Annotated in this window: 252 protein-coding genes, 1 other RNA gene, 2 pseudogenes and 1 riboswitch (2 of these 256 cut by a window edge); of the genes and pseudogenes, 166 read left to right on the top strand and 89 right to left on the bottom strand. The window is 69.4% G+C overall.

Annotation, left to right across the window (positions count from 1 at the left end):
• From ychF to J2S59_RS01815, 3 genes and pseudogenes are all read left to right on the top strand, one after another.
• Window positions 1-121: the 3' portion of a redox-regulated ATPase YchF gene (gene ychF, locus J2S59_RS01820; RefSeq protein ID WP_068119430.1), read on the top strand. It extends 956 nt beyond the left edge of the window; 121 of the gene's 1,077 nt are visible here — the last part of the coding sequence; its start codon lies beyond the left edge, outside the window; the stop codon is at window positions 119-121.
• A pseudogene (locus J2S59_RS20280) lies at window positions 114-200 on the top strand (alkylphosphonate utilization protein); the annotation flags it as partial. The gene ychF and the pseudogene J2S59_RS20280, both read left to right, overlap by 8 nt.
• A gap of 43 nt (window positions 201-243) precedes the next feature.
• The gene (locus tag J2S59_RS01815) at window positions 244-360 is read left to right on the top strand and encodes a PhnA domain-containing protein (protein ID WP_281366703.1); all 117 of its coding nucleotides are present in this window, start codon (window positions 244-246) and stop codon (window positions 358-360) included.
• Between the two features lie 122 nt (window positions 361-482).
• On the opposite strand, the gene J2S59_RS01810 is transcribed toward J2S59_RS01815, so the two are convergent.
• Entirely contained in the window at window positions 483-791 is a 309-nt protein-coding gene (locus tag J2S59_RS01810; protein ID WP_068119427.1) for a 4a-hydroxytetrahydrobiopterin dehydratase, read from the bottom strand.
• Window positions 792-894: 103 nt separating this feature from the next.
• Here J2S59_RS01810 and J2S59_RS01805 point away from each other — a divergent pair, with 103 nt between their 5' ends.
• The 3 genes from J2S59_RS01805 to J2S59_RS01795 are packed head-to-tail and all read left to right on the top strand — an operon-like array spanning window position 895 to window position 4,058.
• Window positions 895-2,367, top strand: a complete 1,473-nt coding sequence (locus tag J2S59_RS01805; protein ID WP_306824755.1) for a serine/threonine-protein kinase — start codon at window positions 895-897, stop codon at window positions 2,365-2,367.
• A 36-nt stretch (window positions 2,368-2,403) separates the two neighbouring features.
• Window positions 2,404-3,585: a serine/threonine-protein kinase gene (locus tag J2S59_RS01800; protein ID WP_068124532.1), complete on the top strand. Its 1,182-nt coding sequence runs from the start codon at window positions 2,404-2,406 to the stop codon at window positions 3,583-3,585.
• Window positions 3,582-4,058 (top strand): hypothetical protein, encoded by a 477-nt coding sequence (locus J2S59_RS01795; protein WP_306824754.1) that lies wholly within the window; start codon window positions 3,582-3,584, stop codon window positions 4,056-4,058. Before J2S59_RS01800 ends, J2S59_RS01795 begins: the two co-directional genes overlap by 4 nt.
• A gap of 16 nt (window positions 4,059-4,074) precedes the next feature.
• Here J2S59_RS01795 and J2S59_RS01790 read toward each other — a convergent pair whose 3' ends face one another.
• Window positions 4,075-4,938, bottom strand: coding sequence for an SDR family NAD(P)-dependent oxidoreductase (locus tag J2S59_RS01790; protein ID WP_306824753.1), 864 nt, complete (start codon window positions 4,936-4,938; stop codon window positions 4,075-4,077).
• A gap of 50 nt (window positions 4,939-4,988) precedes the next feature.
• Here J2S59_RS01790 and J2S59_RS01785 point away from each other — a divergent pair, with 50 nt between their 5' ends.
• Window positions 4,989-6,662, top strand: coding sequence for an FAD-binding dehydrogenase (locus J2S59_RS01785; protein WP_306824752.1), 1,674 nt, complete (start codon window positions 4,989-4,991; stop codon window positions 6,660-6,662).
• 13 nt (window positions 6,663-6,675) lie between these two features.
• On the opposite strand, the gene J2S59_RS01780 is transcribed toward J2S59_RS01785, so the two are convergent.
• Window positions 6,676-7,188: an SRPBCC family protein gene (locus J2S59_RS01780; RefSeq protein WP_068122410.1), complete on the bottom strand. Its 513-nt coding sequence runs from the start codon at window positions 7,186-7,188 to the stop codon at window positions 6,676-6,678.
• 29 nt (window positions 7,189-7,217) lie between these two features.
• Window positions 7,218-8,378: a MalY/PatB family protein gene (locus tag J2S59_RS01775; protein ID WP_306824751.1), complete on the bottom strand. Its 1,161-nt coding sequence runs from the start codon at window positions 8,376-8,378 to the stop codon at window positions 7,218-7,220.
• Between the two features lie 73 nt (window positions 8,379-8,451).
• Between J2S59_RS01775 and J2S59_RS01770 the strand changes: the two genes are divergently transcribed.
• The gene (locus J2S59_RS01770; RefSeq protein ID WP_068119080.1) at window positions 8,452-9,174 is read left to right on the top strand and encodes a YoaK family protein; all 723 of its coding nucleotides are present in this window, start codon (window positions 8,452-8,454) and stop codon (window positions 9,172-9,174) included.
• A 43-nt stretch (window positions 9,175-9,217) separates the two neighbouring features.
• Here the strand turns inward: J2S59_RS01770 and J2S59_RS01765 are convergent, their stop codons facing one another.
• Window positions 9,218-10,168: a putative endonuclease domain-containing protein gene (locus J2S59_RS01765; protein WP_306824750.1), complete on the bottom strand. Its 951-nt coding sequence runs from the start codon at window positions 10,166-10,168 to the stop codon at window positions 9,218-9,220.
• 86 nt (window positions 10,169-10,254) lie between these two features.
• On the opposite strand from J2S59_RS01765, the gene J2S59_RS01760 reads away from it, so the two are divergent.
• A complete protein-coding gene (locus tag J2S59_RS01760) occupies window positions 10,255-12,747 on the top strand; it encodes a DEAD/DEAH box helicase (RefSeq protein WP_068120273.1) in 2,493 nt (830 codons plus the stop codon).
• A 46-nt stretch (window positions 12,748-12,793) separates the two neighbouring features.
• The gene (locus J2S59_RS01755; RefSeq protein ID WP_068120275.1) at window positions 12,794-13,645 is read left to right on the top strand and encodes a thioesterase family protein; all 852 of its coding nucleotides are present in this window, start codon (window positions 12,794-12,796) and stop codon (window positions 13,643-13,645) included.
• Here the strand turns inward: J2S59_RS01755 and J2S59_RS01750 are convergent.
• A complete protein-coding gene (locus tag J2S59_RS01750) occupies window positions 13,642-14,346 on the bottom strand; it encodes an NHL repeat-containing protein (protein ID WP_306824749.1) in 705 nt (234 codons plus the stop codon). The two genes, J2S59_RS01755 and J2S59_RS01750, sit on opposite strands and share 4 nt — an antisense overlap.
• A 10-nt stretch (window positions 14,347-14,356) precedes the next feature.
• On the opposite strand from J2S59_RS01750, the gene J2S59_RS01745 reads away from it, so the two are divergent.
• Window positions 14,357-15,112: an NUDIX domain-containing protein gene (locus J2S59_RS01745; RefSeq protein WP_281366698.1), complete on the top strand. Its 756-nt coding sequence runs from the start codon at window positions 14,357-14,359 to the stop codon at window positions 15,110-15,112.
• 52 nt (window positions 15,113-15,164) lie between these two features.
• On the opposite strand, the gene J2S59_RS01740 is transcribed toward J2S59_RS01745, so the two are convergent.
• Entirely contained in the window at window positions 15,165-16,739 is a 1,575-nt protein-coding gene (locus J2S59_RS01740) for a S8 family peptidase (protein WP_068118993.1), read from the bottom strand.
• A gap of 266 nt (window positions 16,740-17,005) precedes the next feature.
• Between J2S59_RS01740 and mshB the strand changes: the two genes are divergently transcribed.
• The 3 genes from mshB to J2S59_RS01725 are packed head-to-tail and all read left to right on the top strand — an operon-like array spanning window position 17,006 to window position 20,033.
• Window positions 17,006-17,920, top strand: a complete 915-nt coding sequence (gene mshB, locus J2S59_RS01735; protein ID WP_068118996.1) for an N-acetyl-1-D-myo-inositol-2-amino-2-deoxy-alpha-D-glucopyranoside deacetylase — start codon at window positions 17,006-17,008, stop codon at window positions 17,918-17,920.
• Window positions 17,917-18,240: a DUF6113 family protein gene (locus tag J2S59_RS01730; RefSeq protein WP_068119000.1), complete on the top strand. Its 324-nt coding sequence runs from the start codon at window positions 17,917-17,919 to the stop codon at window positions 18,238-18,240. The genes mshB and J2S59_RS01730 overlap by 4 nt, the downstream gene beginning before the upstream one ends.
• Window positions 18,237-20,033: a VanW family protein gene (locus J2S59_RS01725; protein WP_068119003.1), complete on the top strand. Its 1,797-nt coding sequence runs from the start codon at window positions 18,237-18,239 to the stop codon at window positions 20,031-20,033. Before J2S59_RS01730 ends, J2S59_RS01725 begins: the two co-directional genes overlap by 4 nt.
• Window positions 20,034-20,065: 32 nt before the next feature.
• Here the strand turns inward: J2S59_RS01725 and J2S59_RS01720 are convergent, their stop codons facing one another.
• On the bottom strand, window positions 20,066-20,995 hold the full coding sequence (locus J2S59_RS01720; protein ID WP_306824748.1) for a GNAT family N-acetyltransferase: 930 nt from the start codon (window positions 20,993-20,995) through the stop codon (window positions 20,066-20,068).
• 77 nt (window positions 20,996-21,072) lie between these two features.
• Here J2S59_RS01720 and fdxA point away from each other — a divergent pair, with 77 nt between their 5' ends.
• Genes fdxA through J2S59_RS01700 form a run of 4 tightly spaced genes read left to right on the top strand, consistent with a single transcriptional unit; the run spans window position 21,073 to window position 25,945 of the window.
• Window positions 21,073-21,399 carry a ferredoxin gene (gene fdxA, locus J2S59_RS01715; protein WP_068119011.1) on the top strand — a complete coding sequence of 109 codons (327 nt, stop codon included), beginning with the start codon at window positions 21,073-21,075 and terminating at the stop codon, window positions 21,397-21,399.
• Entirely contained in the window at window positions 21,396-22,505 is a 1,110-nt protein-coding gene (gene dapC, locus J2S59_RS01710) for a succinyldiaminopimelate transaminase (RefSeq protein WP_181641695.1), read from the top strand. Before fdxA ends, dapC begins: the two co-directional genes overlap by 4 nt.
• Window positions 22,506-22,515: 10 nt before the next feature.
• On the top strand, window positions 22,516-23,904 hold the full coding sequence (locus J2S59_RS01705) for a MoxR family ATPase (protein ID WP_068119020.1): 1,389 nt from the start codon (window positions 22,516-22,518) through the stop codon (window positions 23,902-23,904).
• Between the two features lies 1 nt (window position 23,905).
• Window positions 23,906-25,945, top strand: coding sequence for a vWA domain-containing protein (locus J2S59_RS01700; protein ID WP_068119023.1), 2,040 nt, complete (start codon window positions 23,906-23,908; stop codon window positions 25,943-25,945).
• Here the strand turns inward: J2S59_RS01700 and J2S59_RS01695 are convergent.
• Window positions 25,942-26,385: a MarR family winged helix-turn-helix transcriptional regulator gene (locus J2S59_RS01695; RefSeq protein ID WP_306824747.1), complete on the bottom strand. Its 444-nt coding sequence runs from the start codon at window positions 26,383-26,385 to the stop codon at window positions 25,942-25,944. The genes J2S59_RS01700 and J2S59_RS01695 overlap by 4 nt on opposite strands.
• Before the next feature lie 87 nt (window positions 26,386-26,472).
• Here J2S59_RS01695 and J2S59_RS01690 point away from each other — a divergent pair, with 87 nt between their 5' ends.
• Both J2S59_RS01690 and J2S59_RS01685 read left to right on the top strand, forming a co-directional pair.
• Complete coding sequence (locus tag J2S59_RS01690; RefSeq protein ID WP_068120985.1) at window positions 26,473-29,505, top strand: efflux RND transporter permease subunit; 3,033 nt, start codon at window positions 26,473-26,475, stop codon at window positions 29,503-29,505.
• Window positions 29,506-29,599: 94 nt separating this feature from the next.
• On the top strand, window positions 29,600-30,148 hold the full coding sequence (locus J2S59_RS01685) for a Uma2 family endonuclease (RefSeq protein WP_246360333.1): 549 nt from the start codon (window positions 29,600-29,602) through the stop codon (window positions 30,146-30,148).
• A 1-nt stretch (window position 30,149) separates the two neighbouring features.
• On the opposite strand, the gene J2S59_RS01680 is transcribed toward J2S59_RS01685, so the two are convergent.
• Both J2S59_RS01680 and dapD read right to left on the bottom strand, forming a co-directional pair.
• A complete protein-coding gene (locus J2S59_RS01680; RefSeq protein ID WP_246360334.1) occupies window positions 30,150-31,172 on the bottom strand; it encodes a VldE C-terminal domain-containing protein in 1,023 nt (340 codons plus the stop codon).
• Window positions 31,159-32,112, bottom strand: coding sequence for a 2,3,4,5-tetrahydropyridine-2,6-dicarboxylate N-succinyltransferase (gene dapD, locus J2S59_RS01675; RefSeq protein ID WP_306824746.1), 954 nt, complete (start codon window positions 32,110-32,112; stop codon window positions 31,159-31,161). The genes J2S59_RS01680 and dapD overlap by 14 nt, the downstream gene beginning before the upstream one ends.
• A 129-nt stretch (window positions 32,113-32,241) precedes the next feature.
• Between dapD and J2S59_RS01670 the strand changes: the two genes are divergently transcribed.
• Genes J2S59_RS01670 through J2S59_RS01645 form a run of 6 tightly spaced genes read left to right on the top strand, consistent with a single transcriptional unit; the run spans window position 32,242 to window position 37,465 of the window.
• The gene (locus tag J2S59_RS01670; protein WP_181641495.1) at window positions 32,242-33,453 is read left to right on the top strand and encodes a hypothetical protein; all 1,212 of its coding nucleotides are present in this window, start codon (window positions 32,242-32,244) and stop codon (window positions 33,451-33,453) included.
• Entirely contained in the window at window positions 33,450-34,655 is a 1,206-nt protein-coding gene (locus tag J2S59_RS01665) for a hypothetical protein (RefSeq protein WP_068116930.1), read from the top strand. Before J2S59_RS01670 ends, J2S59_RS01665 begins: the two co-directional genes overlap by 4 nt.
• Window positions 34,652-35,863, top strand: coding sequence for a hypothetical protein (locus J2S59_RS01660; protein WP_068116928.1), 1,212 nt, complete (start codon window positions 34,652-34,654; stop codon window positions 35,861-35,863). Before J2S59_RS01665 ends, J2S59_RS01660 begins: the two co-directional genes overlap by 4 nt.
• A 23-nt stretch (window positions 35,864-35,886) precedes the next feature.
• Complete coding sequence (locus tag J2S59_RS01655) at window positions 35,887-36,783, top strand: hypothetical protein (RefSeq protein WP_306824745.1); 897 nt, start codon at window positions 35,887-35,889, stop codon at window positions 36,781-36,783.
• A gap of 50 nt (window positions 36,784-36,833) precedes the next feature.
• A complete protein-coding gene (locus tag J2S59_RS01650; protein WP_068125258.1) occupies window positions 36,834-37,079 on the top strand; it encodes a type II toxin-antitoxin system VapB family antitoxin in 246 nt (81 codons plus the stop codon).
• On the top strand, window positions 37,076-37,465 hold the full coding sequence (locus J2S59_RS01645) for a type II toxin-antitoxin system VapC family toxin (protein WP_306824744.1): 390 nt from the start codon (window positions 37,076-37,078) through the stop codon (window positions 37,463-37,465). Before J2S59_RS01650 ends, J2S59_RS01645 begins: the two co-directional genes overlap by 4 nt.
• 3 nt (window positions 37,466-37,468) lie before the next feature.
• On the opposite strand, the gene J2S59_RS01640 is transcribed toward J2S59_RS01645, so the two are convergent.
• Complete coding sequence (locus J2S59_RS01640; protein ID WP_068119897.1) at window positions 37,469-38,320, bottom strand: LLM class F420-dependent oxidoreductase; 852 nt, start codon at window positions 38,318-38,320, stop codon at window positions 37,469-37,471.
• Between the two features lie 174 nt (window positions 38,321-38,494).
• Between J2S59_RS01640 and dapE the strand changes: the two genes are divergently transcribed.
• The 6 genes from dapE to J2S59_RS01610 are packed head-to-tail and all read left to right on the top strand — an operon-like array spanning window position 38,495 to window position 44,202.
• Window positions 38,495-39,565, top strand: coding sequence for a succinyl-diaminopimelate desuccinylase (gene dapE / locus J2S59_RS01635; protein WP_068119901.1), 1,071 nt, complete (start codon window positions 38,495-38,497; stop codon window positions 39,563-39,565).
• Window positions 39,562-40,320, top strand: a complete 759-nt coding sequence (locus J2S59_RS01630; protein ID WP_220138395.1) for an LOG family protein — start codon at window positions 39,562-39,564, stop codon at window positions 40,318-40,320. The genes dapE and J2S59_RS01630 overlap by 4 nt, the downstream gene beginning before the upstream one ends.
• Window positions 40,317-40,574, top strand: coding sequence for a DivIVA domain-containing protein (locus tag J2S59_RS01625; protein ID WP_068119899.1), 258 nt, complete (start codon window positions 40,317-40,319; stop codon window positions 40,572-40,574). The genes J2S59_RS01630 and J2S59_RS01625 overlap by 4 nt, the downstream gene beginning before the upstream one ends.
• Before the next feature lie 4 nt (window positions 40,575-40,578).
• The gene (locus J2S59_RS01620; protein ID WP_306824743.1) at window positions 40,579-41,886 is read left to right on the top strand and encodes an ArgE/DapE family deacylase; all 1,308 of its coding nucleotides are present in this window, start codon (window positions 40,579-40,581) and stop codon (window positions 41,884-41,886) included.
• Between the two features lie 34 nt (window positions 41,887-41,920).
• Window positions 41,921-43,312 (top strand): amidase, encoded by a 1,392-nt coding sequence (locus J2S59_RS01615; protein WP_306824742.1) that lies wholly within the window; start codon window positions 41,921-41,923, stop codon window positions 43,310-43,312.
• A 23-nt stretch (window positions 43,313-43,335) separates the two neighbouring features.
• Complete coding sequence (locus J2S59_RS01610; protein WP_306824741.1) at window positions 43,336-44,202, top strand: SDR family NAD(P)-dependent oxidoreductase; 867 nt, start codon at window positions 43,336-43,338, stop codon at window positions 44,200-44,202.
• Here the strand turns inward: J2S59_RS01610 and J2S59_RS01605 are convergent.
• From J2S59_RS01605 to J2S59_RS01595, 3 genes are all read right to left on the bottom strand, one after another.
• Complete coding sequence (locus J2S59_RS01605) at window positions 44,199-45,155, bottom strand: putative endonuclease domain-containing protein (RefSeq protein ID WP_068124344.1); 957 nt, start codon at window positions 45,153-45,155, stop codon at window positions 44,199-44,201. The genes J2S59_RS01610 and J2S59_RS01605 overlap by 4 nt on opposite strands.
• Before the next feature lie 115 nt (window positions 45,156-45,270).
• Window positions 45,271-46,203 (bottom strand): SDR family oxidoreductase, encoded by a 933-nt coding sequence (locus J2S59_RS01600; protein WP_068124343.1) that lies wholly within the window; start codon window positions 46,201-46,203, stop codon window positions 45,271-45,273.
• Entirely contained in the window at window positions 46,200-47,138 is a 939-nt protein-coding gene (locus J2S59_RS01595; protein ID WP_068124342.1) for a bile acid:sodium symporter family protein, read from the bottom strand. Before J2S59_RS01595 ends, J2S59_RS01600 begins: the two co-directional genes overlap by 4 nt.
• 189 nt (window positions 47,139-47,327) lie before the next feature.
• Between J2S59_RS01595 and J2S59_RS01590 the strand changes: the two genes are divergently transcribed.
• Window positions 47,328-47,756, top strand: a complete 429-nt coding sequence (locus J2S59_RS01590) for a hypothetical protein (RefSeq protein ID WP_181642539.1) — start codon at window positions 47,328-47,330, stop codon at window positions 47,754-47,756.
• A gap of 91 nt (window positions 47,757-47,847) precedes the next feature.
• On the opposite strand, the gene J2S59_RS01585 is transcribed toward J2S59_RS01590, so the two are convergent.
• The 20 genes from J2S59_RS01585 to J2S59_RS01490 form a co-directional block, all read right to left on the bottom strand.
• Window positions 47,848-48,048: a hypothetical protein gene (locus J2S59_RS01585; protein WP_068124340.1), complete on the bottom strand. Its 201-nt coding sequence runs from the start codon at window positions 48,046-48,048 to the stop codon at window positions 47,848-47,850.
• Window positions 48,045-48,230 carry a hypothetical protein gene (locus tag J2S59_RS01580; RefSeq protein ID WP_068124339.1) on the bottom strand — a complete coding sequence of 62 codons (186 nt, stop codon included), beginning with the start codon at window positions 48,228-48,230 and terminating at the stop codon, window positions 48,045-48,047. The genes J2S59_RS01585 and J2S59_RS01580 overlap by 4 nt, the downstream gene beginning before the upstream one ends.
• Before the next feature lie 2 nt (window positions 48,231-48,232).
• Window positions 48,233-48,964: a sigma-70 RNA polymerase sigma factor region 4 domain-containing protein gene (locus J2S59_RS01575; RefSeq protein ID WP_068124333.1), complete on the bottom strand. Its 732-nt coding sequence runs from the start codon at window positions 48,962-48,964 to the stop codon at window positions 48,233-48,235.
• Window positions 48,945-49,181 (bottom strand): hypothetical protein, encoded by a 237-nt coding sequence (locus tag J2S59_RS01570; RefSeq protein WP_068124345.1) that lies wholly within the window; start codon window positions 49,179-49,181, stop codon window positions 48,945-48,947. Before J2S59_RS01570 ends, J2S59_RS01575 begins: the two co-directional genes overlap by 20 nt.
• Window positions 49,174-49,362 carry a hypothetical protein gene (locus tag J2S59_RS01565; protein WP_068124331.1) on the bottom strand — a complete coding sequence of 63 codons (189 nt, stop codon included), beginning with the start codon at window positions 49,360-49,362 and terminating at the stop codon, window positions 49,174-49,176. The genes J2S59_RS01570 and J2S59_RS01565 overlap by 8 nt, the downstream gene beginning before the upstream one ends.
• Window positions 49,359-50,102, bottom strand: a complete 744-nt coding sequence (locus tag J2S59_RS01560) for a ribonuclease H-like domain-containing protein (protein ID WP_306824740.1) — start codon at window positions 50,100-50,102, stop codon at window positions 49,359-49,361. Before J2S59_RS01560 ends, J2S59_RS01565 begins: the two co-directional genes overlap by 4 nt.
• 90 nt (window positions 50,103-50,192) lie before the next feature.
• Window positions 50,193-50,471, bottom strand: coding sequence for a hypothetical protein (locus J2S59_RS01555; RefSeq protein WP_068119317.1), 279 nt, complete (start codon window positions 50,469-50,471; stop codon window positions 50,193-50,195).
• Window positions 50,468-50,929: a DUF3310 domain-containing protein gene (locus tag J2S59_RS01550; protein WP_220138365.1), complete on the bottom strand. Its 462-nt coding sequence runs from the start codon at window positions 50,927-50,929 to the stop codon at window positions 50,468-50,470. Before J2S59_RS01550 ends, J2S59_RS01555 begins: the two co-directional genes overlap by 4 nt.
• Window positions 50,926-51,570 carry a toprim domain-containing protein gene (locus tag J2S59_RS01545; protein WP_181641723.1) on the bottom strand — a complete coding sequence of 215 codons (645 nt, stop codon included), beginning with the start codon at window positions 51,568-51,570 and terminating at the stop codon, window positions 50,926-50,928. Before J2S59_RS01545 ends, J2S59_RS01550 begins: the two co-directional genes overlap by 4 nt.
• Window positions 51,570-52,052 (bottom strand): CHC2 zinc finger domain-containing protein, encoded by a 483-nt coding sequence (locus tag J2S59_RS01540; protein WP_068119312.1) that lies wholly within the window; start codon window positions 52,050-52,052, stop codon window positions 51,570-51,572. The genes J2S59_RS01545 and J2S59_RS01540 overlap by 1 nt, the downstream gene beginning before the upstream one ends.
• Window positions 52,049-52,456, bottom strand: coding sequence for a hypothetical protein (locus J2S59_RS01535; RefSeq protein ID WP_181641722.1), 408 nt, complete (start codon window positions 52,454-52,456; stop codon window positions 52,049-52,051). The genes J2S59_RS01540 and J2S59_RS01535 overlap by 4 nt, the downstream gene beginning before the upstream one ends.
• A 991-nt stretch (window positions 52,457-53,447) precedes the next feature.
• Window positions 53,448-53,813 (bottom strand): hypothetical protein, encoded by a 366-nt coding sequence (locus J2S59_RS01530; RefSeq protein WP_068119307.1) that lies wholly within the window; start codon window positions 53,811-53,813, stop codon window positions 53,448-53,450.
• Between the two features lie 274 nt (window positions 53,814-54,087).
• The gene (locus J2S59_RS01525; RefSeq protein ID WP_181641721.1) at window positions 54,088-54,858 is read right to left on the bottom strand and encodes an AAA family ATPase; all 771 of its coding nucleotides are present in this window, start codon (window positions 54,856-54,858) and stop codon (window positions 54,088-54,090) included.
• Window positions 54,859-54,884: 26 nt separating this feature from the next.
• Entirely contained in the window at window positions 54,885-55,208 is a 324-nt protein-coding gene (locus tag J2S59_RS01520; protein ID WP_068119297.1) for a hypothetical protein, read from the bottom strand.
• 11 nt (window positions 55,209-55,219) lie between these two features.
• The gene (locus J2S59_RS01515) at window positions 55,220-55,762 is read right to left on the bottom strand and encodes a hypothetical protein (protein ID WP_306824739.1); all 543 of its coding nucleotides are present in this window, start codon (window positions 55,760-55,762) and stop codon (window positions 55,220-55,222) included.
• Between the two features lie 33 nt (window positions 55,763-55,795).
• The gene (locus tag J2S59_RS01510) at window positions 55,796-56,473 is read right to left on the bottom strand and encodes a RecB family exonuclease (RefSeq protein WP_306824738.1); all 678 of its coding nucleotides are present in this window, start codon (window positions 56,471-56,473) and stop codon (window positions 55,796-55,798) included.
• Complete coding sequence (locus J2S59_RS01505) at window positions 56,463-56,669, bottom strand: hypothetical protein (RefSeq protein ID WP_068124558.1); 207 nt, start codon at window positions 56,667-56,669, stop codon at window positions 56,463-56,465. Before J2S59_RS01505 ends, J2S59_RS01510 begins: the two co-directional genes overlap by 11 nt.
• Window positions 56,666-57,082 (bottom strand): hypothetical protein, encoded by a 417-nt coding sequence (locus tag J2S59_RS01500; protein WP_068124557.1) that lies wholly within the window; start codon window positions 57,080-57,082, stop codon window positions 56,666-56,668. Before J2S59_RS01500 ends, J2S59_RS01505 begins: the two co-directional genes overlap by 4 nt.
• 544 nt (window positions 57,083-57,626) lie before the next feature.
• Entirely contained in the window at window positions 57,627-57,920 is a 294-nt protein-coding gene (locus J2S59_RS01495; protein ID WP_068119734.1) for a hypothetical protein, read from the bottom strand.
• Window positions 57,917-58,165 carry a hypothetical protein gene (locus tag J2S59_RS01490; RefSeq protein WP_068119736.1) on the bottom strand — a complete coding sequence of 83 codons (249 nt, stop codon included), beginning with the start codon at window positions 58,163-58,165 and terminating at the stop codon, window positions 57,917-57,919. Before J2S59_RS01490 ends, J2S59_RS01495 begins: the two co-directional genes overlap by 4 nt.
• A gap of 544 nt (window positions 58,166-58,709) precedes the next feature.
• Here J2S59_RS01490 and J2S59_RS20430 point away from each other — a divergent pair.
• A complete protein-coding gene (locus J2S59_RS20430; RefSeq protein WP_438361591.1) occupies window positions 58,710-58,967 on the top strand; it encodes an FDXHR family putative zinc-binding protein in 258 nt (85 codons plus the stop codon).
• A gap of 244 nt (window positions 58,968-59,211) precedes the next feature.
• Here the strand turns inward: J2S59_RS20430 and J2S59_RS01485 are convergent, their stop codons facing one another.
• From J2S59_RS01485 to J2S59_RS01395, 21 genes are all read right to left on the bottom strand, one after another.
• Window positions 59,212-59,391, bottom strand: coding sequence for a hypothetical protein (locus tag J2S59_RS01485; protein WP_068119738.1), 180 nt, complete (start codon window positions 59,389-59,391; stop codon window positions 59,212-59,214).
• Window positions 59,391-61,658 carry a hypothetical protein gene (locus J2S59_RS01480; protein ID WP_068119740.1) on the bottom strand — a complete coding sequence of 756 codons (2,268 nt, stop codon included), beginning with the start codon at window positions 61,656-61,658 and terminating at the stop codon, window positions 59,391-59,393. Before J2S59_RS01480 ends, J2S59_RS01485 begins: the two co-directional genes overlap by 1 nt.
• Window positions 61,655-62,521 (bottom strand): hypothetical protein, encoded by an 867-nt coding sequence (locus J2S59_RS01475; RefSeq protein WP_181641770.1) that lies wholly within the window; start codon window positions 62,519-62,521, stop codon window positions 61,655-61,657. Before J2S59_RS01475 ends, J2S59_RS01480 begins: the two co-directional genes overlap by 4 nt.
• 17 nt (window positions 62,522-62,538) lie before the next feature.
• Window positions 62,539-62,754, bottom strand: a complete 216-nt coding sequence (locus J2S59_RS01470; protein ID WP_068119744.1) for a hypothetical protein — start codon at window positions 62,752-62,754, stop codon at window positions 62,539-62,541.
• Window positions 62,755-62,899: 145 nt separating this feature from the next.
• Entirely contained in the window at window positions 62,900-64,942 is a 2,043-nt protein-coding gene (locus tag J2S59_RS01465) for a WD40/YVTN/BNR-like repeat-containing protein (protein WP_306824737.1), read from the bottom strand.
• Entirely contained in the window at window positions 64,939-65,235 is a 297-nt protein-coding gene (locus J2S59_RS01460) for a hypothetical protein (RefSeq protein WP_068117775.1), read from the bottom strand. Before J2S59_RS01460 ends, J2S59_RS01465 begins: the two co-directional genes overlap by 4 nt.
• Before the next feature lies 1 nt (window position 65,236).
• On the bottom strand, window positions 65,237-65,794 hold the full coding sequence (locus tag J2S59_RS01455; protein WP_181641587.1) for a hypothetical protein: 558 nt from the start codon (window positions 65,792-65,794) through the stop codon (window positions 65,237-65,239).
• A gap of 10 nt (window positions 65,795-65,804) precedes the next feature.
• Window positions 65,805-65,996 (bottom strand): hypothetical protein, encoded by a 192-nt coding sequence (locus J2S59_RS01450; RefSeq protein WP_068117780.1) that lies wholly within the window; start codon window positions 65,994-65,996, stop codon window positions 65,805-65,807.
• 71 nt (window positions 65,997-66,067) lie between these two features.
• Entirely contained in the window at window positions 66,068-67,021 is a 954-nt protein-coding gene (locus tag J2S59_RS01445) for a N4-gp56 family major capsid protein (RefSeq protein ID WP_068117783.1), read from the bottom strand.
• Between the two features lie 41 nt (window positions 67,022-67,062).
• Window positions 67,063-67,548: a hypothetical protein gene (locus J2S59_RS01440; protein WP_068117786.1), complete on the bottom strand. Its 486-nt coding sequence runs from the start codon at window positions 67,546-67,548 to the stop codon at window positions 67,063-67,065.
• Window positions 67,549-67,633: 85 nt separating this feature from the next.
• Complete coding sequence (locus J2S59_RS20445; RefSeq protein ID WP_220138312.1) at window positions 67,634-67,750, bottom strand: zinc-ribbon domain-containing protein; 117 nt, start codon at window positions 67,748-67,750, stop codon at window positions 67,634-67,636.
• Between the two features lie 2 nt (window positions 67,751-67,752).
• The gene (locus tag J2S59_RS01435) at window positions 67,753-68,691 is read right to left on the bottom strand and encodes a hypothetical protein (RefSeq protein WP_068117790.1); all 939 of its coding nucleotides are present in this window, start codon (window positions 68,689-68,691) and stop codon (window positions 67,753-67,755) included.
• 209 nt (window positions 68,692-68,900) lie between these two features.
• Window positions 68,901-69,800, bottom strand: coding sequence for a hypothetical protein (locus J2S59_RS01430; protein ID WP_068117791.1), 900 nt, complete (start codon window positions 69,798-69,800; stop codon window positions 68,901-68,903).
• Window positions 69,801-69,808: 8 nt separating this feature from the next.
• A complete protein-coding gene (locus tag J2S59_RS01425) occupies window positions 69,809-70,864 on the bottom strand; it encodes a C40 family peptidase (protein ID WP_306824736.1) in 1,056 nt (351 codons plus the stop codon).
• On the bottom strand, window positions 70,864-71,859 hold the full coding sequence (locus tag J2S59_RS01420; RefSeq protein WP_306824735.1) for a hypothetical protein: 996 nt from the start codon (window positions 71,857-71,859) through the stop codon (window positions 70,864-70,866). Before J2S59_RS01420 ends, J2S59_RS01425 begins: the two co-directional genes overlap by 1 nt.
• On the bottom strand, window positions 71,859-77,021 hold the full coding sequence (locus J2S59_RS01415) for a hypothetical protein (RefSeq protein WP_068116852.1): 5,163 nt from the start codon (window positions 77,019-77,021) through the stop codon (window positions 71,859-71,861). Before J2S59_RS01415 ends, J2S59_RS01420 begins: the two co-directional genes overlap by 1 nt.
• Entirely contained in the window at window positions 77,014-77,340 is a 327-nt protein-coding gene (locus tag J2S59_RS01410) for a hypothetical protein (protein ID WP_181641481.1), read from the bottom strand. The genes J2S59_RS01415 and J2S59_RS01410 overlap by 8 nt, the downstream gene beginning before the upstream one ends.
• A gap of 97 nt (window positions 77,341-77,437) precedes the next feature.
• Window positions 77,438-77,998, bottom strand: coding sequence for an endonuclease domain-containing protein (locus J2S59_RS20275; protein ID WP_181641482.1), 561 nt, complete (start codon window positions 77,996-77,998; stop codon window positions 77,438-77,440).
• A gap of 331 nt (window positions 77,999-78,329) precedes the next feature.
• Window positions 78,330-80,084, bottom strand: coding sequence for a hypothetical protein (locus J2S59_RS01405; protein WP_181641483.1), 1,755 nt, complete (start codon window positions 80,082-80,084; stop codon window positions 78,330-78,332).
• A 12-nt stretch (window positions 80,085-80,096) separates the two neighbouring features.
• Window positions 80,097-83,027, bottom strand: coding sequence for a hypothetical protein (locus tag J2S59_RS01400; RefSeq protein WP_306824734.1), 2,931 nt, complete (start codon window positions 83,025-83,027; stop codon window positions 80,097-80,099).
• Window positions 83,027-83,305: a hypothetical protein gene (locus J2S59_RS01395; RefSeq protein ID WP_181641485.1), complete on the bottom strand. Its 279-nt coding sequence runs from the start codon at window positions 83,303-83,305 to the stop codon at window positions 83,027-83,029. Before J2S59_RS01395 ends, J2S59_RS01400 begins: the two co-directional genes overlap by 1 nt.
• A 1,836-nt stretch (window positions 83,306-85,141) precedes the next feature.
• On the opposite strand from J2S59_RS01395, the gene J2S59_RS01390 reads away from it, so the two are divergent.
• The 11 genes from J2S59_RS01390 (at window position 85,142) to J2S59_RS01340 (ending at window position 89,798) form a co-directional block, all read left to right on the top strand.
• Window positions 85,142-85,780 carry an antirestriction protein ArdA gene (locus tag J2S59_RS01390; protein WP_246360083.1) on the top strand — a complete coding sequence of 213 codons (639 nt, stop codon included), beginning with the start codon at window positions 85,142-85,144 and terminating at the stop codon, window positions 85,778-85,780.
• Window positions 85,781-85,885: 105 nt separating this feature from the next.
• Window positions 85,886-86,290 (top strand): hypothetical protein, encoded by a 405-nt coding sequence (locus J2S59_RS01385; protein WP_068116865.1) that lies wholly within the window; start codon window positions 85,886-85,888, stop codon window positions 86,288-86,290.
• A 165-nt stretch (window positions 86,291-86,455) separates the two neighbouring features.
• Window positions 86,456-86,686, top strand: a complete 231-nt coding sequence (locus J2S59_RS01380; RefSeq protein WP_068116867.1) for a hypothetical protein — start codon at window positions 86,456-86,458, stop codon at window positions 86,684-86,686.
• A gap of 112 nt (window positions 86,687-86,798) precedes the next feature.
• On the top strand, window positions 86,799-86,975 hold the full coding sequence (locus J2S59_RS01375; protein WP_181641486.1) for a hypothetical protein: 177 nt from the start codon (window positions 86,799-86,801) through the stop codon (window positions 86,973-86,975).
• Between the two features lie 187 nt (window positions 86,976-87,162).
• Window positions 87,163-87,390, top strand: a complete 228-nt coding sequence (locus tag J2S59_RS01370) for a hypothetical protein (protein WP_068116871.1) — start codon at window positions 87,163-87,165, stop codon at window positions 87,388-87,390.
• A 148-nt stretch (window positions 87,391-87,538) separates the two neighbouring features.
• The gene (locus J2S59_RS01365) at window positions 87,539-87,685 is read left to right on the top strand and encodes a hypothetical protein (protein ID WP_181641487.1); all 147 of its coding nucleotides are present in this window, start codon (window positions 87,539-87,541) and stop codon (window positions 87,683-87,685) included.
• Window positions 87,686-87,688: 3 nt separating this feature from the next.
• Complete coding sequence (locus J2S59_RS01360) at window positions 87,689-88,132, top strand: hypothetical protein (protein ID WP_068116877.1); 444 nt, start codon at window positions 87,689-87,691, stop codon at window positions 88,130-88,132.
• A 134-nt stretch (window positions 88,133-88,266) separates the two neighbouring features.
• Window positions 88,267-88,692 carry a WhiB family transcriptional regulator gene (locus J2S59_RS01355; RefSeq protein WP_181641488.1) on the top strand — a complete coding sequence of 142 codons (426 nt, stop codon included), beginning with the start codon at window positions 88,267-88,269 and terminating at the stop codon, window positions 88,690-88,692.
• The gene (locus J2S59_RS01350) at window positions 88,689-89,072 is read left to right on the top strand and encodes a hypothetical protein (RefSeq protein WP_068116881.1); all 384 of its coding nucleotides are present in this window, start codon (window positions 88,689-88,691) and stop codon (window positions 89,070-89,072) included. Before J2S59_RS01355 ends, J2S59_RS01350 begins: the two co-directional genes overlap by 4 nt.
• Complete coding sequence (locus J2S59_RS01345; RefSeq protein WP_068116882.1) at window positions 89,072-89,347, top strand: hypothetical protein; 276 nt, start codon at window positions 89,072-89,074, stop codon at window positions 89,345-89,347. Before J2S59_RS01350 ends, J2S59_RS01345 begins: the two co-directional genes overlap by 1 nt.
• A 67-nt stretch (window positions 89,348-89,414) precedes the next feature.
• Window positions 89,415-89,798, top strand: a complete 384-nt coding sequence (locus tag J2S59_RS01340; RefSeq protein WP_306824733.1) for a hypothetical protein — start codon at window positions 89,415-89,417, stop codon at window positions 89,796-89,798.
• 21 nt (window positions 89,799-89,819) lie between these two features.
• Here J2S59_RS01340 and J2S59_RS01335 read toward each other — a convergent pair whose 3' ends face one another.
• The 4 genes from J2S59_RS01335 to ku form a co-directional block, all read right to left on the bottom strand.
• On the bottom strand, window positions 89,820-90,089 hold the full coding sequence (locus tag J2S59_RS01335) for a hypothetical protein (RefSeq protein ID WP_220138437.1): 270 nt from the start codon (window positions 90,087-90,089) through the stop codon (window positions 89,820-89,822).
• On the bottom strand, window positions 90,086-91,108 hold the full coding sequence (locus J2S59_RS01330; RefSeq protein ID WP_068120675.1) for a tyrosine-type recombinase/integrase: 1,023 nt from the start codon (window positions 91,106-91,108) through the stop codon (window positions 90,086-90,088). The genes J2S59_RS01335 and J2S59_RS01330 overlap by 4 nt, the downstream gene beginning before the upstream one ends.
• A gap of 72 nt (window positions 91,109-91,180) precedes the next feature.
• Window positions 91,181-92,431, bottom strand: a complete 1,251-nt coding sequence (locus J2S59_RS01325) for a flavin-containing monooxygenase (protein WP_220138436.1) — start codon at window positions 92,429-92,431, stop codon at window positions 91,181-91,183.
• Between the two features lie 36 nt (window positions 92,432-92,467).
• Window positions 92,468-93,430, bottom strand: coding sequence for a non-homologous end joining protein Ku (gene ku / locus J2S59_RS01320; protein WP_068120672.1), 963 nt, complete (start codon window positions 93,428-93,430; stop codon window positions 92,468-92,470).
• Window positions 93,431-93,523: 93 nt separating this feature from the next.
• Here ku and ligD (J2S59_RS01315) point away from each other — a divergent pair, with 93 nt between their 5' ends.
• Entirely contained in the window at window positions 93,524-94,489 is a 966-nt protein-coding gene (ligD, locus tag J2S59_RS01315; RefSeq protein ID WP_068120670.1) for a non-homologous end-joining DNA ligase, read from the top strand.
• Window positions 94,470-95,396, top strand: a complete 927-nt coding sequence (ligD, locus tag J2S59_RS01310; protein WP_068120667.1) for a non-homologous end-joining DNA ligase — start codon at window positions 94,470-94,472, stop codon at window positions 95,394-95,396. Before ligD (J2S59_RS01315) ends, ligD (J2S59_RS01310) begins: the two co-directional genes overlap by 20 nt.
• 7 nt (window positions 95,397-95,403) lie before the next feature.
• On the opposite strand, the gene J2S59_RS01305 is transcribed toward ligD (J2S59_RS01310), so the two are convergent.
• Window positions 95,404-96,600 (bottom strand): carboxypeptidase-like regulatory domain-containing protein, encoded by a 1,197-nt coding sequence (locus J2S59_RS01305; protein WP_181641938.1) that lies wholly within the window; start codon window positions 96,598-96,600, stop codon window positions 95,404-95,406.
• A 164-nt stretch (window positions 96,601-96,764) separates the two neighbouring features.
• Between J2S59_RS01305 and J2S59_RS01300 the strand changes: the two genes are divergently transcribed.
• Window positions 96,765-97,223 (top strand): hypothetical protein, encoded by a 459-nt coding sequence (locus J2S59_RS01300; protein WP_068120663.1) that lies wholly within the window; start codon window positions 96,765-96,767, stop codon window positions 97,221-97,223.
• A gap of 78 nt (window positions 97,224-97,301) precedes the next feature.
• On the opposite strand, the gene J2S59_RS01295 is transcribed toward J2S59_RS01300, so the two are convergent.
• The gene (locus J2S59_RS01295; RefSeq protein ID WP_181641937.1) at window positions 97,302-99,779 is read right to left on the bottom strand and encodes an alpha/beta fold hydrolase; all 2,478 of its coding nucleotides are present in this window, start codon (window positions 99,777-99,779) and stop codon (window positions 97,302-97,304) included.
• A gap of 450 nt (window positions 99,780-100,229) precedes the next feature.
• Between J2S59_RS01295 and J2S59_RS01290 the strand changes: the two genes are divergently transcribed.
• Genes J2S59_RS01290 through J2S59_RS01265 form a run of 6 tightly spaced genes read left to right on the top strand, consistent with a single transcriptional unit; the run spans window position 100,230 to window position 107,053 of the window.
• Window positions 100,230-101,309 (top strand): ABC transporter substrate-binding protein, encoded by a 1,080-nt coding sequence (locus J2S59_RS01290; protein WP_068120660.1) that lies wholly within the window; start codon window positions 100,230-100,232, stop codon window positions 101,307-101,309.
• A 7-nt stretch (window positions 101,310-101,316) separates the two neighbouring features.
• Window positions 101,317-102,045, top strand: a complete 729-nt coding sequence (locus tag J2S59_RS01285) for an ABC transporter ATP-binding protein (RefSeq protein WP_068120658.1) — start codon at window positions 101,317-101,319, stop codon at window positions 102,043-102,045.
• Window positions 102,042-104,780 (top strand): branched-chain amino acid ABC transporter permease/ATP-binding protein, encoded by a 2,739-nt coding sequence (locus tag J2S59_RS01280; RefSeq protein WP_306824732.1) that lies wholly within the window; start codon window positions 102,042-102,044, stop codon window positions 104,778-104,780. The genes J2S59_RS01285 and J2S59_RS01280 overlap by 4 nt, the downstream gene beginning before the upstream one ends.
• Window positions 104,777-105,856, top strand: a complete 1,080-nt coding sequence (locus J2S59_RS01275; RefSeq protein ID WP_068121121.1) for an NAD(P)H-dependent amine dehydrogenase family protein — start codon at window positions 104,777-104,779, stop codon at window positions 105,854-105,856. Before J2S59_RS01280 ends, J2S59_RS01275 begins: the two co-directional genes overlap by 4 nt.
• Window positions 105,857-105,867: 11 nt before the next feature.
• Entirely contained in the window at window positions 105,868-106,518 is a 651-nt protein-coding gene (locus J2S59_RS01270; RefSeq protein WP_181642002.1) for a TetR family transcriptional regulator, read from the top strand.
• Window positions 106,454-107,053 (top strand): nuclear transport factor 2 family protein, encoded by a 600-nt coding sequence (locus J2S59_RS01265; protein ID WP_306825449.1) that lies wholly within the window; start codon window positions 106,454-106,456, stop codon window positions 107,051-107,053. The genes J2S59_RS01270 and J2S59_RS01265 overlap by 65 nt, the downstream gene beginning before the upstream one ends.
• Here J2S59_RS01265 and J2S59_RS01260 read toward each other — a convergent pair whose 3' ends face one another.
• Both J2S59_RS01260 and J2S59_RS01255 read right to left on the bottom strand, forming a co-directional pair.
• Window positions 107,054-107,716, bottom strand: a complete 663-nt coding sequence (locus J2S59_RS01260; RefSeq protein ID WP_306824731.1) for a TetR/AcrR family transcriptional regulator — start codon at window positions 107,714-107,716, stop codon at window positions 107,054-107,056.
• Between the two features lie 9 nt (window positions 107,717-107,725).
• Window positions 107,726-108,496: an IclR family transcriptional regulator gene (locus tag J2S59_RS01255; protein ID WP_181641409.1), complete on the bottom strand. Its 771-nt coding sequence runs from the start codon at window positions 108,494-108,496 to the stop codon at window positions 107,726-107,728.
• Between the two features lie 72 nt (window positions 108,497-108,568).
• Between J2S59_RS01255 and J2S59_RS01250 the strand changes: the two genes are divergently transcribed.
• From J2S59_RS01250 to J2S59_RS01225, 6 genes are all read left to right on the top strand, one after another.
• On the top strand, window positions 108,569-109,378 hold the full coding sequence (locus tag J2S59_RS01250) for a 2-keto-4-pentenoate hydratase (protein ID WP_068116437.1): 810 nt from the start codon (window positions 108,569-108,571) through the stop codon (window positions 109,376-109,378).
• Between the two features lie 4 nt (window positions 109,379-109,382).
• Window positions 109,383-110,369 carry an acetaldehyde dehydrogenase (acetylating) gene (locus tag J2S59_RS01245; RefSeq protein WP_068116438.1) on the top strand — a complete coding sequence of 329 codons (987 nt, stop codon included), beginning with the start codon at window positions 109,383-109,385 and terminating at the stop codon, window positions 110,367-110,369.
• The gene (gene dmpG / locus J2S59_RS01240) at window positions 110,366-111,394 is read left to right on the top strand and encodes a 4-hydroxy-2-oxovalerate aldolase (RefSeq protein WP_068116440.1); all 1,029 of its coding nucleotides are present in this window, start codon (window positions 110,366-110,368) and stop codon (window positions 111,392-111,394) included. The genes J2S59_RS01245 and dmpG overlap by 4 nt, the downstream gene beginning before the upstream one ends.
• Before the next feature lie 195 nt (window positions 111,395-111,589).
• Entirely contained in the window at window positions 111,590-112,864 is a 1,275-nt protein-coding gene (locus tag J2S59_RS01235) for a TadA family conjugal transfer-associated ATPase (protein ID WP_246360043.1), read from the top strand.
• Entirely contained in the window at window positions 112,864-113,718 is an 855-nt protein-coding gene (locus tag J2S59_RS01230) for a type II secretion system F family protein (RefSeq protein ID WP_068116442.1), read from the top strand. Before J2S59_RS01235 ends, J2S59_RS01230 begins: the two co-directional genes overlap by 1 nt.
• Window positions 113,715-114,650, top strand: a complete 936-nt coding sequence (locus tag J2S59_RS01225) for a type II secretion system F family protein (RefSeq protein WP_068116444.1) — start codon at window positions 113,715-113,717, stop codon at window positions 114,648-114,650. The genes J2S59_RS01230 and J2S59_RS01225 overlap by 4 nt, the downstream gene beginning before the upstream one ends.
• Before the next feature lie 191 nt (window positions 114,651-114,841).
• Here J2S59_RS01225 and J2S59_RS01220 read toward each other — a convergent pair whose 3' ends face one another.
• From J2S59_RS01220 to J2S59_RS01205, 4 genes are all read right to left on the bottom strand, one after another.
• Window positions 114,842-116,293, bottom strand: coding sequence for a recombinase family protein (locus J2S59_RS01220; protein ID WP_068116445.1), 1,452 nt, complete (start codon window positions 116,291-116,293; stop codon window positions 114,842-114,844).
• 6 nt (window positions 116,294-116,299) lie between these two features.
• Complete coding sequence (locus tag J2S59_RS01215) at window positions 116,300-116,617, bottom strand: hypothetical protein (protein WP_068116447.1); 318 nt, start codon at window positions 116,615-116,617, stop codon at window positions 116,300-116,302.
• Window positions 116,614-116,949, bottom strand: coding sequence for an ImmA/IrrE family metallo-endopeptidase (locus tag J2S59_RS20270; protein ID WP_503124979.1), 336 nt, complete (start codon window positions 116,947-116,949; stop codon window positions 116,614-116,616). Before J2S59_RS20270 ends, J2S59_RS01215 begins: the two co-directional genes overlap by 4 nt.
• A 117-nt stretch (window positions 116,950-117,066) precedes the next feature.
• Window positions 117,067-117,450, bottom strand: a complete 384-nt coding sequence (locus J2S59_RS01205) for a hypothetical protein (RefSeq protein WP_068116450.1) — start codon at window positions 117,448-117,450, stop codon at window positions 117,067-117,069.
• A gap of 206 nt (window positions 117,451-117,656) precedes the next feature.
• Between J2S59_RS01205 and J2S59_RS01200 the strand changes: the two genes are divergently transcribed.
• The 35 genes from J2S59_RS01200 (at window position 117,657) to J2S59_RS01030 (ending at window position 140,142) form a co-directional block, all read left to right on the top strand.
• On the top strand, window positions 117,657-117,929 hold the full coding sequence (locus tag J2S59_RS01200) for a helix-turn-helix domain-containing protein (protein ID WP_181641410.1): 273 nt from the start codon (window positions 117,657-117,659) through the stop codon (window positions 117,927-117,929).
• Window positions 117,926-118,120, top strand: coding sequence for a hypothetical protein (locus tag J2S59_RS01195; protein WP_068116454.1), 195 nt, complete (start codon window positions 117,926-117,928; stop codon window positions 118,118-118,120). Before J2S59_RS01200 ends, J2S59_RS01195 begins: the two co-directional genes overlap by 4 nt.
• A 154-nt stretch (window positions 118,121-118,274) precedes the next feature.
• Complete coding sequence (locus J2S59_RS01190; protein WP_068116456.1) at window positions 118,275-118,562, top strand: hypothetical protein; 288 nt, start codon at window positions 118,275-118,277, stop codon at window positions 118,560-118,562.
• Window positions 118,559-118,822 carry a hypothetical protein gene (locus J2S59_RS01185; protein WP_068116458.1) on the top strand — a complete coding sequence of 88 codons (264 nt, stop codon included), beginning with the start codon at window positions 118,559-118,561 and terminating at the stop codon, window positions 118,820-118,822. The genes J2S59_RS01190 and J2S59_RS01185 overlap by 4 nt, the downstream gene beginning before the upstream one ends.
• Window positions 118,819-119,070, top strand: a complete 252-nt coding sequence (locus tag J2S59_RS01180; protein ID WP_068116459.1) for a hypothetical protein — start codon at window positions 118,819-118,821, stop codon at window positions 119,068-119,070. The genes J2S59_RS01185 and J2S59_RS01180 overlap by 4 nt, the downstream gene beginning before the upstream one ends.
• Window positions 119,067-119,354, top strand: a complete 288-nt coding sequence (locus J2S59_RS01175) for a hypothetical protein (protein ID WP_068116461.1) — start codon at window positions 119,067-119,069, stop codon at window positions 119,352-119,354. Before J2S59_RS01180 ends, J2S59_RS01175 begins: the two co-directional genes overlap by 4 nt.
• Window positions 119,351-120,373: a hypothetical protein gene (locus J2S59_RS01170; RefSeq protein WP_068116463.1), complete on the top strand. Its 1,023-nt coding sequence runs from the start codon at window positions 119,351-119,353 to the stop codon at window positions 120,371-120,373. Before J2S59_RS01175 ends, J2S59_RS01170 begins: the two co-directional genes overlap by 4 nt.
• 1 nt (window position 120,374) lies before the next feature.
• Window positions 120,375-120,599, top strand: coding sequence for a hypothetical protein (locus tag J2S59_RS01165; RefSeq protein WP_068116465.1), 225 nt, complete (start codon window positions 120,375-120,377; stop codon window positions 120,597-120,599).
• 1 nt (window position 120,600) lies between these two features.
• Window positions 120,601-120,777 (top strand): hypothetical protein, encoded by a 177-nt coding sequence (locus J2S59_RS01160; protein WP_181641411.1) that lies wholly within the window; start codon window positions 120,601-120,603, stop codon window positions 120,775-120,777.
• Between the two features lies 1 nt (window position 120,778).
• Entirely contained in the window at window positions 120,779-121,957 is a 1,179-nt protein-coding gene (locus J2S59_RS01155) for a recombination directionality factor (protein ID WP_306824730.1), read from the top strand.
• The gene (locus J2S59_RS01150) at window positions 121,954-122,745 is read left to right on the top strand and encodes a 3'-5' exonuclease family protein (RefSeq protein ID WP_068120804.1); all 792 of its coding nucleotides are present in this window, start codon (window positions 121,954-121,956) and stop codon (window positions 122,743-122,745) included. Before J2S59_RS01155 ends, J2S59_RS01150 begins: the two co-directional genes overlap by 4 nt.
• 17 nt (window positions 122,746-122,762) lie before the next feature.
• A complete protein-coding gene (locus J2S59_RS01145) occupies window positions 122,763-123,077 on the top strand; it encodes a hypothetical protein (protein WP_306824729.1) in 315 nt (104 codons plus the stop codon).
• Complete coding sequence (locus J2S59_RS01140) at window positions 123,074-123,298, top strand: hypothetical protein (RefSeq protein WP_181641961.1); 225 nt, start codon at window positions 123,074-123,076, stop codon at window positions 123,296-123,298. Before J2S59_RS01145 ends, J2S59_RS01140 begins: the two co-directional genes overlap by 4 nt.
• Window positions 123,295-123,972 carry a hypothetical protein gene (locus J2S59_RS01135; RefSeq protein ID WP_068120810.1) on the top strand — a complete coding sequence of 226 codons (678 nt, stop codon included), beginning with the start codon at window positions 123,295-123,297 and terminating at the stop codon, window positions 123,970-123,972. The genes J2S59_RS01140 and J2S59_RS01135 overlap by 4 nt, the downstream gene beginning before the upstream one ends.
• Window positions 123,969-124,340 (top strand): hypothetical protein, encoded by a 372-nt coding sequence (locus tag J2S59_RS01130; RefSeq protein WP_306824728.1) that lies wholly within the window; start codon window positions 123,969-123,971, stop codon window positions 124,338-124,340. Before J2S59_RS01135 ends, J2S59_RS01130 begins: the two co-directional genes overlap by 4 nt.
• Complete coding sequence (locus tag J2S59_RS01125; protein ID WP_068122363.1) at window positions 124,337-124,810, top strand: hypothetical protein; 474 nt, start codon at window positions 124,337-124,339, stop codon at window positions 124,808-124,810. The genes J2S59_RS01130 and J2S59_RS01125 overlap by 4 nt, the downstream gene beginning before the upstream one ends.
• Window positions 124,807-125,268: a hypothetical protein gene (locus J2S59_RS01120; protein ID WP_181642214.1), complete on the top strand. Its 462-nt coding sequence runs from the start codon at window positions 124,807-124,809 to the stop codon at window positions 125,266-125,268. Before J2S59_RS01125 ends, J2S59_RS01120 begins: the two co-directional genes overlap by 4 nt.
• A complete protein-coding gene (locus tag J2S59_RS01115) occupies window positions 125,268-125,741 on the top strand; it encodes a hypothetical protein (protein ID WP_068122357.1) in 474 nt (157 codons plus the stop codon). Before J2S59_RS01120 ends, J2S59_RS01115 begins: the two co-directional genes overlap by 1 nt.
• The gene (locus J2S59_RS01110) at window positions 125,738-126,736 is read left to right on the top strand and encodes a hypothetical protein (RefSeq protein WP_306824727.1); all 999 of its coding nucleotides are present in this window, start codon (window positions 125,738-125,740) and stop codon (window positions 126,734-126,736) included. The genes J2S59_RS01115 and J2S59_RS01110 overlap by 4 nt, the downstream gene beginning before the upstream one ends.
• Complete coding sequence (locus J2S59_RS01105; RefSeq protein WP_306824726.1) at window positions 126,733-127,074, top strand: hypothetical protein; 342 nt, start codon at window positions 126,733-126,735, stop codon at window positions 127,072-127,074. The genes J2S59_RS01110 and J2S59_RS01105 overlap by 4 nt, the downstream gene beginning before the upstream one ends.
• Complete coding sequence (locus tag J2S59_RS01100) at window positions 127,071-127,598, top strand: hypothetical protein (RefSeq protein WP_068118918.1); 528 nt, start codon at window positions 127,071-127,073, stop codon at window positions 127,596-127,598. Before J2S59_RS01105 ends, J2S59_RS01100 begins: the two co-directional genes overlap by 4 nt.
• Window positions 127,599-127,636: 38 nt before the next feature.
• Complete coding sequence (locus tag J2S59_RS01095; RefSeq protein ID WP_068118915.1) at window positions 127,637-128,152, top strand: hypothetical protein; 516 nt, start codon at window positions 127,637-127,639, stop codon at window positions 128,150-128,152.
• A 185-nt stretch (window positions 128,153-128,337) separates the two neighbouring features.
• Window positions 128,338-130,965, top strand: a complete 2,628-nt coding sequence (locus tag J2S59_RS01090; RefSeq protein WP_306824725.1) for a DnaB-like helicase N-terminal domain-containing protein — start codon at window positions 128,338-128,340, stop codon at window positions 130,963-130,965.
• Window positions 130,966-131,130: 165 nt separating this feature from the next.
• Complete coding sequence (locus J2S59_RS01085) at window positions 131,131-131,340, top strand: hypothetical protein (RefSeq protein WP_068121040.1); 210 nt, start codon at window positions 131,131-131,133, stop codon at window positions 131,338-131,340.
• Window positions 131,337-132,041, top strand: a complete 705-nt coding sequence (locus tag J2S59_RS01080; RefSeq protein WP_068121038.1) for an HGGxSTG domain-containing protein — start codon at window positions 131,337-131,339, stop codon at window positions 132,039-132,041. The genes J2S59_RS01085 and J2S59_RS01080 overlap by 4 nt, the downstream gene beginning before the upstream one ends.
• The gene (locus J2S59_RS01075) at window positions 132,041-132,613 is read left to right on the top strand and encodes a DNA N-6-adenine-methyltransferase (protein ID WP_306824724.1); all 573 of its coding nucleotides are present in this window, start codon (window positions 132,041-132,043) and stop codon (window positions 132,611-132,613) included. The genes J2S59_RS01080 and J2S59_RS01075 overlap by 1 nt, the downstream gene beginning before the upstream one ends.
• On the top strand, window positions 132,610-133,032 hold the full coding sequence (locus J2S59_RS01070) for a hypothetical protein (protein ID WP_068122026.1): 423 nt from the start codon (window positions 132,610-132,612) through the stop codon (window positions 133,030-133,032). Before J2S59_RS01075 ends, J2S59_RS01070 begins: the two co-directional genes overlap by 4 nt.
• Window positions 133,032-133,229, top strand: coding sequence for a hypothetical protein (locus J2S59_RS01065; RefSeq protein ID WP_068122030.1), 198 nt, complete (start codon window positions 133,032-133,034; stop codon window positions 133,227-133,229). The genes J2S59_RS01070 and J2S59_RS01065 overlap by 1 nt, the downstream gene beginning before the upstream one ends.
• Window positions 133,226-133,747 (top strand): hypothetical protein, encoded by a 522-nt coding sequence (locus J2S59_RS01060; RefSeq protein WP_068122033.1) that lies wholly within the window; start codon window positions 133,226-133,228, stop codon window positions 133,745-133,747. Before J2S59_RS01065 ends, J2S59_RS01060 begins: the two co-directional genes overlap by 4 nt.
• Window positions 133,744-133,917 (top strand): hypothetical protein, encoded by a 174-nt coding sequence (locus J2S59_RS01055; RefSeq protein WP_181642134.1) that lies wholly within the window; start codon window positions 133,744-133,746, stop codon window positions 133,915-133,917. Before J2S59_RS01060 ends, J2S59_RS01055 begins: the two co-directional genes overlap by 4 nt.
• Window positions 133,914-134,366 (top strand): hypothetical protein, encoded by a 453-nt coding sequence (locus J2S59_RS01050; RefSeq protein WP_181642135.1) that lies wholly within the window; start codon window positions 133,914-133,916, stop codon window positions 134,364-134,366. Before J2S59_RS01055 ends, J2S59_RS01050 begins: the two co-directional genes overlap by 4 nt.
• Window positions 134,363-135,760 carry a hypothetical protein gene (locus tag J2S59_RS01045; protein WP_068122038.1) on the top strand — a complete coding sequence of 466 codons (1,398 nt, stop codon included), beginning with the start codon at window positions 134,363-134,365 and terminating at the stop codon, window positions 135,758-135,760. The genes J2S59_RS01050 and J2S59_RS01045 overlap by 4 nt, the downstream gene beginning before the upstream one ends.
• Before the next feature lie 130 nt (window positions 135,761-135,890).
• Entirely contained in the window at window positions 135,891-137,420 is a 1,530-nt protein-coding gene (terL, locus tag J2S59_RS01040; protein ID WP_306824723.1) for a phage terminase large subunit, read from the top strand.
• A gap of 47 nt (window positions 137,421-137,467) precedes the next feature.
• The gene (locus tag J2S59_RS01035) at window positions 137,468-139,069 is read left to right on the top strand and encodes a hypothetical protein (protein WP_306824722.1); all 1,602 of its coding nucleotides are present in this window, start codon (window positions 137,468-137,470) and stop codon (window positions 139,067-139,069) included.
• 2 nt (window positions 139,070-139,071) lie between these two features.
• Complete coding sequence (locus J2S59_RS01030; protein ID WP_068117745.1) at window positions 139,072-140,142, top strand: phage minor head protein; 1,071 nt, start codon at window positions 139,072-139,074, stop codon at window positions 140,140-140,142.
• 120 nt (window positions 140,143-140,262) lie between these two features.
• Here the strand turns inward: J2S59_RS01030 and J2S59_RS01025 are convergent, their stop codons facing one another.
• Window positions 140,263-140,460, bottom strand: a complete 198-nt coding sequence (locus J2S59_RS01025; protein ID WP_181641582.1) for a hypothetical protein — start codon at window positions 140,458-140,460, stop codon at window positions 140,263-140,265.
• 35 nt (window positions 140,461-140,495) lie between these two features.
• Here J2S59_RS01025 and J2S59_RS01020 point away from each other — a divergent pair, with 35 nt between their 5' ends.
• From J2S59_RS01020 to J2S59_RS00990, 7 genes are read left to right on the top strand one after another with little or no spacing between them, the layout of a single operon-like run.
• On the top strand, window positions 140,496-141,761 hold the full coding sequence (locus J2S59_RS01020) for a hypothetical protein (protein WP_306824721.1): 1,266 nt from the start codon (window positions 140,496-140,498) through the stop codon (window positions 141,759-141,761).
• Window positions 141,762-141,764: 3 nt separating this feature from the next.
• On the top strand, window positions 141,765-142,175 hold the full coding sequence (locus J2S59_RS01015; protein WP_068125095.1) for a capsid cement protein: 411 nt from the start codon (window positions 141,765-141,767) through the stop codon (window positions 142,173-142,175).
• Window positions 142,176-142,186: 11 nt separating this feature from the next.
• Window positions 142,187-143,317, top strand: a complete 1,131-nt coding sequence (locus tag J2S59_RS01010; RefSeq protein ID WP_068125093.1) for a phage major capsid protein — start codon at window positions 142,187-142,189, stop codon at window positions 143,315-143,317.
• 13 nt (window positions 143,318-143,330) lie between these two features.
• Entirely contained in the window at window positions 143,331-143,693 is a 363-nt protein-coding gene (locus tag J2S59_RS01005; protein WP_068125091.1) for a hypothetical protein, read from the top strand.
• Window positions 143,694-143,723: 30 nt separating this feature from the next.
• The gene (locus J2S59_RS01000) at window positions 143,724-144,104 is read left to right on the top strand and encodes a hypothetical protein (RefSeq protein ID WP_068125088.1); all 381 of its coding nucleotides are present in this window, start codon (window positions 143,724-143,726) and stop codon (window positions 144,102-144,104) included.
• Window position 144,105: 1 nt separating this feature from the next.
• Window positions 144,106-144,579, top strand: coding sequence for a DUF6093 family protein (locus J2S59_RS00995; protein WP_068125084.1), 474 nt, complete (start codon window positions 144,106-144,108; stop codon window positions 144,577-144,579).
• An 18-nt stretch (window positions 144,580-144,597) separates the two neighbouring features.
• A complete protein-coding gene (locus J2S59_RS00990) occupies window positions 144,598-144,963 on the top strand; it encodes an HK97-gp10 family putative phage morphogenesis protein (RefSeq protein ID WP_068125082.1) in 366 nt (121 codons plus the stop codon).
• Here the strand turns inward: J2S59_RS00990 and J2S59_RS00985 are convergent.
• Window positions 144,943-145,770: a hypothetical protein gene (locus J2S59_RS00985; RefSeq protein WP_068125081.1), complete on the bottom strand. Its 828-nt coding sequence runs from the start codon at window positions 145,768-145,770 to the stop codon at window positions 144,943-144,945. The two genes, J2S59_RS00990 and J2S59_RS00985, sit on opposite strands and share 21 nt — an antisense overlap.
• A gap of 42 nt (window positions 145,771-145,812) precedes the next feature.
• On the opposite strand from J2S59_RS00985, the gene J2S59_RS00980 reads away from it, so the two are divergent.
• From J2S59_RS00980 to J2S59_RS00885, 20 genes are all read left to right on the top strand, one after another.
• Complete coding sequence (locus J2S59_RS00980) at window positions 145,813-146,292, top strand: hypothetical protein (protein ID WP_068125079.1); 480 nt, start codon at window positions 145,813-145,815, stop codon at window positions 146,290-146,292.
• A gap of 23 nt (window positions 146,293-146,315) precedes the next feature.
• Entirely contained in the window at window positions 146,316-146,639 is a 324-nt protein-coding gene (locus J2S59_RS00975; protein WP_068125077.1) for a hypothetical protein, read from the top strand.
• 3 nt (window positions 146,640-146,642) lie between these two features.
• Window positions 146,643-147,161 (top strand): phage tail tube protein, encoded by a 519-nt coding sequence (locus J2S59_RS00970; protein WP_068125075.1) that lies wholly within the window; start codon window positions 146,643-146,645, stop codon window positions 147,159-147,161.
• A gap of 130 nt (window positions 147,162-147,291) precedes the next feature.
• The gene (locus J2S59_RS00965; RefSeq protein ID WP_068125073.1) at window positions 147,292-147,939 is read left to right on the top strand and encodes a hypothetical protein; all 648 of its coding nucleotides are present in this window, start codon (window positions 147,292-147,294) and stop codon (window positions 147,937-147,939) included.
• Window positions 147,940-148,049: 110 nt separating this feature from the next.
• A complete protein-coding gene (locus J2S59_RS00960; RefSeq protein ID WP_068125071.1) occupies window positions 148,050-148,364 on the top strand; it encodes a hypothetical protein in 315 nt (104 codons plus the stop codon).
• Window positions 148,365-148,381: 17 nt separating this feature from the next.
• The gene (locus tag J2S59_RS00955; protein ID WP_306824720.1) at window positions 148,382-152,047 is read left to right on the top strand and encodes a tape measure protein; all 3,666 of its coding nucleotides are present in this window, start codon (window positions 148,382-148,384) and stop codon (window positions 152,045-152,047) included.
• Window positions 152,047-153,363: a hypothetical protein gene (locus J2S59_RS00950; RefSeq protein ID WP_068117382.1), complete on the top strand. Its 1,317-nt coding sequence runs from the start codon at window positions 152,047-152,049 to the stop codon at window positions 153,361-153,363. Before J2S59_RS00955 ends, J2S59_RS00950 begins: the two co-directional genes overlap by 1 nt.
• 1 nt (window position 153,364) lies before the next feature.
• Complete coding sequence (locus J2S59_RS00945) at window positions 153,365-156,313, top strand: hypothetical protein (RefSeq protein WP_068117377.1); 2,949 nt, start codon at window positions 153,365-153,367, stop codon at window positions 156,311-156,313.
• Complete coding sequence (locus J2S59_RS00940) at window positions 156,310-156,516, top strand: hypothetical protein (RefSeq protein WP_068117374.1); 207 nt, start codon at window positions 156,310-156,312, stop codon at window positions 156,514-156,516. Before J2S59_RS00945 ends, J2S59_RS00940 begins: the two co-directional genes overlap by 4 nt.
• Window positions 156,516-156,773 carry a hypothetical protein gene (locus J2S59_RS00935; protein WP_068117371.1) on the top strand — a complete coding sequence of 86 codons (258 nt, stop codon included), beginning with the start codon at window positions 156,516-156,518 and terminating at the stop codon, window positions 156,771-156,773. The genes J2S59_RS00940 and J2S59_RS00935 overlap by 1 nt, the downstream gene beginning before the upstream one ends.
• Complete coding sequence (locus tag J2S59_RS00930; RefSeq protein ID WP_068117368.1) at window positions 156,770-156,958, top strand: DUF7620 family protein; 189 nt, start codon at window positions 156,770-156,772, stop codon at window positions 156,956-156,958. Before J2S59_RS00935 ends, J2S59_RS00930 begins: the two co-directional genes overlap by 4 nt.
• Window positions 156,955-157,257: a putative phage holin gene (locus J2S59_RS00925; protein ID WP_068117365.1), complete on the top strand. Its 303-nt coding sequence runs from the start codon at window positions 156,955-156,957 to the stop codon at window positions 157,255-157,257. Before J2S59_RS00930 ends, J2S59_RS00925 begins: the two co-directional genes overlap by 4 nt.
• 80 nt (window positions 157,258-157,337) lie before the next feature.
• Window positions 157,338-157,580, top strand: coding sequence for a hypothetical protein (locus tag J2S59_RS00920; protein ID WP_068117361.1), 243 nt, complete (start codon window positions 157,338-157,340; stop codon window positions 157,578-157,580).
• A 154-nt stretch (window positions 157,581-157,734) separates the two neighbouring features.
• On the top strand, window positions 157,735-158,388 hold the full coding sequence (locus J2S59_RS00915) for a hypothetical protein (protein WP_068117358.1): 654 nt from the start codon (window positions 157,735-157,737) through the stop codon (window positions 158,386-158,388).
• A complete protein-coding gene (locus J2S59_RS00910; protein ID WP_068117355.1) occupies window positions 158,388-158,600 on the top strand; it encodes a hypothetical protein in 213 nt (70 codons plus the stop codon). Before J2S59_RS00915 ends, J2S59_RS00910 begins: the two co-directional genes overlap by 1 nt.
• Window positions 158,597-158,995 carry a hypothetical protein gene (locus J2S59_RS00905; protein ID WP_220138296.1) on the top strand — a complete coding sequence of 133 codons (399 nt, stop codon included), beginning with the start codon at window positions 158,597-158,599 and terminating at the stop codon, window positions 158,993-158,995. Before J2S59_RS00910 ends, J2S59_RS00905 begins: the two co-directional genes overlap by 4 nt.
• A 108-nt stretch (window positions 158,996-159,103) precedes the next feature.
• Window positions 159,104-159,505, top strand: coding sequence for a hypothetical protein (locus J2S59_RS00900; protein WP_068117353.1), 402 nt, complete (start codon window positions 159,104-159,106; stop codon window positions 159,503-159,505).
• Window positions 159,498-161,387: a WD40/YVTN/BNR-like repeat-containing protein gene (locus J2S59_RS00895; RefSeq protein WP_306824719.1), complete on the top strand. Its 1,890-nt coding sequence runs from the start codon at window positions 159,498-159,500 to the stop codon at window positions 161,385-161,387. Before J2S59_RS00900 ends, J2S59_RS00895 begins: the two co-directional genes overlap by 8 nt.
• Window positions 161,388-161,571: 184 nt before the next feature.
• Complete coding sequence (locus tag J2S59_RS00890; protein ID WP_068118920.1) at window positions 161,572-162,222, top strand: hypothetical protein; 651 nt, start codon at window positions 161,572-161,574, stop codon at window positions 162,220-162,222.
• 531 nt (window positions 162,223-162,753) lie between these two features.
• Complete coding sequence (locus J2S59_RS00885; protein ID WP_306824718.1) at window positions 162,754-163,668, top strand: tyrosine-type recombinase/integrase; 915 nt, start codon at window positions 162,754-162,756, stop codon at window positions 163,666-163,668.
• Window positions 163,669-163,676: 8 nt separating this feature from the next.
• On the opposite strand, the gene J2S59_RS00880 is transcribed toward J2S59_RS00885, so the two are convergent.
• On the bottom strand, window positions 163,677-163,910 hold the full coding sequence (locus tag J2S59_RS00880) for a hypothetical protein (protein WP_181641689.1): 234 nt from the start codon (window positions 163,908-163,910) through the stop codon (window positions 163,677-163,679).
• 219 nt (window positions 163,911-164,129) lie between these two features.
• On the bottom strand, window positions 164,130-164,381 hold the full coding sequence (locus J2S59_RS00875) for a DUF3263 domain-containing protein (RefSeq protein ID WP_068118935.1): 252 nt from the start codon (window positions 164,379-164,381) through the stop codon (window positions 164,130-164,132).
• Between the two features lie 136 nt (window positions 164,382-164,517).
• Here J2S59_RS00875 and J2S59_RS00870 point away from each other — a divergent pair, with 136 nt between their 5' ends.
• Genes J2S59_RS00870 through J2S59_RS00860 form a run of 3 tightly spaced genes read left to right on the top strand, consistent with a single transcriptional unit; the run spans window position 164,518 to window position 165,802 of the window.
• Window positions 164,518-164,922, top strand: coding sequence for a TadE/TadG family type IV pilus assembly protein (locus J2S59_RS00870; RefSeq protein WP_306824717.1), 405 nt, complete (start codon window positions 164,518-164,520; stop codon window positions 164,920-164,922).
• The gene (locus J2S59_RS00865) at window positions 164,919-165,365 is read left to right on the top strand and encodes a hypothetical protein (protein ID WP_068123449.1); all 447 of its coding nucleotides are present in this window, start codon (window positions 164,919-164,921) and stop codon (window positions 165,363-165,365) included. The genes J2S59_RS00870 and J2S59_RS00865 overlap by 4 nt, the downstream gene beginning before the upstream one ends.
• Complete coding sequence (locus J2S59_RS00860; RefSeq protein ID WP_068123453.1) at window positions 165,362-165,802, top strand: pilus assembly protein TadG-related protein; 441 nt, start codon at window positions 165,362-165,364, stop codon at window positions 165,800-165,802. The genes J2S59_RS00865 and J2S59_RS00860 overlap by 4 nt, the downstream gene beginning before the upstream one ends.
• A gap of 83 nt (window positions 165,803-165,885) precedes the next feature.
• Here J2S59_RS00860 and J2S59_RS00855 read toward each other — a convergent pair whose 3' ends face one another.
• The 3 genes from J2S59_RS00855 to J2S59_RS00845 form a co-directional block, all read right to left on the bottom strand.
• Window positions 165,886-168,120 carry a protein-arginine deiminase family protein gene (locus J2S59_RS00855; protein WP_068123457.1) on the bottom strand — a complete coding sequence of 745 codons (2,235 nt, stop codon included), beginning with the start codon at window positions 168,118-168,120 and terminating at the stop codon, window positions 165,886-165,888.
• Between the two features lie 116 nt (window positions 168,121-168,236).
• Window positions 168,237-169,007, bottom strand: coding sequence for a class I SAM-dependent methyltransferase (locus J2S59_RS00850; protein WP_068121401.1), 771 nt, complete (start codon window positions 169,005-169,007; stop codon window positions 168,237-168,239).
• A gap of 63 nt (window positions 169,008-169,070) precedes the next feature.
• Complete coding sequence (locus tag J2S59_RS00845) at window positions 169,071-169,709, bottom strand: TetR/AcrR family transcriptional regulator (protein WP_220138476.1); 639 nt, start codon at window positions 169,707-169,709, stop codon at window positions 169,071-169,073.
• Between the two features lie 55 nt (window positions 169,710-169,764).
• Here J2S59_RS00845 and J2S59_RS00840 point away from each other — a divergent pair, with 55 nt between their 5' ends.
• The 3 genes from J2S59_RS00840 (at window position 169,765) to J2S59_RS00830 (ending at window position 173,585) form a co-directional block, all read left to right on the top strand.
• Window positions 169,765-171,186 carry a cytochrome P450 gene (locus J2S59_RS00840; RefSeq protein ID WP_068121405.1) on the top strand — a complete coding sequence of 474 codons (1,422 nt, stop codon included), beginning with the start codon at window positions 169,765-169,767 and terminating at the stop codon, window positions 171,184-171,186.
• Window positions 171,183-172,694, top strand: a complete 1,512-nt coding sequence (locus J2S59_RS00835) for a flavin-containing monooxygenase (protein WP_068121408.1) — start codon at window positions 171,183-171,185, stop codon at window positions 172,692-172,694. The genes J2S59_RS00840 and J2S59_RS00835 overlap by 4 nt, the downstream gene beginning before the upstream one ends.
• 111 nt (window positions 172,695-172,805) lie before the next feature.
• Entirely contained in the window at window positions 172,806-173,585 is a 780-nt protein-coding gene (locus tag J2S59_RS00830) for a SigB/SigF/SigG family RNA polymerase sigma factor (protein ID WP_306824716.1), read from the top strand.
• Here the strand turns inward: J2S59_RS00830 and J2S59_RS00825 are convergent.
• Window positions 173,532-174,239: a GAF and ANTAR domain-containing protein gene (locus J2S59_RS00825; protein WP_068120552.1), complete on the bottom strand. Its 708-nt coding sequence runs from the start codon at window positions 174,237-174,239 to the stop codon at window positions 173,532-173,534. The genes J2S59_RS00830 and J2S59_RS00825 overlap by 54 nt on opposite strands.
• 86 nt (window positions 174,240-174,325) lie before the next feature.
• Here J2S59_RS00825 and prfB point away from each other — a divergent pair, with 86 nt between their 5' ends.
• The 7 genes from prfB to J2S59_RS00790 all read left to right on the top strand — a co-directional run bounded on the left by prfB (window position 174,326) and on the right by J2S59_RS00790 (window position 180,761).
• Window positions 174,326-175,441 (top strand): peptide chain release factor 2, encoded by a 1,116-nt coding sequence (gene prfB, locus J2S59_RS00820; protein ID WP_068120549.1) that lies wholly within the window; start codon window positions 174,326-174,328, stop codon window positions 175,439-175,441.
• 2 nt (window positions 175,442-175,443) lie between these two features.
• Entirely contained in the window at window positions 175,444-176,133 is a 690-nt protein-coding gene (locus tag J2S59_RS00815; RefSeq protein WP_068120547.1) for an aspartate/glutamate racemase family protein, read from the top strand.
• Window positions 176,134-176,213: 80 nt separating this feature from the next.
• Window positions 176,214-176,903, top strand: coding sequence for a cell division ATP-binding protein FtsE (gene ftsE, locus J2S59_RS00810; protein ID WP_068120544.1), 690 nt, complete (start codon window positions 176,214-176,216; stop codon window positions 176,901-176,903).
• Between the two features lie 14 nt (window positions 176,904-176,917).
• Window positions 176,918-177,838: a permease-like cell division protein FtsX gene (ftsX, locus tag J2S59_RS00805; RefSeq protein ID WP_068120542.1), complete on the top strand. Its 921-nt coding sequence runs from the start codon at window positions 176,918-176,920 to the stop codon at window positions 177,836-177,838.
• 99 nt (window positions 177,839-177,937) lie between these two features.
• Window positions 177,938-179,293, top strand: coding sequence for a M23 family metallopeptidase (locus J2S59_RS00800; RefSeq protein WP_306824715.1), 1,356 nt, complete (start codon window positions 177,938-177,940; stop codon window positions 179,291-179,293).
• 29 nt (window positions 179,294-179,322) lie between these two features.
• On the top strand, window positions 179,323-179,802 hold the full coding sequence (smpB, locus tag J2S59_RS00795; RefSeq protein WP_068119948.1) for an SsrA-binding protein SmpB: 480 nt from the start codon (window positions 179,323-179,325) through the stop codon (window positions 179,800-179,802).
• On the top strand, window positions 179,799-180,761 hold the full coding sequence (locus J2S59_RS00790; RefSeq protein WP_181641816.1) for an amidohydrolase family protein: 963 nt from the start codon (window positions 179,799-179,801) through the stop codon (window positions 180,759-180,761). The genes smpB and J2S59_RS00790 overlap by 4 nt, the downstream gene beginning before the upstream one ends.
• On the opposite strand, the gene J2S59_RS00785 is transcribed toward J2S59_RS00790, so the two are convergent.
• Both J2S59_RS00785 and J2S59_RS00780 read right to left on the bottom strand, forming a co-directional pair.
• A complete protein-coding gene (locus tag J2S59_RS00785; protein ID WP_220138399.1) occupies window positions 180,715-180,846 on the bottom strand; it encodes a putative transporter small subunit in 132 nt (43 codons plus the stop codon). The genes J2S59_RS00790 and J2S59_RS00785 overlap by 47 nt on opposite strands.
• Window positions 180,843-182,537 carry a sodium:solute symporter family protein gene (locus tag J2S59_RS00780; protein WP_068119947.1) on the bottom strand — a complete coding sequence of 565 codons (1,695 nt, stop codon included), beginning with the start codon at window positions 182,535-182,537 and terminating at the stop codon, window positions 180,843-180,845. Before J2S59_RS00780 ends, J2S59_RS00785 begins: the two co-directional genes overlap by 4 nt.
• Window positions 182,538-182,947: 410 nt before the next feature.
• Here J2S59_RS00780 and J2S59_RS00775 point away from each other — a divergent pair, with 410 nt between their 5' ends.
• Entirely contained in the window at window positions 182,948-183,334 is a 387-nt protein-coding gene (locus J2S59_RS00775) for a hypothetical protein (protein WP_068119945.1), read from the top strand.
• On the opposite strand, the gene J2S59_RS00770 is transcribed toward J2S59_RS00775, so the two are convergent.
• Window positions 183,318-184,106 (bottom strand): endonuclease/exonuclease/phosphatase family protein, encoded by a 789-nt coding sequence (locus J2S59_RS00770; RefSeq protein WP_068119943.1) that lies wholly within the window; start codon window positions 184,104-184,106, stop codon window positions 183,318-183,320. The genes J2S59_RS00775 and J2S59_RS00770 overlap by 17 nt on opposite strands.
• A gap of 81 nt (window positions 184,107-184,187) precedes the next feature.
• Between J2S59_RS00770 and ssrA the strand changes: the two genes are divergently transcribed.
• Both ssrA and J2S59_RS00760 read left to right on the top strand, forming a co-directional pair.
• Window positions 184,188-184,555, top strand: a transfer-messenger RNA (tmRNA) gene (gene ssrA, locus J2S59_RS00765).
• A gap of 269 nt (window positions 184,556-184,824) precedes the next feature.
• On the top strand, window positions 184,825-186,396 hold the full coding sequence (locus J2S59_RS00760; protein ID WP_068119941.1) for an IS1634 family transposase: 1,572 nt from the start codon (window positions 184,825-184,827) through the stop codon (window positions 186,394-186,396).
• Window positions 186,397-186,415: 19 nt separating this feature from the next.
• On the opposite strand, the gene J2S59_RS00755 is transcribed toward J2S59_RS00760, so the two are convergent.
• Window positions 186,416-186,547 carry a hypothetical protein gene (locus tag J2S59_RS00755; protein ID WP_281366715.1) on the bottom strand — a complete coding sequence of 44 codons (132 nt, stop codon included), beginning with the start codon at window positions 186,545-186,547 and terminating at the stop codon, window positions 186,416-186,418.
• 708 nt (window positions 186,548-187,255) lie between these two features.
• Between J2S59_RS00755 and J2S59_RS00750 the strand changes: the two genes are divergently transcribed.
• The 6 genes from J2S59_RS00750 (at window position 187,256) to J2S59_RS00725 (ending at window position 196,655) form a co-directional block, all read left to right on the top strand.
• Window positions 187,256-189,001: a type I restriction-modification system subunit M gene (locus J2S59_RS00750; protein WP_306824714.1), complete on the top strand. Its 1,746-nt coding sequence runs from the start codon at window positions 187,256-187,258 to the stop codon at window positions 188,999-189,001.
• Window positions 188,998-190,206 (top strand): restriction endonuclease subunit S, encoded by a 1,209-nt coding sequence (locus J2S59_RS00745; protein ID WP_181641457.1) that lies wholly within the window; start codon window positions 188,998-189,000, stop codon window positions 190,204-190,206. The genes J2S59_RS00750 and J2S59_RS00745 overlap by 4 nt, the downstream gene beginning before the upstream one ends.
• Window position 190,207: 1 nt before the next feature.
• Window positions 190,208-191,167, top strand: coding sequence for a DUF4268 domain-containing protein (locus tag J2S59_RS00740; protein ID WP_068116708.1), 960 nt, complete (start codon window positions 190,208-190,210; stop codon window positions 191,165-191,167).
• On the top strand, window positions 191,167-194,292 hold the full coding sequence (locus J2S59_RS00735) for a type I restriction endonuclease subunit R (protein WP_068116710.1): 3,126 nt from the start codon (window positions 191,167-191,169) through the stop codon (window positions 194,290-194,292). Before J2S59_RS00740 ends, J2S59_RS00735 begins: the two co-directional genes overlap by 1 nt.
• A gap of 25 nt (window positions 194,293-194,317) precedes the next feature.
• The gene (locus tag J2S59_RS00730) at window positions 194,318-195,448 is read left to right on the top strand and encodes a DUF3644 domain-containing protein (protein ID WP_068116712.1); all 1,131 of its coding nucleotides are present in this window, start codon (window positions 194,318-194,320) and stop codon (window positions 195,446-195,448) included.
• Window positions 195,449-195,749: 301 nt separating this feature from the next.
• Window positions 195,750-196,655: a sigma-70 family RNA polymerase sigma factor gene (locus J2S59_RS00725; protein WP_246360067.1), complete on the top strand. Its 906-nt coding sequence runs from the start codon at window positions 195,750-195,752 to the stop codon at window positions 196,653-196,655.
• 16 nt (window positions 196,656-196,671) lie between these two features.
• On the opposite strand, the gene J2S59_RS00720 is transcribed toward J2S59_RS00725, so the two are convergent.
• Entirely contained in the window at window positions 196,672-197,970 is a 1,299-nt protein-coding gene (locus J2S59_RS00720; RefSeq protein WP_306824713.1) for a PP2C family protein-serine/threonine phosphatase, read from the bottom strand.
• 51 nt (window positions 197,971-198,021) lie between these two features.
• On the opposite strand from J2S59_RS00720, the gene J2S59_RS00715 reads away from it, so the two are divergent.
• Together J2S59_RS00715 and J2S59_RS00710 are read left to right on the top strand one after the other, a co-directional pair.
• Entirely contained in the window at window positions 198,022-198,402 is a 381-nt protein-coding gene (locus J2S59_RS00715; RefSeq protein WP_068124143.1) for an ArsR/SmtB family transcription factor, read from the top strand.
• Window positions 198,402-199,037, top strand: coding sequence for a cation efflux transmembrane domain-containing protein (locus tag J2S59_RS00710; RefSeq protein WP_068124145.1), 636 nt, complete (start codon window positions 198,402-198,404; stop codon window positions 199,035-199,037). Before J2S59_RS00715 ends, J2S59_RS00710 begins: the two co-directional genes overlap by 1 nt.
• Before the next feature lies 1 nt (window position 199,038).
• Here J2S59_RS00710 and J2S59_RS00705 read toward each other — a convergent pair whose 3' ends face one another.
• Genes J2S59_RS00705 through arsM form a run of 3 tightly spaced genes read right to left on the bottom strand, consistent with a single transcriptional unit; the run spans window position 199,039 to window position 201,346 of the window.
• Window positions 199,039-199,476 carry an arsenate-mycothiol transferase ArsC gene (locus tag J2S59_RS00705; protein WP_068124134.1) on the bottom strand — a complete coding sequence of 146 codons (438 nt, stop codon included), beginning with the start codon at window positions 199,474-199,476 and terminating at the stop codon, window positions 199,039-199,041.
• On the bottom strand, window positions 199,473-200,561 hold the full coding sequence (arsB, locus tag J2S59_RS00700; protein WP_068124136.1) for an ACR3 family arsenite efflux transporter: 1,089 nt from the start codon (window positions 200,559-200,561) through the stop codon (window positions 199,473-199,475). Before arsB ends, J2S59_RS00705 begins: the two co-directional genes overlap by 4 nt.
• Complete coding sequence (arsM, locus tag J2S59_RS00695; RefSeq protein WP_068124139.1) at window positions 200,558-201,346, bottom strand: arsenite methyltransferase; 789 nt, start codon at window positions 201,344-201,346, stop codon at window positions 200,558-200,560. The genes arsB and arsM overlap by 4 nt, the downstream gene beginning before the upstream one ends.
• A 57-nt stretch (window positions 201,347-201,403) precedes the next feature.
• Between arsM and J2S59_RS00690 the strand changes: the two genes are divergently transcribed.
• On the top strand, window positions 201,404-201,748 hold the full coding sequence (locus J2S59_RS00690) for an ArsR/SmtB family transcription factor (RefSeq protein ID WP_068124141.1): 345 nt from the start codon (window positions 201,404-201,406) through the stop codon (window positions 201,746-201,748).
• A gap of 27 nt (window positions 201,749-201,775) precedes the next feature.
• Here J2S59_RS00690 and J2S59_RS00685 read toward each other — a convergent pair whose 3' ends face one another.
• The gene (locus tag J2S59_RS00685; RefSeq protein WP_306824712.1) at window positions 201,776-203,164 is read right to left on the bottom strand and encodes an HNH endonuclease signature motif containing protein; all 1,389 of its coding nucleotides are present in this window, start codon (window positions 203,162-203,164) and stop codon (window positions 201,776-201,778) included.
• Window positions 203,165-203,249: 85 nt separating this feature from the next.
• Here J2S59_RS00685 and J2S59_RS00680 point away from each other — a divergent pair, with 85 nt between their 5' ends.
• From J2S59_RS00680 to J2S59_RS00625, 12 genes and pseudogenes are all read left to right on the top strand, one after another.
• Window positions 203,250-203,801, top strand: coding sequence for a DUF1697 domain-containing protein (locus tag J2S59_RS00680; RefSeq protein ID WP_068123633.1), 552 nt, complete (start codon window positions 203,250-203,252; stop codon window positions 203,799-203,801).
• Between the two features lie 164 nt (window positions 203,802-203,965).
• A pseudogene (locus tag J2S59_RS00675) lies at window positions 203,966-204,700 on the top strand (DNA glycosylase AlkZ-like family protein); the annotation flags it as partial.
• Between the two features lie 26 nt (window positions 204,701-204,726).
• A complete protein-coding gene (locus J2S59_RS00670; protein WP_068123636.1) occupies window positions 204,727-205,155 on the top strand; it encodes an HIT family protein in 429 nt (142 codons plus the stop codon).
• Between the two features lie 69 nt (window positions 205,156-205,224).
• The gene (locus J2S59_RS00665) at window positions 205,225-205,755 is read left to right on the top strand and encodes a Dps family protein (protein ID WP_068123673.1); all 531 of its coding nucleotides are present in this window, start codon (window positions 205,225-205,227) and stop codon (window positions 205,753-205,755) included.
• A gap of 93 nt (window positions 205,756-205,848) precedes the next feature.
• The gene (locus J2S59_RS00660) at window positions 205,849-206,604 is read left to right on the top strand and encodes an SDR family NAD(P)-dependent oxidoreductase (RefSeq protein ID WP_068123639.1); all 756 of its coding nucleotides are present in this window, start codon (window positions 205,849-205,851) and stop codon (window positions 206,602-206,604) included.
• 226 nt (window positions 206,605-206,830) lie between these two features.
• Window positions 206,831-206,992: riboswitch (cyclic di-AMP (ydaO/yuaA leader) on the top strand.
• Between the two features lie 3 nt (window positions 206,993-206,995).
• Window positions 206,996-207,598, top strand: coding sequence for a C40 family peptidase (locus J2S59_RS00655; protein ID WP_068123640.1), 603 nt, complete (start codon window positions 206,996-206,998; stop codon window positions 207,596-207,598).
• A gap of 158 nt (window positions 207,599-207,756) precedes the next feature.
• The gene (locus J2S59_RS00650) at window positions 207,757-208,770 is read left to right on the top strand and encodes a DUF3048 domain-containing protein (protein ID WP_068123643.1); all 1,014 of its coding nucleotides are present in this window, start codon (window positions 207,757-207,759) and stop codon (window positions 208,768-208,770) included.
• Between the two features lie 67 nt (window positions 208,771-208,837).
• Window positions 208,838-210,238, top strand: a complete 1,401-nt coding sequence (locus J2S59_RS00645; RefSeq protein WP_068123646.1) for an NAD-dependent malic enzyme — start codon at window positions 208,838-208,840, stop codon at window positions 210,236-210,238.
• 6 nt (window positions 210,239-210,244) lie between these two features.
• Window positions 210,245-210,823, top strand: coding sequence for a YqgE/AlgH family protein (locus J2S59_RS00640; protein WP_068123649.1), 579 nt, complete (start codon window positions 210,245-210,247; stop codon window positions 210,821-210,823).
• A 50-nt stretch (window positions 210,824-210,873) separates the two neighbouring features.
• The gene (locus J2S59_RS00635; RefSeq protein ID WP_068123676.1) at window positions 210,874-211,143 is read left to right on the top strand and encodes a DUF3039 domain-containing protein; all 270 of its coding nucleotides are present in this window, start codon (window positions 210,874-210,876) and stop codon (window positions 211,141-211,143) included.
• Window positions 211,140-212,024 carry a zinc metalloprotease gene (locus J2S59_RS00630; protein WP_068123652.1) on the top strand — a complete coding sequence of 295 codons (885 nt, stop codon included), beginning with the start codon at window positions 211,140-211,142 and terminating at the stop codon, window positions 212,022-212,024. Before J2S59_RS00635 ends, J2S59_RS00630 begins: the two co-directional genes overlap by 4 nt.
• Window positions 212,021-213,814, top strand: a complete 1,794-nt coding sequence (locus tag J2S59_RS00625; protein ID WP_068123654.1) for a DEAD/DEAH box helicase — start codon at window positions 212,021-212,023, stop codon at window positions 213,812-213,814. Before J2S59_RS00630 ends, J2S59_RS00625 begins: the two co-directional genes overlap by 4 nt.
• A 16-nt stretch (window positions 213,815-213,830) precedes the next feature.
• Here J2S59_RS00625 and J2S59_RS00620 read toward each other — a convergent pair whose 3' ends face one another.
• Both J2S59_RS00620 and J2S59_RS00615 read right to left on the bottom strand, forming a co-directional pair.
• Window positions 213,831-214,913: an ABC transporter ATP-binding protein gene (locus J2S59_RS00620; protein ID WP_068123679.1), complete on the bottom strand. Its 1,083-nt coding sequence runs from the start codon at window positions 214,911-214,913 to the stop codon at window positions 213,831-213,833.
• Between the two features lie 60 nt (window positions 214,914-214,973).
• Window positions 214,974-215,441 carry an Lrp/AsnC family transcriptional regulator gene (locus tag J2S59_RS00615; protein ID WP_068123656.1) on the bottom strand — a complete coding sequence of 156 codons (468 nt, stop codon included), beginning with the start codon at window positions 215,439-215,441 and terminating at the stop codon, window positions 214,974-214,976.
• 81 nt (window positions 215,442-215,522) lie between these two features.
• On the opposite strand from J2S59_RS00615, the gene hppD reads away from it, so the two are divergent.
• Both hppD and J2S59_RS00605 read left to right on the top strand, forming a co-directional pair.
• Window positions 215,523-216,752, top strand: coding sequence for a 4-hydroxyphenylpyruvate dioxygenase (gene hppD, locus J2S59_RS00610; protein ID WP_068123658.1), 1,230 nt, complete (start codon window positions 215,523-215,525; stop codon window positions 216,750-216,752).
• A 57-nt stretch (window positions 216,753-216,809) separates the two neighbouring features.
• Window positions 216,810-217,229, top strand: coding sequence for a DUF8738 domain-containing protein (locus tag J2S59_RS00605; protein WP_068123661.1), 420 nt, complete (start codon window positions 216,810-216,812; stop codon window positions 217,227-217,229).
• A gap of 18 nt (window positions 217,230-217,247) precedes the next feature.
• Here the strand turns inward: J2S59_RS00605 and J2S59_RS00600 are convergent, their stop codons facing one another.
• Window positions 217,248-217,571 carry a hypothetical protein gene (locus J2S59_RS00600; RefSeq protein ID WP_068123662.1) on the bottom strand — a complete coding sequence of 108 codons (324 nt, stop codon included), beginning with the start codon at window positions 217,569-217,571 and terminating at the stop codon, window positions 217,248-217,250.
• A gap of 141 nt (window positions 217,572-217,712) precedes the next feature.
• Between J2S59_RS00600 and J2S59_RS00595 the strand changes: the two genes are divergently transcribed.
• A complete protein-coding gene (locus J2S59_RS00595) occupies window positions 217,713-218,486 on the top strand; it encodes an enoyl-CoA hydratase-related protein (RefSeq protein ID WP_068123665.1) in 774 nt (257 codons plus the stop codon).
• A gap of 12 nt (window positions 218,487-218,498) precedes the next feature.
• Here J2S59_RS00595 and J2S59_RS00590 read toward each other — a convergent pair whose 3' ends face one another.
• On the bottom strand, window positions 218,499-219,809 hold the full coding sequence (locus J2S59_RS00590) for a nicotinate phosphoribosyltransferase (protein WP_068123667.1): 1,311 nt from the start codon (window positions 219,807-219,809) through the stop codon (window positions 218,499-218,501).
• A 41-nt stretch (window positions 219,810-219,850) separates the two neighbouring features.
• Between J2S59_RS00590 and clpS the strand changes: the two genes are divergently transcribed.
• From clpS to J2S59_RS00570, 4 genes are all read left to right on the top strand, one after another.
• Window positions 219,851-220,147 carry an ATP-dependent Clp protease adapter ClpS gene (gene clpS, locus J2S59_RS00585; RefSeq protein WP_370871446.1) on the top strand — a complete coding sequence of 99 codons (297 nt, stop codon included), beginning with the start codon at window positions 219,851-219,853 and terminating at the stop codon, window positions 220,145-220,147.
• On the top strand, window positions 220,117-220,725 hold the full coding sequence (locus tag J2S59_RS00580) for a DUF2017 domain-containing protein (protein WP_306824710.1): 609 nt from the start codon (window positions 220,117-220,119) through the stop codon (window positions 220,723-220,725). Before clpS ends, J2S59_RS00580 begins: the two co-directional genes overlap by 31 nt.
• 66 nt (window positions 220,726-220,791) lie before the next feature.
• Window positions 220,792-221,235: a M67 family metallopeptidase gene (locus J2S59_RS00575; RefSeq protein WP_068120065.1), complete on the top strand. Its 444-nt coding sequence runs from the start codon at window positions 220,792-220,794 to the stop codon at window positions 221,233-221,235.
• Window positions 221,235-221,260: the beginning of a MoaD/ThiS family protein gene (locus J2S59_RS00570; protein WP_068120067.1), read on the top strand. It continues 274 nt past the right edge of the window; only the first 26 of its 300 coding nucleotides appear in the window; the start codon lies at window positions 221,235-221,237; the stop codon falls past the right edge of the window. Before J2S59_RS00575 ends, J2S59_RS00570 begins: the two co-directional genes overlap by 1 nt.

The following is a 221,260-nucleotide window of genomic DNA, read 5'->3' as shown; positions in this document are numbered from 1 at the left end:
CGACGACCTCGTTGATGCCGGCTCCATGGCCGCGGCCAAGGCGGCCGGCAAGGTGCGGATCGAGGGCAAGGACTACGTCATGGCCGACGGGGACGTGGTGGAGTTCCGCTTCAATGTCTGAGGCGCTCCCTCCCTGCCCCGCGTGCGCCGAGGAGTACTCCTACGAGCAGGGCGCCCTCCTGGTGTGCCCGATGTGCGGGCACGAGTGGACCGCCGGTGAGGGCCTCGCGGCCGAGACGGACGATGCTCCGCGGCATCCGCCTCATCACCGACGGCGTGGGAGATCACGACATCGACGCCACCGTCCCCGGCCACGGCCGCATGCAGCTCAAGTCGAGCGTGGTCAAGAAGGTTCTCTGATCTTGCGCCGTGCTCCTCAACCGGGCAAACGTGCCGCGATCGGGCCGATCTCGCCGTTCGGGCACGCGTTTGCCCGGCTGACGATCCGCTTGACCGCCGGGTGAGCCTGCGGCGATCCGTGGTCAGGCCGGGACGACCGAGATGCCCAGGTCGCGGGCGGCCCGGGAGATCTGCCGCGCCAGCGCCACGTCGCGCTCGGTGAGCGCCTCCACCTGGTGGGTGGTGAGCCGCACGGTGAGCGTCGTGTAGCGCAGGTCGACGTCGGGGTGATGGTTGGCGTCCTCGGCCAGCTTCGCGATGCGGTTGACGAGCGCGACCCCGGTGGCGAACGACGCCGTGCCGAAGGTCGCGACGGCCGCGGTGGCGTCGACCTGCCAGTCCTCGACGCCAGCGGCAGCGCGGAACTGCCCGGCGGTGATCGGCTCGACCATGGGATCGAGGGTACGCCCGTCTCGACGAAGCGAACCGCGACGGGGGATCGCCGTACGCCGCCCCGAGGTGTCAGACCACCCGGCACCGGGCATCACAGCCGTGATGCCCCCGTCACCCGATCCCGTCCCCCGCACCACCCAGGAGCAGGTCGTCCTGGGTGGCCGCTATGCGCTGGGCCCGTTGCTGGGCCGTGGCGGAGCGGCCGACGTCCACCGCGCCACCGACGTCCTGCTGGACCGGGACGTCGCGGTCAAGGTGCTGCGCGACACCGCCGCCGCTGACGACGATCGGGCCCGGTTCATCACCGAGGCCCGGACCCTTGCGCGGCTGGCCCACCCCGGGTTGGTGACGCTGCTCGACGCCGGCCTGGAGGGCGAGAAGCCCTACCTGGTCATGGAGCTCATCGAGGGCCGCACGCTGCGCGACTTCTGCAATGGCCCGCCGGGCGCGCCCGGGTGGGTCGCCGGCATCGGCGCCCAGGTGGCGCAGGCGCTGGCCGCCGTGCACCACCGCGGGATCGTCCACCGGGACGTGAAGCCCGCGAACGTGCTCGTCGACCACGAGTCCCGGCGTGCCTGGCTCACCGACTTCGGCATCGCCCGGCTCCTGCAGGACCCGGCCGGCCACACCCACACCGGCATGGCGGTCGGGACGGCGGCGTACCTCGCCCCCGAACAGGTCACCGGCAGTGAGGTCACGCCCGCCGCGGACGTCTATGCGCTGGGGCTGGTGCTGTTGGAACTCCTGACCGGTCGGCGGATGTATGTCGGTACGCCGATCGAGGCCGCCGTCGCGCGGATCTCCCAGCCGCCCGAGGTCCCCGCCCACCTCTCGGCGGGCTGGCAGAGCCTGCTGCACGCGATGACGGCGATGGAGCCGACCGATCGTCCCGGGGCCGAGGAGGTCGCGCGCCGGTTGCAGGCCGTCGCCGACGCGTACGCCGATTCGGCCACCACCACGAGGACGTTCATGCCGGTGCCCCTCCCGGTGCCGGCTGCGCCGACCGCGGCCCGAGACGACCGCCCGGAGCCGCGCACGGGCGTGGCCGTGCTCGCCCGCGCTCGTCGGGTGGTGGCGAAACGACCGGCAGCGGCGGTGCTGGTGAGCGCGGCGGCGGTGCTCGCACTGGTGCTCGGGCTCAACCTGCCCGCCGGCCTCCAGGGCGAGGTTGAGGCCACGGCCGCGGCGACGGCCGGAGCCGCAGCCGGCGGGGCGGGGTCGACGTTCCCTTCCTCGAGCCTCGCGGTCGTCGTCGGGTGGGGCAAGCAGCTGGAGGCGCTCGCCGACAAACGACAGCAACAACGCCAGCGGCGGGCCCGGGCGCAGGCGCGCGCGGAGAAGGCGGCCGCGGCGGAGGCAGCCGCGCAGAAGGCAGCGGCGCAGAAGGCGGCTGCAGAGCGAGCGGCGACGCAGAAGGCATCCACGCGCGCCCCGGCACCCGCACCGAAGAAGAACGAGAAGCCCGCGCGCACCGGAGGGCCCGCGAAGAGCGGCCCGCCGCCGTGGGCGGGCACGCCCGGCGGGCGTGGTGGCGACCCCGGCGGCGGTCCGGGCACGGGCAAAGGCAACGGCTGAGCGGTGAGCCCACGGGCGTGGGGAGAGGGGGCCGCGATGGTCCAGCAGATCGATCCACCGCACGAGGCGGACGACGTCACGCTCGGCGGGCGTTATCGCGTCGAGTCCGTGCTCGGTCGCGGTGGGATGGCCGACGTCTATCGGGCCACCGATGTCGTGCTGGACCGGGAGGTCGCGGTCAAGGTCCTGCGCGAGCCGACGCTGGACGCGGGGGAGCGCGCCAGGTTCGTGCAGGAGGCGCGGACGCTCGCGCGGCTCGACCACCCAGGCCTGGTCACCGTGCTCGACGCCGCGCTCGACGAGCAGCGTCCCTTCCTCGTGATGGAGCTCGTGCCCGGCACCACCTTGCGCGAGCACTGCGCCGAGCCGTGCTCGGACACGCGCTGGGTGGCGCGCATCGGTGCCCAGGTCGCCGATGCCCTGGCAGCGGTCCACGGCGCCGGCGTGGTCCACCGCGACGTGAAGCCGGGCAACATCCTGGTCGACGGCGACCGTGCATGGCTGACCGACTTCGGGATCGCGCGGTTGCTCTCCGACGTCACCGGCCACACCCGCACCGGCATGACGATCGGGACAGCCGCCTACCTCGCTCCCGAGCAGCTGACCGGCGACCCCGTCACCGGAGCCGCTGACGTCTACGCGTTGGGCCTCGTGCTGCTGGAGGTGCTGACCGGCACGCGGGCCTACTCGGGCGTGCCGGCCGAGGCAGCGCTGGCCCGGCTCCACCAGCCCGTGACCGTGCCGACCGACCTCCCCGCGCCGTGGCGAGCACTGGTGGCGGCGATGACTGCCCGCGAAGCACCCGCCCGCCCTGCGGCTCCCGAGGTCGCTGATGAGCTGCGCGCGCTCGCCGACACCGGAAGTGCCGAGACCGACGACCTGCCGACAGCGACAGCCGTGCTCGAGCAGCAGACCGCGGTGCTGGACCCGCGGACCGTCGTACTCACGCAGACCCCGTCCGGTCCCGCCTGGCCCGCCGCCGCAACCGTGCACCGGGTGCGGGAGTGGGTCCGACGCCAGCCGGCGCTGGCCCTGCTCGCCGGTGCGGGTGTGCTGGTGGCGCTCGGTGGCGTCGCCGTGGCGGCGACGGCCGGGTCCGGTGAGTCGGAGCGGACCCCGTCCGCGACGGTCGAACGCGATGCCGACGGCCTCCCGACCAACCTGCCGGCCGAGTTCCGAGAGCCGCTCGGCCGCCTCCACGACGCGGTACGGCGATGAGTGCCCTGGCCCGGATTGCGGTGGTCGTGGCGGGAGTCGTGCTGGTCGCCGCCTGCGGAGGCGCGACGACCCCGGCGAGTCAGGTGCCCGCACTCGCGACCGCACTCGACGAGGTGGATGCGGCGCTTGTCGCAGGTGACGAGGACACCGCGCGGACCGCGCTCGACCGGCTCACCTCCCTCGCCACCGACGCGCGCGACGAGGGCAGGCTCGAGGACGGGGACGCCGAGCACGTGCTCGCCGCGGCCGAACAGCTGCGGGCCCGGCTCGATGACGCCGCCGAGGACGACGACGTGGTCGAGGAGACCGACGAGCCCGACCCCGAGCCACCGCCCGCCACGGTCCACACCCGCAAGACCAAGAAGACCGGCGGCACCGCCAAGACCCGCGGGTCGCGGCACGGGACCGGTCACGGGACCGGCCACGGGAGCGGCCACGGGAGCGGACACGGCACCCGCGGCACCCGCGGCTGACGCCCACGCGCAGGTCTCAGGCCAGGTGCTCGGCGATCTGCTCGAGCGTCAGGGGCGGGGTGGTGTGGTGGTCGGCCCAGGTGATCATCTCGGCCTCCGGTCGCGCGAACCGTCCGAGGAAGCACCCGGAGCCGACGTAGGTCTGACCGGTGATGTCGGCGGCGAGGTCGGAGAGCAAGAACGCATACAGCCGCGCGACGTACTCGGGTCCCGCCGGGTCGAGTGATCCCATCCGCGTGAGGTCGTCGAGGATGCCGCGGCGGTGCAGGTCCTCGATCTGGGCCTCGTAGTCGTCACCGGTCGAGAGCCGGGTGCGGGCGCCGGGGCAGACGGTGTTGACGCGTACGCCGTGGTCGCGCAGCTCGGCGGCCATGGCGAGTCCCAGGCTGACGGTCGCACCCTTCGCGGCGGGGTAGCCGGAGCCGCCGTACGACCCGGTGAACGCGTGGGAGCCGGTCAGCACGATCGATCCGCCGCCGCGCTCGACAAGGAGGGGTCCGGCGAGTCGCGCGACCTGGAACGCCGACGTCAGGTGTGCATCGATCAGGTCCTGCCACTGCTCGGGGGTGACGGTGAGGATCGAGGATCCGGTCGGTTCGGCGGTGCCGGCGCACGCGACGAGGTCGGTGAGCCCGCCGAGCTCGGCGGCGGCGTCCATGAGCGCCTGCGCGACGGCCGGCTCGGCCGCCGACCCGGCGACCCCGACCGCTGCGCCGGGCGCATCGGCGACCAGCTCCTCGACCGCGGCGTCGACCACGGCCGCGTCGCGCCCGTTGACCACGACGCGCGCGCCCTGGGCGACGAGCTCGGCCGCGACGGCGTACCCGATGCCGCGGCTGGACCCGGTGACGACGACGACGCGTCCCTCGAGATGCCTCATGGTCGCGGACACTAGCCACATCGCGGGGCCGGCATGGAAGCATTCGGCACATGGCTGAGCGGACGGTGGGACAGCAGGCAGACGTCGTGGTCGTCGGCGGGGGCCTCGCGGGCCTCGTCGCGGCGGCGGAGGCGGCCGACGCCGGCCGGTCGGTGATCCTCATCGACCAGGAGCCCGAGCAGTCACTGGGCGGGCAGGCGTTCTGGAGTCTCGGCGGGCTGTTCCTCGTCGACAGCCCCGAGCAGCGGCGCATGGGTGTCAAGGACTCCCGCGACCTCGCCTGGCAGGACTGGTTGGGCAGCGCGCAGTTCGACCGCGAGGAAGATCGGTGGCCGCGCGCCTGGGCGGAGGCGTACGTCGACTTCGCGGCCGGGGAGAAGCGGGCGTGGCTGCGCCAGATGGGGCACCGGGTCTTCCCGATCGTCGGCTGGGCCGAGCGCGGTGACGGTCGCGCCGAGGGCCACGGCAACTCCGTGCCGCGCTTCCACATCACGTGGGGGACCGGGCCGGGCGTGGTCGAGCCGTTCGAGCGCCGCGTGCGCGAGCACGCCGGCACGGGGCGACTGCAGTTCCGGTTCCGCCACCGGGTCGACGCCCTCGTGCTCGAGAGTGGTGCCGTGGTCGGGGTGCAGGGCACGGTGCTCGCCCCGGACAGCGTCGCGCGCGGAATGGCCAGCAACCGCGAGGAGATCGCCGACTTCGAGATCCGCGGCCAGGCCGTGATCGTCACCAGCGGCGGGATCGGCGGCAACCACGATCTCGTCCGCAAGGCGTGGCCGGCGCGGCTCGGCACGCCGCCGAAGAGGATGGTCGCCGGCGTCCCTGCCCACGTCGACGGGCGGATGCTGCAGATCACCGGCGAGGCCGGGGCGCGGATCATCAACCCCGACCGGATGTGGCACTACGTCGAGGGCCTGCGCAACTGGGACCCGATCTGGGACAACCACGGCATCCGCATCCTGCCCGGTCCCTCGTCGCTGTGGCTCGACGCGGAGGGCAACCGGCTGCCCGCGCCGTACTTCCCGGGCTTCGACACCCTCGGCACGCTCACCCACCTGCGTTCCACCGGCCACGACTACTCGTGGTTCGTGCTGACGCAGGCGGTGATCGAGAAGGAGTTCGCGCTGTCGGGCTCGGAGCAGAACCCCGATCTGACCGGCAAGGACGTCAAGCTGCTGCTGTCGCGCGTCAGGGCGGGCGCGGCGGGGCCGGTCGAGGCGTTCAAGCAACACGGCGAGGACTTCGTCGTCGCCGACACCCTCGAGGAGCTGGTCGAGGGGATGAACCGCGTCGGTGACGCCGGCCTGCACATCGACGCCGGCGCGCTTCGGGAGCTGGTGGAGAAGCGCGACCGGGAGATCGACAACGAGTTCACGAAGGATGCGCAGATCACCGCGCTGCGCGGAGCCCGCAACTACCGCGGCGACAAGCTGATCCGCGTCGCCTCGCCGCACAAGTTCCTCGACCCCAAGCACGGCCCGCTCATCGCCGTACGCCTCAACGTCCTCACCCGCAAGACCCTCGGCGGGCTCGAGACCGACCTGTCGGGGAGGTGCCTGACGAGCGAGGGTGAGCCGCTGCCGGGGTTGTATGCCGCCGGCGAGGTCAACGGGTTCGGTGGCGGTGGCATGCACGGCTACAACGCGCTCGAGGGCACGTTCCTCGGCGGCTGCCTGTTCTCCGGGCGTACGGCGGGGAGGGCCGCGGCCGCGCAGGTGGGGTGAGTCCGGGTCCGCTTCAGGGCCGGTCGGTCGTGCCGGTCGTGCCGAGGTGGGCGTAGAGGTTGGCCTCGAACTTCTCCCCGGTGAAGTCGATGACCCGGCTCATCACCGCGGTGACCGCGCGGCTCGCGACGCGGGGGAGCGGCAGGTCGACCCGGATCTCGATGCTGATCTGCAGGTGCGTCGCGGGTCCGTCGTCGTCGCTGGCGTCGGTGAGGCGGTACCACCCCTGCACCGACGCCTTCTCCGTCGTGCCTGCCGGCGGCGCGTGCCGGTAGTCGATCGACGACGGCTCGTCGAAGATCATCTGCTCGGTGAACTCCGGGCGGAACTTGACCCCGAGCACGTCGATCCCGCTCATCGTCCAGCGCCACAGCGGGTGCCCGTCCTGCTCGCCCACCACCTCGATGTGCTGCAGCATCGGGGTGAGCTTGGTCAGCGTCGCGGGGTCGGTCAGCGTCTCCCACAGGACCTCGCGCGGTGCGCGGACGACGCCCTGGCTGTCGTTGGTGGCGCGGAAGGTGGTCACGCGCGCAGGGTGCCCGGAGGTCCCGCGGGTCACACGTCGCGCGGTCTCGACCCCGCTCGACCGACGGAATGCGCCATCTGCGCCACCGCACGCTCGAGGATCCCCGGCGTGGTGGCGAGGTTGAGCCGCACGTGCCCCGCCCCGCCGGCGCCGAAGTCCGCGCCCTCGTTGAGGGCCACCTTCGCGTGCTCGAGGAACCAGGCGCCCGGAGCCCGGGCCACCTCCGGCGCCAGGTCCCGGCAGTCGAGCCAGGCCAGGTAGGTCGCCCGGGGCGCGGCGTACCGAACCGCGGGGAGGTGCTCGGCGAGGAGATCCGCGAGGAGCTCGCGGTTCTCGACCAGGTCGACGAGCAGGGCGTCCAGCCAGTCGCGGCCGTCGCGCAGCGCGGCGGTGTGGGCGAGGACGCCGAGGTGGGATGCGCCGTGGTCGGCGACCCAGGGGAGGCGCGCGAGGTCCTCGCTCGTGGCGGCACCACCGATGAGGAGCGCGGCCTTCATGCCCGCGAGGTGCCAGCCCTTCGAGGAGGAGGTGAGGACGAAGGCGTCGTCGGTGCCCGGCACCGCGAGGTAGGGGACGAAGGTCTCGCCCGGGTGGGTCAGCGGTGCGTGCACCTCGTCGACGACCACCCGCACGCCGTGGCGGTCGGCCAGCTGCGCGACGGCCGCGAGCTCCTCGGCGGTGTGCACGACGCCGGTGGGGTTCTGCGGACTGCACAGGAAGTACGCCGCAGCGCCCGGCAGCGCGTCAGCCACCGCCACCAGGTCGAGCCGTCCGTCGCTGCCGAGCGGTGCCTCGCGCACCTCCCAGCCGGCCGCCTGGAGGAACCCGTAGAACGGCGGGTAGACCGGCGGGCTGAGCACCACGACCGACCCCGGCGGCGCCACCAGCCGCAGCGCCTCGACCGCGCCGCCCATCACGTCGCTCACCACCCGGGTCGTCGCGGCGTCCGGCGTCCAAGCCCAGCGGTCGGTCGCGAACTGGGCGAAGGCCTCGGCGTACGGCTCGAGCATCGGGTAGCCGGTGTCGCCCGTGCTGATCGCCTCGGTCAGTGCCTGCTGCACCGCCGGTGCGATCGGGGCGTCCATCTCCGCCACCCACAGCGGCAGCACGTCCGCGCCGTACGTCTGCCACTTCATCGACGTACGCCGACGCAGATCGTCCAGGGACAGGGAGCGCAACGGGCGGGTCATGGGTCCACCCAACCCCGTCGGTCGAGTCTTGGGTAGTCGCTCGAGCGGAGACGAGACCAGGGAGGATGGCCCGGTGATCGTCGGACCCGTGCGCACCACGCGCCGCAACTGGCAGCTCGCCGCGCTGCTGGCTGCCGTCGCCGGGATCCTCAACTCCGTCGGCTTCGTGGCGGTCGCGCTCTACACCTCCCACATGACCGGCGTGACCGCCGCGCTGGCCGACTCCGCGGTGATCGGGGAGTGGGACGTGGTGGCGCTCGCCGCCGGCGCGATCGTCGCGTTCCTGGCGGGGGCGATGGCCTGCGCGGTCGTCTTCAACTGGTGCCGGCGCCGGGAGCTGCACGGGAGGTACGCCGCGGTCCTGGCGATCGAGGCTGCCCTCATCCTGCTCGTGGGGCTCCTCGCCGATCGACTCGACACCGACCTCGCGGGGTGGCGGACGGTGCTGATCGTGGTCGTCCTGTGCTTCACGATGGGTCTGCAGAACGCGCTCATCACGAAGATCTCCGGCGCCCAGATCCGCACCACGCACGTCACCGGGATGATCACCGACATCGGCATCGAGCTGGGCAAGCTCGGCTATCGCTCGCGCCGCGACGGCCACGACCCGGTGCGTGGTGACCGGCGCAAGCTCGCCCTCCTCACCTCGTTGGTCGGGCTGTTCACCCTCGGCGGGATGGTGGGCGCGGCGGGCTACCTCACCTTCGGCTTCGCGGTGCTCATCCCGGTCGCCGTCGTCCTGCTCGTCGCCGCCGTACCCCCGCTCCGAGCCGACTGGCGCGCGCGACGGGCATGAACGGGGTGGGTTTGACGTGCCTGGTGCGTCAGACCCACCCCGATCATGCCGACCGGGGTACGGCGCACCGAGGGCCGCACGGACGGACGGGCGCGTGGAGGATCGCGGCGATGCTCGCAGCGACGCCGCACGGGTCGTCGAACACCTGCCCATAGCTCAACCGCACGGTGCGCACCCCTGCGACGGCGGTCCGAAGATCACGCGCGAGGTCCCGGGTCCGGTCCACCGCGCTGTTGTGGAACGCATGTCCGTCGAGCTCGACGACGAGGCCGTCGTAGTCGACGTCGCGATAGGTCACGCCGCGTTCGGTGACTACGCGCGCCTGGCGCCGACCGGCGGGCAGGCCGTGGGCTCGCTCCACGTTCACGAGGTAGGCGTGCTCGAGCACCGAGTTGGTGCCCTCGGCGAGGTCGGTCAGCACTCCCCGCCACCACTCCCGATCACGGATGCGGGAGCGTGCGTCCAGCGCTCGGCGGATCCGCTCCGCGGTGCTGGCGCCGGCGTTTGCGACGGCGGTGATCACCCCGATCCGTCCGGTGCGCGTGGTGGCGCACCCTGCGGCGTCGAGGACCGCCTGCTCGACGTGCTGGCGCGGCGGGCCGAGATTCCACCGCACCTGATCGTCGAGTCGGCGCACGCGGTGGAGCGTGACGCCGGTGGGCGCCACCAGCCGGCGTCCGTGTTCGACGGCCACATGGAGCGTGCCGTCCTCGACGGACTCACCTGCGGCGCGGACGCGGTGATCTCGGTGGGCGCGCAACGCGGTCGGTCCCCAGAGCGCTGCGGGCCAGACAGCGAGGACGGCCGCCCACGCGAGTTGGGCCCACGACAGCTCGCCGGTGTGGTTGACGAACACCCCGCGATACACCGGACTCAGGTCGCGCCGACGCACCATGCGCTCGAGGTCGCACGGCCGGGCACCCAGCTCCCGCAGCTGGTGTCGCGCGATCACCCCCGCCTGGGCGTCGAGCCGCTCCCGGATCTCCTGGTCCATCCGCAGACCCTGCCCGAGATCGCCGGATCGGCGCGGACGCCCTGTGGACAGCCCGCCCGGCAGGTGACCTGCGAGGATGAACCCCGATGCGCCCCCTTCCCCTGCCCCTGCCCTCCGACCCCGACGAGCTGCTGGGGACGTTCACCGACTGGGCGACCGGCGAGGGGTTGAGCCTCTACCCCCACCAAAAGGAGGCGCTGCTCGAGCTGGCGACGGGCTCGCACGTCGTGCTGGCCACGCCGACCGGGTCGGGCAAGAGCCTCGTGGCAATCGGGGCGCACGCGATCGCGATGGCGTCGGGTCGGCGCACCTACTACACCGCGCCGATCAAAGCGCTGGTCAGCGAGAAGTTCTTCGCGCTGTGCGAGGTGTTCGGGGCGGAGAACGTCGGCATGCTCACCGGCGATGCGGCGGTCAACGCCAGCGCCCCGATCATCTGCTGCACCGCCGAGGTGCTGGCCAACATCGCGCTGCGCGGTGACGACGGCGACGTCGGCCAGGTGGTGATGGACGAGTTCCACTTCTACGCCGAGCCCGACCGCGGATGGGCCTGGCAGGTGCCGCTGCTGCTCCTGCCACGCGCGCAGTTCCTGCTGATGTCGGCGACGCTGGGCGACCTCACCACCATCAAGGCCGACCTCGAACGGCGTACCGGAGTGCCGGTGGCGGAGGTGTCGACGGCCGAGCGTCCCGTGCCACTCACCTTCTCCTGGGCACTCACGCCGCTGCACGAGACGCTCGAGGAGCTGCTGACGACCCACCAGGCGCCGGTGTACGTCGTGCACTTCACCCAGGCTGCGGCACTCGAGCGTGCGCAGTCGCTGACGAGCATCAACGTCGCCAGCCGCGAGGACCGGGACAAGATCGCGGCGGCGATCGGGGAGTTCCGGTTCGCGAAGGGGTTCGGCCAGACCTTGTCGCGACTGCTGCGCCACGGCATCGGCGTGCACCACGCGGGGATGCTGCCGAAGTACCGCCGACTCGTCGAACGCCTCACCCAGGACGGTCTGCTCAAGGTCGTCTGCGGCACCGACACCCTCGGCGTCGGCATCAACGTCCCGATCCGCACCGTAGTGCTCACCGGTCTGACGAAGTACGACGGCCGTCGCCAGCGGCTGCTCAAGGCGCGCGAGTTCCACCAGATCGCCGGGCGCGCCGGCCGGGCGGGCTACGACACCATCGGCACCGTCGTCGTGCAGGCGCCGGACCACGTCGTCGAGAACCACCGCCTCGTCACGAAGGCCGGCGACGACCCCAAGAAGCTGAAGCGGGTGCAGCGCAAGAAGCCGCCCGAGGGGCAGATCACCTGGACCGAGGACGCCTTCGAGCGCCTCGTCGCCGCGCAGCCCGAGCAGCTGGTCTCGCGGATGCGGATCGACCACGGGATGCTGCTCAACCTCCTGTCCGGAAGCCGGTCGAGCGGAGTCGAGACCCCGTGGGCACGCCTCAGGACCCTGCTCCGCGACAACCACGAGGACGGTCGCGCGCAGGTGCGTTTGGTACGCCGCGCGGTCGCGCTCTATCGCACGCTGCTGGCCGCCGGCGTGGTCGTGCAGGACGACGACGGTTGCCGGGTCGTCGAGGACACCGGTGAGGGCTCGCTGAGACTGGCGCTCAACCAGCCGCTGTCGACGTTCGCACTGGCGGCGTTCGAGCTGCTCGACCCCGAGAGCGACACCTTCGCCCTCGACGTGGTCTCGATCATCGAGTCGACGCTCGACGACCCGCGGGCGGTGCTGCGCGCCCAGGAGCACGTCGCGCGCGGCGAGGCGATCGGGGAGATGAAGGCCGACGGCGTGGAGTACGACGAGCGCATGGAGCTGCTCGAGGAGGTCTCCTGGCCCAAGCCGCTCGCGGAGGTGCTCGAGGCGGCGTACGAGCTCTATGCCGGCACCCATCCGTGGGTGCTGGAGACGCCGGTGTCGCCGAAGTCCGTGGTCCGCGAGATGTGGGAGCGCGCGATGACCTTCGGGGAGTACGTCGCCGCCTACAAGCTCGCCCGCTCCGAGGGCGTGCTGCTGCGCTACCTCTCCGATGCCTACCGCGCGCTGCGCCAGACGGTGCCGGAGTCCGTGCGCACCGAGGAGGTCGCCGACATCACCGCCTGGCTCGGGGCCGTCGTACGCCAGACCGACTCCAGCCTGCTCGACGAGTGGGAGGCGCTCGTCCACCCGGAGGCCGTGCTCGCGGCAGCCGCGGCCCAGGACGACATCCGGCCCCCGGCTCCCAAGATCGACGAGCGCGGGCTGCGGGTGCTGGTGCGCAACGCGATGTTCCGCTTGGTCGAGCTCGTGGCTCGTCGCGACGCCGCGGGCCTGGTGGAGCTGCACCCCGACGGTCCGTCGGAGGGGGAGTGGGCCGAGCAGGTCGAGGCCTACTTCGCGGAGTATGCCGACCTCGGTACCGGCGCCGAGGCGCGTGGTCCCGCGCTGTTGGTGATGGATGGCGACGAGGTCGCGCAGATCCTGGACGACCCCGAGGGCGACCGGGACTGGCGGATCACCGCGACGATCGACCGCGAGCAGACCCAGGAGCAGGGGGAGCTGGTGCTCGAGGTGCACGGGCTCGCCGCGACGTGAGAGCCGGTCGGAGACGGGTTTCCGCGGAGGGATACCGTGCCCGATCGTGAGCACGTTCGACGAGGCCATCACCGCGACCCCCGATCCGGAGCGCCCCGGACACTTCCGGGCGGCGCTGACCAACGACTGGTCGATCGGCAACGCCCTCAACGGCGGCTTCCTGCTGTCCTTGTTGGGACGCACACTGCAGCAGGCGCTCACCAGCGCGGGCTCGAAGCACCCCGACCCGGTCAGCATCAGCGCGACCTACCTCTCCGCCGCCGTGGAGGGTCCGGCCTACCTCGACACCGAGGTCATCCGCACCGGCCGCTCGGTCTCCACCGGTCAGGTCGCGCTGACCCAGGAGGTCGACGGGGTGCCGGTCGAGCGGCTGCGGGCGACGGCGACGTACGCCGACCTCGACGCGCTGGCCGACCCCGACGACGCCCAGCGCAACCTGCTCACCCGCACCATGCCGCAGCTCGCCCCGCCCGAGGAGTGCTGGGGCAAGGAGCAGGCACCGCCCGGGTTCCTCGACCTCGTGCCGCTGCAACGTCAGCTCGACGTTCGCATGACGCCCGACACCGTCGGTTGGATCGACGGCAAGCCGACGGGGGAGGGGCGGATCTCCGCGTGGTTCCGGATGCCCGACGGCCGCGACCCCGACCCGATCCTCATGCTGATGGTGCTCGACTGCCTGCCGCCGGTCACCTTCAACCTCGACCTGCCGGGCTGGGCGCCCACGCTGAGCCTGATGGCCAACGTGCGCGCGCGGCCCGTGCCGGGCTGGCTGCTCGTCACCCACGAGACCCGGATGCTCAGCCACGGGCTCTTCGAGGAGGACGCCGAGATCTGGGACGCGAGCGGCAACCTGGTCGCGCAGTCGCGGCAGCTGGCGATGGTCCCGAAGAAGGGCTAACGCTCGACCTGCACCCGGAGCAGGCGCCGCCGCCAGGCGTACTCCGTCACCGTCCACACGTGTTGGCCGTCGGGATCCCACGCGAGGTCCTCGGGGCCGGCGGGCAGCCGTCGTGAGCGCGGGCCGAGCAGCCAGCCACGGCCGAACTTCCCCCGGCTGCTGGAGATCCACCACTCCCGCCCGTCGTACGCCGCCCCCTGCATCTGCGGCGCACCGGTCCACCAGCGACCGGCGGAGCCGTCTGGCTCACCGCACCACAACCGGCCGGGCTCGTGGCGGTCGTACTCACCCACGACGAGACGCCCGTCCGGGGTGGCGGAGCAGAACGAGTAGCGCAGGTCGCCCGCAGGCTTGACCCAACCCTGGAGGGCGTACGTCGCCCGGTCCAGCACGGCGAGTCCCTTGCGCGTCGCGGCGACGTAGACCCGATCGCCCAGCACGGCGATGCCGCCCGCATGGATGCGCAGCGGCCCGCCGTCCTGGCCGAGCAGGGGGACGTGACGGTGGCGTCCGGTCTCACGGTCGACCTCGGTGATGCGCGATCCGTGGTTCTTGCCGTCCGCGCCGTGCAGGTAGGCGGTCAGCAGGACGACGTCGGGGAGCACGTGCACGCCTTGGGGGAACCAGCGCGAGCGTTGGTCGCTCGGCGGGAACCACCACTCGCTGCCCACCGGGACCGAGGCACCCCGTGCCCTGGCCATACTTGCTGCCATGCCTGCCGCCATGCCCACGGTCCCGAGCATGCCGCACGCGCCCCAGCCCGGGCCGGGTGCGCGCTTGGTCGTCGGTGTCGCCCTGCATGCGACCGGCCCGACGCCGACGGTGCTCGCGGCGCTGCGCCACGCACCGGCCGGATGGGAGTTCCCGGGTGGCAAGGTCGAGCCCGGCGAGACACCGGAGGAAGCGGCGATCCGCGAGATCGGCGAGGAGCTGGGCTGCCGGATCGAGGTCACCGGGTGGCTGCCGGGGACCGAGGTCGTCCGGCCCGGCCTCGAGCTGGCGATCGCCCACGGCAGGGTCGTCGCCGGCCACCCGGCGCCGCGGACCGGTGAGCACACCGAGCTGCGCTGGGTGCCGCTGGCCGAGCTCGGTGAGCTCGACTGGCTGCCGGCCGACGTGCCGTTCGTCCTGCAGCTCATGGCGGCAGCCGCCCCGTCGGTGGACGTGCTCGCCCTGCTCGACGAGCGCGAGCACGCCGACGAGGTCGCTGCCCGGCTCGAGCGTGGTGGCTACCCGGCCACGGTCTCCCGCGGCCGCTTCCACGGCGAGGACGACGAGGAGGACCAACCTTGGACGGTGACCACCCAGGCGCCGTACGCCGCGGTGGAGCTGGTGGTCGAGGAGTTCGATGGGTGGGTCGAGACCGTCGGTGCCGAGCCGGAGGTCGCGCCCGCTTCGCCCGCACCGCCCGCGCCGCTGCCCCTGCCCGACGCCCCGCGCCGGGTGAAGGGGCACTGGCGGGACTAGGGACTCGACTTCGCTCGCCCGACTTCCTGCTTCGTTTGAGACGACTGGGCAGCTACTGGACCGTGGCGTACACGTCGTCGATCACGAACGTCGTGGGGAGCGACTCGTCCTCGATCGCCACGAACGCGAGGTGGATGCTGCGCCCGCGAAACTGGCGCAGGTTCACCTCGTACCTTGCGAAGTGGCCCGCCGCGTGCTGATTTGAGAAGTAGCCCAGCTCGCCGATGACCCTGTCGCCGCTCGCGTTGTAGACGAGCACCGCCAGTTGGTCGTAGGCACCACGGACGGGCTCATCGGTGAGCACCTGCAGGCGGAAGGAGGCCCAAGCGCGGCGAGCGTTAACGGGGACCGTGAGCTGCTGCCGGATCCCGGAGCTACCCTCGACCCCGGCCCCCCCGAGCACGGCCTTCCAGGTGCCGTTGGCGGCGAGCACCATCGGATCGTCGGTGATGAGATCCGGCGTCGTCGCCTCCCAGCCGGCTGCTCCCTGTTCGAACCCCGGGTTCGTAGTCAGCACGCGCGCAGGGTTGGCGGCTCGGTGCACATCGTCGCGGACCCCGGAGAACAGGACTGGTTGGAGGTATCCGTCACCTCGGTCCTGTAGGGGGGTGGCCGCCACCAGCGCACGACGCGCGGCGACCGGCCTCAACTTCCGCTGCACCTGCAGCATCCGGGCGAGCGTGCCGGCGACCAGCGGCGCGGCCATGGACGTCCCGGACTCCGCTCGGGTGCCGCGGTCCCTGCGGTGTGTCGCCGACCGGAGATTCTGGCCGGGCGCCCAAACGTCGACGCACGGCCCGCGGTTGGAGAAGGAGGTCATACGGTCCTGGCGGTTGAGTGCGCCGACCGTGATCACGTTCATCATCCGCGCCGGACTCACCCGGCACGCGTCGATTCTGTCGTTGCCGGCCGCCGCCACCACGTGAACGCCTCGCTTGAGGGCCCGCCGGACCGCCCGGGTGACCGCCGGGTTCGGTGGGCCCGCAAGGCTGAGGTTCATCACGGCCGGCTTGCGGTGGTTCTTGGTTACCCAGTTGATGCCGCGAATGACGTTGCGTGCTGATGTCTGAGGGCCGCAACCGAAGATCCGGACAGGCACGATCGTGGCGGACTTGGCCACGCCCGAGGCCCTGCCAGCCGCCAAGCCGGCGACGTGGGTGCCGTGTCCGCTGCAATCCTTGCGCGGCGACAGCCGGCCGATCGCACTCGCGCCCTTGCCGACGCGGCCGCGCAGTTGGACGTGGGTCGCGCGTACGCCGGAGTCGACGACGTAGATCCGCACGCCCTTGCCGTTGCTGTGCCGCTTCGCGGTGCCGAAGGTGTAGCGGCCGTCAAGGGTGCGATTGACCTGGTCGATCCGGTCGAGGTGCCAGGGGGCGTCGTCCTGGATCCCGGCGTTGGTGAAGACGGCGTTGTCGTCGACCAGGTCGACGGCCGGGTGGTCGCGCAGGATCCGCTCGGCGCGCGGTGTGAGAGTGCCGGTGAACCCGGGGAAGTCCTTGCCCAGCCGGGCCTTCACGGTCGCGCCGGCCCCCTCGACCTCCGCGATCAGTTCGCGGACCTCGGCAGGGTCCACGCCCTCGCGCAGCGTGACCAGGTCGGGTGCGTCCTCGACTACCGCGACCACAGGCTCGCGAGCGAACGCAGGAGCGGCCGATACCCGCGACGGGTAAGCGTCAAAGGAGGCCCATCCGGACCCGCTGGCCGGCTCGGAACCGGCGTGCGCCGGCACCAGGCCGGTGGAGGCAGTCGCGGTGCCGAGGACCGTCAGCGCGGACACGACGACAAGTCGGACGGAGGGGCGAGATACGCGCAACGAGGTTCCCGAGGCAGAAGGGGCAAGGAGTGGGCTTCATCGTAGGCGACCACAGGCCGGGTCCTACGCTTGCGCGCATGACCATCACTGCCGGCCGCCGACTCCTGCTCGTCCACGCGCACCCGGACGACGAGTCGATCGGGCAGGGCGCCTCCATGGCGAAGTACGTCGCCGAGGGCGCCCACGTCACCCTCGTGACCTGCACCGGCGGAGAGGAGGGCGAGATCCTCGTCCCCGAGCTCGCGCACCTCGCCTCTGACCAGGAGGACCGGCTCGCCGAGCAGCGCAAGGTCGAGCTCGCCAACGCGATGAAGGCGCTCGGCGTCACCGACCACCGCTACCTCGGTGGCTTCGGCCGCTACCGCGACTCCGGCATGGCCTGGCACCCCGACGGTCACGCGGTCGCCGCCGACCAGGTCCACGACAACGCGTTCTGGCGCGCCGACCTGACCGAGGCCGCCGATCACCTCGTCGCCGTCATCCGCGAGGTGCGCCCTCAGGTCCTCGTGACCTACGACCAGTTCGGCGGCTACGGCCACCCCGACCACATCCAGGCGCACCGCGTCGCGACGTACGCCGCCGTCCTGGCTGGTGTCCCGTCCTACCGCGAGGACCTCGGCGCGCCCTGGACCATCGCCAAGACCTACTGGGGGGCGATGAGCGCGGAGCGGATGCGCGAGGGTCTGCGCAAGCTGCGCGACGCCGGTGACACCACGACGTTCGAGGGGATGGACCCCGACGGTCCGCTGCCACCGTTCATCACGCCTGAGCGGTTGATCAGCGCCCGCGTCGACGCCCGCGACTATCTCGAGGCCAAGCTCGACGCGCTGCGTGCCCACGCCACCCAGATCACCACCGATGGGCCGTTCTTCGCGCTGTCCAACAACGAGGGGAGCCTGGCGTTCGGCGTGGAGTTCTATCGCATCGCCACCGGCACGCCGGGCCCGTTGGACGAGGACGGCTTCGAGACGGACCTGTTCGCCGGGCTGTGAAGGTTGCCGGGCACCTGCTGATCGGGGTCGTGGTCGTCGTCTGCGCGACGGCGGTCCACCGCTACCCGCTCGGTCTGCTGCTGGGCATCGCGACCTCGATCGTCCTGCTGGTCACGATCCGCCCCGGCTGGACCACCCGGACCGCGTACGCCGCGGGGTGGCTGCTCGGGGGAGTGGTGCTCGTGCGCGAGCGTCCCGAGGGTGACGCGTGGTTCCTCGGTGACCTCTCGTCCTACGCGCTCATGGGTGTGGCCCTCGTCATGGCTGCCGTCGGGCTGGCGACGCTGCCGCCACGGCGCCACCTATCATCGGGCGGGTGACTGACACCACCGCTGATGCCGATTCCAAGGGCGGCAAGGTCGTCGTCCTCACCCTCCTCGGGATCGCCCTGCTCGTCGGTGCTCTCTATGTGGCGGCGTACGCCGTGGCGGGGGAGAAGGTGCCGCGCAACGCCGCGGTCGCCGGCGTGAAGATCGGCGGGCTCACCCCCGCCGACGCCGAGCAGCGGTTGCGCGACGGCCTGGTGGAGCGCGAGGACGCACCCGTGCGGGTGCGTGTCGACGACGAGACCGAGTCGATCGCGCCGAGCGAGGCGGGCCTCGCCGTCGACTACGCCGCCTCCGTCGAGCAGGCCGGCGCCGGTCGCAGCTGGCACCCCGGCAGGCTGTGGGACTACTACACCGGCGGCGACGGCAACCCGGCCGTGCTCGACGTCGACCAGTCGGCGCTCGACGAGGTGATCGACGGGTTCGCCGCGCGCGTCGACGAGGCGCCCGTCGAGGGCGCGATCCTCTTCGAGGCGGGTCAGCCACAGCCGATCAGTCCCCAGACCGGCACCGCTCTCGACCGCGACGCCGCGGTGGAGGAGGTGAAGGCGGCGTACCTCACCGAGGACACCGCCGTCTTCCCCGTCGTCGAGGATCCGCCGGCCGTCGACGAGCAGGCCGTGCGCGACGCGCTCGAGTCCTTCGCGGAGCCCGCGCTGTCCGCGCCCGTGACCGTGGTGTTCGACGGTGACACCGAGGTGCAGCTGCGTCCTCGCGCCTACGCCGATGCGCTGTCGGTGCAGACGGTCGACGGTGAGCTGCAGCCACAGCTCGACGAAGAGGTCTTCCTGCGCGGCATCAACAGGGCCATGCGCACCGTCGGCCGCAAGCCGCGCGACGCAGGCTTCGAGGTCGTCAACGGCGAGCCGCGGGTCGTCCCCGCCCGCCGCGGCGTCAGCTATGACCGCGACCAGCTCACCTCGGTCTTCCTCGACCATGTGACCAAGAGCGGCGACGAGCGACGCATCGAGATCGACGCGGTCGTCGAGAAGCCCGACTTCACCACCGCAGACGCCAAGGCGCTGGGCATCAAGGAGGAGGTCTCGTCGTTCACGACGTACTTCCCCTACGCCGAGTACCGCAACATCAACCTCGGTCGCGCCGCCGAGCTCGTCGACGGCTACCTGCTCAAGCCGGGGGAGACCTTCAGCCTCAACGACACGGTCGGGGAGCGCACGGCCGAGAACGGCTTCGCGAAGGGCATCATCATCAGCAATGGGATCTACAAAGAGGACTACGGCGGCGGCGTTTCGCAGATCGCGACGACGCTGTTCAACGCGATGTTCTTCGCCGGGCTCGAGGACGTCGAGCACAAGCCGCACTCGTTCTACATCGACCGCTACCCGATCGGCCGCGAGGCCACCGTGGCGTGGGGCGCGGTCGACCTGCGCTTCAAGAACAACACCGACCACGGCATCCTGATCAAGGCGTCGGTGCGGCCCAGCACGCCTGGCAGTCAGGGTGCGGCCACCGTGACGATGTACGGCACGAAGATCTGGGACATCGACACCGACACCTCCGGTCGCTACAACTTCACCTCGCCGCAGACGCGCTACATCCAGACCAGCGACTGCCGGCCCAACAGCGGGTACGGCGGCTTCGACATCGACGTCTTCCGCTACTTCCGCCGTCCCGGCAGCAGCGAGCTGGTCAAGACCGAGAAGTTCAACACCCGCTACACCCCGTCGGACACCGTCGTGTGCGGTCCGCCGCCCGGCTCCGGCCCGCCGGCCAGGCAGGGCGGTGGCGACACCGGCAACGGCGGCGGAAGTCGCGACAGCGACTGACCTGCGCCTCGCGACGTCGACCGCGCGATCGCTCAGGTGCTCGGCCTGAGATAGCGGTAGGTGTGGTGGGTGACGAAGCCCAGCTGCGCGAAGAGCCGCTCGGACGCCTCGTTGTCGGTGCGCACCTGGACGTACGCCGTCGTGGCCCCGCGCTCGGCACCCCAGTCGAGCAGCGCGGCGACCAGCGCCCGGCCGAGTCCCTGCCGCCGGTGCGCCGCGTCGACCTCGAGCGCGTGGATGCCGACCCAGTCGTCGCCGTACGCCGCCCGGGCCGTCGCCTGCGCCCCGATCCGCGCCGTGACCTGGGTGCCGTCCTCGACGAGCTCCACCTCGACCTCGGGACGGCCGATCCCGCGCAGGGCGCGCAGCGCCCGGGAGACCGACGCGAGCTGGAACCACACCGGCGCCTCGTCCGCGCGGTCGGCCACCCACCCCAGCCCGACGAGGTCGCGCTCGACGTCGTCGCCGACCTCGACCATCGCCACCGGGGGCAGGTCGTGCTCCCGGGCGTAGGACACGACCCGCTCGGCGGCCTCGGCGACCGGCATCTGCGGATCGCCCATCGCGAGCGCCGAGCTCGTACGGCGTACGGAGGCGGTGCCCGCGCGTAGCAGCCAGTCGCCCAGCGGCTCGGTCGCAAGATCCGGCCACATGCCTGTGGCCCGTAGCTGCGCCTCGCGCGACGTGACGCGCAACCGCACCGAGGGCCGGGGCGGCACGGGCTTGCCGGAGACGATGTCGGTCACCGCGATGCGCACCCTGCGCCCCGAACCGTCGTCGCGGGCGACCACCACCTCGCCGTCGGCCCAGCTCTCGCAGGTGCCCAGCACGTCCGTCAGGGCCGGACCGCCGCTGGGGCCGGTCTCACCCCGGACCAGCGAGCGGATGACGACGCGCTGGCCCACCACGTGGGGACCAAGCAGATGCTTGCCCGTATCGTGGCCTTTCGCCTCCTCGTGCACGCCGTGATACTAGGCTGGGAGCGCAGCACCACCCCTTGCACCTCGCTCGCCCTCAACCCTCTGACTAGGAGGACCTGGTGACCTACGTCATCGCTCAGCCGTGTGTGGACCTCAAGGACCGTGCATGTGTCGACGAGTGTCCGGTCGACTGCATCTACGAGGGCAAGCGCATGCTGTACATCCACCCCGACGAGTGCGTGGACTGCGGTGCGTGCGAGCCGGTCTGCCCCGTCGAGGCGATCTTCTACGAGGACGACACTCCGGAGGAGTGGAAGGACTACTACAAGGCCAACGTCGAGTTCTTCGACGACCTCGGTAGCCCCGGTGGTGCAGCCAAGATGGGCGAGATCGACAAGGACCACCCGTTCGTCGCCGCCCTGCCTCCGCAGGAGCACGACCACTGAGCAAGGTCTCTTCGCGGCTGCCGGACTTCCCGTGGGATGCGCTGGTGCCGTACGGCGAGCGTGCCCGCGCCCACCCCGACGGGGTCGTGGACCTCTCGATCGGTACGCCGGTCGACCCCACGCCCGAGGTCGTCCGGGAGGCGCTCGCCGGCGCTGCGGACGCACCGGGTTATCCGACGACCACCGGGTTGTCGCTGACGCGCCAGGCCGCGGTCGACTGGCTCGGCCGGCGCTTCGGCGTCACCGGGATCGACGCCGAGTGCGTGCTGCCGACGGTCGGCTCCAAGGAGCTCATCGGTGCGTTGCCGCTCCACCTCGGTGTCGGTGCCGGCGACCTGATCGTCTATCCCGAGCTCGCCTATCCGACGTACGCCGTCGGCGCCGCGCTCGTCGGTGCGCGCACCCTCGCGGCCGACTCGCTGACCGCGATCGGCCCGGAGAAGCCGACGCTGCTGTGGCTGAACTCGCCGTCGAACCCCAGCGGCAAGGTGCTGCCCGTCGCCCATCTGCGCAAGGTCGTCGAGTGGGCGCGTGAGCGTGGCGTGCTCGTCGTCTCCGACGAGTGCTACCTCGAGTGTGCGTGGGACGCCGACAACCCGCCGATCTCCGCGCTCCATCCCGACGTCTGCGGCGGCGACCCGACCGGCATCCTCACCGTCCACTCGCTGTCGAAGCGCTCCAACCTGGCCGGCTACCGCTGCGCGTTCGTCGCCGGCGACCCTGCCGTGGTCAACGAGCTGCTGGCGGTGCGCAAGAACCTCGGTCTGATGCTGCCGTACCCGCAGCAGGTCGCGATGGCCGCGGCGCTCGAGGACGACGACCACGTCGCCGAGCAGCACGCCCGCTATGCCGCCCGCCGCGCGACCCTGCGCGCCGCCCTCGAGGGCGCCGGCTTCACCATCGACCACTCCGAGGCGTCGCTCTACCTCTGGGCCACCCGGGGTGAGGACTGCTGGGCGACCGTCGACTGGCTCGCCGAGCGGGGCATCCTCGTCGCCCCCGGCGCGTTCTACGGCTCGGCAGGGCAGCGCCACGTCCGGGTCGCCTTCACTGCCACCGACGAGCGGGTCGAGACGGCCGCAGCGAGGCTTGCCGACTCGCGCTAGGTTCGCCAGCGTGACCGCCCCTGACATCAACACCCTCGGTGCTCTGCGCGCCTCCGGCCACGAGCTCGTCGGCCTGCGCGAGGAGCTGCGCCGCAACCTGCTCGCCAAGCTCGCCGCGGGCGAGGACCCGTGGCCGGGTCTGCACGGCTTCGAGGACACCGTCATCCCGCAGGTCGAGCGGGCGATCCTGGCCGGTCACGACATCGTGCTGCTCGGCGAGCGCGGCCAGGGCAAAACCCGTCTGCTGCGCACGCTGGTGGGGCTGCTCGACGAGTGGTCGCCGGTCATCGAGGGCTCCGAGCTGGGCGAGCACCCCTACGAGCCGGTCTCCCCGGAGTGGGTACGCCGATCCGCCGAGCTCGGCGACGACCTCCCGGTCGCCTGGCGCCACCGCAGCGAGCGGTACGCCGAGAAGCTCGCCACCCCCGACACGTCGGTGGCCGACCTCATCGGTGACGTCGACCCGATGAAGGTCGCCGAGGGTCGCACGCTGGGTGACCCCGAGACGATCCACTTCGGTCTCATTCCGCGCAGCCACCGCGGCATCGTCGCGATCAACGAGCTGCCCGACCTCGCCGAGCGCATCCAGGTCGCGATGCTCAACGTGATGGAGGAGCGCGACATCCAGATCCGCGGCTACGTGCTGCGTCTGGAGCTCGACGTGCTCGTCGTCGCCAGCGCCAACCCCGAGGACTACACCAACCGCGGCCGGATCATCACCCCGCTCAAGGACCGCTTCGGCGCCGAGATCCGCACCCACTACCCGACCTCGCTCGAGGCGGAGATCGCGGTCATCCGTCAGGAGGCGCACCTCGTCGCCGAGGTCCCCGACCACCTGCTGGAGATCCTGGCGCGCTTCACCCGCGCGCTGCGCTCGTCCAACGCCGTCGACCAGCGCTCGGGCGTCTCCGCCCGCTTCGCCATCGCCGGTGCCGAGACCATCGCGGCGGCCGCGCTGCACCGCGCCGTACGCCGGGGGGAGGACGAGGGCGTCGCCCGCGGCGTCGACCTCGAGACCGCCGTCGACGTGCTCGCCGGCAAGGTGGAGTTCGAGTCCGGTGAGGAGGGCCGCGAGCGGCAGATCCTCGACCACCTGCTGCGCGTCGCGACCGCCGAGACCGTGCGCACCCACCTGCGCGGCATCGATCTCGCGCCCCTGGTCGATGCCATCGAGGGCGGGGCCACCGTCAGCACCGGCCCGCACGTCTCCGCGATCGGGCTGCTCTCCGCGCTGCCGGCGTTGGGGGAGGCCCCGACGTACGACGAGATCTGCGACCGGCTGGAGGCCAAGACCGACGGCGCCCGTGCGTCGGCGATCGAGCTCGCCCTCGAGGGCCTCTTCCTCGCGCAGAAGGTCGCCAAGGACTCCGACGCCACCGCGACGACGTACGGCGCCTGACATGCCCGCCTCCCGCTACTCGCGCTACGCCGGCGGTCCCGACCCGCTGGCGCCGCCGGTCGACCTCGCCGAGGCGCTCGACGCCATCGGCGAGGACGTGATGGCCGGCTACTCGCCGGAGCGGGCGATGCGGGAGTACCTCCGGCGCGGTCCTTCGACAGGCTCAGGGGACGAACGGACCGAGGGGCTCGACGACCTGATGCGCAAGGTCGCCCAGCGTCGGCGCGAGTTGTTGGACCGCCACAACCTCGACGGGACGATCGCCCAAGTCAAGGAATTGCTCGACAGCGCGGTGCTCGAGGAGCGCAAGCAGCTCGCGCGCGACGCGATGATGGACGACGACGACCGCGCGTTCCGCGAGATGCGGCTGGAGAACCTCCCCAGCTCGCCGGCTGCCGCCGTGACCTCGCTGTCCGACTACGACTGGCAGAGCGCTGAGGCCAAGGCGGCGTACGAGCAGATCAAGGACCTGCTCGGTCGCGAGCTGCTCGAGCAGCGGTTCGCCGGCATGAAGCAGGCACTCGAAGGAGCCACCGACGAGGATCGCGCGCGCATCGCGGAGATGCTCGACGACCTCAACGAGCTGCTCGAGGCGCACGGGCGCGGTGAGGACACCGACGAGCAGTTCGCCAAGTTCATGGACAAGCACGGCGACTTCTTCCCCGAGCGGCCCGAGACGGTCGAGGAGCTCATCGACGCGATGGCGCAGCGGGCGGCCGCCGCGCAGCGGATGCTCAACTCGATGACGCCCGAGCAGCGCCAGGAGCTGATGGAGCTCTCGGCCCAGGCCTTCGGCTCCCCGGCGCTGCAGGAGCAGCTGGCCCGGCTCGACGCCAACCTGCAGTCCGCGCGTCCCGGCGAGGACTGGGACGGCGGCGAGCAGTTCCGCGGGGACGAGGGTCTCGGGCTGGGCGACGGCACGGGCGTCCTGCAGGACCTGGCCGACCTCGACGACCTGACCGAGCAGCTCTCCCAGTCGCACCCTGGCGCGCGCATGGACGACATCGACCTCGACAAGCTCGCGCGCCAGCTCGGCGACGAGGCGGCCGTCAGCGCGCGCACCCTGGCCGAGCTCGAGAAGGCACTGCGGGAGTCCGGCTACCTGTCGCGCTCGTCCGACGGCCAGCTCAAGCTCTCACCCAAGGCCATGCGCCAGCTCGGCAAGGCGCTGCTCAAGGACGTCGCCCAGCGGATGTCGGGCCGGCAGGGCGCGCGCGACCTGCGCAAGGCCGGGGCGGCCGGCGAGCGCAGCGGAGCGACCCGGGCGTGGGAGTACGGCGACACCGAGCCGTGGGACGTCACGCGCACCGTCCTCAACGCCGTCACCCGGCAGGCAGAGCACGGCGGTCGAGCGAAGTCGAGACCCCGCATCCAGGTCGACGACATCGAGGTGCAGGAGACCGAGGCCCGCACCCAGGCGGCCGTCGCGCTGCTGGTCGACACGTCGTTCTCGATGGCGATGGACGGCCGCTGGGTGCCGATGAAGCGCACGGCGCTGGCGCTGCACACGCTCATCCGCTCCCGCTTCCGCGGCGACCACCTCAAGCTGATCTCGTTCGGGCGCTACGCCGAGGAGATGGAGATCGAGCAGCTGACCGCGCTCGACGCGATGTGGTCGAAGGGCACCAACCTCCACCACGGCCTGCTGTTGGCCAACCGGCACTTCCGCAAGCACCCGAACGCCCAGCCGGTGCTGCTCATCGTGACCGACGGCGAGCCGACCGCGCACCTGGAGTCCGACGGTCAGGTGTGGTTCTCCTATCCGCCGCACCCGGTCACGATCCGGCGCAGCGTCGACGAGCTCGACAACTCGCGCCGGCTCGGTGCCCAGACGACGTTCTTCCGGCTCGGCGAGGACCCCGGCCTGGCGCGCTTCATCGACCAGATGGCCCGTCGCGTCGACGGTCGGGTGGTCGCCCCCGAGCTCGACGACCTGGGAGCGGCCGTCGTGGGGTCCTACCTCGGGGCCCGCTCGGGCGCGTCGTCCTCATCGCGGCCCAGTGACTTCTTCGGCGGTGGCCGCGGCTTCTGGGTCGGTTAGGGCGAACGCTCGCGCAGCACACGCTCCACACCGGCGAGCCCGAGCGCCAGGCCTGCGAGCTCTTCGCGGGAGAGGTCCGTGATGATCTCGCGGTGCTGGTCGAGCGCCCACGACGACACCTCGTCGAGCGCGCGTACGCCGGCCTCGGTGGGGCGCAGCAGACGGACCCGCCGGTCCTCGGAGGACGGCTCCTGGACGAGGAGGCCCGCGTCGACCAGTCGCGCGACGAGCCCCGAGACGGTGGCCGGGGTGACGTCGAGGGTCGTCGCGACCTCGTGCCCGCTGACTGGCGACCGGTGGACCGCGAGCATCAGGACCTTCAGCTGCTGGATCGACAGCTGCGTGGCGACGACGGCCTCGAGCCGCAGGCCGGCGCCGAGCCGCTCGATCGCGAGCAGGCGCTGCTCGACCTCGGTGCGGAGCTGGTCCGGTTCGGTCATGTTTCCCCCTGTCCCTTAGGCTCAGGCTAACGATCTGTCGACCGTGGCCGCACCCCGGCCTCGCACCTCACCAGGAGCACTCCGCCCGTGGGCCACTTCGCGACCTTCTCCCTGCGCAACCGTGCCTTCGTCGGACTGGCGACCGTGATCGTGGCGATCTTCGGCGGCATCTCGCTGAGCTCGCTGCGCACCGAGCTGATCCCCGACCTGCAGTTCCCGGCCGTCGGTGTGGTCGTGCCGTACGCCGGCGCGTCCCCCGAGGCGGTCGAGCAGGAGATCACCATCCCGATCGAGGACTCCCTGGCCGGGGTCGACGGGCTGGAGTCGCTGAACTCCGTGTCGTCGAACGGGTCCGCCGTGGTGGTCGTGCTGCTGGAGTACGGCACCGACCTCGACCGCGCGCGCCAGCAGATCGAGACCGAGGTGACCGGTCTGCGCACACTCCCGTCGGGCGCTGAGCCGCTCGTCTTCGCCGGTGACTTCGACCAGTTCCCCATCGTGCAGCTGGCCATCACCTCCGACGACAAGCCGGGTGCGCTGGCGCAGAAGATCAACGACGTCGTGCTGCCCGAGCTCTCCGACATCGAAGGGGTGCGCCAGACCGAGCTCACCGGCGCGCCCGTCCAGCGCGTCGAGGTCGCCCTGCAGCCGCGTGCGACCAGCGCCGGGGTGACCGGGGCGCAGATCGCCGACGCGCTCAGCAACAACGCCTCGATGGTGCCGGCCGGCACCCTCGAGCAGGGTGACACCGCGCTGGCGGTGCAGGTCGGCACGACGCCCACCACCATCGACGAGCTGCGCGCCGTCCCCGTGCCCCTGCCCCGCGGCGGCAACGCCCCGCTCGGCACGCTGGCGGAGGTGCGGGTCGGTGCGGCCGAGCCCACGTCGTACTCCCGCACCAACGGCGAGCCCAGCCAGTCGGTGGCGATCACGAAGACCCCGGACGGCAACACCGTTCAGATCTCCGAGGAGGTCAACGAGCTGATCGGCGAGCTGGAGGAGAAGCTCGGCGCCAACGCCGCGATCACCGTCACCTTCGACCAGGCGCCGTTCATCGAGAAGTCGGTCGAGGACCTCACGGTCGAGGGCGGGCTCGGCCTCGTCTTCGCTGTCGTCGTGATCCTGATCTTCCTGGGCTCGCTGCGCTCGACGATCGTCACGGCGATCTCGATCCCGCTGTCGCTCCTGGTCACCCTCATCGGGCTCAACCTCGGGGGCTACACCCTCAACATCCTCACGCTCGGCGCGCTGACGGTCGCCGTCGGTCGCGTCGTCGACGACTCGATCGTGGTGATCGAGAACATCAAGCGCCACCTGTCGTACGGCGTCGCGAAGGCCGAGGCGATCATCACCGGTGTCCGCGAGGTCGCCGGGGCGATCACCTCCTCGACCATCGCGACGGCTGCGGTGTTCTTGCCGATCGGCATCGTCGGTGGGCAGGTCGGTGAGCTGTTCCGGCCGTTCGCGATCACGGTCGCGCTCGCGCTGCTGGCTTCGTTGCTGGTCGCGCTGACGATCATCCCGGTGCTGGCGTACTGGTTCCTGCGGGTGCCGGCCTCCCCGGAGTCGCCGGAGGTCGTGGCGGAGAAGGCGGAGGCCGCGGAGCGGAAGACGTGGCTGCGCCGCGCCTACGACCCCGCCCTCGGCTGGGCGCTGCGCCGCCCGTGGGCCACCCTCGCCGGTGCGCTGGTGATCCTGCTCGTCACCCTCGCGCTCACGCCGCTCATGAAGACCAACTTCCTCGGCAGCACGGGCCAGAACACCCTCACCGTCAGCCAGGAGCTCAAGGCCGGCGCCAGCCTTGCGCGGCGTGACACGGCGGCGAAGGCCGTCGAGCAGGTGCTCGCCGAGCACGACGCTGTCGAGACCGTGCAGACCTCGGTGGGCGAGTCCGGTCTGGCCGGCCTGTTCGCCGGCGGCGCGAACTCGTTCGCGCTCACCCTCGACGAGGGCAGCGATGCCGACGCGGTCACCGACGAGCTCGAGGAGCAGCTGACCGAGGCGCCCGGCGAGATCACCATCAGCGCGGGCGGTGCCGGCTTCAGCACCGACCTCGAGCTGATCGTCACCGCCGTCGACCCGCGCGACCTCGACGCGGCCGCCGAGCAGGTCGTCACCGCCCTGAGGGAGGTCGACGGCGTCGGCACGGTGACCTCGGACGCCGCGCCCGCACAGCCGATCCTCGACGTCCAGCCGCTGCCGGCCGCCGCCTCGGCCGGGCTCACCGGCCCGCAGCTCGGCGGGGTGCTCGCGCAGATCCTGCGCCAGCCGCCGATCGGGCAGGTCGCGATCGCGGGTGACCGCCTCGACGTCGTCCTCACGGGCACGCCCAGGCCGCAGACCGTCGACCAGCTCCAGCAGATCCCCGTCGGTCAGGGCACGCTCGGCCAGCTCGCCACGGTCGAGCGCAAGAACGTCGCCGCCAGCATCAGCCGCCTCGACGGAGACCGCACGATCACCGTCACGGCATCGCCGGCAGCCGACGACCTCGGCTCGGTGACCGCGGACGTGCAGGCACTCGTCGACGACCTCGACCTGCCCGAGGGCACCGAGGTCAGCATCGGCGGCGTCGCCGAGGACCAGGCCGATGCGTTCGCCCAGCTGGGTGTGGCGCTGCTGGTCGCCGTCCTCATCGTCTACCTGGTGATGGTCGGGACGTTCCGCTCGCTGCTGCAGCCGCTGATCCTCATGGTGTCGGTGCCCTTTGCCGCCACCGGGGCGATCCTGCTGCAGCTGATCACCGGCATCCCGCTCGGCGTACCGTCGCTGATCGGTGCCCTGATGCTCATCGGCGTCGTCGTCACCAACGCGATCGTCCTCATCGACCTGGTCAACCAGTACCGCGAACGCGGGGCCAGCGTCATGGAGGCGATCACCGAGGGCGGCGGCAAGCGCCTGCGTCCCATCGTGATGACCGCGCTGGCGACGATCCTCGCGCTCACCCCGATGGCGCTGGGCGTGACCGGAGGAAGTGCGTTCATCTCCCAGCCGCTGGCGATCGTGGTCATCGGCGGTCTGCTGAGCTCGACGTTCCTCACGCTGCTGCTCGTGCCGGTCCTCTACCTGCTCGTCGAGCGACGTGGGGAGCGGCGCGCGGCGAAGCGCGAGGCGGCTGCCTGACGGTGACGGCGGCGTGCCTGTGGATGAGCAGCACGCCACCGGCCGGGCCGCGGTTGCATGGACGCCATGCACCCGAGGAGGCACGATGGTGAGCATGGGCGTGGCACTGCAGAGCCAACCGATGACCCGGGCGGAGCGCGATGCGTTGCCCGAGGACGGTCGGCGCCATGAGCTCATCGACGGGATGCTCGTGATGACGCCGGCGCCGGGTGTCCCGCACCAAGGAGTGGTGGGCGAACTGTATGTGCTCCTGCGGGCTGCCCTGCCCGACGACAGCGGGATGCGGGTGATGCTGGGCCCGCTCGACGTCACCCTCGCTGAGGACACGGTCGTGGAGCCCGACCTGCTGGTCGCGCGAAGGGACGACTTCACCGAGAAGGAGCTCCCGCACGCACCCCTGCTCGCGGTCGAGGTCCTCTCGCCGAGCACCCGGCTCTATGACCTCACCTTGAAGAAGGCGCGCTACGAGAAGGCGGGGTGTGCGGCGTACTGGGTGATCGACCCGCTGGAGCCGCGCTTGGTTGCCTGGGAACTTGTCGACGGTGCGTACGTCGAGGTCGTATCGGTCGTCGGTGATGAGGCGGCGCAGCTGACGGCGCCGTTCCCGGTCGAGATCACGCCCGACGCACTCGTCCTGCGCTGACTCAGGGGATCACGTCGACGTGGACGTGGTCGCGGTGCTCCAGGATCGCCGCCGTACGCCGGTCCCTGCCGGAGGTGTCGACGCGGTAGTCGCGCCAGCCCTGCTCGGAGCGGCGTCCTGCGGTCCAGATCCGGTCGTCGAAGATGACGGTCTGGATGTGCAAACGGTCGGCCTGCGCGACGAGGTAGTGCGCGAGCGCCCAGCCGCGCCGCTTGTTGGCGGCGTTGATCGGGCGGAAGAACACGTCGACGGCGCGGCCGTCGTAGTGCGCCGAGCCCTCCATGTGGCCGGTGCTGACGCCGCCGGGCTCGAAGCCGCCCATGGCCTGCTTGCCGAAGACCGCGTCGATCTCGGCGCGCACGGCCGCCGCACGCGACGTGAGGCCCTGCTCGTCGAGCTCGGCGGAGACGGGGTCGGTGCCGCCGTGGCGGACCACGCAGCTGAACTGTGCCGGGTGGTAGCCGGTGAGGGCGGAGGCCAGTGCGCGGGCGTCGGCCGCGTGGTCCTCGTAGGCCTCGGGGAACCCGCTGCGCTGCACCGCCTGCGCGGCCTCGGTGATGCGCATCTCGCGGTAGCCGGGCACCTTGATCAGCGCGTCGTAGAAGGTGTTGGTCGCATACACCGGATCCATGACCTGCTCGCGAGTGCCCCAGCCCATCGACGGGCGCTGCTGGAACAGTCCGAGGGAGTCCCGGTCGCCGTAGTCGATGTTGACGAGCTTGCTCTCCTGGTAGGCCGTCGCCAGCGCGATCGACACCGCGCGTGCGGGCAGGCCGCGACCCATGGCGATCCCGGCGATGAGCGCGGCGTTCTCCGCCTGCTCAGTCGACAGCGCGACCTCCGTCCCCTCGATCTCGACGGTGCACTCCTCCGCGTCCGGGATCGGGCCGATGCCGGAGCGGAACGTGAAGACGAGGGCGGTGCACACCCCCGCGAGCACGATCAGGCCGGCGAGCACCCGGGGGAGCAGGCGGCTCTGGTGAGCCGGCCGGCGTGGGGGAGGTTTGCGTCTAGTCGTTGGCATGCAGCGCGTCGTTGAGCTTGATGCCCCGCCCCGAGCGCGCCACCGCCTCGACCGCACCGGTCACGGAGTTGCGACGGAACAAGATGTTGGACGCGCCCGACAGTTCCGCGGCCTTCATCAGCCGGGACTCGCCGTCGGGCTCACGGACGGTGACCTTGGTGCCGGCGGTGACGTAGCAGCCGGCCTCCACGACGCAGTCGTCGCCGAGCGAGATACCGATGCCGGCGTTGGCGCCGAGCAGGCACCGCTCACCGATCGCGATGACCTCGGTGCCACCGCCCGACAGCGTGCCCATGATCGAGGCGCCGCCACCGATGTCGGACCCGTCGCCGACGACCACGCCGGCGCTGATCCGGCCCTCGACCATGGAGGCGCCGAGCGTGCCGGCGTTGAAGTTGACGAAGCCCTCGTGCATGACGGTCGTGCCGGACGCGAGGTGGGCGCCCAGGCGGACGCGGTCGGCGTCGGCGATGCGCACGCCCGACGGCACGACGTAGTCGACCATCCGCGGGAACTTGTCGACGCCATACACCGTCACCACCTGGCCGGCGGCGCGCAGTCGCAGGCGCGTCCGCTCGAAGTCGGCGACCGCGCACGGACCGGCGGAGGTCCACACGACGTTGCTCAGCAGACCGAAGAGGCCGTCGAGGCTGGCGCCGTGCGGCTGCACGAGCCGGTGGCTGAGGAGGTGCAGGCGCAACCACGCGTCGAGCGCGTCGCCCGGGGCCGTTGCCAGGTCGTCGATCGCCACCGTGACCACCTCGCGGCGCACGTCGCGCAGCTCGTCGCGGCCGGCCAGCTTCTCCAGCTCCGGGTCGCCGTCCGCGCCCGGCGCACCCAGCGCGGGGGAGGGGAACCAGACATCGAGGACGGAGTCGTCGGCGGCGTACGTCGCGAGTCCGACGCCCCAGGCGGCGGTCGTGGAGGCAGTGGCAGTCATGTCTCTCATCGTACGGAGCGTGCCGGACCGGAAGCTTCCACCCATCGACCCCTGGACCGGGGACGGAAGCGGCAATACGGTCAGGTCTGCCGGAACGGGCCGGCAGACCAGTCCAACGGGGGAGCACGCGTGTCTTCTGCCTATACAGTCAACGGCCGATCAGGCTTTCGGCGTACGACGTGGCGGGTCGCGGTGATGGGCGTCGCTGGCGTCGTCGTCGCGTCACTGCTGCCGGCGCTCGGCGACGCTCCGGCGAGTGCTGCGCCCGCGCGCAAGCTCGCCGAGAAGCGGGTGACGCTGACGAAGAGCATCGCGGGGATGCCGGAGAGCGCCGAGCCCGGCCGGCAGATCGAGCGGGCGGTCGTCCGGGTCATCTACGACACCGCCAGCGGTGAGCCGAGCCTGAACGCGGAGGTCCGGCTCAAGGGGCAGCCGCAACGCAATCCCGACAGCGAGATCCTGGTTGGCATCGGGACCTTCGCCGGCAACGATTGCCAGATCGAAGCCACCGATGTGCTCGGGGTGTGGGCCGCCGACGGCCGCGACCACTCCCTGTGGGAGGGCGTGCCGCGCACGACGACCTATGACTGCGCGGTCGTCGGCGTGAAGGCGCACGACGACCCCGGGACCTACTACGACGTGATGATCGGCAAGCTCGTCGACCGCTACGTCTCGCCGAATCTCGTCGTCGGCAAGGTGGAGGTCCTGGGCCGCAACCAGAAGCAGCTGCGCCTCGTGCGCGGTGCGACCCAGGTCCACCACGTGACGGTGCGTAACCGTGGTGGTCTGGACGCCCGGGGGGTGACGATCAGCGGTTCCGGCAAGGGCGTCCGGGTGAAGCGGACCAAGGTCGGGCGAGTGCGCGTCGGCGAGGCCGTGACCGTACGCGTGCCGATCCGCTTGACCGGAGGGCGGACCACGAAGGCGCGGCTGCGCGTGGCCGGCTCGGGCGCGACCGGTGCCCGTGTGCTGAAGGTCCGCCCGGTCGCAGCACCGGCGCGGCCGACGGCCGGCTCCTGGCGTGGGGGCGAGACGTTCCGCTTCCGGGTGCAGAACGGTCGGATCACCGGCTTCCGCGGGATCAACATGCGGATGACCTGCCAACCGCCCGGCCAGTTCGCGACCTACAAGAACGTGTCGCTCGGCTTCCCGAAGGTGAAAGTCCCGCGGCACGGGGTGGTGGACGCGGTGAAGAAGTATCGCAAGGGCGACGTCTGGTACACCGCTCACCTGCGTGCCCGGATCGCCGGCGGCAAGCTCGTCGCCGGCCGCTACCGCTACGTCACCGCGGGGTCCTGCTCGGTCTCCGAAGGCTTCACCGCAAGGAGAGTCGGACGATGAAGCGACTGATTGGGGGCGGCCTCGGCGCCGCTCTGGCACTCACGCTCGGACCGTTGGTCCCGGCGGCGCCTGCCCCGGAGGCGGCAGCGGCGACGAAGCCTCGTGTCCTGGTGCGCGAGGGGCCACTCACCACGCGTACGGGTGGTGAGGGGCAACCGGCGGCGCGCCAGCTCGAGTCGGCCCGGGTGCGCTATGTCCTGAAGACGGGGCGGGTGACCGCGACCGCGGTGCTGCGCGGTGTGCCGGAGCCGGTCACCGATGCGGCACTGCTCGTCGGTTTCGGCGAGCAGTTCGGGTCCACCTGCGCCTCGGCCCCGGGAGCGGCGCTCTGGCAGACCTCGACGGTCAGCGCGTCGGGCGACGGATTCTCTCGATCCGGCCGGACGATCTCGTTCGCCCTTGATGCTGGCGAGTGGAAGTCCTGGGACTGCGCCTTCATCGCCGTGAGCGACCCGGCGAACGTGACCTCGACGTACGACATGCTCTCCCGAACCCCGCTGCCCGCGGAGTACGAGAAGCCCCGTCTGGTCATCGGCAAGCCGGCGATCCTCAACCAGAAGCCGAAGCGCCTCCCGCTGGTGCGCGGCGTCTGGACGACGGTGCGCGTGCCGATCCGCAACACCGGCCCGTGGCGCGCCGCCAACACGGTCGTGACCGGCAAGGGCCCGGGGCTGCAGGTGCGCAGGGACAAGCTCGGGATCGTGTACGACGACAGCAACCAGACCGCCCGCGTGCAGGTGCGCCTGAAGGCCGCCCGCAAGCAGACCCGGCTGCGGCTGGTGGTGCGTGGCGGCGGGGTGAAGGCCACGCGCACGGTGCCCATCCGTCGCGTCGCGGCTCCGGCGCGCCCCGCGGCGGGGCTCTACCGCGGGGTGGGGAAGAACAAGAACATCACCTTCCGCGTGCAGAACGGCCGGATCCTCGGCTTCCGCGGCAAGCGGTTCCGGATGACGTGCCAGCCGCCGATGGAGTACGCGCGCTACCACTACACGGACCTCACCCACCGCAACCGCGCCGTGCCTCGCAGCGGGATCGTCGACGACGTGCACGAGTGGAAGAAGAAGGGCGGCAACGCCTGGTTCACCTCGATGCTCGAGGGCCGGCTCGTCGGCAATCGCCTCACGCGCGGGCGTTTTGCCTACTACACCTCCGGCTCCTGCCGGGTCGAGGTCCGGTTCGCCGCCAGGAGGGTGGGCCGATGAAGCGACTTCTCGCGTACGGCGCAGCGCTTGCACTCGCACTGACCGTTGGTCCGCTCGTCCCGGGTGCGCCGGTGCCGGTTGCGTCGGCCAGCGGCAAGGTGCTGGTGAAGCAGACGGCGAGTCTCGGCGCCAGCGCGAACCCGAGCACCGACGACCCCGGTCGCCAGATCGCGTCGGCACGGTTCGACATCGAGGTCCTCGGCGCGACGACTGCCCGTCCGCACTACTCGGTCGACGCGCGGCTGACGCTGCGTGGCGACCCGCAAACGCAGTACGACGACGACGCGCGCCTGGTCTTCGGCTTCGGGCATCGCGACGGCACCCGGTGCGAGGTGAAGGCAGCGCTCACGGACGAGACCTACGGAGCGGCTGGGGCGACGTACTCCGTCGTGGGCTACACCGATGACAACCCCGACATGAGCCACCAGCTCCCGCGGCCCGCGCGCCCGTGGTCGTGTGTGGTCGCGGTGGTCGAGCCGATCGACGGTCCGCTGCTGGGTCCTTCGCCGTACGACGCGGTCGTCGGGGCTCTCGCGAACACGTACCAGGCCCCGAAGCTCAGCGTCGGGAAGGTCGCGCTGCTCGGCAAGAACGTCAAGCAGCTGCGGCTGGTCCGCGGGGTGCCGACCGAGGTGCACGTGACGGTCCGCAACCGTGGCGAGGTCTCCGCCGGACGGGTGCGCGTGACGGGCAAGGGCAAGGGCGTGAAGGTGGGTGCGACGCGTTCGGACGCCGCGCTCGGACCCGGCCGGACCACCGCGCTCCGCATCCCCATCCGGATCAACGCAGCGAGGGCCCGCAAGGTGCGGCTGACTGTGCAGGGCGGCGGGGTGAAGGCGAGCCGAGTGATCGTCGTACGCCCGACGAAGGCGCCGCCGCGACCGCTGGCCGGCACCTACCGCAGCCCCGACGGGCGGGTGCACTTCCGCGTTCGCAACGGACGGATCGTCAACTGGCGCGGCACGATGACCACCCGGTGCGGGATCGCGCCCTCGCCGTACACCTACACACAGAACACCTACGACTTCCCAGCGCGGAAGATCCCGCGCAACGGCATCGTCCAGGCGTCGGCGCGGGGATCGAACTTCGGCACCTCGCTGCGGCTGCGGATCGCCGGCGGCAAGGTCACCCGCGGGCTGTTCACCTACGCCGGCCCCGCAGCGTGCTCGGCATCGGTGGCGTTCACGGCCCGACGCGTGGGTCGGTAGGGGGCGCGAGGCAGGATTGGGGCATGGCCACCTCGCTCCTCGACCCCCGCAGCACCAGCTTCCAGGTCGCCTCGAGCGCCGTCATGGGCGCCTGGGCGCTGATCGACCCCAACCGACCGACGCGTCGCGGGCAGATCGCCTACCGCGTCGGGTCGGCAGCGGCGGTCGGGGCGTCGGTGTGGATCGGTGCGCGCGACGAGAAGGGCGAGCCGTTGGGTGACGGCCTGCGCACTGCGCTGGCCGCCGGCAGCGCGGTCGGGTCGCTGGCGCTCATGCGCCCAAGCGAGCGGATCGACGCCCGCTGGCACGGCTTCCTGCGCCGGCGGGGGATCCGGCACCCGCGCGTGCTGTCCGCGGCGTTCACGGTGGGGATGTATCTCGCCACGCATGCGCTGGAGCGATGGGTCGAGGCCGACACCGGTGACGACGACGCTGCGATCGCCGAGCTGATCGAGCCGCTCGACGACCGGTTGCGGGCGCTGATCATGGCGATCCTCGAGCAGACCGAGGATCACGGCTCGTTGGCGCTGCGCGCCCAGCTCGGCCGGGTCCAGCGCGTGCGGACACCGGAGGAGCGCGAGGTCGCCTCATGGGTGCTGCTCGACATCGACGAGGACGATGCGCCCCTCGCCGTACCCGCCAATGCGGTCTTCCCGGTGCGCGCCCGCTACGCGACGCGACGCGGTGCGCTCGACCTGCAGATCCAGGTCGCTGACGGTCTGCTCAACTCCGTCGGGTGGGAGCTGGTGGACCCGTCCGACCTCGACGAGCTGGTCGACGACACCCTCGACACCGACGACATCCTCGGCGACACCTTCGACACCGACGACATCCTCGGCGACACCGCGCAGTGGCCGACCGCCGAGGAGGTGCTGCTGCTCGTGGAGACCAGCCGCGGCCTGGAGCCCGTCGTCCGCTAGGCCCGGTCCGCACGCAGCGCCGGGCTTCTACCGTCGCGGTAGAATTGCGCATGGCCACGATGAACATCAAGGACCCGGAGGTCCACCGGTTGGCGCACGAGTTGGCTGCCCGTCGGGGTACGTCGGCGACCCGCGCCGTGCGTGAGGCGCTCGAAGATGCCTTGGCGCGGGACAAGCGAAGCCGCGAGGGCATCGCGGCGGAGCTGCTCGAGCTGAGTGCAGAGTTCCGGGCCAGCAACCCCCGGCCCGGGTTGGATCCTGACGATCTCTACGACGAGCGCGGTCTGCCACGTTGATCATCGACAGCTCGGCGATCGTCGCGATCGCGCGTGAGGAGTCCGAGGCAGTCACGTTCACCGCGGCGATCGAGAACGCTGCCGATGTCCGCATCTCCGCAGCGACGTTGTTCGAGGTCACGCTGGTCCTCGGCCCGGATGCGCACGACTATGTGGACCAGTTCGTGGAATCCGGCCGGATCGAGGTGGTGGCGTTCGACGCCCGCCAGTACCACGTCGCGCGCCGTGCCCACGCAGCCTATGGCAGAGGCTCGGGCTCGCCGGCCCGGTTGAACTTCGGAGACTGCTTTGCCTACGCGTTGGCAATCGTCAGCGAGATGCCGTTGCTGTTCAAGGGGCAGGACTTCGTGCACACCGACGTCGTCCCTGCCGTCGCCGTGAGCTGACGCTCAGCCGCTGAGGCCGAGCTTCCCGGCGAGGCGGTGCGCGAAGGCGGCCGCCTCGTCCGCCGGCTTGTCGGGGAACGACCACAGGCACTCGGTGACGCCCGCCTTCTCGTACGCCGCGAGGATCTCGGGGTCGGGCTTGGTGACCATCAGGGCGACGACGTCGGGCTGACCCTCGCGGCCCTCGGCGTCCCACGCCTCGCGCAGCCGGGCGATCTTGTCGGCGATGTCGGTCTCGATCGGCGTGGTGATCCAGCCGTCGGCGTGCCGGGCGATCCAGGCGAAGGTCTTCGGGCCGCCGCCGGCGCCGATGAGCACGGGTACGTGCGCCTGCACGGGCTTGGGCCACGCCCAGCTCGGGCCGAACTTCACGAACTCGCCGTCGTAGCTGCCGGTCTCCTCGGTCCACAGCGCCCGCATCGCCTCGACGTACTCCTTGAGGACCGTGCGTCGCTTGTTGGCCGGGACGTGGTGGTCGGTGAGCTCGTCGACGTTCCAACCGAAGCCCGCGCCGAGGGTGACCCGCCCGCCCGAGAGGTGGTCGAGCGTGGCGATCGCCTTCGCGAGCGTGATCGGGTCGGACTCCACCGGCAGCGCGACCGCGGTGGAGAGCCGGATGCGCGAGGTGACGGTCGCGGCCGTCGCCAGCGAGACCCACGGGTCGAGGGTGCGCATGTAGCGGTCGTCGGGCAGCGTCTCGTCACCCGTGCCGGGGTGGGCGGCTTCCCGCTTGACGGGGATGTGGGTGTGCTCGGGCACGTAGAACGTGGCGAAGCCGGCCTCCTCGGCCGTCCTCGCCGCCTCGGCCGGAGTGATCCCGCGGTCGCTGGTGAACAGCACGATGCCATGACGCATGGCCGCGACTTTATAGAACAAGTTCCACTTTTGGACAGGTGTCCAGAGAAATCCCCGGCGGCAGTTTCACCGCCCGTCTAACGACACGCCCGCTCGTCGTACGAAACTGCCCGGCGTGTCGGGCAGAAACGTTAGTCGGGCGGTGAAACTGCCGGGTGTGATGGGATGGCGCCCATGACTGCCGCGGCCCCGGACCTCGACCTCACCGTGGACGCGGTGCGGCTCACCCAGCAGCTGGTCGACATCGGCTCAGTGAGCGGGGAGGAGCAGGTGATCGCCGATGCGGTGGAGCGGGCGCTGGCGGCGCAACCCCACCTCGAGGTGATCCGCGACGGGGACAACGTCGTGGCGCGCACCCACCTCGGCCGCGCGGAACGGGTCGTCATCGCCGGCCACCTCGACACCGTGCCGCTCAACGACAACCTCCCGAGCCGGCGCGACGAGACCCACCTGCACGGGCTCGGCTCGTGCGACATGAAGGGCGGCGTGGCGGTCGCCCTGCGGACGGCGGCGACCCTGCCGGAGCCCAACCGCGACGTCACCTACGTCTTCTACGCGTGCGAGGAGGTCGAGGAGGTGCGCAACGGCCTGCGCCACCTCGCCCGGGAACGCCCCGAGCTGCTCGCCGCCGACTTCGCGATCCTCATGGAGCCGTCCAACGCCGGGGTCGAGGCCGGCTGCCAGGGCACCATGCGCGTCGACATCGTCACCCGCGGCGAGCGGGCGCACTCCGCGCGCTCCTGGATGGGCGTCAACGCCATCCACGGCGCCGCCGAGGTCCTCGCTCGGCTCAACGCCTATGAGCCGCGGCGCCCGGTGATCGACGGGCTGGAGTACCGCGAGGGCCTCAACGCCGTCTTCGTCTCCGGCGGCGTCGCCGGCAACGTGCTGCCCGACGAGTGCCGGGTCTCGGTCAACTACCGCTTCGCGCCCGACCGCTCGCCCGAGGAGGCCGAGGCCCACGTGCGTGAGGTGTTCGCGGGGTACGACGTGACGGTCACCGACTCCGCCCCCGGCGCGCTGCCGGGGCTGAGCGTCCCGGCCGCCGCCGCCTTCGTGGAGGCCGTCGGCGGTGAGGTCGCCCCGAAGTTCGGCTGGACCGACGTCTCGCGCTTCAGCGCCCTCGGCGTACCCGCGGTCAACTTCGGTCCCGGCGACCCGCTCCTGGCGCACAAGCAGGACGAGCGCGTGCCGTACGCCGACATCGAGCTCACCGAGTCGCGACTGCGAGCATGGCTGTCATGAGCAGGGACTTCACGCGCGGTCGCCCGACCCGCACCTCGACGGCCGACCAGCGACTCCTCGACGACCGGGGCCACGGTGGCTGGACCCACACCGACGTGTGGCGGGTCATGAAGATCCAGGCGGAGTTCGTCGAGGGCTTCGACGCCCTGTCGGAGCTCGGGCACGCGGTCAGCGTCTTCGGCTCCGCACGGACTGCGGCCGACCACCCCTACTACGCCCACGGCCTGGAGGTCGGCCGCCGACTGGTCGAGGAGGGATTCGCCGTCATCACCGGCGGCGGGCCCGGCGCGATGGAGGCAGCGAACCGCGGCGCCCAGGAGGCCGGCGGCATGTCCGTGGGCCTCGGCATCGAGCTGCCGCACGAGCAGGGCATGAACCCGTGGGTCACCCACGGCATCAACTTCCGCTACTTCTTCGCCCGCAAGATGATGTTCGTGAAGTACGCCCAGGGCTTCATCGTCCTGCCCGGCGGCTTCGGCACCTTCGACGAGCTGTTCGAGGCGCTCACGCTGGTGCAGACGCAGAAGGTCACCTCCTTCCCGATCGTGCTGGTCGGTACGGCGTACTGGCGCGGCCTGGTCGACTGGCTGCGCGACACCGCCGCGGCCGAGGGGATGATCTCGGCCGCCGACGTCGATCGACTGCAGCTCACCGACGACCTCGAGGAGGCCGTGCGCGCGATGGTCGAGGCGCGCGACGTCGACGAGGGCGGCCCCGGCGAGGGGGAGCACCCGGCTCCGTGGGGCTGGGCGTGACCGCCTGGCTCCTCGCGATCGGCGTGGTCGTCCTGATCGGTGCCGTCGCGGTCGTGGCGACCGGTCGCGGCGAGGCGATGCGCGACGTCACCCGCGAGCGGCGCGCCGCCCGCGTGCCGGCCAGCGGCCCGTTGACCGGCGGCGACCTGCGCCGGGTGCGGTTCAGCACAGCACTGCGCGGCTACCGCGCCGACGAGGTCGACGAGCTCCTGGCCCGACTCGCCGCCCAGCTCGACGACCCCGACGTACGGTGAGCGCATGACGCGCCCGGACCCCGCCTTGGACAAGCACGAGCAGCTCGTGCTCGACCACCTCGACGAGGACAAGCTCGTGCGCGACCTCGCGACCCTGATCCGGGTCCCGAGCGTCTCCGGCACCCCCGCGGAGTGGGAGGTCCAGGAGGTCGCCGCCGGCATCCTGGCCGACGCCGGCGCGCACGTCGACCTGTGGGACATCGATCTCGAGGAGATCACCGCCGACCCGTGGTTCCCCGGCCAGGAGGTCGAGCGCGACCGGGCGCTCGGGCTGGTCGGCACGCTCGGCGGGTCCGGTGACCACGACCCGACCGAACCGGCCGGCCTGATCCTTCAGGGCCACCTCGACGTGGTCCCGCCCGGCGACCCCGAGGCCTGGGCCGGCTCCGACCCGTTCTCCACCGAGCTGCACGGCGGCGCGATCTACGGCCGGGGCGCGGCCGACATGAAGGCCGGCGTCGCGGTCAACCTCGCGGTCGCCGCCGCCGTGAACGCTTCCGGCCTGCAGCTGGCCCACCCCCTCGCCGTGCACTGCGTGACCGGCGAGGAGGACGGCGGGCTCGGCGGGTTCGCCACCCTGCGGCGCGGCTACCGCGGACAGTCGGCCGTCATCACCGAGCCGACCGGCGGCCGGATGATCATCGCCTGCGCCGGCGCCTTGACCTTCCGCATCGAGGTGCTCGGCAAGTCCGCCCACGGCAGCCTGCGCCGCGAGGGCATCAGCGCGTTCGAGGCGTTCCTCCCGATCCACCGCGCCCTGCTCGCACTCGAGGCCGAGCGCAACGCCGACCCCGACCCGCTCTTCGCCGGGCGCGAGCTGCCCTACGCGCTCTCGATCGGCCGGGTCGAGGCCGGCGACTGGGCCAGCTCCGTGCCCGATCGGCTCGTCGCCGAGGGACGCTTCGGCGTGATGCTCGACGAGGACCCCCGCGTGGCCCGCACCCACTTCGAGGACGTCGTCAACCAGGCCTGCCTCGACGACCCGTGGCTGCGCGAGCAGCGCGCGTTCGTCACGTGGCCCGGCGGGCAGTTCGCCAGCGGGCGGCTCGACGCCGACCATCCGCTCATCGACGACGTACGCCGCTGCGTCCTTGACACCGGCGGCGCCGCACCACCGGTGCGCGGCGAGGTCTACGGCAGCGACCTGCGGCTCTACGCCGGCATCGGCGGGATCCCCACGCTGCACTACGGTCCGGGCGACCCGCGGCAGGCGCACGCGCCGATGGAGCACGTGTCGATCCAGGAGGTCGTCGACGTCGCGCGCGCCCTGGTCGTCCTCGCCGTACGCCGGTGCGGGGTGCGCGAGGGCTGACGGGGGAGTGTGCGGGGCGCTAGGTTCAGGCGGCATGCCCCTCCCCGATGACGCCACCGCCCTCGTCGAGCAGGTCGCGGGCGGTGAGCGCACCGCCGCTGCGGTCCTCGAGCTGTCCCTCGACCGGATCGCGCAGCACGACCCTGCGCTGCGGGCGTTCTCCGTCGTGCTCGCCGACGAGGCGCGCGCCGAGGCTGCCGCCCGCGACGCGGAGCTGGCGCGGGGACGCGCACGCGGACCCCTGCACGGCGTACCCGTGGCCGTCAAGGAGGAGCTCGACGTCGCCGGATGCGTCACGACGTTCGGCGGCCGCGGCAACCGCACGTCCGCCGCCGAGGACGGTGAGGTGGTGCGCCGCCTGCGTGCAGCTGGAGCGGTGATCGTCGGCAAGACCCAGATGCCGGAGTTCGGCCAGTGGCCCTTCACCGAGTCCGTCGCCTACGGCCACACCCGCAACCCGTGGGACCTGACCCGCTCGCCGGGAGGCTCCAGTGGGGGTACGGCGGCCGCGGTCGCCGCCGGTCTCGTGCCGGTCGCGATCGGCGGGGACGGAGGCGGTTCGATCCGGATCCCGGCCGCCTGCTGCGGCATCTTCGGGCTCAAGCCCCAGCGCGGACGGGTCTCCAGCGGTCCGAACGCCCATCTGTGGTGGGCGCTCGGCACCGTCGGTCCGCTGAGCCGCACGGTCCGTGACAGCGCGCTGGTCTACGACGCGATCCGGGGCAACGCGCCCACGGACGTCTTCACTGCGGCCGACCCCGCGGAGTCGTTCAGCGCCGCCGCCGACCGGGAGCCCGGACGGCTGCGCATCGGCTGGTCGGCCAAGCCCGTCAGCCTCGGGGTGCGGCCCGATCCCGTCAACGTGCAAGCCCTGCGCGACACCGCGCGGCTGCTCGCCGACCTCGGGCACGACGTCCGCGAGATCGACCCGGCGTACCCCGACCCCACCGCGGCGTTCGTCCCGCAGTTCCTCGGCGGCGTGCGCGCGGAGGCCGAGCTGGTGGAGGACACGCGCGCCCTCGAGCGGCGTACCCACCAGACGCTGCTCATGGGCCGTTGGGCCACCGACAAGGTCGTGCGCGGTGCGATCCGGCGCGGCGAGGAGGTGGAGCGCAAGGCCAACCGGGTCTTCGACGACGTCGACGTGCTGCTGACGCCGACCATCGCGTGCCGCCCGCCGCGCCTGGGCCGGCTCGACGGCGCCGGCACCGTCCGTGCCGCGTTGCGCTCGATGCCGATGATCGCCTACACGGCGCTGTGGAACGTCACCGGCAACCCGGCCGCCAGCGTGCCTGTGGGCCTCGGCCCCGACGGCCTCCCGCTCGCCGTGCAGCTGGTCGGACGCACCGGTGACGAGGGCACGCTGCTCTCGCTCTCGGCGCAGGTCGAGGCGGCCCAGCCGTTCCCGGTCCCGCCGCTGGGCTGAGCGGGCTGTCGTAGGGTCCGGCCGTGTCCCTCACCCCGATCCTCACCCGCCTGACCGCCGGTCCGGCCACTGTCGTCCGCGCCGTCGCCGGACGCGCCCTCCCGTCACGGCTCGCCGGCCGCACCGTGCTGATCACCGGCGCCTCGTCGGGCATCGGTGAGGCATCCGCGTACGCCGTCGCGGCGCGGGGCGCCCACGTCCTGCTGGTGGCCCGTCGCGCCGACGAGCTCGACCGCGTGCGGGCCGCGATCGAGGAGCGCGGGGGTCGCGCCACGGCGTACGTCTGCGACCTCGTCGATCCCGAGCAGGTCGACGCACTCGTCGCGCAGGTGCTGGCCGAGCACGGCGCGGTCGACGCGCTGGTCAACAACGCCGGCCGCTCGATCCGGCGCTCGGTGCGCAACTCGTTCGACCGCGCTCACGACTTCGAGCGCACGATGGCGATCAACTACCACGGTCCCGTGCGGCTCACCCTCGGTCTGCTGCCCGCGATGGTGGAGCAGCGCCACGGTCACGTCGTCAACGTCGTGACGTGGGGGGTGCAGGCGAAGTCGCCGAAGTTCGCTGCCTACATCGCCTCCAAGACCGCGCTCGACACGTTCGGCCGGATCGTCGGACGCGAGCTGCTGCTCGACGGCGTGACGGTCACCAACATCCGCTTCGCGCTCGTGCGCACGCCGATGATCGGTCCGACGAAGCTCTACGACAAGGCGCCAGCCATGTCGCCGGAGACCGCCGCCGCGCGCATCGTCCTCGCCCTCGAGGCCCGCCCGCTGACGATCAACACCGCCGCCGGCACCGCCCTGGGACTCTTCACGACGTTCGTCCCCGCCGCCTCCGACGTGGTCTTCGCCGTCGCCGACCGGCTCCTGCCCGACTCCAGTCGTTAGCGATGTCGCGGGGTGTCACTGGGTGGCACCAGCGAACATCGTTGTCGCGTGCAGGGGTGGGGGCGACCGGACCAGCCCGCTGACTGCAGAAGGGTCGCGACCTTGAGGGCGGTCTCGCAGGCACGGTCGAAGACCTGGCCGTAGGTCAGCCGGACGGTGCGAGCGCCGGAGAGAGCAGCATCCAGGTCGCGCTCGAAGTCCCGATCGCGCGCTCGGGCATGGTCGTGGTGCGCCCGTCCGTCGAGCTCGACGATCAGCCCGTCGTACGCGGCGTCCCGATAGATGCGTCCGACCGGACCGTCGGCAACCGCCTGGCGGACCCCGCGCGGCAGACCGTGGGGACGTTCGACGCGGTCGACGTAGCCGTGCTCGAGCGTCGAGTGCACGCCCGTGGCGAGATCGTCCAGTACCCCGCTGAACCAGCGCCGATCGGGGAAGCGCTTGCGGCGCCGGAGGGCTGCGGCGATGCGGGGTGCCGTCGTGCGGCGCGCCCGCACCGGTGCGGTCAAGATCGCCACGGCCGCGGTGCGCGTCGGGGCTGCTGCCGCGAGGTCGAGGATGGCTTCCTCGATGCGCAGCCGCGGCGGGTCGGCGTTCCACTGCACCCGCTCAACGAGGTGGTCGACGCGCCGCAGGGTGACGTCCTCCGGCAAGAGGACCCGCCGGCCGCGGGCGACCACGAGTTCGATGTCTCCCTCCTTCTCGCCGAGTCCCGCGGCCGCCAGCGCCGACGAGCCAGCCAGCGCGGCCGGCCAGGCGTGCAGGACCGCGGCGATCGTGCGTTGCTCCCAGGTCAACGGTCCGGTGTGGTCGACGTACACGCCCGGATGGACGACCGCGAGCTCGCGGCGCCGGAGCAGGCGCCGGATGTCGGCGCGGCTGTGACCGCGGGCGAGCAGCGTCCGGCGTGTGACCACACCGAGGTGGGCGGCGTCGGGCGGCTCGGGCAGCATCGGTCGAGCATGCCGTCGGACGGCTGGGCACGTCGTCAGTCCTGTGGACAACCGCTCGTGCCCGGGAACGATGTCCTCTGGTGCCACCGAGTGACACCTGACAACATCGTTGACCTCAGGTGCGCCCGGCGCGTGCCGCCCAGGCGTCGAACGCCTCGGCGCTGGTCTTCGACGGCGTGTAGCCGAAGACCAGCTTGAGCCGGTCGTTGGCGAGGACCGGGCGGTACTGCAAGAACACCGTCTGCTCAGGTCCGTACGCCGTGAGGCCCAGCCGCTTGCCGATGCCGAGCACCCAGCGCAGGACCGGCTCGGGGATGCTCAGCGTGGGCTTGCCGAGACGGGTGGCGATCTCGTCGATGGTCAGCGCGCCGTCGCCGGCGACGTTGAAGGCGCCGGTGACCTCGCCGGTGACGGCCTGCTCGACGATCGCGGCGACGTCGGTGTCCCAGATGAAGACGAAGGGGGAGTCCGAGCCGCGCACCTTCAACAGCCGCCTGCGCTCGAAGAGCGCGGTGATCTGGTTGTCCACGCGCTCGCCGAGGATCGTGCCGATGCGCAGCACCACCTGCTCGAGCTCGGGGTGCGCCTCGCGGGCGGCGGCGAGCATCTGCTCGACCTTGCGCTTGTGGTCGCTGTAGGCGAACTCCACGTTGCCGCGCAGCGGGTCGTCCTCGTGCAGCCAGCCGTCGTGGGCCGCACCGTTGTCGGGGTGGTAGCCGTAGGCCGCCCCGCTCGACGACACCACGAGCCGGCGTACGCCGTGGGCCAGGCACGCCTCGAGGACGTGCCGGCTGCCCTCGACGTCGACGGCGTGCTCGCGGGCGCGGTCGGAGTCCTTGCCGGGGGTGACGATCGACGCCAGGTGGACGACCACCTCGGGGCGGTGCTCGGCGAACGCCGCGTCGACCGCCGCCGGGTCGGTGACGTCGACCAACGCGTCGGCGCCGGGGCGGACGTCGGCGGCGACCACCTCGTGGCCGCCGTCGCGCAGCCGCGCGACGACCGACGTGCCGAGGAACCCGAGCCCGCCGGTGACGAGGACCCTCACCGCACTCCCTCCGGCTCGGCCGGTGCCGCGGGAGCACTGGTGCCGGTGCGGGCGCGCCAGACGATCGCGACCGCGAGGCCGGCGATGATGTCCCAGATGCCCCACCACGCGGCGGCGAGCGCCATCCCGCCGAGGCCGTCGAAGTAGGTGAAGACCAACAGCAGGCCGAGCCCGGCGTTGCGGATTCCGACCTCGAAGGTCATCGCTTTGGTGCTGGCCTGCGGCAGGCCGGTGGCGCGGCCGACGGCGTACCCGAGGGCGAGCGCCAGCGCGTCGTGCAGGAAGACGGCGAGCAGCACGACACCGATGTAGGAGACGAAGATGCTCCAGTTGTTGGTGACGCCGATGATGATGATGCCGGCCAGCCCGAGGTAGGAGACCGGCCCGACGACCTTGTGGGCGACGGCGGCGAACCGCGGCCATAGCCGCGCGATCGTGATGCCGGCGACGAACGGGATGCCGATCACCGCGCCGACCTCGAGCAGCATGTCGAACGCCGACAGCTCGATGTCGCGCAGCAGCTCCTTGCCGGTCGGGTGCAGACCGCCCCAGAAGGCGACGTTGAGCGGCATCAGGAAGATCGCCAGCACGTTGCCGACCGCGGTCATCGACACCGACAGCGCCACGTCGCCGCCGGCGCGGTGGGTGAGGATGTTGGAGACGTTCCCCGGCGGGCAGCACGCGACGAGGATCAGGCCGAGCGCCACCGATCCGCGCAGGTCGAGCGCGAGCGTGAGGACGAACGTGATCGCCGGCAGCAGCAGGAACTGCGCCACGGTGCCGATCGCGATGCTGCCGGGCCGCTTGGCCGCATGCACGAAGTCCGCGAACTTCGTGTCCAGGGCGATGCCGAAGAGGATCGCGCCGATCACGATCTTCAGCGTCGTGAGCGAGCCCTCCTCGAAGGCGATGCGGATGCTGTCGACCTCATCCATGGGTGCCTCCCGCCTGCAGCGCTGCGATCTCCTGCCGCACGGTGGTGCGATAGGCGTCCTTGTTGACGTAGTAGGACAGCGGTTGCGACCTGCGGAAACGCGACAGGGGGAGGGTACCCCAATGTGACAGTGACAGTGAGCACCCTTGTCAACTTGCAGAATTGTTAGTGTCAACTGCACACTGAAGGCATGGCTAACCGGACAGTTGTCCCGGATGCGACGACCCTACGTCGCTACCTGGACAAAGGACTGACTCAGGCACAGATTGTTGATGCCTGGGAAGCGGACTCTGGGGTCCGCGTGTCCCGCTCCGCCATCGCTATGGCGATCAGTCGCCTCGGCCTCGAATCATCGAGACCCGCCAAGCGTCACACCGACCTGCTGCCTTGGGTTCTGAAGAAAGAACACCAGATGGCTACCGAAGCTCGACTGCTTCGGATCGAAGGTCGCCGCCGACGCGGCGAGTCGCTGTCGAAAGCTGACCTCACCTGGGTGTCCAACTGGGTGGAGGGGCTGCACCGAGACAACGCAGTCATCACCTACCTGCCGAACACGAAGCAAGGCTTCCACCGTGTAGCGCGTGTGAAGTCGGACGGCGACAACATCATCCGACCCTGATGCAGCTCGCACGGTAGGCGCTAGGGCTGCAAACAGAAGACCCCCGAGGGAATGTATCCCCGGGGGTTCTTCATGCGCTCTACGGAATGGGCTACTCGGAGGTGAACTCCTGCGCGGCGACGCCTGCAAGGTACAAACCTTGCAGCATCCTCCCCGTCACCGTCCCGTAGTGGAGCAGCCCCACCAGGGCTGCCACCACATCATCCCCACGAGACACCGTGACCGTCTCGTTCTCAGCGAACTGATCCACGAAGGCTTCGACTTCCTGGAGGCAGGCAGCGTAGGCGCTCACTCGAATCCCCCGAGCAGCGCGTAGGCGACCTTCGCCGCCTCCTCCTTGGAGAGTGGGATGACCGCCCGGAGCGGCTCATCGCCGGGACCGGTGGTGTCAAACACCTCCAGGTAGACATCGTCGTCGTAGTAGTCGACCTCGACCTTGCCTGACTCGTTCTCGACCCGCTCATATAGCGCCATCGTCACACCTCATCGTCTTCATACTGAGTCTGCGTCAGCGCACGCGCAGCCGCATTGGACATCGCCCTACGACCAGACGGCCAAGGCTGACCAGTGGAGTGGTCACAGTCCTCATCATGCAAACGGGCGGGAGCGAACCCGCCCAGATGCTTCACCATCCGCTTCAACGCACGGTCATGCCGATAGGACATGACCTGATGCGACACCTCATGCTGGTCAGCCATGTAGTTGTTGCTCTTGTCGTCCCGATGGAACGCCAACAACAACTCCTTGTCCTCGGCATCCAACTGCTCGAACGCACGAGCCACATCGGCCAGACCGGCAGCCCAGTTGCCACCAGTGGCAGGGTCGGACGGAGTGGAACGCCCACCATCAGGGGTGGGCTTCTCCAACCAAGACTCCGGGTCGAACACCACATCAAGCAGCGCAGCAATCTCGCCCTTGCGGTAGAACTTCAAGTCCTCCCGCGAGTAGCCCAGCTTCTGGGCTTTCGCATCCTCGCCGGCATCGTGCATCGCGTTGCGAACAGCACGGCCCAGCATCCTGGGCCCAGACTGCTCATCAACCTCGAACCATTCAGCGATCTTGTGCTTGTGCTGAAGCATCCACACCCACGCCGCCTGGCTCATGTCTTCACGGTCGAAGCCGTACTTGCGGTAGCGACCGGCGTACTCGGCTGCCGCCGACTCCACCAGATTCGTGTACTCGGCAAGATCAACGCTCGTCTTCGCCACCCCGCTCTCGCGTCCACGCAACCGCGTTGCGGACATAGACCACCGAGTAGGCGACCACGCCGGCAAGGAATCCCCACTGCTGTGTCGTGAGGCTGTAGGCCAACCACAACACCTGCCCGGCGATGCCGACGTACCACGCCCACCAGACCTTGCGCCCGGCAAGGTAGAAGCAGGTCAGCCCCACCGCAGTGAGGGCCCAGGACCACAGTTCACTCATCGCCATCCCCCACCAGACGCACCGACACGAAATCCCGTGTCGGATGCTCAGTCACCTGGACCATGTAGTCGTCAGGGTCGATGTCGAGAGCGTCATCGCCTCGCATCACCACCGAACCGCCAGCCTTGCGGAGCAGCGCGATGGCGAGCTGACGCCATCCGCGCAACAGGTCGTCGGTCACGAGATGCCCCGCAACTCCACCGTGCTGACCGCACGCTTGCCGCGCGACCACGACTGGCACTGGTTGCAGCGGTAGCGGCGGTACTTGCCGAGGCGCGTGTAATCGAACCCGCGCCGTACCAGAGGGCCACCGCCACACTTCGGGCAGTTCGCTGCGCCCGACTCATCGTCGGCGTACAGCGACGAGATCGGCAGCGTCTTCAAGTACGGGAGGAGCTTGTGGTACAGCTCCTCCGTGACCTTCACGTCCTGGACGTTGTACCGCTTGAAAAGGTTCCACGCCTTGGGGTCGCCGGCAAGACACTGGGTCCACAACTTGAAGCCGGTGTGGCTGAGCTTCCCCTCCAAGCCGACAGCAGTCGACACGTACTGGAGTTTGTGGCTAGGGAAGTACGCCTGGCGAGCCTCCCGATACAGGTCCACCAGCTTCACCGGGGACGGCGGGGGCATCCCCGCCTCCATGAACTCACGAGTGAAGTGCCGCATGTCGAACGACTTGTGGTTGTAGCCGACCACCACGTCGGCTTCGTCAATCAGCTTCCACGCAGCCTCCACCATCTCCTCACGGGAGTGGTGGAACTCCGAATAGAACACTGTCTTCTTCTCGCCCACCCACTTGGCTGCGAAGCACAGCATCCGAGTGGGCTCCACGATCTGGTCGATGGAGATGAACTGATTCCTCAGTCCCCAGGTGTAGGCCAGGATGGGACTGGTCTCGATGTCGGTTACCAGAACTCGCATCTGAATCGCTACCGAACTCCACCGGCACACCCACGGTGGATTGACATGCTGTTAGGTGTCAATATAGTGGATAGGTTTGCGTGATGCCAGTTACAGGGCAGCCCCACAGGAAGGGCATGGGCGCCCGAACACCACCCAGTCCATGTGCGGCACTCGCGTGTCGCAGGCGACGAGCCCGAGGCGCTTGTTGGCAAGGCTCTCGACGTACGCGGCGTACCGCCCGGCCTGCCAGTCCGTGAAGCGTCCAGGCCAGACCTGCGACCACGCGAGCGGGATGTTCGGCAGTGACGGATGGAGCACCCTGTACTCCAGGGGCTCCCCGTCGTCGTCGCGGAGCGTGCCGTGGTCGACGGTGGTCGGCGTGCTCACGCCGACTCCTTCTCGCGGCGAGCAACCTCGCGCTCGATATACCACGCCGCTTTCTTCAAGTCCTGGATCGGGTTGCCCTTGTGGTCAGCCCGCCAGATGTACTTCAAGGCGTTACCCATACAGAAGTTGAAGTGCTCGGTGATGTCGATGCACTCCACCGGCAGGTGCCGGTAGTGCGGAGGGAGCGCCACCGGGTCAGTCTCCAGCTGGTCGATGGAAGCCGCCAGCGACACGTCATTGAACCTCTCCCGCGCCTCATCGCGGGCAGCGTCGAACGACTCGATCAGCTTCAGTTCCGCTGGGAGGTAGATGGTTTCTTCACCCTCGCCGTCCAGGAGCACCGCGACATACTCTCCCGACAGGCCATGCCGTGGGACGGTCACCTTCCCGCAGTTGCCGTAGTTGCGGAGCCCGTCGTGCGCGACCACCACCCGGTCGCCAACCTTGAAGTCGCTCACAGACCCATCGCCTCCCGCACAGCATCCGGGCCCACAGCCAACACCCAAGTGTTCATGTCCTCACCGGGCGGTGGCGTCACCACCCGCCCACTCGGAACGTTCTTCGCAATCTTCAAGGCGTGCTTCATCCCCGGGTTGCTCCCGTCTTCCTTCACATCGTTATCCGCCACCACAAGCACCTGGTCTTTATCCGCGAAACAACGCGACCAATGGTCCTGCCATTGAGTGCCCGGCGTACCCACAGCTGGCACACCCACCAACGCAGAACAAACCAACGCATCGAACTCCCCCTCACACAGAGCCACCACCGGCTCATCACCAAGCAACGCAGCCGTGTTGTAGAGGCGGGCCGCAGAAGACGGCCCGTCATACTTCGAGCCCTCGCCAGCAAGGCGACGGAACTTCAGTTTCACCACACCAGCAGCAGTCAGATAAGGGATAGACAACATCCCGACGAACCGCTCGTGACCGGGCGCAGGTTCGTCCACAAACCCCAGCCGATACTCGGTGGCGACCTCGCGGGTGATCCCGCGTGACGCCAGAAACTCTCGCGCCTCGGCAATGTTCCCCTCATAGGCAGTGGTCGCCACCTCCAACGCTTCGCGTTGCGAGGTCGACAAGATCAGGGAGTCGAGTGTCATCAGAACCTCCCCCACGGCGGCGTCCAGTTACGCCGCCCCTGCTTGGAGCTGGTTCGCTTCGGCATCAGCGAAGACGACTGCTGCGGTGCGGAAGTCGCACCGTCACCGAAGTGCTCCTTGGCGAATGCGAGAGAGGCACGGAAGTCCAGCCCCTCCTTGTCGGAGATGACATCTATGGCGTCACCAGAGAAGTCGCAGCCGTGACAACGGAAGTAGCCTTCGTCCTCATTCACAGAGGCCGACGGGTTACTGTCCTCATGGATAGGGCAGGTGGCCTTGCGCCACTCGCCGTTCCCGCTCAGCACGCGGGCACCGTAGTGTTCGATCACCGCGAGGATGTCGAACTTCGGTGGAGCCTGGTAGGCCATGTGACTCCTGTCTGATGGAAAGAGAAGGTTGAAGACGAACTGCGGTGACAGCAGAAGGGTCAGAGGCCACCCGATGATTCGGGCGGTCTCTCGCCAGACCCACAGGCGGCTCATGGCAGGTGGTTGTCTCGGTCCACTGCCTTGCCGCCCCACCCGTTGCGTCGGGCCTTCACGTCCTTCGCCACCTCGGCGAAGTCGCCCTTCGGCTCAGGCGGGGTGTCGATGTCAGCCACCAACTGCTCCACCCCTTCAGCGGAAGTGGTCGATGCCACCGCCCAGCCGGTCGCCAGCCCCCGGCACGGGTGCTTCTCCCACGCCTTCAACGCCTGCGCTTGCGTGGAATACGGGCCGAACGAAAAGAACAACGGCGTCGAAGTTCCAGTACGGAACGTGATCGAGTGAGTGGTGCGCTCGCCACGCACCCGGTCCAACTCGGCAGCAACCAGCTCAGCCAGCGCCTCGGGGGTGTCGGCCCCGGCGATGAGCAGCGAGGCCAACGCCTCGCGCTCCTTCTTCAACAACCTCATCATGCACTCCGCTGATAGGTGTCAACATGCGCCCTAGACAAAGGGCGCTTGGTCAGGTGAAACAACCCGCAATCGGGGCAGCGGTAGTACCGCAACGGCGTGCCCCGCTGTGCGCTGTAGCGCAGCGCCTTCCTGATCGCCGTCTCCACATCAGGCAGACACTTCTTGCCCGAACCTGGGCAGGTGACGAACCGCTTCACTGCCACTCCCACTGCCACTCCCCGGGACAGGTGGCAGGGTGGTCATCGGCGTGTCGGATGGCGCCCTCCCATGAGGCGAAACCTTCATGGTTGCCGCATCCCCAGCACATCCAAATCCACGGGCAGTGCCAGTGCGAGCTGGGGTTCCCCCAGTTGCTGGGCCACTGCGAGCGACGCACCACCTGCTTCGCCATCACGAATCCTTCCGGCAGACGTGCGACCGCAGAGCAGTAGTCGCCTCTGCCTCAGACTCGAAGTCGAAGTCGTAGCAGCCGTACTCGCACAGATACACGAAGCATCCAGCCTCGACAGACCACTTGACAGTCATCAGATACTCCTTCCATGAAGGAGACTTGGGACACCATCCAGGCCACTGCCGTCCTGGCGATCTTCGGCTACGGCATCTGGAAGGTCAGCGCCCACCTGTGGTTCAGCCTGTTCGGGTGAGCCATAGCCGGCCTCATGCAGCAGCGTGGTCAAGTCGGTCAAGGACACGAGCACGCCCCAGTCACCGACAGACTTCTCGCCCTGGCCGTCTCCACGGAACACCACGAACGGCAGACCGCCACGGGCATCAGCCCGTGCCTGCTTCAGCCAGGCGGTCGGGTTGAACTCCCGACGCGCCTTCACCTCAACAGCCAAACCGGGCATCCCGGTGACATCGACACCGGAGCGACCGGCTCCGGTGCTCTCGGCCCAGACCCACCCGTGGGTGGCGAACCACTCGGCCACCACTTTCTGGCTTCTCATTCCCCTCGCCTTGCGGCTTCCCACGCTTGCCATCACGCCCCCCCGAGGTAGGCGCGGGCGACAGCGAGGGCGTTGCCGTCGTATCGGAGGTCGCACGCGGGGTTGGGGTGCGTCGCTTCCAGCAATCCCGCCGTGTCGTCCAGCCAGTCCGCCACCGCCAGCCATGAGCGGGCCAGGCGATTGCTGTCCCGGCGCCCCACGCTGTCCCACGCGCAGCCGCCCTGGATCAGACTGCACTCCACGCACACGTTGTGCATCGAGCCGCACGGTTCGGGGCAGATCGAGCGGTCGAACCAACTGTCGGTCCAGTCCTCGCACTGACAGGTCATTGAATCGGTGCGAACGACGTGCTCTGAGCGAATCCGCTCCGCTGCTTCACGCAGCGTCTCGGCGCTCACAGGTGCTCCACGAATGAGTAGAACTCCCGAGCCGGAGCAGTCTTATAGTCACACCGGTAGCACTCCAGAGCCCAGTCGCCATGCAGGCGACTGTCTTTGCAACCACCACACGCCAGCGCCGGGGGAAGCCAGCCGCAACCATGCGGCTTGCGGTACAGCACCCACTCGGCAGCACCCTGGCTGCAAGGCTTCTCGTCACTGAAGTCGCAGGGAATCTCTAGCGACCCGAACTCCTCACGGAGCTCCACGGGGAACCGAAGGATCGTTGCCTCAGTCATGCCGCCCTCCCGGATTGCATGTCGTGTCGGGACAGATAGAACGTGCAGCGAGACGGGTCGACATAGAGCGTCACGTACCGCTCGCCACTCGCATCCCCAGGACCGAAGCGGTTCTTCACCGCAGCAATCCGCATCTCGTTGTCGGAACGAGCAATCGAAAGGATCACCTCGGGCAGCTGAGAGACCTTGCCCTGGAGCTTCACCCGCGCAGCGGGCTTGCTGTTGTCTTTCTCGGACTCGCTGTTGTGGTGCAACACGAACACCGATGAACCGGTGATCCGCACAAGGCGCTTCAACGCCTTGGTGGTGTCACGCATCCCCATCCACTCGTTGTCGTTCTCAGGAACGACGTTCATCAGGTTGTCGATGACGATGATGGAAGGGAACTGTCCGTACGCCTCAGCGAACGCCGCAGTCTCCAGCTCCAGGTCGCGGTAGGTGGGGTCCGTCTCGAACACCCACCGGATGTGCGAGAGGTGCGTCAGTGCGGGGGCGTAGTCGACGCCCGCCGCGATACCCGCCTCGATCTGGTCTTGGGTTTCGCCAGTGACCATCGCGGTTGCCCGCTTCATGGACTCGTACTCGTCGGTGTCTGCGGAGAAAAACAATGTGGGTAGACCCATGCGCCCCACCCAGTAGAGGGTCAGCATCGACTTCAGTGATGCTGGGGTTGCCGCGATCATGGTGACGGTGCCGCGTCGCAGGCGGATGCCTGCTTGCTCCAGTGTCGGGAAGACGGTGGGCAGCTGCTGGATGGCAGGCCCCACCCGGCGCTTCGCGCCAGCGAGGGTTCTCACTTCAGCTCGACCCGCTCGTAGCGCTCGGAGGTGAAAGGCAGGTGCAGCTCGCGCCGCCACTTGCCCGTGGCGTGGACGAAGTACCCGCCCCAACCAATGCTGTAGAGCTGGCGGCATGCCTTGCTCCGCACCGTGTCCCCTGGCCCGAACACCTCCACCGGAGGTTTGATCTTCTCAACGGACACGACGTGCTTGTTTGCGACGAACGAGCGCACGTCGTCGGCATCAACAAAGAAGCCGAGGGAGACGGTGCAGTCCACCGCGCCCTCCAGCACCACTCGAACCTTGTCGCCCTCGACGGGCGTGTACTTCTCACTCATGTTGAACCTCTCTACGGATCGCAGTTGATTGGTGCGGCGACCGCGAGGGCGGCGGCATGGGAGCCGCCAACCCTGCGGTCAGAAGCCGACCAGTTGTCCCAGATGAACTCGGAGAAGTGACCGTCGTCCTTGCTGCGCTGGTTGGGGCACGTCCACATCCGCATCGCCTTGCCGGACTTCGCCGTGAACGACTTGAACTGGATGGGCGTGGCACACCCGCCGCAGACCTTCCCCTCCGGGTGAGGCGTGCCGTTGACAGGCCCACCGGCAGCAACCGGTGCTGCCTGCGCCACAGGCGGCTGGCCCCAGCCGTTGTTCTGGGGTGCAGGGGTCGGGGCAGGAGCCGCGACCGGAGCAGCAGTGGGGGTAGAGGGCTGCGCGATGCTTCCGACCGCGCTAGCGCCACGGAGGTTCGCCTTCGCCTGGGCGTACACGTCGTACGGGAACCCGGCCAGGTAGTCGGCCAGCTCCTCCGCAGAGTCGGCGCGGAAGTTCACCATGTCGCCGTCGGTGTCCTTGATGGATGCCTGGAGCTTGAATCCTTCAGTGCTCATTGCTGTCGTTCTCCTTGCTGTTAGGTGTCACATTCAGAGCGAAGCAAGCGGGTCGACACCCGCTGCCTTCGAGCCATTCACAACCGAGCAGTAGTCAGAGACCCCGCACCATGCCTGGCAGTTGTTGGCGGGCTTCGGCAAGAACGATCCGGCGTTGATCCCCGCAGCAGCCTCGGCATACAGCTGAGACATCAGCGGTGCAGTCCACCGCGCCAAAGAGCGCGGGGTGCCATGCGTGCCCTTGTTGGCATCCCAGAAGTAGCCCCACTCGGGGCGGAACTGGGAGCCGTAGGCAATCTCCAGGCCGGTGGCGTAGAGACCAAGCTGCTCATCGAAGTCCGGCAGTCGACCGGACTTGATGTCCAGCACAGCAAGCTGGCCGGACGGCAGCACGAACACGCGGTCAATGAACATCTTCACCGGGATGTCTCCCGGGAGTTTGATGTTCAACTCAATCTCGATGGCAGGGTTGCCGTCGGGGGTGACCCAGATTTCCCAGCCGGCGTTCTCTGCCCGCCAGTCGAGCCACCGTTGGATCATGGCGGGGCCGTTGTCGGCCCACCATTCGGGGCCTTTCTTCCCGCCGTAGGCAGCCGAGGCGCGTCCGGTGAGGGAGTATTGGTCCTGGGTGTAGGACGGGGACTGGTCTTTGCGGTTCTTCAGTTCCTCGTCCCAGCAGCGGGCCCAGAGAGCGGAGAGGTCAGAAGCCATCGGACAACTCCCCAGCGGCGAACCCCAGAAAGATCAAGAGGGCGCCGGTGAGCAGGTTCAGCACCGCGACATCGGCCCACGGGTCGAAGGCAAGCACGCCGAAAAGCCCCAGGTATGCGATGAGGAGGAAGGAGGGTGCTGTAAGCAGACCGACGACCCACAGCACGCACGCGAGCACCGCCAGTGCGCGGCTCATGCCGGCACCCCGGACAGCACCTCGTAGGTGCCGGGATAGTGGTGCTCATACTCCTCCACCGCCGACGCCTTCACGTCGTCGGAGACAAGCGTGGGCTCCACGTAACGGATGCGACGCACTCCGTCGCCGTCGGTGTAGACGATGCCGGTCTTGTCGGTGCGGGTGTTGCGGATGATTTCGCCACCGTCGAGCTTGAACTCGGTGCTGATGCGGTCCAACTCCCCGGGCAGGAACAGCCATGTTTCACCGAGGTTCGCCAGGTTCGCTCTGATGTACTTGCTTCCCCGGTGGCCTTCCACCACCGTGGCGACACAGCCGACGACCGTGGCGACACAGCCGACGACCCGCTGGTCGGGGTCGTCGGGGAATGTGCCATTCACCCGAACCCGATCACCCACCTTGAACTTGCTCATGTCTAACTCCTTCGGTTCTTGCGCTTGCCGCGCTGCTGTCGAGTGGGGGCGGGTGGTCCAACCACCCCGCCACAGGACCGGCACAACCACATGCGCCGGTTGGTGACCCGGGCTTGACCCCGGATCGGTTGGTCCTCCAGGCCGCAGCCGGGGTGTGGACACATCACTTGTGCTCCTTCCAGGAGTCCAGGTCGCAGGTGCTGCACACCAGCGCCCCACGCTTAGAGCGGAACCGGTCTGACTCACACCAGCGGCAGAAGGCTGCGTCTGCCTCGCCTTGCGGCGGCAGCTCCAGGGCGTTCACTGGTCACCCCACTTGATGCACTTGCCGACGAGGATCGCGGTGGCGAGTGCGGCTGCGTAGTAGCCGAGGATGATCCAGACGGCGAAGCTCATGCCGCCACCCCCATGTCCAGGGGGCGGAGCCCCAGCGGTTCGGCCTTTGTGGTGCTGCCGTCCTCAAACACCCAGCCGTGGTGCGTGCGGAACACACGCCCGAGCAGTTCGGTCACGGCCACGTCTCCGGGCTTGAACTCGCGCCCGCTCACTGGTCGATGTCCAATCCCCAAGACCGCAGACCATCACGGAGAGCGGCGTCACCAGACGCCGGCTCCTCATCCTGATAGGTGTCAACTTGGGACCGCTCGAAAGCGGCCAAGTCCAGCAGTTCGGTCGCCCGGTGGACAGCGTTGCCGCCGATAGCGGCCCAACCGGGCCGCTGCTCGACTCGCTTGATCTTGCCCAGCTGGAACGACTTCGGGCAGAACCGGTAGCCGTTGACCGTGCTGTACGACAAGTGCTTCGGCTCGTAGCCGTCGATGCTGATGCGTGTACTCACACGTCCTGCTTCCCGGCGTAGGCCAGGGCCCACGTCATGCCGTAGCGGTAGCCGCTGTCTTCCCTAGTTTCGGTGTAAGCGACTGCGGGTAGGGGGCACTCGGATAGGAGTGCCAGCTCCTCGGGTGACGTGACCAGCGAGAGAGCGGACGGAAGGTCGATGAACTTGTCCGTCAAGACTTCGACCCACACTTCCGGCCCATCGGGCAGGTCGCGGATCGGGCCGTAGATGGTGACTCTGGTCATGCTTCGTCTCCCAACGAGTGCGGAGGAAGTACCTCCTGGGACCCATTCAAGGGTCCCGATTGTTAGATGTCAAGTCGGAGCTACACTGAGATGATTCTGGCTCCGGCCTCCCTGACCGTTACCGAATCGTGATGAAAGAACTTGACAGCTAACAAAGAAGTGCTGTAACGTTGCCTGGGCCGGGGCCCAGTAATAACTAACTACGTAGTAGTTAGTTGCAGTTACTGAACTGGTCTGTTCTGTCAGGACGGGAGCCTTGAAGCTCCCGTCCAACTGTTCCGCTCTCTCCCACTGCAACCGTCCAGCCCCGGGCCCTTCGCCCCGGGGTTTTTACTTTGGCGGTGCAAGGCGCACAGTAGGCACCCCCACCGACAGTGGTGCAAGTCTCAACCACAAAACCACCCGTACGGGCTACCTAGGACTACTCCTTGATGCGATTCAAGTAGTCACGTTTCGGCCCGTTAGTCCACCGGGCGACTTGCACTGACCCGACCCCAAGAGGACCCTTGACGTATACCTGTCAACATCACCAAGGGGTTCCACGATGGTCACCAGCTGCCAAACCTGCGGAGACACCTGGACCGGCACACGCCTGGAGCACTGCGTCGCCGGCTGCCACCGAACCTTCTCCGGCTCCACAGCCGGGGACCTCCACCGAACCGGTGACTTCAACATCCGCAGCGGACCCGACAGGCGCCGCTGCCGCACCGACGAGGAGCTGGCCGAGAAAGGACTCCGGCCCAGGACCACCCCGTCAGGGCTAATCGTGTGGGGACAGGAAGGCCAGAACCCGTGGTCCTGACCCACACGTCAGAAATCTGACGGCCTCCCAGCCCCCTCCTGGGGCTCGGTGCCACTTCGGCACCCCAAGCCGTCTACGGAATGAACATGGTTCTCACAACGAACTCCAAGGTTCACCAAACTTGGAAGAACCTGGGGAACGCAAAAAGAGAGCCCCCCAGTCCGAAGACCAGGGGGCTCTCTGTACTACTTCGTTGGGAGGACTCGAACGTAGCACCGTTAGGTGCCACGATGCAAGATCGTCTTCAGTCCTCCGTGACGTTCTGTCGGGCAACCCCGACACCCAGCACCGACGCAGCCAAGTACAGCCACAACGCCAGCTCCTGCTCAGTCACGCCCACATACAGGCCGACCAGCGGCGCAGCCGCAATCAACACGTCATAGATGCGACGGCGACGACTCGCCGTCAGCTTCTTCTCGGCCATCAGCCAACCTTCCTCAACGTCACATGCACGATTCCGCCAAACCCAGAGCCACCCCGCTGGGGAGCGGGGTTGGTGCGGTTGAAATCAACCGACTCGACGTACGCCGTACCGGCCTCACCGGTCTCGGTGTCGCGGTACTGCACCATCGACATGCCGGCCTCCGCCTCCTCCAGAGCCTCCAGTCGAGACCACGCAGACCGAGGGGCGCCGGCAGCGCGACCCTGATGGGTCTCCGAGTCGAACAGCTTCAACGGCACGCGGATCAACCGCTGCCGCCGAGGCACCGGCAGGGCCCGCAGCTGGTAACCCAGCAGCGCCGGAGACTCACCCCCAGTCGGGGTGAGAGTGAAGCGCAACGCCAGATACTCCACCGGGTTGCCGCCGGCAGCAGACCGCAGGTCCAGGTCAGCGGAAGCCGGCGCAGTGATCGTTCCCACCGAGACGCTGGCTCCGTCCGGCAGCACAGCCGAGACGGCCACCTGCCCGACACCCTCCACCTTCACCTTGACCTCGTTGAAGAACTTCGGCTCCAACGTGCCGAGACGATGCAGCGCAGTCTGCACATAACCCGACGCCGCCAGCGTCGGTGCTTCCGCCAGAAACCCGAGACCGTCGAAGGCGTACAGCCGCAGCGCCGGAGAGACAGTGACGCCGAGTGCGCCACCGGCAGCAACTTCCCGGCGACGCGCGAACGGCGCGGTCGACTCTCCAGCCGCCATCGCCAGGTTCAACACGAACACCGACGGTGCGGTGTCGCCCACCTGGCGACCCACCACATAGGCAACGTCACCCAGACCGTTGATGCGCCGCGAGGCAGAGAAGTCCCCCCGGATCACCGGGGAGCCGTAACCGATCTCCCCGCTCGGGCCCACCTCAGCGACCCGCACCCCAGCGTTGGAGCAAATCACCAGCTTGCCCAGATAGAAGTAGAGCGAGCTGATGACCTCGCCCGTCGGCAGCGTCCCTGCCACCACTGGCGTGGTGAGCAGTGGGATGTCGCCCTGGGCGTCCGGGGTGAGCGCATAGATCACGCCACCCTTGGCGAGATAGATCGGGCCCGGGGACTCCGCCATGCTCCATCCGGCACCCGACTGGCGCGAAGACCAGAAGATGTGCTCGTTCGCCGTGGTGCCACCCACGGCAGTCAGCTGGAAGAACCGCCCCAGGTCATCGACCGCGAACAGTCGGCCCTTCGCCCACCAAGTGTTCACCCAAGAGCGACCGGCCAGTGGTTGCCACAGGATCATCCGGTCACCCAGACCGACTGTCTGAGTGAACTGGGACCGGGAGGCGTTCGGCGTCCCGGTCCACTGCCACGTCGGGTTGTCGTGCGGGTTCACCGACGGGCCGGTGAAGTCGTTGGTCAACGACAGTTCACGGAAAGCGAACGACCCGGCCAAGCCGGTGCCCATGTCGATCACGACAGTTGCTGTCGTGCCCGCAGCGACGAAGGTTGTGTCCACCTTCGCAGCGGGGCCGTCATGCAAAACAGCGCCATTGACCCGCAACTCCCAGTCACCACTAGCCGACTGGCAGTCCACGATGATCCGGTAGGTGGAGCCGTTGGTCAGCCCCACCACCTCCACGGTGAACGTGTGCGGTCCACCAGAAGGCTCCACGGCTTCGCTCTCATCGAACGCGAGCAGTAGCGAACCGTTCTGGTGGGTCGCATCCACCTCGGCACTAGATGTGCCAGTGGAGCCACCCGCGTACCAGCGCGGGTTCGTCCAGTAGTTGGTGACCGTGGACGTAATCTCCTGCGGCCCCTCCACTGCCGCAGAGGTCGCGTAATACAACCCCGTCCCGGAGGTGGTGATCGCCAAAATATTGCCGCCCGACACCGGGGCGTAGGTCGCCCCCGGTGCGCTCGACACGAACCGCAGGCTCCCGCCCACTAGTGCGAACACGCCGGCAGCGGACGTGTTGAAGTCGCTGCCGCCCACGGCGTCAGTGACGCCGGACAAGCCGATGCGGGTCAGGCCCGCATCCAAGCGCACCTCGCCAGGCTCCCACGGGTTCACCCCAGAGGAGTCCTGGAAACGGTTCAGCACCTCCTGGCCGTCCAGCACCTCGTAATACTTGATGCCTGCGCCCTCATGGAAAGACATCTGCCCCCGGGTCCACCAGCCCGCAAGGGACTGGTCGCCCACCGTCGGGGTGGTGTCCATCTGCTCCTTGCGGAACGGCGCAGTCGCCCGCTCATACGGGCGCTCCGCAGAGATGGCCTTCTGGAATCCGAGGCCGTTGATGAAGAAGTTGTCTGTCACCGCGACCTCACCGTCACGCTCACCGGATGCGCCTGACGCAGCCGCTTACGCTCCGACTCCAACTCCAACAGATACCGCTGGTACAGCTGTGTCGACAGTCGGGCCGCCGAACCGATCTGGTTGCCTTCCGAGGCTTGCCACGACTGAGCCGTGTCCGCCTGAAGCCGCGCAGCATCCGCGAACGACAACAGCGACGAGCACGCCATATAGACCACGGCAGGGCGGGCAGTAGCCCGCAGGCCCGACACCGTGAAGTCGTCACTGTCACCAATCGCAGACGGCGACACCATCAAAGACACCCGCACTGTGCGGCCGGGGGCAGGCTGCTCGCCCAACGTCACCGACTTCCCCGTCGAAGACTCCGGGTCGGTCGGGTTGAACCGGTAGCGCCGCAGCACCTGCGGCTCCTTCGAGGGGCCAATCGTCTCAGCCACCACCGACAGAACCCGCTCCGTCGTCGCAGGCACCTCATAGGTGTTGCGCGAAACGTTGTAGTTGAACGACACCGCATCCACCCCGAACAACGTCGGGTGAGTACCGGCGATAGCGTCGTTGATCGCCAGCTTCACATCCAGCCGAGTCCACGCAGGGTTCGCCTCAACACGAGCACCGCCGCCGTGACCGACGGCAGCAGTGCCACCCCAGCCTCGCCCGTCCGGGGCGACAGTGAGTGTGTTCGTGCCGGTGTCCACCGACTCGACCCACACCAGCTCGTCGCCAGCCTCGGCCACCCCTGGGGAGAACTGGGAGGCATCAGTCACCGACCACACAAGGTCGGTGGCATTCACGGCAGCAGACAAGTAGGACGCACGCGGATGCGTCAGGCCGTAGCCGTACAGGCGACGCAACACCTCGTCAGCCACACCGTTGAGTGTCACCATCAGACCTGACTCGTTCCCGCGTCCCAGGCGGAGCCCGCCAGTTCGCTGATCTTCACCGCACGCTCCACATCAGCCCGGCGTGTGGACGCCGGCTGAATGCCCTGGGCCCGAGCCGACTGGTAGGCGTCGAGCCCACGGTCGGCTCGCTTGTTCTGGGTGTAGTCGTGTCCGTCGGCAGACCGACACCAGCCCACCTTCATGTTCTTCGCCCGCATACAGGCACCGAAAGACTCATGGTCTTTCGTGCGGCATGAGGACGTGCAGTTCTGCCCGAGCGGCATGTCGCCTCCGGTTGAGAGAGTGAACGTGGGGTAGGTGAAGGGTGCTGCTTATTGGTCAGTCAGTCCGGGACCGAGCAGCTCAGAGTTCGAGCACGGTTAGGCTCCGGTCGCTGAACAGCGAGCGGACCTGCACCCCGTTGCTGGTTGACATCCAATGGAGCTCGAAAGTCTGGTCCACGAGGTTCAATGGATCCACGATCGCCCACCACACCATCGGGAAGTAGTCGGTGGTCGTCGGCTTGATCGTCCACGTATTGCCGGGGACCGCCGAACCGTTGCGATACAGGGTGAAGCGGCCCTCCACGTTGGCAGCGGACATGGACACGGTCGCCTTGATGAGCACGAGCATTGGCCGCATGCGGGAGGGCACCTTGACTCGCATCTCTGGCATGAGCGCTTCCGTGAGCCCAGCGTAGACCGGCGACGAGGTCGTAATCACAGAGCGGTGCAGCGTGCGCGGTGTACCCGAAAACGCCTGAGGGGTGGCCTGGGGGCTGGGCACGAACCGCGCGCCGCCCTGTCGGACATGGCCGAACACAGAGGCGTAGGAGGATGCCCCCGGTCCCGTGAAGTCCACCTGGTTGACCGTGAAGGCCACCAGGCCGTCAGAGGCGCGCACGTGAAGGTTTCGCAGCGCCGTGAAGTCAACGACGGCGTCGGGGACTCGCTCGGCGGCGTACAGCTCATGAACCTTGTCGTCCGGCGTGACAGCCCACAGACGCACGGCACGGTCCTCCTCGTCACCGAAGTTCACCTCTACGACGCCGCCAATGAGGATCGTTCCGTCCGCCATGTGCGCCGTGTACCAGCCTCCGATGGGGAGGTCTCCAGCGACCTCGATCACGGTCCCTGCGAGGTCGCTGGGGTGAGCCTTGAAGATCGCAGGCTTCCGGGCGGGCGCTCCGCCCGCACCGTCCTGAATCCAGTAGAGCCACCCATTTCGCTCAGTGAGCCCCACGGCCCGCCAGATTTGCGCGTCCGGGTCGGGAACGGCGGGCGACTTCCGCACCCAAGCGCCGGACTCCCAGCGCCAGAATCCACACTGGAGGTGATTGTCCCCGGTGTAGAGCCACAGCCCGGAGGGCAGCGACTTGATGCCGTGAATGTGTCGGATGGTCGGCTGCGGGTCACCTGCGTCAGAGGTGGCGAAGGTTGAATGGACCGTCCACGTAACGCCGTCGTCGGTAGAGGCGTAGACCTTGTTCCCCCCGCCGCCGTAGCGGGCGGCATAGAGCGTTCCACCCGCGTCCTGCGTGAGGCCCTCTTGAAGGATGCCCACTCCGGGGTCGAGTCCGCTGACCTGAGCCCATGTAGCGCCGGCGTCAGTTGAGCGGTACAGCCTCCCGCCGTTGGAAGAGCACAGCCACGCACCTGCTGCGGTGTACCACAAGTGGCCGGGAGTGTTGTCGGGGTCAACAACACCGATGGTGGTCCACGTCTTGCCCGAGTCGGTTGAGCGCGCGATGGAGGACCCGGCCGCCGAGCCGAGCACGGAGGCGATCATGTCCCCCGACCCCGGCTCAAAGTTGAGGAAGGCGTAGCCCTTGATCGTGTCGACGTGGGCGAACCCCAGCGGCGGCGCGAACTGGGCCGACGCGGGGGCGGCGGTGCGCGCCACCGGGGCGGCGTCGATGCCTGCCACGATCTCGCCCGTAAGTGCGCTCTCGGACAGGCGACCTTCGGTCGTCAGGGCCTCCAGTGAGGACGCTCGCCCGTCAAGCAAAGACGTTGCCGATTCCAGGTCGGAGGTCCGCCAGTCGAGAACGAAGGCGAGGCCGTCGGCGTAGGACTTCGCCTCGGACTCAGCGGCGTCCGCCTTCGCGGCGGCGCCAACCTCTGTCTCGACACCGACCGGCAGCTGCCCATCGGGCAGCCTGCCCCCGGAGTCCAGGCCGGCGACGCCCATCGGCGCGCCGATGATGTCTTCAGGCACCTTCGATCCGAGCGCGAGGTTGCTTCGAGCAATCGCGTCAGCCGCTGTATGGGCTGCGGAGTTCGCGGTGGACACAGCAGCCGACGCCTTCGCGTCGGCGTTCTGAGCAAGCCCCCGCAAGCTCTCTACGCTGCTATTCAGCTCGTCGTCCCAGTCAGCCTGACCGCGAGTTGGAAGTCCGTAGGTCACAGTCCATACCCCTGATGTCCGTACGGCGCTTCGCCGTAACCAAGATCAGGCACGACGGTGAACCCGTCGGCCCCCAACTGCTGCGCCACCTCGTCGGACACGACGTAGGTGCGCCCGCCCTGAAACCACTCGACGCCCTCGGTCAAGCCCTTCAGGTCACCGATCCACGGCACCGGAGTCAAGGTGAAGACGCCATCGGTCTTCACCACAGACTCGCCGGCCTGGACCTGGAAGCGACCCCAGAAATGATCCGACGACGACTGCCCCCGTGTAGGGGGAGTGAACGTCGGCATCTCAGACCTGCTTGCGCTTCTGCTTCACCGCGATGGACTCAGCCTCGCGCACAGCGCGGGCGAGCTTCCTGCGCCGACCACCCTTGGCGATAGCCAGGGCCTGCTCCAGCAGAACCAGCGCCTTGTCCACCCGGGCACCCCGGGTCTCCACTGTGACGAACGTGGGCAGCCACGGACGCACCGAGTTCTCAGCGAAGTCGGTGCCCAGGATCGACACATGTAGGTGTGTCGTGTGTGCGTTGGCGCCGCTGTACTTGACCTTCTTGAAGCCAGTGCTGCGGCTATAGATGTGGCCGTTGAAGATGATGTAGTAGACCCGCGAGTCTTTCTTCAGCCGCTTCAGCAGCGCGAATGGGCGGATGCCGTCGCGGTCGATGTCGACCGCCCGGACCACCCCACGGCGTGAGCCGGGGGCAGCCCAGTCAGGGTTGTGGTCGGACTTCCTCGCCGCGTGCGACGGGTCACCGATCCACCCGTCGCTGGTCTTGTCACGCTTAGGCCACTTCTGGTTCACCTCATCACGAAGCTTCACCAGAGACGGGGCAAGGAAGTACGACACAACAGGCTCCCTAAAGGTGCGGGGCGATCTTGCTGAAAACGGGGCCCGACGCTGCGGCAACCCCCAGGAGCACCCAGCGGAACCGCTCCAACGTGCGGAGCCGTTCCTCGTGATCGGTGCGTTGCTGGATCAGTACGTCCAGCTTGGTGTCCATGACGGCGAGACGTTCGCCCACCGTCGTGGGCGTAGAGGCATTGGTCATCGGCCCTCCATCAGTCCGACCGGACGGTGAGGGACGGGCCCCGCGAAGGGCCCGCCCCCGAACCGTCACGATCAGGCGTTGATCGAGGAGCCCGACTCCAGGCGCCACAAGCACGCCTCACGGAAGCGAGCCCAACCAAGGAAGCCGTACCAGCCGAGCGGCTGGAAACGGTTCAGTCGGTCAGGCACAACACCCACACGAACCTCCGGCTCGACCACGACACCCTCGGCAAGAGCCTCCTTGCCGGCGAAGACGGTGCGGTACACCTTGGCCTGCGCGGTGCCCGCGCCAGCGCCGTCAAGGTCCACGCCGTCGGCGGCGACCTTCATGCGCGCCGACTCCTGGAAGTAGACGCCCTGGTAGACACCAGTGACGCCCGGCCAGAAGACGCCCGGAGCGGCGTACTTGTGCGCCTCCATCCAGCCGGTGTTGCCGACCTCGCGACGGAGGTCGTGAGCAACGTCGGGGTGGATGCCACACCAGTACAGGTCCGCAAGGCGGGCAGGAGCGCCAGCCGAACGGAGCTTGGTGACAATGGTCCGCACGTCGTCAGACGTGATGACATCATCGTTGTCCACCGTGGCGGTGGACGTGGCGGTACCGGCGTAGCGGACGTTGGTGCCAGCCGACACCACGTCACGCACCAGCACGTCCAGCGAGTCCCGCATGTTGTGAACAACACGGTCACGCTGGTACGGGTCGATGTCGTGGAACGACGTGGCCCCCACCTTGACGGTGGAGATGGTGGCGTTGCCGTACTCGTACGGCGTCAGGGTGACAGCCGTCGGGTCGGGCAGGGCCACGAAGTCCGGGTCCGCCGTCTCCGACAGCGGGGTGGTGGACGGAGCCAGGTCCGACGCCGTGTAAAGGGCGATAGACGAACCGGGGCGGTCCACCTGAACGGGGCGGGTGTCCGCGAGGGTACGGAGAATCGGCTGGTGCCGAAGCTCCGCCCGCACGTACATGTCAAGAGCGGTCTTGACGGATGCCGGGAGGGTGGAGGTGGAAATGAAAGCGTCAGCCATTGGACGCAGACCTCACTTCTAGCGAGAGATGGGCAGGGAGGTCACAGCCCGTGCTGCTCGAACAGGGCAGCAACGGCGGCACCGTCCATGTCGGCGGTGATGAGTTGCTGCACCTGCGCCAACTTCGTCATGTAGGCGTCACCGCCAGCGGCGGCACCATCCAACGAACGAAGCTGACCGTAGGGGGCAGCCGGATCGGGCTGCCCACTTGCAGCGGGCTGTGTTCCCGGCTCCGTGGAAGCCTTCGCGTAGTCGTCGCCGTTGGCCTCAATCCACTCGGTGACCGCCTCAGTATTGAGGGGGTCAACCTTGTCGGAGAGGAGGGCAGACTTCACTCGCTCGGGGTTCTTGAAGCCGGTGAGCACACCGGACAGTGCGGATGCCTGCATCTGCGTACGGAGCGTGTCGCGCTCCGACGAGATGTCTTTCAGGCGGTCCTGAAGCTTCTTGTAAGCGTCACGAAGGGCACGCGGGGTGTCCGCGTACTCGTCGCTGTCAAGGTCGATGTGCTCGATTGCGTCACTCACTAGTGACCACTCCATTCAGATGAGCGCACGCCGAAACACCTCCGTGGAGGGCGGAGGTGTTGCTCGTGCTACCGGTCTTACGGATTCACTGGCGTGGGGCCGGTCGGTCCACGCAGGTCTTGTGGGCTGGAGTGCCGCATCGCGGGCACGTCACAGCAGTCGGGGGCACGTCCTGTCCGCACCAGCAGACACCGCGCCCCATTCCTAGAACTGCCCAGCAGCCCGGTCACGGGCCAAAGTGCGTCCATCAAGCCCGGATCGCCCAGAGAACGCGGCGCGTTCCTGGGACGCCAGGCCGTGGCGCTTGCGGGCAGACTGGCCGTCGGCCTCGAACACTTCCTGTTCGTAGTCGCGCTGGTCGAACGTGGAGCCGTAGATGTCACCCAGCGTCTGGAAGGTGTGCAGGCCAGCCTTGATGGAGCCATAGCCACGGATCGCATCACCCTCGGTGACACCGAGTTCCGCCAGACGACCGGCGTACTCCTCGTCCACACCGAGGTTCTGGCGACGGGCCGCTGCGCTCAGCAGCACCGTCTGGTACTTGCGCTGGATCAGTGGAGCCGCACGGTTCGGGTCCATCATGTAGGCGAGCAGGTCGCCCTGCCCCATGCCCATCGCACGCAGCTGGTCCTTGATGGCCGAGTCCTCACGGTTGGCGAGGTCGGAGTACGCCTGGGCCCGCTGCTGCAACTCCGCAGCGGACACCTGGTTGCCGATGAAGCCGGCGAAGTCCGAGGGGTCGTCGTAGAACCCCTCGGGCAGACCGTAGTTGCGGAGCACCTGGGCGTAGGACCGCTCGACCGCCAGATACTCGGCGGGAGTCAGCACGCCGAGTCCGCGCTGACGCAGCATCTCGTTGCCCGCGAACCGCTGCTTCCACTCGGCGGTGTTCTGGAGCTCCAGCATCACCGACGCCTGATCGGTGATGCCGCGCTCGATCAGCTTCCGCAGCACGCTCGAAAGGGAGCCGAGGCCGTACTGGTCCAGCATCTGGCGCATCACGTCGTACGCCGACTGGTTCCAGTCGATGCCCGGAGTCTCCGGCGCGGGCGCAGGCGTGGGTGTGGTAGGCGTCGGGGTCGACGGGGTGCCGGTCGGCGGAGGGTTCAACCCCACCGCCCCGCCCAGGGGTCCGGTGACCATCCGTGGCGGCTGCACGATACCCATGTCGGTTCTACCGGAGCCAGCCAGCGCCTTGGAGATGAACGACTCGGAGAACCCGATAGCCCGCAGCTGCCCAGGGGACAGCTGTGACGCTCCCCCAGAGTTGTCCTTCGTGCCCGTCAACCGGGCCACGATCTGCGACTTGTCCAGGCCCCGCCTCTGAAGGGCTCTAATGCGGTCGTATGCCATTAGGCCAGCACCCCCATGTCACGCAACAGCCCAGCGGTCAACGAAGCCATCTCCTCGCGGGCGTTGTCGGTGTACTGCCACCTGTTGTCGTTGCGGATCGCGTCCTCGAAGTCACCCAACGAAATCGTGGTGGGACGCCCCTTGTCGTCGCGTGCCGACAGCACGCTCCGCAACAGCTTGTCGTCCAGACCCACCGCCGAAGGCGACAACTCCAACCGCTCCGCCAGCATCTGCCGGTACGGATCGACCAGTTCCTGGATCGTCATGCCGGCGTCGATCTGTGTAGAGAACGCCTGGTACTGCTGCTTCGCCAATTCCCGCACCCGGTTGGTGACACCCTCCAGGGTGTCGTTGCCAGCCACCAGGCGCTTCACCTGAGCAGCCCGCCACTGCGGGCCCAGCTTCAGCCCGTAAGCCTCGGCCAACTGAGCGATCTGCCGCTCCGACTCAGCAGCGGTGCCACCAAGATTCTTCTTGGTGAGTAGCTGCTTGAAGTTGACACCCTTGGACATGTTGTCCATGAGCTGGGCTTGGGTCCAGCCCATCGTCACCGCAGTCTCGGACCAAGCCATCATCTGCTTGCGGTTCATGCCGGCGGAACCGAACATCGACTGCCAGGTGTCCCGCACCGTGGCGAACATCTGATTGACGTTCGCCTTGTAGGTGGCGGGGTCCGAGGTCTTCTGGATGATGGCGTTACGGACGTTCGCCGAGTTCTTCTTGAACCAGTCGGTGGACCGCAGTTTCGCCACGAACCGGTCGGGCGCCCAGTTGTTCCTGGTCGCCTGCCGGAACAGCTTCATCAGCTCCGGGTCGGACTGGAGGAAGCCCAAGGCAAAACCGTAGTTCTGCGCCATCTCCTCGCGGCTGAGCGTGTCACGCTCGGGTGCGTTAGGCATCCAGTCTCCTACCTAGAGAGGCGGATTCCCCATCCGCCCTTGAACACGCTGTCAATCGAGTCGACCTTCACCGCGCTGCCAGGGCGCGGTGCGTGAATCACCTGACCGTTGCCCACGAAAATTCCGATATGGTCAGCGCCGTTGTTGCGTGATGAGTTGTCGATAGCGACTAGATCGCCAGGCTTCAGAGCATCAAAGCCGACCCGCTCCCCAGAGCGAGCCTGGTCCGCAGACAGACGCGGAAGGTTGAACCCCCGCTCCCCATACAGCAGAGCGATCAGCCCCGAACAGTCCACGCCGCTGTAGGAGGTGCCGCCCCACACGTAGGGCGTCCCCAGCATCTCCCGGGCCGCAGCAACAATCTCGTTACGCCAAGACTCCTCACCACTGAACGTGGTGGTCGTCGTGGTGACGCCCAGGTCTTCCAGGCTGGGCATCTGTAGATGCGCCAGCTGGTTCTGCGGCTGCTGACCGAACGACATGGTGCCGAGGCCAGACTCAACAGCAGACGCCTCGCCGAGACCAACGTCGTCGGCGGACATCGCGTCCAAGGCCGACCCGTCTACCGCAGCGACAGCCTCGGTCGGGTCTGCCGCAACAGGGTCCGGCTTCAAGTCAGCCAGCAAGTCGTCCAGCCCGGGGGACGCACCCAGCGTCCCCGCCTGCGGCGAAGCCACCGAGCCCATGAGTTCCCTCATGGCCTTCTCGTGCTTGGCGTAAGCGTCCGGGAAGCCCGACCGCTGCACCGCCTGGGCTGCCTGCGTGAGCGACATCGAGTCGCGTCCCGACAGGGACAGCAGCCCCGGGTTGGTGCCGGCCCCCTTGAAGAAAGCCTGCGCCGCATAGCGCGGGTCACGAATCTGATCGACCGTTCCCCACGCCATCGACGGACGCTGCTGGAACAAGCCTTGCGAGTCGCGGTCCCCGTAGTTCAGGTTCCGCAGCCCACTTTCCTGGGCAGCCACCATCAACGCGATGAGCACGTCACGGTCGGACGCTCCGAGGGAGCGGCCCACCTCTGCGATCAGCGCCGCGTTTCTGCGCTGCTCGTCATCCCACGCCATCAGACATCACCGATAGCCCCGAGGGCACCCAGCGTCGCATTGAAGAAAGTCGTGGCCGACTGGTACTCAGCCCAGTCCGGGTCGGCCTGAGCTTCCTGCTCAGCCGACCGCATCACATCGGCACCAGTCCACCCACCCGTGGTGGTGGAGTCAGCCTCGACAATCTCACCAGCCTGGTACCGCTGGATCGTCTCGGTGATCGACGGGTTCCGTGCAGCCGACTGGTTCATGCGGAACGTGAAGTCCCGCACCTCGTCGTCGCTGGGGTCACGCCCCAGCTGCTGCGCCAGAACCTGCTGCATGACCTGCCAGCCTTGGCCCTCAGTAATCTCACTGACCGTGCGCTGCGTCGTGGTCTTCGAGCCGGACTCGTAGTCCACAAGGGAGCCCGCAGCAGCGGACTCCGACTTATGCATGTCCAGCACATCCCACGGCGTCACCTTCTTGGTGCCACCCGACAGCGAGTAGATGTGGGCGGCTCGGTTGACGAGCCCGCCCCACACCTGGGTCATCGTGTCGAAGTCAGTGACGTTCAACCCGGCTTCACGCATCTTCTTCATGGCGTCGAGAATCTTCTTCTCGTCCCACATGTATGGACGGTTCTGCGCGTGAGTGAGCGTCGCCTCGACCGGCTCCTCGTACACACCGAAGTCCTCGCCCAGCGCATCGGCGCGACGGGGGGAGCCGGCGTTCGGGTCGTACATCGACTTGGCTTGGCGCTTGCGGCCACCCAGGTACACCATCGGCTCGCCGTACTGCGAGTAGTGCCCTTGGGCACGGCGGGTCACCCAGGACGGGAGCTGGTCCCGCCCGGAGGCGGCACCCTCTGCCTGCACTTGGGCGATCAGGGCGTTCATGTCCAGTAGCCCGCCAGAGGCGGAGGGGGCGGGGGCATTGCGGACCCCGCCACTCGCCGCACCCCGGATCACCGACAGGAGCGCCTGCGCCGGACGCTGGAGGGCGTCCGCGATGGGCCTGTCAATCTGGTTCACCATCAGCCGACCTCTCCTGTCAGGAGCGGGTCGCGCTCCAACAAACCCTGGAACCAATACTCATCGAACTCGGTGTTCGACTCGACAAGCTGACCGACCACCCGGGTGAACTCCTCCATGACCGGAGCCATGTCCTGGGCGTCCGGGGAGAAGGTGAGCCCCGCCTCGCGGCGAGCCTCCATGTACTCCAGCACCTGGGCGCGGGTAGCGAGATACTGCTGGAGCACCCGCACATCCCCGCGCATGGAGTCCTTGCCGAGCTTCGACTCGAACGCCACACGCTCCAGGTCGTCCACCAGAGAGTCGAACTCGTTCGGGTTGAACGAATCCCACTCCTCGCCCCAGGCGTAGTTCTCGGCCTTCAGTTGCTCGACGGCTTCCCGTCGAGCCTGCATCAGCACCTCCGACTCGCGGTAGGTGGTGAGCCCTGCCTGCTGTGCAACAAGGTCAAGCTGAGCGGTGAGGCCCGCGTAGCGGTCCCACCCTCGCTTCACCTGATGCTCGATCTGCGCCGTACGCGGGTCGTCGTTCGACAGGTACGTCTCCGAGTCACCCGGTCGAACCCGCTGGTTCATAAAGAACACGCGGGCTTCGGGCGACCATTCGCCCTTGCCGTCGGCACCCATGACGCCCTTGTGCAGCCGGTAGTCCACCTTCCCCAACAGGGGACGGTGCTGCTTGAACGCAGACACCGCCTCGATGGAGATGTCGATGCCGGTCGGGTTGTTGAACGTCGAGTAGATGAGCGGCATGTATGCCTCGCCGTACCGCTCCTTGAACTTCTCGATAGCCCACTCGTATCCGTAACCCTTGTCTCGGGACAGGTCACTGATCTGTCGCCAAGCGTTAGTGATGGCTGCGTACTTCGACCCCGGTTGAGCCGGGGCCGGAGAGAACATGTTGTTGGCGAACCGAAGCCACATCTCCGTGTTGGTCAGGCGACCAGCGCGGACCCGCAGCTCCTCAGCCTCAGACTCCGTGGGTTCCCTGCCGTTCTCCAACAGGAAGTCCGTGGACATGTCCGAGATGTTCTGCCGCCACCGGGTGTTGTACTCCCGGTTGCCCTCGCCCTGCACCGCAGCCATGAACCGCTTCAACGTGGCAGGCCACAGCACATCGGTCGGAGCCCCGGGCGGGAACGGGTTGAACACCCGTGCCACCCGAGCAATCTCCTCCTCGTTGGCGTACTTCGCTGCCAGATACTCGGCAGGGAGCGACACCACAGGACCGGCGCCCGGGTTCATCAACCCGCCCTGGAGGACGAGGTTGAACGAGTTCTCCCCGAGCGTCCACTTGGAGATGGACGTGGGGTCCATGACGATCTTGCGACCGTCCTCCAGCTCGAACGTCTCGATCTTCTTGCCGCCCCAAGCGGCAGGCCACTGGAGCAACAGACGGTGGTCGGTCGAGATACCTTCGCCGGACTCGACCAGCTCACCCTCGGAGTTGACGACAAGCTCCAACTTGCGGGGCATGTCGAACGCCTGCTGGAAGCGGCGGATGATCGACGGGTCATCCCCGACGATCCGCCACCAACGAGCCAGCGACTCCTGGTGCGCCGCGAAAAACGGAGACACGAACCGCATCACATGCGCCGCACTGGAGTGCGCCGAGATGTCGAACAGGGTGCGCTTCAGGTCGTGCATCGCCATCTTGCGCGCCTGGGCCATCACTCGCTGACGGTCAGCCTCGGTGAACCGAACCGGCCCACCAGACTTCCGCTTCGCCAGAGTGAGCAGCTGGTGCTGCTCCTGGACGTGCACCTTGTACATCGAGTTGAAGTACGGGTGGCGGGAAAGCCGATCCGTCGGCGTCTCCGCCAGGGCCTTCATCACCCGATTCATCGCCTTGCCGGCCATCGTCACCGCAGCAGAGATGCCGAGGTTGTCGCCAACCACAGCACCATGCACGGCGGGCCCCATGTCGGGCCCGACCGTCTTCCGCAACGTCGCGGTAGTGACCTGACCTTTGGCGACCTGCTCGCGCAGCTCCGCCGTCGGCAGGTAGTCGTCCACCAGTTGCTGGATGCGGTGACCCCAATCTTCGGGGTCGTGCGCGAAGTGCGGCAGCCGCTCCCGCAGATGCTTCTGCTGGGGCTTCCCCAACCACTTCACGAAGTCATCGACGTTGCCGCCGTTGACGAAGTGCATCGCAGCCTCGGACTGCCGGAACTGGAAGTTCACCGCCGAAGCCCACGCTTCAAGGTGACCGCGCTCCCCGGGCTGCACGATGCGGTGCGACCGGTTAGCGGTCAGCCCCATGTAGGAGGCTTCCTCGCCGGTCTGCAACACCGCGTCGAACGTGGCCTGGGAGCGCGATGCCTCACGCATCGCCTCACCGGACGGGGTGGCGAACGCGCCGTCGTACTCGACACCGTTCAGCCGGAACGACTGGGTGCCGACAGTCTTCTTCGGCGCCTTCTCGAAGTCAGCAAGCTGCTTCTCCAACTCGCCTGCACGCTTCCGCAGCTCCGACGGGGACTCGTCGGGCAACTGCTCCAGCAGGTTGTTGCGGGCAGACTCTTTCTCCGCCAGCCACTCCCGTGCCTCGCGCAGTTTCGCCTGCGACTCCGGGCTGCCGTCTTTCTCCCACTGGTTGACCCAGTACCGCTTCTTGTTGATCGAACGGTGCAGGGACCGCGCCTCGCGGTACAAGTCGTCGTAGCCGGCAAGGCCTGCCGCCTCCGCCTGGTCCAACAACTCCCGACGCTGGAAACGCATCTGGGCCGCAGCCACAGATGCCTCCCGGTTGCGGGTAACCTTGTTGTACCAGAGGTTCTTGGCAGCCTCGGTGCCGTTGTCGCCATAGAACGACATGGCGTTCAACTGGGTCCAGATACGCATGTGGTCGTCCATGACCACACGGATGGGGTAGCCCAGGCGCATCAGCACCGAGAACTTCCACACCCGAGTGCCGGTGGCAGCCACGTCCAGCAGCATGTCGGTCGCGGCACGCCGCGCCTCCAAAGCCTTGGCGACAGCCGAACCAGCCGGAGCCTTCATGCGGGACAAGCGGTCAATCTCGTACTCGTTCTCACGCCACGCACGAGACATCCGAGACAGGCGCGACCCTTCACGGGACAGCGCCTTCTCCGCCAGGTTCACGTCGACCATCGGGACGACGTTGCCCAGCTGGGTCTCCAGCAGCGGCAGTGCCACAGGCACGCCGTCGTCGCTGATCTGGTCCACCCGCAGGGACCACTTGGAGTCCGTACGGGAGGCAGCGGCAGTCGCCTGGTCCACAGCAGAGTCGGCCACCCGGGTGCCGAGAGCGGCACCGGCAGCGGGGTCCATCTGGGTGGCCGCGTAGGCGCGGCCCTTGGCAGCAGTCAGCCGAGCAGAACGGTGACCGTTCTGGCGCATCATCAGTTCCTCGATGAAGCCCCGGTCAATCTCCTGACCAACCTTCTCGCTCCACCGCTCAGCCAGCCGCTTCATCGACAGGTTCTCGGCCTTGACGATGATCCGCTGGCGCTCCGCCTCGTTCCGGGCGAGCGCGGCCTCGGACAGCACAGCCATCCGGTTGGCGTCATCGACCTGCGCGACTCGCATCATCGAGTCGAGCTGGATGGTGGAGCCGTCCCAGTCGTGCAGGTTGGCGATGCCGTGGTACTGCGAGGTGCGGAGGGCGTTGATGCCCTTCGGCAGCGCCTTCGTCCACGGCGAGGCAGCGAGGCCGACAGTGTTGACCACCAGCAGCGGGATGCCGTAGGCACCCTTGGCGTAGATGGTCGACGCCGACTCCTGTCGTGCGCGGAGCACGGTGCCAGGCTTGCGGGCAACCTCAGCGGTCTTGGTGACCACAGTGTCCAGTGCAGCGTTGCCGGTGTTCGCTGTGCCGTCCCCGATGAGGGCGCCCTTGCCCTGCTCTCGACCGAGGGCCCTGCGGCCCGTGGCGCTCGTACCGGGAAGCTCCTTCAGCCCACCAGCAAGCTCGGACAGAATGCGCTGACGCGCCTCCCAGCCGGTCACGAACTCGTCAATAGCCTTCTCGGAGTTGAGGTTCCCGAGCTGGCGCTCCAGGTCGGCAATGAACGCCGGGTTGGTGCGGGCCGACGGAACCAGCGCCTGAGTCTTCAGCTCCAGGGTGGTGCCACGCAGCATGTTCTTCAACTGGTCAGCGATGTGACCGGCGTCGACAATCTCCGACTCCAGTCGCTTGATCTGCGACTCGTCGCCAGCAGCGACCGCAAGGATGCGGCGCTGGGCGTTGCGGGCCTTGACCTGGCCCTCCAGCACAGCCCTGCGACCGAACTCCTCCGGCACCTCCGATAGACGCCCGGCGTCAGCAAGCAGGCCAGCGATGGCGCGACCATTGGTGGTGCGCGCCAGTTCCGGGGAGCCAGCGAAAATCTCGGCAGCGTTCAAGGGGCGACCGCCGTCGCCCGCCTCGTTGATCCACCGCAGGTAGTTCTCCGTGCGGGTGGAGATGTCCGTACGCTCAGTCCACTTCCCGCCGAAGACGGGAAGGCCAAGCTTCTCCGCCTTTGCGGTGTGCATCCGGTCGAACAGGTCGACCCGCTCCTCGGGGGAGAGGGCTCGACGTTGCGCCTTCGCCTTGACGGCGGAGGCACCCTTGCCGACCACGATGCCGGGGTCGAGATACCAGCGGGCAAGGAAGTCCATGCCGCCAGAGAGCACGGTGGACTGGAGCCCCAGGCCCTCGTTGATCTGCCGGTAGGCACGGTCATCCATCGGGTCGCTCATCGCGCCCTGCACAGCCCACTGGCCGGAGTTCAGGCCCAGCATGAACGGGGCCTCGGCGTTCAGCACGGCCATCGACTGGCCGATGCTGCGGTTCTGGGCAACGTCGTACGCCTTGGCCCACGACTCCGCATCGAACAGCACGCCAGGGTTGCGCTGGTCGAACGCCGCTGCCGTCTGCGTGATGCCGGTGGACAGCGGCTCGGAGACGCCTTCGCGGTACACGTACTCCAAGCCCTGCATGGCCTTGGAGAACCCGAGGCCAGTGAAGGTCTCCTCGTTCAGCAGCGGGTCCAGCACGTCGCCGGCACGACCGGCGAGCTTGTTGAGGATCGTGCCGAAGTCGTCGTCTTCGTCATCGAACGGCGCCGACGCCAAGTCCCACACGGCACCAGCGGGCGCGACAATCGCGCCACCAAGCGACTCTGCGGTGTTCTTGATCGAACCCCAGATGTCAGCCATACACAGCCGCCTTCAACCGTCGGACGAACGCCCGGGTCTCCGGGTTGGACTGGGGGAGGTTGGCGATGAACTCCAGGGAAGGCAGCAGCGGACGCAGCTGCTCGACCGACGCCTGCTCCTCGGTGGGGATGCCAGCGGCCTGCGGGCCGACGCCCGCACCGACCGGTGCGCCAGCCGTGATCGGCTGGTCCGGCATCGCCGAGGGGGCGTTGATCGGAACGAGGTCGGCTGCACCGCCACCGCCGCCTTGCATGGCGGCACCGGCCTGCATCCCTTCCATCTCCTGGCGCTCCCCGTACTCGCCGCCAGGGGCGACCATGCCCGCCTGCGTGGGGCCACCGTCGGTGCGCTGCGAAAGGGCGCCTGGTGGGGATACGGGCGCCGGGTTGCCAGGGCGGCGGTAGCCGCCGCGTCCGTCAGCCATTGGCAGTCTCCGTCAGGTATCGGATTGCAGCAGAGAGAAGGTCGGGCGAGTCCTTGAATCCCCCGAGGGCCTTGTTGCAGCCAGAGCACAGCAGGCCGCGTATGCACGCCCCGCACGTTCGCTTCTTTGGCGGAGGGCAGCACGAGTGGTCGTGGTCGACTGCGAGATGGGTCCCAGGCTCCGGCTCGGAGCCACAGATGGCGCAGGCGTCACCTTGGTCCGCGAGCAGGGAGGCGTAGTCCTCTGCCGTTAGCCGAAACCGGAAGGAAATGTTCCGAGCCCGCCCGGACTCGGGCGTGTAGTTGCGCCGACGGCGCTCGCGCTGTGCGGCAAGGATGCGCGCCCGGACTTCGGGGCGCCCCCGTCGCAACTCCTCACGGCGCCACGAGCAGGCCCGGCAGTCGTTCCGCTTCCCGTCGGCTGCCCCGGCACGGTTCTTGAAGGCGTCGAGCGGCTTCGCTTCGCCGCACCGTATGCACACCTTCTGCGAGAGCGCACCCGGGCCCGACACGGCAGCCGGATTGGAGGGCTGCCTATAGCCGCCTCGTGCCATCGTTCAGCCTCCCTTGAAAGAATGAGTGCCGGGTCTAGCGCCCGCCTGGACCCGGCAACAGGCCGGTAGCAACCCGCCTAAGCGGGAATGGGCAAGTCGTGCTGGGTCGGGGTCTACTTGATCCCGGAGCGCGTGTTCCCGACACCCGGACCCGGGGCGCCGAACTCGGCACCCGCCCCAAGCGGGGCCTGGTCGAAGCCGGTCACTGGGGTCTTGCTGTCGTCACACGGCTCAGCAGATAGTGCGGACGAAGACTGGGTGCCGCCCTTGTTGGTCTTGAAATCAGCCATTGAAGGCATCTCCTTTATTCGGGTGAAGGTAAGGCGACGCCTTACATCGGGATCATGCGACTCACGTTCGCGGACATGTTCGGGTCGCCTCCGGCGCCGACCCCGGCAAGCATCATCAGCATGTCTGAAGCGCCACCACCGCCAGCGCCAGGCAGGCCAGCGCCGCCAGCCTGAGCCTCAGCCAGAGGGTCCGGCGCAGGCGCCTCAGCCTGCGGGTCTTCCTTCGGTGCGAACACCTTCTCCGCAGCCTCCGCAGGAGACTTGCCGTTAGCGACAAGCTTGCGAATCTCGGTGATCTGCTGGACCAGCTCACGCGGGTCCATCCCACCCATCGCCATCTGCGGGATCGCCTGCGGCAACGCAGCCAAGGCCGCAGCGATGGAGTCGTCCATCTGCTCCAAGCCGATAGCCCGCTCCTCCTCGGAGGGGTTGATGTCCACCGGCAACGTCTTGCGTGCCGTCTGCTTGGACACCAGCCCGCCAGCCAGGGCCTGGAGGATGAAGATGAGACCCCGGTTAGCGTCCAGTCCGGCGATGGCCCCATAGGTGACATCGCAGGTGTAGTCCCCGGCGATGTCCTTGCCAGCCTGATACTCCAGCTTGAACGGGGAACCGTTGTCCCTGATGAAGAACGTCTTCTTCAAGTCCGGCCACAGATGCTCGTCCATCTCGAAACACATCGAGATGACATCTTCCATAGCCGAAGCGTTGAGCCGCTGGAACGTCGCCACCTGAGTGTCGAACGCACCGTTCAAGGCTTGGATGCCTTGGCCGGTGATGACCGAGGCGTCGATGGAACCGGTGCGCCCCTCGGGGTACCGGGAACCCATCCGCTGCTCCTGGGCCAGCACCTGGCCTTCAGGGAACAACGCCGGACTGATCTGGAGCGGGACGGTGGTGACTTGCCCGTCGGTCTGGATGGCCGCGAACGGGCCAATCTCCATCTCGTTCACGTCCATCGGAACGACCAGCGGGGCGTTCACCTGACGCTCAATGGCGCTCATCGTGTACATCTGGAGCAACGCCCGGGCGACCTGCACCCAGATAACGTCATCGAACTGACCACGCGGGCCCTGCCCGGTGATCGTGGGTCGCTCCACGATCCGCACCGGACACTTCCCCGGCAACGGGGAAGGCAAGTCCACCAGCACGATCTGCGGGTCTAGCACGAACAGGAGCCTGCGCTCCTTGTCGTACCAGTCGACCACCTCAACCTCGGTGGCTTCAGTGTGGCGCTTCTGGTGAGCCGCCAACTGTGCAGCGTGATCCGGGTACTTCAGCATCAGTTCGTCTATCGGAATCCGCGACACCTCGAAATACTCGGCGGTGTTGCCTCGATAGTCTTTGACGTAGTGCGCTGTGGCGCGTTCCCCGACACGGATGCGGGGAGCGTGCTCCTCGGTGTCCGGGTCGATGATGTAAGCCATGAACCCGAACGACCCGTAGCGGTCAGCGCCAGCAAACATCTGGTCTTGAAGCCGAGACTTCTGGATATAGGAGTTGGCTATCGCGTTGCGCTTGCTCTGCCGAGTCACCTCAGAGGCGTTCGACAATGTGGCTGCGTTGCAGTTCACCGTCGGCACCGGGGCCATCGTCTCAGCGATGTCCCGGGCCGTGGTGTCGATGAGGTTCGCCACCAGCGGGCGGTCGAACTCCTCGGTGTTGAACAGGCCGGGAGCGACCTTCTCGTAGTCGCCCTGGCGAATGGCGATCAGCTTCGCGTACTCACGGTCACGGGACACGTTGCGCGCCCGAACAACCTGTACGCGCCCAGTGATGCGGGAAAGATCAGACACTGGCGACCACCTCTAGAATCCTCCACCCCGGTAGTCCGCGAAGTTCACTACTGAACGGTTCTTCGCACTTCGAGGGGAGACGAATCGGTTGGACCGCCCGAGGGCGACCACATTGGAGGCGCGGCCCTTGCCGACGCCCAGATACTCCCGAGCACCCACCTCGAAGAACCACAACGCCATCACGAGGTCGCAGGGCACCTTGTTCGGGTCAAGCTCGGGGGTCCAGGTGACGAGTTGATGGATGAGCGTCTTGACGCCATCCAGGTTCGGCCTGGGCAGCTCGATGAGCGGGGGAGTGATCTCCCGCCACTCACCAGCCGGGTTGTCCCACGCCTTGTCGTATTCACCGAACAGTGGGGCGAACGATGAGATGCCGAAAGTCGGGTCCCATTTATTGCTGTTGCCGGTGACGAACGAGCGGCCCTTGCTGCGAGCGACCCAAGTCCCGGATGGGGTCGCGGGGCACCACATCTGCCCCTCGCCCTCAACCAGTTCAAGCAGGGGCCGGTTCGGCATGGCGACGTGGGCGTACCTCTTGATCTTGCGCCGCACACCCCAGCAGGTCTTGTTCTTCTTGAACCTGCCGTTGCCGTTCTCATGCTCGAAGCGCCGCACGGTGTAGCCGTTGAGGATGGCTGCCATCTCGAACGCCTCGATCTTGTCGAGGTCGGTCGAGAAGAAGACCTCCCCGCATCCGTCGCCCAGCAGCATCGCGTTCATAAATGCGTCGCGTTCACCAAAAGTGAACGCTGCGATACGCCGAACATCGACGCGCTTCCCCGGGGCCCACTCGCGCAGTTGCGCGTCCTGGCCGCTCGGGATGTAGAACGAGTCAACCCCGGCGCCGTTGTTGTGGATCGTGTAGCGCCAACCGAGCGAGTCGAGGTGCCCCTTGATTTGGGCCCACTTCTCGGGGTTCGCAGCGGGGGACTGGTGGATGTAGAGGCCAGACTTCCGCTCGGCCCCTTCGCTGAGGTACCAGCCAAGGATCGCGGCGAAATCTCCGCGTTCCGAACCGTCGTCCTCCGCGTCCAGGGCGAGGCGGATGGCCGTGTTCGACTTCAGCTCATCGGTCGAGACGAACCGCTCCTCTGACCGCGAGTTGCCAGACCACCGCACGAGGTGGCGGTGCTCGGGCGTGAAGTCACACGCAAGGTTCTGCGAGTCGACCCGGTACACCTTCTCGGGCGCGTCGATCACGTTGACGTGCTCGACCGGCTCCCATCCGTTGTGCGTAAGCACGTCCTCGCCCGGCGAGAGCCGGTCATGGGACTTCCACCCGTCCCGGGTCAGAATCTCCACGTCGGTGGGGACACAGCCGGTGAGGTGTTCGGTGAACCGAATCCCTCGGGTGGTGAACCACTGACGCAGCTCAGCGTCCTGGGTGAAGAACTGGAGCAGGCCCGTCTTCTCGACGCGCCACTCGTCCACCCCGAACTCCTGGGTGACTTCCTTCATCTTGTCTTTGAGCTGCTTGCCGGTGGGCGCCTTCAGGTTCCAGGCGTGCATGATGTACCGCTTGTTCGTCTCGCGGTCTACCGCACCGACGATGATCGCGGCGTGGCCCTTCACAGCAGGGTCCAGGCCGGCGATCACGTACTTGTTGTGCATCCCCCCGTAAGGGTGGCCCACCTTGTCGGCGTGCAGCGGGCCGCAGTAGCGGGCCCCGTTGATGCACCGTTGCACCGCGTGCTCCGGGAAAGTGGCGTCCTCGGCCACCGACTTCTGCTGGTAAATCAGCGCCCAGTCGGTGTTGTTGTTCGACGCCCTGGGGCCCATCTCCAGATGCACCCCGTCCCAGCGGGGGTACATCGTGTGGCCGCCGACCTCGACACCCGCCGAACACTCCTTGGTGTTCTCGCACAGGCAGGTGTCGTCATCCTCACCGGATGACACCCACGGCATGTCGGCGTACGGCCACAGCGTCTTGTGCTCTGTGGGGGTGCTGCCTTCTTCGAGGATCGCCGGGGACGCCAGGTGCGTCCACGGGACCTTCTGGTTGGCGTAGTTCTCCGGCTTCATCAACTCGGAGTACAAGTCCACCGGGGCGATGCGGGTGCCGACCAGCACCAGCTTTCCGCCTGCCTCCAGGCGGGACTCCACCTCCCGGCGCAGCCACTTCATCTGCTTGGCGTACTCCGCGACGTTCGTGCCGTCCACGCCGTCATCCACGAAGATCAGGTCCGCTCGCCGGCCATAGACCTTCGAGCGCATACCGAGCGCCAACACGTTGGCGTCCTTCTCGTGGGAGGCGCCGTCACCTTCGGCACGGACCTTCGTCCCGAACACGATGCGTGATTCGGTCCAAGACTCCGACGTGGCCTCCCAGCCACCGTCGGGGGCATACGCCTTCTGGAGCTCCAGGAACTCTGGGGAGGTGAGGCGCTGCTTGATGCCGTACACGAAGTCGTTCGCCAGGCTGGAGCCCGCCGAGATAATCAGAATCCGAAAAGACGGATTCATGCATAAACGATAAACGGAATAGTCAACTGTAAGCGCAATTGACTTTCCATGAAATGGTGGGCAATTCAGTAATATGCGATTGGCTCGGCCTTTTTGATATTCCTGGGAAGGATGGAGGTCGCGGGGTTCGCGGCCCTCCAAGATGTCCACCCACTGCAACTGGTGCCACGGAGTGGTGATCCCGAGGTACTTCTTTCGCCACTCGGCGAACCCGAGCCGTTCCCCACGCTCCTCGTCGGAGCGTTTGCCCACCTGAAGCTGGCGGGCCTGGTCGACACGATCCCGGAACCGCTCGTCGTCTCGACGCCACTGCTCGTACGTTTTGCGGGCGTACCCGATACGCTCGCAGGCCCCACTGATCGTCATGCCGTCCTGGACCAGCTCTACGAGCTTGTCTTTCGCCGGCTCCCGTTGAAGGCGGGCCTTCGGGCGGGGCTTGCGTTCACGCCGGCCCGGCCCGTTCATCCCACCTTGCGGCATCAGTCGTCGTCCTCCCACACGCCGTAAGCGGCGGTCACCATCTCGGTGCTTGCGTCGTCGCGGTACCACTCGGTCAGATACGCGGTCAGCCCCATCGACCGATGAGTCAACTGGTCGGGCATCTGGGTGACCGACAGCAACGGAACCCCGTCGGGGTCGATCAGGTCGACAGCAGCGATCAACGCCAACGCCATCCCGCCGTTGCGGATGCACCACTGATCGACAGCGCCCCGGATCGCATCCTGGAGCGTGTCCGGCTCGGTGAGGTCGTCTTCCAACAAGCCCGACCTCCATCTCGCGCAGGCGCGACAGAGCACCGAACTTTCGTTCGGTGCGATCCTTGGCTGAGGATTTGGGGCAGGTGACTGCCCCTGTCCGGCGTCCCCTAGAGGGGACCTTCACGGGGACACCGGAGGGTGTCCCTGCGGGGTACGAACACTGTCGTGTTCGTAGTCCGAGGCTGACAACTTGGGGAAGCTCCAAAGCTTCCCTGCCTCGCGCTTACGCGCACCGTAGGAACGACGCCTTGAAGCGTCGTTCCGTTCTGTAGCAGTAACAGTTAGAGACAGGTCTTAGTGGACCTGTCTCTCTGTGGGCCGCACTGCTGTGCGGCCCTACTGTTCAGCTGGTTCGTTCGGGTTTCTCGAAGTCCTCGCTTCGCTCGTCCTTCTCTAAACCCTCTCTCACTATATATAACCCCCTGCTGATACCCCCCTGCAAAAACTGGGTCCAAAGTTTTTTCCGGTAACATGCATCCTTGCAGGTCAGAGGCCCTAAAAAACTTTCCCGGTAACATACTACACAGCGTAGTATCTCAACATGCGATACGGACATATGGGACACCACCAGTGTCCCCACAACGCCATTCAGCCACGAACGTATGTTCGGTGATAGAGAGGGGGAGAGGGGGCCGGCGATTAAACACTGGGGGGTCATAGGTGGACGAAACGGACACCCCCACCCCCACCCAGCTCGACCGCGAGGGGGTGCCCCCACCCCCTCATGCCCTACTGCCTGACCACCGTGCAACTAGCCCAGCATTGGTACACACGGTGCCTATGGGCGGCACCGATTCACTCCCCTATGTGGGCTATGCCCAGGACTTGTGACACCTTCGCGTCAGGTTGACATAACTCTGTCAGACTTGCTGCCTACTGGCTTCCACGTACACACGTGTTCGCCATCCACAGCGAGGGGGGCAGGGGAAGCGGAGCGCTTCGGCAGTGTCTACTGATCAGGTAGACATAGACATGTCAGCTGACCGCCGGCGGGGATGCTTGACGCTTCACGCTTTGGTGTGCGTGAGCGTCCCTGGGCACCCATTCGGTAGACGGGCGCAACGGTGCTAGTGGCACCGTTCCTCCCCTGTGTCCGTGTTCGCTGTCCCAGCGCGTCCCGTGTGAGTCAGGATCACCCAAAGAATCTTTGGCTAGGTGCTTGACAGATGCCGACGCGTACCCCAGATTGGTGGTTGTCAAGTTCACGCCGACCGTTGGGAGACGGACATGAACCGAAACGTTTACGCTGAGGAGGGCACCACCATTACGTGGTGGGTGCCCGCTGACTGCCCGCACAACGAGGTGGCTATCAGTGCCGCCGCTACGTGGTGTGAGACGCGTTGGGGTTTCCGCGCGGTGGTGTCGGCATGAGGGCCCCCGCTATTGCGTCGGGCGTGCGTTGTGACGCCACCTACGACCGCGACGACAGCGGGCGCGAAGGTTTCTTCACGGCCATTGTCGAGAACGGCACAGAGTCCGTGTCGGTGGGCGCGTGCTCCGATGACCTCGTGACCATCTGGCATGGCATGGACACCCCCGCATATGCGTGCGGCAGGCACGCAACGGGCGGGTTGGCCGGTCGGCCCGTGTTCTCGGTCTTTCGTGGACACCGGAACCGCGTCTCCCGGGAGGTGGTCGCCCCGGACAGCTGAACCTTTACCGTCAACCTAGTTGACAGGTAACACAGCAAGCCTCACGCTGGTACTTGTCAAGCAACACCACAACAGCACACATGGAAAGGGTTTCTTGTCTCTCTCATCGGCTGGGGTGGTCGGTGGGAGGGGTTGGGGATCAAAACCAATCAGGTTCGATCACTACACGTTGGGAGACGTGACCATGAACGCACAGATGGAGCGCCGGGTTTGGATCGGCTGCCTGGCTTGCTACAACGATGGTCGCCTGGTGGGCGACTGGTTCCCGGCTATCGAGGCCGGCGAAGTGACCACGGAGCAGCTGCACACGGGCGATATCCGCGTGGATGCCGCCGGCAACGTCATCAACGGTGACGGGTGGGACTCGCCGCACGAGGAGCTGTGGGTCATGGATCACGAGGGTTTGCCGATCAAGGGCGAGTGCTCGCCGGCCACCGCGCAGGCTATCGCCGAGACGTGCGAGGCAATCGAGGCCGATGGGTACTCGGTGGACGCCGTACGCGCGTGGTGTGAGTACGTCGGTGAGGACTTCCCCGCCGAGTGGGACAAGCCGACCCGAGAGAGCTTCGAGGACGCCTACGCGGGGTCGTGGGCATCGTTCCGCGAGTACGCGGACGAGTGCGCCGGCGAGATGCTGGACGCCGAAACCGCTGACTACCGTCACCGCTCCCTGACGGGCGAGCAGGCGAAGCTGTGGAGCCACTGCTACTTCGATTATGAGGCTTACGCCCGCGACCTGGCGCACGACCACTTCACGGAGCGGTGGACGGTGGACACGCCCGACCGCTACGAGACCGGCGTCTACGTGTTCCGGTCCCACTGATCTATCCGCCCCGGTGACCCGCTTTAGGCGGGTGTCAGGTTCACGACCTGGCCGGGGCACCACGGGAAACCAAAAGGGTTTCCCTCGCACGTTGGGAGACGAGCGATGAGCAAGCTTGCAGAACGTGAAGCGTTTTTCTACGAGCACGCCGGCTACTCCTACCGGCCCGGTTTCGAGACCGCCGAGGAGGGGCGCAAGCGTTGCGCCCACGCCCTCGCAATGGCCGAGGTTACCGGCGAGGCGTTCGGCTGGTCGGTTCGGTGGGAGGTCGACCCCGACCCGATGTGGGATGACGACGTGGAGCGCGAGCACACCGATTATGGCCAGTGGTGGGCGGTCCTGGAGGACGAGGACGGCGAGCGCCTGGGGTCGCTCGGGTCTATCGACCTGGGACCGGACGGTTACCCGGATGGTCCTGGCGCTGACCCGTACGCCCGGGTCGTCGCTGCCGAGCTGATGCTAGAGGCGCGGCAGGAAGTCTACTTCCGGCGCTACGCGGTAGGTGCCTGACATGGACACACTTTTCTGTTCAAGCGGCGACTGCCACAAGCGCGCCACACACTCACTCACCGCACAGGCACAGTCTGGCGGGTTGTGGGTGGGCCGCTGGTGTGGTCACGACGACCACAGTCCCCGCCACACGTTCGAGCTGATGGGTTTCGAGGTGATCGGACAGTGAGCGCACTAGAGGACGCCTACGGCGCCGTGCGGGAGCACCTGCACGGCGGGCCCGACGCTGACACGCCGGACGATCTGCGTTCGCTGTTGTGGCTTGTTGCGGAGGCCGTGGAACGTCTCGACGGGCACCGGCACGACGGGATGCCGCTGCGCGACCTGGGTGATTCGCTGACAGGTGCGGCTATGTCGCCTGCATTGCGCGCCTTGCTGGAAGGGCGCAAGCAATGAGCACCCGAGAGCGCATCGGCGCGGGCACCTGGACGGCACTGATCTTCGGCAGTTACGTGCTGCTGATGCTGGCTAAAGGTTCACACGGAATCGTTGGATGAAGGAGAGAGCAATGGAAATCAAGATCACCGTTCACGATGACTGGGACCTCGACAGCATGGCGGACTACGTTCGCGGCGTTGCGGCCCAGATCGCAGAGGGTTACGTTCGCGGCCACGATGGGCCGGACCTGCACTGGGACAGCGACTTCGAGGAGCGCCACCGCCGCATGTACGGGGCGGCGTCGTGACCAGCACCTACGAGCCGTATTTTTCAGTCGGCTACTCCGGTCTCCCGTTTAGCGACATGGAACTCATGGACCGGGACCATCTGGCCGTGAGCCTCTACGAGTGCAGGTCGTGCCGCCTGCTCACCACGTCCCCTGGCCTGCACGCGGATTGGCACCGCGAACTCATCGAGAATGGAGGCGGTCGAGCATGAGTCCCGCAGAGAAGCTTGACGAATGGCAGAAGTCTGTAGAAGGGCGCGGCGCACTGGACGCGCTCGCGGTCCTTGAATGGCTACAGGAAGACGTGCGGAAGTACGAGAAGGGCAACCCCACAGCGGAAGTCCTGGACTCCGCGTGGGAGCTGGGGCCAGACCAGCACGCCGGCATCACCAGGGCACTGGGAACGCTGGAAGCGTTCATCCGTGCCCGAATGTGACAACCAACAACTAGACACCCTGAGAGGGAGGTGACTGTTTCCGTTGCCTCCGGCCCGGATGGACACGCAGTAGCCATAGACGGCTACTGACTCCCCGTTGTTCGCCGGGTCGGGGGGTTGCAGAAACAGCAACCGAAAGGACATGGACATGACCCACCGTGAAACTCTCGCCCTCATCAGGGCACAGAACGAGCTGGAAACCGCCATGCTTGCTCTAGGCAAGGGCGACATTGACAAGGCAGGCACCGCTATCGCTGCGGCTGTCCGCCACATCGACACCCTGATCGGAGATTGAGCGATGACCGAGACACCGAGCATGGCCGAGGTGCTGGCCGAGCACGACGACCCGCCCGGCTGGATGTGGTCGGCAAGCGACCAGATGGTCTACGCCTGCGAATGCGGCGACCACTACGCGGCCGGACCGATCGACGTGATCCAAGAGGTCGAGGTCACGGCCGCCGCCGAGTGGCACCGCGCCCACGTCGCCCAAGCCCTCGCCGCTGCCGGATTCGGGCACGTGGCGAGCGTGGAGGCGGAGCGGGATGCGTTCTTCGGCAAGGCGATGGAGTTCAAGCGAATCGCCATCGAGAACGCCGAGCGAGCCCAGGCTGCCGAAGCCCAGGTCGCCGCCGCGCGGGCGCTGGCTGACGAGTGGATGGCGAACAGCAACGAGGTGTCGAAGTTCATCGACGCCGATCACGCCGCTGATCTCCGCCACGCCCTCGACGGCGAGGACAACTGACATGGATTCGCTGCTGGGTTTGCTGTTCATCGCGTTCGTACTCATCGGCCTGATCGGCTGGCTGTTCGACTAACCCCCGGCCTCTGGCCGGCCCCATATTGACAGGTAACAGAGAAAGCGAAGGTTGAAACATCATGGCGACACTGCGAAACCCGATCCCCCGCCTGGACCCGCACAACCCGCCCGCAACACTGCCCGCTGCACCCATGTGGATGGCGAAAGCGAAGTGTGTCGGCAAGTGGGCACTGTTCGACCGCCGAGACTTGTCCGAAACAGACGCAGCCGCCCTGTGCGCCGGCTGCCCGGTGATGGACCGTTGCCTCCAGCTCGCTAAAGAAGTGGAGACGATGCCGCTGATGGTGGAGGGGGTGCGTGCCGGGATGACTCCCCGGCAACGCATCATCGAATACCTGCCGCATTCGATCCCGTCGCACTGCAAGCATGGGGAGAAGCTGGACCCGAACGACTCGACCACGAGTCGCCTGAGTGTGGACGGCACGTTCCACTGTGTGGGTTGCGCGCCTGTTCGTGGCGTGCGTGACCGGGTGGTGGCTGCGTGATGCGGAGCGACGCAAGGAAGCGACTGGACGGGCAGAAGAAGGCCGAGCCCGACGCGGACGAGCGGGAGGCGCTGATCGACGTGCTCGTGATGACGCCGATGGCCGACCACATCGGCACCGACATCGCGCCGGTTGAGCGCACCGCCGATGCCGTACTTGCCGCTGGCTACTCCCGCACCCCGGACGCCCACCTCGCCGCCGCCAAGGCCGAGGGGGCAGCGGAGGCGCTGGAGGAAGCGGCCGCCAGCGTGGACCTGAGCGCGTACTACGACCCGTCGCCTGCTGGTCGCGTCTCGACCTCGTGCCACCTGGCCGAGAACGCCACGCGTGACTTCCTCCGCGCCCGTGCCGCCCGTCTCCGCGAGCAGGGAGGCGAGTGATGGCCCTGTTCGGCATCACCGTCATCGAGTCCCCGCACCTGCCGACCTACCCCAGCCCCGGGACCGACGCCCGCCGCATCGTGCGACACGGCATGGCCGACGTGCTCGCATGGCTTGGCGAAGACGTTGGGCCGAAGCCCGGGGAGCCGACCCATGCGTTCCTGATCGGCTCCACCCTGGCCGCGAGCGCCGCGATGGTCGGACGGCTCCGCTCCCTCCCCGACCCCACCACCGCTCTGCGCGCTGGGCTTGCAGGGTGGGGTGACAGTGACTGACCACGACACACACCCACCCAAGTGGAACGTGCAGTGGGGTTGCCCTTGCCCGCCATGCAGAAAAGCAGTGAAACTGAAGAACGCCCGCTACCAAGGGTTGCGGGCTAGAGGCTACGAGTTCTCCACCCCCGCCGCACCGTACGTGCGGCGCCTGCAATCCCTCCAGGCCCTTGGCTGGTCCACTCGCGCTATCGCAGCGCACGCAGGGCGCACCAAAACCTCAGTCCAGGAGACACTGGACACCCCGATAGACGGGGTGATGTGGAAGTCGAAGGCACGCTGGATCATCGACGTGTACCGCGAGCTGCACATGAAGGTGCCCACCGGCCCGAAGGTGGGCCAGGTGCGTAGCCACGCCAGGCGGCAGGGCTGGATACCGCCACTGGCATGGGAAGACATCGACACCGGGGTGCGTGCGGTGGTCCCGCACCACAAGGCAGTCCTCAGATAGAGGACAAAGAAGAACCGCCCTCTACTCGGGGGCGGTTTTCTTTTGCAGTCGTTTCAGTTCTGCGTTGGTCAACACAGGTTTCTTCACCACCATCCGTCCGTTGGGGCCGACGGTGGCTAGGGACTCGATGTCAGCCAGCGGTTTGCTGGCGTGGCAGTCGCTACACAAGTCGACAGTGAACCGTCGCTTGGCTTCGACCAAACCAATCGTGCGGCGCGTCACCGCACCGTTGGAGCCGCAACTGTCACACACAGTCACCACCTCCCGGACAACTGTTCGTACCACGCTCACCTCACTAGAGAAACCACCCCATCCCCGCTGCCGAGACGATACATCTGCTTGCCCTTCAATAAGTCGTCTCTAGTGCGTCGGTCAGCCGTGATCCCGATGTACCTCTCGGTCTGCTCGACGGACGAATGGTGCAACATGGCTTGAACCACTCTTAGTGCCCCGTCGTAGCCGTCTGCGACCAGCTGATCGAACAGAGCGCGTGCGCCTGAACGGCGCAGCGTGTGGCACCCTTCCCGGGCTGTGTTGCCGTGACTGTCAGTGATCGGGAACCCCGCCCCCTGCAAGATGCCCTGGATGACGCGGGTTCCCCGCGACAACGGAAGCTCCGGCTGTGGAGTCAGCAACACTTCGGTGAACATGCCGTCCGCACCACGCATAGGCGTGGGTGCGAGGCGAGGGATCAGGTAGTAGTGCGGCTGCAACACACCGACCGCCTTGGTGTAGGCGGTGAGCCACTGCCGCATCTCGGTGTCCAGTTCAAGCGACACCGGCATCCTGTCTTCCAGCTTCGTCTTCTTGATGCGACACATGAGGTAGCCGGCGTTCATGTCCAGGTCTCTGATCCGCAGGTCTGCGATGTCTTGGTCACGCAGCAGCGTGTAGAGCATCAACGCAACCAGGGCCCGGTTGCGTGGCGTCTTCTTCTCGGCAGTGTCCAGCAGCAGCGGGAACGCAGAGACGTGCAGTCGGTTGCGTTCTTTACGGATCGTCTTCGGTGTGCGCCGACCGAACATCGGGTCACGGTCTGTGGGAAGCCGTTTGGTGTGGCGCATCCACTTGAAGAACGTGGTCAACACCGTGTGGTCCAGCTTCAACGAGTCGGTGGATCGCGTCTTCGACGCATCCTCCATGTGTCTAGTGACATGCACTTCGCTGATCTGCCGGCACTGGATGTTGCCGTTGACGGACAGGAAGCGTCGCAAGATCGACGCTTCGTTGGCGATGGTCTGTTTGCTGATCTGTTGCGACTTCCGCCACCGCTGGTAGTCGTCAATCGCATCCGATAGAGCCTGGTGCATCGTGACACTCCTCAGTGAGACCTATGTGTTGATAGGTGTCACGCTACACAGAGGTCACGACCTTGACAACTATCAGTGAAGACCCTTCGCTGTCGTCTTGACGTAGTAGGCCATGCGATCGAGGCCCAGGTAGCGATAACCGCCCGACAGGTCCGGTCGCGGCCCGCGCATCCGCTGCTCGAACGCCGCGGCGGCAGCGGGATCGGCCTCCAGCGCGCGGAGGTACGCCGCCACCAGCTCGGCCTGCTCGTACCTGCCCTGCCAGCCGATCCCGCTGGCCTCGATCATCCCGAGCACGAAGAGGCCGGGAGCGCCGAAGATGTTGAGGTAGAGGTCGGGAGCGCCGGTGCGGCCGTCCCAGTTCAGGTGGGCAGGGTCGAGGAACGGGTAGTGCAGCCGGTAGCCGGTCGCCAGCACCACGAGGTCGTAGGTCTCGCGGGTGCCGTCGACGAAGCGCACGCCGTCACCGTCGAGCCGCTCCACGTCCTTCATGACGCGCAGGTCCCCGTGGCCGAGGTGATAGAGGATCATCGAGTTCACGATCGGGTGGGACTCGTAGATCTTGTGGTCCGGCTTCGGGAACCCATAGCGCACGGGGTCTCCGGTGAAGAGCTTCAGGACGCGGCTGTCGATGGCCTGCTTGATGCGCGCGGGCAGCGGACGCCCCTGGTTGAGCGTGTCTGCGGGCTTGCCGAAGACGTACTTCGGCACGAAGTGGTAGCCGCGCCGCACGCTGATGTCGACCGACGCGGCGTGGTGCACGGCGTCGACGGCGATGTCGCACCCGGAGTTGCCGGCGCCCACGATCAGCACTCGCTTGCCGGCGAAGACGCTCGCGTGCTTGTACGCCGAGGTGTGGATCAGCTCCCCGTCGAAGCTGCCCGGCAGCGTCGGCATGTTCGGCTCACTCAGGGTGCCGTTGGCCACGATCACCCCGTCGTACGTCGAGGTCCGCTCACCGTCCGGCCCGACGCGGGTCACCGACCAACGACCCGCGGCCGGCTCCACCCGGGTGACCTCCGTGCCGAACCGGAACCCCGTCCGCAGGCCGAAGTGGTCGGCGAAGTCGCGGAAGTAGGCGTGCAGCTCGCGGTGGCTCGGGTAGTCCGCGACCGAGTCGCGCATGGGGAACTCGGTGAACTCCGTGGTCGTGCGCGAGGAGATGAGGTGGGCCGACTCATAGACCGTCGAGCGCGGGGCGTCGATGTCCCACAGCCCGCCGACGTCGGCGGCTAGCTCGAAGCCCTCCCACGCCAGCCCCGCGCGCTGCAGGTTGCGGGCGGCGGCGAGTCCGGACGGGCCGGCACCGATGATCGCGATCACGCCGGGCATCATGGCACCCGGACGTCGATCGAGAGGTCAGCTGGCCTTCTTCGCCGTCGCCTTCTTGGCGGCGGTCTTCTTCGTCGCGCTCTTCTTGGCGGGCGCCTTCTTGGTCGCGGTCTTCTTCGCGGAGCTCTTCTTCGCTGCCGTCTTCTTGGCGGGCTTCTCGCTCCCGGAGCCCTCGCCGGAGTCGTCGCCCGAACTGTCGTCGCTCGCCTTCTCCCCGCGGGCGGACTTGGCCGCGTCGACGCTGCGCTGCAGCGCCGCCAGCAGGTCGACGACCTCGCCACCGCTCTTGGGCGCCTCGGGGGAGCGCTTGACCTCGCCGCCCTCGACCTTGGCGCGCACGAGCTCCTCGACCGCCTCGCGGTAGTCGTCCTCGAACTCCGTCGCGTCGAAGTCGCCGGCGAGGGTCTCGACCAGCATCGTCGCCATCTTGACCTCCTGCGGCCGGGCCTCCTCGCCGGAGTCGACGCTGAAGTCGGGGACGCGGATCTCGTCGGGCCACATCATGGTCTGCAGCACGATCACGTCGTCGCGCACGCGCAGCACGGCCAGCGAGGTGCGGTTGCGCAGCGCGACGGTCACCAGCGCCATCCGGTCGGACTCGACGAGTGCCTCGCGCAGCAGGGAGTAGGGCTTGGCCGCTGCCTTGTCGGGCTCGAGGTAGTAGGACTTCTCGAACAGCATCGGGTCGATCTGGTCGCTGGGCACGAACTTCTCGACCGTGATCTCGCGGCTGCTCACCGACGGCAGCTCGGCCAGGTCGTCGTCGTCGAGGACGACCATCTGCCCGTCCTCGGTCTCGTAGCCCTTGGCGATGTCGGCGTAGGCGACCTCCTCGCCGTCGAGGCTGCAGACGCGCTGGTAGCGGATCCGCCCGCCGTCCTTGGCGTGCACCTGGCGGAAGGAGATGTCCTTGTTCTCCGTCGCCGCGTAGAGCTTCACGGGGACGCTGACCAGCCCGAAGGACACCGCGCCCTTCCAGATCGCCCGCATCTGCACTCCTTCGTTCCGTGTCGAGCCGCCCGTTGACGGTCGAGCGGAGTCGAGACCAGCCCGTCGCCACCCTTCCCCTGTCAGGATGGCCCCATGCGCCCCATGCTCGCCACCCGCGGGGACCGGGTGTTTCCCGCGCCGCCGACCGGCAGCGCGTGGTTGCACGAGGTCAAGTGGGACGGCGTACGCGCTCTGATCGAGGTGACCGCCCGCGGTCTGGTCATGACCTCGCGCAACGAGAACGCCATCACCGCCGCCTATCCGGAGGTCCACGGACTCGCCGACGTGCTGCCCGTCGGCACCCTGCTCGACGGTGAGGTCGTGGCGTTCGACGACGGCAGACCCTCGTTCGCCCGGTTGGCCGACCGGATGCACGTGCGCGACGCAGCCCGGGCCGAGCGGCTCGCCGTGCACAATCCCGTCACCTTCATGGCCTTCGACCTGCTCCGACTGGCGGACGACGACCTCACCGGGCGGCCGCTGGTGGACCGCCGTGCCCACCTGGAGGAGCTCGCACTCGACGAGGCCGGGGTGTCCGTGCACGTGGCTCCGGCGTACGACGACGGGCAGATGCTGCTCGAGGCCACCCGCGCGCAGGGCCTCGAGGGCATCGTCAGCAAGCACCGCGACTCCACCTACCGCTTCGACCACCGCAGCAAGGACTGGTTGAAGTACCCCCACCGCGCCCGGGCGTCCTACGTCGTGGGCGGGTGGCGACCCGAGAAGGGCGTCGGCGACCGGTTGGGCGCGCTGCTGGTGGGGGAGCCGACCGCCCACGGCCTGCGCTACCGCGGGCGCGTCGGGTCCGGCATCGCCGGGAAGGCGGCGGCCCGGCTGGCCGAGCTGCTCGCGCCCTTGGAGGACGCGACCAATCCGTTCGTCGACGAGGTCCCGCGGGTGGACGCAACGGGCGCGCGGTGGTGCCGTCCGAGCCTGGTGGTGGACATCGCGGCGCTGGGGACGACCGGGGGCGGGCGGCTGCGACAGCCGGCGTACGTCGGTCCGCGTCCCGACCTGGACCCCGAGGAGCTGATCGACCATGAGTCCGCAGAGCAGTGAGGTGCACGTCGAGGTCGACGGCCGCACCCTGCGGATCAGCAACCTCGACAAGGTCATGTATCCCAGCACCGGTACGACGAAGGGCGAGGTGCTGCACTACTACGCCCAGGTCGCGCCCGTGCTGCTGCCGCACCTCGCCGACCGGGCGGTGACCCGCATCCGCTGGCCCAACGGCACCGCCAAGGGCTCGTTCTTCGAGAAGAACCTGCCCTCGGGCGCCCCGACCTGGCTGCGCTCGGCCACCGTGCCCTCCAGCGGCTCGCGCGGAGGATCCAGCGACACGATCACCTTCCCCGTGATCGACGGGCTGGCGTCGCTCACCTACCTGGTGAATCTCGCGTCCCTCGAGCTGCACGTGCACCAGTGGACCGTCGGGCGCAACGGCCAGCCGACCAATCCCGACCGGCTCGTCATCGACCTCGACCCCGGTGACCCGGCCGGCCTGCCCGAGTGCGCGCAGGTGGCGCTGCTCGTGCGCGAGCGGCTCGAGGACCTGGGCCTGGCCTGCGTGCCGGTGACCAGCGGGAGCAAGGGCCTGCACCTGTACGCCGGACTGCCCCAGGCGGGCTCGGGGCGCGGGGGCAAGCGCAACGGCAAGCAGGTCAGTGAGCTGGCCAAACAGGTAGCCGAGGGGCTGATGCGCGACCACAAGGACCTGGTGACGGCGCAGATGACGAAGGCGAAGCGGCCGGGCAAGGTCTTCCTCGACTGGTCACAGAACGCGCCGGCCAAGACCACCGTGTCGCCGTACTCCCTGCGGGGACGGGAGCGGCCGATGGTCGCGGCCCCGCGCACGTGGGCCGAGGTGGAGGACGGTGCGGAGGACCCGCTGGCCCTCGAGCAGCTGGACTGCACCGAGGTACTGGCCCGCATCGACGAGCACGGCGACCTGTTCACGATCGACTGAGGCGCCTTTAGAACTTCCCGTTGCGCGTCATGAGGATCTCCCCGAGGGAGATCCCGCGCCCGGCCACCGAACGGATGCCGCTGATCGTGACCTTGCGGTACTTCTGGCCCTTGACCCCGGACGGGACCTCGAGGACGACCGTCAGCTGCTTCTCGTTGCCGAACGACCCGCCGACGCGGAAGTCGCCCTGACTGTCGGTCTTGCGCTGGGCGCGCAGCGACCCGGCGCTGTCGTAGACGCTGACGGTGACACCCTTGAGCCCCGTGCCGTTGGACGCGTCGAGCGCCGTCCCGGTGAACCAGCCGCCGCGTCGGTTGAGGCGGAAGCTGGTGAAGCGGAACTTGCCCTCGTGGACCTTGCCGACGTTGCCGGTGCGCGAGAGGAAGTTGCCGGCGCCCGGCACGGAGATCCGGTAGCGGCCGGGATGCAGTCCGGCGAGGGTGACCTGGCCGCGGTTCGAGCGGGCGACCCAGTACTGGCCCGTGCGACGGTTCACTGCCGTGACCCAGACGCGGGCTCGCAGCGGCTCGCGGCCGGCGTACAGATCGACGACGAGACCGCCGGCGCGCGTGTCGAGCCGGACCGTGGTGTTGACGATCCTGCCGGGCTCGAGCTTCGGCACCCACGTGCTGGCGCCGGTGAACTGCTTTGCGCGGTCGTAGCCGAAGACCGAGTAGCTGGCGGCGCTGAGGCCCCCGAGGGCGAACTCGCCGCGCTCGTTGGCGCGGACCTCGTAGGTCCCGCCGTGCTGATTGATCGCGACGACCCGGGCGTGCGGCGCGGCGCGGCCACCCGCGCGCACCGTGCCGGTGATCGCGGCGCCGCGGCGGACGCGGATGTGGCGGATCGTGGTCCTGCCGCCCCGGACCCGCACCTTGGCCTGCGTCGTGGCGACCTTGGAGACGTCGTAGTTGGGGCGCCGGTCGTTGACCTGGATCCAGTAGACGCCCGGACGCATGGGCCCGAACGAGTAGATCCCGGAGCTGTTGGCCTTCCGCTTGCGGATGAAGTTCCAGTGCCGGTCGAACAGCGAGACCTGCAGCTTGCTGACCCCCTGGCCGGAGCCGGCCGCGCGGATCTGGCCGGTGATCTTCCCTGCCGGTGCTGCCTGCGTGGTGGCGGTCCCGGCGACGAGCAGGGTCGCCACCAGGGCGAGCAGGACTGCCGGCACGACGGCCAACCGCGCGCGCGAACCTCGGGTCATGACAGCAGCGTAGGGAACGCCACTGTCCGGATCGGCCACCTTGGGGCGAACTTGCACAAGGGCACCGCAGGCCTTGCGGTAGCCCGCTGTGAAAGACTGCGCCGGCGGGCGCAGGAGCCCGCGGATTTGTCACGGGGAAGCGATCGCAAGGAGCCACCACACCCATGAAGATCACCAAGAAGGCTGTCGGGCTCGCTGCCCTCGCCCTGTCCGCGAGCCTGGTCACCGGCTGCGGCAACAGCACCGACGCCTACTGCAACGACCTCGAGGCGACCGTCGACGAGCTGGGCAGCCTCACCGGCACCGACGCCGACTCCATGGAGAAGGCCTTCGACGCCATCAGCGACCTCGCCGACGACGCGCCCGACGAGGTCAAGGACGAGTGGCAGGTCCTCGACAAGCAGATGGAGGCCATCGACGACGCGCTCGACGAGGCCGGCCTGGAGTTCTCCGACCTGGGTGAGCTCTCCACGGGCCAGCTGCCCGAGGGCGTCACCGAGGAGCAGCTCACCGAGCTCGGGGAGAAGCTGCAGAACCTGAGCGGCGACGAGGTCCAGGAGGCGGCGGACACCATCTCCGAGCACGCCAAGGACGAGTGCGACGTGGACCTCAACGCCAGCTGAGGTCACGCACCACGACGTGACAGGAGGGCCGGGACCTGGTGGTCCCGGCCCTCCTTGCTGTCTTGGGGTGAGCGGGGCTCAGCTGCCGCGGCGCGGCCGGGGGAGCACCCGCGGCGCGAGCGAGGCCAGCTGCCCCGCGCGGTGTGCGAACGCCTGCCCGACCCGGAGGCCCGGCATGGCCTGCACTCGCAGCTGATGCACGGCCTCCTCCGACCAGGTCCGCGGCGGGTCCGGGGGAGCGGGGGTGCCCGGCTCCTGGTCGCGGTGCTCGTCGAGCCACGTGGCGATGTGGTCCATCCCCTCGGGTCCGTCGAGGAAGAACACGTGCCCGGCGTCGGGGAGCGTGACCAGCTCGGCGTCCGGGATGAGCGCAGCCAGGCGTTCGGCGTGGCCGACGCGCAGGAGCCGGTCCTCCTGGCCGTGCACGACCAGCGTCGGGGCCTGCACCTGCGGCAGGCGGGCCGCCGCGTCGTGGGTGCCGGCCGCCCACGCCTGGGTGGTGCCGACGACCGGCGCGAAGTGCCACAGGTTGAACCGCTGGGCGGTGCGCAGCAGCTCCATCACGGTCGTCGTGGGGGTGGAGGCGTGCTCGGTCTTCATGCCGCCCGGGGTGCTGGAGGCCAGGACCAGCGCCCGGACGCGATCGGGCGCCAGCAGAGCCAGCTCCTGGGCGATCATGCCGCCGAGCGAGAACCCGAGCACGTGCACCGGTCCCAGCGCCGCGCTCTCGATGACGTCGAGGGCGTCCTCGGCCATCGAGCGGGTGCTGATCGAGGTTGGGGGCAGCTCGGTGCGCCCGCACCCGCGCAGGTCGTAGGTGATGCAGGTGAACCGGTCGGTGAACTCCTCGACGAGCGGCGCCAGGATCTCGCTGGGCGCGTTGTAGCCGGTGATCCACAGCAGCGGCGGGCCGGAGCCGGCGACCGTGTAGGACAGTCCCTCACGGCTGATGTGGGTGACCGGGTCGCCGTCCTGGCGCTTGCGGCGCACCTTGGAGCGGGACTTCTCGAACACGTAGCGCCCGGGCGCGCGCCCCAGGGGCGGCGTACGGCGGGGGTCGTACCAGGTCGGCGCGGGCGTCTCGTCGCCGGAGCGCTCGAGCAGCCACTCGGCCCACGCCTCCCACCACGATCCCTGGTGGGTGGTCGCACGCTCCTGCCAGTCGTCGGCCGACTCGCCTGGGGTCGCCGGAGCAATCGTGTAGGACATCCGGGGACGGCCGGGCGGGTTGACCAGGCTGGCGATGTGGCCCGCGCTGCTGAGCGCATAGACGGTGTCGCCACCCAGAAGCTGGGTCGTGCGGTACGTCGTGCGCCACGGGGTCAGGTGGTCGGCGACGGCACCCATGACGAAGGCGGGTACGTCGACCTCGCTGAGGTCGACGGGGGTGTCGAGCACCTTCATCCCGTTGGGCCGCAGGAGCGGGTTCTCGCGCACCATCTCGATGAACTGGCCGTAGAGCCTGGCTGGGAGGTTGGTGCCGTCGGCGTTCCAGCTGAGGATGTCGAACTCGGGCGGGTCCTGGCCCATGAGGTAGTTGTTGACCCAGTAGTTCCACACCAGGTCGTCGGGGCGCAGCCAGGTGAAGGCCCGTCCCGTCGACTCCGCCGTGCGGACGCCCTTGCGCTCCGCGAGCCGCCGCGAGAGCCCCGCCATCCAGTCGGGCGTGAGCGCGGTGAGCGCCATCGGCTCGCCGAAGTCGAGCATGGTCACCCCGAACGACGCGGAGTGGACCCGACGCTCGCCCGTGGCCGCCTCGTGGGCGAGGAGCAGGCTCGTCAGGATCCCGCCGGCGCAGAAGCCCATGATGTTGACGTCGGGGCTGCCGGTCTCGGCGCAGACCGCGTCGACCGCCGAGCGGATCCGCCCGACGTAGTCGTCGATGCTCCAGTCGTCGTGCTCCGGGGTCGGGTTGCGCCAGCTGAGCAGGAAGGTCTGCAGCCCGTGGCCGAGCGCGTGCTCGACGAAGCTGCGGCCCGGGCTGAGGTCGAGGAAGTAGAAGCGGCCGATCGGTGGCGGGATGATGAGCACCGGGCGTTCGCGCACCTGCTCGGTGGTCGGGGCATAGCGCAGCACCTCGCCGTGCTCGTCGCGCTGGATCACCGCGCCCGGCGTGACGGCGAGGTCGCGGCCGACCTGAAGGGAGTCGCGCCGCACCTGGGACGGCATCCCGCCGTTGCGGCGCAGGTCCTCGAGCGCGTTCAGCGACCCGCGCACCACGCTGGCGCCGCCGGTGTCGATCGCGCGCTTGAGCGCGGCCGGGTTGCCCGCGAGCGTGTTGGTCGGCGCGAGCGCGCTCGTCACGAGGCTGCCCAGCAGGCGGGCCCGCTCGGCGGCCTCGCGCTGGCCGGCGTCGTCGAGCTCCTCGGCGACGTGCTCCACCGCCGCACAGGCAGCGAGGTAGGACTGGCCGAGGCGGCGGTAGACCGGGCTCGTCGCCCAGGCGGGGTCCTGAAAGCGCCGGTCGCGGGGGTCGGGTGTGATCGCGGACCGTCCCAGCGAGACCTTCACCAGCTCCGAAGCGAGGGTCGCGGTGGCTGCCACGGCAGAGGTCACGAGCGGGGTGTGGTCGTTGGCGCCCCGCCGTGGAGAGGCACCCGACACCAGGAAGTTCGTCATCAATCAGGACAACGACCCCCTCCGAGGGAGGTGACGCCCCTGAGGGGACGAGCCGGGCATAGTCCGAACGGGCTACGTCAGATCGTCCGAACGGGTCCGCAGCCTGATGCGCATGCGACTCTCCGATGCATTGGTGAATCCTCTACGAAAATCGCCAATGTGCTGGACAGGTGATCAAAGAGTCCGCAGAGTGATCCACGTCATATTGGACAGTTGTCCAGAATCTGCGGAGGTCCCATGTCTCGCTCGCGTCGCCTTCTGTCCGTCCTGGCAGTCAGCTCACTTCTGGGCCTTGCCGCGTGCGGGGGTGAGTCCACCGCCGAACCCGATGGGCCGGACGCCGGCTCGGACGTCACTTTCACCGGTGACCCGGTCACGATCTTGTCGATGGCGCCGTACGACAACCCCATCCTCGACCGCAAGGAGATCCTCGAGGTCGTCGAGGCGGCCGTGAAGAAGGTCAACGCCGACGGCGGCATCAACGGCAGCGAGCTGAAGCTCGTGACCTGCAACGAGGGCTTCGACCCCAACATGGCCGCCGACTGCGCCCGCGAGGCCGTCAACCGCGACGTCGCCGCGGTGGTCGGGGGGTTCGCCGGCAACGGCGACGTCATCCTCCCGATCCTGGAGGAGGCCGGCATCCCCTGGCTCGGCACCCCGCTCATCAGCGCCGGTGAGCTCACCAGCGCCGTGTCCTTCCCGCTCTCGGCCGGCGCGGCCGGGCTGGCCGGCCTCGGGCTGCAGGCCGCCAAGGACGGCTGCAAGACAGTGGCCGCTCCCTCGACCGAGACCGGGACGGCGTCCACGGGTCTGGGCCTCCTGATCGGCGCCGGTGCGCAGGCGGGTGGCGTCAAGGAGGTCGAGACGATCCGGATGCCCCCGAACGTCTCCGACTACAGCGGCATCGCGCAGCAGGCGCAGGGCGTCGACTGCGTGGTCATGGCTGCCGCCGGCAACGTCATCGCGGGCTTCGCTGCGGCCAACGCCAGCCTGGGCGGCACCACCAAGATGTATGTGATGGGCGCGTCCATCTCCCAGGACATCCTCGACGCCGCCGGACCCGTGCTCGAGGGCATCCGCACGTGGAGCACCTTCCCCGTGGCCGAGGACCCGATCTGGGACGACGCCAAGGCGGCCGCCCCGTCGGTCACCGACGGCGGCGAGGCCGGCTGGGTCTCGCTGATCAACCAGAACGCCTGGGTGTCGGTGGTGTCCTTCGCCAACTTCGCCGCGTCGCTGGACGAGGTGAGCTCGCAGAGCGTGCTGGCGGGCCTGCAGGCGGAGACGGCCTTCGACACCCTCGGCTTCACCGAGCCGATCGACTTCACCAAGTCGTTCTTCATCCCCGACTTCGCCCGCGCGTTCAACATGAAGGCGCAGTGGGTGACCGTCGAGGACGGCAAGCTGGTCCCGGACAGCGACGAGATCTCCGACCTCGGCGAGGCCTTCGCCTCCATGGGGCAGTGAGGCCCGCGTGACTGCGACAACCGAGGCACCTGCGAGTCGCGAGGAGATCGTCCTCGCGGCTCGCGGGCTCGCAGCCGGGTACGGCGGCGGCGCGGTCGTCTCCGACATCGAGCTCGAGGTGCGCGCCGGCGAGGTGGTCGCCCTGCTCGGCGCCAACGGTGCCGGGAAGACCACCACGCTCCTGACCCTCGCCGGGGAGCTGAGCCCCACCGCCGGCCACGTCGAGGTCCTGGGCGACGACCGCAACCGCCGGCTGCACCAGCGCTCGCGTGCCGGCCTGGGACTGTTGACCGAGGAGCGGTGCGTCTTCATGCAGCTCACCGGCTGGCAGAACCTCAAGCTCGGCCGGGGCGCGCCCAGCGACGCGCTGGCGTACTTCCCCGAGCTGGAGCCGCACCTCGGCAAGCAAGCCGGTCTGCTCTCGGGCGGACAGCAGCAGATGCTCGCACTCGCCCGCGTGCTCGCAGCCAAGCCCCAGGTGCTGCTGGCCGACGAGCTGTCGCTGGGTCTGGCGCCCCTGATCGTGCAGCGCCTGCTCGAGGCGGTCCGCCGGGCCGCCGACACAGGGGTCGCGGTCGTCCTGGTCGAGCAGCACGTGCGCCAGGCACTGCGCGTCGCCGACACCGTTCACGTCATGCGCCGCGGCCGCCAGGTGCTCACCGCGCCCGCCGCCGAGCTGCGCGACAACCCGGAGCAAATCACCGACCTGTACGTCGGACGGGGGGAGGCGGCGTGAGCGACCTGCTGCGCTACGCGTTCGTCGGCCTGGGTCTCGGCGGCATCTACGCCATGCTCGGTGTGGGCATGGTGATGATCTACCGCGGCTCCGGGGTCGTGAACTTCGCCCACTCGGGCTTCGCCCTGATCGGCGCCTACACCGTCTACACGCTGCGCGCGGACCACGGCCTCAGCACGCCGGTGGCGCTGGTGCTGGCCGTCCTGCTCGGGTGCCTGGTCGGTCTGGCCATGCAGGTCCTGGTCCTGCGACCGTTGCGCCGCGCCAGTCCGCTCGCGCGCGTGATCGCGACCCTCGGCGTACTCACGCTGATCATGGAGGGTGTGCTGCGGACCCATGGCGCGGGTCAGCTGATGAGCGCGCCGTTCGTGCCGACCACGCCGGTCAGGCTCGTCGAGGGCATCCAGATCGGCCAGTACGCCTTCTGGCTCGCCGGCATCGCGGTGCTGCTGACCGCGGTCGCCACGGTGACGATGGCACGGACCCGCTTCGGCCACGCCATCTCTGCGTCCGCCGAGAACCCGCGCGCGGCCGCGGCCCTCGGCTGGTCGCCCGATGCCCTCGCAGCCGCCACCTGGGCACTGGGCGGCGGGCTCGCCGCGTTCGCCGGATCGCTGGTGCCGGCGATCTCGTTCGGGTTCATGTCGCCGACCCAGTTCGCCCCGCTGATCATCGGCGCCCTCGCCGCGGCCCTGCTCGCGGAGTTCAAGTCCTACCCGATGGCCTGCCTGGGTGGCATCGCCGTCGGCGCGCTGCAGACGGTGTCGATGGGCTTCATCGACTCCCCGGGCATCGCCGACTCGGTCCCGTTCATGGTGATCATCGTGCTGATGGTCGTCAACGGACGGGGACTGCCGCTGCGCGGCAGCGCCACGGACCGGCTGCCGAAGGTCGGCACCGGCCGGATCCGCGCCAAGGTCGTCGTCCCCCTCGTCGTCGCCATGATGGTCGTCTTCGTGCTGGCCTCGGCCTCGTGGCAGGTCGCGTTGGTGATGAGCACGACCGCCGCCATGGTCGGGCTGTCGGTCGTCCTGCTGACGGGGTACGCCGGGCAGCTCTCGCTGGCGCAGTTCGCGATGGCCGGCGCGGGTGCCTTCGTGGCCGGACGCCTGTCAGCGCTCGCGGGCTGGCCGTTCGAGCTGGCACTCCTCGCCGGTGTGTTCGCGGCGGGCCTGATCGGGTTCCTGCTCGGGCTGCCGGCGCTGCGCACGCGCGGCATCAACCTCGCAGTGGTGACCTACGGACTCGGCTTCGCCGTCCACTCGATCTTCTTCAACAACCCGAAGTGGGGGACGGTCGCGCCCAGCGAGGTCTCGTTGTTCGGGCTCGACGTCGACCCGATCCGGCACCCGGACCGCTACGCCCTGCTGTGCCTGGCGGCCCTGGTGCTCGTCTGCCTGATGGTCGCCAACGTCCGGCGCGGCCGGGTCGGACGCCGGATGCTCGCCGTACGCACCAACGAGCGCGCCGCCTCTGCGATCGGCGTCGACGTCTTCGAGACGAAGCTCTACGCCTTCACGCTCGCGGCCGGCATCGCCGGCCTCGGCGGTGTGCTGCTCGGCTTCAGCTACGGCACGATCAGCTTCGGGGTGCTCTACGACGTCGGCGACTCGATCCTGATCCTGGTGCTCACCGTCATCGGCGGCGTCGGGTTCGTCCTCGGACCGGTCGTGATGGCCGTGGGCGCCGAGGGCGGCATCGTCCACCTCCTGCTCCCGAGTCACACGCAGGAGGGACTGTCCGCCGACGGCGGCTTCTCGCAGTGGATCCCGGTGATCATGGCGCTGGTCCTCCTCGTCACTCTGCTGGCCAACCAGAACGGCGTGGCGGAGGAGATCGACCACAAAGTCGGCGGCAAGCTGCGTGCGCGGTTCGGCTCGGCCGGACGGCGCGGGTCGGTTGCGGCCGAGCGGGAGGCGCGGGCGGAGCGCGCCGGCCGCGCCGCGGTGACCGTGCAGCCCCGCACGCTCGAGGTGCACGGACTCACCCAGCGGTTCGGCGGGTTCACCGCGCTGGAGGGCGTCGACCTCCGGGTGGAGCCGGGTGAGGTGCTCGGGTTGCTGGGGCCCAACGGTGCCGGCAAGACGACGCTGATCGACTGCGTGAGCGGCTACAACAAGCTCACCGCCGGGCAGGTCGTGATCGACGGCCAGGACATCAGCCGGTGGTCACCGCACCGCCGGGCCCGCGCCGGGCTTGCGCGGTCGTTCCAGTCCCTGGAGCTCTTCGACGACCTCACCGTCCGGGAGAACCTGCTGGCGGCCTGTGACGCCCGTGACCGCACGGCGTACCTCACCGACCTCGTCCGGCCGGGACGCGCCGCGCTGCCCGAGGTGCTCGAGGCCGCGATCGACGAGCTCAACCTCGCCGACGTCATCGACGAGGTCGCAGAAGACCTGTCGTACGGCGCGCGCCGGCTGGTCGCCATCGCCCGAGCTGTGGCGACGCAACCGTCGGTCCTGCTGCTCGACGAGCCGGCGGCCGGCCTCGGCGAGGCCGAGCGGGCGGAGCTGGGCAGGCTCGTGCGCCGGCTCGCCGACGAGTGGGGGATGGGCGTGCTGTTGATCGAGCACGACGTCGAGCTCGTCCTCGGCTGCGCCGACCGGGTGGTCGTCCTCGACTTCGGTCAGAAGATCGCCGAGGGCGCACCACCGGAGATCCGGCAGGACGCTGCCGTGCGCCGCGCCTACCTGGGCGAGGAGACCGACGTCGCCCCGGGGGCGAGTGCACGATGACCCTGCGCGTCGCGCAGTGGGCGACCGGTGCGGTCGGACGGGAGGCGGTGCTCGGGGTGCTCGGGGCGCCGGGCCTGGAGCTCGTCGCGGTGAAGGTCCACGGCAGCGACAAGGTCGGCGTGGACGCGGGCGAGCTCGTGGGGCTGCCGCCGTTGGGAGTCCGCACGACGCAGGACCTCGCCGAGCTCCTGGCCGCCGCGCCGGACTGCGTCGTCTACACCCCGCGCGTCGCCCACGTCGCCGAGGTCGCCGACCTCCTGCGGGCGGGGGTCGACGTGGTGACCACGGCCTTCTGCTTCCACCCCGCGCGGATGTCCGCGGCCGACCGCGCGGTGCTGGAGCAGGCGGCGTACGCCGGTGGGGCGACGCTGCACGGCAGCGGCCTGAACCCGGGCAACTTCGGCATGGCGGTGCCGCTCGCCCTGTCGGGACTCGTGCGCGAGCTGCGCACGGTGTCCCTGGTGGAGCGCGCCGACTGGAGCGCCTATGAGAGCACCCGGATCACCTTCGACAACATGCGCTTCGGCGCGCCGCCGGCACAGGTCGACGAGGGGGCGAGCGAGTTCCTGGCGTTCAACGCCGACCTCTTCCGCCAGCAGGTCTGGCTGATCGGCGACGCGCTCGGCGCGGAGCTCGACGAGGTCGTCACCGAGCACAGCGTCGGGACGGCGACGGAGCCGATCCCGGTCTTCGACCGGACGATCGCGCCGGGCACGGTCAACGCCCAACGCTGGACCTGGACCGGCCGGGCACGGGGTACGGCGAAGGTGGTCGTCGACTGCCTGTGGTCCATCGGTGCCGCACCCGCCGACTGGCCGCGCGCCCAGCACGGATGGACCGTCCAGCTCGAGGGGGAACCGTCGGTGCAGGCTCACCTGACGACCCTGGCCAGCTTCGCGGAGCCGCGTTCGCTGGCCGACCACGTGCGGGCGGCGAGCGCGGCGACGGCGATGCAGGTGGTCAACGCGATCCCTGCCGTCTGCGCCGCAGCGCCGGGGTTCGCGACCGCGGAGTCGCTGCCGCTGGTGCGCAGTCTCCAGGGCTTCCGGCCCGCCGTCGCCGCGGCCGGGGCCTAGACTCGGTGGCCGTGACCGATCCAGCGCGCCGCCCCGGGAAGCGGTCGGATCTCGACGTCCCGGTGGCGCTCGTCGAGGCCGCCGAGCGGATGTTCGGTGAGGCGAGCGTCGAGTCGGTGTCGCTGCGGGCAGTGGCGCGCGCGGCCGGGGTGGCGCCGGCCGCGGTCTTCTACCACTACCCGACGAAGGACGACCTGGTCGGCGCGGTGGTCGCACGCCGCGGACGCACGGTCGGACGCCAGACCCGCCAGGACCTGGCGGCGCTGGCCGAGCGCGCGGAGGTCAGCGTCCGCGACGTGGTCGAGGCGGTGCTCATGCCGATGGTCGCCGAGATCAACGCCGACCCGGAGGGTGGGCTCAACTGGGCCAAGGTGGTGGCCTGGGCGGCGACGACCGACATCTCGCCCTTCCACTCGGCGATCGAGGTCGCGCCGAGCATCGACAGCCTCTTCGTGGCCGCTCTCGAGCGAGCACTCGGGCGCACCCGCAACCCCGAGATCCGTCGCCGCACCGGCATCGCGGTCTTCGGCATGCTCAACGCACTGGCCGGTGCCGACCGGCGCGGCTACGGCCACCCCATGACCGAGGACGGACTCGATCCGGACTTCGTCGAGGCGATCGCGTCGTTCGCGACCGCCGGCCTCGCCGCCATCGACGACTGACGCCCTCCAGGAGGACGAGATCGACGCTCTGCTGGCCCGCCTGGTCGCCAAGGACGAGATCACCGAGCAGCTGCTGGCCTACGCCCGCGCGGTGGACCGCATCGACGTACCCCTCATCCGCTCGGTCTTCCACCCCGACGCCATCGCCGACTACGGCGCGATGTACTCCGGGACGGGCTACGGGTTCGCCGACTTCATCGCCGAGGTGCACCCGCCGATGCAGACACACACCCACCACCTGTCCAACATCGCCGTCACCGTCGACGGCGATGTCGCCGGGAGCGAGTGCTACGTGATCATGCGGGCGCGCACGATCGGCGCCGACGGCACCGCACACGAGACGGTCTCCCACGGGCGCTACGTCGACCGGTGGGAGCGGCGGGACGCGATCTGGCGGATCGCGCACCGTCGCTACCTGCACTCCCTCGACGAGCTCTGGACGGCGAGCACCCGGCTCTTCGAACCGGCCGGCAGCCGCGGACCCGACGACCCGGCGTACGACGTCTTCCCCGATCCTCCGGCGAGCGCCGACTGACTACGGGGTCTCGAGGTAGAGCGCGGTCGCCTCGATCAGACCCTCGCGCGCCTCGTCGATGTCGGTCCAGGTGCTGAGGTTGCGCTCGTGGCGCAGGCCACGCACTGCCGGTGGCAACAACTCGCGCACCCGCTCGAGTCGGCGCTGGTCGACGCTCAGGCCGTGGAAGGACCGGGCATAGATCTTGCGCCAGTGTCGGTCCCAGGCGGCGAAGCGCTCCGCGGTGAGGGGGTACGCCGCGGCCAGCTCGTCGGTGTCGGGCGGCAGCGTGTTGCGGATGGCCGACACCGCCCGCGCCTCGGGCGTCTGCATCCCGTCCCACAGGCCGTCGACGATCTGCCGGATCCGGCCCGCGACCGAGTCGGCCGGCTCCCTGTCGCCTGGCAGCATCGCGCGCCGGTGCTGCAGCTCGTCGAGCACCGCCGCCCACAGCCCGTCGACGTCACCGAACTGGTGCTGGACGGTGCCCCACGTGACGCCGGCGGTCTTGGCGATCAGGTTCGCGCTGGCGCCGCCGTGCTCGGTCTCGGCGAGCATCTCGATCGCCGTGCTGATGACCCGGGCGCGGGTCTCGCGTCCGCGCTTGTTGAGCTTCGCGCCGCGGGCGTTGACCAGGGGAGGGGGCTCGGCGGCGAATGCCGTCGACAGGTCTGACTGGCTCATCCGCGCAGCCTAGGTGAGCCCCTCCTCGGCGAGCGCCGCGCGCCGGGCCAGCGTGGCGCCGATGCCCGCGGCGGCCGCATGGACGGAGGCGGCATGGTCTGTGGGGCGGAAGCGGGGTGTGGCGCCGGAGATGCTGATCGCGGCTACCGGGCGATCCTGGGGGTCCAGCACGGGCGCGGCCACGCAGACCAGGCCGGGCGCGCCCTCCTCGAACTCGTAGGCGACCCCGGTCTCCACCACCTTGTCGAGCTGTTGGCGCAAGCGTCCCGGGGCGGTGATGGTGCGCGCCGTACGCCGCTCCAGGGGACCGCGGAGCACGGCGATCCGCTCCTCCTCGCCGGCGTGGGCGAGCAGCGCCTTGCCCAGCGCGGTGGCGTTGACCGGCATCCGGCCACCGATGCGCGACGGCGTGCGGATCGCGCGGTGCCCGGCCACCTTGGCGACGTACACGACCTCCGAGCCCTCGCGCAGCGCGAGGTGGACGACCTCGTGGGTGCGCTCGTAGAGGTCCTCGAGGAACGGGGTGGCGACCTCGAGCAGCGTGCGCTCGACGGAGGCGCGCATCCCGAGCTCGAAAAGATGCGACCCGAGGTGGAAGGCGCCGTCGACCCGGTCGAGCAGTCCCGCCTCGACCAGGTCGTTGGCCACCCGGTGCACCGTCGCCTTCGGCAGGCCGGTGCGGCGCTGCAGCTCGGCGAACCCCAGGCCGTGGTCGTCGGCGCCGAAGGCGTGCAGCACGCGCATCACCTTGGCGAGGACGCTGGCGGGGTCGAGGGCCATGCCTGCGAGCATAGTTCCACTCATCGGAACTCTCGGCTTCGTCCGGCGGCCCCAGGCCCGCACGATGAAGCCATGCCAGAGAACCTGACCGAGACCCCCGAGGTCATCGAGGCCTCCGAGCGGCTGCTGACCGCAGCCGCCGAGGGCGTCCCCTGTGCCCCCGTGCGCGACCTGATCGGCAGCACCGACATCGACAAGGCGTACGCCGTCCAAGCACGCGGCACCGCGGCGAAGCTCGCCACCGGCGCCACGGTGGTCGGCCGCAAGGTCGGCCTGACGTCGGAGGCGGTGCAGAAGCAGATCGGCGTCGACCAGCCCGACCTGGGCTACCTCTTCGACGACATGGGCTACGCCGAGTCCGACGTGATCCCGATGAGTCGGCTGCTGCAGCCCAAGGCCGAGGCGGAGATCGCCTTCGTGCTGAAGGACGACCTCGTCGAGGGCCCGCTGGACGTCGCGCAGATCCGGGACGCGGTGGACTACATCTGCGCCGCGATCGAGATCGTCGACAGCCGCATCGCCGACTGGGACATCACCTTCGGCGACACCGTCGCCGACAACGGCTCCAGCGCGCTCTACGTGCTCAGCGAGGAGCGGTTCTCCCTCGACGGGGTCGAGCCGGTCGGCGTCGAGATGACCATGACCCGCAACGGCGAGCAGGTCTCGCAGGGCAACGGCGCGGCCTGCCTGGGCGACCCGCTCAACGCCGTCGTGTGGCTGGCCAACAAGGCACGCGAGTTCGGCGACCCGCTGCGCGCGGGCCAGCTCGTGCTGTCCGGCGCGCTCGGCCCCATGGTCGCTGCCGCCCCCGGTGACGTCGTCACCGCCACGGTCTCGGGCCTCGGCTCGGTCACCGCCACGTTCTCATCCACCAAGGAGTAAACCCATGGCCAAGGCAGGATCCGGCGGCACCAAGGTCGCCATCATCGGGTCGGGCAACATCGGCACCGACCTGATGATCAAGGTGATGCGCGTCAGCGAGACGCTCGAGATGGGCGCGATGGTCGGCATCGACCCCGAGTCCGACGGGCTCGCCCGCGCCGAGCGGTTCGGCGTCCCGATCACCGCCGAGGGCGTCGACGGCCTCATGGCGATGGACGACTTCGACGAGATCGCGATCGTCTTCGACGCCACCAGCGCCGGTGCCCACCGCGCCAACGCGGCCAAGCTCGCGCCGTACGGCAAGAAGCTCGTCGACCTCACCCCCGCGGCGATCGGCCCCTACGTCGTACCCCCGGTCAACATCGACGAGCACATCGGTCTCGACAACCTCAACATGGTGACCTGCGGTGGCCAGGCGACGATCCCGATCGTCGCGGCGGTCTCCAGCGTCACCGAGGTGCCGTACGCCGAGATCGTGGCGTCGATCGCGTCGAAGTCGGCTGGTCCCGGCACGCGCGCCAACATCGACGAGTTCACCGAGACCACCTCGCACGCCATCGAGGCCGTGGGCGGCGCCCAGGTGGGCAAGGCGATCATCATCCTTAACCCGGCCGAGCCGCCGCTGATCATGCGCGACACCGTCTTCTGCCTGATCAACGACCCGGCCGAGGAGCACCAGGACGCGATCCGCGCAGCCGTCAACGAGATGGTGGCCAAGGTGGCGGAGTACGTCCCTGGCTACCGCCTCAAGCAGCAGGTGCAGTTCACCGCCGTGCCCGCCGACGAGCCGGTGCACACCATGGTCGGCAAGAGCTCCGGTGACATCGCGGTGACCCACAAGGTCGCGGTCTTCCTCGAGGTCGAGGGCGCCGCGCACTACCTCCCGGCCTACGCCGGCAACCTCGACATCATGACCTCCGCTGCGCTGCGGACCGGCGAGAAGATCGCCGAGAGCCTGCGCGCCGCCACCACCGAAGGAGCGCTCGCATGACCGAGCTCTACATCCAGGACGTCACCCTGCGGGACGGCATGCACGCCATCCGGCACCGCATCGACCCCGAGGACCTGAAGAAGATCGTCAAGGCCCTCGACGAGGCCGGCGTCGACGCCATCGAGGTCACCCACGGCGACGGGCTCACTGGCGGCTCGGTCAACTACGGCCCGGGCTCCCACACCGACTGGGAGTGGATCGAGGCGGCTGCGTCCGTCATCGAGAACGCCGTCCTCACCTCGCTCCTGCTGCCCGGCGTCGGGACCGTCGAGGACCTCAAGCGCGCCTACTCGCTCGGCGTCCGCTCGGTCCGGATCGCGACCCACTGCACCGAGGCCGACGTCGCCAAGCAGCACATCGAGACCGCCCGCGAGATCGGCATGGACGTCTCGGGCTTCCTGATGATGTCGCACATGTCCGACGCCGCCTCGCTCGCGCAGCAGGCCAAGCTGATGGAGTCGTACGGCGCCCACTGCGTCTATGTCACCGACTCCGGTGGCCGGCTCACGATGCCGGGCGTCGACGAGCGGGTGCGTGCCTACCGCGACGTGCTCGACGAGAGCACCCAGATCGGCATCCACGCCCACGAGAACCTCTCGCTGTCGGTCGCCAACTCGGTCACCGCCGTCGAGGCTGGCGCCTACCGCGTCGACGCCTCGCTCGCCGGGCAGGGCGCCGGTGCGGGCAACTGCCCAATCGAGCCGTTCGTCGCGGTCGCCGACATCTACGGCTGGAAGCACCGCTGCGACGTCTTCAAGCTGCAGGACGCCGCCGACGACCTGGTCCGCCCGCTCCAGGACCGGCCCGTGCGCGTCGACCGCGAGACCCTCACTCTCGGGTACGCCGGGGTCTACTCCTCGTTCCTGCGGCACGCGGAGAACGCCTCGAAGCAGTACGGCGTCGACACCCGCGACCTGCTCATGGAGGTCGGCAAGCGTCGCCTCGTCGGTGGCCAGGAGGACATGATCATCGACATCGCGCTCGACCTGCTCGCCGCGCGCGACGGGGAGAGCGTCCCCGCCTGACCCGAGTCGAGCCCCTGCAAGAGCGGGGGGATCTGGTGCCGCGTGCTGACACCAGATCCCCCCGCTCTTCGGCGTTCCGGGGCCGACCCGTTCAGTAAAGACTTGTCCACAGCCCCCGCCGAGGGTGGCGGGATCGCCGTGAGTCGGGCGAGACTGCTGGCCTTCGCAGTCCTATCTCGGGGGATGTGATCGCTGGTGAGCGTGCTCGAATCGGGTCGAGCTGTCGCGACGTCAGGTGTTGCCGACGACGTCGTGCGCGACCTCGACGAGCGCCTGCGCGCTGCGGTCCGCTCCGCCGGTGTCGATCCCCAGTCCGCGCCCGACGTCGTACGCCGGATGGCCGAGCAGCTCGTCGCGGAGCACGACGCGCGCAGCCTCACCGGTGCGGTGCTGCCGGTCGCAGACCCGGCCGGCGTGGTGGGGGAGCTGGTCGCTCGGCTTGCCGGCTTCGGTCCGCTGCAGCGCTACCTCGACGACGACACGGTCGAGGAGATCTGGGTGAACGACCCGTCGCGGGTGTTCATCGCCCGCGACGGCCGACACGAGCTCACCAACACGGTCCTCACCGCTGCCGAGGTCGACGACCTGGTGGAGCGGATGCTGAAGACCAGCGGGCGCCGCCTCGACATGAGCCGGCCGTTCGTGGATGCGCTGCTGCCGGGCGGACACCGGCTCCACGTCGTGCTGTCGGGGATCTCGAGGAACTTCACCGCCGTCAACATCCGCAAGTTCGTCGTGAAGGCCGCGCGCCTCGACGAGCTGGTCGAGCTGGGGTCGCTGTCGGCACACGCCGCGCGCTTCCTGGCGGCCAGCGTGCGCGCCGGGCTGAACATCATCGTCGCCGGATCCACGCAGGCGGGCAAGACGACGATGCTCAACTGCCTCGCCGCTGCGATCCCGGGCACCGAACGGGTGATCAGCGCGGAAGAGGTCTTCGAGCTGCGCTTCCCGCATCCCGACTGGGTCGCACTCCAGACCCGCCACGGTGGTCTCGAGGGCACCGGCGAGGTCGTGCTGCGTGACCTGGTCAAGGAGTCGCTGCGGATGCGACCCAACCGGATCATCGTCGGGGAGGTGCGTGCCGAGGAGTGCCTCGACCTGCTGCTCGCCCTCAACAGTGGGCTTCCCGGGCTCGCGAGCCTCCACGCCAACAGTGCTCGCGAGGCGCTGGTGAAGATGTGCACCTTGCCGCTGCTCGCGGGTGAGAACGTCGGGTCACAGTTCGTCGTCCCCACCGTCGCCGCGTCCGTCGACCTCGTCGTCCACCTCGGAGTCGAGCCCGACGGGCTGCGGTGCGTCCGCGAGATCGTCGCGGTCCCCGGCCGGGTCGAGGGCGACGTCATCGAGACCGAGCCCGTCTTCGTGCGCGAGGGGCACGAGCTGCGGCGAGCGGGCGGCGTACCTCCGCGCACCGACCGCTACGCCGCGCGTGGCATCGATGTCCACGCCCTGCTCGCGGAGGACGGCTGATGGGTGTCGTCGTCGGGCTCGGGATCGGTGTGGGGTTGCTGCTGATCGGCAGTGCCTTCCTCACCCCGCGCGCTGCGCCGCGGCCGCACCCCCGCCCGAGCGCCGTACGCCGGACCCTGGACGCCGCCGGTCTGCACCGGGTCGGCACGGGTTCGATGACCGCCCTGTCCGCAGCGTGCGGACTGGTGGCAGCGGTGCTGATGCAGGTCGTCTCGCGCACCGTGCCGGTCGCGCTCGCGTTCGGCGCGATCGCGGCGTACCTCCCGGTCGCCGTCGTGCTCGGCCGTGCACGTCGGCGTCGGCGCGAGCTGGCCGAAGTCTGGCCCGAGGCGGTCGACAACCTCTCCTCGGCGGTGCGGGCGGGCATGTCGCTGCCGGATGCCCTGGCCGGCCTGGCCGACCGCGGACCTGAGGCACTGCGTCCGGCGTTCGCCGACTTCGCCGCCGACTACCAGCTCACCGGGCGGTTCTCGGAGTGCCTGGACCGGTTGAAGGAGCGCCTCTCGGACCCGGTGGGCGACCGGGTGATCGAGTCACTGCGGCTCGCGCGCGAGGTGGGGGGCAGCGACCTCGGTCGCCTTCTGCGCACGCTGTCGGCCTACCTGCGTGAGGACGCCCGCACCCGTTCCGAGCTCGAGGCCCGCCAGGCGTGGGCGGTCAACGGCGCGCGGCTCGCCGTCGCCGCGCCCTGGCTGGTGTTGCTGCTGTTGTCGTTCCAGCGTGAGGTCGTCGCGCGCTACGCCTCGCCCGCCGGGGTGGTCGTGCTCATCGGCGGCGGAGTGGCGTGCGTGACCGCCTATCGGCTGATGCTGCGGGTCGGCCGCCTGCCCGAGGAACGCCGGGTGCTCGCGTGAGTCCGGCCGTGTGGGGGGCGCTCCTCGGCGCGGTGGCCGGAGGAGCACTGCTCGTCGTGCTCGACCGGGTGGCCGCCCTCGGCCGACCACGCCTCGAGCAACGGGTGCTTCCCTACCTGCGGGATCTGCCCGCCCGCGACACGGTCATCGCGTCTGGCACCGACCGGCCGATCTCGGCCGCCCGCGCCGTCTTCGGGCCGTCGCTCACGCACGCCGCCGACCTGGTCGAGCGCGTGCTGGGCGGCGCTGACTCGGTGCGCCGTCGTCTCGACCGTGCCGGATCGGACATGACCGTCCACGACTTCCGCGTCTCCCAGGTGATGTGGGGACTGGTCGCGTTCGCCGGCACTGCTGCCGTCGCACTGCTGGTGTCGCTGCGGTCCCCGGACCGTGCGGTGCCGATGCTGATCGCCTGCGTGCTGGCCTTCGCGATCGGCGTGCTGCTGCGCGAGAACCGGCTCACCGCCCAGGTGCGTCAGCGCGAGGAGCGGATGCTGGCGGAGTTCCCGACCGTCGCCGAGCTCCTGGCCCTCGCCGTCGCGGCCGGGGAGGGGCCGGTGCAGGCCACCGCCCGCGTCGCCGGGCGGACCAACGGCGAGCTGGCGCGCGAGCTGGAGCGGGTCCTGGCTGCCGTCCGCACGGGCACACCCGTCACTCGGGCCCTCGACGACCTCGCCGCACGCACCGGACTGCCCGTGCTGGCCAGGTTCGCGGAGGGGATGGCGGTGGCGATCGAGCGCGGCACGCCACTCACCGACGTCCTGCACGCTCAGGCCGCCGATGTCCGCGAGGCCCGTCGCCGCGCGCTCATCGAGTCCGGCGCTCGGCGCGAGGTCCTGATGATGGCGCCGGTGGTGTTCCTCGTCCTCCCGACGGTCGTGTTCTTCGTCTTCTTCCCAGGCGTCGTCGGGCTGCGGCTCTTCGCACCCTGACCCGCCCGTGATCCCTCCACCCGATGAAAGGAGAGCGACCGATGTCGTTCCAGCTGATGACTGCGCTGCTGATGCGGATGCTCGATCCCGACCTTCCCCGTGACGAGCGCGGCGACGTGCCCGGCTGGGTCATGGTCACCATCGTGACCGTGGCGTGAAACCACCCTGGCCGAACCCAACAACGCCAAGCGTCACACGACCGGGATGACCTCAACCACCGCACGCGGCCGCCCCGTCGTCACCCGCACCTCCAAGAACAGATCACGCAGACTCATCCGCCGATGCTCCACCGGCAGCCGGTGCCACTGCTCCACCAGCGACGCAGCCACCGCGACCGGATCCGCAACCGCACGCCGCACCTCCCGCGCCGCCACCTCATGCGCCTCAGCGAGCCCACGCCGCTGCTCGAGCAGGTCAGCCTCCGCCGCATCGAACACCGACCCAGGCACCTCCGGAGACTGCACCCGCTGCAGCATCAACCGCTGTAGCGCCCCGTCAACCTTCCCCAGCTCGCGTGCGAGACGACCTGCCTCTGACCGCAGCGACGCACGCCGCCCCTCCGCTGCCGCGGCCCGGTCCGCTTCACGATCGATGTCCCGCGCCAGCTCCTCAAGCTCCTCGAACACCGCCCGCTCCACGTACGACGCCGTCACATATCCGCCGGCACACGCCTCCGGACCCTGCTCCTTGCTCGTCTTGCACCGGTACTTCGGGGCCCGACCGGCACCGAACTGCCCGGCTGTCATCGTGCCGCCGCATCGCGCACACCGCACCAGCCCTGAGAGCAGGTACTGCGACCGCGTTCGTCGGGCGGGCTGGGCACGCCGTTCCTGACGTGCGTCGAGGTAGGCCTGCCACAGGTCGTTGTCGATGAGCGGCTCGTGGATGCCGTCGTGCAACTCGCCGCGGTAGAGGAAGCGACCGGAGGCGAACCCGGAGTCCAGCACGCGCCGCAGAGTGCGGTCGCTCCACAGGTTCTGCTCGAGCGTGCGCCATCCGTGGCTGTTGAGCCACCGCACCAGCTGGTAGACGGACTCGCCGGCGACGTAACGGCGGTAGAGCGTCGCGAGCACGGGCCCGGTCTCGGGGTCGGGTCGGTGGATCTTCTCCTCGCCGTCGTAGATGTAGCCCCACTTCGGCTTCCCCGTCGGGGGGAGCCCGGCGCGCACGCGCCGCTGGTGAGCCTCGCGCCAGCCCTCGGCGATGCGCTCGGCCTCGAACGCGCTGAGTTCGGCGAGCATGCCGCGCGTGAACCTGCCGGTGGAGGTGGTGACGTCGACCTGCTCGGTCGCTGATTCGAGGCGGCCGCCGGCTTGCTCGACGCGGTCGATGGCGACAGCCCACCTGAGGCGGTGTCGGGCGGTGCGGGAGAACTTCCACACGACGATCGCGTCGTAGTCGCCGGTCTCGACGGCGGCGACGGCCTGGTCGAGGCGTGGCCACCACGCGGAGCGGGAGCGGGATCCGGACTCGTCGATCCCTTCGAGCCAGTCCACGAGGTCGTAGCCGCGGGCGCGGCAGTAGTCGGTGATGGCGGTGCGTTGGATCTCCGGGGTCACCATGCCGTCGCGTTCCTTGGAGACGCGCACGAGACCGAGGACCCTCGGTGGGGTCTCGGGCACCGGCCGGAGGTCCGCGGACATGCGAGATCAGCTCCGCGGGTCGGAATCGGAGGGGACGTCGCTCCAGACGGTGCCCGTCCAGTAGCGGCGTACGCCGTCGTCGCCGGTGTGCCAGCCCGGGGCGAGATCAGAGGCCGACTTGGGTGCCGGGGCCGCGCTTCGGTTGGCGAGGCCCATGGAGATGCGGCCGAGTCCGAAGAGTCCGAAGACCAGGCAGCCCATCATGGCGAAGACGGCGAGCGTCTGCCCGAATTCGCCGCCTACGGCCCAGCCGAGTAGTAGGAGAACTCCGGAGACTGCAGCCCAACACAGGAGTTGGATGCCGGAGCGGGTCTGATCCTTCATGCGTGTGTCTCCTGTTCGGCTAGGCCGCGGCGTACGACGGCGATCTCGCCGCCGTACATCTGATCGATGCGGACGCGGAGCATGTGCTCGGTGACATCAAGGTGCTCGGCGACGAGCCACGGACAGTCGTAGGCGCGCCGAGCAGCGATGAGGTCGTCGAGGCGGACGAGTCGTCGGGCGGCGAGGCCGTCAGCTTGGACCTCGCGTCGTCGGGCGAGGCGGGCTGTGCCGCGTCCGCAGCCGGCGAGCTGTTCGTGGTGCCCGAGGTCGATGTGGGCCAGCTCGTGTGCCAGGGCGCAGCGTCGTTCGACGCGGGTGAGTCGGTCGTCGATGGCGATGCCGGGGATGTCGGGGAGGTACCAGGCGTCGGCCAGGGGGAGTCGGGTGCGGACGTAGGTGAGGTGGGGGCGGGACGCGAGGTCGTCCCAGGGGTTGTAACCGATCGGTGTTCACCCTCCCTTGGCTGCTCGCAGGACTGCTCGGACCGCTTCGATCGCGTCGGGTGATGCGTGCGCGAGCTCGGCGAGGAGTTCAGGATCTACGCCGGCACCGACAGGGGTGGTTTCGGCGGGTTCGCCGGGGGGTGTGAGGAGGTCGGGTGGGACGTCTGCGCCGTTGCCGATCTGGCGGATGGTGCCGGGTGGCCAGCCAAGTGCTTTTTCGATCTTGCCCTGGGTGCTGAGTTTGGGCCATCGCTCTTGGTTGAGGAAGGTGCTGATCGTTCCCGGGTCGGCGCCGGTGGCGTCGACCAGCCAGGCGGGGTTCTTGTCGTGCAGGGCGAGCCAGGACGCGACGGCGTCGGAGGCGCGCTTCTGGTTGTTCGTCTGCGGCATTGGGTCCTCGTCTCATGCCCGGAACTGTTTCCGGAAACACGAGGGAACATCAAGAGCGACAAATCTGTACAACAAGGCAGAACGACGGGAATACCGCCGTGTAATCACGAAGATGTGAGACGGGATGACCTGCAGGGATGCGATCTTCCGGGCGTTCTCCGAGGTTTCCCTTGCGATGTTCCCTGATGTTCCCTACGATCTTCGACATGCCCCCGAAGACCATCAGCATCGACGAGCAGCGCGAACGCGAGCGTGTCGGCGCGACCCTGCGTGAGATTCGCGAGCGCGAGGGCTGGCTACTCGGCGACTTCGCCTCCGAGCTCGACATCTCCTACGCCTACCTCTCGAACATCGAGGCAGGCCGCAAACCGCTGACCAACCGACTCCTCGCCAAGGCGTGCAAGGTCCTGAACTGCCGCCCCCTGGCCATCCGCCACCCCGACGCCGGCACTACGAGCACGACGGAGCCGGCGGCATGAACAGGCGCCCCCGGTCCGAAGCGATCAAGGCCGCTGGCCGCCGCATCGCCGATGCCCGCCTCGCGTGCGCATTGATGACGCCGCGGGAGCAGGCCGAGGCCGCCTGGACCCCCACGTCGCCCTACACCGTCGACGAGCTCGAGGCGCAGATCCGCGCCGAACGCGGGCTCACCGACCGCGAGGCGTCCTAGGCCGCCGGCGGCGTCGTCAGGCGCGAGGACTGCACGTCTCGCACACCAGGCCGCGGCGTCGCCGGTACCAGCACCACTCAACAGAAGATCCCCGGTTCTCCACCGCCTGGCAGCCAACGGAGAAGCCGGGGACCCAACGAAGGGATTGTCCCCCATGAGGAAGAGCATCACCACCACCGCCGACCACGTCGAGCAGCTGGCGTTCAACCACAACGGCCGCGTCGAGTACGACACGGCACGCAACGAGCTCGTCACCGTCGTGCACGGCGTCGAGTACCGCGGCCCGGCCGAGGAGCTCGTCTCCGACGTCACCGAGACCGCGACGCCCGGCGAGCAGCCCGCGGTCGAGTTCACCGACGGGCCGTCGACGTACGGGCCGCTGTTCTCCGACGCCCACCTCGCCGCGCAGCTCGACGCCTGGACCGCTGGGGGTGCGGCATGACGACGGCGGCGCCCCTCGATGCGGCCTACAACGCCGTCCGCGCCCACCTCCACGGCCCCGTCACCGACCGGACCGCTGACGAGCTGCGTGGCCTGCTCTACATAATCGCCGAGGCCGTCGAGCGCCTGGACGGGCACCTCACCAACGGTATGGCGCTGCGGTATCTCGGCAACGACATCACCGGCGTCGAGATGGGCTCCATCGAACGGCACATGCACGAGCTCGCCGGCCGCATCGCACCCCCGGCGGTGACCGCATGAAGACCGCCGCGTTCCTCCGCCTCGTCGCCGACGCCATCGACGCCGGCCTCCCCGAGCCCCTCGAGGTCCGCGTCGCCAGCCCCGGCATCCCCGCCCACGTCCACGTCGCCCCGCAGCACGTGCACGCGTGGACGCAGCACCTCGGGATCACCCCGGGCACCTGGGAGGGCGCGTTCCAGCGCAGCGGCCCCGCCCCGGGCACCGGCGTGTACGTCACCGCGATGTCTCCCCGGGCGGTGCCGGCATGAACGCCGTCAGCACGCTCCACGACGAGGTCACCCGACTCGCCGCCGCACCGTCCACAGACACGGTCGTGGTGCTCCCGCTGGCTGTGGCCCGGCAGCTCGTCGAGCACATCACCGAGATGTGCGACGAGCACGACACCTGCGACTCGTGCGACACCGCGCTGTGCCCGGAGAGCTCCTGCGGGATCGGCGACTTCGGCTGCGACCACGGCCACGTCGTGTGCTCCGACTGCGCCCCGTCCTACTGCCGCGACTGCGGCATCGAAGCGAAGGCAGACCTGCGATGACCGACCACGAGCAGACCGGCCCCCTCCTCATCGACAGTCCCGACGTCCCCGAGCCCACCCAGCGGCCCATGGACCACCGTCGGCAGCCGAAGAAGAAGGACAAGGGCCCGATCCCGAAGCGCCAGGGGAACGGCTACTACGCCGACCACGTCACCGGCGACCGGCTCCGTTCGGTCACCACCATCCTCAGCGGCGGTGTCCCCAAGGACGGCCTCGTCTACTGGGCCGGGAACATGTGCACCGACGCCGCAATCGAGGCGCTCCCCGCTCTCGTCGCTGCGTCGCGGTTCCCCGAGCGGCTCGCCGAGCTGCGTGCATGGATCACGCGGGCCCACACCCGGAAGAAGGACGAGCGCGCCGAGATCGGGTCGCTGGTCCACGGCGTCATCGAGTCCCGCATCCTCAACACCCCGCTGCCCTCGAGCATCGCCGTGGGCGAGACGGAGTGGGCCATCGACGGTCCGGAGCTCGCGCCGTACCTGCAGCAGCTGCTGCGGTTCGAGGAGGAGTGGGCCCCGGAGTTCACCGCCTCGGAGATGGTCGTGGCGAACCCCGACCACGGGTACGCCGGGACGTTGGACTACATGATCGCGGCGTCCGGCCGGATCGGTGAGGCACTGCGTGCAGCGGGCTACACCGTGGACCCGGCCGGCGACATCATGGGCGACACCAAGACCGGCGGCGAGTGGGACCGTGTCACGTCGGCTGGTCACGTGCACGGGGTCTACCCCGAGGCCGGGCTGCAGATGTCGGCCTACCGGCGTGCCTCGATCGGGTGGCTGCGTAACGGTGAGCGGGTCCCGATGCCGCCGACCGCTGAAGTCGGTGTGGTGCTGCACCTGCGCCCGGAGGGTTACCGGCTTTACCCGGTGCGGTGTGGGGACGCGGAGTACGCGTACTTCCGGCACGCGCAGATGGTCGACGAGTGGTCGTCGCGCATCGCGTCGGCCAACGCTGACGACCCGGTCATCGGGAAGCCCCTCGTTGTGCCGACCTCGTCGGCGAAGGCGGTGGCCTGAGTTGTCGCGCGCCACGTTTCTCGTCCAGACCAAGGACGCCCGCACCCCGGCGGCTCGATTCACCGCAACCGACCACGTCGACCTCGGCGAGCAGATCGCCGTCTACCTCACCCGACACCGCCAGCTGGCCCCCAACGTCGCGTTCCACGCCCACATCGGGTCGGAGCGCGGGGCGATTCAGCAGGCCGGCCGTGTCGTCACCTTCGCCATCACCCAGGAGTCCTGACATGCCCAACGACTTCCAGCCCGGAGACATGGCTCTCCACGTCAACAACCAGCTCGACGCACGCCCGGTCGAGTCGGTCGAGGGCGAGTTCATCCGCCTGCGCATCGGCTCGCTGGTGACCGACCCGGTCCCGGCCTCCAACTACCACCGCATTCCGTCCTCAGAGAAGGCGTCCTGACATGCCCATCAAGCCGATCGTCCTGCAACAGCGCCACGCCGAGCTCGGCCGCATCCGCCTCGGCGCTAAGGAGGGCGGCAAGGGCCGCCCCATGAAGCTCGAGTCGTTCCGGTTCACCAGCCACTCCGAGCGGTACATCCGCGACCTCGCCGAGCTCTACGGCGGCGAGCCCCGCCCGTGGGACAACAACGGCATCAAGGGATGGGAGGTCTTCACGACCGCGCAGAGCATCCCGGTGATCGCCGTCAAAGGCGGCCTCACGCAGTGGATGGAGTTCTGGGCCGGCGGCGGCTGCATGCACCGCTGCGACGGCGAGATGAACGTCCTGACCGGTGAGCCGTGCGACCTCGAGGAGCAGGTGCAGGTCGGGAAGAAGGTCATCAACCCGCACGCCGAGGCCCGACCGACCACCCGCCTGTCGGTCATGCTGCCGGAGCTCGAAGCGATCGGTGTGTGGCGGATGGAGTCGCACGGCTGGAACGCAGCCGCCGAGATCCCCGCAGTCGCCGAGCTCGCGCAGTACGTCGGCGACCTAGTCCCGGCGCACCTGCACCTGGTGGAGCGGCGTGCGATCAAGGACGGGAAGACGTCGCGGTTCGTGGTGCCGGTGCTCGACCTGCAGATCGGGACCGCGCGGCTGAAGGAGATCGTCGCGGAGGTGTCGTCGGGCACGGAGCTCTCCGCCGGCAGCGGTGCTGGTGCTCGTGCGATCGAAGCGCCGCAGCAGCCGGAGGTCGAGGCGCCGCGGGTCCCCACCGACGCGGAGATCGACGCGGCGGACATGGACACCTTGAAGCGGATGTGGTCGTACCTGCAGGAGCACAATCTGCTCGGCGACGACGACGGACCGGGTGCGCGGATCGTCGCACGCGTCGAGGTGCTCCGTGCGGCAGAGGCCACGCAGCAGCCGGCACCGCAGACCGCCGAGCCGCAGGCGAATCCGGACGGCACCTACGACGCTGAGGTCGTCGAGGACGCCGCACCGGCGGGTGGCGACGACCCGGGTGTGGTGTGGCAGCAGATCCTCGCCACCGCCGGCGAGCTCGGCGCGACCCTGCCGCAGGTCACCCACGACTTCGAGCAGCGCTACGCCCTCGCCCCGTCGGAGGCGTCCGCGGGTGAGCTGCGTGCCTACCTCGAGGTGCTGCGCGTCGAGGGCATTGACCGGGACGCGGCATGAGCGCCGCCGAGAAGCAGGCGCCCTGGTACGCCGGTCGCGCCGTCGCTTTCGACTTCGAGACCACCGGCATCGACGCCCACAACGACCGCATCGTCACCGCCGCCGTCGTGTTCTTCACCCCCGGTGAGAAGCCCCAGACCCTCACCTGGGTCATCGACCCCGGCATCGAGATCCCGACCGGCGCCTCAGACGTCCACGGCTGGACCAACGACCGCATCGCCGCACACCTGCAGGGCGCTGAAGCCGCGCTCACCGTGAACGGTCGGCGTACGCCGATGACCCGGGTCGCCGCGATCGACAACATCATCATGAAGCTCGCGATCGCGCTCCACGCCAAGGTGCCGCTGGTCGCGTTCAACCTCTCCTACGACGCCACCCTCATCGACGCCGAGGCCGCCCGCCACGGCATCGACCCCATCAGCGTCCGGCCATCGCCATGGGCCGGGTGCGTCGACCCGTTCGTGATCGACAAGGCGTTCTCGAAGCGCCGCGGGTCGCGGAAGCTCACCGACCAGTGCGCCCACTACGGAGTGCTGCTCGGCGACGCGCACGCCGCCGACGCTGACGCGATCGCGGCGTACCGGGTGGTGCGACGTCAGGTGCAGGCCTATCCGGAGCTGCAGAACATGTCGCTGTCGACGCTGCACTCGACGCAGGTGTCGTGGCGCCGCAAGCAGATGGACGGACTCCGGGCGTACTTCGACCGGACCGGCAAGGCGCACGACGGCTGCTGTGGGTCGTGGCCGGTGCACCAGGGGTGCTGTGCCCCTGTGGCGGTGTCGGCATGATCCCCGGGGCGACGGCCGTGCAGGTCGACTCGATGACGCGGGTGACGCACCGTGCGGCGGCGATCCTCGCGGCTCGTGGTCTGCCGTTGCAGGCGCGGTTGTTGATCGAGGAGCAGTTCACGGCGCTGCTGGCTGCTGAGGCTGGGACGGTCGGGCAGCAGGCGGCGTTGCGGCGTGAGCTGATCGAGGTTGCTGTGGACACCGGTGTTGCGCATGGGCCGGAGCTCGATGTGTGGGCTGAGGCTCTGCGGGCGTTGGGGCATCGGCCGACGCCGCGGTTTCTGCCGGTGGATGAGGACGACGACTGCGAGTTCGATGGGTGGTCGGCGTGAACGGCCCCGAGAACTACCGAGCCGCCGAGGGGTTGCTGCATCTGGTCGAGCAGGAGCCGGAGGGGTCGCGCCTGACCCCGGAGTACCTCGCGGCTGCCCAGGTGCACGCCACCCTCGCCCTGGCCGCGGCGACCATCGAGCAGATCGCTGCTCACGGCCCCGCCGACCTCGGTCGCGACTGGAACGACCTCATCTGGCCGAGCTCAGGCGGTGGCCAGTGAGATACACGACCCGGCCCCTCTCCGACCGCACCTGGCTGCGGCCCGCCTCGGCACGCGAGCGGTCCCGCTTCGACTCCACCTGGACCATGACGCTCACGCTGCTGCACCGCGAGATCACCGCGCTCGGCGGGTCGAATGTCGTCATCGAGGTCGACGTCCGCGAGCAGGACATCCGCAACGACGGCCAGCTGCGCGCCAACGCCCGCACCCCCGAACACCCCGCCGTCGTCGTCGCCTTCGACACCCGCGACCACGGCCCGATGCAGTACCGGTGCGACCGCTACGTAGCGGCGTACGCCGACCAGGGCCCGTCGTGGCAGCACAACGTGCGCGCGGTCGCCAAGACCCTCGAGGCGCTGCGTGCGGTCGACCGGTACGGCGCGACCGACACCGGGCAGCAGTACGCCGGGTTCAAGGCGCTGCCGGTCGGCAACGCGATGCCCGCCAGCAACATGACCCGCGAGGAAGCGGCACGTCTGCTTGACCGTGTCGCGATCGGTCCCGACGCGGAGCCCGATGACGACGCGATCCCTCGCATGCTGGCGTCTGAAGCGCTGGCCAGGTCAGCGCACCGTTCGGCCCGCGCCGAAGCTCACCCCGACCGCCACGGCGGGGACCGCACCCTGTGGGACCAGGTCGAGCAAGCCGCGCGCGTGCTGGGGGTGGCTCGATGAACCCGGACGAGATCGTCGGCACCCTCTTCATCCTCGGCGGCCTCGCCTACTGGGCCACCTGCGGAGCCCGCCGCGCCGGCGACCACGCCGCCCGCCTCTACATCTGGTGGATCGAGCGCCGAGCCCGACGCACGACCGACCGCGTCGACCCCCACGGCGTCATCCCCGTCGCCGACATCGACGAGCAGACCCGACACCACGTCGCGCAGCTCCTCGCCGTCTACGTCGCGGCCGGCGTCATCCCGGACGACACCTACGTGTGGTGGCTGCGCCGCTGCCCCGAGCACGGCCGGCACCTGTGCTGGGCGCCGGCTGACCTCGTGGCGCTGCGCACCACCGCTGACCTCCCGAAGGAGTGGATCGCATGACGACCACGGACGCGCGCAAGCGCATCGACGAACGGAAGAATGCCGCCGCTGGTGTGACCGCGCCGAGCATGGCCGAGGTGCTGGCCCGCTGGCACTACGAGGAGTACGACTCCCACTTCTCGATGCCGGGCGGCCTGTCGTGGGAGGACTACAAGGCCGACGACCCGAGCGGCGCGGAGGGGCTCTACCTCGCGCCTGCCCAAGAGCAAGCCCAAGCCCTCGCCGATGCCGGGTTCGGGCACGTGGCGAGCGTGGAGGCGCGACTCGCAGAAGCCGAGCGCCAGTGGCACCGCTACATCCTGGACGCCGAGCGCGCGATCGCCCGCGCAGAGGCTGCCGAGGCCCGCCTCGCGGCCGTGCGGGCGCTGGCTGACGAGTGGATGGCGCACAGCAACGAGGTGTCGAAGTTCATCGACGCCGATCACGCCGCTGATCTCCGCCGCGCCCTCGACGGCGAGGCCACCCCATGAGCGCCGAGAGGAGGCCCGACGCGGACGAGCGGGAGCACACCCGTGGCTGCACCCTGGTGGCTGACCACCGGGGTGACTGCTGCATCTGCGGCGCGGGGTCCGCAACGTGCCGTCGAGGATGCCCCTCCGGCACCCCGGCCGAGCCCGACGCGGACGAGCGGGAGGACGAGCGAGGGGCGGCTGAAGCTGCGTTCTGGCGCGAGCAGGAGGCCGGTCGCACGCATCGCGACCGGGGCGGCTACTACCACCGCGGCTTCATCGACGGCTTCCTCGCCTCCCGCGCCCCGGACGCCCACCTCGCCGCCTACATCGAGTCGCTGACCGAGCGGGATCAGGCAGCGATGGACCTGTGGTGGCGAGCCAGCGGTGACGACTGGCCAGTCCCTGATGACCTGCCTGGCAAGTTCCTCCGCGAGGTGCTCCGTGCCGCCCGTCTCCGCGAGCAGGGAGGTGAGTGATGGCCGAGCCACGTACCCCGATCATCACCACCCGCAGCACCTACCCCGACATCGACTCTCGCGCAGACGTGCTGAGCGCCGTCGCGCTGGCCTCCGACTACACCGAGACCCAGGCCGCCGCGTACGGCGTCGTGCTCGACTGGTCGCGCGCCGCCATCGAAACCCGCCCCGCCGGGGACGCAATGCTCGTCCGCGTCGCCGCACCATCCTCGTTGTCCCCGCTGGTCGAGCTGCACACCCCCGGCAACCTGATCGACGCACTGAGCGTCCCCGAAGGCCACGACTGCCACATCGGCTGCGGCGGCCAGCACGTCGAGCGCGACCAATACGGCCGCGACTTCACCCTGCATCGCTACACCCCCTGCAGCCACTGCCTCAGCGGAGTTTCCGGGTTCGCTGAGGTCGCCTGGCCGTGCCCCACCCTCCGCGCAGCCGGCGTCACCAAGGACTACCGCACCCTGGGGCCCGCGTGATGGCCGCCCGCGTCACCTGCCGCTGCGGATGGACCAAGACCTACCCCACCCGCAGCCACGCAGAGTTCAACGCCCGCCGCCACGTCTGCCAGCGCACCAAACGCGTCCGCCGCGGCACCTACCACCGCCGCTGCGCCCGCTGCTTCTGGGAAGGCACCTACGACACCGCAGCCAAGGCCAACCACGCCAAGAAGAAGCACTCCTGCGCGAAGCACGAACAAGCCATGCTCCGCGCCGCCCTCGCCGAGGAACGCGAAGCCGCCATCGACCGCACCCCCAAGCCCTGCCACCACAAGGAAGCCAACCACCAGCACGGAACGAACGCCGCCTACGTCCTCGACAAGTGCCGCTGCTACCCCTGCAGCGCCGCACGAGCCGCCCAGGACGACTGGCGCCGCCGCCAGAAGGCCTACGGCCGCTACACCAAATACGTCCCAGCCGAGCACGTCCGGGCCCACGTCCGTGACCTCATGGACGCCGGGATGGGCCTCAAACGCATCGTCGCGGTCTCTGGTGTCTCCCAAGGTGCGCTGTGGAAGCTGATGTACGGCAAGCGCCAGGCCGACGGCACCCAGCAGCCCTCACGGCGGGTGCTCCGCGAGACCGCTGAGAAGCTCTACGCCCTCGACCCCGCCTGGACCCCCGGCCCGCTCCCTCTCGCACCCGGGGCACGCGACCACGCCGGCACACCGACCGCACGCACCCACCTGCGCGCACTCGTCGCGCTCGGCTGGTCGATGAGCAAGCTCGGCGCCCGCCTCGGCATCCAACCGACGAACATGGCGCCGGTCGTCTCCGGGGACCGTGTCCTCACCCGGGCCACGGTCGACGCGATCGAGAAGCTGTACGCCGAGCTGTGCATGACGCTCCCGCCCGAGACCAACCAGCGCGAACGCATCGCCGCGACACGCTCGCGGCGCCTCGCGCGCGAGCGCGGCTGGCTCCCACCGCTGGCGCTCGACGACGACGACATCTACCAGGGGGTGCCGGCGTGATCGTCCTGCGCTGCCCCCGCTGCGACCAGCCCTTCACCGGCGACATCTACGCCCGCCCCACCGACACCGGCTGGCAACACACCACCTGCCCCCGCGTCTGCAAGCACTGCGACCGCCAACTCATCGGCCAACGCGCATGGGACCGCCTCGACCCCCTCGCCCGCCAACGCGAACGCGCACGAGGCCGCATCGGCGCCCACTCCACCGACATCTGCATCCCCTGCAACAAGGAAGGCCGCATCACCGAAGACGAAGCCCGCTACGACGGCGACTGGGTCCTCCGCGGCGGCGTACACCGACCAACCCGACCCACCCGCCGAACGGAGACCGCCGCATGACCCACCGCATCCTCGCCATCGACCCCGGCAACACCCACACCGGCTGGGTCATCATCAACGCCCACACCCGCCAACCACTGCAGTTCGGCAAGTCCCCCAACCCCCAGGTCCTCGGCCACTGCTGGGGAGACCTCGAATGGGACACCGCCGCGATCGAGATGGTCGCCTCCTACGGCATGGCCGTCGGCAAAGAGGTCTTCGAGACCTGCGTGTGGATCGGCCGCTACCTCGAAGCCGCCACCGGCGTCGCCACCCAGACCGGCCCCGAGCTGATCTACCGCCGCGACATCAAGCTCCACCACTGCCACTCCGCTCGGGCCAAGGACTCCAACATCCGCCAGGCCCTCGTCGACCGCTTCGCACCCGGCCAGCCCAACCACGGCAAGGGCACCAAGGCCGCGCCGGGCTGGTTCTACGGCTTCCGCGCCGACGTCTGGCAGGCCTACGCCCTCGCCGTCTACATCGCCGACCAGACCACACCCCAAGCCGCCGCAGCACCCCCGCTGCAGGCCTCCCTCATCTGACCGCAGCACCCCACCCACCCGACAGGAGACACCACCACATGAGCGACACCACCGCCAAGATCCGCGCCAAGGGCCTCAACGCCACCGGCATCACCGACGACATGGCCACCCGCTTCGCCGACCAAGAATCCGGCCACCTCATCGCCGTCGTCGAACTCGAAGTCGCCGCCGTCTCCAAGAACGTCACCTCCGGCGACCGCGCCGTCGACCTCGTCATCACGCACATCGAACCCGCCACCACCACCCTCGCCGAAGACCACCTCCGCGAGTTCCAGCGCGCCCTGTTCTACAACCGCAAGGTCGACGACAACGGCGACCAGCTGCCCCTCGACGGCGGCGACGAACCCACCGTCGAGCAGGTCCGCGGCCACGGCGCCGCGCTCGTCGAACACGACGAGTCCGGCGAGGTCATCGGCCTGTGGGACGGCCGCCACCCCGACGCCGACCCGGACGACGTCGACGAGGACCAAGACGAAGACCAGGACCCCGACGCCGAACCCGACGAAGACCACGGCCGCCGCGCCATCCCCGACCCCTTCAACCCAGGCGCCTAACCCCCAGGCCCACCCGAACCAGCTGGAGGGGCGTCAACGCCGGAAACCCCGGGCCAACCGAAGCACCGGCGAAGGACACCCCCACACAGGCCCGCCCAACGGCCGCCCGGACAGCCACTTCCACGGGCCCGGTGACCCTGCGCCCCCCAGCACCCCCACCCACCACACGAGGACCGAGGCACCACGTGACCGACAGGGACGACCGACCACCACTCCGGCTGGCCGAACCACCCTTCGACCCCGACTACGACACCCCACCCAACAACCGACCACCCGCGGCCGACCGCGCAGCCGAACACGCCCTCCTCGCCCTCCTCCTCACCCCACCCACCCACGACGGCCACCACCCCGCCACCACCCTCGAGCACGAGCTCGACCACGACGACTTCTACTGGCCCGCCCACACCACCATCTGGCGCACCTGGCACACCCTCAACCACCGCGACGGCGTACCCCCCGACGCCGTCACCCTCGCCAACGCCATCACCACCACCGGCGACCGCGAAGCCACCCGCCTCCTCCCCGACCTCGCCACCATCACCACCACCCCAGCCCTCGCCCCCCAATACGTCCGCATCGTCCGCGACAACGCCCGCCTCCGCGTCGTCGCCGACACCGCACGCGAACTCACCAACCTCGCCACCGACGCCCACATCGACCGCCTCGACCACGTCCTCGCCGAGAGCCTCCAACGCCTCGACGAAACCGTCCTCCGCCTCGGCCCCCGCGACACCACCACCGCCACCGGCCTCACCGACCTCACCTGGGTCCTCAACGGCACCCCACCCACCGCCACACCACCCACCTGGTGCACCCGCACCGACGGCCACGCCCTCTTCTACGCCGGCCGCCACAACGGCGTCTTCGGAGACCCCGAAAGCGGCAAGGCGCAGCCCTACACCGCCGAAATCCAGACACCCACCGGCCCACGCACCATGGGCAGCCTCAACGTCGGCGACACCATCCTCGGCATCGACGGCCGACCCCAGACGGTCCAGGCGATCCACGAGCGCGGCCTGCGGGAGGTCTGGGAAGTCACCACCAGCGACGGCATCACCATCGAATGCTGCGACGAGCACCTCTGGACCGTCCAAGACCACAACGACCGCCGCCGCAGCCGTGGCTGGCGCACTCTCACCGCCCGCGAGATCGCCGAGGCCGGCGTGCGCCAACCCCACGGCCGACCACGCTGGCACCTGCCCAACCCCGAGCCCGCCGAGCACCCAGAGGCCGCACTCCCGCTCGACCCCTACACCCTCGGAGCGCTACTCGGCGACGGCCACCTCGGGCGCGACATCCGCATCTCCACCGAAGACCCCGAGATCCTCGAGGCCATCGTCAACCAGCTCCCGCCCGGGATGACCCCCGTGCACGACGGCCGTTGCAGCTACGCCCTGGCCTACCGTCGCGGCCACGCCAACCCCCTGCAGACCATCCTCCGCGAGCTCGACCTCGCCCACACCCGCAGCGAGAGCAAGCACATCCCCAGCTGCTACCTCACCGCATCCGCCGGCCAACGCCTCGAGCTGCTCCGCGGCCTCATGGACACCGACGGCTGCATCGAGAACCGACAGGCCACCTTCACCACCGTCTCTCTGCAGCTCGCGACCGACCTGCAACGCCTCGTCCAGAGCCTCGGAGGCACCGCCGCCACCCACACGGCGCCCTCCATGCTCAACGGCACCCGCCACCGCGACCACTACCGCATCGCCGTCCGACTGCCCCTCGGCATGAACCCATTCCGCCTCACCCGCAAGGCCACGGCGTACGCCGCACACACCACACGCACCGCCCCCAGCCGAACCATCCGGTCCATCACACCCACCGGCCGCTACGTCCCCATGCGCTGCATCGCCGTATCCAACCCCGACCACCTCTACCTCACCAACGGCCACGTACCCACCCACAACACCTGGCTCGCCCAAGCCGCCGGCGTCGAAGCCCTCCGCGCCGGCCACACCTTCGCCATGATCGACGTCGACCACAACGGCGCCGACCACACCGCCGCCCGCCTCGCCCTCCTCGGCGCCCCCTGGCACCTCATCGCCGACCAAGACCGCTTCCGCTACTACGAACCCGAAGACGCCGACCAACTCCGCGCAGCCGTCGCCGACATCACCCGACTCGCCCCCACCATCGTCGTCATCGACTCCCTCGGCGAAGTCCTCCCCATGCTCGGCGTCAAGAGCGTCGACAACGACGAGATCACCGCCGCCCTCCGCGACATCGCCATGCCCCCCGCCAAAGCCGGCTCCTGCGTCATCTCCGTCGACCACCTCCCCAAGTCCGCCGAAGCCCGCGTCACCGGCTACGCCATCGGCGGCACCGCCAAGAAACGAGCCATGGACGGCGCCTACCTCCGCGCCGAAGCCAAGGTCAAGCCCGCCCCCGGCGGCATCGGCCGCGTCACCCTGCGCATCGAGAAGGACCGCACCGGCGAACTCCGCAAGACCTCCGGCGGCGGCTACGCCGGCGAATTCGTCATCGACTCCACCCACACCCTCCCCGACGGCACACCCACCACAAAGTGGGAAATCACCCGCGACGCCGCCCCCAAGAACGACGACGGCACCTTCCGCCCCACCGTCGTGATGGAGAAGGTCTCGCGGTTCATCGAGGAGAACGACCTCTGCAGCTTCCGCACCGTCAAGGACTCCGTCACCGCCAAGGACAAGGTCCTGCGCGACGCCATCAACCTCCTCGTCTCCGAGGGGTTCGTCTCCCGCATCGACGGCCCCCGGGGATCCAAACTCCACCACTCCATCGCCCACTACCGGGAGGCCGAGGATGACCACCTCAACCCCACCGACTGACCGTGTCCCCGACCGTGTCCCGACCGTGTCCCAAGAGGGGGTCCGGGCAGACGCGAGACGACTGTGTCCCGTGGTCCCTATATCTTCGATTAGGGACACAGTCAGCGAGCCCGCGCGACCGTGTCCCCGAAGCGTGTCCCGGCACCCCTCTCACGGCGGTGCCCGATGACCACCAGAGACCCCCGCCTCACACCCCGCGACGGCAAGCTCTACACCGTCCGCTGGATCCGCCAAGGCAACCGCCCCGACGTCCGGCACAAGCACTTCACTCGCGGACACGACGCCCACCAGTACGCCGACAAGCTCCGCCGCTTCGGCAAGGACGCTGAGGTGTACGTCACCGACACCCGTTGGCAGCCGGACGGTGCGCGATGACCGACGACCTCATGCCGTGCAGCCGCTGCGGACAACCCCACACCAGGTGCTCCGCCCACACCCGCGCCGGCAACCCCTGCACCCAACGCCCCATGGCCGACCAGACCGTCTGCCGCATGCACGGCGGCTCCTCACCGCGCGCGCTCGCAGCCGCCGAGGCACGGCGTACGGAACGCCGGGCGCTGCTCGCCGTCGAGGCGTTCGGGCTGCCGCGCGAGGTCGACCCGCACACCGCGTTGCTCGAGGAGCTCCATCGGTGCGCGGGGGCGGTGCAGTGGCTGGGCGCGATCGTCGCGGACATGGATCGCTCGGAGGTGGCGTGGGGTCGGGTGAAGGAGACCCACGGGACGCAGCTCGAGAAGGGCACCGACAACGGCGTCACCTATCAGGCCGGGCCGAATGCGTTCGTGGCGTTGTGGCAGTCGGAGCGTGACCGGCTGGTGAAGGTCGCGAAGACGTGTCTCGATGCGGGGATCGAGGAGCGGCGTGTGCGGCTGGCGGAGTCGGCTGGTCAGCAGCTCGCTGCGGTGCTGCGGAACGTGCTGGACCGGATGCTCGCGGCGCTGGTCGAGGCGATCGGTGCCGAGCGGGCGACTGAGATCGCACTGACGGTCTTGTGGTCGCAGTTCGCGTTGGAGATCGTCCCGGACGAGCTGCGTCGGCTCGCCGGCGGCAGCGAAGAGGGTGGGGTGAAGGGCTGATGGCTCTCTCACGCTTCAAAGCCAACGCGCACCCGCAGCAGGTGGGCCGGCGCTCGCTCGACGAGGTCGACGGCGTGGACGACCGGGCGGTGCACCCGCTGGACTTCGCGGACTTCGACGACCGCTTCGGCCCCTTCACCGTCGACGCGGCGGCAGCCCCGCATAACGCGCGCTGTGAGCGGTACTGGACCAGGGAGACCGACGGGCTGGCGCAGGACTGGTCCGGTGAGCGGGTGTGGTGCAACCCGCCGTACTCCGACATCGCGCCGTGGATCCGGAAGGCGTGGGAGTGCTGGGCGTCGACGCTCGGCATCGTGATGCTGCTCCCGGCGAACCGGACCGAGCAGCAGTGGTGGCAGCAGCTCGTCGAGCCCTACCGCGACCGTCCACGCTCCCCGCTGACGGTCGAGTTCCTGCCGGGTCGGATGCGGTTTCTCAAGCCCGGCCAGACCGCGGTGGGGCCGAACAACCGCCCCCCCTTCGGCTGCTGCCTCCTCGTCTGGCAGCCGCCTCTGACGTACCGAGCCGACCGTGTCGTCGGCGGCCTATTCGACACCCCGGAGGAGTCGTGACCGACCTGTTGACGTTGCTGCGCGAGCACGACCTCCCACCCCGCTGGGACGGCCGCGCGGTCGTCTGGGAGGGCTGGGAGTACGCGCCCATCACCACCCTTCACCTGCACATGCGGCCGGACGTCTGCGAAGGCTGCGGGATGCCGACGATGGAGCGCGGCTTCCCCTGCTGGTCAACGAACAAGGGATTGCGCGCTGACTCGGCGCGTCTCACGCACGACGACTACCGCGCCGAGGAGGAAGCGCGCGCCCGGCTGCCGTTCCGCGTCAAGGGCAAGATGCCCCGGTACTGGTGGATCGAGTTGCACGCCTTCCGCTGCCACCACTGCCAACTCGACACCGTGTGGGACACCGCGACCGACGAGTGGTGGGTGTTGGACCACACCGACTACGGCGACGACGGGTCGGTGAGCAGCTGATGCCGCTGACCCTGTTCCACACCTGCTCGGGCCACCCTGACGGCCACATCGGCACCTTCACCCCGACTCGCCGCACCCGGCTGGGCTGCGGCTGCACCCGCTTCGACCTCACCCGCTGCGACGGGATCCGCCTGCACGCCCTCGACGGGGTGTGTCCGATGCACGCCAACGACCTCGACACCCAGGAGACACCGTGAGCGAGAACCACGACATGTCCGACGATTCCACGCCGCCACCCCGGCCGAAGTACGAGCCGCTGCCGGATCCCGTTGTGCCCGACGTTCGGCCGGCGGCTCGGGGCGGCTCGACGAGCACCCCGCCCACCTGCACCGGCCGCGACGACTGCACCGCCGACACCCACATCGTCTGCTGCCCCTCGGAGCTCCGGCGGTTCGAGGCGCTCCTCGCCGAACGCGACGCCGTCGCCCGCTCCCTCCGCGAGCTCGTACACCGACCAGCGTTCCCGCACCACGGGCCATCACCGGATGCCACGACCCTCACCGAGGTCCAACAGCAGCTCACCGCCGTCCGGGAGATGCTGCGCAACGAGATGCGGAGCCGGCACCGCGACCGCTACGACGCCCACGACCGCCTCGCCTGGGAGACCACGCGCATCAACCGACTGCAGCGGTGGTGCCGGTCGCTGACGATCGCGACGGTGTGCATGCTCGTCACCCAGGCCGTACTCATCGTCGCCGTGGCGGTGGTCGCATGACGCGCCGCCTGCAGCGCTGCCGGAAGTGCCACGGCCACTACGCCGACCAGACCGGCGTGAAGTTCCCCGCCAAGCGCGGCTGGACCCGGCACAAGGACCGGGTGTGCTCGGTCTGCCGGCGTTGGGGTGGGCCGATGCCGAAGGGCTGGCCGTGGGGGCGAGCAGCGTGACCGACATCCTGTCCCGCATCGACGCCACCGTCGCCGACTGGGAAGCCCAACCGGAGGCGTGGGTGCCGGGCGATCCGCTGTTCGAGGACCCCCGGAGCCTCGACGACGACCGTGACGCGCAGATCGTGCGGCCGATGATCCAGCTCCTCGACGACCACAGTTGGCGCGAGTCCATCATGCGCTGCCGCGACTGCGAGGTGTCGTGGGCGGGCATCGCCCCGTGCTGGGTGTGCGGCGAGCACAGGCCTCCCGTCGGTCCGCCGTCGTACGCCGGCTCCGACGATGCTCACCGGCTGCTCGCCACCATGCGTGCCGAGGCCCGGCGCGCAACGGAGCAGCGGATTGCGGAGCTCGCGGTCACCGTCGTTCCCGTGGTCTTCCACCCGCACACCAACTGCATCAGCCCCCTCCGCCCCGCCGAGCCGCACGAGGGAGACACCCACCCATGACCGTCCCCGCCCGCTGCCACCACGCACCCGACACCGACACCAGCCGCGCCATCACCGGCGAACACCGCGACCCCTGCACCCACGCCGACAACCCGGGTCGGTGCCGCGGCTGCGCCCCCTGCACCGCACCCCACTGCACCCTCTGCGGCTGGCGCCACCTCGACAACGCCCACCCACACACCTGCCCCAAGTGCATCGGCACCACCCGCGACGACCTCACCGACATCCGCCACCTCGACCGCGCCATCCGCCTCCACGCCATCCACGGCGGCAACAACGGCCGCCTCCTCGCCGCCGCCCCCATCCCCGGCGGCGACGCCCTCGTCACCTACGTCCGCACCGGCCCCGACGGCCCCGACCTCCTCTGGTCACCCCACCTCAACGACGACCACCTCCCCGGCGACCCCGTCCCCGTCCTCCTCCCGCTCCTCGCATGGGTCGAGCAGGTAGCCGCCTGGCTCGGCCACACCGCCCCCGCCCGACCCACCGTCGGCGGCGCCTGCCACTACCTCGCCGAGCACCTCACCCAGCTCGCGCAGACCAACGACGGCCCGGACTGGCCGCGGATGGCCGACGACCTGGCCGCGATCCGCCGCCAGCTCGAGCAGATCGTCCACGACGAACGCCACCACGAGTTCGGTGTGCCGTGCGACGAGTGCGGCGAGGACCTGGTGCGCCGGTTCGGCGACCCGCGGCCGTGCGAGCACGACACGGCCGCGCGCCGGCACCTGGTGCAGCTGCGGGCCGCGCACACGGCCGCCGTGCAGCTGGTCCGCGAGACACGAGCCGCCGGCCGCACCCCGACACCGGAGCAGCTCGCGGCCGCGCGCCGCGTCCCCACCGACGCCGAGATCTCCGCAGCCCGCCATCCCTGCAACCGCTGCACCACCTCCCGGCACGGCCAGGGCGGCATCGTCGACCCCGCCGTCGGCCAGTCCTGGGAGTGCATGCGCTGCCGCAAGACCTACACCCCCGGCGAGTACGCCCACGCCGTACGCCGCTCCCTCCTCGAAGGCGGACCGGCCGGTGACGGCTGGACCCACATCGCGATGGCCGCGGAGGCGGCGACCACAATGACCGGGCACTCGTTCCCGCCGCGCACCGTGCGCCGGTGGGCGGAGCGGCTGCAGGTCGCGGTCACGTGCCGGTGGGTCGCCGGCGAGCGGTGGGGGATGCTGCTCGTGCACTGGCCGTCGGTGGCCGAGCGTGCTGCGGAGACCGTCCGGAAGGCCGAGCTCGCCGCGCTCGAGCGGGCCAGGTTCGAGCGGGAGGCTACGGCGTTGCGTGCCGCGATCGACGCGGGCGAGGACGGTGAGGAGGCCGGTCGGCGGCTGGGGATCCACCCGGCTCGGGTGCGGCGGCTGCTCGAGGAATGGGAGGTCGACGCGGCGTGAGCGACACGCGTTTCGGGCGATCGTGTCGCCGATCATCGCGTTTTGTGGCATCCTTCCTGGCAGACCTCGCCTACCCAAAACCCGGTGGAGCGGGGTCTTCGCACGTCCAGAGCAGGAGGGCGGTGACGAGATGACCTCCGTCCTCCCCGACCCCCTCAACGTGTGGGAACAGGCAGCGCGCGCCTTCGAGCTCCGCGCCCCCAACCCCGTCCTCGAGCAAGCCGACGTCGACTCCTGGCGCACCCCCGGCACCCTCGCCGCCCGGCTCACCCGCTCCACCGTCCAGACCCCCGCGCTTGCCCTCGTCGACGACGAGCTGCAGCGCCTCATGGACACCCCCGACGGCCGGCTCATCATCACGATGCCCCCGCAAGAGGGCAAGTCCACGAGGGTCGCCAAGGACTTCCCCACCTGGGTCCTCAAGCACCGGCCCTGGACCCGCATCGTCGGCGCCTCCTACGGCCAGGGCCTCGCGAACCGCAACGGTCGCGCGATCCGCAACCTCATCGCTTCCAACCCCGAGCTCGGCATGTCCATCGCCGCCGACAACGGCTCCGCTTCCGAGTGGCAGCTCGCCGGCCAGGACGGCGGGCTCGTGTCCGTCGGTATCGGCGCCGGCCTCACCGGCCGCCCCGCGGACCTGATGATCATCGACGACCCGATCAAGGACCGGAAGGAAGCCGACTCCGAGGTCTACCGGCAGTCCGTGTGGGACTGGTGGACCGACGTCGCTTCCACCCGACTCGCTCCCGGCGCGCAGGTCGTGCTGATCCTGACCCGGTGGCACGACGACGACCTCGCCGGCCGGCTCCTGGCTGCCGAGGACGGCCACCTGTGGCGGGTGGTGAACATCCCCGCCCAGGCCGACCACGACCCCGCGAAGGGCGAGACCGACGCGCTCGACCGGGCCGTCGGCGAGTACCTCGAATCCGCACGTGGCCGCACCCGCGCCCAGTGGGAAGCGATCAAGACCCGCGTGGGGTCCCGGACCTGGTCCGCGCTCTACCAGGGTCGCCCGTCCTCGGCCGAGGGCACGATCTTCAAGCGCGAGCACTGGCAGTTCTACGACCAGCCGCTGTGGATCGAACGCGAAGACGGCGCCCGGATCCTCACCCAGTACGACGACCTGCTCATCTCCTGGGACATGGCGTTCAAGAGCACCGCCGGCTCCGACTACGTCGCCGGCCACGTGTGGATGCGCCGCGGCGCCGACGCCTACCTCCTCGACCGCATCCACGGCCGCCTCGACTTCCCCGCCACCCTGCTCGCCGTACGCCGCCTCGCCGCCCGGTGGCCACAGGCGCTGCTCAAGCTCGTGGAGGACAAGGCCAACGGCACCGCGGTCATCGCGATGCTCACCCGCAGCATCCCCGGGCTCGTCCCGATCGAGCCCGACGGCGGCAAGGTCGCCCGTGCCACCGCCGTCTCCCCGCTCGTCGAAGCCCACAACGTGTGGCTCCCCGCGCCTGAGCTGTGCCCGTGGGTGGACGAGGTCATCGAGGAAGCCGCCGCGTTCCCCACCGGCAAGCACGACGACGACGTCGACGCCATGTCCCAGGCCCTCAACCGCCTCATCGTGCAGCCGCTGCTCGCCGGCGAGACGTTCACCGAGGAAGACCTCGACGACGAACTCGCGCGCTTCCGCATCACGCCGTACTGAACCCCGCCGATTGCACGAACCCGACCAGGATTGAGGGGGTGTGACCCGTGACCATCGAGGCCACCCCCGTCACCACCGAGCAGCAGCTCGCCGCCGCCGAGTCGATGATCGCGCTCCTCCAGGAGGACTTCGCCGACCTCGGTCTCTCCGCCGAGGACCGCGGCTGGCGCACGATGTCGACGGAGCTCGACCGCGAGTTCTCCCGTGACGGGCTCGACGCGATCACCCGCAATTGCGCCGTCATGGCCATCGCCTCCCCGATCATCAAGCGCGGCTTGTTGCTGCGCATCGGCTACATCTGGGGCCAGGGCGTCGAGGTCGCTGCCCGCGCCGGCGAGTCCGCACCCCAGGACGTCAACGCCGTCGTCAAGGCGTTCTGGGACGACCCGGCGAACCAGGCCGCGTTCACCTCCGCCCAGGCCCAGGAGGAGAACGAGCGGGCGCTCGGCGTCGACGGGAACTTCTTCCTGGCGTTCTTCCCCAACCCTCTCAACGGAGCGACCACCGTCCGGTCGGTGCCGTTCGCTGAGGTCCGCGACGTCATCCTGAACCCCGAGGACCGCGACGACCCGTGGTTCTACCTGCGGACCTACTCCGCGCAGATCGCCGAACCCGGCTACGCGCCCGGGTCGACCCGGTTGCGCAGGGAGACCCGCCGGGTCCTGCACCCCGCGGTCGGGTTCCGGCCCAAGTTGCGACCGAAGACCATCGACGGTGTCCCGGTCCAGTGGGACCAGCCGATCCTGCACGTCGCGGTCAACCGGCTCGACGGCATGAAGTTCGGGGTCCCCGACGTGTACGCCGCGCTGCCATGGGCGCGGGCCTACGAGGGGTTCCTCACCGACTGGGCACAGCTGGTCAAGGCGCTGTCGAAGTTCGCGTGGCGCCTCACCGGGGACCGAGCATCGAAGGCCCGGCGCGCTGCGCAGACCCTCGCCGCGGCGCTGCCGTCGGCCGCCGGTCTGCCCGGGACCGCCTCGGACGCTGGCCAGGTCGCGGCGTACGGCCCGGGTGCCTCGCTCGAGGCGATCCCGAAGACCGGCGCGACCATCGACTCCGACTCCGGTCGCCCCCTGGCCGCGATGGCCGCCGCTGGCCTCGGTCTGCCCGTCACGATGCTGCTCGCCGACCCGGGCACCACCGGGGCCCGTGCAGTCGCGGAGACACTCGACCGGCCCCTGATCCAGGAGATGAACGCCCGCCGCACGCTGTGGGGCGCGGTCATCAGCACGGTGCTCGACTACGTCGTCGACCAGTCCGTGCGAGCACCTCGCGGCGCTCTGCGGGGCACCGTGGTGCTGGACACCTTCACCCGCCGCGAGGTCGTCACCCTCGCCGGGGACGTCGAGCGGACCCTCGAGGTGGACTGGCCGCCGATCGACAAGATGGACCCGCTGAAGCTGGTCACCGCGCTCGTCGAGGCCTCCGGCACCGAGGTGCTCCCGAAGCCGTGGCTGCTCAAGGCCCTGTTGAAGGCGCTCGGCGAGAAGGACGTCGACGAGATTGTCGATGCGCTCACCGACGACGAGGGCAACTGGATCGACCCCGACGCCAACGCCGGCGACGCCGCGGTGCAGGCGTTCCGTCGCGGGGACGACCCGGCCCGGGTGGTCGACCGTGAAGAGGTCGACGACGAGGACGAGGCCTGACCGTGGCCCTCACCGATCGCACCATGCGGGTCGAGCAGGGTCTGCGGCGCGAGCTGCAGCGCGTCACCGACGCCCAGACCCGCGACCTCGTCCGGGCGTGGGCTACCGCGTGGGACGAGGTCGCCACCGAGCTCCACGACGCGCTCCTCGAGCAGCTCGTCGCTGGCGACCGCGTCACCCGTGCCCAGCTGATGCGCTCGACGCGCCTCGCCCGGTCGTTGGAGTACATCGCGGACCGTCTCGCCGAGCTCGCCGCGGACGCCGGCGTACGCATCACCGCTGACCTGCAGGGCGTCATCGACACCACTCTCGGCGCTCAGGCTTCGATCATCGACTCTCAGCTGCCGCCGAACGCGAAGGCCCTGCTCGGCGTCGACCAGTGGTCACGGGTCGACCCTGGACAGCTCGAAGCGATCGTGCGCCGCTCCACCGAGCAGATCACCTCGCTCGCCGTCCCGCTGGCACCGGAGGCCTACGCCGCCGTACGCCGTGAACTGATCCGCGGTGTGGCCGCCGGCGCGAACCCCCGAGTGACAGCCCGACGCATGGTCCGGCGGGCGGAGAAGCGATTCAACGGCGGGTTGCACCGGGCGCTCGTCATCGCCCGGACCGAGACCCTGGACGCCTATCGAGCCGCTGCGCAGGCGGCGCACGAGGCCGACACAGACGTGCTGGCCGGCTGGGTGTGGACCGCTGAACTCGACGCCGACACCTGCCCGGCGTGCTGGTCGATGCACGGCCGGCAGCTCCCCACCAGCGAGCCAGGGCCGCTCGGCCACCAGCAGTGCCGCTGCGCACGGGTGCCGGTCACCCGGTCGTGGCGTGCGTTGGGGTTCGACATCGACGACCCGCCGTCGCTGTTGCCGGATGGCAACGCGCTCTTCGCCGCGTTGGGTGAGGACGAGCAGCGTCGGGTGCTCGGGGCGGCCCGGTTCGAGGCGTGGCGCGCTGGTGCGTTCCCGATGTCGGCGTGGGCTGAGCGTCGTACGACGTCGGGGTGGCGTGACTCCTACGTGATGGCGTCGGCGCCAGCCGGGTTCGCGCCGGCTCGGTCGCTGACGCTGGCTTCGTAGGCCTGGGCACCGCAGTAGACGCACTCGTCAACCATCGCCAATCCGCCCTTGCTGCCGGGAGCTAGCTCGGTGAGAACGAGCTTGTGAAGGCCGTCGGGTGCTGCCTCACAACGGGCGTCGTCAGCCCCCACCGTTGTCCCCGCCGAGCGACCCGGGCTGGTTGGACCTGCACCCGGGTTCCTTACAGACCCACCTGATCTCGATCTCGCCGGCCAGGGAGCCGTGAGGACCTGGCTCGGCGACCCGTTCACCGAGCACCTCAGTCGACATCTCCAGGCCGCACTCCGGACACAGCGGGATCGGCTCTTCGTGCTCCATCCGCCGCACGCTACTCGCCCCACGGAGGACCCGCCATGCCCCAGCAGATCGCCGAGAGCTTCACCCTCTCGGAGACCACAGCGACCGCCGACCAGGACAGCGGCCTCCTCGACGTCGTCTTCATCACCCCCGGCTGGGGCTCGAGCGGCTACTACTCCCCCGACGTCGTCGAAGCCGCCGCCCCACTGTTCCCCGCCGGCACCCACATGTACTTCGACCACCCCACCGCCGACGAGAACGCCTCCCGCCCCGGCCGATCCGTGCGCGACCTCTGCGCCGTCATCAAAGAGGCCGGCACTTACGACCCCGACATCGGCGGCGTCCGCGGCAAGGTCAAGCCGTTCGCGCCCTACCGCGACCTCCTCCTCGACGAGGACTTCGCCGCCAACATCGGCCTGTCCATCCGCGGCTCCGCCACCGACCTCGTCGACGGCGAAGCCGAGGGCCGCACCGGCAAGATCGTCGAGAGCCTGGCCGCGATCACCTCCGTGGACTTCGTGACCCGCGCCGGCCGCGGCGGCCACGTCCTGGGCGTCCTGGAGTCCGAAGCCGTCACCGACCGCGCGATCGCCCGCGGCGTCGAGGAAGCCACCGCCGACGAACGCCGCCAGCAGCTCTCCGACGCCGTACGCACCGAGCACGGCAACGGCCGCCGCTACGCCTGGGTGCGCGACTTCGACGAGTCCACCGTCTGGTTCGAGGCCTCCGCCGAAGACGAGCCCTCCAAGACCTGGCAGCAGACCTACACCGTCGCCGACGACGACCTGTCGGTGTCCCTGACCGGCGACCGGACCGAGGTCCGGCCCGTCACCAAGTACGTCCCGGCCACCCGGTCGGACAGCACCACAACCACCACCGAGGATGACCAGGAGGTCACCATGGGCAACATCCAGATCGACGAGGCGGAGCACAACCGCATCGTCGAGCGGGCCGGCCGGGTGGACGTGCTCGAGAGCGAGCGCGACACCGCCATCCGTGAGCGCGACGAGGCCCGGAGCGAGCGCGACTCGCTGCGCCGCACCGTCCGTGCCGGCGAGATCGTCACCGAGCGCGCGACCGAGGCAGGCGTCGAGTTCGACGACCTGCAGATCGTCGGGCTGCTCGCGCAGCTCCCCCTCACCGAGGCCGGCGAGCTCGACGAGGAGACGTTCGCCACCACCGTCGACGAGCACGCCGCGAAGCGGAAGGTCGCCGAGGGCACCGGCCGCGTCATCGGCATGGGCGGCACCACTACCACCGGAGGCAGCGCCGTCAGCCTCACCGACATCGACGAGGCCCTCGGCCTCGGAAAGGAGGCCTGAGCCATGTCGAAGAACCTCGTGTTCGCCGGCGACTCCCCGGCCATCAGCCTGCCCGTCCCGGCCGGCACCCGCTCCGGTGACCCCGTCAAGGTCGGCGGCATCGTCGGCGTCGTCGACGGAGACCGCACCGAGACCGTCAACGGCGTGAAGTACGGCGCCGTGGGCCACCCCGAGGGCTACGCCCCGGTCGCCCCCGACGGCACCTACTCGCTGCCGGTGCCCGAGGCCGTCTCCGCGGCCGGCACCGCGATCTACATCAAGAGCGACAACACGCTCACCACCACCGCGACCGACAACACCCTGTTCGGTCACACCGTCCCCGTCATCGACCGCGGCGTCGCGTCCGGTGCCACGAAGTCCGCCGACTCCGGCGGCGCCGTGGGCCGGGTCAACGTCCGCATCGCCCGGATCTGAGGAGACCCACCATGACGAACACCCTTCTCGAGATCGCGGACCAGATCGCGGCCGAGACCTCTGGCCCCACCCCGGCCGCCCACCGGCGCCGGATGCAGCAGACGCCCGGCCTCATGGAGGCCGCGCTCGGTATGGCCCGTCTCATCGCGCACTACCGCGAGGGATCGGCTCGCGCGGCACTGGAGCTGAACGAGGCGCTGACCACCAGCGACCTCGCACGGTTCGCCTCCGGGATGCTCATCGACCGCGAGATGCTGCAGAACTACGACGCTCTCCCCACGCAGTGGGGGAAGTTCCTCACCCCGACCACGGTGAAGGACTTCAAGCCGAAGTCCCTGGCCACCCTCGAGCTCGGCGCGCAGGTCTTCAAGGACGTCCCGGAGCGCACCGCGTACCCGGTCGCCAAGGGCCCCGAGCTGGACGAGAAGTTCATCCAGGCGAAGAAGACCGGCCTGCTGTACGGCTGGTCGTTCGAGGCCCAGGTGAACGACGACCTCGAGCAGCTCCAGATGGTGCCGCAGGCGTTCCCGCAGATGGCCCGCGACACCGAGGACGACCGTGGGCTGCGGCTCATGATCAACCTCGAAACCGGGTCGCTCAACACCGGGTTCTTCAACGGCGGCAACGGCAACTTCGGCACGCTGAAGCTGACCGCAGCGAACCTCGAGCTGGTCCTCAACTCTCTTCGCACGAAGCGCGACCCGAAGACCGGCACGATCATCCCGGCTGGTCGCCTGCAGCTCGTCGTCGGATACGCCCTGGAGACACTCGCCGAGCGGATCCTCAACGTCGACCGGGTCCAGATGGCCGACGGCAACGGCGGCTTCACCTACGCACCGAACCCGCTGCGCGGCAAGGTCGACCTCGTCGTCAACGAGAAGCAGCTCGGTGAGTCGTGGATCGTGATGCCGAAGCCCGGCACCGCGCGCCGCGCCCCGTTCTACTTCGCGAAGCTCCGCGGCTACGAGCAGCCCGACTTCCGCTACAAGGCGGACCAGGGCCGCGCGGTCGGCGGTGGCGACATCGTGGTCACCGGTGGGTCGTTCGACGACGACACCATCTGGTACCGCGGCCGCCACATCATGGGCGTCGCCCACGGCGACCCCGTGCTCACCTACGGCTCCGACAACACCGGCGCCTGAGGAGGGCGGACACATGGCTGAGAACAGCAACGGCACGCACGTGCTCGCGGGGAAGGACTTCGTCGACCTGGTCGACGAGGCCGACGAGGTTGTCGGGTCGGTGCCCAAGCACTGGCGCGACGACCAGCTGCCCCCGGGCACGAAGAAGAAGGGCCGGTCCTCGCGTTCGTCGTCGACGAGCACGCCGACCGGTGGCGGGCAGCGCCAGCAGACCCCGTCCACGCCGTCGGGTGAGCCCGCCGGCAACGCCTCGCGCGAGGACTGGGCGGCGTACGCCGTCACCCAGGGCGCCGAGGAGAAGGACCTCGTCGACGACAAGGGCGAGCCCCTGGGTCGCGACGAGCTCCGCGCGAAGTACGGCCAGCCGCAGAGCTGACCTTCACCACTAGTTGAGAGGAGGCGGACCGTGTCCGAAGCCAGCACGTACAACCTGGGCGAGCCGGCCGGGAAGGTCCGCCTCCTCCTCAACGACGTTGCCGCACCGTGGGTGTTCAGCGACGACGAGATCGAAGCGTTCCTCGACATGGAGGGCGACAACGTCAAGCTCGCAGCGGCGCAGGCGATCGACACGAACGCCGACGATCAGCTGCTGGCGTCGAAGGTGCTGCGTACGCAGGACGTGACCACCGACGGCGCGAAGCTTGCCGACTCGATGCGCCGCCGCGCCGCCGCACTGCGCGCCCAGGCTGCGGACGAGACCGCCGACGACGAGGACTCTTTCTTCTTCGGCGTCGTCAACCTTGAGGGGTCGCTGCACCCCGAGCGCACCCAGTACCCGGTGCTCTGAGATGCCCCGCCCGCGTCACGCCCAGGGCCGCCCCGGCACCCGCGTGTTCCCCGAGGACTGGAACACCGCTCACGCCCCGGTCGCCGCGAAGACCATGCCCGACGCGTGCAGCATCCGCGTCCCCGGCACGACCCAGCAGTGGAGCGACACCCTCAAGCGGAACGTCGCGACCCCGCGTACGCCGTACGCCACCCAGGTCCCGTGCCGCGCGCAGGCGCTCACCTCCCGCGCCCGCGACGTCGAGACCGGCCAAGAGCAGGTCACCGTCGCCGGCTACCTCGTCACGCTGCCCCTCGGCCACACCGCCGCGGACCAGGTGCAGGTCGGCCACATCGTCACCCTCACCACCGGCGACCCCGCGCTCACCGGCCGCGACCTCCACGTGCACGAAGTCGTCGCCGCATCTCACCGGTTCGAGCGCGACCTCTTCTGCTCCCTGGTCGCCCCACCCCCAGCACCGCCCGCCACCACCTGACCCGCCCGGGAGGCCGCCGTGACTATCGAGTTCGACGCCTCCCAGGTCCGGGCGCTGGGCGCCCGTGTCGGCCAGGCACCCGAGCGCGTCGGCGCGAAGGCGGCCGCTGCGTTCCGCAAGACCGTCCGCGACATCGAGGCCGACGCCAAGGTCCTAGCCCCCGTCGACACCGGAGCGCTCCGCGGGTCCATCTCCTCCACCACCACCGGAGACGGCCGGTACGGGCACACCGAAGCCGAGATCGGCCCCACCGTGGACTACGGCATCTACGTGGAGTGGGGGACCAGTGTTCAACCCGGTCAGCCGTATCTCGGGCCCGCCTTCGATCGTCGAGCACCGACGTTCACTGAGGCGCTGGCTCAGCTAGCTACTGAGAACCTCTAGCGGCTTCCACCAGCGTCGACCGTTGGCAAACTGTCCGTGGTTGACCTGGATGAGCGTCAGGCCCTCCTGGGCGCACCGTTCGATCTTCATGGCCTTGCGTGCGGCGTACGCCGGGTTGTTGGTGACGCCCCAGACCTCGATGTAGGTGCTACCGACTAGGAAGTCGGCGCGGTAGCGCCGGTCCCATGGGTAGGCGGGTTCGACCTCGTGGTCGAGGCCGTGCTCGGTGAGCCAGTCGTCGACTCGCTGCTCATAGGTTGACCGGGCAAGGTGTCCATCCACGCACGTGAAACGCCTGCCGCCATGCCAGCCGTCACGCCCAACCTCGATGCCGTAACGCACGCACCGGTCGCGGATCAACCTGCGGCTCACCCCGAATTGCTCAGCGATCGCAGTGATCGTCTCCCCGCGGGTGATTCCATCCCGCAGCTCAGCCTCGGTCGGTTCGACAACAACCTGCCCGCGGCGCCGGGTCTGCCAGATGGTCGGGCGTTCAATGCCGTGGCGGTCGAGCCAGTGACCGACCGCGGTGTAGTCGACGCCGTACTTCTCAGCGACACCGATGAGCCCGATGTTCTCCTCGTGGATGAGGCGACGCAGGTCGTCTGCTGAGGGCGCGGCGACGCCCCTGTGCGCAAGCCCCCGGCCGGCGAACCGGCGCTCCACCCCTGCGGCTCGGAGCCATCGAAGCGCGGTGATCTTCTCGACGCCGTACCGGGCACCGATCGCGGCGGCGCTGAGCCCCTGGTCGACGTACAGCTCGCGGAGTTCGGCTGGGTTCGGGCGGGACCTCTTCGCAGCCGACATGTCCTGATTCTACCGCGAGTTCGGAACATCGGAGGTCGCTTCATGTCAGGGATCTCGCGCCGCGCCCTCAACGCCGCGCTCCGTGATCGCCTCACCGGCGTCGAGCACGCCACCGGCTACTACGGCCAGGTTGGACGCCGCTTCGACGGCACCACCGACGAGCGGCCTCCCACCCGGGGCCCCGGCGACCCGGCGGTCGCGCCGTACTTCGTGCTCTACCCCTCCCCGGGGACCCCCGGTGTCGACGGCGCATCCGGGGAGCGCGACGTCGCCGACTCGTTCGTGTCGCTCGATCACCTGATCCAGGTCACCGCGGTTGCCGCTGACGCCGAGGACCTCGACGCGCTCGTCGACCGGATCGACGGCCTCCTCTACCGGTGGCGCCCACAGCTCGACGGCGCGAAGTGCGGCCCGCTGCGCCCCCCGCCCGGGTTCAACCCCGGCCCGTACTTCCCCGACACCACGGTCAAGCCGGCCCGGCTCTGGACGCCCCTGCAGTACCAGCTCACCGCCCACCAGTGACACCCACCGAGAGGAACCCGGCCATGGCCGAGAAGAAGTTCGTCACCGTCGTCGTCGAGGCGACCGGCGAGACGCAGCGCGTCCCCGCCCACTACATCGACCACCCCGTGCTCGGCGAGGGCATCCGCCGCGTCGACGGCTCGGAGCCGCTCGACGACCTGCGCCCGTCCCCGGTCGACCCCGACCCAGGCACCGGCGAGGGCACCGCGACCAGTGGCCCCGACGCCACCACCGCCGGCACCGCCGGCGCCACGACTTCGACCCCCACCAGCGGGGCGAAGACCACCAGCAGCTCGACGACCCCGTCGAGCACCAAGTCCGCGGCCGCCGCGGGGAACCAGGAGTAAGTCATGCGTTCACTGGCCGACGGCCACGAGAAGATCGCCATCCTCACCACCAAGCCGGAGGACCCGTCCTCGCCCACGGTGACCGAGCTCGCCGCCGGCATCCAGGCCGCGAAGGGCATCCTCGCCGAGGATTGGGCCTTCGGCGCGGTCGACTCCGAGACGTTCGCGGAGCGCGCCGTCGGGGAGAAGAACAACTCCCCGACGTACGGCGCCGGGAACTACGAGTTCGGCGCCACGATCTTCCGCGAGTTCGACGAGACCGGCGACCCGGACCCGACCCTCGACGCGCTGTTCGCGGCGCTCAAGGTCAAGCTCACCACGGTGTGGGTCTACTCCCGGCTCACCGGCAAGGACTCCGACGACCCGTGGGAGGCCGGCGACGAGATCCGCCTCGGCGCCCGGATCGAGACCGACACGCCGCGGCGCCCGGGCCCGACCGGCGGCTACATCAAGATGCGGGTCCCCGCCCAGGTCAAGGAGGCGTGGGACTTCATCACGGTCGCGCCCGCTGCTGGGCCGTGACCCACGGCGGCACCTAGCGCCGCCTCCTCGAACGGGGGTGGCGGGCGACGTCGAGGCGCCCGCCTCCCCCTCTCAGCGCCACCACCTCGACACCTCGACACCTCGACACACCTCGACACCAGGAGCACCCATGTCTGACCGTTCTGTCGGCGACACCACCGACCCCACTGACGCTGGCACCGCCACCCCGCCCAACCCGTTCCAGCGCCCCGAGACCCCCGAGTTCACCGAGACCGCCGGCACGTTCTCGTTCGAGGACGTCCTGAGGGTCCTGCGGCGCCCCGAGCGGGTCGTCACCATCGACCTCCGCGGCGACCTCGCCGGCGAGGAGCGGGCACTGCTCGAGGAGCTCACCACGCTGGTGAACTACAAGGGCGAGGTCAACGCCGAGGCTTCCGTCGCTGAGCAGGGCCGCGCGGTCGCGGTCGCCGAGCGTCTGCGCCAGATCGCCGCCGCGCGTCGGAAGGACGCGTGGCGCGTGAAGCTGCGCGGGCTGGACTCTGACGCGTACGCCGCGTTCGTGCGACGCCACCAGCCGAAGAAGTCCGACGACCGCGCCGGCTGGACGGCGTACAGCGACAAGCTGATCGCCGCGTGCGCGGTCGAGCCCGAGCTCACCGAGGACCAGGTGCGCCAGCTGCGCGGGAAGCTGGCCGACGGTCAGATTGGTGCGCTCGCCAACGCAGCGCAGTCGGCGTGCACCCAGGACGGGGTGGATGTCCCAAAACTGCCCGGCTTCTCGCAGACCCTGCTGGAGCAGGGCTCCGACGAACGCTGATCCAGGCCCGGTCGCTGGGGATCCCGCCCACGCTTTACCTCGGCGACCGGGTCCGGCAGACCCACTACTTCTACGACGACCCCGAGTACCCGAACCGCATCACCCGCGCGGTGTCGTCGCCGGAGTGGGTGCGCGACGACTACCGGCTCATCGAGGCGCTCGAGCAGGCCGAGGCGATGGAGTGCCCGGGCTGTCACGTGCCGGTGGAGCTCGCGTGGCATGCCGGGATGTCGGGTTTCTTCGCGAAGCCCGACGACGCCGAGGTCGTGTGCCAGTCCTGCACTGCCATCAAGGGCGAGCAGGTGTCGTACCGCGTCGGTCCGCAGGTCGTGAACACCCGACCCGACTCGAAGGGCCCCTTGAAGCCCTTCGAGATCGGCGTCACCACCGCCCGGCCGGAACCGCCGGAGAAGAAACCGCGCTGACGTGAGGGAGGTGTGCGTTGTCCGCTGAGTCCCGGTCGGTCGTCGTACGCCTCTCGATGTCGGCGTCGCAGTACCTGCAGGAAGCCCTGCGGGTCGGCAAGGCAACCGACGACATGGCCGCCCGGATGGAGCGCTCAACAGCGCGCCAGACGGGCGGCCTGCGTGGTGTCGCGACCAGCGCGCAGCAGCTCGGCCGCGAGGTCACCGCCTCCGCGAAGAACAACGCCGACGCGTGGAACACCGCCGGCAAGGCCGCCACCGGGTACGGCCTCGCGATCACCGGTCTCGCCGCACTGGTCCTGAAGACCGGGGTGTCATACAACCAGCTGCAGCAGACCTCCCGCGCAGCGATGACCACGCTCCTGGGCGGCGCCGAGCAGGCCAACGCCCAGATGGACCAGCTCGACGCGTTCGCGCGCAACAGCCCGTTCGCCAAGCAGGTCTTCATCTCTGCCCAGCAGCAGATGATCGGCTTCGGCATCGAGACCCAGAAGGTCCTGCCGTACCTCGACGCCGTGCAGCAGTCGGTCGCCGCGATGGGCGGCAGCAACCAGCAGATCGCCGAGATCTCCTACATCATGAGTCAGATCTCGGCCGCGTCGAAGATCACCGCGGTCGACCTGATGCAGCTCGGTCAGCGCGGTATCAACGCCGCCGAGCTCATCGGCTCCCAGATGGGGATGACCGGGGCGCAGGTCCGTGAGGCGATCACTGCCGGGTCGCTCGACGCCGGCATGGCTCTCGACGCGCTCGCCGCCGGTATGCAGGAGCGGTTCGGTGGCGCGGCGGACAACGTCAAGCAGACCTACGCCGGCGCGATCGACCGGGTGAAGGCCGCGTGGCGCGACCTCGCCTCCACTGTCACCACCCCGCTGGTCGGACCGCAGGGCGGCGGGTTCCTGGTCGACCTGGCCAACGAGACCGCGGACGCGCTCCGCATGATCGAGTCGCTGCCCGCGCCGGTGCAGCTCGCGATCGCCGCGCTGACGGGCCTGTCCGGTGCTGGGGCGCTCGCCGCCGGGGCGTTCCTCCTCGCCGCTCCTCGCATCATCGAGACCCGCGCTGCGATGGCGACGCTCGCGAAGGACATGCCCCGTGCCACCGCTGCTGCGCGGGCCACCGGTTCGGCGGTCATGGGCCTCGGGAAGGCCTTCGGCTTCGCCACCAGCCTCGCCGCCGCGTTCTACATCGCCGCGCAGATCGACAGCGACAAGGACCCCGCCCCCGGCCTCGAGCGCACCCGCGCCGCGGTCCTCGACCTCGCCGACACCGTCAAGGGCGCGCCCAAGCTCGACGAGATCTTCACCCGCGACGCCCGCACCTTCTCCGGGCCGCTGAAGATCACCGCCCAGATCGACGGGCTCGCCAGCGCGCTCGAGGCGATGCAGACCAGCGGGTTCGAGAAGCTCACCTCCTGGGTGCCCGGCGCGACCCAGAGCTGGGATCTCGCCGCGGAGTCGTTCGCTCAGTTCGACGCCACGCTGGCCTCGATGGTCCAGGAAGGCCAGATCGAGGAGGCCGCGGCCGGCTACGACCTGTTCCGCCAGACCGCGCGGGACGCTGGCTACACGCTGAAGGAGATCGAGAACCTCGTCCCGGGGTACCTCGACGCGATCGTCGGGGTGGAGAACGCCAACCGTGACGCCGCCGGTGCCAGCGAGGAGCTCGCGGCGAGCCAGGGTGTCACCGCGGACAGCATCGAGGCGTCGATCAAGCAGCACGAGCAGATGCGCGAGGCGCTCGAGGAGTCCCGCGACGCTGCCCGGGACGTGGCCCAGTCGTTCGGGGATGACTGGCGCAAGGCGTTGCTCGACACCGACGTGTCGATGGCGGAGTGGCGGGAGTCGCTGCGCGAGCAGACCGCGGCGCTGCGCGACTTCGAGGTCAACGCTGCGGAGGCCGCGCGCAAGGGTCTGTCCGAGGGTCTGATCGCCGAGCTGAAGGCGGCCGGCCCGGAAGGCGCTGCCCGGATGGCGGAGCTGGCCAACTCGTCGAAGACCGAGATCCGCGGGATCGTCGAGGACTTCGAGGCGTGGGAGCGTCAGGTCGGCAGCACGATCGACGCCTTCGGTGGGGTCGGTCCCACTCTCGAGGACCTGGCGCGGTCGTTCGCGAAGCTCCCCACAGATGTGCAAACCGAGATCCGCGCCGAGGGGATCCCGCAGACCGAGGGCGACATTGTCGCGCTGAACGAGAAGTACGGCCTGACCCCGCGCGACATCGAGACCCTCGTCGCGCTGATGGGGAACGTCGAGGCAGAGCGCGCCATCTTGCGCCTCGCTGAGAAGCTGCGGGAGACCGACCGGATCAAGGTCGAGCCGACGGTCTCGACCCGCCTCATGGCCAGCGCGCAGAGCGCAGCCGATGACATCCTCACCTCGCTGCGCCTCATCGGCGCAACGCATGTGTCGCCGACGGTGACCGTGCGCCGCTCGGTCGTCCAGGTGCCCCAGCCCGGCATCGACCCGAGGAACTTCACCGGCACCGGCTCCGCTGACGGGTCCACCGTCCCGCACGGCGGCCCGTACGTCGACCGCTACCCGTACCTGCTCGCCCCCGGCGAGGAGGTCATCAGCAACCGCAACGGCCAAGCCGACCAGTGGCGCCCCTTCCTCAAGGCGATCAACGCCGGCCGTCTCGCCGACGGCGGCACTGTCGGGCTCGCCCGCGGCGGCACCGCCGTCCGCTACACCCTCGACCAGCAGATCGAGATCGTGCGGCTCGAGAAGACCTTGCGCGACCTCAACAAGCAGCTCGCCGCGACCGGCAAGGACCGCATCGTCGGCCCTGAGCGGCAGCTGATCGAGCTCATGGTGCGTGAGGCGCAGCGCGACCGGCGTGCCGCCCTCCGGGCACCGATTCGCGAGGCGCGGGAGCGGGCACGCGAGATTCGTCGCGACGGACGCGAAGCGGTGTCGTCGTTCGACCTGCAGACCGGCATGAGCCCCGTCGACATCCGGCAGACCTTCGCGACCTTCCGCAAGGGCCTCCGCGAGGCCGGCGTGCAGGTCCCGAAGCAGTTCGCACATCTGCAGCGGCAGTCCGTGCTGCTCGCCCGGCGCTTCGAGACGAACACCGAGAAGCTCAAGGCCAACGAGGAAGCGCTCGAGCAGCTCCGCGAGCGTGCGCAGCGGATCTCGTCGGCCGTCGGTGGCATCTTCGACGCCAACCCCTTCGGCGCCGAGGGCGGCGGGCTCGCCGCGGCGATGCTGCAGATGCAGGCCAACCTCAATGACACCCGCGAACGCGACCGGCTCCTGCAGTCGGTGGTCGGGCTCGTCCCGGGACTCTCGACCGACGTCATCGAGCTGCTCGCCACCCAGGCCGACATCCAGACCCTGCGCGACCTCGACACCGCCGCGGAGGTCCGGGCGTTCGCGCAGCTCATGCAGGACATGCGTACCGCTCAGGGCGCCGCCGGAGGGTGGGCAGCCGGCGCCGTGACCGCCAACGACATCGCCAAGTACGAGGCGACCATCGCGAAACTCGAGCGCACTCTGGATAGCCAGACCGCTCGGATGGAGCGTCTCGAGGCGCGCGCGGAGGCGCGGGCGCAGCAGCAGATCACGAAGTCCGAGAAGGCCGTCCAGCGCGGCACCCAGGCCGGCGCGAAGGCCGGTGTCGCCGCGGGGATCATCCAGACGAACAAGGCCCAGGCCGCCAGAAGTAAGGGACGGTCCTGATGACGTGGCCACGGTTCCAGTTCACCGCCGGCCCGTCCGCTGACGCCGAGGTGCGCCTCGATCTCAACGCCGAGGGCATCGAGCTGGCAGACTCGCGGGTGCTCGTCGACGGGTTCGGGTTCGGGATGCCCGAGCTCGACGGGGAGCCGGGCGCGCGGGGCCGCGCGTGGGGTGTCCGTACGCAGTCGTTGCCGTGGAAGGTGACCGGCAGCAAGGCTGCCGCGCTGGCGCTGCTCGGTCTGCTCGCGAGGGAGCTCACGCGTCAGGAGAACTGGCTGCGGGTGCAGCTGAGCCCGAGCACGGAGCCGCGGTGGCTGCACACCTACGCGGCGTCCGCCGACCAGGTGTCGTTGAACCAGGTCTACTGGGACGCCGAGAGCGACACATGGCGTACGACGTTGTCGGTGCCGGCTGACCCGTTCGCGCTCGGCCCCCGGGTCGACATGGACCCGGTGACGGTCACGAACTCGCCCATCGCGGGGACGCACCCGATGCAGGTGAAGCTGCCGCCGGTGCTCGGGGAGGTCCCGGCGCCGGCGCTGGTGGTGGTCGAGAAGGCCGCGGCGGGCGGGATGCTGGGGCCCCTGGTCGCGGTCACCAACGAGGCGGCCACCGTGCACGCCGCGGGATCGTGGGGCCCGGCGGTCGGGTCGGCGGTCACCGCTGCGGGGTACCTGGCGGGGTCGTACCGGCCCACCTCCGGCGGACTGGCGGACTGGGCCGTGGTCGGCACGTGGGAGCCCGGTGTGCTGCCGCAGGGTCGCCGACGCGCGCTCCTGCGGGTCGGGGCCACTCCGGGTGCTGGTGCGGTGCTCCTGCGGGCCGTGGTCGGTGGGTTGGCGATGCCGCCGGTGCTGGTGCAGTGCACCGACCAGGTCCGGTGGGTCGACCTCGGGTCGCTGCCCTACCCGATGCCCGACGACGACGGCCTCGGCGCAGCCCCCGCGGTCCCGGTCGTGATCGCCGCGCGTCGCGCGCGGCCCGGTGGGGAGCTGCGGCTCGACGACCGGCTCCTGTTGGTCGACGGGGCGTGGGACGCCGACCTGTTGAAGCTCACCGCCCGCGACGGCGGCACCGGCCCGACGCGGCTCGCGGTCAACGCCGACGCCCGCCGGGCCCGCGCCGTCATCGCCGACGCCGCCGTACCGCCGCCGGCCGCGTCCGGTGGGTGGCCGCACCTGCACCCCGGACGCGACAACCACCTGTTGGTCGCGCAGAACGTCGACCCGCTGGGCCTCGCCGGCCGCAACGACGACGCCGCATCCACCACGACGGTCCGGGTGTCCTACCAGCCGCGCTACCTGTGGGGGGTCTGAGATGGGCCACGGTGGGCTGTCGTACCGGGTCGTCGACGGCACCGTCGACCTCGACGTCACCGACCACGTCCAAGGGTCGCCGTCGCTGACGTGGGAGGCCGTCGGCGGGTGCGCGACCGGCCGCGTCACGATCACCTTGCCGCTCGACACGTTCCCCACCCTCGGCGACTCCTCGCGCATGTACGTCACCTCGACGCGCGGTGAGCCGGTGTGGGAGGGGTTCTTCGGGCTCCCCGACGCCCGCTCCGACGGCGAAGGGGAACGGTTCGAGTCCGAGCTCGTCGGCACCATGGCGCTCGCCGCGGACGCTGTCGAGGCGCTCGTCTACAGCGACGCCGACCTAGGGTCGTGGCAACGGTCCGCTGCGTCGGTGCAGTCCGCCCGCGTCGACCAGGTCGAAGACGGCTGGCAGCTCGCCCACCCTCAGGGCTACGTGCTCGGCACCGGCGCCGCCGCGGGCATGGAGTACCGGCTGCTGCAGCACGCGGCGCAGAACGTCGGGTCGGTGACGTTCACCGCCACCGGCCCGGTCACCCCGGAGCCGGGGTTCGCGCTCCGGGTGCAGGGCCTTGCGGGGAACACCGTGCTGACCACCATCGACCAGCCCCTCGCCACCGGCCCCACGACCTACAGCTACGGCCCGCCCGAGCTCGGTGCCAACGCTGACGTCGTCCGGATCTCCCTGGTCCGCACCGGCGGCGCCACGAACGTCCTCACCGGCAACGCCCTGGTCCAGATCACCGGCCTGACCGTCGCCGGGTCCCGCGTCGACCGGTACGGCACTCCCGTCACCGCCACCCCGGTCGTGACGTCGGCGCAGATCATCGACGACCTCCTCGGCCGCGGACTCCTCGGACCCATCGACCCGGCGCTCGCGATCGTCGAGGACTCCAGCATCCCGATCGAGGACGCCGCCTGGCCGACCGGGATCCGCATCGACCAGCTCCTCCAGCGGCTCCGCGACGCCGACACCAACATGCTGTGGTCCTACGACGCCGGCGGCCGGTTCTCCTGGCGCGCCTGGCCGACCAACGAGCCGCGGTACGACCTGATCGACGACCTCGACGACCTCGCCTGGCCCGGGTCCAGCGACACCCCGCCCTCCCGCATCACGGTGTTCTGGCGTCAGGACGGCGGGCTGCACCGCCTGCAGGTCACCATCGACGACCCCTCTGCTGACGAGGGCGCGCGGGTCCGGGTCGCTGATCCGATCACCGTCCCCGGCGACGACGCCACCGAGGAGGAGGCATACGAGGCCGGTCGTGACGAGCTCGAGCGGCTCCGCGCACGTGCCCGATCGGCGACCGCGGAGGTGTCGCGGCTGGTGTTCGACCGGGTCACGGGTCTCGAGGTGGAGCCGTGGGAGATCCGGCCCGGTTACCTCGCGCACGTCGACGTCACCGGCGAGGTTCTGCAGATCACCACCGTGACCGCCTCAGCTGCCCCGGACGGGGTGACGGCGACGCTGACGATGGGCCAGCCACCCATGAGCGATGCGGAGCGGGTGCTGGCGATCTTCCGCGGTGACCTGCCGGCACCTGGTGCGCCGATCATCGAGATCCCCGAGGAGACCCCGGAGCCGCCGCCGACGGAGGCACCGGAGACCGGGGACACGTCACCGCCGCCGTACTCCCCACTGCCGACTGTGGAGGCGTCCATCGAGGCCGCTCTCGTGACGGTCCCGGGGATCGACCCGGGTCCGGGGTACCGCGGTCCGATCATGTTCGAGATCCACCTCGCGACGTCGGCGTCCGCACCCGCCCCGACCCCGGGGAACCCGGCGACGCTGATCGGTGAGACCCAGACCGGGACGTTCTTCGCGACGAAGCGCCCCGACGGGCTGCCGCTCGCGTCTGGGGTGACGTACTACTTCGCGACGATCGCGATCAACGCGGTGGGTGCAGCTATCCCGTCGGGGTGGGTCGCCGGCACGGCGCGGGCGAAGATCACCGGGACGATGATCGGGCCGAACGAGATCCAGACCGGCAACCTCGCGACGAACTACCTGACCACCGCGGCGCTGCTGGCCAACGACGCCTGGATCGGTGCGCTGCGGGCGGTCGACCTGACTGCGGAGACGATCACCGGCCCGAAGATCCAGACGATGAGCCAGGCCAACCGGGGCATCAAACTCGACGGCTGGACCAACACGCTGCGGGCATGGGACGCCTTCGGCAACCTGCGCTTCGAGGTTAACGGCAACACCGGCCTCGGCACTTTCACGAGCGCCTCGGGCGGAGCTTCCGCAGCCCTCTCGGCCGGCAGTTTGGTCTTCTCGAACAGCACCTATGGGACGTCGGGTGCGGTCGTCGGCAGCAGCGTCGGCATCCGGCTCGCGTCCGGCTCGTCGTCCATCGACATTGAGCAGAGTGGTCGTGTTCAGATCAACGCGCCCGCTCTCGTGCAGGGCAACCTCGATGTCCTCGCGGGTGTGCTCAAGGTGCAGGGGTCTAACGGGTTCGCGATCGATACCGCTGGCGGGTATCTCCGATCTCCTCGGACGACCAACTTCGCTTCAGGTGGGTCCCCGAACGTCCGCATCAACACCGACGCGTCATCTGCCGTGTTCGCCAACACCGAGTCCCGCCGGGCCATCAAGGTCGCCATCGAGCCGGCACGGAACGACCAACTCCAGGCGCTGCTCGACCTGGACGTACAGACGTGGTTCGACCGAGCGCCGGCAGAAGCCCTGGCCGCGTATTTCGGGGGCGGACCGGACGACCCCAGTGACTGCGCGGGAGACGGCTCGGCCATCGAAGTGTTCGAGCCACTTCGCCGCTGGCCTGGGCTGATCGCCGAGGAAGTGTACGACGCCGGCGCCACGCTGTTCGTCGACTACGACAACCGCGAAGGCACCCCGCGCAGCGTGTTGTACGACCGCATCGGCGTGGCGTGGATTCCGTTCGTGCGTGACCTGATCACCCGAGTCGAAGCCCTGGAGGCATCGTGACCCAGCAGCAGCCCGAGCCCACGCAGGTCGACCCCCAGGCGGTCGTCAACGACCTCGCCCAGCAGGTCGCTCAGCAGGCTGTGGGGCTGGCGATGCTCCGTACCCAGCTCACCGCGGTGACCGCCGAGCGCGACCAGCTCCTCGCCGAGCGGGACATGCTGATCGCGGCGCAGGAGCAGGCCCAGCACCAGGCGGAGGGCTGATGGAGTGGGCAGGCATCTCCTCGGTGGCCCAACTGTCCACGCCGGCGGTGCTCGCGGTGATCGCGCTGCTGGTGATCACCGACAAGCTCGTGTGGCACACCCGGCTCAAGCGCGCCGAGAAGCGCGTCGAGAAGCTCGAGGAGATGCTGCTCTCCGCCCTCGGTGTCGCCGAGCGAACCACCGTCGGCGCCGAGGTCGCACACAAGGTCATCGAGCAGCTCCCCGACCCTGGCAGCGGCAGGGGGAAGAGGCGATGACCCTCTGGCGGCGGATTCTCGGGCGGACGCAGGAGGAGGGCGAGGTCGACCAGCGCATCAAGCAGGCCGAGGAGAAGCTGGCCGACCTCGAGCGGCGCGCCAACCGCGTGGTGCCTTCCCTCGAGCGACGCAAGCGCCGCAACCACTGGGCCGAGACCGTCGAGATGCTTTGGGAGGGTCGATGACCGCGGATGGCATCTACCAGGCGCTGTTCTTCATCACCTGGCCCGCGGCGGTCGCGTACCCGGTGATCTACATCGTGTCGGCGCCGTTCTGGCGCTCGCGCACCGGGCGGGCGCTGTTCGTCAAGGCGCTCGGCGTAGGTCTCATGGTCACCGTCGGGTGCCTGTATTTCCTGCTCGGGTCGGACTACTGGGGGCGCAACGCCATCCGCATCGGCGGGATGGCTCTCGTCTGCGTGGGCGTGTGGGCCGCGCTGATCGAGATGCTCCACCGACTCCGCAAGCGCTACTCCGCGCCCTGACCCACCGCCTCGCCGCCCGTACCCGCATCCGTCTCGCCCGCGCCATCACGTGGGCCGCTCACCCTTGCCAGGAGGCAACCGTGGCCAACGTCATCGAATTCACCAGCAGCGGAGGCGCGGGCTCCGTGTCCTACGACGGCCTCACCTGCCCCGAGTGCGACGGCGCGTGGTTCACCGTCCAAGCCGTCGTGCTTGACCGTGAAAGCCGCGTCACCGGATACGCCGCACCCACCGCCTGTCGCGACTGCGGCCACGTCGTCGTCGCTGGCACCTGGGCCGCGCCACCCATCGAGCTGCTTCACGACGAGAGAGGCGACGACTAATGGCCAACATGCTCCGCAAGAAAGCCACCAAGTGGCACGGCTGCTGCGATCACTGCGCGCGCGGCACTGCGCTCCACATGAAGCCCGGACCGCGAGAGCGTCACCAGGCGCGGGCGATCGAGAAGCGGCAGTGGGCGAAGGAGTGGGGCGAGCGATGAAGCGCATCAGTCTCGGCCGGGACACCTCTGGCCGCCCGCTCGACGTCGACTCCCGCACCCTCGCCAAGCTCCGCGCGGCCGAGCGCCGGCTCGGCCACAAGTTCGTCATCGTCCAGGGCTCCTACCGTGGCGGGGCTGGGGCGAAGGCATCGGCAGGCACGCACGACCGCGCGGGCGTGATCGACCTCCGCACCTACGACCTGCCAGCCAGCATCACCCCGCAGGCCGCAGTCAAGGCGCTCCGCGAGGCCGGGCTGATCGCCTGGTACCGCACCAAGGCGCAAGGGTTCGACCCGCACATCCACGCCATCGACTACGGCAACCCCGACCTGCACCCGTCGGCTGCCAACCAGGTCCGCGCGTGGGAGCAGGGCCGCAACGGGCTCGCCAGCAACGGCCCCGACGACGGGCCGCGCGTGACGGTCCCCAAGTCGCTGCCGCCGGACCCCACCCCCGGCGTCACCCGGTTCCTCAATGCCAGGACGCTCAAGCAGCGGCGCAAACTCGCCGACGGCCTGGCGAAGAACGGCGACACCGCCGCGATCCGTCGGCACGCGAAGCGGTGGCTCAACCGCGACGCCAAGGCACAGAAGTGGGCCAAGGCGCGCGCCGCGTCGTACCGCGCGCTGCGGAAGCTCGAGGTGAAGTGATGGCCGACGAGACCACGGGCGAACCCGAGCAGACCGTTCCCCGCGCCGAGTACGACCGCATCGCAGCCGCGCTCGAGCGTTCCATCGAACGCCAGGGCGCCGCCCAGGACGAGGCCCGGCTGGCAGCGGTCGCGCTCGTCGCCGCGCAGCAGCGCATCACCGAGCTCGAGGCGGAACTCGCCGCCGCTCTCACCCCGCAGGAGGAGTCATGAGCACACCCACCCAGGTCGCCCGCCCGTGGCGCACCACCGTCCGCACCATCGTCCAGGCACTCATCGCGCTGGCCGTCATGGCCCCGATCCTCGTGGAGGCGACCGGGCTCGACCCCGAGTCCCTGCCGTGGCTCGTCGGCGTTCTCGCAGTCGCCGGAGCGGTCGCGCGCGTCTCTGCGCTCCCGCAGGTCGAGGCGTTCCTGCGGCGTTTCGTGCCGTGGCTCGCCGCGGACCCGGACGACCACCGACCTGACGAGACCGGGCACATCCGCATCGGTGGCTACCGGATCCACCAGGACGGCACCCTGATCACCCGCGGCCTGATCTACACCGGGAAGCTGCGCGCCGACTCCATCACGCAGGCGCGTATCACCGGTGAGGAGGACGAGTCGTGATCCGCATCTACCGCGCGTCCGTCATCGCGATCGGCCTCTGGGTGATCGCGACCCTGACGTGCGCCGGTGGCTGCGCCTGGTTGCACTACCACCCACGGGAGGCGTGAGGTGACGGCCCAGGCGGTCTACGGCGACGTTGTCGAGGTGACCCCGATCCACTTCTGGATGGGGAACTCCGGGGCGTTCCACGTCGGGTTGTACCTCGAGGGTCGGCCGTTCGACCCGACCGAGGATCCGGCTGGTGAGTGGGTGGCGCGGGCGGACCTGGTGCCGCAGACCGGCGGCGAGCCGGTGTTGACGTTGCACTCCGCCCCGTCCGCGGGTCAGGGGTCGTTCCGGTTCGAGCCGGGCCGGCTGGTGGGTGAGGTGACTGCCGCGGTGATGGCGGCGCCGGTGGTGCCGGGTCGGTACGGCATCGAGATCGAGTTGGTCGACCCCGAGGACGGTGAGCCGTTCGTGCTCGCTGTTGGTGTGGTCATCGTGCACGAGGAGGGGACGCAGAGTGCCTAGGAAGATCATCGCGACGCAGGTGTTCGGCCGTCAGGGTGACCCGGGGAAGAAGGGCGACATCGGGGACGTGACGCCGGCGGCGTTGGCCGCGAAGGACGCCGCGGAGGGCGCCGCGAGCTCGGCGGTGCAGGTGCTCACCGACACTGAGGGTGTGCGCGCCCAGACGGTCGCCGAGCGGGAGGCGGCCGAGCTCGCAGCCAGCGCCGCGGAGGCGCACAAGGCCGCTGTCGAGGCTGTGCAGGCGACGAACGACGGGATCATGACGTCGGTCGCGCGCGACAAGGAGTCCGAGTTCGCACGTGAACTTACGGGCGAGATCGTGGCAGGCATCGACGCCGCCCCGGTGGCGCGCACCGCCGCCCCCGCGTCGGCCCAGTTCGCGCCGCCGCTGGGGTTCGCCCACGTCGACACGATCAAGGGCTACGCCTTCCTCAACTTTGAGCCGGGGTCGGGGAACATGATCGCCGCCGTGCTCGGCTCGGCGGCCGGGTCCTCCATCGCGCGCTCAACCGACTCGGGCAAGACGTGGACCACCATCGGTGTTGTTGACCCCGCCAACAGTCCCGGCCACTTGTGGTACACCGCAGCAGGTGCGTGGCTGTGCTCTTCCAACGGCGGGAGGCTGTACCGCTCAACTGACGCCGGCGCTACATGGGCTCAGGTCAGCGGACTCGACCCCGGAGTGGGCATCCTTCAAGAGGGCCTCACGCAGGACGCGGGTGGAACGCTCTATGCCGCCCGCTACGGCGGCGGGGGGAACAAGGTCTACGCCTCTACCGATGACGGCGTTACGTGGACGGTCCATTCAACCTTCGCCACCTCTGACGCAGGTGACCCGCAGCCGACCATCCGACACATTCACGGCATCAAGTCGCTGCCCTCCGGGCTGTGGCTCTACACCGGGGACAATCACCTCCAGTGTGGATTCTGGCGCTGGGAGTCCGGCGCTTGGGTGCGGAAGTCGCCCGCCGTTCCCGACCCGGACGCGCAAATCTGGCGGGCCGTGGGGCTCACTGAGCGAAATGGGTGGCTCTACTGGATTCAGGACGGTGCGGGCGGAGCGCCCGCCCGGAAGCCTGCGATCTTCAAGGCTCACCCCAGCGACCTCGCAGGGACCGTGATCGAGGTCGCTGGAGACCTCCCCATCGGAGGCTGGTACACGGCGCACATGGCGGACGGAACGATCCTCATTGGCGGCGTCGTAGAGGTGAACTTCGGTGACGAGGAGGACCGTGCCGTGCGTCTGTGGGCTGTCACGCCGGACGACAAGGTTCATGAGCTGTACGCCGCCGAGCGAGTCCCCGACGCCGTCGTTGACTTCACGGCGCTGCGAAACCTTCACGTGCGCGCCTCTGACGGCCTGGTGGCCTTCACGGTCAACCAGGTGGACTTCACGGGACCGGGGGCATCCTCCTACGCCTCTGTGTTCGGCCATGTCCGACAGGGCGGCGCGCGGTTCGTGCCCAGCCCCCAGGCCACCCCTCAGGCGTTTTCGGGTACACCGCGCACGCTGCACCGCTCTGTGATTACGACCTCGTCGCCGGTCTACGCTGGGCTCACGGAAGCGCTCATGCCAGAGATGCGAGTCAAGGTGCTCTCCCGCATGCGGCCAATGCTCGTGCTCATCAAGGCGACCGTGTCCATGTCCGCTGCCAACGTGGAGGGCCGCTTCACCCTGTATCGCAACGGTTCGGTGGTCCCCGGCAATACGTGGACGATCAAGCCGACGACCACCGACTACTTCCCGATGGTGTGGTGGGCGATCGTGGATCCATTGAACCTCGTGGACCAGACTTTCGAGCTCCATTGGAGGTCAACCAGCAACGGGGTGCAGGTCCGCTCGCTGTTCAGCGACCGGAGCCTAACCGTGCTCGAACTCTGAGCTGCTCGGTCCCGGACTGACTGACCAATAAGCAGCACCCCACCGCCCGGCTTCACTCCCGCCGAGTGAAGCGCAGAACGAAACCGCCCCACCTGGCCGACGTGGCTGGGCGGCGGTTTCTCGCGTTGGCGGTGAACCCACGAATGCAGGACACATCCACACGCCGCGCGGTACCGTCCAGCGGATGGAGGAGCGGGAAGCGTTCATGGTCGCCAACCTTGACGAGTCGATCGTCACAGTGGCTCCAGGTGCGACCTGGGTGTACGCACCGATGATCTGCGTGCGGTGCAACCACGGCCAGGGGTCCGGGCAGAAGGTCGAGTTCGATGACCCTCCGACGATGCTCACGGGATTCAGGCGCTGTGAGAAATGCGGCGACAATGCTGCTTTCCCTAAGCTCACCCATTACCAGACTCACGATGGACGTCGCCTGCTCACGCTGGAAGCCGAGGACCCCCGGAGATACAGCCTCCACGACATGAACCTTGCTGCGATCCAGCGGATGGGTGAACTGGCCGCCGGTGTGATCAAGGGCGACGATCCGCGTGAACTGCTCGACCACCTGGAGACAGGACCGAAGCCACTGCGGCGACTTCGGTCACGGTTCCCCAAGACCCATGAAGGCCGCGTCCTGCTGGCCCAGGTTGTCTTTGGTGCTGCACAGCTGCTCACGCTCTATGCCATCGAGTCGCAAGGCGGCCCCGACCCAGCACTGGTCGAGATCCTCGACCGCCTTGTTGAACAGCAGGAAGCCGGCGAACTAGAGATGCCGGAGAGCGACACTGATCAGAGTGACGCAACCCAGCGCGATCGAAGCGCCGAGCAGAACCCCTGACTTGTGAGCCTCACGGGGTTCGCTCGGCAGGTCGCTGGCCGAGACAAGCAGTTGCCCGCCCCGCACGAGCGCTAGGGCGCACCCTGCCACTAGGAGCAGAGTGATCGTCGCGGCCAACATGTCGCCCATGCTAGCCGCGGTAGCACCGCGGTGTCTCTAGACCGGCCCGCATCCATGCCACTGACCAATAAGCAGCACTCTTCACTCGGTTCGAGTGAAGCGCAGAACTTGCCCCCGCCTTGGTAGGCGACAACGGGCGCCGCTTGGGAGGCGCAGACGGACACGGGTTGATCGCCGTGATCCAGCGTCGTGCGGATGCCTGTGATCGGTTCGATTCCGTGAGGGGGTGCAAGCCCTTCACCGCCCCACCTGGCTCCGGCCGGGTGGGGCGGTTCTTCGCGTTCGTGGGGTATGTCCGTTTCGACGGTTATGCTCCACGGCCACAGAAACGAAGCGGGCCCCGGCCAGGTGCGCCAACACCGGACCGGGACCTCTTGACCCACCACCTGATTCAGCCAGGAGGCAGGCCCAGTGCTGCACGCTACCCCGAACGGTGCCCCCGTTCTCGACCCCGCGACCAAGCTCGCCGTCGACGGATTCCTCGACCGCTATGACAACCCCTCGACCCGCGAGCTCTACGAGATCGACCTACGGATCTTCCTCACCTGGTGCCGCACCCACGGCATCGACCCACTCGCGATCCGCCGGCCCCAGCTCGAAGCGTTCTCCCGCTACCTCACCCTCGAGCGCCGCAACTCCACCGCCACCGTCGCGCACCGCCTCGGCGTCGTCCGGTCCTTCTACGAGGTCGCCGTCGACGACGAGCTCCTCGACCGCAACCCCGCCCGGCTCCTGCGCGTGCCCCGCGTCCACACCGACCCCGCCCGGATGATCGGCCTGGACCGCCGCGAGTTCGGCGCCATCCTCACCGCCGCCCGCCACCACTCACCCGACCGGTGGGCACTCGTCGCGCTGCTCGGCCTGATGGGGTTGCGCGTCACCGAAGCCTGCTCGATCGACGTCGAGTCGTTCCACCAGCGCGTCGAACGCGGCCACCAGGTGCTGTCGTTCGTCGGGAAGGGCTCCAAGCCCGCCACCGCACCCATCCCCGTCCCGGTGCTCCGCGCGCTCGAGGAAGCCCGCGGCGACCGCACCTCCGGGCCACTGCTGGTGCGCCACGACGGCGAACGCCTCGACCGGCGCACCGCACACCGGTGGGTCAAGCGCCTCGGTGTCGTCGCCGGGATCGACAAGCCGGTGACGCCGCACGCGCTGCGCCGCACCTACGTCACCCTCGCCCTCGACGCCGGTGTCCCGCCGCGGGAGGTCCAGCGCGGCGCGCGGCACGCGAAGCTCGACACCACGATGCGCTACGACGTCGCCCGCCTCGACATGGACCGCCACGCCAACCACTCGCTGGCGGCGTTCGTGGCCGGCGCGATGTGAGGAGGCGGCTACCCGTCGGAGCGGACGCGCTCGATCCGCTCCGACGGGATCCACCCCTGCCACTGCTGCGGGCCCGAGCCTTCCGGGTGGCCCAGCGCGACGTACACGCACCAGCCCTCCCAGGAGCCGTCCTCGCGTTGCCGCCACTCGAGTAGCAGCCCGGGCAGCCGCTCGCCGTCGTCGTACGTCGACCGCTTTGTCACCCACACGTGCTGGGGGCCGCCCTCGGGGATCATGTTCATCATCATGATGATGGCGGACGCCTACTTGAAGGTCACTGGAAAGCCGAGCGCTGCGAGTATCCTGGACCCATGAACACCGCGCCCCGCTGACGTCCAGGGGACGTGAAGGGCCGGTTATCTAACGCGGGGTCGCGCAACCTAGGGCGCGGCTTGGCATCCAGCCGGACGCCTCGGTGACCTGAGTCTCAGACTCAACAGTTGCCGGGGCGTCCGTGCATTTCACCCCCAGCCCTCCCGCCGCGCTGGCCGAGCTCGACGACGGGCGTCACGCAGGCGGATCAGGCGGCGGACGAGGAGCGGGTCAGCAGCCATCGCGGCCGGCTTGTCGATCAACGCGTTCTGCAGCTGGTAGTAGCGCGTGGCGGACACCCCGAACTCCTCGCGGATCGCCTGCTCTTTCGCGCCCGCGTACTTCCACCACTGGCGCTCGAACGCCAGCATCTTCACATCGGTCTCGGTCAGCTCCGTCATGCCGCGCACGGTGCCACCCGCCACCGACACCGCCGGGGGAGAACCAGCCTTCAAGCACCCCTCACCATCATGAGCGCGGGCCTCGTCGTCCTGATCTGGGGTGTCGCCGGAGAGGAGCTCGCCCGGATCCTGCGCGATGCGCTTCGTTCCGTCTCAGCCTGACCGCACCGACGAGCGCGGGTCGGCCGTCGTCGACTTCGTCCTCGCGATGGTCGTGCTCGTCCCGCTGCTGCTCGGAGTCGTCCAGCTCGGGCTGGTGCTGCACGTGCGCAACACCCTCACCAACGCGGCCTCCGAGGGCGCGCGCCACGCGGCGGCACTCGACCGCGGCCCGGCGGACGCGGTCTCCCGCACCCGCGAGCGGATCGCCGGAGCCATCTCGGGCCGCTTCGCCGACGACGTACGTGCCGAGCCCACGGTGGTGGCAGGGGCGCCCGGCGTACGCGTCACCGTGCGCGCCGAGGTCCCTCCGCTCGGGCTGTGGGGGCCGGCCATGCGGCTCGAGGTGAGCGGGCACGCGATCGCGGAGGACCCGCCGTGAGTCGCCACGGCCGGCGCGACGAGGCCGGCTCGGCCCTCATCGAGGCGGTCTGGCTCTCGATCCTGCTGCTGGTCCCGCTCGTCTACGTCGTCCTTGCGGTCTTCACCGTCCAGCGCGCGGCGTACGGCGTCTCCGCTGCAGCAGAGGCAGCGGGCCGTGCGTTCACCCTTGCCCCCGACGAGGGCACCGCCGGGCAGCGCGCCCGGGCGGCAGCCGCCGTTGCGCTCACCGACCACGGGGTCGACGCCGCGCCCGAGCAGGTCACGATCAGCTGCGCTCCGGACCCGCGCAACTGCCTCGCGCCGGGCTCGGTCATCACCGTGCTGGTCGACGCCTCCGTCGACCTGCCGCTCATGCCCGATGTGCTCGGCCCCGTCACCCCGACGATCGCGGTGGACGCCGAGCACCGGCTGCCCTACGGCACCTTCCGGGAGGACCGGTGAGCCGGCGCGACGACGCCGGCAGCGTCGCGGTGCTGGTCATCGGGTTCTTCATCGTCGCGCTCACCCTGGTCGCGGTCGTGGTCGACGCCTCGGCCGCCTACCTCGAGCGCCAGCGCCTCACCGCCCTCGCCGACAGCGCCGCGATCGCCGCGGCCGACGGTGTCCAAGGGGAGCAGGTCTATGAGCGCGGGCTCCCGCGGCCGGGCCGCGACTCCCGCGTCGACATCGACCCCCACGCCGCCCGGTCGTACGTCGCCGCCCACCTCACCGCGACCGACGCCTGGCGTGAGCATCCCGGCCTGAGCTGGACCGTGCGGTCCGACGGTGATGCGGTGGTGGTCGAGCTGCGCGCGCCCTTCGAGCTCCCCCTCGGCGTCCCCGGCGTCGGCGACGGCACGGTCACGGGGCGCTCGTCGGCGGTCGTCGTGCTCGACTGAGCGCGCAATGCGACATCTGGCACCACCGGAGGCGCTCCGGTGGTGCCAGATGTCGCAATTCGTTGGTGTCGCAGGTCAGCGCGTCACTTGCGCAGCCTCTTCTTCCCGACGGTGGTGACGGTCGTCAGGGTCTGGTGGCCCGGCTTGCTGGCGGTGATGGAGACCTTGATCCGCTTGCCGGCCAGCTTCTTGGTCAGCTTGAGCTTCAGCGTGGTCGCGCCCTTGATCGGCGTGTTGCCGGCGTACCACTGGACCTTCACCTTCGCCGGCTTCGGGTTGAGCTTGCCGATGTGCAGCTTGATCTGGCGTCCCACACGGAAGGTGCCGGTGACGCGCGGCTTCGTCAGCTGGACGATCGGCTGCAGCGTGGGCTTCGGGGCCGGGGCGGTCGTGCTGCTGCCCTCGGTCCACCACGGGGTGCCGCCGGTGTGGTCGCGCAGCACGTTGGTGGTGCAGTGGATCTCACCGCTGGGGTGCGCGTAGCGGTAGTCCTCGACCCACTGGATCTCGGTGCCGACCTCGGCGAAGCGCTGCTCGATGAGGGTCTCGAACATGTCCTTGCCGTCGACGGCCGGCGCGTGCTGCTTGGTCACGAAGACGACCTTGTGGCCGGTGCCGATGAGGTTGGCGGCGTTGGGGATCGCGACGCCCGACCGGTTGCCCTTGTAGAGCACCGGGACGCGGATGATGTCGTCCTCGGTCATGCCGGTCTCGGACTTGATCACCTGCAGGGCCTTGTTGATGCCGCGGACGGCGTTGCGGGTGCCCTCCTTGATCGCCGGGTCCGCCAGCGTCTGGGAGATCGTGGTGGTCGGGAACTCAACCCCCTCGACGTCGAAGTCGTAGGGCTGCAGCAGCTGCTCGTCACCGCGGCCCTGCTCCTCGAGGTCGGCGAGCAGGTCGTAGGCGAGCTGCGGGTCGGCCAGCACCATCGCCCAGCCGCGCTCGGTGTTCGCGGGGATGAAGGACAGCAGCTCGTCGATGTGGCCGACGCCCAACCAGCTCGTGTCGATCACGACGGGCTGCTGGTAGCCCTGCGCCGCGAGCATCGCGTTGAACGCGGGGTCGGCGGTGAAGCCGCCTGCCGCGGAGCCGAAGATCTTGCGCCCGAGCGGGTAGCTCTTGCCGGCGTAGGTGTGCGCCGGGATGGTGCCGTAGTTGCCCGTGGACCCGAAGGTGTCGTACGACGACCCCGCGTGCCGCACCGGCTCGTAGTCGGGGTCGAAGTGCTGGACGCCGGCCACGTCCGGGCCGCGCAGCTCGGTGAACACGATCCGACCACTGCCCCGGAAGGGGTTGCCGCCGGCGTTGTCGCGCCCGTCGCGGACAGGTGCGCGGACCCAGACCTTCATCGACTGCTCACCCTGGGGTGCCGGCATCGACATGAACCCGGGCTCCATCACGTCCTGCAACCAGATGTCCGTGCCCTCACCGCCACCGCGCGCGCCCTGCATGCTCGGCAGGAGCTCGAACGTGACGCCCTTGCCGATCCGGTCCACGCCCTCCTGCAGGTCCTCACGGAACGGCACCTGCGTGCCGAGGATGCGCTCTGCCGCCGGCTGCGCCTCCTGGCCGTCGTAGACCGAGGTCAGGTTGTCGGCGGCATAGATGGTCTGCATCGGCATCAGGTCGGTGGCGAAGAGCACGGGCGCGACGCGCAGCTGGACCTGGTCGGTGGCGACCTGCTTGCCTCCCTTGAGGTGGACGACTCGGACCGTGACCGTCCCGTCCCAGGACGTGTCGCGGATGATGTCCTTGCCCTCGAGGCCGAGCTCGACGCCGGAGCGGATCTGGTCGGCCGGCAGGTGGCCGTTGGCCGGGAGCCGTTTCCAGTCGGAGGCCCTCGTGCCGGCGCCGGTGCGGCGGAACAGGTTGACCTTCGACGCGCCGACACCACGCAGCTCGACGCGGACCTGGTCGGCACTGCCGGCGGCGACACCGGCGACCTTGATGCGCGCGAGGTCCGCGATGTCGGCGTCACCGTTGACCACCCGGTCGGCGGCGTCGTTGCAAGACGCGAGCTCGACGTCGGTCAGCTGGCTGCCGTCGACATCGATCTTCGGGCAGCGCGCGAGGTCGTCGTCCAGGTTGGCGAGGAAGAAGGCGCCGCGTGTCTTGGTCCACACGCCGCGGCCGTCGGCGTCCGCGGCGGTGACGACTCCGTCGCGGTTGGTGTCGGCGAGGATGAGCGCGGCCGGGGCAGCGGTCGCGGTCTGGGTGGACAGGATGCCGCTGCCGAGGAGGAGGGCCGAGGCGGCGAGCCCGACGCCGAGACGTCCACGCCTACGACTGGGGGAGGGTGATGCTGATTTGTTCACGAGTGCTCCCTCTTGACTGGATTCGCCCGATTGGGCGTGATCCGCATCGAACGGGGAGCGCATTGCCGGCAGGTGCCCCGCCGGTTTCGGCGGGGTTTCGCGGCGGCCCGGTGGTGTTACAACTCGCGACTCGGTGCCTTCTGCACGAAGAACAGATACATCGGCTGCAGCCGCATCGGCAGCACGCGCAGCACCCCGAACAGCACGTAGGTCAGCGCACGGGAGCTGCCGACGTACGCCGGCTCGCCCACGGCGTACCCGTGCACCTCCCACCGCGGCGCCGGAAACGCGCTGCGCAGCTGGCGCAGGCTGTTGAGCCGGTAGCGGGTGGGGAAGACGTCGCGGGTCTTGCGCTGCGGCTGCAGCGTGCGCAGCAGCCGACTGTGCAGCGCGTTGGGCACCATCCGCGCGCCGATCGCGATGAAGCCCCAGCGGTTCGGAGTCCGCGCACATACCCAGCCACCGGGCTTGAGGATGCGGTCGAGCTCGCCCACCACGGCCGCGGGGTCGTCGATGTGCTCGAAGGCGTAGTCGGAGACGACGAGGTCGACCGAGGCGTCGGGCAGGTCGATGGGGGTGCCGGGGCGCCACACGATCGCCCGGTCGAGCGCCTCGTTGTCGACGACCACCGGGTCGACGTCGACGCCGATCACGGCCGCGACCTTGCCGCGCAGCAGCTGCAGCCGGCGCGGGTAGGAGTCGGGCCGGTCGAGGAACTCCCCCCGGCCGGCGCCGAAATCGACGACGACCGAGTCCGGTCGCAGCAGGGCGTTGACGCGGCCGTAGAACTGCACGGTCGACTCCCAGCGCCCGAACCCTCCCGCCGCCATCTCGGGGAAGATCCGTCGCCAGGTGCGCTCGATGGGCGCGAGCTCAGTGGTGGTCATGCCCCTCCAGTGCGCGCACGCGGGGTCCGTGATCCATGGGGCGGGCAGGTTTTTCCGGCGTCCTCAGCCGGCGTAGGCCTCCACCGACGCCAGCAGGTCGTCGAGACCCGCCGGGCGGGAGGCGACCGGCAGCCCGCGCAGGATCCCGACGAAGGCCGACAGCGCCAGGTCGCGCAGCTCGTCGCGGGGGACGTCGGGCTCGTCGAGCCAGTCGTGGGCGGCGTTGCGGATGAACACCACCCAGTTGCGTACGGCGATGCGGAGCAGCGCCGGGGGTTCGCCGTCGTCCGGCGTCAGGGCGGCCAGGATGCGGGTCGCCTGCAGGTGCTCGGTGGAGGCGGTGAGCCGTGTCATCTCCGCGTCGGCGCTGGCCAGCGCGCGCATCATCGCCCGGGTGCCGAGCGGGTTGCGCGCGACGTGGTCGAGGTAGACCTCGACGCCGCGGGCGAGCTGCTCGTAGGGCGGCAGCGACGGGTCGGGCGCGGTCTCGGCGACGAGCTTCTCGCTGTGGCGGCGCACGAGTGCGGCGAAGAACGCCCGCTTGCCGGGGAAGTAGTGGTAGAGCAGCCCGCGCGAGACGCCGGCGAGCTCGGCGACCTTCTCGATGTGGACCTCGTCGTACGGGATGGTCGCGAAGAGCCGCTCGCCGAGGTCGAGCAGCTGCGCGGAGCGCTGCTCGGGGGAGAGGCGGAGGCGGGCCATGATCACACCCTAGACCTACTTGACACTGATTCAATAGGGCCGTCTACTGGTCCTCATGCGCAACGACTGGAGCGGCCAGCGTCTGCCGCACCCTCCCGGCCGGCTGCCGATCGTCGGCGACGTACGCGGGCTCGACCCGCGACGCGCCTTCCAGACCTTCGTGGAGGACGCGGCGCAGCTCGGCCCGCTCTCGGCATGCAAGATCTTCGGCCAGCAGTTCGTCTTCGCCACCACGGCCGAGCTGTGTGCGGAGCTCTGCGACGAGCGGCGCTTCGAGAAGGGGTTCACCCCCGCGGTGATCGCCCTGCGCGACTACGGCGGCGACGGATTGTTCACCGCCTACCGCCACGAGCCCAACTGGCCGCTCGCCCACGACCTGCTCGTCCCGGCATTCGCCAAGACCTCGATGGAGCGCTACCACGAGGTCTTCCTCCAGGTCACCCGTGAGCTGCTCGACTGGTGGGGCGCCACCGAGGGCCCCGTCGTCGTCGGCAAGGGCATGACCAAGCTGACGATGGAGTCGATCACGCGCGCCGCGTTCAGCCGCGACTTCGGCTCCTTCGAGAGCGAGCAGACCCACCCCTTCGTCCACGCGATGGTCGCCGCTCTCCGCGCCGGCCAGCAGCAGGGCACGCTCTCGGCCGCGCCGCTCGGTCGCCTCGCCATCGCCCGGCTCAAGCGGAAGAACGCCCACCACCTCGCCTACAGCGAGCGACTCGTCGACGACGTCGTCAGCACCCGGCGCAAGGAGGGCGGTGACCAGGAGGACCTGCTCGGGATCATGCTCGAGGAACGTCACCCCGAGACCGGCGAAGCGCTGGACGACACCGCGATCCGCAACCAGATCCTCACCTTCCTGGTCGCCGGTCACGAGACCACCTCCGGCGCGCTGTCCTTCACGCTGCACTACCTGCTGCAGCACCGCGAGGTGCTCGCGCGCGCCCAGGCCGAGACCGACGAGATCCTCGGCGCCGACCCGGATGCGGAACCGACCTTCGAGCAGGTGCCGAAGTTCCGCTACCTGCGCCGCTGCCTCGACGAGGCGCTGCGCATGTGGCCCACCGTCCCGGGCTTCGCGCGTACGCCGAAGCAGGAGGTCACGCTCTCCACGGGCCACCGCATGCGGCCCGGCGACTGGGCACTGATCATGCTGCCGCTGGTCCACCGCGACCCGGTCGCATGGGGCGAGGACGCCGACCAGTTCGACCCCGACCGGTTCCTGCCCGAGCGCAGTCGCGGCCGGATGAAGCACTCCTACAAGCCGTTCGGCACCGGCGAGCGCTCCTGCATCGGGCGCCAGTTCGCCCTGCACGAGGCCGTGCTCGTGCTCGCCCGGCTGCTCCACGCCTACGACCTCGAGCCCGACCCGGACTACCAGCTCCGGATCGAGGAGCGCCTCACCCTCCTGCCGGAGGACCTGACCGTGCGGCTGAAGCGCCGCGTGCCCGTCGCCGTACCCGAGAGGACCCCCCGATGACGACCACCGCGACCCCGCCCGGCACCCCGACGACCACCGCGGACCTCGACGTCCTCATCGTCGGCGCCGGCCTGTCCGGCATCGGCGCCGCCTACCGGCTGCAGGAGATGCGGCCCGGCACGACGTACGAGATCCTCGAGGCGCGCCAGGCGATGGGCGGCACGTGGGACCTGTTCCGCTACCCGGGGATCCGCTCGGACTCCGACATGTACACCCTGAGCTATCCCTTCAAGCCCTGGACCAACGAGAAGGCGATCGCCGACGGCGACGACATCCGCGCCTACATCGAGGAGACCGCGCGCGAGAGCGGGATCGCCGAGCAGATCCGCTTCGGCCACAAGGTCGTCTCCGCGTCCTGGTCGTCGGCCGACGCGTGCTGGACGGTCACCAGCGTCGTGACCTCACCGTCGGGCGAGACCGAGGAGGTTGTGCGGACGGCCCGCTTCCTCTACCTGTGCAGCGGCTACTACGACTACGACCGCGGCTACGCGCCCGAGTTCCCCGGTCTCGACGACTTCGGCGGCCAGGTGGTCCACCCGCAGTTCTGGCCCGAGGACCTCGACTACTCCGGCAAGCGGGTCGTCGTCATCGGCAGTGGCGCGACCGCGATCACGCTCATCCCGTCGATGGCCGACGACGCCGCCCACGTGACGATGCTGCAGCGCTCGCCGACCTACATCACCTCGCTGCCGCAGCGCGACCCGCTGGCGGCGCTCACCCGCAAGGTCCTGCCCGCCGGTACGGCGCACCGGGTCACCCGCCTGCGGCACGCGACCCTCGCGCTCGGCTTCTACCAGTTCTGCCGCGCACTGCCGTCTGCCGCGCGCCGCGTGCTTCTCAAGCGGGCGACCGCGACGCTGCCCGCCGGCTTCGACCCCACGCACCTCACGCCCGCCTACAACCCGTGGGACCAGCGGCTGTGCATCGTCCCCAACGGCGACCTGTTCAAGGCGATCCGCCGCGGCCAGGCCTCGATCGTCACCGACCGGATCGCGACGTTCGACGAGACCGGCATCGTCCTGGAGAGCGGCGAGCACCTCGAGGCCGACATCGTGGTGACGGCGACCGGTCTGCAGGTCGTGTCGTTCGGCAAGATCGCGCTCGAGGTCGACGGGCGCAGCGTCGACCCGCACACGCTCTACGCCTACAAGGGGCTGATGTTCTCCGGGCTGCCCAACCTCGCGTGGTGCATCGGCTACACCAACGCCTCCTGGACGCTGCGCGCCGACCTCTCCCACCAGTACGTCGCCCGCTACCTGCGCCACCTCGACGAGCACGGCTACGCCTTCGGGACGCCCGACGAGCGGGGGCCCGAGGGTGAGGGCGCCCCCGTGCTCGACCTGTCGTCGGGCTATGTCCAGCGCGCCGTGCAGCACCTCCCGCAGCAGGGTCGCGTGCGGCCCTGGACGGTGCGACAGAACTGGATGCTCGACGCGGTCGACCACCGCCGTACGGACCTCGACGAGGCGATGGTTTGGGCCCCCCAGCGGGTGGGGAGGACGGCGTAGGGACGTCTCGGGCCCGCGCCGATCGGCGCATCGTCCGGCACGCACCCCCCGAGGTCGAGAAACGCGCCGAGGGTCTTGTGACTGCATCTTGGGAGCACCACAAGCATGAGCATGACGACGACTTCCGCCAGCACCGCTGACCACTCCACCGACGACCGCTCCACCCGCACCCGTGAGCTGTTCGAGGAGCTCGCCGGTGCCCGCGACGAGGTGACGCGCGAGCGCCTGATCGACGAGGTCGTCATGCTCAACATGGGGGTCGCCGACGGCGTCGCCCGCCGCTACCGCAACCGCGGCATCGACCTCGACGACCTGCGCCAGGTCGCCTACGTCGGGCTGATCAAGGCTGCGCGCGGCTTCGACCCGACCTACGGGCGCGACTTCCTCTCCTTCGCCATCCCGACCGTCTCGGGCGAGGTCAAGCGGCACTTCCGCGACCACGGGTGGATGGTCCGGCCCACCCGCCGCATCCAGGAGCTCAGCCCCCGCATCGCGCGGGCCCGCGAGGACCTGCAGCAGCGCTTCGGTCGTCCTGCTCGTCCCACCGAGATCGCTGAGGAGCTCGAGGTCCCCCTCGAGGAGGTGGTCGAGGCGCTCACCGCCGACGGCTGCTTCTCCCCGACGTCGCTGGAGGCCCCGGTGGGCACCAACGGCACCGTGGCCGACCGCCTTGCCGAGGACGACGCCGACATGGAGCTGGCGGAGGCCCGCATCCTGCTCTCGCAGGCCTTCAGTCACCTGTCCGAGCGCGACCGGACCATCATCGACCTGCGGTTCTTCAAGGGCTGGACCCAGGAGCAGGTGGGGGAGGAGATCGGCGTCAGCCAGATGCAGGTCTCACGCCTCCTGCGCCGAATCCTGGGCGACCTGCGCCGGGAGATCGCGGCCTGAGACCACCCCTTCGGCGATCGTGCGGAGCTTCGTGTTGCTGTCTTGTGAGTAGCGGCGCAGCACCGAGAACGCACGGTCGGCGTCGATGTTGAACCGCTCCATGAGGATGCCTTGCGCCTGCCCGATGAGGTGGCGGGCATCGATCGCGCGCCGCAGGTTCTCCTCCTGGCGCGCGGCCGCGAGCGCCACGGAGGCGTGGGTGGCGTAGACGTGCGCGAGCGCGACGTCGTCGTCGCCGAACCGGCGCGGCTGGGCGGAGTAGAGGTTGAGGGCGCCGTGGGTGGTGCCCGAGGTGAACAGCCGCACGGCGAGCACGCTGCGCAGCCCCATCTCCGCAGCGATCGGCCCCCACTGCGGCCACCGCGGGTCCTCGGCCATGTCCTCCACGACGAACGTGTCGTGGCTCCAGATGGCTTGCAGGCACGGTCCCTCGCCGAGGTCGTACTGCAGGACGTCGGCCTTGCGGATCAGCTCGTCGCTCGCCGCCGCCGTCTCGACCTCGCGCCGCCCGTGCAGCAGCGTGATGCTGGCGTAGTCGCACCCGATCGTGCGGGGGGCCAGCGCCACGACCTGGTCGAGCGTGCCCTGGGTGTCCTCCTCGGCTTCGAGCAGACGGGCGATGTCGGCGAAGAGCGACGGGTCGGAGTCCGGCACGGCGCACTCCTCTCGGGCGTCTGGGACAGGGCCCCCATCATCCCACCTGTCGAGGGTTCGGTGGCAGACCGCGTAACCTTCACACCGTGGCTGGCCCCGACTTCGACACCAAGCTCAAGAACCTCCAGGCGACGATGCACACGATCGAGCAGGTTCTCGACCTGGACGCGATGCGCACCGAGATCGCCGACCTCGGCGAGCAGGTGGCAGCCCCCGACCTGTGGGACGACCAGGCCAACGCCCAGCGCGTGACCGGGCGGCTCTCGGCGCTCCAGGGCGAGCTGGACCGGTTCACCGACCTGCACGCGCGGATCGAGGACCTCGGCGTGCTCATGGAGCTCGCCCAGGAGGAGGCCGACGCCGAGACCCTGGCCGACGCCGAGGCCGAGCTCACGCGGGTCAGCAAGGCGGTCGAGATGCTCGAGGTCCGCACCCTGCTGTCGGGGGAGTACGACGCCCGCGAGGCGATCGTCACCATCCGCGCGGGTGCCGGCGGCGTCGACGCCGCCGACTTCGCCGAGATGCTGATGCGGATGTACACCCGCTGGGCGGAGCGCAACAAGTACGGCGTCGAGGTCTTCGACACCTCCTACGCCGAGGAGGCCGGCCTGAAGTCGGCGACCTTCGCCATTCACGCGCCGTACGCCTACGGCACCCTCTCGGTCGAGGCCGGCACCCACCGTCTGGTGCGGATCAGCCCCTTCGACAACCAGGGGCGCCGGCAGACCTCCTTCGCCGCGGTCGAGGTCGTGCCGCTGCTGGAGCAGACCGACGAGATCGACATCGACGAGAACGACATCAAGGTCGACGTCTACCGCTCCTCCGGGCCGGGTGGGCAGTCGGTCAACACCACCGACTCCGCCGTGCGCCTGACCCACCTCCCCACGGGCACGGTCGTCTCGTGTCAGAACGAGAAGTCGCAGCTGCAGAACAAGGCGGCGGCGATGATCGTCCTCAAGGCCAAGCTGCTCGCGCTGAAGAAGGCCGAGGAGAAGGCCCACCTCGACGACCTCAAGGGCGACGTGCAGGCAAGCTGGGGTGACCAGATGCGCAACTACGTGCTGCACCCCTACCAGCTCGTCAAGGACCTGCGCACCGAATACGAGACCGGCAACCCGCAGTCGGTCTTCGACGGCGAGATCGACGCGTTCCTCGAGGCCGGCATCCGCTGGCGACGCGGTGCGGAGAAGGTGGAGGCCTGAGCATGCAGACGATCGGTCTTCTGGGCGGCATGGGCTGGGAGAGCAGCGCCCACTACTACAAGCTGCTCAACCAGGGCGTCGAACAGCGGCTCGGTGGGCTCCACTCCGCGCGCAGCGTCATGGTCTCGGTCGACTTCGCCGAGGTCTCGGCGCTCGAAGCGGAGGAGCGCTGGGACGAGGTCGCCGCGATCCTGGCCGACGCGGCGAAACGGGCCGAGGCGGGCGGGTCCGACTTCCTGGTCCTGTGCACCACCGCCTTCCACCGGGTCGCCGAGCAGGTGGCCGACGCCGTCGACATCGACGTGCTGCACCTCGGTGACGTCCTCGCCGAGCGGATCCGCGAGCGCGGGCTCACCTCCGTCGCGCTCCTCGGGACGGCCTTCACGATGGGCCGCAAGTTCTTCTCCGACCGGCTCGAGGCCAACGGCGTCCAGGTGCTGGTCCCGCCCGCCGAGCAGCACGACACGATCAACCGCATCATCTACGACGAGCTCGTGCACGGCCGGGTCGAGGACGGCTCCCGCAAGCACGTCGTCCAGCAGATCCACGACCTGTGGGACGCCGGCGCGCAGAGCGCGATCCTGGGGTGCGCCGAGCTGGAGCTGCTGGTCCACCAGCACGACGTGGAGGTCCCGCTCTTCGGCAGCACCGAGCTGCACGTGGCCGCCGCGCTCGACCGCGCGCTCGCCTGATCCGCGCCTGATCTGCGCCTGACGCGCCGCCGTACGCCCTTGCCGGGAACGCTCAGGAGCGACACCTACACTCGAACCCCGTGATCCGCTTCGAGAACGTCTCCAAGAGCTATGCCGGCCAGGGCCGGCCGGCCCTCGACTCGGTGACGGTCGAGGTGGAGAAGGGCGAGTTCGTCTTCCTCGTGGGCGCCTCGGGGTCCGGCAAGTCGACCTTCCTGCGCCTCGTGCTCCGCGAGGCGCGGCCCACGACCGGCAAGGTCTACGTCGCCGGCAAGGAGATCAACCGACTGGCCGGCTGGAAGGTCCCCGCCCTGCGCCGCCAGATCGGCACCGTCTTCCAGGACTTCCGGCTGCTGCCCAACAAGACCGTGGCCGAGAACGTCGCGTTCGCGTTGCAGGTGATCGGCAAGTCACGCGCCCACATCAACAAGGTGGTCCCCGACACCCTCGAGCTGGTCGGGCTGGAGGGCAAGGGCAACCGGATGCCCGACGAGCTCTCCGGTGGTGAGCAGCAGCGGGTCGCCGTCGCCCGGGCGTTCGTCAACCGGCCGATGATCCTCATCGCCGACGAGCCCACCGGCAACCTCGACCCCAACACGTCCGTCGGCATCATGAAGCTCCTCGACCGGATCAACCGGACCGGGACCACCGTGGTGATGGCGACCCACGACGCCGGCATCGTCGACCAGATGCGCAAGCGGGTGATCGAGCTCGAGGGCGGCCGCGTCGTCCGAGACCAGTCCCGCGGCGTCTACGGCTACCAGCAGTAAGGCGAAGGAACCTCGTGCAGCTGACGTATGTCTTCTCCGAGCTCCGTACGGGGCTGCGGCGCAACATCTCCATGACGATCGCGGTCGTCATGACGATCTTCGTGTCGCTCACGCTGGTCGGGATGGGCTTGCTCCTCAACGCCCAGGCCGACAAGGCCGAGGAGTACTGGGGCGGCAAGCTCCAGATCACGGTCTTCCTCTGCAACGAGAACTCCCGCGGCGCCAACTGCGCCGACGGCGAGGTCTCCGACAGCCAGAAGGAGCAGATCGAGGGCGTCCTCGACAGCCACCCCGAGGTGTCGTCGTGGTACGCCGAGTCCAAGGCCGAGGCCTATGAGAAGTGGCGCAAGGTCTACCTCTCCGACGACGAGGACCAGCAGGCGATCTACGACTCGATCACGGCGGAGGACATGCCGGAGTCGTACTGGATCCAGCTGCAGGACCCGCAGGAGTACGAAGGCATCCGCTCGGCCGTCGTCGGGCTCCCTGGCGTCGACAACGTGCGCGACCTGCGCGAGGTGCTCGACCCGATCTACGCCGCCATCAACGCGATGAAGTGGGGCGCGATCGCGGTGGCGCTGTTCCTCGTCATCGCCGCGATCGCCCAGGTCGGCAACACGATCCGGCTGGCGGCGTTCGCCCGGCGACGCGAGATCGGGATCATGCGCCTGGTCGGTGCCTCCAGCCTCTACATCCAGCTGCCGTTCCTGCTCGAGGCGCTCTTCGCGGCGGCCGTCGGCGTCGGGCTGGCGTGCCTCACCCTGGCCGGCTTCCAGTGGTTCGTGGTCGAGGAGCGGCTGCGCCCCAACACCCGGATCGTGGAGTGGGTCGACTGGTCCGACGCCGCGCTCGCGATGGGTTCGGTCGGGCTGCTCGGGCTGGCGCTCACCGTGCTGCCCACGCTGGTGCTCACGCGCCGCTACCTCAACGTCTGATCCACGGTCGGGACACGCGGAGCGGCCACAATCCCTCAGCCGGTGCCCCCGGCGGGCTACCGTCAGTCCGTTCGACTTCCCCCGAACGAAGGCTAAGTGGTGGTCAGCGCACTTCCCCGTGCTCACCGTCGCCGCCTGATCGCCGTGATTGCGGCCGTCAGTGTGGCGATCGGTGGCGTCGTCATCCCCCTCGCGGCGGCCGACGACCTCAAGGACAAGCAGAGCCAGCTCCAGCGCGACATCAAGCGCAAGTCCCAGGACGTCCAGCACTCCTCGGCGGCCGCCCGTCGCGCCAGCCGGGCCCTGGCGCGGGCCGAGTCGCGGCTCGAGTCCGCCCAGGACCGGCTCGCGACCAAGCGCGGTGAGCTGACCGCGGCCCAGATCCTCGACGACCGGATGCAGGCCAAGCTCGAGCAGGCGATCGCCGACCTCAAGGCGGCGCGCAAGAAGCTGCGCATCGGCAAGCGCAAGGTCGCCGCGCAGGACGTCCAGCTCAGCCGGTTCGCCACGTCGTCGTACCAGAGCGGGGACCCGGCCCTGATGGGGCTGGCGATGATCCTGCGCTCCGAGGACCCCAACGACCTGTCGACCCAGCTCAATGCGGTCGGCAACCTGATGGACCGTGAGACGACCGCGCTGGAGCGGCTCGAGGCGGTGCGCGACCAGCTCGCCGAGGCCGAGAAGGAGGTCGCGGCGCTCAAGGACGCCGTGGCAGTCCAGCGCCAGCAGGCGGCCGAGAACCTCGAGGTCAAGACCGAGCTCGAGCAGCAGGCGGCAGCAGCCGAGGCGGAGGTCTCCGGCCTCGTGTCCAAGCGTGAGTCGGCCTACACGACCGCCGAGTCGGCCAAGCGCGCCGACCTGCGTCAGCTGCGCCAGATGGAGGCCGACAACCGCCGCATCGAGACGATCCTGCGCAAGCGTGCCGCGGCGGCCAAGGCACGCGCGGAGCGGGAGCGGCGGCGCAAGGCCGCTGCAGCCAAGAAGTCGAGCGGCGGGAGCAGCAGCGGTGGCTCCAGCAGCGGCTCGAGCGGTGGGGGCGGTGGCGGGAGCCAGTCCTCCGGCGGCTTCCTGAGCTCGCCGGTCAACGGCTACGTGACCTCCGGCTTCGGCTACCGCACGCACCCGATCTATGGCTACCGCTCGCTGCACGACGGCGTCGACTTCGGCGCCGGCTGCGGCCAGCCGCTGTATGCCGGCGCGTCGGGCACGGTCGTCTCGCGCTACTTCCAGAGCGCGTGGGGCAACCGGCTCATCATCGACCACGGCTACCAGCGCGGGGTCGGTCTGGCGACGATCTACAACCACGCCATCCGCTACACCGTCGGCGTCGGCCAGCGGGTCCAGCGCGGACAGGTGATCGGGTACGTCGGCACGACCGGCTGGTCGACCGGCTGCCACCTGCACTTCACCGTGATGTCGAACGGTTCGGCCGTGAACCCGATGGGTTGGCTCTAACCGGTTGCCAGTCCTGAGAGACTGAGCCCATGGCCAAGGAGACGGGTCGCAAGCTGATCGCCCAGAACAAGAAGGCGCGGCACGACTACCACATCGACGACACCTTCGAGGCCGGCATGGTGCTCACCGGCACGGAGGTCAAGTCGCTGCGCCAGGGCCGGGCCTCGCTCGTCGACGGCTTCGCCGACGTCGACAACGGGGAGATCTGGCTGCACGGCGTCCACATCCCCGAGTACACCCAGGGCACCTGGACCAACCACACCGCCCGGCGGCGCCGCAAGCTGCTGCTGCACCGCGAGGAGATCGACAAGATCGCCGACCGGGTGCACCAGAAGGGGCTGACCGTCGTCCCGTTGGCGCTGTATTTCAAGGACGGGCGCGCGAAGGTCGAGATCGGCCTGGCGCGCGGCAAGAAGAGCTGGGACAAGCGCCACGCCCTCGCCGAGCGCACCGCCGAGCGGGAGAAGCAGGAGGCGATCGGCCGCCGGCTGAAAGGGATCCCGGATTGAGCGCCGAGCCCTCTTCGTCGGTCGAGTTCTCTTCGTCGGTCGAGCTTGTCGAGACCCACGAGCTGATCGCCCGGCTCGGGGTCCCGGGCCTGTTCGACGTCCACACCCACTTCCTTCCCCCGCGCGTGATGGCGAAGGTCTGGGAGCAGTTCGACTCTGCCGGACCCCTGATCGGGCGGCCCTGGCCGATCGTCTACCGCGGCAGTGACGCTGAGCGTGTGGAGACGCTGCGCGCCCTCGGCGTACGCAAGTTCTCAGCGTTGCCCTATGCCCACCGTCCTGGCATCGCGGAGTTCCTCAACGGCTGGGCGCACGAGTTCGCCGACACCTACCCCGACGCCCTGCGGTGCGCCACGTTCTTCCCCGAGCCGGAGGCCGCGACCTATGTCGCCGAGCGGATCGGGGCCGGCGTCGAGCTGTTCAAGGTCCACGTCCAGGTCGGCAACTTCGACCTGCGCGACCCGTTGCTCGACGCCGTCTGGGCCCAGCTCGCCGAGGCCGGTACGCCGATCGTGGTCCACGCCGGCTCCGGGCCGGTGCCCAACGAGCACACCGGCCCGGGACCGCTACGCGTGGTGCTCGAGCGGCACCCGGGGTTGTGCGTGATCGTCGCCCACCTCGGGGCGCCGGAGTACGCCAGCTTCCTCGACCTGCTCGACGTCGGCGAGCGCGTGCACCTCGACACGACGATGGCGTTCACCGACTTCTTCGAGGAGATGGGCGGCGGCTTCCCGGCTGCGCTGATGCCGCGGCTCGCGGAGGCGGGTGACCGGATCCTGCTGGGGTCGGACTTCCCCAACATCCCCTATCCCTACGAGCACCAGCTCGCCGTGCTGGACCGGCTCGACCTCGGTGACGACTGGCTGCGCAAGGTGGTGTGGGACAACGCCGTGGAGCTGTTCGGCGCGCCGGTCACACCAGGTCGCGACCCTCGCGGCGAGCAGTCCTCCACTCGGTGATGAACCCCCGGCCGATGACGAACAGGACGACCGCCACGATCGCCGGCCACATGAGGACATAGAAGGTGAGTGCTGTGGTGCTCATGCTTTCCTCCCGCTGGTCGGGGTGTCGCGGACTGTTTCGGTGAGGGACTCGGTCTCGACGTCGAAGTCGCCGACCGTGCGGTTGATCTCGGCGAAGTCGAAGTCCTGCGAGGAGCGCGCCGACATCGCCCAGCACACGATCGTGCTCACGGCGTACGCGACGAGCGAGCCACTCAGCGTCGCGTAGTCGTGCAGGGCGCCGAGGGCGAACGGTGCCGCCGCGACGATCGCGATGGCGCCCACGACAAGTGCAGGGCGGAGCCCGACGAAGCCGAAGGTCATGAGACCGAGCACGATGCCGACGCCCAGGATGGCCAGCACGTCGACGGCGAGGCCGATCACCATGAAGTCCGGCAGCAGGTCGAAGCGCACCGGCAGGAAGCAGGCGAGCGCAGCGAGCACCGAGGTGGTGAATGCCCGGTTGGTGACCTTGTTCCAGTAGAAGCTGGCGATGACCGGGAAGACCAGCGCGCCCCAGAGTGCACCGACGAACACCAGCAGGTCGAGGATGTTGAGCCGCAGGCCGGCGAAGAGCACGGCGAGCGCGGTCGCGGCGACCATCGTGAGTCGGCCGATGAGCAACATGCGCCGTGGGTCGGCCTTGTCCTTGCCGCCGGCGACACCCTGGCCGTAGACGTCGGCCATGACGATCGACGACATCGCGGCGAGATCGGAGTCGGCGGTCGAGGAGAGTGCGCCGATGATCATGGCGAAGAACACCGCGAGCAGCACTGCGGGCAGGTACTCCGCTGCCATCTGCGGAATGATGTTGTTGACGTCGCCCTCGGCCGGATCCATGTCGAGGTAGAGGGCGAGCACGCCGAGCATGCCGACGCCGATCACCATCGAGCCGTACCCGATGGTGGCGGTGATGAAGGTGGGCTTGATGAGGTCCTCGCGCACCGCGAAGAGCCGCTGGGCGATGGTCTGGTTGCCGATCGCGTAGGCCAGGACCGCGGCGATGTAGGGCGCGCCCTGGTTCATGAAGGCGTCGCTGGAGAAGAAGCTGCCCTGCTGGGCGGTGAGGTTGGCCGCGCCGGCCTCGAAGGCCGCGGGGAAGCCGGCGGCGAAGAAGATGAACGGCACCAGGATCGCGACGGCACCCAGCATCGCGACGACCTGGACGAAGTCGGTGAGGACGGAGGCGCGGAAGCCCGACCAGACGGTGTAGGCGAGGACGCCGACGGCGACCATGAGGACGCCCTGGGTGAAGTTGAACGGCGACAACAACGAGATGAGTACGCCGCCGGCGATGAAGTTCGACATGAGGCTGATCAGGCTGCCGACGACGTTGGAGCCGGCGAGCAGCAGCTGGCTGGAGCGACCGTGACGGGCGTACATCACCTCGGCGAGCGTGTGCGCCCGTGGGGCGACGGCGCGGATCCGGCGGCCGAAGGGGTAGATGAACAGGATCATCAGCGCACCCCACAGCCCATAGTGGATGGGGCCGGAGATGCCGTAGGTGTAGCCCGAGGTCGCGGAGGCGTACATCGAGGACGCCCAGATCCAGGTCGCGGTCATGCTGGCCGCTGCGATACCGAAGCCGACGTTGTTGCCGGCGGTCATGTAGTCGTCGGCGTTCTCCTTCTTCTTCCGGATCGCGCCGGAGATGACGAGCGTGCCGCCGTAGAACAAGGCGATCAGTGCCAAGACCGCCGGGATGCTGAACTGAGCTGACTCGAGCCCGTTCACAGCCCACCTCCTGAGGGACATAGAGACATGTCGTCGCTCGTGTCACGAGCGCGCGCCAGCTCGCTCCCGGGGTCGGGAGAGCTCTCTCGAAGGGGGTTCACGCCGGCCCGCTCGGCTGCAGCGTCAGCGCGCGGAGCGGCCAGGACGAGTGCGTCCGCCGGCACCGTTGCCACGCGGACACGAACCCCAGGCACGTCGCGGTCGGGGTCGACCACGAACCGCCAGCACCGTAGCAAGCGGTTGCGGCGCGGGGACCTCGGGTCCCAGCGATCCATGAGAACAGGCTCATGAACGACTCACCGGCACCTCACGTGGGCACCGCACAGTAGGGGTCACACGGACAGCCCGGGCAGCGACCCGGACGCAACGCAGAACCGCGACACACTTCGACACACAGGGAGCCGAGAACCATGAGGAACCTCCGCAAGACCACTGCCGCGATCGCCACCGCCGCCCTCGTCGCGACGCCGCTGACGCTGCTCACCGCGACGCCGGCGAGTGCCGCCGACCGCGAGTTCCGCTACGCGGGCGCCGACGTGGAGTTCGACGTCGAGAAGGACGACGGCCGCTTCGAGATCGACGTCGACGTCGACGACGCGAAGCCGGGCAGCCGCTGGCGGGTGGTGCTGCTCCACGACGGCAAGCGGTTCCACAACCGCGTGCACCGTGCGGACAGCGACGGCGAGTTCGACATCGACCGCAAGCGGTCCAACACCAAGGGCAAGGACCGCTTCGTACTGAAGATCAAGCGCGTCGGCGGCCCCAAGGCCGCGAAGCGGGTCATCGTCCGTCGATGACCAGCTCGGCGCGCAGCGCCCGATGATCGCTGCGCCCGACCTCGCGTGCGACCCCGGCCCGGACGGACAGCCCGTCCGGGCGGGTGTCATCCGCGTCGAGGAGGACGTGGTCGAGCTGCAGCGCCGGTCGGGGCGCGGGGAACGTCGCTGCCCGCACGGCTGACTGCCAGCCGGTGACCCGGTTCACCACGGGGGCGGGCAGGTTGAGGTCGCCGAGCAGGACCAGCGGCCGGGGGAGGTCCTCGGCCCATGCGACCAGCCCGCGCAGCTGCGCCAGTGCGCGGGTCGGCACGAAGGACAGATGCGTGGTCACGGCGGTGGCCGGGCCTCGCGGCGTACGCACGACGCCCGCGAGCGCGACGCGCTGCTCGTCCGGCACCGGGACCGTGAGCCGCGCCGGTGCCATCCGCAGCTCACGCCAGTCCTCGACCGGATGCCGGCTGAGCAGCGCGATGCCGTAGCCGGGCTCGTGCGGCGTCGTGCCGTCGGCCGGGCGCATCGTCGTACGGCGTCCGGGGGTGCCGTGGACCGTTGGGGCGAACCTCGCGTCCCACGCGGGGCCGTCACCGCGGACCGCCTCGGCGATCGCGGCGGTCTGGTCGACCCGACCGCTGCGCTCGAGCAAGTGGTCGACCTCCTGCAGCGCGAGCAGGTCGACGTCGAGGTCCGCTGCGTCGGCCAGCCAGTGCTCGAGCGCCGGGCGGAACGTGCGCCGGTCGCGTCCGGACGCGATGTTGGCCGTCGCCACGCGCCAGCCGAGGACCTCGCTCACGCCGCCGAGCGTAGGCGGAGCGGAATAACCGGTAGGTGAGGTCGGTTGGGGTGGGTACAGTGGCACCAGCACAACTCAAGAGGGGCTGATCGGTTTCGACTGGGGACGTACTTCCCAGGGGAAGCGGGTCGAGGAGCCAGCGTTATCTCGTTAACGATCGCTGGAAACCAATAACTGCCGATTCCAAGCGCAGTGACTTCGCTCTCGCCGCCTGAGCGGTGATCGAAGGGTCGGTCCGGGGGAGCCTCCGCTCCGGGTACCGGCCTCATTAAGGAGGCTTGCTGACTAACGCCCGCCGGGGGTGTTAGTCGGGACTTCAGCCCGGCTGAGTCTGTCGGCGACGTGTCAGTGCGAGCGCCGGGACTGAGAAGACGACACCACTGACTGCACCCGGAGAAGCCCTGGCTAGGCGCCACAGGACCGGGGTTCGATTCCCCGCAGCTCCACCACAGCCAGCACCCCCCTTGCAACGAAGGGCCCTGATCACCAGTCCGGTGGTCAGGGCCCTTCGTCGTTATCGCCGACTATGCCGCGTCCGCGGTGCGTTCGAGGTAATCGGTGACCTCCTGGTCGTACAGGAGGAGTGACTCGATGCCCTCGCCATCACGCCTGACTCGTGCCACTTGATCGTGGATCGGCCGATTGGTCGGTGTCTTCGCAGGTGAGCGCGTTGTGGCGGCACTGATTGACACACCCCGGGGGTCGATAGGGTCCGCTGGTGGTGTTCGTGCGGAAGGCTCCGGGCCGGTCGGGCAGCACGAAGGTCCAGCTCGCTGAGCGCCGCGGCGGGCGCGACGTGGTGGTCGAGCATGTGGGCACCGCACGCACCGAGGCTGAGCTGGCGGTGCTGATGTCCCAGGCACGGCGACGGCTGCACGAGGGTCAGGAGGCTCTCGACCTCGACGGCCTCGGGCTTGAGGATGAGGGCGTGCCACAGCGGCCTGGCCTGATCACCAGCAAGCGCTCCGCGCTGCTGTGGCAGGTCCTCACCGAGGCGTATGCCCTGCTGGGGTTCGACTCCATCGCTGACGAGGCCTTCGCTCAGCTCGTGCTGGCGCGAATCATCGAGCCGACCTCGAAGGCCGACTCGGTGCGGGTGCTGAAGGAGGTCGGCGTGCCCTCAGCCTCGCTGCGCACGATGTTCCGGGCGCTGCAACGATCCCAAGAGCGCGACTACAGAGGTCAGATCGCCACTGCCTGCTTCACCCACGCCCGCAGCAGCGGGGACGTCAGCCTGGTGCTCTACGACGTCACCACCCTCTACTTCGAGGCAGAGAGCGAAGACGAGCTCCGCAAGGTCGGCTACTCCAAGGAGCGCCGCGTCGACCCCCAGATCGTGGTCGGTCTGCTGGTGGACCGGCGCGGGTTCCCCCTCGAGATCGGCTGCTTCGAGGGCAACAAGGCCGAGACACTCACGATCATCCCGATCGTGAAGCAGTTCGCGCAGCGCCACGGCATCGCGGACATGGTCGTGGTCGCCGACGCCGGGATGCTGTCCTCATCCAACCTGCGTGACCTCGACGAGGCCGGGCTCCGGTTCATCGTCGGCTCCCGGGTGACCAAGGCACCCAAGGACCTGGAGTCCCACTTCCGCTGGCACGGCACCGCGTTCACCGACGGGCAGGTCATCGACACCATCACCCCACGCGACCAGCGCGGCACCGCGGTGAAGACCAGCGATCCGAAGCGCCGAGCCGAGCCGGTCTGGGATCCGGCCGTGCACACGAAGTCGTGGCGCGCAGTGTGGGCCTACTCGGCCAAGCGCGCCGCCCGGGACGGCAAGACGCTCACCTTGCAGGAGAACAAGGCCCGTGCCGTCGTGGCCGGGGAGAAGACCGCCCGGACCCCGCGGTTCGTCAAGACCCGCAACGGCGCCAACGAGGTTGACGAGTCCTCACTGGCCAGAGCGCGTGAGCTGGTCGGGTTGAAGGGCTACGTCACCAACATCGAAGCCGGTCTGATGCCAGCGGGCGAGGTCATCGCGAGCTACCACGACCTGTGGCACGTCGAGCAGTCCTTCAGGATGTCGAAGACCGACCTGGCTGCGCGGCCGATGTTCCACCACACCCGCGACGCGATCGAGGCGCACCTCACCATCGTCTTCGCAGCCCTCGCGATCGCCCGCCACCTGCAGAACACCACCGGGCTGAGCATCAAGAAGATCGTCCAGACTCTGCGCCCGATCCAGCAGATCAGCGTGCAGATCGCTGGCCACGAACACATCGCCATCGATCCGATCACGCCCGTTGCCGAGGCCATCCTCGACGCAGTCGGGACCAACGCTCAGTGACACACCCCGGTGGCACGAGTCAGGTCACGGGGTGGTTCAAGAGTGGGTGCTGCGGCGTGTCGCCGGTCTCGCGGTGGTACTTGTCCAGGATGCGGATGTTGTAGCAGGCGGCGCCCGCGAAGGCGAGGGTGACGAGAGGTAGCCCGACCACTTGCATGAACCCGCGGCGGACGTCCTCGGTGCCGGGGTTCTTGAGGTTGCCGAAGACGGCTTCGACTGCGGAGCGCAGCGCGTAAGTGCCTTTTCGCCGCCGAGATCCTGCTCATCCGCAACTAATTGGACATCATCCGACGTTGCGCACGAGTCACCGCCCACGGCACTGCCGGCGGGCAACTGCCCATGGCCGAGGAGCTTCTTGAGATCCCGACGCCGCCGAGGAAGCCATCGCCACCCGCATCCCAGACGGAAAGCGCTACTCGATGCGCTCGCCGGCTGGGAAGCGTGCCTGCTGCACTTCGAGCCCGACATCGACCCGCGTCATTGCATCACCTGCAACCGCGCGGCGGAGGTCCCCGAAGACCTCCCAGCCGAGTACGCCTGGGGACTGCGCGTGATCAACAACGCCGCCTGATCCACCACGAGGGGCCGGAGAGCGCATCTGCTCTCCAGCCCCTTCGGCGATCAAGAAGCTGCTGAATGCCCTCCCGTGCAGCGACTGCGCCGATCAGCAGAGCACCGACAGTCGGTACTGCTGGCCGGGACGAGACCGCAAGGACCGGCCCGAATCGGCGCGAGGGTTCGGCTGAGAGTTCTGCCGCGGTGAGTCAAGATGAGACAAGACGGTCCTGGACTCCTCCGCCTGGCTCCCCGGAGCCGCGGACTCCAGGGCCCGACCCCGACGCCCGTCGTAAGGACCATCTTGAGCGCCCTCGGAAGTTTCATCTGGTCGATCGCCGACCAGCTGCGCGGCCCATACCGCCCCAACCAATACGGCACGGTGATCTTGCCGTTCACCATCCTGCGCAGACTCGACTGCATCCTCGAGCCCGACCGCGACACGGTGAGGAAGCTGGCAGCGGAGCACGAGAACCCCAACCGGCTCAAGGTCGAGGTCACCAAGGCCACCGGGCGGCCGTTCTACAACACCTCGAACTATTCCTTCGCTAACCTCCTGGCCGACGCCGACGGGCTCGCGGACAACCTCACCGACTACGTCGACCGGTTCTCCCCGGACGTGGACGTGTTCGAGTACTTCGACTTCAAGAAGGAGATCCTCGCGCTCGAGAAAGCCAGCCTCCTCCGCGAGATCGTCAAGTCCTTCGGCGCCGTCGACCTCCACCCCGACAAGGTGTCGAACTCCGACATGGGCGACGCCTTCGAGTACATCATCCGCAAGTTCAACGAAGCCGCGAACGAGACCTCCGGCGACCACTACACGCCCCGCGACGCCATCAAACTGCTGGTCGACCTCCTCTTCGCCGAGAAGGACGCCGACCTCACCGAGGCCGGCATCGTCCGCACCCTCTACGACCCCACCGCCGGCACCGGCGGCATGCTCTCCCTGGCCGAAGAACACCTGCTCGCCCAGAACCCCGACGCCCGGCTCACCCTGTACGGCCAGGAGTACAACCCCCAGTCCTACGCGATCTGCAAGTCCGATCTGCTCGCCAAGGGCCACGACGCGACCAACATCGCGTTCGGCAACACCCTCACCGACGACGCCTTCAAGGGACGCCGGTTCGACTTCTGCATGTCGAACCCGCCCTACGGCGTGGACTGGAAGCAGTACGCCAAGGCCATCACCAAGGAGCGCGAGGAAGCCGGCCCCTACGGCCGCTTCGCCCCCGGCCTCCCGGCCACCTCCGACGGCCAGATGCTCTTTTTGCTTCACCTGACCCACAAGATGCGCGCCCCCGAGGACGGCGGCGGCCGGGTCGGCATCGTCATGAACGGCTCGCCGCTGTTTAACGGCGGCGCCGGGTCCGGGCCCTCCAACATCCGCCAATGGCTGCTAGAGAACGACCTCGTCGAAGCGATCGTGGCGCTGCCGACCAACATGTTCTTCAACACCGGCATCGCCACCTACATCTGGATCCTTGACAACAGCAAGCACCCCGACCGCAAGGGCAAGGTGCAACTCATCGACGGCACCTCGTTCTGGACCAAGATGCGCAAGAACCTTGGCTCCAAGGGCCGCGAGATCAGCGACACCGACCGCGCCGAGGTGCTCCGGCTGTACACCGACTTCACCGACGCTGACCCCGACTACTCCAAGGTCCTGTCCAACGACGACTTCGGCTACTGGACCATCACCGTCGAACGCCCCCTCCTCGACGAAGCAGGCAACCCGGTCGTCGACCGCAAGGGCAAGCCCAAGCCCGACACCAAGAAGCGCGACACCGAGAATGTCCCGTTCACCTACGGCGGCTCCACCGCTGGCGCCGCAGGTAAGACCGAGGTCATCCAGACCTACTTCGACACCGAGGTCAAACCCCACGTCCCCGACGCCTGGATCGACTGGACCAAAACCAAGACCGGCTACGAGATCCCCTTCACCCGCCACTTCTACAAGTACGTTCCACCCCGCCCCCTCGCCGAGATCGACGCCGACCTCGAGAAGCAGGTCGTCAAGATTCTCGACTTACTCCGGGAGGTGGAGGGGTGACGGCGTCGCCGCGAGTGCGCCTCAAGTACACGTGCGAGGGAGGCGGCGCTTATGGACTGAACATCCCGGCGTCGGCGTACGTGGACAAGGGCGTCCGGCTCCTGCGCACCAGCGACTTGGCCGGCGGCAAACTCGCGGCTGAAGATGGCGCGATCTTTGTGCCGGAGGACGCTGTCGAGCCTGACCACCTCCTACGGCCGAACGATCTCTTGCTGTCGCGCTCGGGCACAGTCGGACGGGCGTTTCTAGTTCCGGCGGACGCGGCAGGCATGGCCTACGCAGGCTTCCTCGTGAGGTATCGAACTGGACGGAAGGTCGTTCCGCGGTACGCGTACTACTGCACGCAATCGGCAGAGTTCCAGTTTTCCGTTCAAGCGGAAGCGATCACCAGCACCATTCAGAACTTCAACGCGGAGCGCTACAACAACCTGACCATCCCACTGCCGTCTCTGGACGAGCAGCAGGCGGTCGCCGACTACCTCGACCGCGAGACCGTCCGCATCGACACCCTCATCGAGGAACAACAGCGCCTCATCGAGTTGCTTGGCGAGCGTCGGAGCGGCCTTATCGAGCACGCACTTGTTAAGGGACTAGACCCGCAGGCAAGCACGGTACCGACGCCGGTGCCGTGGCTTGCGGGCGCAGAGGTCCCCGCCCACTGGCAGGTCACTCGTATTAGGTACGTCATCGCCGAGATGCGAGCTGGTGTGAGCATCACTGCGGAACAGATCGAACCGGAAGGGCCCTACAGGGTCTTCGGCGGCAACGGGGTTCGGGGATACACCGACTCGTGTACCCACAGCGGGACGTTCGTGCTGGTCGGCCGGCAGGGGGCGCTATGCGGCAACGTGCACCTCGTCGAGGGCGAATTCTGGGCGTCTGAACATGCCATCGTCGCTACGCCAGTCGCTGGTGTCGATCCGGTCTGGCTCACGCACATGTTGCGCTTGATGGACTTAGGGCAGTACTCGATGACTGCCGCGCAGCCAGGCATCGGAGTAGGTCAGATCTTGCCGCTCGCGCTACCGCTGCCTCGGCTACACGAGCAGCGGGCAATCGGCAGACATGTTGACGAACAGACCGCGAAGATCGACGAACTCATCGCAGAGACGGAACGATTCATCGAGCTCTCTCGCGAGCGACGGTCGGCGCTCATCACCGCCGCAGTGACCGGTCAGATCGACGTCCGAGACGAGGTAGCTTGAGATGACCGACCTCAGCAGACTGCAGGTGGTCCCGGTGCGGGACGTGTGGAAACACGAGGCCTACGACTTCACCCAGTGGATGTTGCAGAACGCCGACGTCCTCGCTGACGTGGTGGGCATGGAGCTCGAGCTCACCGCGGCTGAACATCCGGTCGGTGGTTTCTCGCTCGACCTCATCGGTCGGGAGGTCGGTACCGGCAATGTCGTGATCGTGGAGAATCAGCTCGGGCCGACCGACCATGGGCACCTGGGTCAGATCATGACCTACGCCGGGGGCACCGACCCGCAGACGATCGTGTGGTGCGCGCCGTCGTTCCGAGACGAGCACCGAGCGGCGTTGGACTGGTTGAACGAGCGCACGGATGAGAACACCCGCTTCTTCGGCGTCGAGATAGCAGCCGTGCAGATCGACGACAGTCGACCGGCCCCGTTGTTCCGTCTGGTGGCGCAACCCAACGAGTGGACGAAGCAGGTCCATGCCGAGACCTCTGCGACACCGTCGACGGAGCGCGAGCTCATCTATCTGGAGTTCTGGACCGAGCTGTTGCGTCGGATCCGCGACCGGCACCCCGACTGGACCCGTTCGGTCAAGGGCGCGAAGGGCAGCTGGATCACGATGCCGTTCGGATCCTCGATCGCGTGGTACTCGCTGGTCTTCACCCGGAACGGGCCGCGGGTCGAGCTCTACTTCGGTTCTTCTGATGCGGAGGAGAACCGCCTCGGCTTCGAGCGGATCGCGGCCTGCCGCGACCAGATCGACACCGACTTCGGCGCCCCGGTCTCCTACGACCCGCTGCCGACGAAGAAGGCCTGTCGTATCCATGTGGACCGCGCTGAGGGCGGCGACGTCATGGACCTGGACACCCACGAGGAGCTGATGGACTGGTTCATTTCCACGATGGAGCGTTTCCGCGCGGCGACGCAACGTGCGCGGGTCGCGAGCGAGTCGGTGATCTCGTGATGGCCGGCCATCACGAGGTCGCCTTCGAGGCCGAGATCTGTGAGCACCTCCAAGCCCACGGCTGGCTGTACTCGGTGGACGACGCCGGCTACGACCGGGAGCGGGCTCTGTTCCCGGAGGATCTGTTCGCCTGGCTGGGGGAGACACAGCAGGCGGCATACGAGAAGGCCCTGAAGGCGGCCGGGTCACAGGCGAAGTTCCTCGACGTGCTGACCACGGCGCTGGACAAGCCGCTCGAGCACGGCGGCGGCACGCTGAACATCCTGCGCAACGGGGTGCAGTACATCGGCGGCGGCCGGTTGAAGTTGGCCCAGTTCCGCCCCGAGACCACGCTGAACGCGACGACCAACGCGCACTACGCGGCGATGCGGGTGCGAGTGATGCGGCAGGTGCACTTCTCCACCGCCGACCAGCGCAGCATCGACCTGGTGTTCTTCGTCAACGGACTCCCGGTGGCCACCGTCGAGCTGAAGACCGACTTCACCCAGTCGCTGGACGAGGCGATCCAGCAGTACCGCAGACACCGCAATCCCATGACGAACGGGCGACCCGAGCCGCTGCTGTCGTTCGGGCACCGGGCATTGGTGCACTTCGCGGTCTCTAACGACTTGGCTGCGATGACCACCAAGTTGGAGGGGGAGAAGACCCACTTCCTGCCGTTCAACACCGGCTACGACGCCGGGGCGGGCAACCCGCCCGGCGCGGCCGGGCGCTCGGCGACGGCGTACCTGTGGGAACGGGTGTGGGAGAAGGACGCCTGGCTCACCATCATCGGCCGGCTGATGCTGGTGGAGACCAAGGAGGAGTGGGACGTCGCCACCGGCACCTCGGTACGGCGCACCACCATGTTGTTCCCTCGCTTCCACCAGTGGGAAGCGGTCACCAACATCGTGGCCGCGGTCACCGAGGAAGGCGTCGGGCAGCGGTATCTAATCGAGCATTCGGCTGGGTCAGGGAAGACCAACACGATCGCGTGGACTGCGCACCGGTTGGCGCGGCTGCATGTGGACAACGAGAAAGTCTTCGACTCGATCATCGTGGTCGTCGACCGCACGGTGCTCGATGGGCAGCTGCAGGATGCGGTCCGGCAGCTCGACGGCAACAAGATCGTCGCCACCATCAGCCCCGAGGACGTCCGCAAGGCAGGCGCGAAGTCGAAGTCGAGCCTGCTGGCGACCGCGCTGAGGAACGGCGAGCTAATCATCGCGGTGACGGTGCAGACCTTCCCCCACGCGCTGGAAGAGATCCAGTCCGACGCAGGACTGAGGGGCAAGAAGTTCGCTGTCATCGCCGACGAGGCCCACTCCTCCCAGTCCGGGCAGATCTCCTCCAAACTCAAGCAGGTTCTGACGGCCGAAGAGATCACGGAGATCGAGGACGGCGGCGAGGTCGACGTCGAGTCGATCCTGGCCTCGGAGATGACCGAGCGGGCGGAGTCGCCCAACATTTCCTATCTCGCCTTCACTGCCACGCCGAAGAACAAGACGCTGGAGCTGTTCGGCCGCAAGGGTCCAGACGGCAAGCCGCGCGAGTTCCACCTGTACTCGATGAAGCAGGCGATCGAGGAGGGCTACATCCTCGACGTCCTCAAGGGATACCAGTCCTACGAGACCGCCTTGAAGATCGCTGGCAACGCTAAGTCGGGGGAGGAGGTGGAGGAGGGCGCGGCCCGCAAGGGCCTGATGCGGTGGGTGCGGCTACACCCGACCAACATCAGCCAGAAGGTGCAGATCATCGTCGAGCACTTCCACGCGAACGTCGCCCATCTGCTCGAGGGCAAGGCCAAGGCGATGGTGGTGACCGACTCCCGCAAGGCCGCGGTGAAGTACAAGAAGGCTATCGACGCCTACATCGCCAAGCGGGCCGCCGAGGACGCCTCGTACAACTACCGGACCCTGGTGGCGTTCTCCGGGGCGGTGCGGATGGACGAGGACGAGGTCTGGGGCGAGGACTGGGGGCCGGCGCCGGACAAGGACGACGAGTTCACCGAGGCCAACATGAACCCCGGCGCCGGCGCTGATCTCGCGGCGGCGTTCAAGGGCGAGACCTACAAGGTCATGCTGGTCGCCAACAAGTTCCAGACCGGCTTTGACCAGCCGCTCCTGTCAGCGATGTACGTCGACAAGAAGCTCTCCGGGGTGACCGCGGTGCAGACCCTGTCGCGGCTCAACCGCACCCACCGCACCGCGTCGGGGGAGCAGAAGCGCAAGACGTTCGTCATCGACTTCGTCAACAAGCCCGAGGACATCAAGGCCGCGTTTGAGCCGTACTTTAAGAACGCCACCCTGGAGACCGAGACCGATCCCTACGTCGTGGTGCACCTGGCGACCAAGCTCGCCCAGGCCGGCATCTACACCGAGGACGACGTCCGCAAGGTCGCCGAACTGTGGGTCACCCGCAAGGGCAACAACGCACTCTCCGCCGCGATCAGTCCGGCACAGCACGACTTCGCGCGCCGCTACGCCCGAGCGCTCGAGGCGGACGACAAGGTCACCCTGAACACCCTCGATCTGTTCCGCAAGGACGTTGGCACCTACGTGCGGCTCTACGACTTCATGAGCCAGATCGTCGACTACGGCGACCCCTACCTGGAGATGCTGTCCATCTACCTACGCCTGCTGGAGCGGGTCATCTCCGAATCCACCGTGTTCGCCGAGGTCGACCTCACCGACGTCGTCCTGGTCGGCGTCAAGCACACCAGGAGTGCCGATGTCGACATCTCCCTGACTGGCGACGGGCAGCTCAAGGGCATCAGCGCCGCCGGGACCGGTGCGAAGAAGGAACCCAAGTACGTCGCCCTGCAGGTCGTCATCGACAAGATGAACGACCTGTTCGGAGCCGACTCGTTCGCCGAGTCCCAGATCCGCGAGTTCGTCAACGGGCTCGTCCAGCGGTTGCTGGCCTACCCGGACCTGGTCAAGCAGACCCAAGTGAACTCCAAGAAGCAGTTCCTGGAGTCCCAGGACTTCCAAGCTGCCGTCACCGAAGCCGTCATCGACAACCAAGGCGCCCACAACGCCATGGCCGACTACTTCTTCAGCGACGGCCCCGGAGTCCACGGTGTCATTTATGCGCTGGCGGACGCGTTCTACGAGGCCGCGATCGACGAGCCTGCCACCTCGTGACGCGTCGACCATTACGGTCCTGTCCATGAGGGTGACGGCGAGGAAGCTGCACGGTAAGGCGCTATCGTCCATGCGAACGGCGATGACCGCGTTCAACAGCCCACACGACGACGGCCGGGCGACTGTCGTGCTCCTTCACCTTCAGCATTCCTTCGAGATGCTCCTCAAGGCAGCCCTGTACCAACGCGGAGCCAAGGTCTTCGACAAGAAGACCGGCCGCAGCATCAGCTTTGACGCGGCGATCAACCAAGCTCGTCAACTCGCTGGCCTGAAGGTGACGGAGGACGAAGCAGGCACCCTGCGCGCGGTCGATGCCCTGCGGGACGACGAGCAGCACTGGTTCAACGACGTCTCGGAAGGCTTGCTCTATCTCCACGCTCGCGCCGCCGTGACACTCTTCGATGAACTCCTCTATCGCGCGTTCAAGCAGCGGTTGGCCGACCACCTGCCCAACCGAGTACTTCCAGTCTCGACAGAGGCCCCCCAAGATCTGCTTACTCTCGTGGACAGCGAGTACGCCAACATCGCCGAGCTGCTCAAGCCTGGGCGCCGTGCACGCGGGGAGGCCAGGGCCAAGATCCGCACCCTTCTCGCACTCGAGGCTCACGTAGCCGAGGACACAAAGGTCAGCGATTCAGATGTGGACCGTGTAGAGAACGGCATCAAGGCCGGGAAGTCGCGGCAGCAGGTGTTTCCCAAGCTGACCCCCCTCGCGGCTGACATCAGCGGGGAGGGCCTCACGGTCAAGGTCAAGATCGTCAAGCACGCTGACGCGCTGCCGGTCAGGCTCGTGCGCGAGGGTGAAGACGATGCCGAGATGGATGCCGCGGCAGTTCGCGAAGTGGATCTACAGAAGAAGTACCACTGGCCCGCCCGCGATCTCGCGGAGAAGCTGCGGATCTCCGCCCCAAGGGCGGCGGCGCTCCGCGAGCATCTCGGGATCGACGACGATCCTCAGTGCGTACACGTCTTCGAGTTCGGTTCGCAGAAGCATTCGCGCTACTCGGACAACGCACTCGCGCGCATGCGGGATGCCGTCAGCTCGCAGAACATGGACGCGATCTGGGAGTCCCATGGCGCCGGCCGCCGTACCAAGCCCCGTCCACCTTGCACTCAGTCGCAGTGCGCCCGCACGCAGCGCCAAGAGGTGTCTTGAACCGCCCCGGCGAGTCCGGAGACTTTCGGATGAGGATGCGTACGGGGTGCGCTTTGGACCGATGCTGGCACCCTGCCGACCGGCTCCAGGCGACATCTCGGAGGGCGTGTGCAAACTTCGTGCACTTCGTGTGCAGGCGACTGAGCGAGCCTCGTGAGAATCCGCTGTTTGCGCTCGAAAGGTGATTTCGGGGAAGCCTTCACCACAGCCAGCACCCCCTTGCGACGAAGGGCCCTGACCTCGCGGTCGGGGCCCTTCGTCGTGCTCGCCCGTCGGCGCCGCTCACTGTCATGCTCTGCTCGTGACGACGTACGACGAAGGCGGCCTGGGCGCGACGGACCGCACGGCTGCGTTCGAGACGGAGCGGCCGCGCCTCGAGCGGCTCGCCGCGCGGGTGCTCGGCGACCCCGCCGAGGCCGAGGACGTCGTACAACAGGCCTGGTTGCGGTTGCACGGCACCGACGCCGACATCACGAACCTGCCTGCGTGGCTCACGACCGTCACCACGCGGCTGTGCCTGGATCGGCTGCGGGCGAAGGTGCCCGTGCCCGAGGAGGTGGACGAGCGCCTCGAGGGGGAGGTCCTCGCCGCGGGCGAGGCCAGCGACCCGGCGGACGAGCTGGCGCTCGCCGACACCGTCGGGATCGCGCTGCAGGCGGTGCTCGACCGGTTGAGCCCGGGGGAGCGCGTCGCGTTCGTGCTGCACGACAGCTTCGGCTTCGACTTCCCGACCATCGCCGGGATCCTCGACACCACGCCGGCGGCCGCGCGCAAGCTCGCCTCGCGGGCGCGATCCAAGATCGTGCAGCCCGCCCCGGAGGACGGGTTGGCGAACTGGGAGGTCGTCGACGCCTTCCTCGCCGCGGCCCGGGGCGGTGACTTCGACCGCCTCCTCGGCCTGCTGGCGCCCGATGTCGTCGTCACCGGGGACGTCTTCGCCATCGCGATGGGCACACCGGAGCGGATCGCCGGGGCCTCGGAGGTGGCCGGCTTCTTCAACGGCGCCGCGAAGGCGGCCTTGCCGGTCTTCGTCGGCGAGCATCCCGGGGCGGCCTGGATGCAGCACGGCGAGGCGCGGGTGGCGTTCGACTTCCGCGTCGTCGACGGCCGGGTCGCGAGCGTCGATTTCCGCGCCGACCCGGACGTGCTCGCTCAGGTTCGTTCGCGCCGGGACGGCGAGGCCCGGGGCAGGCCGGCATCCGCGTGACGCGGGGCGCCTGTCGTCAGCCTTCCTGGCGACCCGGGTCGAGCGCGCGCCGTCCGGTCTCCGACAACGGCGGGGGCGTGCCGTCGGCTCCCCTCGGGCCGTGCCACTCGACCAGCAGCAGCGTGGCGTCGTCGTCGAGGTGGCCCGCCTGGTGCTCGAGCAACGCGTGGATGACCCGGCGCAACGTCTCCGGCGCCGGCAGGTCGGCCGCGAGGTTGCGCGTGACCAGGTCGACCAGCCGCTCCTGACCGAAGAACGCGCCGTCGGGGGAGCGCGCCTCGACCACACCGTCGGTGTAGAGCAGCAGCAGGTCACCCGGCTGCAGCTGTTCGACCGTCACCGCGGCATCGTGGGACCGGCCGAGCTCGGAGTGCAGGCCGAGCGGCAGCAGCGGCTCGATCGCCAGCTCTCGGACGAGTCGGCCGTCACGGAGCAGCAGCGGGGCGTAGTGACCGGCACTCAGCGTGGTGAGCACGCCGTTAGCGGTGTCGAGCTCACACAACAACCCCGTCGCGAAGGACTCGACGCGGAAGACCTCGTTGACCGCTTGTTCGATGTGGGAGGCCGTGTCGACCAGGGACTGCCCGGACCGACGTGCGTTGCGATAGGCAGCGATGACCAGACTGATCAGCTGCGCGCTCACGATGCCGTGGCCCATACCGTCGAAGACCGCGAACTTCGCGGTGCCGACGTCGACGGCATAGTCGAGCGAGTCCCCGGCGACCTCGTAGGCCGGTTCCAAGCCGCCAGCGACCGTGACCGCGTGGTTGGCGAAGGTCAGCGGCGGCAGCAGGGACCACTGCACCTCTGCCGCCAGCGTCATCGGTTGGGTACGGCGGACCCGCACGATGCTGTCGCCGTACGCGGTCTTGGTCACCACGAGCTCGGCAGTGACGGAGGCGAACCGCTGCAGGCGCGCCATCCCCGCCTCGTCGGCGAGCGCGGTGCTCGGCAGGGTCATGCCCAGGACCCCGACCCGCTCGACGCCGTCGATGAGCGGCAGCCAGACCTGGGCCCGGTCCGACTCGGGCGTCGTGCCGGACTGGCTGAGCCGCTGCATCTGCTGGAACGCGCGTCCAGCCAGGGTGGCGTCGATCTTCAGCGGGGTCCGGTCGTGCAGCCCACCGCCGGCCTCGGGGTCGAACGGCACCAGCACGCGCTGCTGCAGGTCAGCCAGGAAGATCGTGGCGTCGCCAGCGCCGAACATCGCAGCTGACTCGGCCACCATGGCCGACAGCTGGTCCGGAGTGGCGACGTGGGAGCAGTGGATGAGGTGGTCGAGGCCGTCCTCGAGACGGGTCAGCCATGCGTCCATGGCGCGAGACTACGGGGCACAGCCCAGGTGCGCTAGCATCGTCACGTGACGATGAAAGCGGCTACCGACAGTGATTCGCCTGTGGCAGCACCCGGGAGCGACCTCGCGTCCGCGGCGGCGTTGTTCCACGGGTTCTCCGACCCGACCCGCTTGGCGATCGTCCAGCACCTCACCCTGGGCGAGCACCGCGTGGTCGATCTGACCGCCCACGTCGGTCTGGCGCAGAGCACGGTCTCCCAGCACTTGGCCTGCCTCAAGGACTGTGGCTTGGTGGCGTCGCGCCCGCAGGGCCGCGCGTCGATGTACTCCCTCGCCCAGCCCGAGGCAGTCCTCGGCCTGCTGGCGGCGGCCGAGCGACTCCTCGGCCTCACTGGCGACGCGGTGGCCCTGTGTCCGACGTACGGCACCGGCTCACGGCGGAGTGGCTCCTGATGGCTGCGCACGTGCACGCCCCCGACACCCTCACCGCAGACGATCGCGCCCGCCTGGGCCGGCGGGCACAGTTGCTGGCCGGGACATCCGTCGTCTACAACGTGGTCGAGGCCGTCATCGCGGTGATGGCGGGTCTCGCAGCAGGGTCCGTCGCGCTGGTCGGGTTCGGGCTCGACTCGGCGGTCGAGGTCTCCAGCGGGCTGATCATCCTGTGGCAGTTCCGCCACCGGATGCCGGAGGCCCGCGAGCGCCAGGCGCTGCGGCTGATGGCGATCTCGTTCTTCGCGCTCGCGGCGTACGTCGCCTTCGAGTCGGTGCGTGCCCTGGTGACCGGCCACGACCCGGAGACCTCGCGGGTCGGGATCGGCTTGGCGGTGGCCTCCCTGGCGATCATGCCCTTCCTGTCGTGGGCGCAGCGACGCACGGGCCGCGCCCTCGGGTCCAACGCTGTCGTCGCCGACTCGACCCAGACGCTGCTGTGCACCTACCTGTCGGCCGTCCTGCTCGCCGGGCTTCTGCTGAATGCCGCGCTGGGCTGGTCGTGGGCAGACCCCGTGGCCGGTCTGGTCATCGCCGCCGTCGCCGCCCGCGAAGGACGCGAGGCCTGGAAGGGCGAGAGCTGCGGCTGCGCGTAGCTCAGCGCAGGACGGACGAGGTGGGTCCGGCCTCGCCGGTCAGCTCCGCGACCAGCCCGCGCACGCGTGCGTCGAGGTCGGCCACGATCCGGCGTACGGTCTGCTCGTCCTGGCCACCCGGGTCGTCGACCGGCCAGTCGCGATAGGTGACGCCGGGGACGTAGGGGCACTCCTCGCCACAGCCGAGAGTGATCGCGAGATCTGCGCCGGCGATCATGTCGCGGGTGAGAAGCGTGGGCTGCTCCTTGGATGTGTCCAGCCCGAGCGACTCGAGGACCTCGGCTACCTCGGAGTGGATGTGTTCACCGGGTTGGGTCCCGGCCGACAGCGCCGTGATCCGCCCCTGTGCGTAGTGCTCGGTCAGCACGCGGGCGATGACGGATCGGCCGCCGTTGCGGACACAGGCAAAAACCACCGTAGGCACGTGTCGGGCGGTCATCGGAAGACTCCTGGAGCGGTATCGGTGCGGAAGAAACGACGCGACCAGAGGCTCACGTAGATCAATCCGACGAGCACGGGCACCTCGATGAGCGGGCCGACGACCCCGGCGAGCGCCTGGCCGCTGGTGACGCCGAAGACCGCGATCGCGACGGCGATGGCGAGCTCGAAGTTGTTGCCGGCGGCGGTGAACGCGACGCTGGTGGAGCGTGCATAGCCGAGGCCGAGCCGATGTGCCAGCAGCATCGACCCCGCCCACATGAGGACGAAGTACAGCAACAGCGGTACGGCGATGCGGGCCACGTCGAGCGGTTGGCTGGTGATGGTGTCGCCCTGGAGCGCGAACAGCACCACGATGGTGAACAGCAGGCCGTACAGCGCCCACGGTCCGATGCGCGGCAGGAAGGTGTCCTCGTACCAGTCACGCCCGCGCCGTCGCTCACCGATGCGGCGACTGAGGTAGCCCGCCGCGAGGGGGATCCCGAGGAACACGGCGACGCTCCCGGCGATCTCCCACGGTGACACGTCCAGGCCGGTCGTGGACAGGCCGAGCCAGGCGGGCAGCAGCTCGAGGTAGAACCACCCGAGCAGCCCGAACGCCAGGACCTGGAAGATGGAGTTGATCGCGACCAGGACTGCGGCTGCCTCACGGTCGCCGCACGCGAGGTCGTTCCAGATGATCACCATGGCGATGCAGCGGGCGAGACCGACGATGATCAGGCCGGTGCGGTAGTCCGGGAGGTCCGCCAGGAAGATCCAGGCCAGGGCGAACATCAACGCCGGTCCGACCACCCAGTTCAGGACCAGGGACAGCCCCATCGTCCGCCGGTCCCGGACGACCGTGCCGAGCTCGTCGTAGCGGACCTTGGCGAGGACCGGATACATCATCACCAGCAGGCCGAGCGCGATCGGCAAGGAGATCGACCCCACGGTGATCGCGTCCAGTGCGTCGGCAATGCCCGGCACCCACCGTCCGGCCAACAGCCCGGTCACCATCGCGAGGCCGATCCACACCGGCAGGAGCCGGTCGAGGGTCGACATCTGCTGCGCGACCGGCGTGGCGGCAGGACTCCTCGTGGTGCTCATGCGATCGGCTTCGTGGCGCGCACGATCGCACCGTGCATGCCCGGCGCCACCTCGTGGGTGAACTCGACCTCGACGTCGGCGAAGCCGGCCGCCGCGAGGCCATCGACGTACTCGCGGTGCGACAGCGCGCCGGCGATGCAACCGACGTACGACCCACGCTCCGCGCGCTCGTCCGGCGTCAGGTGGTCCTCGGCGACGACGTCGGAGACGCCGATGCGCCCACCGGGTACGAGGACGCGGGACATCTCGGCCAGCACGCGGGGCTTGTCGGCCGACAGGTTGATCACGCAGTTGGAGATCACGACGTCGACAGACGCATCAGGCAGGGGAACCTCCTCGATCGTGCCCTTGCGGAACTCGACGTTCGTCGCGCCGGCCTTGGCGGCGTTGCTGCGCGCGAGCTCGAGCATCTCGTCGGTCATGTCGACGCCGTAGGCGAACCCGCTCGGTCCCACCCGGCGTGCTGAGAGGAGTACGTCGATCCCCCCGCCGGACCCGAGGTCGAGAACGCGCTCACCCTCGCGCAGGTCGGCGACCGCGGTCGGGTTCCCACACCCCAGGCTGGCGGCCACCGCCTCCGCGGGCAGGTCCTGATCGGCGTCGTCGTACAGCGCGGCGCCGAAGGTGGGATCGAGGTTGGTGGTGGCTTCGCCGGCACAACAACCGACGGTGTCCTGCAGGTCGTCGTTGAGCTCGGCGTTGGTGGCACCCTGCGCGACGGCTGCTGCCGCCTCGGCGTACCTGGCGCGGACGGCTTCACGCACCTCATCGGGATTCGTGGTCACGCATCGAGATTCCTCGATGAATCGACGATTGTCAATACGTGACGTAGGGTCGACCCCATGAGTCAACCGCTCCCGCTGCGCGACCCGGCCGCTGCGTGCTGCGCCTCGGTCACCGGGGGTGCGCTCGAGGTCGAGCAGGCCGAGCAGCTCGCGCGGGTGTTCAAGGCGCTGGGCGACCCGACGCGGGTGCGCCTGCTGTCGCTGATCGCCGCACAGCCCGAACGCGAGGCGTGCATCTGCGACCTCACCGAGCCGGTCGGACTCGCGCAGCCGACGGTGTCGCACCACATGAAGCAGCTGGTCGACGCTGGCCTGGTCGCCCGCGAGCAGCGCGGCCGCTGGGCCTTCTACCGCGTCGTCGACGACGCGCTCGTCAGTCTCAGCGCGGCGCTGCGCCCCTGATGCTCGGTGCTCGCTCGGCCGCTCGCGTCAGGCGGCGAGGGCGTAGCGCTGGGTGCGGGTGAGCAGCGCGCGGAAGCGGAGTGCGGCGAAGGTCTTCATCCGGTGATGACTTCGGCACAGGCAGTCGAGGTTGGTTGGTCGGGTCTGGCCCGGTGGCCCGCCCTTGTCGGGTGGGAGGTAGGGATCTCGGTGGTCCTTGTCGGCTGCGCGAGCTGATCGGGTGCAGCCGGGAACGATGCACGTGCCGTCGCGCAGCGTGACTTGCTCGGCCATCCAGGTCGGTGGGTCGTGTGAGTCGACGGATGCGTCGTTGCTCATGTTGATCACCGGGGTGAGCTTCACGTCGCGTCGCTGGAGCCACTGCTGCACGAGGCGCAGGGTGGCGGGGCCGTAGCGTTCCATCCGCGCCCCATGATCGGCCCCGGTGTGTCCGCCGGCGGTGGTGAGGAAGGCGGCGAGGTCGTCGGCCTCGAGGTGGACATAGACGGTGGCGGGCTTGGTGGCGCGGAGCTGCTCGGTGTCGAGGAGCTCGGCGGCAGCGTGCGGGTCGGCGAGGATCCCGAGCGCGGTCGCACGCAGTGCCTGGTGCGGCGCTGGCTCGCCGTCCTCGGGTGTGAGGCGGCGCAGGATGTGGGCGACTTTGTCGAGGGTGGCGTCGAGGGCTTCGGCGTCGGGTGCGTCGAGGCGGGCGAAGACGTCGGCGAGGGCTGCAGAACCGGTGAGGTTGTCTCTGTTGAGCCAGACGCCACGCTTCTCCTGGGCGGCCGCTTCGCGGCGGGCTGCCTCGTCGGGATCGCACAGCAGCAGGGCTTCGGTGACGATCTCCTCGGTGGCGGCCTTGGTCAGGCGCCGTTTCGACTTCGCGATCAGCTCGTCGACCTTGCTCGCGACCTCCAGTGACAGGCTCATGGTCTCGTTGGCGATCTGGCGGGCCTGGAACGCGGGCACCTGCGCGGTCACGACGCGCTCCCACAGCCGTGGCAGCCGGTGGGCCAGCTCGATGGCTTGGCCCATGATCATGCGTCCGGTGTCCGGGCCGGCGCCCAAGGCGACCGCGAACTCCAGCGGCGCGTGCTCGTGGACCAGCGGCGCTCCGGGACCGGCCAACGCGACCATCCGGGGACGCTCGGGGTCGGTGCCCTCCACGACGGCGACGTCACGCATCCGCTGGTAGCGCTGGGCGATCCTGGCCGCGGCAATGAGCTTGTCGGTGGCGAACTTCGCCGCATAGGCGCGCTGGCGTTCCATCAGCTCCAACAGCTCCGGGGCTTCCCAGGAGTCGATGTCGGTGGGGTCCAGGACGATGGTCTCGTCGGACTTGGACGGCGCAGCGTCGGGCGGGGGCGGCCCCGCGTCCCAGAGCTCCCAGAAGTCCTCGAGGAGGTCCTCCTCGAAGATGCCGTCGTCGTGATCCATCTCACTATTTTAGAACACCAGTGCGACAGCCGCAAGGGTCGAAAACAAGGTGTGGAGAAGCGTGTGCGGCCGTAGGCTCGCGCGCATGACGTACGTCGTCCTCCTGCGGGGCATCAACGTCGGCGGTCGCAACAAGATCGCGATGGCCGCGCTGCGTGAGCACCTCGCGCAGCGGTTCCCCGGGGTGCGCACCTACATCCAGTCCGGCAACGTCCTGCTCGACTCCGAGCTGCCGGCCGCCGAGGTCGCGACGTGGATCGAGGAGAGCCTGCCGCAGGCCTTCGCACTGGACTCGAGCCTCATCCGTGCCCTCGTGCTCGACGAGCAGCAGTACGCCACTGTGTTGGCGGAGGCGCCCGGGGACTTCGGTGCGGACCCCGACGCCTACCGCTACGACGTCGGGTTCTACCTCGGGGTCGGCGCCGACGACGTACGTCCCTACGTTCCGATCAACCCCGAGGTCGACGAGGTCGCCTTCGGGTCCCACGCCTTCTACTTCCGTCGGCTCACCGCGCTGGCGACCCGGAGCCGGCTCAACCGCGTGATCGGCTCACCGGTCTACGCCTCGCTGACGATCCGCAACTGGCGCACGACCCAGACCCTGGGCGAGATGCTGCGCGCGACACCGCGCCGGTGACAGGCTCCGCGGATGGGTGAGCCGATGCGCATCCTGAGCCGCACCGACGCCCGGCGGCTCGCCGTACGCGCGCAGCTGCTCGCGGCCGATCGTCCGGACGATCTCGAGGAGGTCGTGCGCCGCCTGACCCTGCTCCAGCTCGACCCGACGAACGCGATCGCTCCCAGCGCCGACCTCGTGCTGTGGAGCCGGCTCGGGGACGCCTACGACCCCCGCGACCTGCGCGACGCACTCGACGAGCTCCGCCTGGTCGAGCTCGACGGGATGGTGCGCCCGGCTGCCGACATCGCCCTCTATCGCGACGAGATGGCGCGGTGGCCGGGTCGCGGGGTCGCGACAAGCTCTGGGACCTCGCCGAGCGCGTGTACGCCGTCAGCCCGGAGGACGCCGTCCCGTACGCCGAGGCCCTGCGCGAGCGCGGCCGGCGACGGCTCGCCTCGCTCGGCATCGCCCGGGCGAAGGGCCAGAAGATGCCGCTCGAGCCGGTGGACGTCGGCGCAGTGGGGGAGCCGGCGGTCGTCGACGGCGTACCGGGGGAGTGGCGCATCGCCCCCGCCTTGCTCGACACGTCCTTCGAGCCGCGCGCAGCACTGCTCTCTCCCTTCGACCGGCTCGTCTACGACCGCAAACGCGTGCTCGAGCTGTTCGGCTTCGACTACACGCTCGAGATGTACAAGCCGGCCGCGAAGCGGCGCTGGGGCTACTACGCCCTCCCCGTCCTGTATGGCGACCGCCTGATCGGCAAGCTCGACGCCCGTGCTGACCGCGACCGCGGCGTCCTGGTCGTGAACGCGCTGCACGAGGACGGCGCCTGGTCGCCCCGTGAGCGCACCGCGGTGCAGGACGAGATCGCAGCCCTCGCACACTGGCTCGGGTTGCGGGTCGCCGAGCCGGACTGAGCCTGTCGCGGTGGCACGCTGGGTCCATGCCAGCCGCGGACTCCTGCCTGTTCTGCCGCATCGCCACCGGCGACGAGCCGGCCAAGATCGTGCTCGACGAGCCCGACCTGGTCGGCTTCCTGGACGTGCGCCCGGTCATCAAGGGCCACGTCCTGCTCGTCCCGCGAACCCACGTGGTGACCTTCCCCGACCTGCCGGACGAGCTGCGCGACGGGTTCTTCGAGGCCGGCCAGCGCGTCGCCCGCGCGGTGGTGGCCGGACTCGGAGCACAGGGGTCGTTCGTCGCGATGAACAACGTCGTCAGCCAGTCCGTCGCCCACCTGCACCTGCACGTGGTCCCGCGTACGAAGGGCGACGGTCTGCGTGGGTTCTTCTGGCCCCGGCACGCCTACGACGAGGGCGAACCGGCCGCCTTCGCCGACCGGTTGCGGGCGGCGCTGGAGCCGCCGAGGTGAGCCTCCACTAACTGAGGCAAGGCTTCCTTTCCTGGAATGATTCCAGAAAAGGGGGGTACGATGTCGGACATGACGACACGGACTGAGAACACCTCCGCCCAGCACACCGCGACGCCGGCGTTCACGGCCGGGCGCCAGCTCGCGGTCCACCTCCAGCAGCTGCACGTCGACCTCATCGACCTGCACCTCCAGGGCAAGCAGGCCCACTGGAACGTCGTCGGCAAGAACTTCCGCGACCTGCACCTCGCTCTCGACGAGGTCGTCGACGCCGCGCGTGAGTTCTCCGACCAGATCGCCGAGCGGATGCGCGCGCTCTACATCGTTCCGGACGGCCGGGCCAAGACCGTCGCCGAGCAGACCAGCCTCCCGGAGTTCCCGATGGGCGAGGTCGACACGGCGGAGTGCGTCGACCTGATCGTCGCGGCGCTCTACGCGACCGCCGGCACCGCGCGCCGGATCCACGACAACGTCGACGCCGAGGACCCGACCACGGCCGACATCCTGCACACGATTCTCGAGCGCGTGGAGCAGCTCGCCTGGATGATCGACGCCGAGAACCGCGTCGCCAACCAGAGCCGCCCGGCCAACATCACGGCCTGAGCTCCCGCTCGTCCGCACCACCTGTCGAACCCCGTTCCCGCGTTGCGTGGGCGCGGGGTTCGATGCGTGTCCGGCCTGGATAAGGTCGCGCCCATGACGCGTTTTGAGGACCGAGTGGTCATCGTGACGGGCGCTGCCCGCGGTATCGGGGCGGGCACGGCCCGTCGCTTCGCGCAGGAGGGCGCCGCGGTCGCGGTGCTCGACCTCGACGAGCAGCAGGCGGTCGCCACCGCCGCCGACCTCGGCGCGAGTCGCGCGATCGGCGTCGGCTGCGACGTCGCCGACGCCAGCTCGGTGGAGGCCGCCGTGGCCCGGGTCGTCGAGGAGCTCGGCGGGCTGCACGTCCTGGTCAACAACGCCGGCATCACCCGCGACAACCTGCTGTTCAAGATGTCCGAGGACGACTGGGACTCGGTGATGGGGGTCCACCTCAAGGGCGCCTTCCTCATGACGAAGGCCGCTCAGGCCCACTTCGTGGAGCAGCGCTACGGCAAGGTCGTCAACCTGTCGTCGGTGTCGGCCAACGGCTCGCGCGGACAGGCCAACTACTCCGCCGCCAAAGCCGGCGTGCAGGGGCTGACCCGCACGCTCGCGATCGAGCTCGGCCCGTTCGGGATCAACGTCAACGCCGTCGCCCCGGGGTTCGTCGTCACCGAGATGACCGACCAGACCGCCGCCCGCCTCAAGCTCAGCCCCGAGGACTTCCGCGCGGCCGCCGCCGAGCAGAACCCGGTCCGCCGGGTGGGCTACCCCGAGGACATCGCCGCCGTCATCAGCTTCCTCGCCAGCGACGAGGCGTCGTACGTCACCGGCCAGACGGTGTACGTCGACGGCGGGGCTGCTCTTTGAGCCCCGGACAGTTCCCCCGTCGCAGTGTGATGTGGGTCGCCCGGATCGAGTGACGGCGCTCATGCGCTGAGCGTGATCGACGCCTGTCGCTATGGCGCAGGCCACGGTGCCCGACATGTGTCGGTTTGGGAATCACCGGCCCTCTCTGTCTAACCTCACCGAGGCGCTCACGCGTCCATCAACTCAACAGCCGGTGCGATCACGCCGAGTCCTGCCCGATCCGCACCGGTCCCTGTCGCCGAACGTCACGACTTGGGCAGGAGTGGGGGACCCACTTTTTCCGTGTCCGGACCCGTCCGGATCACTCGGGGTGAAGCCGCACTGCGGCAGGGCAACCTTTCCCGCCCTAACCCGACAGCTCACCTCACAGGCGTGGGACGAGGAACCTCTCATGTCTGCATCCCTGTCCGTGCTGCTCCATGCCCTGCGCGTTCCCGCCCGCGGGATCGCCGTCGTCCTCACCGCGCTCGCGCTGATGCTGACGCTGAGCGCGACCGTCGCCCCGGCCACCGCCGACGCGGCCCAGAAGTCGGCGCAGAAGTCGACCCAGATGACCGCGGCCCAGAAGAAGATGGCCCAGAAGAAGAAGGCCAAGCGCGCGGCGTACCGCCGCAACAAGCCCATCCGCGTCGCGGTCAAGGTCGCGGCCAACCAGAAGGGCGACCCCTACCGCTACGGCTCGGCCGGCCCGCACGCCTTCGACTGCTCGGGGCTGACCTACTACTCCTTCCGCAAGGCCGGCTTCTCGCGGATCCCCCGCACCTCGGGTGCCCAGGCGGGATTCACCAAGCGGATCTCGCGCGGGCAGCTGAAGCGCGGTGACTTCGTGTTCTTCCACCGCGGTGGCAGCGTCTACCACGTGGGCATCTACGGCGGCCGCAACAAGCACGGCAAGCGGTTCATCATCCACGCGCCGTACGGCAACCGGACCGTCGAGCGCGCGCCGATCTGGACCGACAGCTGGTTCGCAGGCACGGTCCGCCACCGTCTCTGACCGTCTCGGACGGACCAGGCGGAACTTCCCCGGACTCCGCGCGACACCCCAGGGCCCTTCGTCGAACGACGGAGGGCCCTGCGGCACACTGGGACGGCTGTCCACCGCCCGACGGCCCTGACGTCCGCTCGCGACCATCTCGACAGGAGCTCCACCTCATGCGTTTCCGCTCTCCTCGCGCGGCCCGTGCCCTCGCCCTCACCGCCGGCAGCCTGGCGATCGCCCTCACGCTCGCCGCGTGCGGGAGCAACGAGGAGCCGGACGACGCGCCCGAGGCCCAGGAGACCGTCGACGGCTCCGCTCTCGAGGCGCGCTCGCCGCTGACGGGCGAGCTCGTCGAGGGCAGCGCCCCGACGAACCCGGTGTTCGTCGTCAAGATCGACAACACCGCCTCCGCGGCACCGCAGCTCGGGCTCTCCGCTGCGGACCTCGTCGCCGAGCAGCTCGTCGAGGGCGGTGACAGCCGGCTCGCGGCGTTCTTCTACTCCGAGCTGCCCGAGCGGGTCGGGCCGGTGCGCTCCTCGCGCACCACCGACATCGGGATCGTCAAGCCGCTCGACGGGGTGCTCGTCGCCAGCGGGGGCGCTCCGGCCACCGTCAACCGACTGCGCTCGGAGCAGGTCACGACGGTCGTCGAGGGAGCGCCCGGGTTCTCGCGTGACAGCGGTCGCCGCGCGCCCTACAACCTGATGATGGACCTCACCGCGTTGGCGAAGGAGACCGGCGCCGGATCGACGCCGGCGGCGTACCTGCCTTGGGGTACGGACGAGGAGTTCCCCGGCGCACGCCCGGCGACCACCGTCGAGGCCCAGTTCTCGGGTCGGCGCACCACGACGTGGAGCTTCGCCAAGGGGGGCTACACCCCGACCAACGGCCACGCGGCCGACGGCGATGTCTTCCGTCCCGACACGCTTGTGGTCCTGCGCGTCCCGGTCGGCGACGCCGGCTACACGGACCCGGCGGGCAACCCGGTGCCGGAGTCGCGGTTCGTCGGCAAGGGAGAGGCGTTCGTCTTCCACGGCGGCGAGGTCGTGCGCGGCCGGTGGACCAAGAAGGGCTTCGCGGGCTCGGTCCAGCTGCGCACCCAGGGCGGCGAGCTGACGCTGCCTCCGGGCAAGGTCTGGCTCGGCCTCGTGCCGGCCGACGGGGGCGACGTCCGGTTCACGGGCTGAGCCCGCGCTCCTCGTCGGTGCCGACCGGGGTGTCGACGACGAGCTCCTGAGTGGGAGGATTCACCCTGTGGCCGCCCCTAGCGTCTCGAACTCCATCACCGCCCGCCTCGATGTCCCGGCCGGCACGTCGGCGGTCAGCCAGCTGACCGCGGCGGTCGAGGCCGTCGGGGGGATCGTCACCGCGCTCGACGTGTCGGCCTCCGGGCACGACGCGCTGCAGATCGACCTGACCTGTGCCGCCTCCGACCAGGAGCACGCCGGCCGGATCGTCGACGCACTGCGCGGGGTCGAGGGGGTCGAGGTCCGCAAGGTCTCCGACCGGACGTTCCTCATGCACCTCGGCGGCACGATCGAGATGGCGTCGAAGCACCCGCTGCGCAACCGCGACGACCTGTCGATGATCTACACCCCCGGCGTCGCGCGCGTGTGCCAGGCGATCGCCGAGAACCCGGAGGACGCGCGCCGCCTGACGATCAAGCGCAACTCGGTCGCCGTCATCACCGACGGCTCGGCCGTGCTCGGGCTGGGCAACATCGGCGCCGCCGCCGCGCTGCCGGTCATGGAGGGCAAGGCTGCGCTGTTCAAGCGGTTCGGCGGGATCGACGCATGGCCGCTGGTCCTCGACACCCAGGACACCGACACGATCGTCGAGATCGTCCGCGCGGTGGCGCCCGGGTTCGCCGGCATCAACCTCGAGGACATCTCGGCGCCGCGGTGCTTCGAGATCGAGGCACGTCTGCGGGAGGTCCTCGACGTCCCGGTCTTCCACGACGACCAGCACGGTACGGCGATCGTGGTGCTGGCCGCACTGGAGAACGCGCTGCGGGTCGTCGAGAAGCCGCTCGAGACCGCCCGGATCGTGCTCGCTGGGGCGGGCGCCGCAGGCACCGCCATCCTGCGCCTGCTGCTGACCGCGGGCGCCGCCGACGTGGTCGTCGCCGACGTCGAGGGTGTCGTGCACGCCGAGCGCGCCGGTCTGCACGAGTCGCTGCGCTGGACCGCCGAGCACACCAACGCCCGCGACCTGCGCGGCACGCTCAAGGAGGCGGTGCGCGACGCCGACGTCTTCATCGGTGTCTCGGCCCCCGACATCCTCGACGGCGACGACGTGGCGGCGATGGCACCCGACGCGATCGTGTTCGCGCTGGCCAACCCCGACCCCGAGATCGACCCCGCGATCGCGCGCGAGCACGCGAAGGTCGTGGCGACCGGGCGGTCCGACCACCCGAACCAGATCAACAACGTGCTGGCGTTCCCCGGCGTCTTCCGCGGGCTGCTCGACGCCTCCGCCAGCGACATCGACGACGTGCTCCTGCTCGCGGCGGCGCGGGCCATCGCGGGCGCGGTGGCCGACGACGAGCTGAATCCGCACTACATCATCCCGAGTGTCTTCCACCCCGAGGTGCACCACGCGGTGGCCACGGCCGTCCGCGAGGCGGCGGAGGCCTACCCGTCCCGGACGGAGTGAGGCCGCGTGGTCAGCCGTCCCCGTCCCGGTGACCTGCTCGTGGCCAGCCCGGCCCTCACCGATCCCAGCTTCGACCGCACGGTGGTGCTGGTGGTGGACTCCGACGACGACGGTGCCCTCGGTGTCGTGCTGAACCGCCCCACGCCCGTGACCGTGGGAGAGGTGCTCCCCGACTGGGGACCGCTGGTCAGCCAGCCCGACGTCCTGCACCAGGGCGGGCCCGTCAGCTCCGACTCCGCGCTGGCGCTGGGGGTCCTTCCGGCGGAGGTCGACCCACCGGTCGGCTGGCGCACGATGTATGTCGACCCCGGTACGGGCCGCTGCGTGGGGCTGGTCGACCTCGACGCTCCGCCCGAGGTGGTCGCCGGGGCGACCGCGGCCGTGCGGGTCTTCGCCGGCTACGCCGGGTGGGGCGGGCAGCAGATCCTCGACGAGCTCGAGGAGGGCGCGTGGTACGTCGTACCTGCGACGGTCGAGGACGTGTTCGGCGCGGACGCCGACGGCCTGCGCGAGCGGGTGCTGCGCCGTCAGCCCGGCATGCTCGCGTGGGTCCTGACCAAGCCGGTGGACCCCGAGCTCAACTGACGAAGGCGGCTAGACTGCCTCCCGTGAGCGCGCACCTGCACCAGCCCCTGCTGGAGACCGACGATCCCGAGGTCGTTCCCTCGGGCGGCGTCGGCACGCTCATCGAGGAGGAGACGCGCACCGTCCCCACCGACGGGGGTGATCACGAGCGGTTCTCGCACTTCGTGCCGAAGGACAAGCTCATGGAGGCGATGATCAACGGCACGCCGGTCATCGCCCTGTGCGGCAAGGTGTGGGTGCCGACGCGCGACCCGGAGAAGTTCCCGGTCTGCCCCGACTGCAAGGACATCTGGGAGAGTCTCAACAAGGACGGGGAGTGACCGCGGCCGCCACCGGGCGGCGCGCAGTCGGCCTTCGGGTCCCGTTGTTCGGCCTGTTGGTCGGCGGGCTGCCCCTCGTGCTGGCCGCCACCCTGCTGCTGGTGCCGAGTGTCCCCGCCGGGGCGGTCGATGACTGCTCGGCTCCCGACACCTTCGGGGTCGCGTCCGTCCCCGGGGGAGCGGACCGGGAGATCCACGTCCCCGTGCACGTCCACGTCCTGGCGGGCGAGCGCCGCGCGGGCCCGAGCCGGCAGCGCATCGCCCGGCAGCTGCGGGTGCTCAACCGCGCGTACGCCGGTGGCCAGTCGAAGGCCAACGTCGCCTCGCCCTTCCGCTTCCGGGTCGTGAGCCTGCGGCGGGTGCGCAACGACCGTTGGCGCACCGCGGGCGCGCTGGGGACCGACCCCGCCGCCGCCCGGATGCGCCGCGCGCTGCACCGGGGCTCGACGACCGCGCTCAACCTCTACATCGGCGCCCCGCGAGGGGGCCCCGACGCGACGCTCGGCCAGGCGACCGCGCCCTGGGAGGCCGCGCGCCGTCCGCGCCTCGACGGCGTGACGATCCACCAGGGCACGCTGCCCGGCGGGTCGTTGCGGCCGTTCCACCGCGGCGACACCCTCGTCCACGAGGTCGGCCACTGGCTCGGGCTGCTGCACACCTTCGAGGGAGGCTGCACCGGGCGCGGCGACGGGGTCGCCGACACCCCGGCGGCGGCGCAGCCGACCCACCTGTGCGACCTGCACCAAGACACCTGCCCCGACCAGCCGGGACTCGACCCCGTCAGCAACTTCATGAACTACGCACCGGATGCCTGCATGAACCACTTCACCCGCGGTCAGGTGCGCCGGATGACGCAGATGTGGGAGGCGTTCCGGGCATGAGCACCCCCGAGCTGCCGCTCCCCCCGGCCTATCCCGACCGTGCCGCGTGGGGCACGGCGACCAAGCTGCGCGCCTGGCAGCAGGCCGCCCTGTCGGCGTACTTCGAGCGCAACCCCAAGGACTTCCTCGCCGTCGCGACACCCGGCGCGGGCAAGACGACGTTCGCGCTCACCGTCGCCTCCGAGCTGCTGTCGCGCCGGGTCGTCGACCGGATCGTGATCGTCGCCCCCACCGAGCACCTCAAGGCCCAGTGGGCCGACGCTGCCGACCGGGTCGGCATCCCGATCGACCCGGCGTACGCCGCGGGCGCGGGACGTACCAACAAGGACTTCGTCGGCGTCGCCGTGACCTACGCCGGCGTCGCGACCAACCCGCTGGCACTGCGCATCCGTGTGGAGCGGTTCAAGACCCTCGTCATCCTCGACGAGGTGCACCACGCCGGCGACGCCCTCGCGTGGGGTGAGGCCGTGCGCGAGGCGTTCGAGCCGGCCACCCGCCGCCTCGCCCTGACGGGTACGCCGTTCCGCTCCGACGTGAACCCGATCCCGTTCGTCACCTACGCGCCCGGTCCCGACGGCATCCCGCGCAGCGCCGCCGACTACACCTACGGCTACTCCCGCGCACTGGCCGACCACGTCGTGCGCCCGGTGCTCTTCCTGGCCTACTCGGGGGAGATGCAGTGGCGCACCCGCGCCGGTGACGAGATCGCCGCGCGGCTGGGGGAGCCGCTCACCAAGGACATGACCGCGCACGCCCTGCGCACCGCACTCGACCCGAGTGGCTCCTGGATCCCGTCGGTCCTGACCGCGGCCGACAGGCGGCTGTCGGAGGTACGCCGCCACGTCCCCGACGCCGGGGGGCTCGTGATCGCCACCGACCAGCAGTCGGCCCGGGCCTACGCCAAGCAGCTGGAGCAGATCGCGGGGGAGAAGCCGACCCTCGTCCTGTCGGACGAGAAGGCCGCCTCCAAGCGGATCGCCGCCTTCTCCGCCGACGACAGCCGGTGGATGGTCGCGGTGCGGATGGTGTCGGAGGGGGTCGACGTGCCGCGCCTGGCGGTCGGTGTCTACGCCACCACGACGGCGACGCCGCTGTTCTTCGCCCAGGCGGTCGGTCGCTTCGTGCGGGCCCGCAGGCGCGGCGAGACCGCCTCGATCTTCCTGCCGTCGGTGCCGCGGCTGCTCACCCACGCCTCCGAGATGGAGGTCGAGCGCGACCACGCCCTGGGGCGCGCGGTCACCGACGAGGCCGACATCTTCGCCGCCGAGGACGACCTGCTCGCCCAGGCGCAGGCGAGCGAGGCAGCCTCCGACGACGAGCTCGGCCTCCCGTTCGAGGCGCTCGGGTCCGAGGCCGTCTTCGACCACGTGCTCTACGACGGGGCTGCGTTCGGCCACGCCGGTGAGGTGCACGTCGGGTCCGACGAGGAGATGGACTTCCTCGGGATCCCCGGTCTGCTCGAGCCCGACCAGATGCGCGACCTGCTGCGCCAGCGGCAGGCCGACCGCGCGAAGAAGCAGCAGTCGAGCCGGCCGAGCGACCGGCGCGCCGAGCTGGCGGCCGCCGACGAGGTCCCGGCGACCGCCAAGCACGAGCAGCTGGCGGTGCTGCGCCGCGAGCTCAACGGTTTGGTCGCTGCCTGGCACCACCGCACCGGACAGCCGCACGGCGTCACCCACGCCGCGCTGCGCAAGGAGTGCGGCGGCCCTGCGGCTGCGGCCGCCTCCGCCGAGCAGCTGTCGCAGCGGATCGACCGCATCCGTGAGTGGGCGCTGCGGCGTACGTCCTGACCCGACGCCCCTTCCGTCAGGCCGACAGCCGGGCGCCCGACTCCGTGTCGAAGACGTGGACGTGCGCGGGGTCGGTGGTCACGTGGACGACGTCACCCTTGCGTACGGCGCCGCGCGACTCGGTGCGGATCACGACCGTGCCGGGCGTGCCCTCGACGTCGCAGGTGCCGTAGACGAAGCCGTCCGCGCCGAGCTCCTCCACGACCGTGACGGTCACGGGCAGGCCGCCCTCGGATGCGCCGACCAGGCGCCAGTTCTCCGGACGTACGCCGACCGTGATCGGGCCGCTCATCTTGCTCGCCGCCTCGTGGTCGATCGGCACCGAGTAGCCGCCGATGACTGCGCTGCCCTCGCCGGCGCGGGCGGAGAGCAGGTTCATCGCGGGCGAGCCGATGAAGCCGGCGACGAAGAGGTTGACCGGCCGGTCGTAGAGCGCCAGCGGGGTGTCGACCTGCTGGAGCACACCGTCCTTCAGCACGGCCACACGATCGCCCATCGTCATGGCCTCGACCTGGTCGTGGGTGACATAGACGGTCGTGATCCCGAGCCGCTGCTGCAGCGCGGCGATCTGGGTGCGGGTGGAGACGCGGAGCTTGGCGTCGAGGTTGGACAGCGGCTCGTCCATGCAGAAGACCTGGGGCTGGCGCACGATCGCGCGGCCCATGGCGACGCGCTGGCGCTGACCGCCGGAGAGAGCCTTGGGCTTGCGGTCGAGGTAGTCCTCGAGGTCGAGCAGCGCGGCCGCCTCGCGTACGCGGGTGGCTCGCTCCTCCTTGCCGACCCCGGCCATCTTGAGCGCGAAGCCCATGTTCTCGGCGACGCTCATGTGGGGATACAACGCGTAGTTCTGGAAGACCATCGCGATGTCGCGGTCCTTGGGCGGCAGGTTGGTGATGTCGCGGTCACCGATGAGGATGCGCCCCTCGGTCACCTCCTCGAGGCCGGCGAGCATCCGCAGCGACGTCGACTTGCCACAGCCGGACGGGCCGACGAGGACGAGGAACTCGCCGTCGGCGACCTCCAGGTCGAGCTTGTTGACCGCGGGCCGCTCGGCACCGGGGAAGACGCGCGTGGCGCCCTCGAAGGTCACTGAAGCCATGATGATCCATCCCTCCACCGGCAGGTACGTGCCGGACGATCCGTCGTGAAGTGGTGGCCGTCACGGTACGGCATCGGCCGCGTCCAGGAGCGGGAGAACCCGATGCGGGATCTGGGTGGCGAGTGCGATGACGGTGGTCGAGCGGACGATGCGGTCGTCGGCCAGCACCCGGTCGATGACCCGCTGCAGGTCCGCGTTGGAGCGCGCGACCACCCGGCACCACATGTCGCCGACGCCGGTGATCGTGCAGACCTCCAGGACCTCGGGGATCGCGGCCAGGTGCTCGGCCACCGCGTCGTGTCCGGCTCCCTGGCGGATCTCCAGGGTGAGGAAGCCGGTCACCGGGTAGCCGAGCGCCTCCGGGTCCAGGCGCGGCGCCCAGTCGGCGATGACCCCGGCCGCGACCAGCCGGTCGATCCGGGCCTGGACCGTGCCGCGGGCGACGCCGAGGCGGCGGGACGCCCCGAGGACGCCGATGCGGGGCTCGGTGCTCAGCAAGGTGAGCAGCTTGCGGTCCAGATCATCCATTGCGCGGCCTTTCCTTGAGCAACCTGCACAGTGCATCATCCGACAGTTGCACAGTCTGCCTGCCGCCCGCACCCTGACGCCATGACCAGGACCGACAGCCGCGCCCTGACCGCCGACGAGCTCCGCGCCGACCTCACCCTCGAGCAGCTCCAGCAGCTGGTGGGCCTGGTCGAGTACGACGACTCGCGCGACCCGTTCCCCGTCATCGGCATGGACGCGATCTGCTTCGTCGTCGGCAACGCCACGCAGGCGGCGGCGTACTACCAGCTCGCGTTCGGGATGGAGCTGGAGGCCTACCGCGGGCCCGAGACCGGGCACCGGGAGTCGAAGAGCTACGTCCTGCGATCCGGCTCGGCGCGGTTCGTGCTCTCCGGTGGGGTGAGCCCCGACAGCCCGCTGCTCGACCACCACCGCGCCCACGGCGACGGCGTCGTGGACCTCGCGCTCGAGGTGCCCGACGTCGACCGCTGCATCGCCCATGCCCGGGCGATGGGCGCGAGGGTCCTCGAGGAGCCCCACGACGTGAGCGACGCGCACGGCACGGTGCGGGTGGCCGCGATCGCGACGTACGGCGAGACCCGGCACACGCTGGTCGACCGGTCGGCGTACGACGGGCCTTATCTGCCCGGGTATGTCGCGCGCAGGTCGGCCGTGGACGCCGAATTCGTCGGTCGAGCCCGTCGAGACCAGCCCCGGCGGTTGTTCCAGGCCGTCGACCACTGCGTCGGCAACGTGGAGCTCGGGCGCATGGACGAGTGGGTCGACTTCTACAACCGGGTCATGGGCTTCACCAACATGGCGGAGTTCATCGGCGACGACATCGCGACCGAGTACTCCGCCTTGATGAGCAAGGTCGTCGCCAGCGGCAACCACCGGGTGAAGTTCCCGCTCAACGAGCCCGCGATCGCCAAGAAGAAGTCGCAGATCGACGAGTACCTCGAGTACTACGACGGCGCGGGGTGCCAGCACATCGCGCTCGCGACCAACGACATCGTGCGCACCGTCGACGTGATGCGGTCCCGCGGGGTGGAGTTCCTCGACACCCCGGCGTCCTACTACGACGACCCCGCACTGCGCGCCCGGATCGGTGAGGTGCGGGTGCCGATCGAGGAGCTCAAGGCGCGCGGGATCCTCGTCGACCGCGACGAGGACGGCTACCTGCTGCAGATCTTCACCAAGCCGGTGGGCGACCGTCCCACGGTGTTCTACGAGCTCATCGAGCGCCACGGGTCGCTCGGCTTCGGCAAGGGCAACTTCAAAGCGCTGTTCGAGGCGATCGAGCGCGAGCAGGAGGCCCGCGGGAACCTCTGAGCCGACGGGTGCGTCCCATCCCGTGACAGGCTGGGGACCCAACCACGGGAGGCCACGATGAGGCGACTGACCGCGATCCTGACCGCGACCCTGCTCGGCGCCGCCATGCTCGCGGGCTGCGGGGAGGCCGACGACACCGCGGCGGTGCCGGCGGACCGAGCGAGCGAGTCGACGGAGCCGACCGCGTCACCCGAGACCCCGCAGGAGGACGCCGTGACCCCCGAGCAGGAGCAGGCGGTCGCCGACCTGGCCGAGCATCTCGAGGTCGACGCCGCGGAGATCGAGGTCGTCAGCGTCGAGGACGTCACCTGGCCCGACGGCGCGTTGGGCTGCCCGGAGCCGGGGAAGATGTACACCCAGGCGATGGTCGACGGCCAGCGGATCGTGCTCGCCCATGACGGGACGGAGTACGCCTACCACTCCGGCGGCGACCGCGCCCCGTTCCACTGCGAGGACCCGAAGCTGGCGAACAGCTGACGCCCCGGCGCAGGGACCTCAACAGGTCCGGTCGCTCGCGCCGTACTCCGTGACCGTCCAGAGGCCGCCGGACTGGTTCAGCGTCGCCCGGAAGGCCGTCGTCTCCCCGGGTCGCGGGTCGCCCTCGTCGTGGGGCACGAGCAGGCCGGTGGCGTCGGCGCATCCCTCCACCACGGTCACGCGCCGGTTCCCCTGCACGCCCTCGACGGTCACCGCGACGGTGCCCTCGTAGCGCTGGTTGGTGCGCCGTAGGTACCGCACCGTCTGGTCGTCCTGCTCCTGGACGTTGCGCGCCGCGACCTCGTCGAACCCGTCGGGGACGCGTGCGGTGCGCAGCAGCACCCGCAGCAGCTGTTCGAACCGGACGTACGCCGCGAGCGCCGGCTCCAGCCCCTCGGGCCCCTCGGCACCTCCACCACCGCAACCGGCAACCAGCAGGCAGGCCGCCCCACCTCGGAGTCAGCCGTCGACTAGGTTCGGGCCATGGAGACCGACCTGGAGATCCGTGTCGAGGACGGCGCGCTGTGGTTGCGGCTGAACCGCCCCGACCACTTCAACGCCCTGACCGACCTGATGGCCGATGAGATCGCCCACGAGATCGAGGAGGCGCGGACCGAGGACGAGGTGCGCGTGGTCGTGCTCACGGGCACCGGTCCGGCGTTCAGCGCGGGCGCGGACCTGTCGGGGGAGAACCCCCAGGACCGTCTCGACGTCACCAGCCTCGACCGCGCCAACCGGATCATCCGCGCGATCACCACGCTCGACAAGCCCGTCGTGGCGGCGGTCAACGGCGCCGCGGCCGGGGTGGGGATGTCGAGCGTGCTGGCCTGCGACCTGGCGATCGCGAAGGAGTCGGCCACCTTCGTGCTCGGCTTCTCCGCTGTCGGGTTGATGCCCGACGGCGGCGCGTCGGCGACCCTCGCAGCGGCCATCGGCCGGTCACGCGCGATGCGGATCGCGCTGCTCTCGGAGCCGATGAGCGCTCGCGAGGCGTACGAGGCCGGCCTCATCTCCCACGTCGCCCCCGACGAGGAGTACGACGCCCTCGTCGCCTCCGTCGTACGCCGCCTCGCCGGGGGACCGCCGCTGGCCTACGCCGCGACCAAGAAGGCCATCAACGAGGCGGCGTTCGCCCAGCTCGACCCCGCGCTGGAGCGGGAGCGGACCGGGCAGACCGTGTTGCTGCGCACCGCGGACGCCGCCGAGGGAATGCGCGCGTTCGCCGAGCGGCGGCGCCCGGAGTTCCGCGGGGAGTAGCCCGGCGGCCGGTCAGACCCACTCGGTGGGGATCACCGGACCGCCGGGGGAGAGTCGCAGCGCCTGCTCGGGGAGCTCCGCCCGGCTGCGGGCGTGCCGCTCGCGGGCGGACTCCAGCGGCTCGACGCCGACGATCTCACCGGCCCGCACGAGCACGCGGTCGAGCGGACGCTCGTCGGGACCCGCCTGCGGCGACGGGCGCAGGACCTCGGCCACCGCGCGGCCCTCGCGGGTCCGCCGGTAGGCCCAGTGCCGGCCACCGACCGACGCCTTGCCGGCACTGGCCTTCGCCAACGGCACCCAGCCGTCACCCGCTCCGTCACCTGTGCCGTCGCCGTCGTGGCGCGCGACCATCTTGTAGACGAGCCGCGCCGTCGGGTGGCCGCTGCCGGTGACCAGCGAGGTGCCGATGCCGTAGCGGTCGACCGGCGCGGCGGCGAGCGCGGCGACGGCGTACTCGTCGAGGTCGGAGGTGACCACGATCTGGGTGTCGTGCGCACCGAGCTCATCGAGCAGGGCGCGGGCACGGAACGCCTCGGTCGCCAGGTCACCGGAGTCGAGCCGGATCCCGCCCAGCTGCGTCCCGGCGACGCGTACGGCGGTGCGGATCGCGGACGGCACGTCGTAGGTGTCGACGAGCAGGGTGGTGCCGGCACCCATCGCCGCGACCTGGGCGGCGAAGGCGTCCTCCTCGGTGTCGTGCAGCAGCGTGAAGGCGTGCGCGCTCGTGCCGGCCGACGGGACGCCGTGGCGCGCGTGCGCGGCGAGGTTGGAGGTGCCCTCGAAGCCGGCGATGTAGGCGGCTCGGGCGGCGGCGACCGCCGACTCCTCGTGGGCCCGGCGCGCTCCCATGTCGAGGCACGGGCGCTGGCGCGCGGCGGCGGTCATGCGGGACGCGGCGCTCGCGATCGCGCAGTCGTGGTTGAGGATCGACAGCACGAGGGTCTCCAGCAGCACGGCCTCGGCGAAACCGCCCTCGATCACGAGCAGCGGGGAGCCGGGGAAGTAGGTCTCGCCCTCGCCGTAGCCGCGGATGTCACCGGCGAAGCGGTAGTCGGCCAGCCACGCCAGCGTCTCGGCACCGACCACCTGGTGCTCCTCGAGGAACGCGAGCTCGGCGTCGCCGAAGCGGAAGTCGGCGAGGGCGTCGAGGAGGCGTCCGGTGCCGGCGACGACGCCGTAGCGCCGGCCGGCGGGCAGGCCGCGGGCGAAGACCGCGAAGGCGACCCGGCGGTCGGCGGTGCCGGCGCGCAGGGCCGCGTCGACCATGGTCAGCTCGTAGCGGTCGGTGAGCAGCGCGGGGGAGCGGGGCGGGCTCGACATGCCCCGAAGACTGGCATACGGAGCCTGGCACAATGATCCATGTGTCCGCGCCGAGCCCGGTCGAACTCGACGAGCCCGTCAGCGACGAGTCGACCCTTCCCGCCACCCCGTGGGTGACCATCGTCTGGAACGACCCGGTCAACCTGATGTCCTACGTGACCTACGTGTTCTGCACCTACTTCGGCTACTCGAGGAAGAAGGCCGAGAAGCTGATGCTCGAGGTCCACGAGGAGGGCCGCTCGGTGGTGTCGGCGGGGTCGCGCGAGGAGATGGAGCGCGACGTGCAGGCCATGCACGAGTACGGCCTGTGGGCGACGCTGCAGCGGGACGACCAGTGACGTCGGGCTTCGAGCCCGCCCGCGGTGGCGGCGTGGTGATCTCGCTGTCCGGCTTCGAGGCCGACCTGCTGCGCTCTCTGGTCTCCCAGCTCGTCGAGTTGCTGCGCAACGAGATGGCGGCCCCCGGGTCGGTCGACCCGTTCGAGGCGATGCTCGACTTCTCCGGACCGACCACCGAGCCCGAGGACCCGGTCCTCGCGCGGCTCTTCCCGACCGCGTATCCCGACGACGAGGAGGCCGCCGGCGAGTTCCGGCGCTTCACGGAGGGCGGGCTGCGCGACACCAAGGCGCGCACCGCGGCGCTGGTGATCGACCAGCTGGAGGAGTCCGGTCTGCCGCCGGTGCTCACCGAGGACGGACTGTGGGTCGACGTCGAGCTCGACCAGCCCTCCGCCCAGGCATGGCTGCGCTCCCTGACCGACGTCCGCCTCGCCCTGGCGACCCGGCTCGGCATCGAGGACGGCGATGAGGACTACTGGGCCTCGCTGCCCGAGGACGACCCGCGCGCCCACGTGCACGACATCTACGACTGGGCCGGGTTCTTGCAGGAGACGCTCGTCCAGGCGCTGTGGCGCTAGGTCGGCCGACGCCCGCCCCTCGGGCTGGCGCCGGGTGTCCTGGCTCACTCGCCTAACCTGGGTGGCGTGCTGACCATCGACCGCGCGACCTACGACGCCATCGTCGCGCATGCCAAGCGGGACCACCCCGTGGAGGCGTGTGGCGTGGTGGCCGGGCCCGAGGGCTCGGGCCGGCCGGAGCGGTTCGTCCCCATGCTCAACGCCGCGGGATCCCCGACGTTCTACGAGTTCGACTCCGCCGAGCTGCTGGCGCTCTACAAGCAGATGTGGGACGCCGACGAGGAGCCGGTGGTGATCTACCACTCGCACACCGAGACCGAGGCCTACCCCAGTCGCACCGATGTCGGGCTGGCCAACGAGCCTGGTGCGCACTACGTGCTGGTCAGCACGCGGGAGCACGGCAACGCCGAGGGTCCCGTGGAGTTCCGGTCCTACCGCATCGTCGACGGCGTGGTGACCGAGGAAGAGGTCAACGTCGTCGACGCCCTACCGCCGAGGAGCACCCCCTGATGGCCATCGAGGTCCGCGTCCCCAC

The sequence above is a fragment of the Nocardioides massiliensis genome, from assembly GCF_030811215.1.
Taxonomy (GTDB): Bacteria; Actinomycetota; Actinomycetes; order Propionibacteriales; family Nocardioidaceae; genus Nocardioides_A; species Nocardioides_A massiliensis.
Note: the sequence above shows the minus strand (reverse complement) of the source record. Positions and strands in the feature narration are given on the sequence as shown.

Excerpts from the sequence above, each read along its gene's own strand:
- J2S59_RS00890 (WP_068118920.1), top strand. The coding sequence starts at position 161,572 with ATGGAGGAGCGGGAAGCGTTCATGGTCGCCAACCTTGACGAGTCGATC.
- J2S59_RS01650 (WP_068125258.1), top strand. The coding sequence starts at position 36,834 with ATGGCCACGATGAACATCAAGGACCCGGAGGTCCACCGGTTGGCGCAC.
- J2S59_RS01580 (WP_068124339.1), bottom strand. The coding sequence starts at position 48,230 with ATGGCGCTATATGAGCGGGTCGAGAACGAGTCAGGCAAGGTCGAGGTC.
- J2S59_RS00605 (WP_068123661.1), top strand. The coding sequence starts at position 216,810 with ATGAGGCGACTGACCGCGATCCTGACCGCGACCCTGCTCGGCGCCGCC.
- J2S59_RS00615 (WP_068123656.1), bottom strand. The coding sequence starts at position 215,441 with ATGGATGATCTGGACCGCAAGCTGCTCACCTTGCTGAGCACCGAGCCC.
- J2S59_RS01800 (WP_068124532.1), top strand. The coding sequence starts at position 2,404 with ATGGTCCAGCAGATCGATCCACCGCACGAGGCGGACGACGTCACGCTC.
- J2S59_RS01100 (WP_068118918.1), top strand. The coding sequence starts at position 127,071 with ATGACCCACCGCATCCTCGCCATCGACCCCGGCAACACCCACACCGGC.
- J2S59_RS00595 (WP_068123665.1), top strand. The coding sequence starts at position 217,713 with ATGGAGACCGACCTGGAGATCCGTGTCGAGGACGGCGCGCTGTGGTTG.
- J2S59_RS00715 (WP_068124143.1), top strand. The coding sequence starts at position 198,022 with ATGAAAGCGGCTACCGACAGTGATTCGCCTGTGGCAGCACCCGGGAGC.
- J2S59_RS01005 (WP_068125091.1), top strand. The coding sequence starts at position 143,331 with ATGGCTGAGAACAGCAACGGCACGCACGTGCTCGCGGGGAAGGACTTC.
- J2S59_RS00590 (WP_068123667.1), bottom strand. The coding sequence starts at position 219,809 with ATGTCGAGCCCGCCCCGCTCCCCCGCGCTGCTCACCGACCGCTACGAG.
- J2S59_RS01695 (WP_306824747.1), bottom strand. The coding sequence starts at position 26,385 with ATGACCGAACCGGACCAGCTCCGCACCGAGGTCGAGCAGCGCCTGCTC.
- J2S59_RS01150 (WP_068120804.1), top strand. The coding sequence starts at position 121,954 with ATGAGCGCCGCCGAGAAGCAGGCGCCCTGGTACGCCGGTCGCGCCGTC.
- J2S59_RS01085 (WP_068121040.1), top strand. The coding sequence starts at position 131,131 with ATGACCACCAGAGACCCCCGCCTCACACCCCGCGACGGCAAGCTCTAC.
- J2S59_RS01245 (WP_068116438.1), top strand. The coding sequence starts at position 109,383 with ATGGCCAAGGCAGGATCCGGCGGCACCAAGGTCGCCATCATCGGGTCG.
- J2S59_RS01330 (WP_068120675.1), bottom strand. The coding sequence starts at position 91,108 with ATGCACCAGGCTCTATCGGATGCGATTGACGACTACCAGCGGTGGCGG.
- J2S59_RS01460 (WP_068117775.1), bottom strand. The coding sequence starts at position 65,235 with ATGCCGACGTTCACTCCCCCTACACGGGGGCAGTCGTCGTCGGATCAT.
- J2S59_RS00950 (WP_068117382.1), top strand. The coding sequence starts at position 152,047 with ATGACGTGGCCACGGTTCCAGTTCACCGCCGGCCCGTCCGCTGACGCC.
- J2S59_RS01815 (WP_281366703.1), top strand. The coding sequence starts at position 244 with ATGCTCCGCGGCATCCGCCTCATCACCGACGGCGTGGGAGATCACGAC.
- J2S59_RS01615 (WP_306824742.1), top strand. The coding sequence starts at position 41,921 with ATGCCCCTCCCCGATGACGCCACCGCCCTCGTCGAGCAGGTCGCGGGC.
- J2S59_RS01075 (WP_306824724.1), top strand. The coding sequence starts at position 132,041 with ATGGCTCTCTCACGCTTCAAAGCCAACGCGCACCCGCAGCAGGTGGGC.
- J2S59_RS01305 (WP_181641938.1), bottom strand. The coding sequence starts at position 96,600 with ATGACCCGAGGTTCGCGCGCGCGGTTGGCCGTCGTGCCGGCAGTCCTG.
- J2S59_RS01450 (WP_068117780.1), bottom strand. The coding sequence starts at position 65,996 with ATGACCAATGCCTCTACGCCCACGACGGTGGGCGAACGTCTCGCCGTC.
- J2S59_RS00830 (WP_306824716.1), top strand. The coding sequence starts at position 172,806 with ATGACGACGACTTCCGCCAGCACCGCTGACCACTCCACCGACGACCGC.
- J2S59_RS01415 (WP_068116852.1), bottom strand. The coding sequence starts at position 77,021 with ATGGCTGACATCTGGGGTTCGATCAAGAACACCGCAGAGTCGCTTGGT.
- J2S59_RS01200 (WP_181641410.1), top strand. The coding sequence starts at position 117,657 with ATGCCCCCGAAGACCATCAGCATCGACGAGCAGCGCGAACGCGAGCGT.
- J2S59_RS01255 (WP_181641409.1), bottom strand. The coding sequence starts at position 108,496 with ATGGCCCTCGACCCCGCCAGCGTCCTCGCCAAGGTGATGCGCGTGCTG.
- dapD (WP_306824746.1), bottom strand. The coding sequence starts at position 32,112 with ATGACTGCCACTGCCTCCACGACCGCCGCCTGGGGCGTCGGACTCGCG.
- J2S59_RS01520 (WP_068119297.1), bottom strand. The coding sequence starts at position 55,208 with ATGAGTGAGAAGTACACGCCCGTCGAGGGCGACAAGGTTCGAGTGGTG.
- J2S59_RS01400 (WP_306824734.1), bottom strand. The coding sequence starts at position 83,027 with ATGCCGCAAGGTGGGATGAACGGGCCGGGCCGGCGTGAACGCAAGCCC.
- J2S59_RS00730 (WP_068116712.1), top strand. The coding sequence starts at position 194,318 with ATGAGGGTGACGGCGAGGAAGCTGCACGGTAAGGCGCTATCGTCCATG.
- J2S59_RS00735 (WP_068116710.1), top strand. The coding sequence starts at position 191,167 with ATGGCCGGCCATCACGAGGTCGCCTTCGAGGCCGAGATCTGTGAGCAC.
- J2S59_RS01375 (WP_181641486.1), top strand. The coding sequence starts at position 86,799 with ATGGAAATCAAGATCACCGTTCACGATGACTGGGACCTCGACAGCATG.
- J2S59_RS01170 (WP_068116463.1), top strand. The coding sequence starts at position 119,351 with ATGACCGACCACGAGCAGACCGGCCCCCTCCTCATCGACAGTCCCGAC.
- J2S59_RS01365 (WP_181641487.1), top strand. The coding sequence starts at position 87,539 with ATGACCCACCGTGAAACTCTCGCCCTCATCAGGGCACAGAACGAGCTG.
- J2S59_RS00995 (WP_068125084.1), top strand. The coding sequence starts at position 144,106 with ATGCCCCGCCCGCGTCACGCCCAGGGCCGCCCCGGCACCCGCGTGTTC.
- J2S59_RS01215 (WP_068116447.1), bottom strand. The coding sequence starts at position 116,617 with ATGAAGGATCAGACCCGCTCCGGCATCCAACTCCTGTGTTGGGCTGCA.
- J2S59_RS01490 (WP_068119736.1), bottom strand. The coding sequence starts at position 58,165 with ATGACCAGAGTCACCATCTACGGCCCGATCCGCGACCTGCCCGATGGG.
- J2S59_RS01515 (WP_306824739.1), bottom strand. The coding sequence starts at position 55,762 with ATGAGCACTGAAGGATTCAAGCTCCAGGCATCCATCAAGGACACCGAC.
- J2S59_RS01015 (WP_068125095.1), top strand. The coding sequence starts at position 141,765 with ATGTCGAAGAACCTCGTGTTCGCCGGCGACTCCCCGGCCATCAGCCTG.
- J2S59_RS00915 (WP_068117358.1), top strand. The coding sequence starts at position 157,735 with ATGAAGCGCATCAGTCTCGGCCGGGACACCTCTGGCCGCCCGCTCGAC.
- J2S59_RS01080 (WP_068121038.1), top strand. The coding sequence starts at position 131,337 with ATGACCGACGACCTCATGCCGTGCAGCCGCTGCGGACAACCCCACACC.
- J2S59_RS01810 (WP_068119427.1), bottom strand. The coding sequence starts at position 791 with ATGGTCGAGCCGATCACCGCCGGGCAGTTCCGCGCTGCCGCTGGCGTC.
- J2S59_RS01020 (WP_306824721.1), top strand. The coding sequence starts at position 140,496 with ATGCCCCAGCAGATCGCCGAGAGCTTCACCCTCTCGGAGACCACAGCG.
- J2S59_RS00945 (WP_068117377.1), top strand. The coding sequence starts at position 153,365 with ATGGGCCACGGTGGGCTGTCGTACCGGGTCGTCGACGGCACCGTCGAC.
- J2S59_RS00705 (WP_068124134.1), bottom strand. The coding sequence starts at position 199,476 with ATGACCGCCCGACACGTGCCTACGGTGGTTTTTGCCTGTGTCCGCAAC.
- J2S59_RS00740 (WP_068116708.1), top strand. The coding sequence starts at position 190,208 with ATGACCGACCTCAGCAGACTGCAGGTGGTCCCGGTGCGGGACGTGTGG.
- J2S59_RS00965 (WP_068125073.1), top strand. The coding sequence starts at position 147,292 with ATGTCTGACCGTTCTGTCGGCGACACCACCGACCCCACTGACGCTGGC.
- J2S59_RS01370 (WP_068116871.1), top strand. The coding sequence starts at position 87,163 with ATGAGTCCCGCAGAGAAGCTTGACGAATGGCAGAAGTCTGTAGAAGGG.
- J2S59_RS01425 (WP_306824736.1), bottom strand. The coding sequence starts at position 70,864 with ATGGCGTGGGATGACGAGCAGCGCAGAAACGCGGCGCTGATCGCAGAG.
- J2S59_RS01275 (WP_068121121.1), top strand. The coding sequence starts at position 104,777 with ATGACCCTGCGCGTCGCGCAGTGGGCGACCGGTGCGGTCGGACGGGAG.
- J2S59_RS01595 (WP_068124342.1), bottom strand. The coding sequence starts at position 47,138 with ATGGATGAGGTCGACAGCATCCGCATCGCCTTCGAGGAGGGCTCGCTC.
- J2S59_RS01220 (WP_068116445.1), bottom strand. The coding sequence starts at position 116,293 with ATGTCCGCGGACCTCCGGCCGGTGCCCGAGACCCCACCGAGGGTCCTC.
- J2S59_RS01655 (WP_306824745.1), top strand. The coding sequence starts at position 35,887 with ATGGCCACCTCGCTCCTCGACCCCCGCAGCACCAGCTTCCAGGTCGCC.
- J2S59_RS01545 (WP_181641723.1), bottom strand. The coding sequence starts at position 51,570 with ATGACACTCGACTCCCTGATCTTGTCGACCTCGCAACGCGAAGCGTTG.
- J2S59_RS01420 (WP_306824735.1), bottom strand. The coding sequence starts at position 71,859 with ATGGTGAACCAGATTGACAGGCCCATCGCGGACGCCCTCCAGCGTCCG.
- J2S59_RS01630 (WP_220138395.1), top strand. The coding sequence starts at position 39,562 with ATGAGCAGGGACTTCACGCGCGGTCGCCCGACCCGCACCTCGACGGCC.
- J2S59_RS01790 (WP_306824753.1), bottom strand. The coding sequence starts at position 4,938 with ATGAGGCATCTCGAGGGACGCGTCGTCGTCGTCACCGGGTCCAGCCGC.
- J2S59_RS01510 (WP_306824738.1), bottom strand. The coding sequence starts at position 56,473 with ATGGCTTCTGACCTCTCCGCTCTCTGGGCCCGCTGCTGGGACGAGGAA.
- J2S59_RS01750 (WP_306824749.1), bottom strand. The coding sequence starts at position 14,346 with ATGGCCAGGGCACGGGGTGCCTCGGTCCCGGTGGGCAGCGAGTGGTGG.
- J2S59_RS01155 (WP_306824730.1), top strand. The coding sequence starts at position 120,779 with ATGCCCATCAAGCCGATCGTCCTGCAACAGCGCCACGCCGAGCTCGGC.
- J2S59_RS01445 (WP_068117783.1), bottom strand. The coding sequence starts at position 67,021 with ATGGCTGACGCTTTCATTTCCACCTCCACCCTCCCGGCATCCGTCAAG.
- J2S59_RS01560 (WP_306824740.1), bottom strand. The coding sequence starts at position 50,102 with ATGCGAGTTCTGGTAACCGACATCGAGACCAGTCCCATCCTGGCCTAC.
- J2S59_RS01500 (WP_068124557.1), bottom strand. The coding sequence starts at position 57,082 with ATGAGCAAGTTCAAGGTGGGTGATCGGGTTCGGGTGAATGGCACATTC.
- J2S59_RS00975 (WP_068125077.1), top strand. The coding sequence starts at position 146,316 with ATGGCCGAGAAGAAGTTCGTCACCGTCGTCGTCGAGGCGACCGGCGAG.
- J2S59_RS01435 (WP_068117790.1), bottom strand. The coding sequence starts at position 68,691 with ATGGTCACCGGACCCCTGGGCGGGGCGGTGGGGTTGAACCCTCCGCCG.
- J2S59_RS01785 (WP_306824752.1), top strand. The coding sequence starts at position 4,989 with ATGGCTGAGCGGACGGTGGGACAGCAGGCAGACGTCGTGGTCGTCGGC.
- J2S59_RS00930 (WP_068117368.1), top strand. The coding sequence starts at position 156,770 with ATGACCCTCTGGCGGCGGATTCTCGGGCGGACGCAGGAGGAGGGCGAG.
- J2S59_RS01685 (WP_246360333.1), top strand. The coding sequence starts at position 29,600 with ATGGGCGTGGCACTGCAGAGCCAACCGATGACCCGGGCGGAGCGCGAT.
- J2S59_RS00785 (WP_220138399.1), bottom strand. The coding sequence starts at position 180,846 with ATGAGCACCACAGCACTCACCTTCTATGTCCTCATGTGGCCGGCGATC.
- J2S59_RS00655 (WP_068123640.1), top strand. The coding sequence starts at position 206,996 with ATGTCTGCATCCCTGTCCGTGCTGCTCCATGCCCTGCGCGTTCCCGCC.
- mshB (WP_068118996.1), top strand. The coding sequence starts at position 17,006 with ATGACCATCACTGCCGGCCGCCGACTCCTGCTCGTCCACGCGCACCCG.
- J2S59_RS00980 (WP_068125079.1), top strand. The coding sequence starts at position 145,813 with ATGTCAGGGATCTCGCGCCGCGCCCTCAACGCCGCGCTCCGTGATCGC.
- J2S59_RS00840 (WP_068121405.1), top strand. The coding sequence starts at position 169,765 with ATGCGCAACGACTGGAGCGGCCAGCGTCTGCCGCACCCTCCCGGCCGG.
- J2S59_RS01470 (WP_068119744.1), bottom strand. The coding sequence starts at position 62,754 with ATGCGGGCGAAGAACATGAAGGTGGGCTGGTGTCGGTCTGCCGACGGA.
- J2S59_RS00620 (WP_068123679.1), bottom strand. The coding sequence starts at position 214,913 with ATGGCTTCAGTGACCTTCGAGGGCGCCACGCGCGTCTTCCCCGGTGCC.
- J2S59_RS00925 (WP_068117365.1), top strand. The coding sequence starts at position 156,955 with ATGACCGCGGATGGCATCTACCAGGCGCTGTTCTTCATCACCTGGCCC.
- J2S59_RS00665 (WP_068123673.1), top strand. The coding sequence starts at position 205,225 with ATGACGACACGGACTGAGAACACCTCCGCCCAGCACACCGCGACGCCG.
- J2S59_RS01745 (WP_281366698.1), top strand. The coding sequence starts at position 14,357 with ATGCCTGCCGCCATGCCCACGGTCCCGAGCATGCCGCACGCGCCCCAG.
- J2S59_RS01540 (WP_068119312.1), bottom strand. The coding sequence starts at position 52,052 with ATGAGCCGCCTGTGGGTCTGGCGAGAGACCGCCCGAATCATCGGGTGG.
- J2S59_RS00880 (WP_181641689.1), bottom strand. The coding sequence starts at position 163,910 with ATGAACATGATCCCCGAGGGCGGCCCCCAGCACGTGTGGGTGACAAAG.
- J2S59_RS01385 (WP_068116865.1), top strand. The coding sequence starts at position 85,886 with ATGAGCAAGCTTGCAGAACGTGAAGCGTTTTTCTACGAGCACGCCGGC.
- J2S59_RS01505 (WP_068124558.1), bottom strand. The coding sequence starts at position 56,669 with ATGAGCCGCGCACTGGCGGTGCTCGCGTGCGTGCTGTGGGTCGTCGGT.
- J2S59_RS01125 (WP_068122363.1), top strand. The coding sequence starts at position 124,337 with ATGACGACCACGGACGCGCGCAAGCGCATCGACGAACGGAAGAATGCC.
- J2S59_RS01175 (WP_068116461.1), top strand. The coding sequence starts at position 119,067 with ATGAACGCCGTCAGCACGCTCCACGACGAGGTCACCCGACTCGCCGCC.
- J2S59_RS01290 (WP_068120660.1), top strand. The coding sequence starts at position 100,230 with ATGGCGCCGTACGACAACCCCATCCTCGACCGCAAGGAGATCCTCGAG.
- J2S59_RS00835 (WP_068121408.1), top strand. The coding sequence starts at position 171,183 with ATGACGACCACCGCGACCCCGCCCGGCACCCCGACGACCACCGCGGAC.
- J2S59_RS01195 (WP_068116454.1), top strand. The coding sequence starts at position 117,926 with ATGAACAGGCGCCCCCGGTCCGAAGCGATCAAGGCCGCTGGCCGCCGC.
- J2S59_RS01485 (WP_068119738.1), bottom strand. The coding sequence starts at position 59,391 with ATGGCCGAGAAGAAGCTGACGGCGAGTCGTCGCCGTCGCATCTATGAC.
- J2S59_RS01025 (WP_181641582.1), bottom strand. The coding sequence starts at position 140,460 with ATGGAGCACGAAGAGCCGATCCCGCTGTGTCCGGAGTGCGGCCTGGAG.
- J2S59_RS01045 (WP_068122038.1), top strand. The coding sequence starts at position 134,363 with ATGACCGTCCCCGCCCGCTGCCACCACGCACCCGACACCGACACCAGC.
- J2S59_RS00670 (WP_068123636.1), top strand. The coding sequence starts at position 204,727 with ATGCCAGCCGCGGACTCCTGCCTGTTCTGCCGCATCGCCACCGGCGAC.
- J2S59_RS01345 (WP_068116882.1), top strand. The coding sequence starts at position 89,072 with ATGGCCCTGTTCGGCATCACCGTCATCGAGTCCCCGCACCTGCCGACC.
- J2S59_RS01205 (WP_068116450.1), bottom strand. The coding sequence starts at position 117,450 with ATGCCGCAGACGAACAACCAGAAGCGCGCCTCCGACGCCGTCGCGTCC.
- J2S59_RS01185 (WP_068116458.1), top strand. The coding sequence starts at position 118,559 with ATGACGACGGCGGCGCCCCTCGATGCGGCCTACAACGCCGTCCGCGCC.
- J2S59_RS01590 (WP_181642539.1), top strand. The coding sequence starts at position 47,328 with ATGGCTAACCGGACAGTTGTCCCGGATGCGACGACCCTACGTCGCTAC.
- smpB (WP_068119948.1), top strand. The coding sequence starts at position 179,323 with ATGGCCAAGGAGACGGGTCGCAAGCTGATCGCCCAGAACAAGAAGGCG.
- J2S59_RS00870 (WP_306824717.1), top strand. The coding sequence starts at position 164,518 with ATGCGCTTCGTTCCGTCTCAGCCTGACCGCACCGACGAGCGCGGGTCG.
- J2S59_RS01760 (WP_068120273.1), top strand. The coding sequence starts at position 10,255 with ATGCGCCCCCTTCCCCTGCCCCTGCCCTCCGACCCCGACGAGCTGCTG.
- J2S59_RS01660 (WP_068116928.1), top strand. The coding sequence starts at position 34,652 with ATGAAGCGACTTCTCGCGTACGGCGCAGCGCTTGCACTCGCACTGACC.
- J2S59_RS01620 (WP_306824743.1), top strand. The coding sequence starts at position 40,579 with ATGACGCGCCCGGACCCCGCCTTGGACAAGCACGAGCAGCTCGTGCTC.
- J2S59_RS01680 (WP_246360334.1), bottom strand. The coding sequence starts at position 31,172 with ATGCCAACGACTAGACGCAAACCTCCCCCACGCCGGCCGGCTCACCAG.
- J2S59_RS00970 (WP_068125075.1), top strand. The coding sequence starts at position 146,643 with ATGCGTTCACTGGCCGACGGCCACGAGAAGATCGCCATCCTCACCACC.
- ku (WP_068120672.1), bottom strand. The coding sequence starts at position 93,430 with ATGCGGGCGATCTGGAAGGGCGCGGTGTCCTTCGGGCTGGTCAGCGTC.
- J2S59_RS00710 (WP_068124145.1), top strand. The coding sequence starts at position 198,402 with ATGGCTGCGCACGTGCACGCCCCCGACACCCTCACCGCAGACGATCGC.
- J2S59_RS00690 (WP_068124141.1), top strand. The coding sequence starts at position 201,404 with ATGAGTCAACCGCTCCCGCTGCGCGACCCGGCCGCTGCGTGCTGCGCC.
- J2S59_RS00680 (WP_068123633.1), top strand. The coding sequence starts at position 203,250 with ATGACGTACGTCGTCCTCCTGCGGGGCATCAACGTCGGCGGTCGCAAC.
- arsB (WP_068124136.1), bottom strand. The coding sequence starts at position 200,561 with ATGAGCACCACGAGGAGTCCTGCCGCCACGCCGGTCGCGCAGCAGATG.
- J2S59_RS01430 (WP_068117791.1), bottom strand. The coding sequence starts at position 69,800 with ATGCCTAACGCACCCGAGCGTGACACGCTCAGCCGCGAGGAGATGGCG.
- ligD (WP_068120667.1), top strand. The coding sequence starts at position 94,470 with ATGAGTCCGCAGAGCAGTGAGGTGCACGTCGAGGTCGACGGCCGCACC.
- J2S59_RS20445 (WP_220138312.1), bottom strand. The coding sequence starts at position 67,750 with ATGGGGCGCGGTGTCTGCTGGTGCGGACAGGACGTGCCCCCGACTGCT.
- dmpG (WP_068116440.1), top strand. The coding sequence starts at position 110,366 with ATGACCGAGCTCTACATCCAGGACGTCACCCTGCGGGACGGCATGCAC.
- J2S59_RS00935 (WP_068117371.1), top strand. The coding sequence starts at position 156,516 with ATGGAGTGGGCAGGCATCTCCTCGGTGGCCCAACTGTCCACGCCGGCG.
- J2S59_RS20275 (WP_181641482.1), bottom strand. The coding sequence starts at position 77,998 with ATGGCACGAGGCGGCTATAGGCAGCCCTCCAATCCGGCTGCCGTGTCG.
- J2S59_RS01700 (WP_068119023.1), top strand. The coding sequence starts at position 23,906 with ATGCCCGCCTCCCGCTACTCGCGCTACGCCGGCGGTCCCGACCCGCTG.
- J2S59_RS01250 (WP_068116437.1), top strand. The coding sequence starts at position 108,569 with ATGCCAGAGAACCTGACCGAGACCCCCGAGGTCATCGAGGCCTCCGAG.
- J2S59_RS01095 (WP_068118915.1), top strand. The coding sequence starts at position 127,637 with ATGAGCGACACCACCGCCAAGATCCGCGCCAAGGGCCTCAACGCCACC.
- J2S59_RS01065 (WP_068122030.1), top strand. The coding sequence starts at position 133,032 with ATGCCGCTGACCCTGTTCCACACCTGCTCGGGCCACCCTGACGGCCAC.
- J2S59_RS01605 (WP_068124344.1), bottom strand. The coding sequence starts at position 45,155 with ATGCTGCCCGAGCCGCCCGACGCCGCCCACCTCGGTGTGGTCACACGC.
- J2S59_RS01805 (WP_306824755.1), top strand. The coding sequence starts at position 895 with ATGCCCCCGTCACCCGATCCCGTCCCCCGCACCACCCAGGAGCAGGTC.
- dapE (WP_068119901.1), top strand. The coding sequence starts at position 38,495 with ATGACTGCCGCGGCCCCGGACCTCGACCTCACCGTGGACGCGGTGCGG.
- J2S59_RS01120 (WP_181642214.1), top strand. The coding sequence starts at position 124,807 with ATGAGCGCCGAGAGGAGGCCCGACGCGGACGAGCGGGAGCACACCCGT.
- J2S59_RS01360 (WP_068116877.1), top strand. The coding sequence starts at position 87,689 with ATGACCGAGACACCGAGCATGGCCGAGGTGCTGGCCGAGCACGACGAC.
- J2S59_RS01765 (WP_306824750.1), bottom strand. The coding sequence starts at position 10,168 with ATGGACCAGGAGATCCGGGAGCGGCTCGACGCCCAGGCGGGGGTGATC.
- J2S59_RS01665 (WP_068116930.1), top strand. The coding sequence starts at position 33,450 with ATGAAGCGACTGATTGGGGGCGGCCTCGGCGCCGCTCTGGCACTCACG.
- J2S59_RS01180 (WP_068116459.1), top strand. The coding sequence starts at position 118,819 with ATGAAGACCGCCGCGTTCCTCCGCCTCGTCGCCGACGCCATCGACGCC.
- J2S59_RS01410 (WP_181641481.1), bottom strand. The coding sequence starts at position 77,340 with ATGGTCGCCCCTGGCGGCGAGTACGGGGAGCGCCAGGAGATGGAAGGG.
- ligD (WP_068120670.1), top strand. The coding sequence starts at position 93,524 with ATGCGCCCCATGCTCGCCACCCGCGGGGACCGGGTGTTTCCCGCGCCG.
- J2S59_RS01640 (WP_068119897.1), bottom strand. The coding sequence starts at position 38,320 with ATGCGTCATGGCATCGTGCTGTTCACCAGCGACCGCGGGATCACTCCG.
- J2S59_RS01160 (WP_181641411.1), top strand. The coding sequence starts at position 120,601 with ATGCCCAACGACTTCCAGCCCGGAGACATGGCTCTCCACGTCAACAAC.
- J2S59_RS01260 (WP_306824731.1), bottom strand. The coding sequence starts at position 107,716 with ATGAGCCAGTCAGACCTGTCGACGGCATTCGCCGCCGAGCCCCCTCCC.
- J2S59_RS01390 (WP_246360083.1), top strand. The coding sequence starts at position 85,142 with ATGAACGCACAGATGGAGCGCCGGGTTTGGATCGGCTGCCTGGCTTGC.
- J2S59_RS00685 (WP_306824712.1), bottom strand. The coding sequence starts at position 203,164 with ATGGATCACGACGACGGCATCTTCGAGGAGGACCTCCTCGAGGACTTC.
- J2S59_RS01775 (WP_306824751.1), bottom strand. The coding sequence starts at position 8,378 with ATGACCCGCCCGTTGCGCTCCCTGTCCCTGGACGATCTGCGTCGGCGT.
- J2S59_RS00850 (WP_068121401.1), bottom strand. The coding sequence starts at position 169,007 with ATGACCACCACTGAGCTCGCGCCCATCGAGCGCACCTGGCGACGGATC.
- J2S59_RS00985 (WP_068125081.1), bottom strand. The coding sequence starts at position 145,770 with ATGTCGGCTGCGAAGAGGTCCCGCCCGAACCCAGCCGAACTCCGCGAG.
- J2S59_RS00775 (WP_068119945.1), top strand. The coding sequence starts at position 182,948 with ATGAGGAACCTCCGCAAGACCACTGCCGCGATCGCCACCGCCGCCCTC.
- J2S59_RS00875 (WP_068118935.1), bottom strand. The coding sequence starts at position 164,381 with ATGACGGAGCTGACCGAGACCGATGTGAAGATGCTGGCGTTCGAGCGC.
- J2S59_RS00650 (WP_068123643.1), top strand. The coding sequence starts at position 207,757 with ATGCGTTTCCGCTCTCCTCGCGCGGCCCGTGCCCTCGCCCTCACCGCC.
- J2S59_RS00905 (WP_220138296.1), top strand. The coding sequence starts at position 158,597 with ATGAGCACACCCACCCAGGTCGCCCGCCCGTGGCGCACCACCGTCCGC.
- J2S59_RS01190 (WP_068116456.1), top strand. The coding sequence starts at position 118,275 with ATGAGGAAGAGCATCACCACCACCGCCGACCACGTCGAGCAGCTGGCG.
- J2S59_RS00660 (WP_068123639.1), top strand. The coding sequence starts at position 205,849 with ATGACGCGTTTTGAGGACCGAGTGGTCATCGTGACGGGCGCTGCCCGC.
- J2S59_RS01130 (WP_306824728.1), top strand. The coding sequence starts at position 123,969 with ATGAACCCGGACGAGATCGTCGGCACCCTCTTCATCCTCGGCGGCCTC.
- J2S59_RS00910 (WP_068117355.1), top strand. The coding sequence starts at position 158,388 with ATGGCCGACGAGACCACGGGCGAACCCGAGCAGACCGTTCCCCGCGCC.
- J2S59_RS01300 (WP_068120663.1), top strand. The coding sequence starts at position 96,765 with ATGAAGATCACCAAGAAGGCTGTCGGGCTCGCTGCCCTCGCCCTGTCC.
- J2S59_RS00625 (WP_068123654.1), top strand. The coding sequence starts at position 212,021 with ATGAGCACCCCCGAGCTGCCGCTCCCCCCGGCCTATCCCGACCGTGCC.
- J2S59_RS01230 (WP_068116442.1), top strand. The coding sequence starts at position 112,864 with ATGGGTGTCGTCGTCGGGCTCGGGATCGGTGTGGGGTTGCTGCTGATC.
- hppD (WP_068123658.1), top strand. The coding sequence starts at position 215,523 with ATGACCAGGACCGACAGCCGCGCCCTGACCGCCGACGAGCTCCGCGCC.
- J2S59_RS00815 (WP_068120547.1), top strand. The coding sequence starts at position 175,444 with ATGCAGACGATCGGTCTTCTGGGCGGCATGGGCTGGGAGAGCAGCGCC.
- J2S59_RS01010 (WP_068125093.1), top strand. The coding sequence starts at position 142,187 with ATGACGAACACCCTTCTCGAGATCGCGGACCAGATCGCGGCCGAGACC.
- J2S59_RS20430 (WP_438361591.1), top strand. The coding sequence starts at position 58,710 with ATGGTCACCAGCTGCCAAACCTGCGGAGACACCTGGACCGGCACACGC.
- J2S59_RS01115 (WP_068122357.1), top strand. The coding sequence starts at position 125,268 with ATGGCCGAGCCACGTACCCCGATCATCACCACCCGCAGCACCTACCCC.
- J2S59_RS00720 (WP_306824713.1), bottom strand. The coding sequence starts at position 197,970 with ATGGACGCATGGCTGACCCGTCTCGAGGACGGCCTCGACCACCTCATC.
- J2S59_RS01795 (WP_306824754.1), top strand. The coding sequence starts at position 3,582 with ATGAGTGCCCTGGCCCGGATTGCGGTGGTCGTGGCGGGAGTCGTGCTG.
- J2S59_RS00845 (WP_220138476.1), bottom strand. The coding sequence starts at position 169,709 with ATGGCCCGCCTCCGCCTCTCCCCCGAGCAGCGCTCCGCGCAGCTGCTC.
- J2S59_RS01055 (WP_181642134.1), top strand. The coding sequence starts at position 133,744 with ATGACGCGCCGCCTGCAGCGCTGCCGGAAGTGCCACGGCCACTACGCC.
- terL (WP_306824723.1), top strand. The coding sequence starts at position 135,891 with ATGACCTCCGTCCTCCCCGACCCCCTCAACGTGTGGGAACAGGCAGCG.
- J2S59_RS01570 (WP_068124345.1), bottom strand. The coding sequence starts at position 49,181 with ATGAGTGAACTGTGGTCCTGGGCCCTCACTGCGGTGGGGCTGACCTGC.
- J2S59_RS01355 (WP_181641488.1), top strand. The coding sequence starts at position 88,267 with ATGGCGACACTGCGAAACCCGATCCCCCGCCTGGACCCGCACAACCCG.